195 protein-coding genes, 1 tRNA gene, 1 other RNA gene, 2 pseudogenes and 1 riboswitch (2 of these 200 only partly in view) are annotated in these 230,686 nt (G+C 61.9%); of the genes and pseudogenes, 104 read left to right on the top strand and 95 right to left on the bottom strand.

Annotation, left to right across the window (positions count from 1 at the left end):
• The 4 genes from PSV05_RS09195 to PSV05_RS09180 all read right to left on the bottom strand — a co-directional run.
• Positions 1 to 920, bottom strand: partial view of an efflux RND transporter permease subunit gene (locus PSV05_RS09195; RefSeq protein ID WP_300064325.1) — the 5' portion only. It extends 2,227 nt beyond the left edge of the window; the window shows 920 of its 3,147 coding nt (coding positions 1-920); its start codon is at positions 918 to 920; its stop codon lies off the left edge, out of view.
• A complete protein-coding gene (locus PSV05_RS09190) occupies positions 917 to 2,410 on the bottom strand; it encodes an efflux RND transporter periplasmic adaptor subunit (protein ID WP_345782249.1) in 1,494 nt (497 codons plus the stop codon). The genes PSV05_RS09195 and PSV05_RS09190 overlap by 4 nt, the downstream gene beginning before the upstream one ends.
• A complete protein-coding gene (locus tag PSV05_RS09185; protein WP_300064323.1) occupies positions 2,407 to 3,726 on the bottom strand; it encodes a TolC family protein in 1,320 nt (439 codons plus the stop codon). Before PSV05_RS09185 ends, PSV05_RS09190 begins: the two co-directional genes overlap by 4 nt.
• 85 nt (positions 3,727 to 3,811) lie before the next feature.
• A complete protein-coding gene (locus tag PSV05_RS09180; RefSeq protein ID WP_300064321.1) occupies positions 3,812 to 4,045 on the bottom strand; it encodes a hypothetical protein in 234 nt (77 codons plus the stop codon).
• Between the two features lie 912 nt (positions 4,046 to 4,957).
• Here PSV05_RS09180 and PSV05_RS09175 point away from each other — a divergent pair.
• From PSV05_RS09175 to PSV05_RS09145, 7 genes are all read left to right on the top strand, one after another.
• Complete coding sequence (locus PSV05_RS09175) at positions 4,958 to 6,697, top strand: copper resistance system multicopper oxidase (protein WP_300064319.1); 1,740 nt, start codon at positions 4,958 to 4,960, stop codon at positions 6,695 to 6,697.
• Positions 6,694 to 7,950, top strand: a complete 1,257-nt coding sequence (locus PSV05_RS09170) for a copper resistance protein B (RefSeq protein ID WP_300064317.1) — start codon at positions 6,694 to 6,696, stop codon at positions 7,948 to 7,950. Before PSV05_RS09175 ends, PSV05_RS09170 begins: the two co-directional genes overlap by 4 nt.
• Positions 7,951 to 7,961: 11 nt before the next feature.
• Entirely contained in the window at positions 7,962 to 8,684 is a 723-nt protein-coding gene (locus PSV05_RS09165; RefSeq protein WP_300064315.1) for a cytochrome c, read from the top strand.
• Between the two features lie 52 nt (positions 8,685 to 8,736).
• Positions 8,737 to 9,231, top strand: coding sequence for a DUF305 domain-containing protein (locus tag PSV05_RS09160; RefSeq protein WP_300064313.1), 495 nt, complete (start codon positions 8,737 to 8,739; stop codon positions 9,229 to 9,231).
• A 68-nt stretch (positions 9,232 to 9,299) separates the two neighbouring features.
• Positions 9,300 to 9,698: a heavy metal-responsive transcriptional regulator gene (locus PSV05_RS09155; protein WP_300064311.1), complete on the top strand. Its 399-nt coding sequence runs from the start codon at positions 9,300 to 9,302 to the stop codon at positions 9,696 to 9,698.
• Positions 9,695 to 12,085, top strand: coding sequence for a heavy metal translocating P-type ATPase (locus tag PSV05_RS09150; protein WP_300064309.1), 2,391 nt, complete (start codon positions 9,695 to 9,697; stop codon positions 12,083 to 12,085). The genes PSV05_RS09155 and PSV05_RS09150 overlap by 4 nt, the downstream gene beginning before the upstream one ends.
• Before the next feature lie 310 nt (positions 12,086 to 12,395).
• Complete coding sequence (locus tag PSV05_RS09145; protein ID WP_300064307.1) at positions 12,396 to 13,550, top strand: hypothetical protein; 1,155 nt, start codon at positions 12,396 to 12,398, stop codon at positions 13,548 to 13,550.
• 104 nt (positions 13,551 to 13,654) lie between these two features.
• Here PSV05_RS09145 and PSV05_RS09140 read toward each other — a convergent pair whose 3' ends face one another.
• From PSV05_RS09140 to PSV05_RS09105, 8 genes are all read right to left on the bottom strand, one after another.
• Entirely contained in the window at positions 13,655 to 14,602 is a 948-nt protein-coding gene (locus PSV05_RS09140; protein WP_300064305.1) for a DUF4396 domain-containing protein, read from the bottom strand.
• A 75-nt stretch (positions 14,603 to 14,677) separates the two neighbouring features.
• Positions 14,678 to 15,055, bottom strand: a complete 378-nt coding sequence (locus PSV05_RS09135; protein ID WP_300064303.1) for a hypothetical protein — start codon at positions 15,053 to 15,055, stop codon at positions 14,678 to 14,680.
• 44 nt (positions 15,056 to 15,099) lie between these two features.
• On the bottom strand, positions 15,100 to 15,543 hold the full coding sequence (locus PSV05_RS09130; protein WP_300064301.1) for a CBS domain-containing protein: 444 nt from the start codon (positions 15,541 to 15,543) through the stop codon (positions 15,100 to 15,102).
• A 167-nt stretch (positions 15,544 to 15,710) separates the two neighbouring features.
• Entirely contained in the window at positions 15,711 to 16,376 is a 666-nt protein-coding gene (locus PSV05_RS09125; protein ID WP_300064299.1) for an isoprenylcysteine carboxylmethyltransferase family protein, read from the bottom strand.
• A 92-nt stretch (positions 16,377 to 16,468) separates the two neighbouring features.
• On the bottom strand, positions 16,469 to 19,459 hold the full coding sequence (locus PSV05_RS09120; protein ID WP_300064297.1) for an NAD-dependent epimerase/dehydratase family protein: 2,991 nt from the start codon (positions 19,457 to 19,459) through the stop codon (positions 16,469 to 16,471).
• A gap of 203 nt (positions 19,460 to 19,662) precedes the next feature.
• Positions 19,663 to 20,061: a hypothetical protein gene (locus PSV05_RS09115; RefSeq protein WP_300064295.1), complete on the bottom strand. Its 399-nt coding sequence runs from the start codon at positions 20,059 to 20,061 to the stop codon at positions 19,663 to 19,665.
• A gap of 123 nt (positions 20,062 to 20,184) precedes the next feature.
• Entirely contained in the window at positions 20,185 to 20,445 is a 261-nt protein-coding gene (locus tag PSV05_RS09110) for a DUF5676 family membrane protein (RefSeq protein ID WP_300064293.1), read from the bottom strand.
• A gap of 132 nt (positions 20,446 to 20,577) precedes the next feature.
• Positions 20,578 to 20,778, bottom strand: a complete 201-nt coding sequence (locus PSV05_RS09105; RefSeq protein WP_300064291.1) for a hypothetical protein — start codon at positions 20,776 to 20,778, stop codon at positions 20,578 to 20,580.
• Between the two features lie 378 nt (positions 20,779 to 21,156).
• On the opposite strand from PSV05_RS09105, the gene PSV05_RS09100 reads away from it, so the two are divergent.
• The 8 genes from PSV05_RS09100 to PSV05_RS09070 all read left to right on the top strand — a co-directional run bounded on the left by PSV05_RS09100 (position 21,157) and on the right by PSV05_RS09070 (position 29,568).
• Complete coding sequence (locus tag PSV05_RS09100; RefSeq protein ID WP_300064289.1) at positions 21,157 to 21,879, top strand: Crp/Fnr family transcriptional regulator; 723 nt, start codon at positions 21,157 to 21,159, stop codon at positions 21,877 to 21,879.
• A gap of 64 nt (positions 21,880 to 21,943) precedes the next feature.
• Positions 21,944 to 22,504: a hypothetical protein gene (locus PSV05_RS15085; RefSeq protein WP_345782248.1), complete on the top strand. Its 561-nt coding sequence runs from the start codon at positions 21,944 to 21,946 to the stop codon at positions 22,502 to 22,504.
• Positions 22,462 to 23,490 carry a phospholipase D-like domain-containing protein gene (locus tag PSV05_RS09095; protein WP_345782247.1) on the top strand — a complete coding sequence of 343 codons (1,029 nt, stop codon included), beginning with the start codon at positions 22,462 to 22,464 and terminating at the stop codon, positions 23,488 to 23,490. The genes PSV05_RS15085 and PSV05_RS09095 overlap by 43 nt, the downstream gene beginning before the upstream one ends.
• 84 nt (positions 23,491 to 23,574) lie before the next feature.
• A complete protein-coding gene (locus PSV05_RS09090; RefSeq protein WP_300064287.1) occupies positions 23,575 to 24,885 on the top strand; it encodes an APC family permease in 1,311 nt (436 codons plus the stop codon).
• Between the two features lie 139 nt (positions 24,886 to 25,024).
• Complete coding sequence (locus PSV05_RS09085; protein WP_300064285.1) at positions 25,025 to 25,273, top strand: hypothetical protein; 249 nt, start codon at positions 25,025 to 25,027, stop codon at positions 25,271 to 25,273.
• Between the two features lie 246 nt (positions 25,274 to 25,519).
• Positions 25,520 to 26,851, top strand: a complete 1,332-nt coding sequence (locus PSV05_RS09080; protein ID WP_300064283.1) for a glucoamylase family protein — start codon at positions 25,520 to 25,522, stop codon at positions 26,849 to 26,851.
• Positions 26,852 to 26,908: 57 nt separating this feature from the next.
• The gene (locus PSV05_RS09075; RefSeq protein ID WP_300064281.1) at positions 26,909 to 29,293 is read left to right on the top strand and encodes a phosphoketolase family protein; all 2,385 of its coding nucleotides are present in this window, start codon (positions 26,909 to 26,911) and stop codon (positions 29,291 to 29,293) included.
• Positions 29,290 to 29,568, top strand: a complete 279-nt coding sequence (locus PSV05_RS09070; RefSeq protein WP_300064279.1) for a hypothetical protein — start codon at positions 29,290 to 29,292, stop codon at positions 29,566 to 29,568. The genes PSV05_RS09075 and PSV05_RS09070 overlap by 4 nt, the downstream gene beginning before the upstream one ends.
• Here the strand turns inward: PSV05_RS09070 and PSV05_RS09065 are convergent.
• The gene (locus PSV05_RS09065; protein WP_300064276.1) at positions 29,561 to 30,331 is read right to left on the bottom strand and encodes a PRC-barrel domain-containing protein; all 771 of its coding nucleotides are present in this window, start codon (positions 30,329 to 30,331) and stop codon (positions 29,561 to 29,563) included. The two genes, PSV05_RS09070 and PSV05_RS09065, sit on opposite strands and share 8 nt — an antisense overlap.
• A 437-nt stretch (positions 30,332 to 30,768) precedes the next feature.
• On the opposite strand from PSV05_RS09065, the gene PSV05_RS09060 reads away from it, so the two are divergent.
• Positions 30,769 to 31,089, top strand: a complete 321-nt coding sequence (locus PSV05_RS09060; protein WP_300064274.1) for an HPF/RaiA family ribosome-associated protein — start codon at positions 30,769 to 30,771, stop codon at positions 31,087 to 31,089.
• Between the two features lie 105 nt (positions 31,090 to 31,194).
• The gene (locus PSV05_RS09055; protein WP_300064272.1) at positions 31,195 to 32,226 is read left to right on the top strand and encodes a class I fructose-bisphosphate aldolase; all 1,032 of its coding nucleotides are present in this window, start codon (positions 31,195 to 31,197) and stop codon (positions 32,224 to 32,226) included.
• A 265-nt stretch (positions 32,227 to 32,491) separates the two neighbouring features.
• On the opposite strand, the gene PSV05_RS09050 is transcribed toward PSV05_RS09055, so the two are convergent.
• The 3 genes from PSV05_RS09050 to PSV05_RS09040 form a co-directional block, all read right to left on the bottom strand.
• Entirely contained in the window at positions 32,492 to 34,078 is a 1,587-nt protein-coding gene (locus PSV05_RS09050) for an FAD-dependent oxidoreductase (RefSeq protein WP_300064270.1), read from the bottom strand.
• Positions 34,079 to 34,202: 124 nt separating this feature from the next.
• On the bottom strand, positions 34,203 to 34,724 hold the full coding sequence (locus tag PSV05_RS09045) for a cytochrome c (protein WP_300064268.1): 522 nt from the start codon (positions 34,722 to 34,724) through the stop codon (positions 34,203 to 34,205).
• 337 nt (positions 34,725 to 35,061) lie between these two features.
• Positions 35,062 to 35,190 carry a hypothetical protein gene (locus PSV05_RS09040; protein ID WP_300064266.1) on the bottom strand — a complete coding sequence of 43 codons (129 nt, stop codon included), beginning with the start codon at positions 35,188 to 35,190 and terminating at the stop codon, positions 35,062 to 35,064.
• 288 nt (positions 35,191 to 35,478) lie between these two features.
• Here PSV05_RS09040 and PSV05_RS09035 point away from each other — a divergent pair, with 288 nt between their 5' ends.
• The 5 genes from PSV05_RS09035 (at position 35,479) to sdhD (ending at position 38,750) form a co-directional block, all read left to right on the top strand.
• Positions 35,479 to 35,712 (top strand): hypothetical protein, encoded by a 234-nt coding sequence (locus PSV05_RS09035; RefSeq protein ID WP_300064264.1) that lies wholly within the window; start codon positions 35,479 to 35,481, stop codon positions 35,710 to 35,712.
• Positions 35,713 to 35,738: 26 nt separating this feature from the next.
• Positions 35,739 to 37,091, top strand: coding sequence for an NAD(P)/FAD-dependent oxidoreductase (locus PSV05_RS09030; RefSeq protein ID WP_300064262.1), 1,353 nt, complete (start codon positions 35,739 to 35,741; stop codon positions 37,089 to 37,091).
• 71 nt (positions 37,092 to 37,162) lie between these two features.
• Entirely contained in the window at positions 37,163 to 37,933 is a 771-nt protein-coding gene (locus tag PSV05_RS09025) for a succinate dehydrogenase iron-sulfur subunit (RefSeq protein ID WP_300065439.1), read from the top strand.
• Positions 37,934 to 37,960: 27 nt separating this feature from the next.
• Positions 37,961 to 38,359 (top strand): succinate dehydrogenase, cytochrome b556 subunit, encoded by a 399-nt coding sequence (sdhC, locus tag PSV05_RS09020; protein WP_300064260.1) that lies wholly within the window; start codon positions 37,961 to 37,963, stop codon positions 38,357 to 38,359.
• On the top strand, positions 38,268 to 38,750 hold the full coding sequence (sdhD, locus tag PSV05_RS09015) for a succinate dehydrogenase, hydrophobic membrane anchor protein (RefSeq protein WP_345782246.1): 483 nt from the start codon (positions 38,268 to 38,270) through the stop codon (positions 38,748 to 38,750). The genes sdhC and sdhD overlap by 92 nt, the downstream gene beginning before the upstream one ends.
• 313 nt (positions 38,751 to 39,063) lie before the next feature.
• Here sdhD and ssrA read toward each other — a convergent pair.
• From ssrA to PSV05_RS08965, 10 genes are all read right to left on the bottom strand, one after another.
• Positions 39,064 to 39,418, bottom strand: a transfer-messenger RNA (tmRNA) gene (gene ssrA / locus PSV05_RS09010).
• A 134-nt stretch (positions 39,419 to 39,552) separates the two neighbouring features.
• Entirely contained in the window at positions 39,553 to 40,227 is a 675-nt protein-coding gene (locus PSV05_RS09005; protein WP_300064258.1) for an OmpA family protein, read from the bottom strand.
• 104 nt (positions 40,228 to 40,331) lie between these two features.
• Positions 40,332 to 41,831 (bottom strand): wax ester/triacylglycerol synthase family O-acyltransferase, encoded by a 1,500-nt coding sequence (locus PSV05_RS09000; protein WP_300064256.1) that lies wholly within the window; start codon positions 41,829 to 41,831, stop codon positions 40,332 to 40,334.
• A 66-nt stretch (positions 41,832 to 41,897) separates the two neighbouring features.
• Positions 41,898 to 43,022: an alanine racemase gene (alr, locus tag PSV05_RS08995; protein ID WP_300064254.1), complete on the bottom strand. Its 1,125-nt coding sequence runs from the start codon at positions 43,020 to 43,022 to the stop codon at positions 41,898 to 41,900.
• 4 nt (positions 43,023 to 43,026) lie between these two features.
• Complete coding sequence (locus PSV05_RS08990; RefSeq protein ID WP_300064252.1) at positions 43,027 to 43,200, bottom strand: hypothetical protein; 174 nt, start codon at positions 43,198 to 43,200, stop codon at positions 43,027 to 43,029.
• Positions 43,175 to 44,584, bottom strand: coding sequence for a replicative DNA helicase (locus PSV05_RS08985; protein ID WP_300064250.1), 1,410 nt, complete (start codon positions 44,582 to 44,584; stop codon positions 43,175 to 43,177). The genes PSV05_RS08990 and PSV05_RS08985 overlap by 26 nt, the downstream gene beginning before the upstream one ends.
• A 252-nt stretch (positions 44,585 to 44,836) precedes the next feature.
• Complete coding sequence (gene rplI, locus PSV05_RS08980; RefSeq protein ID WP_300064248.1) at positions 44,837 to 45,292, bottom strand: 50S ribosomal protein L9; 456 nt, start codon at positions 45,290 to 45,292, stop codon at positions 44,837 to 44,839.
• A gap of 211 nt (positions 45,293 to 45,503) precedes the next feature.
• A complete protein-coding gene (gene rpsR / locus PSV05_RS08975) occupies positions 45,504 to 45,734 on the bottom strand; it encodes a 30S ribosomal protein S18 (RefSeq protein WP_300064246.1) in 231 nt (76 codons plus the stop codon).
• Between the two features lie 41 nt (positions 45,735 to 45,775).
• Complete coding sequence (gene rpsF, locus PSV05_RS08970) at positions 45,776 to 46,219, bottom strand: 30S ribosomal protein S6 (RefSeq protein WP_300064244.1); 444 nt, start codon at positions 46,217 to 46,219, stop codon at positions 45,776 to 45,778.
• Between the two features lie 182 nt (positions 46,220 to 46,401).
• Positions 46,402 to 46,743, bottom strand: coding sequence for an iron-sulfur cluster assembly accessory protein (locus tag PSV05_RS08965; RefSeq protein WP_300064242.1), 342 nt, complete (start codon positions 46,741 to 46,743; stop codon positions 46,402 to 46,404).
• A gap of 78 nt (positions 46,744 to 46,821) precedes the next feature.
• On the opposite strand from PSV05_RS08965, the gene asnS reads away from it, so the two are divergent.
• From asnS to PSV05_RS08895, 14 genes are all read left to right on the top strand, one after another.
• Entirely contained in the window at positions 46,822 to 48,222 is a 1,401-nt protein-coding gene (asnS, locus tag PSV05_RS08960; protein ID WP_300064240.1) for an asparagine--tRNA ligase, read from the top strand.
• A 43-nt stretch (positions 48,223 to 48,265) separates the two neighbouring features.
• Positions 48,266 to 48,583, top strand: coding sequence for a hypothetical protein (locus tag PSV05_RS08955; RefSeq protein WP_300064238.1), 318 nt, complete (start codon positions 48,266 to 48,268; stop codon positions 48,581 to 48,583).
• Positions 48,580 to 48,888: a hypothetical protein gene (locus PSV05_RS08950; RefSeq protein ID WP_300064236.1), complete on the top strand. Its 309-nt coding sequence runs from the start codon at positions 48,580 to 48,582 to the stop codon at positions 48,886 to 48,888. Before PSV05_RS08955 ends, PSV05_RS08950 begins: the two co-directional genes overlap by 4 nt.
• Positions 48,888 to 49,673, top strand: coding sequence for an SDR family oxidoreductase (locus tag PSV05_RS08945; RefSeq protein WP_300064234.1), 786 nt, complete (start codon positions 48,888 to 48,890; stop codon positions 49,671 to 49,673). The genes PSV05_RS08950 and PSV05_RS08945 overlap by 1 nt, the downstream gene beginning before the upstream one ends.
• Positions 49,674 to 49,717: 44 nt before the next feature.
• On the top strand, positions 49,718 to 51,142 hold the full coding sequence (locus PSV05_RS08940; protein WP_300064232.1) for an aldehyde dehydrogenase: 1,425 nt from the start codon (positions 49,718 to 49,720) through the stop codon (positions 51,140 to 51,142).
• A 25-nt stretch (positions 51,143 to 51,167) separates the two neighbouring features.
• Entirely contained in the window at positions 51,168 to 51,830 is a 663-nt protein-coding gene (can, locus tag PSV05_RS08935) for a carbonate dehydratase (RefSeq protein ID WP_300064230.1), read from the top strand.
• Positions 51,830 to 52,270, top strand: a complete 441-nt coding sequence (locus PSV05_RS08930) for a RidA family protein (RefSeq protein ID WP_300064228.1) — start codon at positions 51,830 to 51,832, stop codon at positions 52,268 to 52,270. The genes can and PSV05_RS08930 overlap by 1 nt, the downstream gene beginning before the upstream one ends.
• An 11-nt stretch (positions 52,271 to 52,281) precedes the next feature.
• Positions 52,282 to 52,848 (top strand): 3-hydroxyanthranilate 3,4-dioxygenase, encoded by a 567-nt coding sequence (locus PSV05_RS08925; RefSeq protein ID WP_300064226.1) that lies wholly within the window; start codon positions 52,282 to 52,284, stop codon positions 52,846 to 52,848.
• Position 52,849: 1 nt separating this feature from the next.
• Positions 52,850 to 53,860 (top strand): amidohydrolase family protein, encoded by a 1,011-nt coding sequence (locus PSV05_RS08920; RefSeq protein ID WP_300064224.1) that lies wholly within the window; start codon positions 52,850 to 52,852, stop codon positions 53,858 to 53,860.
• Positions 53,857 to 55,146: a kynureninase gene (gene kynU, locus PSV05_RS08915; RefSeq protein WP_300064222.1), complete on the top strand. Its 1,290-nt coding sequence runs from the start codon at positions 53,857 to 53,859 to the stop codon at positions 55,144 to 55,146. Before PSV05_RS08920 ends, kynU begins: the two co-directional genes overlap by 4 nt.
• Positions 55,136 to 56,485: an NAD(P)/FAD-dependent oxidoreductase gene (locus PSV05_RS08910; RefSeq protein WP_300064220.1), complete on the top strand. Its 1,350-nt coding sequence runs from the start codon at positions 55,136 to 55,138 to the stop codon at positions 56,483 to 56,485. Before kynU ends, PSV05_RS08910 begins: the two co-directional genes overlap by 11 nt.
• A gap of 145 nt (positions 56,486 to 56,630) precedes the next feature.
• Complete coding sequence (sbcB, locus tag PSV05_RS08905; RefSeq protein ID WP_300064218.1) at positions 56,631 to 58,076, top strand: exodeoxyribonuclease I; 1,446 nt, start codon at positions 56,631 to 56,633, stop codon at positions 58,074 to 58,076.
• Complete coding sequence (locus PSV05_RS08900; protein ID WP_300064216.1) at positions 58,073 to 58,759, top strand: DUF2461 domain-containing protein; 687 nt, start codon at positions 58,073 to 58,075, stop codon at positions 58,757 to 58,759. Before sbcB ends, PSV05_RS08900 begins: the two co-directional genes overlap by 4 nt.
• Before the next feature lie 97 nt (positions 58,760 to 58,856).
• Entirely contained in the window at positions 58,857 to 59,387 is a 531-nt protein-coding gene (locus PSV05_RS08895) for a DUF2939 domain-containing protein (RefSeq protein ID WP_300064214.1), read from the top strand.
• A gap of 19 nt (positions 59,388 to 59,406) precedes the next feature.
• Here the strand turns inward: PSV05_RS08895 and PSV05_RS08890 are convergent, their stop codons facing one another.
• From PSV05_RS08890 to PSV05_RS08870, 5 genes are all read right to left on the bottom strand, one after another.
• Positions 59,407 to 60,321 carry a 5'-nucleotidase gene (locus tag PSV05_RS08890; RefSeq protein ID WP_300065435.1) on the bottom strand — a complete coding sequence of 305 codons (915 nt, stop codon included), beginning with the start codon at positions 60,319 to 60,321 and terminating at the stop codon, positions 59,407 to 59,409.
• 22 nt (positions 60,322 to 60,343) lie between these two features.
• Entirely contained in the window at positions 60,344 to 62,968 is a 2,625-nt protein-coding gene (locus PSV05_RS08885) for an EAL domain-containing protein (protein ID WP_300064212.1), read from the bottom strand.
• A gap of 30 nt (positions 62,969 to 62,998) precedes the next feature.
• A complete protein-coding gene (locus tag PSV05_RS08880) occupies positions 62,999 to 63,766 on the bottom strand; it encodes an NAD kinase (RefSeq protein WP_300064210.1) in 768 nt (255 codons plus the stop codon).
• 78 nt (positions 63,767 to 63,844) lie between these two features.
• Positions 63,845 to 68,794: an NAD-glutamate dehydrogenase domain-containing protein gene (locus PSV05_RS08875; RefSeq protein WP_300064208.1), complete on the bottom strand. Its 4,950-nt coding sequence runs from the start codon at positions 68,792 to 68,794 to the stop codon at positions 63,845 to 63,847.
• Between the two features lie 85 nt (positions 68,795 to 68,879).
• Entirely contained in the window at positions 68,880 to 70,040 is a 1,161-nt protein-coding gene (locus PSV05_RS08870; RefSeq protein WP_300064206.1) for an acyl-CoA dehydrogenase family protein, read from the bottom strand.
• A gap of 138 nt (positions 70,041 to 70,178) precedes the next feature.
• On the opposite strand from PSV05_RS08870, the gene PSV05_RS08865 reads away from it, so the two are divergent.
• The 4 genes from PSV05_RS08865 to PSV05_RS08850 are packed head-to-tail and all read left to right on the top strand — an operon-like array spanning position 70,179 to position 76,043.
• Positions 70,179 to 71,108 carry a metalloregulator ArsR/SmtB family transcription factor gene (locus PSV05_RS08865; protein ID WP_300064204.1) on the top strand — a complete coding sequence of 310 codons (930 nt, stop codon included), beginning with the start codon at positions 70,179 to 70,181 and terminating at the stop codon, positions 71,106 to 71,108.
• Positions 71,105 to 72,220 (top strand): homocysteine S-methyltransferase family protein, encoded by a 1,116-nt coding sequence (locus PSV05_RS08860; protein WP_300064202.1) that lies wholly within the window; start codon positions 71,105 to 71,107, stop codon positions 72,218 to 72,220. Before PSV05_RS08865 ends, PSV05_RS08860 begins: the two co-directional genes overlap by 4 nt.
• Positions 72,217 to 74,904, top strand: coding sequence for a methionine synthase (gene metH / locus PSV05_RS08855; RefSeq protein ID WP_300064201.1), 2,688 nt, complete (start codon positions 72,217 to 72,219; stop codon positions 74,902 to 74,904). The genes PSV05_RS08860 and metH overlap by 4 nt, the downstream gene beginning before the upstream one ends.
• The gene (locus tag PSV05_RS08850) at positions 74,901 to 76,043 is read left to right on the top strand and encodes a prephenate dehydrogenase (protein WP_300064200.1); all 1,143 of its coding nucleotides are present in this window, start codon (positions 74,901 to 74,903) and stop codon (positions 76,041 to 76,043) included. Before metH ends, PSV05_RS08850 begins: the two co-directional genes overlap by 4 nt.
• 3 nt (positions 76,044 to 76,046) lie before the next feature.
• On the opposite strand, the gene PSV05_RS08845 is transcribed toward PSV05_RS08850, so the two are convergent.
• From PSV05_RS08845 to PSV05_RS08825, 5 genes are all read right to left on the bottom strand, one after another.
• Positions 76,047 to 76,712 carry a DUF2058 family protein gene (locus PSV05_RS08845; protein WP_300064198.1) on the bottom strand — a complete coding sequence of 222 codons (666 nt, stop codon included), beginning with the start codon at positions 76,710 to 76,712 and terminating at the stop codon, positions 76,047 to 76,049.
• Between the two features lie 5 nt (positions 76,713 to 76,717).
• Complete coding sequence (locus PSV05_RS08840) at positions 76,718 to 76,945, bottom strand: SlyX family protein (RefSeq protein ID WP_300064196.1); 228 nt, start codon at positions 76,943 to 76,945, stop codon at positions 76,718 to 76,720.
• A 6-nt stretch (positions 76,946 to 76,951) separates the two neighbouring features.
• Positions 76,952 to 78,298 carry a UDP-glucose/GDP-mannose dehydrogenase family protein gene (locus PSV05_RS08835; protein WP_300064194.1) on the bottom strand — a complete coding sequence of 449 codons (1,347 nt, stop codon included), beginning with the start codon at positions 78,296 to 78,298 and terminating at the stop codon, positions 76,952 to 76,954.
• Positions 78,299 to 78,386: 88 nt separating this feature from the next.
• Positions 78,387 to 79,175 (bottom strand): FKBP-type peptidyl-prolyl cis-trans isomerase, encoded by a 789-nt coding sequence (locus PSV05_RS08830; RefSeq protein ID WP_300064192.1) that lies wholly within the window; start codon positions 79,173 to 79,175, stop codon positions 78,387 to 78,389.
• 78 nt (positions 79,176 to 79,253) lie between these two features.
• Entirely contained in the window at positions 79,254 to 80,168 is a 915-nt protein-coding gene (locus PSV05_RS08825) for an FKBP-type peptidyl-prolyl cis-trans isomerase (protein ID WP_300064190.1), read from the bottom strand.
• 243 nt (positions 80,169 to 80,411) lie between these two features.
• Between PSV05_RS08825 and PSV05_RS08820 the strand changes: the two genes are divergently transcribed.
• From PSV05_RS08820 to PSV05_RS08800, 5 genes are read left to right on the top strand one after another with little or no spacing between them, the layout of a single operon-like run.
• Positions 80,412 to 80,678, top strand: coding sequence for a hypothetical protein (locus PSV05_RS08820; protein ID WP_300064188.1), 267 nt, complete (start codon positions 80,412 to 80,414; stop codon positions 80,676 to 80,678).
• Positions 80,679 to 80,681: 3 nt separating this feature from the next.
• Complete coding sequence (locus tag PSV05_RS08815; protein ID WP_300064186.1) at positions 80,682 to 81,053, top strand: GntR family transcriptional regulator; 372 nt, start codon at positions 80,682 to 80,684, stop codon at positions 81,051 to 81,053.
• A gap of 8 nt (positions 81,054 to 81,061) precedes the next feature.
• On the top strand, positions 81,062 to 81,955 hold the full coding sequence (locus PSV05_RS08810; protein ID WP_300064184.1) for an ABC transporter ATP-binding protein: 894 nt from the start codon (positions 81,062 to 81,064) through the stop codon (positions 81,953 to 81,955).
• Positions 81,952 to 83,037 (top strand): ABC-2 transporter permease, encoded by a 1,086-nt coding sequence (locus PSV05_RS08805; protein WP_345782245.1) that lies wholly within the window; start codon positions 81,952 to 81,954, stop codon positions 83,035 to 83,037. The genes PSV05_RS08810 and PSV05_RS08805 overlap by 4 nt, the downstream gene beginning before the upstream one ends.
• A gap of 53 nt (positions 83,038 to 83,090) precedes the next feature.
• Positions 83,091 to 83,768 (top strand): DUF2884 family protein, encoded by a 678-nt coding sequence (locus PSV05_RS08800; RefSeq protein ID WP_300064182.1) that lies wholly within the window; start codon positions 83,091 to 83,093, stop codon positions 83,766 to 83,768.
• A gap of 30 nt (positions 83,769 to 83,798) precedes the next feature.
• Here PSV05_RS08800 and PSV05_RS08795 read toward each other — a convergent pair whose 3' ends face one another.
• Positions 83,799 to 85,205: a class II fumarate hydratase gene (locus PSV05_RS08795; protein ID WP_300064180.1), complete on the bottom strand. Its 1,407-nt coding sequence runs from the start codon at positions 85,203 to 85,205 to the stop codon at positions 83,799 to 83,801.
• Between the two features lie 104 nt (positions 85,206 to 85,309).
• Here PSV05_RS08795 and purB point away from each other — a divergent pair, with 104 nt between their 5' ends.
• From purB to PSV05_RS08745, 10 genes are all read left to right on the top strand, one after another.
• Entirely contained in the window at positions 85,310 to 86,674 is a 1,365-nt protein-coding gene (purB, locus tag PSV05_RS08790) for an adenylosuccinate lyase (protein WP_300064178.1), read from the top strand.
• Positions 86,674 to 87,906, top strand: coding sequence for a cupin domain-containing protein (locus PSV05_RS08785; protein ID WP_300064176.1), 1,233 nt, complete (start codon positions 86,674 to 86,676; stop codon positions 87,904 to 87,906). The genes purB and PSV05_RS08785 overlap by 1 nt, the downstream gene beginning before the upstream one ends.
• On the top strand, positions 87,903 to 88,826 hold the full coding sequence (locus PSV05_RS08780) for a GNAT family N-acetyltransferase (RefSeq protein WP_300064174.1): 924 nt from the start codon (positions 87,903 to 87,905) through the stop codon (positions 88,824 to 88,826). Before PSV05_RS08785 ends, PSV05_RS08780 begins: the two co-directional genes overlap by 4 nt.
• 134 nt (positions 88,827 to 88,960) lie before the next feature.
• Positions 88,961 to 91,813 (top strand): 2-oxoglutarate dehydrogenase E1 component, encoded by a 2,853-nt coding sequence (locus tag PSV05_RS08775; protein ID WP_300064172.1) that lies wholly within the window; start codon positions 88,961 to 88,963, stop codon positions 91,811 to 91,813.
• Between the two features lie 69 nt (positions 91,814 to 91,882).
• Positions 91,883 to 93,097, top strand: coding sequence for a dihydrolipoyllysine-residue succinyltransferase (sucB, locus tag PSV05_RS08770; RefSeq protein WP_300064170.1), 1,215 nt, complete (start codon positions 91,883 to 91,885; stop codon positions 93,095 to 93,097).
• A gap of 124 nt (positions 93,098 to 93,221) precedes the next feature.
• Complete coding sequence (gene lpdA / locus PSV05_RS08765) at positions 93,222 to 94,649, top strand: dihydrolipoyl dehydrogenase (protein WP_300064168.1); 1,428 nt, start codon at positions 93,222 to 93,224, stop codon at positions 94,647 to 94,649.
• Between the two features lie 76 nt (positions 94,650 to 94,725).
• Positions 94,726 to 95,079: a DUF3147 family protein gene (locus tag PSV05_RS08760; RefSeq protein ID WP_300064166.1), complete on the top strand. Its 354-nt coding sequence runs from the start codon at positions 94,726 to 94,728 to the stop codon at positions 95,077 to 95,079.
• A gap of 24 nt (positions 95,080 to 95,103) precedes the next feature.
• Positions 95,104 to 95,715: a TIGR00730 family Rossman fold protein gene (locus PSV05_RS08755; protein ID WP_300065431.1), complete on the top strand. Its 612-nt coding sequence runs from the start codon at positions 95,104 to 95,106 to the stop codon at positions 95,713 to 95,715.
• Positions 95,712 to 96,707 (top strand): YhdH/YhfP family quinone oxidoreductase, encoded by a 996-nt coding sequence (locus PSV05_RS08750; RefSeq protein WP_300064164.1) that lies wholly within the window; start codon positions 95,712 to 95,714, stop codon positions 96,705 to 96,707. Before PSV05_RS08755 ends, PSV05_RS08750 begins: the two co-directional genes overlap by 4 nt.
• A gap of 67 nt (positions 96,708 to 96,774) precedes the next feature.
• Entirely contained in the window at positions 96,775 to 97,155 is a 381-nt protein-coding gene (locus PSV05_RS08745; protein WP_300064162.1) for a response regulator, read from the top strand.
• 86 nt (positions 97,156 to 97,241) lie between these two features.
• Here the strand turns inward: PSV05_RS08745 and PSV05_RS08740 are convergent, their stop codons facing one another.
• The gene (locus PSV05_RS08740; RefSeq protein WP_300064160.1) at positions 97,242 to 98,156 is read right to left on the bottom strand and encodes a DnaJ C-terminal domain-containing protein; all 915 of its coding nucleotides are present in this window, start codon (positions 98,154 to 98,156) and stop codon (positions 97,242 to 97,244) included.
• 152 nt (positions 98,157 to 98,308) lie between these two features.
• On the opposite strand from PSV05_RS08740, the gene PSV05_RS08735 reads away from it, so the two are divergent.
• A complete protein-coding gene (locus PSV05_RS08735) occupies positions 98,309 to 98,788 on the top strand; it encodes a peroxiredoxin (protein ID WP_300064158.1) in 480 nt (159 codons plus the stop codon).
• 62 nt (positions 98,789 to 98,850) lie between these two features.
• Positions 98,851 to 99,438 carry a ferritin-like domain-containing protein gene (locus PSV05_RS08730; RefSeq protein WP_300064156.1) on the top strand — a complete coding sequence of 196 codons (588 nt, stop codon included), beginning with the start codon at positions 98,851 to 98,853 and terminating at the stop codon, positions 99,436 to 99,438.
• 62 nt (positions 99,439 to 99,500) lie between these two features.
• Here PSV05_RS08730 and pbpC read toward each other — a convergent pair whose 3' ends face one another.
• From pbpC to ugpC, 10 genes are all read right to left on the bottom strand, one after another.
• Positions 99,501 to 101,876 (bottom strand): penicillin-binding protein 1C, encoded by a 2,376-nt coding sequence (gene pbpC, locus PSV05_RS08725; RefSeq protein ID WP_300065430.1) that lies wholly within the window; start codon positions 101,874 to 101,876, stop codon positions 99,501 to 99,503.
• Positions 101,877 to 101,904: 28 nt separating this feature from the next.
• Positions 101,905 to 106,824: an alpha-2-macroglobulin gene (locus tag PSV05_RS08720; RefSeq protein ID WP_300065428.1), complete on the bottom strand. Its 4,920-nt coding sequence runs from the start codon at positions 106,822 to 106,824 to the stop codon at positions 101,905 to 101,907.
• 183 nt (positions 106,825 to 107,007) lie between these two features.
• Positions 107,008 to 109,746, bottom strand: coding sequence for a DNA gyrase subunit A (gene gyrA / locus PSV05_RS08715; protein ID WP_300064154.1), 2,739 nt, complete (start codon positions 109,744 to 109,746; stop codon positions 107,008 to 107,010).
• A gap of 293 nt (positions 109,747 to 110,039) precedes the next feature.
• Positions 110,040 to 111,098 carry an S-methyl-5-thioribose-1-phosphate isomerase gene (gene mtnA, locus PSV05_RS08710; RefSeq protein WP_300064153.1) on the bottom strand — a complete coding sequence of 353 codons (1,059 nt, stop codon included), beginning with the start codon at positions 111,096 to 111,098 and terminating at the stop codon, positions 110,040 to 110,042.
• A gap of 100 nt (positions 111,099 to 111,198) precedes the next feature.
• Positions 111,199 to 111,978: a DUF3011 domain-containing protein gene (locus PSV05_RS08705; RefSeq protein ID WP_300064151.1), complete on the bottom strand. Its 780-nt coding sequence runs from the start codon at positions 111,976 to 111,978 to the stop codon at positions 111,199 to 111,201.
• A 144-nt stretch (positions 111,979 to 112,122) separates the two neighbouring features.
• Positions 112,123 to 113,154 (bottom strand): EF-P lysine aminoacylase EpmA, encoded by a 1,032-nt coding sequence (gene epmA / locus PSV05_RS08700; RefSeq protein WP_300065426.1) that lies wholly within the window; start codon positions 113,152 to 113,154, stop codon positions 112,123 to 112,125.
• Between the two features lie 2 nt (positions 113,155 to 113,156).
• Positions 113,157 to 115,244 (bottom strand): NAD-dependent DNA ligase LigA, encoded by a 2,088-nt coding sequence (gene ligA, locus PSV05_RS08695; RefSeq protein WP_300064149.1) that lies wholly within the window; start codon positions 115,242 to 115,244, stop codon positions 113,157 to 113,159.
• A 97-nt stretch (positions 115,245 to 115,341) separates the two neighbouring features.
• Positions 115,342 to 116,073, bottom strand: a complete 732-nt coding sequence (gene zipA, locus PSV05_RS08690; RefSeq protein WP_300064147.1) for a cell division protein ZipA — start codon at positions 116,071 to 116,073, stop codon at positions 115,342 to 115,344.
• A gap of 17 nt (positions 116,074 to 116,090) precedes the next feature.
• The gene (smc, locus tag PSV05_RS08685) at positions 116,091 to 119,594 is read right to left on the bottom strand and encodes a chromosome segregation protein SMC (RefSeq protein ID WP_300064145.1); all 3,504 of its coding nucleotides are present in this window, start codon (positions 119,592 to 119,594) and stop codon (positions 116,091 to 116,093) included.
• Positions 119,595 to 119,729: 135 nt separating this feature from the next.
• On the bottom strand, positions 119,730 to 120,818 hold the full coding sequence (gene ugpC / locus PSV05_RS08680; protein ID WP_300064144.1) for a sn-glycerol-3-phosphate ABC transporter ATP-binding protein UgpC: 1,089 nt from the start codon (positions 120,816 to 120,818) through the stop codon (positions 119,730 to 119,732).
• 98 nt (positions 120,819 to 120,916) lie between these two features.
• On the opposite strand from ugpC, the gene PSV05_RS08675 reads away from it, so the two are divergent.
• Entirely contained in the window at positions 120,917 to 122,299 is a 1,383-nt protein-coding gene (locus PSV05_RS08675) for a GH1 family beta-glucosidase (RefSeq protein WP_300064142.1), read from the top strand.
• On the opposite strand, the gene PSV05_RS08670 is transcribed toward PSV05_RS08675, so the two are convergent.
• From PSV05_RS08670 to PSV05_RS08630, 9 genes are all read right to left on the bottom strand, one after another.
• Positions 122,293 to 125,397 (bottom strand): discoidin domain-containing protein, encoded by a 3,105-nt coding sequence (locus PSV05_RS08670; RefSeq protein ID WP_300065424.1) that lies wholly within the window; start codon positions 125,395 to 125,397, stop codon positions 122,293 to 122,295. The two genes, PSV05_RS08675 and PSV05_RS08670, sit on opposite strands and share 7 nt — an antisense overlap.
• Before the next feature lie 11 nt (positions 125,398 to 125,408).
• Complete coding sequence (locus PSV05_RS08665) at positions 125,409 to 126,230, bottom strand: carbohydrate ABC transporter permease (RefSeq protein WP_300064140.1); 822 nt, start codon at positions 126,228 to 126,230, stop codon at positions 125,409 to 125,411.
• Positions 126,231 to 126,232: 2 nt separating this feature from the next.
• The gene (locus tag PSV05_RS08660) at positions 126,233 to 127,111 is read right to left on the bottom strand and encodes a sugar ABC transporter permease (RefSeq protein WP_300064138.1); all 879 of its coding nucleotides are present in this window, start codon (positions 127,109 to 127,111) and stop codon (positions 126,233 to 126,235) included.
• Positions 127,108 to 128,415 carry a sugar ABC transporter substrate-binding protein gene (locus PSV05_RS08655; protein WP_300064136.1) on the bottom strand — a complete coding sequence of 436 codons (1,308 nt, stop codon included), beginning with the start codon at positions 128,413 to 128,415 and terminating at the stop codon, positions 127,108 to 127,110. Before PSV05_RS08655 ends, PSV05_RS08660 begins: the two co-directional genes overlap by 4 nt.
• Before the next feature lie 6 nt (positions 128,416 to 128,421).
• Complete coding sequence (locus PSV05_RS08650; RefSeq protein WP_300064135.1) at positions 128,422 to 129,972, bottom strand: glucoamylase family protein; 1,551 nt, start codon at positions 129,970 to 129,972, stop codon at positions 128,422 to 128,424.
• A 26-nt stretch (positions 129,973 to 129,998) separates the two neighbouring features.
• Positions 129,999 to 132,923 (bottom strand): TonB-dependent receptor, encoded by a 2,925-nt coding sequence (locus PSV05_RS08645; RefSeq protein WP_300064132.1) that lies wholly within the window; start codon positions 132,921 to 132,923, stop codon positions 129,999 to 130,001.
• Positions 132,924 to 132,984: 61 nt separating this feature from the next.
• Positions 132,985 to 133,998, bottom strand: coding sequence for a LacI family DNA-binding transcriptional regulator (locus PSV05_RS08640; RefSeq protein WP_300064130.1), 1,014 nt, complete (start codon positions 133,996 to 133,998; stop codon positions 132,985 to 132,987).
• Between the two features lie 189 nt (positions 133,999 to 134,187).
• Positions 134,188 to 134,463 carry a BolA family protein gene (locus PSV05_RS08635; RefSeq protein ID WP_300065422.1) on the bottom strand — a complete coding sequence of 92 codons (276 nt, stop codon included), beginning with the start codon at positions 134,461 to 134,463 and terminating at the stop codon, positions 134,188 to 134,190.
• Positions 134,464 to 134,495: 32 nt separating this feature from the next.
• Positions 134,496 to 134,795 carry a YciI family protein gene (locus PSV05_RS08630; RefSeq protein ID WP_300064128.1) on the bottom strand — a complete coding sequence of 100 codons (300 nt, stop codon included), beginning with the start codon at positions 134,793 to 134,795 and terminating at the stop codon, positions 134,496 to 134,498.
• Positions 134,796 to 135,143: 348 nt separating this feature from the next.
• Here PSV05_RS08630 and PSV05_RS08625 point away from each other — a divergent pair, with 348 nt between their 5' ends.
• The 12 genes and pseudogenes from PSV05_RS08625 to PSV05_RS08570 all read left to right on the top strand — a co-directional run bounded on the left by PSV05_RS08625 (position 135,144) and on the right by PSV05_RS08570 (position 150,411).
• The gene (locus PSV05_RS08625) at positions 135,144 to 136,031 is read left to right on the top strand and encodes a ScpA family protein (RefSeq protein WP_300065421.1); all 888 of its coding nucleotides are present in this window, start codon (positions 135,144 to 135,146) and stop codon (positions 136,029 to 136,031) included.
• A gap of 14 nt (positions 136,032 to 136,045) precedes the next feature.
• A pseudogene (gene scpB / locus PSV05_RS08620) lies at positions 136,046 to 136,594 on the top strand (SMC-Scp complex subunit ScpB); the annotation flags it as partial.
• Positions 136,595 to 136,772: 178 nt separating this feature from the next.
• A complete protein-coding gene (locus tag PSV05_RS08615; protein WP_300064126.1) occupies positions 136,773 to 138,401 on the top strand; it encodes a pseudouridine synthase in 1,629 nt (542 codons plus the stop codon).
• A gap of 181 nt (positions 138,402 to 138,582) precedes the next feature.
• A complete protein-coding gene (locus PSV05_RS08610; RefSeq protein WP_300064124.1) occupies positions 138,583 to 139,464 on the top strand; it encodes a pirin family protein in 882 nt (293 codons plus the stop codon).
• 221 nt (positions 139,465 to 139,685) lie between these two features.
• Positions 139,686 to 141,317 (top strand): TldD/PmbA family protein, encoded by a 1,632-nt coding sequence (locus tag PSV05_RS08605; protein WP_300064122.1) that lies wholly within the window; start codon positions 139,686 to 139,688, stop codon positions 141,315 to 141,317.
• 15 nt (positions 141,318 to 141,332) lie between these two features.
• Positions 141,333 to 142,667 (top strand): TldD/PmbA family protein, encoded by a 1,335-nt coding sequence (locus tag PSV05_RS08600; RefSeq protein WP_300064121.1) that lies wholly within the window; start codon positions 141,333 to 141,335, stop codon positions 142,665 to 142,667.
• A 19-nt stretch (positions 142,668 to 142,686) separates the two neighbouring features.
• Positions 142,687 to 143,406, top strand: a complete 720-nt coding sequence (locus tag PSV05_RS08595; protein WP_345782244.1) for a DUF4159 domain-containing protein — start codon at positions 142,687 to 142,689, stop codon at positions 143,404 to 143,406.
• 10 nt (positions 143,407 to 143,416) lie between these two features.
• The gene (locus tag PSV05_RS08590) at positions 143,417 to 144,424 is read left to right on the top strand and encodes a MoxR family ATPase (protein WP_300064119.1); all 1,008 of its coding nucleotides are present in this window, start codon (positions 143,417 to 143,419) and stop codon (positions 144,422 to 144,424) included.
• Positions 144,425 to 144,489: 65 nt separating this feature from the next.
• The gene (locus PSV05_RS08585) at positions 144,490 to 145,320 is read left to right on the top strand and encodes a DUF58 domain-containing protein (RefSeq protein ID WP_300065417.1); all 831 of its coding nucleotides are present in this window, start codon (positions 144,490 to 144,492) and stop codon (positions 145,318 to 145,320) included.
• Complete coding sequence (locus PSV05_RS08580) at positions 145,317 to 146,492, top strand: BatA domain-containing protein (protein ID WP_300064117.1); 1,176 nt, start codon at positions 145,317 to 145,319, stop codon at positions 146,490 to 146,492. Before PSV05_RS08585 ends, PSV05_RS08580 begins: the two co-directional genes overlap by 4 nt.
• Positions 146,489 to 148,648 (top strand): hypothetical protein, encoded by a 2,160-nt coding sequence (locus PSV05_RS08575; protein ID WP_300064115.1) that lies wholly within the window; start codon positions 146,489 to 146,491, stop codon positions 148,646 to 148,648. The genes PSV05_RS08580 and PSV05_RS08575 overlap by 4 nt, the downstream gene beginning before the upstream one ends.
• Positions 148,645 to 150,411 carry a hypothetical protein gene (locus PSV05_RS08570; RefSeq protein WP_300064113.1) on the top strand — a complete coding sequence of 589 codons (1,767 nt, stop codon included), beginning with the start codon at positions 148,645 to 148,647 and terminating at the stop codon, positions 150,409 to 150,411. The genes PSV05_RS08575 and PSV05_RS08570 overlap by 4 nt, the downstream gene beginning before the upstream one ends.
• On the opposite strand, the gene PSV05_RS08565 is transcribed toward PSV05_RS08570, so the two are convergent.
• Together PSV05_RS08565 and PSV05_RS08560 are read right to left on the bottom strand one after the other, a co-directional pair.
• Entirely contained in the window at positions 150,398 to 151,195 is a 798-nt protein-coding gene (locus PSV05_RS08565) for an amidohydrolase (protein WP_300064111.1), read from the bottom strand. The two genes, PSV05_RS08570 and PSV05_RS08565, sit on opposite strands and share 14 nt — an antisense overlap.
• Positions 151,196 to 151,305: 110 nt before the next feature.
• Positions 151,306 to 152,460 (bottom strand): pyridoxal phosphate-dependent aminotransferase, encoded by a 1,155-nt coding sequence (locus PSV05_RS08560; protein WP_300064109.1) that lies wholly within the window; start codon positions 152,458 to 152,460, stop codon positions 151,306 to 151,308.
• A 111-nt stretch (positions 152,461 to 152,571) separates the two neighbouring features.
• Between PSV05_RS08560 and ccmA the strand changes: the two genes are divergently transcribed.
• The 10 genes from ccmA (at position 152,572) to PSV05_RS08510 (ending at position 160,344) form a co-directional block, all read left to right on the top strand.
• Positions 152,572 to 153,231 carry a heme ABC exporter ATP-binding protein CcmA gene (gene ccmA / locus PSV05_RS08555; protein WP_300064107.1) on the top strand — a complete coding sequence of 220 codons (660 nt, stop codon included), beginning with the start codon at positions 152,572 to 152,574 and terminating at the stop codon, positions 153,229 to 153,231.
• Positions 153,228 to 153,899 carry a heme exporter protein CcmB gene (gene ccmB, locus PSV05_RS08550; RefSeq protein ID WP_300064105.1) on the top strand — a complete coding sequence of 224 codons (672 nt, stop codon included), beginning with the start codon at positions 153,228 to 153,230 and terminating at the stop codon, positions 153,897 to 153,899. Before ccmA ends, ccmB begins: the two co-directional genes overlap by 4 nt.
• 96 nt (positions 153,900 to 153,995) lie before the next feature.
• Positions 153,996 to 154,760, top strand: a complete 765-nt coding sequence (locus PSV05_RS08545) for a heme ABC transporter permease (protein WP_300064103.1) — start codon at positions 153,996 to 153,998, stop codon at positions 154,758 to 154,760.
• 157 nt (positions 154,761 to 154,917) lie between these two features.
• Positions 154,918 to 155,385: a cytochrome c maturation protein CcmE gene (gene ccmE, locus PSV05_RS08540; protein WP_300065415.1), complete on the top strand. Its 468-nt coding sequence runs from the start codon at positions 154,918 to 154,920 to the stop codon at positions 155,383 to 155,385.
• Between the two features lie 8 nt (positions 155,386 to 155,393).
• A complete protein-coding gene (locus PSV05_RS08535; protein ID WP_300064101.1) occupies positions 155,394 to 157,331 on the top strand; it encodes a heme lyase CcmF/NrfE family subunit in 1,938 nt (645 codons plus the stop codon).
• Positions 157,328 to 157,873: a DsbE family thiol:disulfide interchange protein gene (locus tag PSV05_RS08530; RefSeq protein ID WP_300064099.1), complete on the top strand. Its 546-nt coding sequence runs from the start codon at positions 157,328 to 157,330 to the stop codon at positions 157,871 to 157,873. The genes PSV05_RS08535 and PSV05_RS08530 overlap by 4 nt, the downstream gene beginning before the upstream one ends.
• Positions 157,870 to 158,304, top strand: coding sequence for a cytochrome c-type biogenesis protein (locus tag PSV05_RS08525; RefSeq protein ID WP_300064097.1), 435 nt, complete (start codon positions 157,870 to 157,872; stop codon positions 158,302 to 158,304). Before PSV05_RS08530 ends, PSV05_RS08525 begins: the two co-directional genes overlap by 4 nt.
• Positions 158,304 to 159,299: a cytochrome C biogenesis protein gene (locus PSV05_RS08520; protein WP_300064095.1), complete on the top strand. Its 996-nt coding sequence runs from the start codon at positions 158,304 to 158,306 to the stop codon at positions 159,297 to 159,299. The genes PSV05_RS08525 and PSV05_RS08520 overlap by 1 nt, the downstream gene beginning before the upstream one ends.
• A gap of 165 nt (positions 159,300 to 159,464) precedes the next feature.
• Entirely contained in the window at positions 159,465 to 159,689 is a 225-nt protein-coding gene (locus PSV05_RS08515; protein ID WP_300064093.1) for a hypothetical protein, read from the top strand.
• An 85-nt stretch (positions 159,690 to 159,774) separates the two neighbouring features.
• A complete protein-coding gene (locus PSV05_RS08510; protein ID WP_300064091.1) occupies positions 159,775 to 160,344 on the top strand; it encodes a DUF2061 domain-containing protein in 570 nt (189 codons plus the stop codon).
• Between the two features lie 144 nt (positions 160,345 to 160,488).
• On the opposite strand, the gene PSV05_RS08505 is transcribed toward PSV05_RS08510, so the two are convergent.
• A complete protein-coding gene (locus PSV05_RS08505) occupies positions 160,489 to 161,370 on the bottom strand; it encodes a restriction endonuclease (protein WP_300064089.1) in 882 nt (293 codons plus the stop codon).
• Positions 161,371 to 161,715: 345 nt separating this feature from the next.
• Between PSV05_RS08505 and PSV05_RS08500 the strand changes: the two genes are divergently transcribed.
• Positions 161,716 to 162,276 carry a Panacea domain-containing protein gene (locus tag PSV05_RS08500; protein ID WP_300064087.1) on the top strand — a complete coding sequence of 187 codons (561 nt, stop codon included), beginning with the start codon at positions 161,716 to 161,718 and terminating at the stop codon, positions 162,274 to 162,276.
• 112 nt (positions 162,277 to 162,388) lie between these two features.
• Positions 162,389 to 162,736: a hypothetical protein gene (locus PSV05_RS08495; protein ID WP_300064085.1), complete on the top strand. Its 348-nt coding sequence runs from the start codon at positions 162,389 to 162,391 to the stop codon at positions 162,734 to 162,736.
• A 408-nt stretch (positions 162,737 to 163,144) separates the two neighbouring features.
• Here the strand turns inward: PSV05_RS08495 and PSV05_RS08490 are convergent, their stop codons facing one another.
• The 6 genes from PSV05_RS08490 to PSV05_RS08465 form a co-directional block, all read right to left on the bottom strand.
• Positions 163,145 to 164,038, bottom strand: coding sequence for a nuclease-related domain-containing protein (locus tag PSV05_RS08490; RefSeq protein WP_300064083.1), 894 nt, complete (start codon positions 164,036 to 164,038; stop codon positions 163,145 to 163,147).
• An 838-nt stretch (positions 164,039 to 164,876) separates the two neighbouring features.
• Positions 164,877 to 166,334, bottom strand: a complete 1,458-nt coding sequence (locus tag PSV05_RS08485; protein WP_300064081.1) for a hypothetical protein — start codon at positions 166,332 to 166,334, stop codon at positions 164,877 to 164,879.
• A gap of 75 nt (positions 166,335 to 166,409) precedes the next feature.
• A complete protein-coding gene (locus PSV05_RS08480) occupies positions 166,410 to 169,895 on the bottom strand; it encodes a DNA methyltransferase (RefSeq protein ID WP_300064079.1) in 3,486 nt (1,161 codons plus the stop codon).
• Positions 169,896 to 170,463: 568 nt separating this feature from the next.
• Positions 170,464 to 170,940, bottom strand: coding sequence for a hypothetical protein (locus tag PSV05_RS08475; RefSeq protein ID WP_300064077.1), 477 nt, complete (start codon positions 170,938 to 170,940; stop codon positions 170,464 to 170,466).
• A gap of 293 nt (positions 170,941 to 171,233) precedes the next feature.
• Positions 171,234 to 171,425 (bottom strand): hypothetical protein, encoded by a 192-nt coding sequence (locus PSV05_RS08470; protein WP_300064075.1) that lies wholly within the window; start codon positions 171,423 to 171,425, stop codon positions 171,234 to 171,236.
• Between the two features lie 151 nt (positions 171,426 to 171,576).
• Positions 171,577 to 171,996 carry a fasciclin domain-containing protein gene (locus PSV05_RS08465; RefSeq protein WP_300064073.1) on the bottom strand — a complete coding sequence of 140 codons (420 nt, stop codon included), beginning with the start codon at positions 171,994 to 171,996 and terminating at the stop codon, positions 171,577 to 171,579.
• A 231-nt stretch (positions 171,997 to 172,227) separates the two neighbouring features.
• Here PSV05_RS08465 and PSV05_RS08460 point away from each other — a divergent pair, with 231 nt between their 5' ends.
• The 4 genes from PSV05_RS08460 to PSV05_RS08445 all read left to right on the top strand — a co-directional run bounded on the left by PSV05_RS08460 (position 172,228) and on the right by PSV05_RS08445 (position 175,234).
• Positions 172,228 to 173,121, top strand: coding sequence for a MerR family transcriptional regulator (locus tag PSV05_RS08460; RefSeq protein ID WP_345782243.1), 894 nt, complete (start codon positions 172,228 to 172,230; stop codon positions 173,119 to 173,121).
• 195 nt (positions 173,122 to 173,316) lie between these two features.
• Positions 173,317 to 174,447: a homoserine O-acetyltransferase gene (locus tag PSV05_RS08455; RefSeq protein WP_300064070.1), complete on the top strand. Its 1,131-nt coding sequence runs from the start codon at positions 173,317 to 173,319 to the stop codon at positions 174,445 to 174,447.
• A 48-nt stretch (positions 174,448 to 174,495) separates the two neighbouring features.
• A complete protein-coding gene (locus tag PSV05_RS08450; protein WP_300064068.1) occupies positions 174,496 to 175,086 on the top strand; it encodes a cysteine dioxygenase family protein in 591 nt (196 codons plus the stop codon).
• Between the two features lie 61 nt (positions 175,087 to 175,147).
• Positions 175,148 to 175,234: transfer RNA gene (locus tag PSV05_RS08445), tRNA-Leu, on the top strand.
• A gap of 272 nt (positions 175,235 to 175,506) precedes the next feature.
• Here the strand turns inward: PSV05_RS08445 and PSV05_RS08440 are convergent.
• From PSV05_RS08440 to PSV05_RS08415, 6 genes are all read right to left on the bottom strand, one after another.
• Positions 175,507 to 175,917 carry a hypothetical protein gene (locus tag PSV05_RS08440; protein ID WP_300065413.1) on the bottom strand — a complete coding sequence of 137 codons (411 nt, stop codon included), beginning with the start codon at positions 175,915 to 175,917 and terminating at the stop codon, positions 175,507 to 175,509.
• Between the two features lie 50 nt (positions 175,918 to 175,967).
• Positions 175,968 to 176,675 (bottom strand): hypothetical protein, encoded by a 708-nt coding sequence (locus tag PSV05_RS08435; RefSeq protein WP_300064066.1) that lies wholly within the window; start codon positions 176,673 to 176,675, stop codon positions 175,968 to 175,970.
• 45 nt (positions 176,676 to 176,720) lie between these two features.
• Positions 176,721 to 177,788, bottom strand: coding sequence for a class III poly(R)-hydroxyalkanoic acid synthase subunit PhaC (gene phaC, locus PSV05_RS08430; protein WP_300064064.1), 1,068 nt, complete (start codon positions 177,786 to 177,788; stop codon positions 176,721 to 176,723).
• Between the two features lies 1 nt (position 177,789).
• Positions 177,790 to 178,956, bottom strand: a complete 1,167-nt coding sequence (gene phaE, locus PSV05_RS08425; protein WP_300064062.1) for a class III poly(R)-hydroxyalkanoic acid synthase subunit PhaE — start codon at positions 178,954 to 178,956, stop codon at positions 177,790 to 177,792.
• 86 nt (positions 178,957 to 179,042) lie between these two features.
• Positions 179,043 to 179,639: a CDP-alcohol phosphatidyltransferase family protein gene (locus PSV05_RS08420; RefSeq protein ID WP_300065411.1), complete on the bottom strand. Its 597-nt coding sequence runs from the start codon at positions 179,637 to 179,639 to the stop codon at positions 179,043 to 179,045.
• Between the two features lie 111 nt (positions 179,640 to 179,750).
• A complete protein-coding gene (locus tag PSV05_RS08415; RefSeq protein WP_300064060.1) occupies positions 179,751 to 181,559 on the bottom strand; it encodes a 3-hydroxybutyrate oligomer hydrolase family protein in 1,809 nt (602 codons plus the stop codon).
• Between the two features lie 137 nt (positions 181,560 to 181,696).
• Here PSV05_RS08415 and PSV05_RS08410 point away from each other — a divergent pair, with 137 nt between their 5' ends.
• Positions 181,697 to 182,500 (top strand): 3-hydroxybutyrate dehydrogenase, encoded by an 804-nt coding sequence (locus PSV05_RS08410; protein ID WP_300064058.1) that lies wholly within the window; start codon positions 181,697 to 181,699, stop codon positions 182,498 to 182,500.
• Positions 182,501 to 182,652: 152 nt separating this feature from the next.
• Entirely contained in the window at positions 182,653 to 183,318 is a 666-nt protein-coding gene (locus PSV05_RS08405) for a response regulator transcription factor (protein ID WP_300064056.1), read from the top strand.
• Positions 183,319 to 183,386: 68 nt separating this feature from the next.
• Here PSV05_RS08405 and PSV05_RS08400 read toward each other — a convergent pair whose 3' ends face one another.
• From PSV05_RS08400 to PSV05_RS08385, 4 genes are read right to left on the bottom strand one after another with little or no spacing between them, the layout of a single operon-like run.
• Positions 183,387 to 184,403 carry an FAD:protein FMN transferase gene (locus PSV05_RS08400; protein WP_300064054.1) on the bottom strand — a complete coding sequence of 339 codons (1,017 nt, stop codon included), beginning with the start codon at positions 184,401 to 184,403 and terminating at the stop codon, positions 183,387 to 183,389.
• The gene (locus PSV05_RS08395; protein ID WP_300064052.1) at positions 184,384 to 186,612 is read right to left on the bottom strand and encodes a PepSY domain-containing protein; all 2,229 of its coding nucleotides are present in this window, start codon (positions 186,610 to 186,612) and stop codon (positions 184,384 to 184,386) included. The genes PSV05_RS08400 and PSV05_RS08395 overlap by 20 nt, the downstream gene beginning before the upstream one ends.
• Before the next feature lie 28 nt (positions 186,613 to 186,640).
• The gene (locus PSV05_RS08390) at positions 186,641 to 187,111 is read right to left on the bottom strand and encodes a DUF2271 domain-containing protein (protein WP_300064050.1); all 471 of its coding nucleotides are present in this window, start codon (positions 187,109 to 187,111) and stop codon (positions 186,641 to 186,643) included.
• Between the two features lie 35 nt (positions 187,112 to 187,146).
• Entirely contained in the window at positions 187,147 to 187,476 is a 330-nt protein-coding gene (locus tag PSV05_RS08385) for a PepSY domain-containing protein (protein WP_300064048.1), read from the bottom strand.
• Between the two features lie 139 nt (positions 187,477 to 187,615).
• Here PSV05_RS08385 and PSV05_RS08380 point away from each other — a divergent pair, with 139 nt between their 5' ends.
• From PSV05_RS08380 to PSV05_RS08365, 4 genes are all read left to right on the top strand, one after another.
• Positions 187,616 to 188,275 carry a response regulator transcription factor gene (locus tag PSV05_RS08380; RefSeq protein ID WP_300064046.1) on the top strand — a complete coding sequence of 220 codons (660 nt, stop codon included), beginning with the start codon at positions 187,616 to 187,618 and terminating at the stop codon, positions 188,273 to 188,275.
• A complete protein-coding gene (locus PSV05_RS08375; protein ID WP_300064044.1) occupies positions 188,272 to 189,618 on the top strand; it encodes a HAMP domain-containing sensor histidine kinase in 1,347 nt (448 codons plus the stop codon). The genes PSV05_RS08380 and PSV05_RS08375 overlap by 4 nt, the downstream gene beginning before the upstream one ends.
• 170 nt (positions 189,619 to 189,788) lie before the next feature.
• A riboswitch (yybP-ykoY riboswitch) is annotated at positions 189,789 to 189,947 on the top strand.
• A 17-nt stretch (positions 189,948 to 189,964) separates the two neighbouring features.
• The gene (locus PSV05_RS08370) at positions 189,965 to 190,564 is read left to right on the top strand and encodes a TMEM165/GDT1 family protein (protein ID WP_300064042.1); all 600 of its coding nucleotides are present in this window, start codon (positions 189,965 to 189,967) and stop codon (positions 190,562 to 190,564) included.
• Between the two features lie 198 nt (positions 190,565 to 190,762).
• Positions 190,763 to 191,356: a tyrosine-type recombinase/integrase gene (locus PSV05_RS08365; protein ID WP_300064040.1), complete on the top strand. Its 594-nt coding sequence runs from the start codon at positions 190,763 to 190,765 to the stop codon at positions 191,354 to 191,356.
• A 406-nt stretch (positions 191,357 to 191,762) separates the two neighbouring features.
• On the opposite strand, the gene PSV05_RS08360 is transcribed toward PSV05_RS08365, so the two are convergent.
• Both PSV05_RS08360 and arsH read right to left on the bottom strand, forming a co-directional pair.
• Complete coding sequence (locus tag PSV05_RS08360; protein ID WP_300064038.1) at positions 191,763 to 193,526, bottom strand: hypothetical protein; 1,764 nt, start codon at positions 193,524 to 193,526, stop codon at positions 191,763 to 191,765.
• A gap of 372 nt (positions 193,527 to 193,898) precedes the next feature.
• Positions 193,899 to 194,639, bottom strand: a complete 741-nt coding sequence (arsH, locus tag PSV05_RS08355; RefSeq protein WP_300064036.1) for an arsenical resistance protein ArsH — start codon at positions 194,637 to 194,639, stop codon at positions 193,899 to 193,901.
• Between the two features lie 17 nt (positions 194,640 to 194,656).
• Between arsH and PSV05_RS08350 the strand changes: the two genes are divergently transcribed.
• Genes PSV05_RS08350 through PSV05_RS08340 form a run of 3 tightly spaced genes read left to right on the top strand, consistent with a single transcriptional unit; the run spans position 194,657 to position 196,863 of the window.
• On the top strand, positions 194,657 to 194,989 hold the full coding sequence (locus PSV05_RS08350; RefSeq protein ID WP_300064034.1) for a metalloregulator ArsR/SmtB family transcription factor: 333 nt from the start codon (positions 194,657 to 194,659) through the stop codon (positions 194,987 to 194,989).
• 38 nt (positions 194,990 to 195,027) lie between these two features.
• The gene (locus tag PSV05_RS08345) at positions 195,028 to 195,570 is read left to right on the top strand and encodes an arsenate reductase ArsC (RefSeq protein WP_300064032.1); all 543 of its coding nucleotides are present in this window, start codon (positions 195,028 to 195,030) and stop codon (positions 195,568 to 195,570) included.
• A 3-nt stretch (positions 195,571 to 195,573) separates the two neighbouring features.
• Positions 195,574 to 196,863, top strand: a complete 1,290-nt coding sequence (locus PSV05_RS08340; RefSeq protein WP_300064030.1) for an arsenic transporter — start codon at positions 195,574 to 195,576, stop codon at positions 196,861 to 196,863.
• A gap of 152 nt (positions 196,864 to 197,015) precedes the next feature.
• Here PSV05_RS08340 and PSV05_RS08335 read toward each other — a convergent pair whose 3' ends face one another.
• Both PSV05_RS08335 and PSV05_RS08330 read right to left on the bottom strand, forming a co-directional pair.
• Positions 197,016 to 197,708, bottom strand: coding sequence for a response regulator transcription factor (locus PSV05_RS08335; protein WP_300064028.1), 693 nt, complete (start codon positions 197,706 to 197,708; stop codon positions 197,016 to 197,018).
• Positions 197,705 to 199,174: an ATP-binding protein gene (locus PSV05_RS08330; protein ID WP_300064026.1), complete on the bottom strand. Its 1,470-nt coding sequence runs from the start codon at positions 199,172 to 199,174 to the stop codon at positions 197,705 to 197,707. The genes PSV05_RS08335 and PSV05_RS08330 overlap by 4 nt, the downstream gene beginning before the upstream one ends.
• Before the next feature lie 167 nt (positions 199,175 to 199,341).
• On the opposite strand from PSV05_RS08330, the gene PSV05_RS08325 reads away from it, so the two are divergent.
• Positions 199,342 to 201,243, top strand: coding sequence for a potassium transporter Kup (locus PSV05_RS08325; protein ID WP_300064025.1), 1,902 nt, complete (start codon positions 199,342 to 199,344; stop codon positions 201,241 to 201,243).
• 99 nt (positions 201,244 to 201,342) lie between these two features.
• Here the strand turns inward: PSV05_RS08325 and PSV05_RS08320 are convergent.
• Positions 201,343 to 201,432, bottom strand: a pseudogene (locus PSV05_RS08320) (metal-dependent hydrolase); the annotation flags it as partial.
• Positions 201,433 to 201,551: 119 nt separating this feature from the next.
• Between PSV05_RS08320 and PSV05_RS08315 the strand changes: the two are divergent.
• Positions 201,552 to 202,178, top strand: a complete 627-nt coding sequence (locus PSV05_RS08315; RefSeq protein ID WP_300064023.1) for a heme-binding protein — start codon at positions 201,552 to 201,554, stop codon at positions 202,176 to 202,178.
• Positions 202,175 to 203,242 (top strand): dihydroorotase, encoded by a 1,068-nt coding sequence (gene pyrC, locus PSV05_RS08310; protein ID WP_300064021.1) that lies wholly within the window; start codon positions 202,175 to 202,177, stop codon positions 203,240 to 203,242. The genes PSV05_RS08315 and pyrC overlap by 4 nt, the downstream gene beginning before the upstream one ends.
• A gap of 319 nt (positions 203,243 to 203,561) precedes the next feature.
• On the opposite strand, the gene PSV05_RS08305 is transcribed toward pyrC, so the two are convergent.
• The 4 genes from PSV05_RS08305 to PSV05_RS08290 all read right to left on the bottom strand — a co-directional run bounded on the left by PSV05_RS08305 (position 203,562) and on the right by PSV05_RS08290 (position 207,954).
• A complete protein-coding gene (locus PSV05_RS08305; protein WP_300064019.1) occupies positions 203,562 to 205,328 on the bottom strand; it encodes a serine hydrolase domain-containing protein in 1,767 nt (588 codons plus the stop codon).
• Positions 205,329 to 205,627: 299 nt separating this feature from the next.
• Positions 205,628 to 206,125: a YgjP-like metallopeptidase domain-containing protein gene (locus tag PSV05_RS08300; protein ID WP_300065409.1), complete on the bottom strand. Its 498-nt coding sequence runs from the start codon at positions 206,123 to 206,125 to the stop codon at positions 205,628 to 205,630.
• Positions 206,126 to 206,146: 21 nt separating this feature from the next.
• Positions 206,147 to 206,890 (bottom strand): LytTR family DNA-binding domain-containing protein, encoded by a 744-nt coding sequence (locus PSV05_RS08295; protein ID WP_300064017.1) that lies wholly within the window; start codon positions 206,888 to 206,890, stop codon positions 206,147 to 206,149.
• Entirely contained in the window at positions 206,887 to 207,954 is a 1,068-nt protein-coding gene (locus PSV05_RS08290; protein ID WP_300064015.1) for a histidine kinase, read from the bottom strand. Before PSV05_RS08290 ends, PSV05_RS08295 begins: the two co-directional genes overlap by 4 nt.
• Positions 207,955 to 208,075: 121 nt before the next feature.
• Here PSV05_RS08290 and PSV05_RS08285 point away from each other — a divergent pair, with 121 nt between their 5' ends.
• Positions 208,076 to 209,329 (top strand): alpha/beta hydrolase, encoded by a 1,254-nt coding sequence (locus PSV05_RS08285; RefSeq protein WP_300064013.1) that lies wholly within the window; start codon positions 208,076 to 208,078, stop codon positions 209,327 to 209,329.
• Between the two features lie 33 nt (positions 209,330 to 209,362).
• Here the strand turns inward: PSV05_RS08285 and PSV05_RS08280 are convergent, their stop codons facing one another.
• Genes PSV05_RS08280 through PSV05_RS08270 form a run of 3 tightly spaced genes read right to left on the bottom strand, consistent with a single transcriptional unit; the run spans position 209,363 to position 214,117 of the window.
• Complete coding sequence (locus PSV05_RS08280) at positions 209,363 to 212,716, bottom strand: PAS-domain containing protein (RefSeq protein ID WP_300064011.1); 3,354 nt, start codon at positions 212,714 to 212,716, stop codon at positions 209,363 to 209,365.
• A 43-nt stretch (positions 212,717 to 212,759) separates the two neighbouring features.
• Positions 212,760 to 213,251 carry a MaoC family dehydratase gene (locus tag PSV05_RS08275; protein WP_300064010.1) on the bottom strand — a complete coding sequence of 164 codons (492 nt, stop codon included), beginning with the start codon at positions 213,249 to 213,251 and terminating at the stop codon, positions 212,760 to 212,762.
• A gap of 2 nt (positions 213,252 to 213,253) precedes the next feature.
• Entirely contained in the window at positions 213,254 to 214,117 is an 864-nt protein-coding gene (locus PSV05_RS08270) for an alpha/beta hydrolase (RefSeq protein WP_300064008.1), read from the bottom strand.
• Positions 214,118 to 214,301: 184 nt separating this feature from the next.
• On the opposite strand from PSV05_RS08270, the gene PSV05_RS08265 reads away from it, so the two are divergent.
• Positions 214,302 to 215,831: an AMP-binding protein gene (locus PSV05_RS08265; RefSeq protein WP_300064006.1), complete on the top strand. Its 1,530-nt coding sequence runs from the start codon at positions 214,302 to 214,304 to the stop codon at positions 215,829 to 215,831.
• A gap of 101 nt (positions 215,832 to 215,932) precedes the next feature.
• On the opposite strand, the gene PSV05_RS08260 is transcribed toward PSV05_RS08265, so the two are convergent.
• Positions 215,933 to 218,179 carry a TonB-dependent receptor gene (locus PSV05_RS08260; RefSeq protein ID WP_300064004.1) on the bottom strand — a complete coding sequence of 749 codons (2,247 nt, stop codon included), beginning with the start codon at positions 218,177 to 218,179 and terminating at the stop codon, positions 215,933 to 215,935.
• A 172-nt stretch (positions 218,180 to 218,351) separates the two neighbouring features.
• Between PSV05_RS08260 and PSV05_RS08255 the strand changes: the two genes are divergently transcribed.
• From PSV05_RS08255 to PSV05_RS08245, 3 genes are all read left to right on the top strand, one after another.
• On the top strand, positions 218,352 to 219,755 hold the full coding sequence (locus tag PSV05_RS08255) for a GntP family permease (RefSeq protein WP_300064002.1): 1,404 nt from the start codon (positions 218,352 to 218,354) through the stop codon (positions 219,753 to 219,755).
• Positions 219,756 to 219,801: 46 nt separating this feature from the next.
• Positions 219,802 to 220,890 (top strand): DNA polymerase IV, encoded by a 1,089-nt coding sequence (gene dinB / locus PSV05_RS08250; protein ID WP_300064000.1) that lies wholly within the window; start codon positions 219,802 to 219,804, stop codon positions 220,888 to 220,890.
• An 84-nt stretch (positions 220,891 to 220,974) separates the two neighbouring features.
• Positions 220,975 to 222,198: a hypothetical protein gene (locus PSV05_RS08245; RefSeq protein WP_300063998.1), complete on the top strand. Its 1,224-nt coding sequence runs from the start codon at positions 220,975 to 220,977 to the stop codon at positions 222,196 to 222,198.
• A 90-nt stretch (positions 222,199 to 222,288) separates the two neighbouring features.
• Here PSV05_RS08245 and PSV05_RS08240 read toward each other — a convergent pair whose 3' ends face one another.
• Entirely contained in the window at positions 222,289 to 224,229 is a 1,941-nt protein-coding gene (locus tag PSV05_RS08240; RefSeq protein ID WP_300063996.1) for a CocE/NonD family hydrolase, read from the bottom strand.
• Between the two features lie 108 nt (positions 224,230 to 224,337).
• On the opposite strand from PSV05_RS08240, the gene PSV05_RS08235 reads away from it, so the two are divergent.
• The gene (locus PSV05_RS08235) at positions 224,338 to 225,621 is read left to right on the top strand and encodes an MFS transporter (RefSeq protein WP_300063994.1); all 1,284 of its coding nucleotides are present in this window, start codon (positions 224,338 to 224,340) and stop codon (positions 225,619 to 225,621) included.
• Positions 225,622 to 225,696: 75 nt separating this feature from the next.
• Here the strand turns inward: PSV05_RS08235 and pnp are convergent, their stop codons facing one another.
• From pnp to infB, 5 genes are all read right to left on the bottom strand, one after another.
• Positions 225,697 to 227,805 carry a polyribonucleotide nucleotidyltransferase gene (pnp, locus tag PSV05_RS08230; RefSeq protein WP_300063992.1) on the bottom strand — a complete coding sequence of 703 codons (2,109 nt, stop codon included), beginning with the start codon at positions 227,803 to 227,805 and terminating at the stop codon, positions 225,697 to 225,699.
• Between the two features lie 195 nt (positions 227,806 to 228,000).
• Entirely contained in the window at positions 228,001 to 228,261 is a 261-nt protein-coding gene (gene rpsO, locus PSV05_RS08225; RefSeq protein WP_300063990.1) for a 30S ribosomal protein S15, read from the bottom strand.
• A gap of 197 nt (positions 228,262 to 228,458) precedes the next feature.
• The gene (gene truB / locus PSV05_RS08220; RefSeq protein ID WP_300065407.1) at positions 228,459 to 229,457 is read right to left on the bottom strand and encodes a tRNA pseudouridine(55) synthase TruB; all 999 of its coding nucleotides are present in this window, start codon (positions 229,455 to 229,457) and stop codon (positions 228,459 to 228,461) included.
• Entirely contained in the window at positions 229,447 to 229,809 is a 363-nt protein-coding gene (rbfA, locus tag PSV05_RS08215) for a 30S ribosome-binding factor RbfA (protein ID WP_300063988.1), read from the bottom strand. The genes truB and rbfA overlap by 11 nt, the downstream gene beginning before the upstream one ends.
• Positions 229,810 to 229,825: 16 nt before the next feature.
• Positions 229,826 to 230,686, bottom strand: partial view of a translation initiation factor IF-2 gene (gene infB, locus PSV05_RS08210; protein WP_300063986.1) — the final stretch only. Its footprint extends 1,752 nt past the window's final position; only the last 861 of its 2,613 coding nucleotides appear in the window; its start codon lies off the right edge, out of view; its stop codon occupies positions 229,826 to 229,828.

Below are 230,686 nucleotides of genomic sequence, written 5' to 3'. Positions count from 1 at the left end.
CGCGTCTTGACCATGTCGATTGCGGTCAGCGCATTCTTGCCCGAACGCAGGATCACTACGCCGCCGGCGACTTCACCTTCGCCATCCAGTTCGGCGATGCCGCGGCGCAGGGTCGGCCCACGTCGGATCTGCGCGATATCGCCCAGCAGCACCGGAACGCCGCTGGCGCCGGTGGTCACGGGGATGCTCTGGAAGTCTGCGATCGAGGCCAGGTAGCCGACGCTACGCACCATCAATTCGGCCTCGCCCTGCTCGATCACCGAGCCACCGCTGGCACCGTTGGCGTCTCGAATCGCATTCGCCACCTGCGCAACGCTGACCCCGCGCGCAGCCAGTGCCTGCGGGTCCACCACAACCTGCCAGGCGCGCACCATGCCGCCGATGCTGGCGACCTCGGCCACGTCGGGCACAGTCTTCAGCCGGTAGCGCAGGAACCAGTCCTGCAGTGCGCGCAACTCCCCGAGGTCGTGCTTGCCGCTGCGATCCACAAGTGCGTATTGATAAATCCAGCCAACGCCTGTGGCGTCCGGCCCGAGCGCCGGATTGACCCCGTCTGGCAGTCGATCGCGCACTTGGCTCAGGTATTCGAGCACACGCGAACGCGCCCAGTACGGATCCGTGCCGTCGGCGAACAGCACGTACACATAAGAGTCACCGAAGAACGAAAACGCACGCACGGTGGTCGCGCCTGGCACCGACATCATCGTGGTCGCCAGCGGATAGGTGACCTGGTCCTCGACAATCTGTGGCGGCTGGCCGGGCCAGCTGGTGCGCAGGATGACCTGGGTGTCGGACAGGTCCGGCAACGCATCCAGCGATATGCGCGACAGCGAGATCACGCCGCTGACCGCAAGCGCGACCGCCGCCAGCAGCACCAGCAGCCGGTTGCGGATTGACCAATGGATGATGCGCGCGATCACGGGCGTGGTTCCGGCGGCATCGCACCCATGTCATGGCCCGCATGCGGATCGGGTTTGTCGGCCTTCGCAGGCTGTGCCGGCTTGGCCGGCATCGCGTCCATGGCATCGCCTGCGCGCGGATCGGGCGTGGCAGTCGCATCGGTGGACAGGCGATCCAGCGCGCCGGACAGGCTGGCCTCGGAGTCGAGCAGGAACTGCCCGGACACCACCACTCGCTCACCGCCGGACAGTCCGGAGAGAACCTCGGTGCGCCCGCCTGCGGAACGCCCGGTGGTCACCCGCACTGGCTGGAATCGGCCTTCACCCATTGCCACGATCACCCGCGCATCGCTGCCGGTCGCGATCAGAGCCTCGTCCGGCAGCAACGGGTGCGACCCGCCGGAAGTTCCGGCGAATTGCAGATCGGCGAACATCCCCGGTGCCAATTTTTGCCCCGGATTGGCAAGCACGATCCGCGCCATCTGCGTACGGTTGCCGGCATCAATATTGGGTAGCAGGGCCTCGACCTTGCCGTCGAAAATTTCACCGGGGAATGCGCTGACGCTGGCCGTCACCTTCGTGCCGGGCACGATGCCCGCGGCCTGCGCCTGCGGAATCGCCGCCTCCACCCATACGGTGTCCAAGCCATTGATGGTCATCAGCATCATGCCGGCCTGCACGCGCTGGCCTTCGCGCACGTCCAACTGGCTGACCACGCCATCGCGCGGCGCCCGCAACACCACGCGCACACCGCTGCCACGCAGGCTGCGGATCTGGCCTTCGTCCATGCCCAGCACGCGCAGGCGATTGCGCGCCGCGCCTTGCAGCGCACGCGCATCCGCGGAACCGGCACGGCCCAGCGCCAGGTATTCCTGCGCCGCCGCATTCCATTCCGGCGCGATCAATTCGGCAAGCGCCTGGCCTTTGCGCACGTGCTCGAACGGCGCGCGCACATGCAGGATTTCGATCACGCCATCCACGCGTGCGCTGACCGCATACGTTGCGCGCTGGTCCCATGCGACGCTGCCGGGCACGTGCGCGCCGCTCGACAGGCTGCCCATTTCGACGATCGCCGTACGCATGCCCAGGTTCTGCTGCGAGGCAGCCGACACCTTCATGCCACCGGTATTGGCAGCATCGGCCTGAGGGGCTTCCGGGTACTTGCCGACCAGTTGCATGTCCATGAACGGCGACTTGCCCGGCTTGTCGAAATGCTTGTCTGGCTGCATCGGGTCATACCAGTAGAGCGGTTCGCGTTTCGCAGGCGCCCCAGCCTCGGCATATTTCGGCACCAGCTGCATATCCATGAACGGCGATTTTCCCGGCTTGTCGAAATGCTTGTCTGGCTGCATCGGGTCATACCAATACAAGACTGGTTTGTCGCTTGATGCGCCTGCGGCAGGCATCACGTCATGACGCGTGCCGAGCCAATAGCCAGCGCCACCGACCAGTGCCAGTGCAGCGACGATTGCGGCGGCCAGAACCGCGGATTGTTTGCGGGAGCGATTCATTGCGCGATCTCCAGTTTGCGTGCAGTGCGGCGGTCGGATGAGTCGGTAGCTGGTAACAGGTAGGCGAGTTCCGCCCAGGCCTGGCCCCATTCGCCGAGCAGCGTGGCGTAGTCGATGCGGGTGTCGATCTCGTCGCGACGCGCCTCCAGCCAAGGCTGCAGGGGCGCGCCGCCGGAGTAGGCGGCCAGCGCGATGCGGCCGCGGTCATGCGCCAGCGGTAGCAACGTGTCGCGGCTGCGCATGACCTGCGAGCCCAATCCTTGCCAGCGTGCGAACGCCTTGCGCACGGCTTCGGCCTGCATGCGCCGCGCGTCCTCGCGGCTCGCATGGACGGCGGCAAGATCGGCGCTGCGCGCACTGATGCCGCGGTCCTGGCGGTTGCCGGGGAACAGCGGCAGCCCAACCCCGATTTCCAGCCAGACCACGTTGGAGCCACCACCACCGCGTTTGGCGACACCGCCACCAACGCTCCAGTCCGGCCGCTTCTCTGCACGTGCCAGTGCCAGCGCGGCATCGGCCGAGGCCTCGCGCGCGTCCCAGGCCAGTAGTGGACCCTGCTGGTCCAGGCGCGCCAGCAGTCGTGCTTCGGACATGGGTGCGCTGGAGAAATCCGGGGGTGCATCCGCAGCGTCTACCGCTGCATCGCCCAACCAGCGCTGCAGGCCGGCGCGTGCCTGCGCGATGCGTGCATCGGCATCATCGATGCGGTTCTGCAGTTCCAGTTCACTGGCGCGTGTGGCCAAGGCATCGCCGGCATTGCCGCCACCACCGGCCAGCCGCGCACGGGTGGCGCGTACCGCCAGCGCGGCCTGTCCTTGCAGGTCCTGCAACTGCTCGCGCTCGTGTTGCGCGGCCCACAGCTGCACCCATGCCTTGGCCGTTGCACGCTGGACATCGAGCGTGGTCGATACGGCGTCGGCGCTGGCCTGGTCGAACAGCGCGCGTGCCAGTTCGCGGCGCGCATTGCGTTTGGCGCGGGATGGCAGGGCCTGGCTGATGCCGATGCGCTGCATCGTCATCCGGTCCTGGTTGAGCGTGTAGGCGTCCGGTCCGCCAATCGGGAAATTTTGCACGCCAACGACGAGCGTCGGGTCCGGCAGCGCATCGGCGCGGGCGAGGTCCTCGGACCGCGCCTGGCGGCTGGCATCGCGCGCCAGCAGAATCGGCGCACGCTGCGTGGCTGCGGCCACCGCCTGATCAAGCGACATCGCCTGTGCGGCGACACCGCCCGGCGCAAGCGTGGCCAGCATCAGCATTACCAATGCGGTCTTGCGCGCTGCCAATGGCGCACGCAGGTAATAGGTTGAAACATCCATGGGGACTCCAGACCAACAAGACACACAGTCACGAAAACACCACCGCTGCAACGCAGGGCGGCGAATGATGGTGTGAAGTGGAGGCCTAGATCAGCAGGCGGCAGTAGCGCAGGCGCGTCGGTGGATCCGAGCGCGCGAACACATCGCCTGATCCGTAATCGCAGCTGCGCGTGAGGGGTGCCCGCACCAACGCATGCAGCAGCGGCGGCAACGCCAATACCGGAACCGGGGGAATGGTCGGGGTGCTGGCTGAAGTTGGATCAGGTGCGCAGTGCTTTTGGCAAACCGAATCCGGCTGCTGCCCAGGAGCCGATTTCATCCCCGCACAATCCTTCGCCATCGCGACCGAATCGGCCTGGATTTGCGGCATAGCGCAAACGTAAGCTGCCATCGCCACCTGCTGGAATAGCAGACTTGCGATTAACAACAAAGACGTGATGAGTCGCTGGCGGATGGGATGAGACATACGACAGCATGTTAGACCCAACGAGCCGGCGAGCAAGTTGATCTATGTCAATTTGAACCATTTAGAGTCCTGATCGAAAACTCTGTCCAAGATCCAGACTTTGGACGCGACATCAAAGCGCCTCGATATTGCACACATGGCTCTTTGGCGTAAGCTTCTGATCGAATGAAAACGCTTGGTCTCCTGCTGAGAATCGTCCTGTGCGCGAGCTTGGTCCTGAATGGATTTAGCCCTGCTGCGGCGAACTCTCGCATGCAAGGAATGACGCACGTGTCCAATTCGGACGATCACGTTCCTGTAGCGGCTGAAAGCTCACCCTCTGAGCCACCCTGTCATGGAGGCGCATACGTGGGGATGCGGCAAACTGCACAGGCGCCTGGACTGGTTGTTTCATCGGCGATCCAGCACCAGAAGCAAGAAACCCCTGCCCCGGATTGCTGCAAATCCGGCCATTGCCAATGCGCATGCCTCCACTACTTCCCAATCACGGCTTCGGCCGTGCTTTGGAATGTGACGACATGGAGGGTGGTGGCAGTGCGCTCGCTGACCACGACACACGCATCACCCACGCTCGCGAGATTGATTCGACCTCCAATCGCCTGAATGTCCTCGGCGCCTGAAGCGTCGACATACCCTCGTGTTGGTCAGCGCTGCGCGACCAACCACGATCGATCGCTTCCGACGCTTGCGTCGCTGGCTGTTTGGACATTCTCCGGAGATCACATGTCATCCCGATCAACATATTCGCCCCGCGATGGCGTTCTGATGCCTTCACGGCGGACATTCGTGCAAGGTCTTGCGTTAGGTGGCTCACTAGGCGCGCTGGGGCTCTTGCCACGACACGCCTGGGCTGGTTCAGCCGAACGCTCTGACCAGGCGCTATCTGCGCTCACCGGAAACAAATTCGACCTCGCCATCGGGCAAACACAGGTCAATTTCACCGGGCGCACCCGTACTGCCATCACCGTCAACGGAACGCTACCGGCTCCCGTGCTGCGAATGCGCGAAGGCGAGAGCATCGTGCTGCGCGTGCGCAATACGCTGCCCACCAGTACTTCGATCCACTGGCACGGCATCCTGCTGCCGACTGGCATGGACGGCGTACCGGGCCTGAGCTTCGACGGTATCGAGCCGGGTGAAACCTTTGAATACCGATTCGACCTCAAGCAAAGCGGCACTTACTGGTATCACAGTCATACGCGATTCCAGGAACAGTCCGGGCTGTATGGCCCGATCGTGATCGAGCCGCTTGAAGGAGAGAGATTTCCAACACAGCGCGACCATGTCGTGATGTTGTCGGATTGGTCGGATGAAGACCCCGAGACCATCTTCGGCAATCTCAAGAAGATGGCCGATTACTACAATTTCAATGAGCCAACTGCCATCGATTTCACGCGCGATGTTTCGCGCATGGGCCTCCGCAATGCGCTCGCGAAGCGCCGAATGTGGAACCAGATGCGGATGAGCCCAACCGATCTGGGCGACGTCACCGGACACGCTTATACCTACCTGATCAATGGCGTGACGCCCAATGACAACTGGACTGGACTGTTCTCACCCGGCGAAAAGGTGCGCCTGCGCTTCATCAATGGCTCGGCAATGAGCATCTTCGATGTACGCATTCCCGGCCTGAAAATGATCGTAGTCGCGGCCGACGGCCAAGACATCGAGCCAATCAGCGTCGATGAATTTCGCATCGCAGTGGCCGAGACCTATGACGTCATCGTGGAGCCCGACGGCGACCGGCCTTATACGCTCTTTGCACAATCCATCGACCGCCAGGGATTTGCTCGCGGGACGTTGGCGCCACGTCATGGGATGCAGGCTGATGTGCCTGCCTTGGACAAGCCCCAGTGGCTGACGATGACTGACATGATGGGCGCAATGACGATGACCATGGCAGGCATGGACATGGGTACTCCTGCGGGGAAAGGCATGGATGGCATGGCAATACCCGGCATCGATGGCGGCGGCAAGGATGCACCGATGGCGCACCATGCCCGCACCGAATATGGTCCGGGCGTGGACATGCGCGTGGACGCGCCGCGCACCAACCTGGACGACCCGGGCATTGGCCTGCGCGACAACGGGCGGCGAGTGCTTGCCTACGCTGACCTACACACCATCGGTGGCCCACTGGATCCGCGCCAGCCTGGGCGAGAGATCGAACTGCACCTGACCGGCAACATGGAACGCTACATGTGGTCCTTTGACGGGCAGAAATTCTCCGACGCAAAGCCCATCCATTTCCGCCATGGCGAGCGCGTGCGCGTGATCCTTTCCAACGACAGCATGATGCCGCACCCCATTCACCTGCATGGTCTGTGGAGCGAGCTGGAAAGCCCTTCGGGCGAATTCCAGGTGCGCAAGCACACCATCATGGTGCAGCCAGCGCAGCGCATCAGCTACCTGGTCAATGCCGATGCGTTGGGGCGCTGGGCTTACCACTGTCACCTGCTCTATCACATGGAAGCAGGCATGTTCCGCGAAGTGGTGGTGTCATGAGTGCGTTCGCGCGAAGACTCTCGGCGCCAGCTCTGACGGCGAATCTTGCATGCTGCTTGGTGATGGCCGTGCCCACATTGGCATTTGCACAGGCGACCGACCACACGCAGCACACACAATCGATGCCGGGCATGCAAATGCCGATGAATCCGCCGGCGAAAAAGGCAGCCGCGAAGCAGAAGCGGGCAGCCACCCCAGACGCACGAAACCCAACCTGTCAGCAACTTTTGGCCAAGGGCAAGCCCTCAAGCAAGCAATACGCAGCTCAATGTCTCGGGCAACCAAACAAAGACGGAAAGAAAAAACTAGCTCCTCCCATGGCACCCATGGATCACTCAAAAATGCAGGGGATGGACCACTCAAAAATGGAGGGAATGGATCATTCGAAGATGGAAGGAATGGACCATTCAACGATGGAAGGGATGGATCACTCCAAAATGGAAGGAATGGACCATTTGAAGTTGGAGGGAATGGATCACTCCAAAATGGAAGGGATGGATCACTCCACGATGGACATGGGAGCGATGAACATGCAAGGAGGCGCTCCCCCGCCAGATGCCCGCGACCCGGACTACTCCGATGGTGTCGACTACGGACCGATGCACGGCATGGACATGTCCGACAACGCAAAGCGCCTGTATGTCCTGTTCGACAATTTGGAACTTCGCGACAATGATGCAGGTACTGCCCAAGCGATCAATGCGCAAGCTTGGTATGGAGCGGATCGTCACAAGCTGTGGCTCAAACTCGACGGTGAACGCAGCGGTGGCCGCCTGGGTGCAACGCGTGCCGAAGCCCTATGGAACCATGCGATCGCGACGTACTGGGGTGCACAAGTCGGCGTGCGCCATGACATGGCTGATGGCCCCACACGGGATTGGCTGGCCGTGGGCGTGCAGGGCCTTGCGCCTTACTGGTTCGATCTCCAAGCCACGGCATATCTGGGGCAGTCCGGGCGTAGCGCACTGCGCGTGGAGGCGGATTACGAGTTGCTGTTCACGCAGCGATTGATCCTGCAGCCAAATGCCGAAGCCAGCTTCTACGGCAAGGACGATCCTGCCCGTGGCATCGGCTCGGGCCTGTCCGATCTGGATATTGGCATCCGGCTGCGCTACGAGATTACCCGCAAGTTCGCGCCTTACATCGGCGTCGTCTGGTCACGCAAGTTCGGAAATACCGCCAACTTCACCCGCGCCGCTGGTGAAGGCGCTCAAGACACCCAGCTCGTCGCTGGCATCCGCATCTGGTTCTGACGGAGAAACCCATGAAATCGCATACTTACCATGTCGTCATGACCTTCATCGTATTGGCCGTACTGGCTGCTGGCGCGGCCATATTCGCCTGGTCCGGTCTCTACAACATCGGCGCCGACGATCCACATTGGGCCCCCACCCGTGCCGCAATTGAGATGCTTCGCCATCGATCGATTGAAAGTCGCGCGCACGATATTCAGGTCCCCGACCTGGAAGACGCCAGTCGCATCCGCCTGGGTGCGGTGAACTACAGCGCAATGTGCACCGGCTGCCACCTATCACCCGGCGCAGACGACACCGAAATCCGCCCCGGCCTGTATCCGATGCCTCCAGACCTCAGCAAAGAGGTCGCGCTGGATCCGAAACACGATTTCTGGATCATCAAGCATGGCATCAAGCTGACCGCGATGCCGGCTTGGGGCAAGACGCACACCGACGAACAGATCTGGAACATGGTGGCCTTCCTGCAAAAGTTCCGTGGCATGACGCCAGCTCAATACGCACAGCTGGGCGGAAAGCCGCCGGCACAGGATGAGGATCACATGCATGAAGGCATGGATGGCATGAAAGGCATGACTGGTCACGGTGCGAGTGATGAGGCAGGGGCGGCTGCAAACTCACATGGCATGGATGCCGAGCAAGGGAGAATGCATACCCATGCGGATGGCACGCGCGAATCTCATCCGGTTTCGGGGACTGTAGATGCACACAAGGATGACGGCCATCCGCATTGAGCCGGCAAAGCCAGGCTCTGAGGATTCGGCCTGATCAATAGAGGACCATGCAATGACCAAATACATGAAGTTCGGCGCGATGATAGCGACCTCTACGCTAGTGATGTTCGTTCTGATGTATCTCAACACCTTCACCAGCGACCACGTGTTTTTCAGCGAAACCCGCCTCTATATGGCGTTCGTGATGGGCGCATCGATGGCGGCAGTGATGCTGTTGTTCATGCTCAAGATGTACGAGAACAAGTCGATGAACATCGCGATCCTTGCAAGCAGTTTTGCTGTATTCGCGTTATCGCTCTGGCTGGTTAGAAGCCAGCAGACCGTCGACGATATCTCCTACATGCGCGCAATGATCCCGCATCACTCCATTGCCATTCTCACCAGCAGTCGCGCCCATATCCGCGACCCTCGCGTGCGTGAACTGGCGGACGGCATCATCAAAGCGCAGGTACGCGAGATTGGTGAAATGAAGGGACTGATTGCTGATCTGGAGGCCAATCCGACCCCACTGGGGGCACCTGACCTTAAGTCGGTTCCAACGAAATAAACACTTGACTCTGGACTTTAGTTCAAGGTTAAAAATAGCCGGGATCACTCATCAACGGCTCATCCAGCATGAAAATCGGTGAACTCGCCAGGCGGTGCGACGTCAATATCGACACGATCCGCTACTACGAGCGGCAAGGCTTGCTGCCGGAGCCTGATCGCCAAGCGTCTGGCTATCGGCGCTACCAGATACCCGATATCGCGCGCCTGCAATTCGTGCGGCGTGCCAAGACGCTCGGATTCACGTTGGATGAAATCAGGGAGCTATTGGCACTCTCGGATCACCGCGAGGAAGACATGGGCGAGCTCAAGGCAGTCGCCGAGGCGAAACTTGTCGACGTCGATATCCGTCTCGCGGAAATGTCCCGAATCCGCGATGGCCTGCATCAGCTAATCCAGGTGTGCCCAGGGCATGGCGCTCTTGCGGCATGTCCCATTCTCAATGCCCTGTCGAGCGATAAATCATGACCACCAAAGACAACAGCAACCCGCCTGACCACAGTGGACAGGTTGCACCGAGTGAGAGGCACAAGGTCATTGATCCAGTCTGTGGCATGTCGGTGGATCCCGACAAAACACCGCACCACGCACAACACGGTGGGGACGCATTTCATTTCTGCTCGGCACGCTGCCTCGAGCGCTTTCAGGCTGATCCCGACAAATATCTGTCACCCAAGCTGTCCTCCAAAGGCAAGGAAGAAGTGCCTGTACCGCAGGGCACGATCTACACCTGCCCGATGCATCCGCAAATCCGGCAGGAAGGTCCTGGCGCGTGCCCGATTTGCGGCATGGCACTGGAGCCTGAGCTGCCCAGCGAGGACGACAGCGAGGCGAAGAACGAAATCACATCCGTAGGCCGCAAGTTCTGGACCGCATCATTGCTGGCGCTTCCCGTCGTCATCCTTGCCATGGCCCCGCACCTGGGACTTTGGCAGGCGCCGGCCTGGAGCCCGTGGGCGGAACTGGTGCTGGCATCGGTCGTGGTGTTGTGGGGCGGCTCTGCGTTCTTCAGTCGCTTCTGGACATCGCTGCGCAACCGATCACCGAACATGTATACGTTGATCGGCCTTGGCGTCGGTGTCGCTTATGGCTATAGCGTCGTGGCACTGCTGATGCCGGGCCTCTTCCCGCCTGCCTTCCGTGGCATGGACGGACGCATTGGCTTGTACTTCGAACCCGCTGCCGTGATCGTCGCGCTGGTCTTGTTGGGTGAGTGGCTGGAGCTTCGTGCCCGGCACCGCACCAGTGATGCGGTACGCGCCCTGCTCGGCCTGGCCCCTAAGACCGCACGCCGCATCGGGAAGGACGGCGACGAGCACGATGTGCCGCTGGAGAGCGTCGAAAAGGGCGACCGATTGCGTGTGCGCCCCGGCGAGAAGATTCCGGTTGATGGTGTCGTCATCGAAGGACGCAGCAGCGTCGATGAGTCAATGTTGACGGGAGAACCCATGCCCGTCGAAAAGACTGCCGATGATCCGCTTACTGGCGGCACCCTCAACCAGACTGGCTCGCTGGTCATGCAGGCGGAAAAAGTGGGCAGCGAAACGCTGTTGGCACAAATTGTCCAGCTGGTGGCAAATGCCCAACGCACGCGAGCGCCGCTGCAGCGGCTGGCTGATCGAGTCGCAAACTGGTTCGTGCCGGCAGTGGTACTGGCCGCAGTGCTTACATTTGCACTTTGGGCATGGTTGGGGCCAGATCCTCGGCTGGCTTTTGCCCTGATCAATGCGGTGGCCGTGTTGATCATCGCCTGTCCTTGTGCGCTGGGTCTGGCGACTCCAATTTCAGTCATGGTTGCGACCGGCCGTGGCGCGCAGATGGGCGTATTGTTCCGCGACGCTGAAGCAATCGAAACTCTGGAAAAAATCGACGTACTGGTTGTCGACAAAACCGGCACGCTCACCCTTGGCAAGCCGAAGCTGACCGATGTCGTGGCGCTTGGGGATGAAGACGACAACAAGATCGTCAGCATGGCTGCTGCGCTTGAGCGTGGGAGCGAACATCCGCTCGCAGCAGCAATCCTGGCAGGTGCCAAGGATCGCGAACTGTCACTTCCCGAGACTGCGAATTTCCAGTCGCATACTGGCCAAGGCGTAAGCGCTGAGCTGGAAGGAACGACCGCCGCGCTGGGAAACCGGGCCCTGATGGACGCCCGGAATATCAGTATCAATGATAGTGCCGCTGCTCAGGCCGACGCACTAAGGCGCGACGGCAAGACAGTGATGTTCCTGGCCATCAACGATGCGCTAGCGGGGTTGCTCGCGGTAGCAGATCCCATCAAGGACACGACCGCAGAGGCGTTGAAAGCGCTGCGTGCCGAAGACGTGGAAGTCATCATGTTGACAGGTGACAACGCGACGACGGCCAATGCCGTGGCCAAGAAACTTGGCATCGAACGCGTCGAGGCTGATGTACAGCCTGCCGACAAGGCACGCATCGTCGAAGAACTCAAAGCCAGTGGTCGGCGCGTTGCGATGGCGGGTGACGGCGTTAACGATGCGCCTGCACTTGCTGCAGCTGACGTTGGAATTGCCATGGGTCAAGGTACCGACATCGCGATGGAAAGCGCCAAGCTGACCCTGGTCAAAGGTGACCTAAGGAAGATCGTCCAGGCACGCGCGCTATCGCGGGCGACGGTCCGGAATATCCGTCAGAACCTGTTTTTCGCCTTCGTCTACAACACTCTAGGCATTCCATTGGCTGCCGGTCTGCTCTATCCATGGACTGGCTGGTTGTTGAGCCCAGTAGTAGCAGCACTTGCGATGAGCCTGAGTTCGGTATCGGTGATCTCGAATGCCCTACGGCTGCGCATCGTTCCACTGCCTCACCAAGAACCAGTATCGGAAAAAGCCTGATAGGCACGAGATTGGCTAACATTTCAGGTTCGAACTGCAATGGCCGTCATATGGGTCAGACTCCAGGAGCCTCCCGCATATGTCGGTTGTACTCAGACATCTACCTGAGGCTTAGAGCATGAATCGCGTGTCTTCCGAAGACTGTTCGAAACAGCTAGCCGGCTGCGCGATCGAATCGTTGAACAGCGAATGTTTCTGCATCACGCTCGACAAGACCGCACTGCGCAACGCTTTGCACTCGCAACTGCAAAAGCCGGATCTTTTCGAATTGATTGAGGCACGTTGTCCGCACCTGTTTGCCAGCAACCCGGTGTTCATTACCGCGACGCATCGCGAACGCATGGCAGAAATCGTTCGCACAGTCACTTCAGTTGTGGCGCTACCGGCATATCGGCAAGCCGTATTGGCCTCGGCACCCGACATCGCCCGTCATGATCCCGGTGGCGCCATCGGCGTTTTCTTTGGTTACGATTTCCATGTCACCGAAGGCAGACTCGGCCTGATCGAGATCAATACCAATGCCGGTGGCGCGATGCTCAGCATCGCGCTGGCACGTGCGCAACGCGCTTGTTGCAACCCGCTGCAAGACATGATCCCTGCGGCGGCAACGATGGAAGACGCCATCGTCGACATGTTTCTTCGGGAATGGCAGTTAAGCAATCGCAGCGCTCCCCTGCGTTGTATCGCCATCGTCGACGAAGCGCCTCAGCAGCAATATCTGTACCCAGACGTCCTGTTGTTCCAGGATCTTTTCCTACGCCATGGCTTCAACGCCATCATCGCCGATCCTTCAGAGTTGTCACTGCACGATGGCGTTCTTCGGCACGGTCAAACGATCGTTGATTTGATCTACAACCGGTTGACGGATTTTTCGCTGGAGGAGCCCGCCAACGCCGTCCTGCGCGAAGCCTATCTCCAGCACGCTGTAGTAATGACACCGCATCCTCAGGCGCATGCGCTCTACGCCAACAAACGCAATCTGGCGCTGCTGAGCGACGACCAGCAACTGCAAGCACTGGGTGTGCCAGCAGCCAGTCGCGACATTTTGTTGGCCGGGATTCCTGCCACTGAGCGCGTCGACCCGACCCACGCGGAGCGGTTATGGTCCGAGCGGCGCCACCTGTTCTTCAAGCCGGCTACAGGCTTCGGCAGCCGAGCCGCTTATCGCGGCGACAAGCTCACCCGACGGGTCTGGCAGGAGATTCTGGCGGGCGACTATGTGGCCCAGACGATTGTGGCGCCGGGTGAACGCGTCATCTCCAACCAGTCGCAGTTGCAGACGCTGAAGTTCGATGTGCGCAACTACGTCTACGAAGGCTCAGTTCAGTGGCTCGCTGCACGGCTTTATCAGGGCCAGACCACCAATTTCCGAACACTGGGCGGTGGCTTCGCACCGGTGTATGTCCAGTCAGAAGACGCCCCGAACAACGGGCCGACGACAGCCGAACCGAGCGGAATGGAATGACGTGCCGCTTAGCGAAGACAGTTGTTCCTACTGCATCGCTCTTGGCGGCCTACGCCATCCAACTAACTGACACGCAGTCCGGCTGATGGCGTTGACTAAGGAATTCATGAAAAACCGCCAAGGTATGCCACAACACCAAGACCTGTTCCAAACAGCAAGAGAGACAGCAGCGTCATGCCCGCAAGCGTGCGGCGCGACACTTGTCCAGTCTCAGCGTGTACGGCTTGAGCAACCGCATCTGATGCGGCACCTCTCATGGCATCCACGCCTTCGTGCGCTTCGTGGTTTTCGTGGCTGGTGGATGGACGCACGGTCATCATGCCGTGCTTCAAATGCCGGGAGACCAGCCACCAATTCATCGGATAGGCGGCTACGAATCCCACCAGCAACGACATCGACATCACAAACCAGAAAGCCGGTCCTGTTGGATCGTGCGCGCCATGGACGTATTTCATCGCCAGCACCATGGTTGGCACCATCCCGGCCATGAGCACGTTCATCGAAAGCAGCTCTGGGAAGAATGTTTTGCGCAGCGCGGCCTTGTATGAGCCCCCGACCTCGCCGCGCATGAACAACGCCTGGAAGATCGTCCAGCCAAAACCGAAACCAAGAACGTACTCCAAGGCGATATCCAACAGCCCCCCCAAATGCATCACGCTCGCAATGGCAGCTCCCGCAAGGATGCCGACACCATCGCCCGCCACGCAGTGCATGGTCGAGCCTAATACCTGCCGCCAACGTACCGCGGTATAGCGCTCATGCAGTCCCGGCAAAGGCTCGCGACAGCCCAGCACGTAAAGAAAGGCGCCCAACGGACCTGTGTACGCCGTAAGCAGAATGAATCCCCACTTGAGCACCACTGATGCCGGTGTCGACCAAATGTCGATGGCCACATACAGCACCGACAACGCAGTGAGCAGGAACCAGAGCAGCATGATGCCTTCTAGCATGATCGCTCTCCCAGAACGTCGTACTTCAATGATGGCTGAAACATCGGGCGTGTACCCATTCGTATTGGATCCGAAGGTCGCAGCGCTGCCGATGTCCGGCAACACCTCATCGTGGCGATCAGCGAACTGCTGCTAAAGCGCACCAGGCAGGGTTTGTCGGCATGACACATGGTTAGATCAAAACGTCTTGCAGCTACGCAAAAGTTCGGCGCGCTCTACGAGGTTGACCATGTGCTCCGCCGCGCGGATCGTGAGTGGGTGCTGCGTGAAGCCAGCACGCGGTGTGATGAAGGCAGCCATGTCGCGTGCCAGTTCGAGTTGCTGCTTGGTTGCGGTGGCTAGCAGTGAGGTCACCAGGTTCTCCAACGCGATAACGCGGCTGTGCAGCACCATAAATTCGAAGTCGGTCACCGCGGGCATCGATATGGCCTGGTCGGCTAATTCCGGCTCCACCTGGGAGCCGCTGGCCATTGCCCCGCCTTCGTTGTCCCACCTGGCCAACGAGCGTTGGCGCTGAAGCGCAGCATCATCAGGCTCTCGGCTTTCGCGTGCCATGCGGTTTCTCCTTTCAAAAGATAGAACAATCCGTTTGAACAGCTTTATCGATAGCCGACATTCATCACGTAGTCTCGAAGCAGCGCTTCCTCGTTCTTCACTTCGCCCAGTAAGCTCTGCAGGACGTCGCGCGAATACAGGATTCCCAGGGGCTTGCCATCATGTCCGACGACCGGCATGCGCTGCAGGCCGCGCGCTTTCATCGCCATCCAGACATCCTGCAGCGCTTCATTGGCGTGGCTGGACAGAACCTCACGCGTCATGATCGTATCCACCCTGGCCGAACATCCGTCCGCGCCGCAGCGACCGATCTGCGACACGATGTCGGTCTTGGTAATCACGCCAACCATGCTGCCGGTCTCGTTGCAGACGACAACGAGATCGGCGTGCAGCCTGGACGTGACCTCGGCTGCATCCGTCACCGAAGCGGCTGCGCCAATCGTTGCTAGCCGCTCGCGCGCTTGCGGCAGGATCTGTTCGACAAACATGTCTTTTTCTCCGTGCTGACGTGGACTGGTGCGCTGGATACGCAATGGCACTGTGCTTGTCCACAGCGAAAGACAAACGACTACGGAGCTTGATCACGCCTCTTAAGGCAAAGGATTTCTCACGTAACTGACGCGCCGGCCTGGGGCTAGATCGCCGATCACGTGGGTCATTCGCTGCTGCCTTGCCTTCCGCTGGAACGCTGCACCAGTAGCCGCCAGCCGCCGGATCGGGGAATGAACATAGGCACCTGCCGTCGATATGCCAGGTATTGCTCGCCGAACTGCTCGACCATCTTTTTTTCTTCGCTACGCGCGAGCAGAAAGTAGACCAGCACGATCACCGGAAACAGTCCGACCGAGAACACCGTTGGCCAGTGAACCACGCCTTCGCCGAACAGCCCGATGAACAATCCCGTGTACTGGGGATGCCGCACCAACCCGTACAGGCCATTCGTCACCAGCAGGTTTTGCTGCCGCGCGCGATAGAGCTCGCGCCAGCCCTGGATGAAGATGCCGATGCCGACGAACAGCAATGCGTAACCGAGCAGCATCGAGATCAGCATGCCCGCCTCGCCGAAGCCGACAAGTGACGACCAGAGGTTGGCATTGAGACCGGTGCGGTCGAGCCCGAAAAACCTCGCCAGCAGGTAGATTGTGAGGGGAAAGCCGTACATCTCCGCGTATAGCGCGATGATAAATGCCTGGACCACTCCCGCACCTACCCACTCGCGCCAGTTTTTCGGGGCGAAGTAGCGATAGAACAGCCAGGACGCCACCACGATCATGATCACGGCCAGGCCCCAAGCTCCGGAGTGCGCAAAATGTTCTTTCATGATGGAGCAAACTCCATTCGGCTAGGTTGCATTGGATCTCCAGATTTAGTGAATTTCAGGATTTCGGTTACCGGTTGACCGACGCGCTGCCCTTAAACGATGTACCGGTCCCAGCCCGCATACGAATCCTTGATCCGACCGCGCGGAAGCGCCAGTGCGATGACCACAACGCCGCTGATCACGCCATTCCAGGCTGCAAGCGGCGAGGCGATGCCGTCGAGCAGCCACGGCGCAGCGATCAACCACGCGCCCAACGGGATGTTGATGAATCGAATGGCGCGTCCGACCTCGGCGAAGGCCATGATCGAGAAGGTCACCACCAATGCGCCAATCAGGTGATCGCTGTTGGCCATCGCGCCTGAGCTGTCGAAGCTCAGCCGCGTGAAGGTAAGCCACACGCCAATGGCGATGCTGAGCAGCAGCGTCCACGGATAGGTGACGCCGCGGGTGGCCTGGGCGATCTTTTCGCCGGTCGTCGCGACCAACCCTTTGGCTGTGTCCGCACTGCCGCCTTCCATCGCATCACCGGTCCAGAACGTGCGCCAGAAGGGTTTACCGTTGCGGTGCGCATCGGTCATGAATTGGCCCATCGCCACGAATTCGTTCAACGAATACGGAATCATCACCAACATGGCGAGCGCGGCAATCAGGCACAACGTGCACCAGGTACCGATCACGATCGGTTGGATGATGACAAAGTAGACGCTCACAACGCCCAGAGGCAGGACCAGGATCGCCAGCGCCAGCACCATCCACGGCATGGTGCGCCAGCGGGTTTTTCCACCCATCCAGATCATCACCAGCTCGGCCATGTAGACAATCCCGCCAAGGGCGCCATCGGCAATCGGCCAGGCCTTGGATGCGTCCGAAGTGATAATGGTCTCGGTGCCGTTCATCATGCCCTTCATGGCGCCGCTACCGGCGAAAAACGGTTCCCACACCGCGTCGAGGTGGCCGAGTTGATAGGCCCCGAGGACACGCGAAGTGAGGAATCCAATCATCGCAAGCAAGCCGATCGGCATGCGCTGCATCCAACTCGATGGTGTGTATGCCCAGCCGGGCGGGACATCCGGGCCGCCCATCATGCTGGCCATGCTCATGCCAGGCATCATCGGGATCAGCACCGACAGCGCAATCACGAAAGCACCGACCAGTGTTCCGTTGGCATAGGCCTCGGGCAATGGCGTCCAGAACACCAATGGTGCGAACAGCAGCCAGACGCCGACGAAGGCATTGGCCCACTGCGCCCAGGGATGGCGACGCCATGCGTTGGCCGACAACATGCTGAAAGCGATCACCAGAACACCGCTGAGTACGTCACTCCAGCTCATCAGCAGGTTGCGCAGTTCGAACGACGACAGCCCGCGCTCGGCCATGACCCGCAACTGGTTGGCGTCGGGCGCGAAATCACTCATGTAGCCCAGCGTGAACGGACTGGTCAGCAGCCAGAAGCCAAGCATCATGGCGAGATAGTGCGGCCACAGCATTTTTCGATGGCCTGTGACCATCATGTCGACTTCACCAGCTTGAGCACCGGGCATGCCGTGGCCTTGGTGGCCTTGGTGACTTCCGTGGCCATCGTGCCCGTCGTGGGCCTCCTGACTGTCATGAACCTCGTGACCACCGTGACCTTCGTGAGCGGTCTGAGCGGCGTGGCCGCCACTGCTGTCATGGTTGCTGGGTGGCGGCTGACGCACCTCCAGCGGCATGCCGCATTTCGGGCAGGGTCCCGGTTCACTGGCCATCACTTCCGGATGCATCGGACAGGTGTACTCAGCATCCGCCGGCTGTGCGGTCGGCTCCAGCGTCGTGCCGCATCGCGGGCAATTACCCGGCGAAGACTGGCAAACTTCGCTGTGCATCGGACAACTGTGGGTGAGGTGCGCGCCGTCGGGCGCGGGTTGCTCCGCTTTTGCATCAGCGCCGGCGTGGTGCGCATGCGTGCCGATGGCTGCCGCCGGCGGACTGTCGCCAGTCAGGGCGGCTTCTGCATCTTCGTGGTCGGGGTAACGGCCTTTCAGCATCGCCTTGGTCGGCTCGAGGCCCTGCTCCCGATACCAGCCAACCGGGTCGGCCTTCAGCGCCGACACCATCTTGGGCAATGTCTCCCGTAGCGCACGCACGGGCACCCAGTCAAGCAGATTGCGTGCGCGGGTGATGTCCAGGGCGTAGTGGTCGTTGGCCCTGTCGATCATCCACGGTTTGATGAAAGTGTCCTGGCCCGGGATCTGGTCCTGCAGCCAGGCACCGAGCTTGGCTACTGGCGCGGGCACGCTGCGTGTCTCGTGCGAGTCCCCGTGGATCAGCCGCATGAACGTGTGCTGCAATTCGTCGTAGCTCAACGTCACCGGCTCGCCGATCAGGATCGGCGTCTCCGGCGGCAGCTGCGCGCGGTGGTCCACGGCGTGCTCGATGGCATCCACGACATCGTCCAAATGGACGTATGCCTGACCATGCGAGACTTCGCCGGAATACAGGTGAGCGGCGAACTGACCCTCATAGATGCGCTGGATCTGATGCGCCAACGGCGGCGAATGACACGAGTCGTCGTAGACGCCGGCCATGCGCAGGATCGTTGCGGGTATCTCGCCGCGCTCGAAGTGGATGACCTCTTCGGTGCGGACCTTCGACTCCGGGTAAGCCCAGGTCGGACCCAAGGGCCAGTCCTCGTCGATGAACTGGCCCGGCTCGCCCGGCCGGTGCACCAGCATCGTACTGGCGAAAATGAACTGTTCGACCTTGAACCCGTTGCGCAATGCGCGCAACAGGCGCCGCGTGCCCTCGACCGTGACCTCGTCGTACTTGGGACTCGGCTTGCCGAGGAAATCGTAGTAGGCAGCCAAATGCACGACAGATGCGATATGGGTTCCGTGATGCTCGCGCAGGATGCGCAGCCCTTCCTGCAGGCTCTCATCGGACGTGATGTCGACAGGGATTTGCGTGCAACCCGGCGGCGCGGGACTTGGCGCCTCGCGGTCAAAACCCACGACATCACTGAAGCGGCCCGCCAGGCGCTCCATCACCGCGGTGCCAATGCGTCCATTTGACCCGGTGACCAAGACGATCTTTTTTTCTGACTCCAAGTCTGGATCTCCTAATGCTGACGCAATTCTTGTCATTGCGTTCGCGTGAGCCGCTCCAGTTGCTGCGGATACTTCGCATCCAATATCGGAAGTAGTTTCAGCATGCTTTTCTGCAGCATGCGGATTTTTTTATGTCCTTTGAGTTTTTGTCGCACCCTTACCGCAAGTGCCCCGGCGGCTTATGCCGACGGGGTTTCACAGGCCTATTTCTTCGTGGGTGTCACAGGCATGTCCTTGTGCATCTGATCCATCTGCTTGTGCATCTGATCCATCTGCATGTGGTGCCCGGAGCCCATCATCCCGCCCTTACCCATCATGCCCGACATGTTTTCCATCATGCTGCTCATTTGCTTCATCTGATTCGCCATTTTCTTCATGGCATCGGGGCTCATGTCACCCTTGTCCATCATGCCGGACATGTTCATCATTTCACCTGACATGCTGTGCATCATTTCCGACATCTGCTGCGCGTCAGTTGCACTGTTCTCGCTCATACCCATCGCACGCGTCCCACCATGCGTCTGAGCACAGGCGGGAAGCGCAAAAGTGATTCCGGTAATCAAAAGTGCCAATCCTGCCTTTCTCAATATTGTGTGTTTCATGATTTATTCCTTGGTTAACAGGGATATCCGCTGAAGTAATTACTGCTCTTTGCCTAACTAAAAAATGCTCGCGACGGGATTTCTAGTGACAACACTTGTCCATTGTTCCCACCATGGGTGTCATCACGCATCGCCGAAGCGTATTGTCAGCCAGTTGTAGATCGGCACATACACGAGCGCCGCATAAACGCCGTACAGAAAGCTTTCGACCAGGCCCAATAGGAATTCCGGCCAGGTTAGCCACCTGAATCCCGGCAGTACCTGTTCCAGGAACACATGCATATGCAGGCTTTGCGGTGTGATCAGTCCGAATAACACGCATATGACAAAACTTACGGCACCCGACAATCCGAGCGCCCAAGCAACGATCTTGATGCTAAGCATGACCGGCCTTCCTTGTGTTGGTGGACTTGCGACAGGCTGCTTTCTTCATCCTTGCGCAACGAATGGTGCGGATCGCCGCCTTCGTCGGCTTTTCCGCAGCCATGACCGTCATGGCCACCATTTCCGCAGTCCTCACACCCATCGCATAACACCTTTAATGCTTTCCACTTGTAAGGCTTTCCACCGGGTGAAACGCTCGGCCTTTCCAACGTCGTTTGCTGTATTCGGCTCGGGCATGGCGAGGTCTTCTGTTGAAATGCCAGATGCTGCGATCACCCTCGAAGGGCGCTCGACGTACCCGTTCTTTGGCGTTGGAAGCAAATAAATCGCCATGTCAGTACCTCCTGCAACTTTACGGCTTCGAGATCATGTCTTCGTTCTTCATTCGTCGATTCCTGCGAACCGGCTCATAAGGACGAACAAGATCAGCAAGAGCAAACCTCAGAACACCCACCACATCAGATGTATACCGACTAAGTGATGGCCATCGTAGAAATGCGCCATGACGTTCTCCGGTGTGCGGTTGCAGGAGCACAGCATTGAATATGAGACGTACGCGCGTCTGTACGCTGTCCCACGTAGCGCGCTGAAACTTCAGGTATTTGTGAAGGGCTTGTGAGAGCCAAATTCAACTGGGGGCCATACTGGCTCATATTTCTGGCGTGCAGCTTCAGATGGGCCGCGTGCATCGCCCCCTCCCCCGGATCTTCGATGCCTACCCCGCCTTTCAACCCCCTTGAGAATCAGTTGCTCGCGGCCTTACCCGATAGCGAGGCTGGGCATGTGCTACCGCTGCTTGAATCCGTGGAAATGCCGCTCGGCAAGGTGCTCTACGAGTCCGGCAGCCTTATCACCCACGTTTATTTTCCTACGACATCGATCGTGTCACTGCTACACGTGATGGAAGACGGTGCCTCGGCCGAAATAGCAGTGGTTGGATACGAAGGCATCGTCGGAATTGCATTGTTCATGGGCGGCATCTCCACGCCGAGCCGCGCAGTCGTCCAAAGTGCGGGGCAGGGATTTCGACTCAAGGCGGACGTGATGAGGCAGGAATTCAATCGGGCTGGACCCATGATGCATCTCCTTTTGCGCTATACCCAGGCTCTCATCACCCAGAAGGCGCAGACAGCGGCCTGCAACCGCCATCACTCGCTGGACCAGCAGTTGTGTAGATGGCTGCTGTTGAGCCTGGATCGACTGCAAGGTAACGAACTCGTCATGACCCAGGAGCTCATCGCCAACATGCTGGGCGTGCGTCGCGAGGGCGTCACGGAAGCAGCTGGACATTTGCAGCAGGCAGGGCTGATTCGGTATCAACGCGGCCACATCACGGTGCTGGATCGAGCCGGAATCGAAAAACGCTCCTGCGAATGCTATGCCGTGGTCAAGAAGGAATACGACCGTTTGCTTCCCGCCGCAATAGCGACGTAAAAATCATGGGTTCCAGGAATCTCGGCTCATTCGAGTGGATTGACCAACGCTGACGATGCGACGCATGTTTCTCTGGATGGTTCTGGGATTGCTGTCATTGGTCGTTATCGTCTTCGTCGGCCTGCTGCTCTTCGACCACCTGACGCCACCGGCCACCGGTGCTCCCAGCCATGCGCTGGCGCTGCAACCGGGGCAGACTCAAATCGATCGGGAGTTGGCGCCGCTGCTGGCCACCCACCCGGGCAAGACCGGCGTTGTGCTTGTAACAGACGGACTGGATGCCTTTGCGATGCGCGCGCTGGCCGCGCGCAAGGCCGGACGCAGTCTCGACCTGCAGTACTACCTCTGGCACGACGACATGACCGGCCGCCTGCTGGCTCGTGAAGTGCACGCCGCCGCGCAGCGGGGTGTGCGCGTGCGCATCCTGCTCGACGACCTGAATGCCAAAGGCGTTGACCCCCAACTGATGGGCTGGACGCCCATCCGAACATCGAGTTGTGCTTCTACAACCCATTCCGCAATCGCCAAGGGCCGGCACGCGTACTGGAGATGGTGCATCGCATATTCAGCCTCAACTACCGGATGCACAACAAAGCCTGGATCGCCGACGGTCGCGTCGCCATAGTAGGCGGACGCAATATCGGCGAGACGTATTTCAGCGCCGATGCCGAGGTGAACTTCCGCGACCTCGATCTTTTGCTCTTCGGACCGGCCGTACAGCAGGCCAGTACCATCTTCGACGCCTATTGGAACAGCGCAGCAGTGGTCCCGATGGCTGCGTTGAGCCGGAAGAAACCCGAAACACTGCGTCGGATGCTGGCCAGCGCTGACATGGACGCGCTGCAGCCAGCCGCGAAACGCTATCTTGATCGTGTCGCCCAGACCCTTGCCGTGCGTGACTACTATCAGCGTGCCCTGGTTCCCCATTGGAGCACCGGGGTGCAGGTGATCGCCGATCCTCCGCTTAAAGGACGCGACCGGGATCACAGCGGCTGGCTGATCCATCGGCTGGCGGAAATGCTTGGCACAGCGCGCTACAAGGCACTCGTGGTTTCGCCCTACTTCGTCCCCGGCGAGGGCGGCACTGCCGCGCTGGCGGCGCTGGCCGGCAAAGGAGTCGAAACCGGCGTCATCACCAATTCGCTGGCCGCCACGGATGTCCCGGTGATGCACGCAGGCTATGCGAACTACCGCAAAACCCTGCTGGAGCAAGGCGTGCACCTGTACGAACTCAAGGCCCGGGGCAACACCGCATCAGTGGGCGCATTCGGCAGCAGCAGCGCAAGCCTGCATACCAAGGCGTTCACGGTGGATGATGCGCGCGGTTTCGTGGGCTCGTTCAACCTCGACCCACGTTCAATCGCCCTCAACACCGAGATGGGCGTGCTGTTCGAAGATCCTGCTATCGCCATTGATGTGCGCAACCAGTACTTGCGCCTGGCCGATCCCACCATCAGCTACTGGGTGTACCGCAATCCCAAGGGTGACTTGCGGTGGCTCGACCGGAGCCGGACACCACCGGCGATATTCCGACAGGAGCCGGATACCACTGTCTGGCAACGCGGTATCGTTCAAGTGCTCGACTGGCTCCCGATCGAATGGCAGCTGTAGATAGCCGAAAATTTCTCCACTCGGCACATCCGCGCCAAGATCATTTCGCGATCAATATCCTAATAATTTCAGAACTCCACGCACATGAAGTCAGCGTACAAGAAGGACAGCATCACGCTTGCCAGCGCGATCTCGATGGGAACTGGCGTAATGATTGGCGCCGGCATCTTCGCGCTGACCGGCCAGATTGCCCAGCTGGCCGGACCGCTATTCCCGATGTCCTTCGTCGCTGGCGCTGTCATCACGTCCGTCAGCGCGTACGCCTACATCAAGATGTCCAATGCCTATCCGTCCGCGGGCGGAGTCGCCATGATTCTGCAGAAGGCCTACGGTGCCGGCACGATTGCAGCGGCGGCAGCACTTCTCATGACGCTTTCGATGGTGATCAACGAGAGCCTGGTAGCGCGAACATTCGGCACCTATTCGATGCAATTGCTGGGTCTCGGTTATGACTCGTTGCTGCTGCCTGCGCTCAGCATCGGACTGATCGCGGTTGCCTACCTTGTCAACGCGTCTGGGAACCGTTCGGTAGGAGTGCTGTCGCTGATCATGGCGGCACTGAAGATAGGCGGGATCATGCTGTTCGGGATCGCGGTGCTGTGGGCAAGCGGTTTTACGTTCGCGCCTGCAGCAAATGATACGGGCGCAACCACACTAACCGGCTTTGTCGCTTCCATTGCGCTGTCCATCCTGGCCTACAAGGGATTCACGACGATCACAAATAGCGGTGCAGAGATCGTTGATCCCCATCGCAACGTTGGGCGCACCATCATCATCTCGATCACGATCTGCGTCGTCGTTTATCTGTTGGTCGCGTTCGCCGTTGGTTCGAGCCTTTCGCTACCCGAGATTATTCAGGCCAAGGATTATGCATTGGCCGAGGCTGCACGCCCTTCGCTCGGCAGTTACGGCTTCTATTTCACGGTCGCGCTCGCGATAACGGCGACCGCCTCGGGTTTGCTGGCAAGCATGTTCGCATGCTCGCGCATGCTCGCCATGCTCACTGACATGAAGCTGATCCCGCACAGCCATTTCGGGATGCCAGGAGGTGTTCGCGACCATACGCTCGTATACACCGCGGTGATCGCAGCACTCCTGACACTATTCTTCGACCTCAGCCGTATCGCGTCACTCGGTGCTTTCTTCTATCTTTTCATGGACATCGTGATCCAGTGGGGCGTTTATCGTCATCTTCGCCGCGAAATCGACGCCCGCGGCGGGGTGTTGCTGCTGGCGATCGGTCTCGATGTACTCGTGGTTCTGGTATTCGCAGCTCTGAAGCTTCGATCAGACCCGTGGGTCGTGGTGATCGCGGTTTTGTCCATTGCGTCGGTCTTCGCATTCGAGCGCCTATACCTGCGTAAGCGTCGCCAGCAACAGGCTGAGGCTTCCTGAGCCCACGGTTCTATCTGGACTATCGAAGCCGTTCCTCCTTCAAGCCAAGATCCAGTGCGTGCGGTAGCGAACAGACATCCCGCCATCAAAACAGGATGCTGCTTCTCTGCGCATCTCAGCACGCATCGGAACACCGTAAATGAAACACATCAGTGCAACTCGAGAAGCCGATAAATTGTTTGGATTCGAGCTGGCCCGACAGGCAGTTGAATCGCTTTTCGACAAGACATGGGACGAGCTGGATCCGATCTTGGCGAAAGTCTGGCTGTGGAGCGCTCATGTCATGGATTGGGACGAGGCAAGCACGGATGTGAGGCAGGCGTGGTCAACCTGCTTGGACAACACAGCGCGAAAATTGGAATCCGAAACCAACGCGCATCAACCTTAATATTTCGCTTCTGGCGGCATCATGGTCACTTGCTCATCGCGGTCCATTCACGGTGATCGACTGATACCTCAACTGACAGGCGGAAACCATCGTAAGTACGCATTGCGCTGTCACTCCGTCAAACAGGATGCCTTGTCCCCGCATCACTGTTCCCGTCAGGCATTGCCATTGCCTTGATCGTTATCACCTGCTTGGGCGGAGTAAATCGCCGGGTCCATCGGATCGAACAGAGGTGCCGGACCTGCCATGAACGATGTGACATCAACGCCACCCGGCAATACCGATTCTGCTCTGACAGACTTCGGCGAAACAAGGCTGGATGCGATGCAGCGCCGCTCCTTCCAGTACTTCCTGCAGCAGACCAGTTCGCTCAACGGTCTGGTTGCCGATAAGTCGCAGCGCGGCTCCGACGCCAGCATCGCGGCCGTGGGCTTCTCGCTGGCCTGTTATCCAGTTGGCATCGCGCGTGGCTGGATCTCGCGTGCCGATGCCGTCGATCGCACACTCACGGTGCTGCGCTTCTTTCGAAACAGCCCCCACGATGCGACACCCGATGCAACGGGGTACAAGGGCTTTTATTACCACTTCCTGGACATGACGACGGGTCGCCGCGCCGGGCGTTGCGAGTTGTCGACCGTCGATTCCGGCTTCCTGCTGGCCGGCATGCTGACCGCCGCGAGTTACTTCGATCAGGACGACGAGCAGGAACAAGAAATCCGGAATCTCGCGGAGCTGCTGTACCAACGGGTCGACTGGCAGTGGGCCTGCAATGGCGGCGCGACCCTGACTCACGGCTGGAAGCCAGAAAGTGGCTTCCTCCCCTACCGCTGGCAAGGCTATGACGAGGCGCTGCTGCTGTACGTGCTGGGGCTAGGCTCGCCGACGCATCCGTTACCGGCGGAGAGCTACACGGCGTGGGCATCGACTTATCAATGGAAGGCGGTCGATGGGTACGAGTACCTTTATGGAGGTCCTCTATTCCTTCATCAGTTCTCGCACTGCTGGCTCGACCTGCGTGGCATCCAGGATGCATTCGCGCGCGGAAAAGGCATCGACTACTTCGAAAACAGCCGCCGCGCGACGTACGCCCAACGGGCCTACGCAATTCGTAATCCGCTGGAGTTCGTGGGCTATGGCGCCAATTTCTGGGGACTGACGGCGAGCGATGGTCCAGGCTGGACCACGCGGCGGATCGATGGCATCGATCGGACCTTTTTCGACTACATCGCCCGCGGCGCACCGTATGGTCCCGACGACGGCACCATCGCTCCCTGGGCCGTCGCGGCGTCGCTGCCATTCGCGCCAGAAATCGTGCTGCCGGCGATCCGGCATCTGCAGGACGCCTATCCCCAAGCGAGCGGAGAACACTGTTTTCGCTGCAGCATCAATCCGACCTATTCCATCGAGTCGGACACCAGTCTTCACTGGTGCTCCGAATACCACTTCGGCATCAATCTGGGGCCAGTGGTGGTGATGTGCGAAAACTTTCGCTCCGGGCTGCCGTGGCGACTGATGCGCGCTTGTCCTCACATCAAGACCGGACTGCGGCGAGCAGGCTTTACCAATGGATGGCTGTGAGATTCCCACGTGCCATCCCCACAGATCCACCCATACGAATAGTGAGGAAGTCCGACCGTGAATAGCCCACTGACGGCGCTGACGCCGGAACTGCTGGAGCGGATGAACGCTTATTGGCGTGCAACCAACTATGTTTCGGTCGGACAGATCTACCTTCGCGACAATCCTCTTCTGAAACGTCCGCTCGAGTTGTCAGATGTGAAAGCGATGCTGCTCGGCCATTGGGGCACGACGCCGGGACAAAACTTCATCTACGTGCATTTGAACCGGATCATCAAGCAATACGACTTGGACATGATCTATATTTCCGGCCCTGGTCATGGCGGCCCGGCAGTGGTCGGCAATACCTATCTCGAAGGCACCTACAGCGAGATCTATCCAGAGATCAGCCAGGACGAGACCGGGCTGCAGAAGCTCTTCAAGCAGTTTTCGTTTCCCGGTGGTATCCCGAGCCACGCCTCGCCAGAGACGCCAGGGTCGATCCATGAGGGCGGCGAACTCGGCTACTCGCTCAGTCACGCGTTCGGTGCGGTGTTCGACAATCCCGATCTTGTCGTCGCCTGTGTGGTCGGCGATGGCGAAGCCGAAACCGGGCCACTGGCGACCGCTTGGCATTCCAACAAGTTCCTAAATCCCGTGACGGACGGCGTGGTGTTGCCGATCCTGCACCTGAACGGCTACAAGATCTCCAACCCGACAATTCTGGCTCGCATCACCCATGAGGAGCTGGAACAGCTGCTGCGCGGCTACGGCTGGACGCCCTACTTCGTCGAGGGAGATGATCCTGCATTGATGCACCAGGCGATGGCCGCGACGCTCGACACTGTCGTGGCGGAGATCAAGGCGATCCAGCAACGGGCCAGGGTCGACGGCGACCTCACTCGCCCGCGCTGGCCGATGATCGTGCTCAAGTCCCCGAAGGGCTGGACGGGGCCGAAGATCGTCGACGGCCTGCAGATTGAAGGTACCTTCCGCTCCCATCAGGTGCCGCTGTCAGATCCCGCCACGCATCCCGAGCATCTCGCACTGCTGGAAGACTGGATGCGCAGCTACCGGCCCGACGAATTGTTCGACGGAAACGGACGCCTCAAGCCCGAGCTGGCCGAACTCGCTCCCACCGGTGAGCGGCGGATGGGCGCCAATCCGCACGCCAATGGCGGCATTCTGCTGCGCGATCTGAGAATGCCGGATTTCCGCGACTATGCCGTGGAAGTGCCCGCGCCGGGGATCCTCGGCATCGGCGACACCAGCGTACTCGGACCCTTTCTGCGCGATGTTGCGACGTTGAACCAGGAAGCACGCAATTTCCGGGTGTTTGGACCGGACGAGACGCTCTCCAACAAACTGGGCGCGCTGTTTGAAGCGACCGATCGCCAATGGGATGCTGCCACCGCGCCCAATGACGAATTTCTCGCGCCCAGCGGACGCGTGGTGGACTCAATGCTCAGCGAGCACCAGTGTGAAGGCTGGCTGGAAGGCTATCTGCTGACCGGACGGCACGGGTTGTTCAACTGCTACGAAGCCTTCATCCACATCATCGATTCGATGTTCAACCAGCATGCCAAATGGCTGGAAGTCACGGCGCACCTGCCGTGGCGACGCAAAATCGCCTCGCTGAACTATCTGCTGGCCTCGCACGTCTGGCGCCAGGACCACAACGGATTCACACACCAGGATCCCGGTTTCATCGACCACGTCATGACCAAGAAGGCCGAGGTCGTGCGTGTCTACCTGCCGCCGGATGCGAACTGCCTGCTCTCGGTGATGGATCACTGCCTGCGCAGCCGCCATTACGTCAATGTCGTGATCGCGGGCAAGCACCCAGCGCCACAGTGGCTGACGATGGATCAGGCGGTGAAACACTGCACACAGGGGGCCGGCATCTGGCCTTGGGCGAGCAACGATCAGGAAGCTGCGCCCGATGTCGTGATGGCGTGCGCCGGCGACGTGCCCACGCTGGAAACTCTCGCCGCAGTTGCGCTGTTGCGCGAACATCTGCCCGAGCTGAAGATCCGGGTCGTGAATGTCATCGACCTGATGCGGCTGCAGCCGCAGAGCGAGCATCCACACGGGATGAGCGATGCTGATTTCGACGGACTGTTCACACCCGACAAGCCGGTCATCTTTGCCTTCCACGGCTATCCGTGGCTGATCCACCGCCTGACCTATCGCCGCACCAACCACGGCAACATCCACGTGCGCGGATACAAGGAAGAAGGCACCGTCACCACGCCGTTCGACATGACGGTACTGAACGACATGGATCGCTTCCACCTGGCGATGGACGTGATCGACCGGGTGCCGCAGGCGGGCGAGCATGGTATCTACCTCAAGCAGAAGCTCAAGGGCAAGCTGGTCGAGCACCGACAGTACATCAACGAGCATGGGCAGGACATGCCGGAAATCCGCAACTGGAAATGGAGTCTGGCTGGACACCCATGAAGCCTCAGCAGCAAGTACTCGCGCTCAACCTCGGCTCAGCGACGCTCAAGGCGGCGGCTTACGTATGGCGGCAGGACAGGGATCCCGGTGTACTGATCCAACGTGATGATCGTTTCGAGATAACCGTGTCGACCGGAGACGGTGCAATGCATGGCCTCATAATCAAAGTCATGACGGGCCACCTATCGGAACACGTTGTGGGTGAAACGGACCCGAGCAAGCGCGCCCACGAAGCAGCCGCCCTGATCGAACTCCTCCAGCGTTATTTCAAGTAACGGGATCGTCCAAAGGCATCGCAGGATCGTAGTGCGGTGCGTTCTTCATTTGTTCGCGGGTCAGGTCGATCGAGACCGTGCCGTCGAACCAACTCACGCCCTTGATCGATTGCGGCGCGATTAATACCTGATGCCCCAGCCACCAGCTACTGGTGTTCACGATGAGGTATCGGATCTCCCAAGTCTCATCGTCGAACAGAAGGCCCTGCACATGACCGATCTCTCCATCGGTTGCGTGTATGCGATAGCCCTCAACGATCTTGGCGCTACGCAAGTGTGGATCGAGGTGTTGCGTGCCGGAGTCGTGGACTCCAGTCGCATCCACAGGGGGTTGAACTTCATCGAACACAGGCAATATGACAGCGGGTGTCGACACGAATTCCGGCATCGCCATCAGATGCGGATTCGGATAATTTCCTGCTCCCCAAAGTCCAGGACCGGCCCAGTAAAACGGATAAACGTAGTAGTCGAGGAACTCGCCTTCGTGCTGCCGCGAAACTGGCTGGTCGGTATCGATGTCGGGACTGTTCCTGACCTGATCCATTTTGATCGCCGCGGGGAGAGTTTTCTCTTGCCAGTCCGGACGACCCGTTCCAATTGGCGAGATCAGCACCTTTCGACTGGATAACCAACTACCTGTTTCGACAACGAAATATCGTACGACCCAAGCGTGGTCATCGAAGTAGAAATCCTTGATATGGCCAATCGTGCCGTCGCTGGCATGGATGGCGAACTCGTGCAGATCGTCGAGCTTGCGTAGCATGAGAAGTCTCCTTGGGTGATGGGAAGCACGCGCTCCATCGCAGAATGAGCCATGACTGTAGCTACGGTCTGTGCGCCAGGCCACGCAATACGTCCGGTCTGCACAGATCGTTCGCATCGGGTCGCTCTCAATTGGTGAGATCTCGCCATTGGCCGAACGCTGAGGATGCGCCTCAGGCGCGTGTTTGCTGTAGATCGTTGAGTCCAACCAGCACCGAGCGACGAAGTACGCCGTATGCAGAGCCGCCTATGTGCGACGCCGAACGGAATGCCATGAACGCCGCCAGTAGACTTGAGATCTTCGAGTGCATCTAGGTATTCGACGCCATCGCAAGCGGATCTAGTGACCCCCGCATGGGGGATGCCTGAGCGTACTGGCTTGGCGGCATTCGATCAGCAATGAACGAACCTGACCCATAAAGAGGAAAGAGGAATCTGATGCAAATCCAAGTCAATACAGATGACCACATTGAAGGACACGAGGCTCTCGTGGCTCGCGTTGAAGTTGCAGTGGCGAGTTCTCTCGACCGTTTCAGCACGCACATCACGCGGGTCGAGATGCACCTCAGCGAAGAGAACGGCGACAAGAGCGGCGAGAACGACAAGCGCTGCATGATGGAAGCCCGTCTCGAGGGGCGGCAACCCATTGCAGTCACGTCCCACGCAGCGACCCTGGATCAAGCTGTCGCCAGCGCGACGAACAAGTTGAAAAGATCCCTTGATGACACGCTGGAGCAGCTACTAGGGCATCAGTCGTAGTTGAAGCGTGAGTCGCCAAGCGCTTCGGCGTCGAGGGCGATTCGCGGATTTGAAAAGGAAAATCGCCATGCTTGAAAGTTTGAAAGAACTGAAATTCACGTCCTCATGACCACGCCGGAACTTATCGAAACCGCGCGCCAGCTGGTGGGAGCCGGTAAGGGTCTGTTGGCGATGGACGAAAGCAACCCGACCTGCAACAAGCGCTTCGCTGCGCACGGCATTGCGCAGACCGAGGAAGCGCGGCGAACGTGGCGCGAGATCATCGTCACGACCCCGGGGCTGGCCGGCAGCATCAGCGGCGCGATTCTCTACGATGAGACGATCCGCCAGCAAACCAAAGACGGCACGTCCTTTGTCAAGATCCTGACCGAAGTGGGTATCGTTCCCGGCATCAAGGTCGACACTGGCGCGAAGGATCTGGCGGGCCGACCCGGAGAGAAGATCACGGAAGGTCTCGATGGTTTGCGCGATCGCCTCAAGGAATATGCCGGCATGGGCGCGCGCTTTGCCAAGTGGCGCGCGGTGATAACGCCCGGCGATGGTATGCCCAGTCGAGGTTGTATCGAGGCCAATGCGCAGGCGCTGGCTCGCTATGCGGCCCTGTGCCAGGAAGCCGGACTCGTACCGATCGTCGAGCCGGAAGTACTGATGGCTGGCGGGCATACGCTGGAGCGAAGCCATGAGGTCACCGAGGAGACGCTGCACAGCGTCTTCAACCACCTTTTCATCCAGGGCGTCATACTGGAAGGCGTGATCCTGAAGCCCAATATGGTGCTTCCTGGATTGAGCAGCCCGAAGCAGGAAAGCGTGGACGAGGTCGCCGCCGCTACGGTGGAGCTCCTTCTCAGGACTGTCCCCGCAGCGGTCGCGGGGATTGCGTTCCTGTCCGGCGGTCAATCGGCGGAACTGGCCTCTGCCCGTCTCAACGCAATGAATGTGCTGGCGAGGTCGCCGGCATCGCATCTGCCCTGGCCACTGGTGTTCTCGTTTGCCCGTGCGATCCAGCAGCCGGCCTTGGAGATCTGGCAGGGCAAGCAAGATCACGTTGCGGCGGCGCAGGACGCGCTGCGCCATCGCGCCCACAGCAACCATGCCGCACTCCAGGGTAAATATAGCGAAGCAATGGAGCGAACTTGAACCATGCCCGGAAAAAGCCGCTTGAGCGTCTATCTCGTGCAGCAGGGTGAGACCGAACGATCGAGTGCTGCCACGGGCACGGGATATCGGTAAGTCGGGCGGGTGATGTGTAGCCATCTCTAAGGGCTTTAGGCGCTCAGCGCCGGCCCTGCTCTTTCGAGAATGACTTGCAGCCTTTGATCGCCGGGAACTAGTTGCCGGGCAGATCACGAATATCCCTCAGATGCCTTGCGGCAACGCGATCCCAATTACGCGAGGTAGGGGTTTATTTAATGGTATTGGTAATGGTTCGCTCGAACGCAACCTCCGCGTGCAGTCCTGCAAGATCGCGATGGATCACAGCCACGGCCAGTTGCCTGCCGTCGCGTGAGTAGCGGATCTTGCAATTGCGTTTTTCCAGATCACCTTCGATCTGCACATCGTCGAAGGGCGCGGCGTGGCCAACGTAGGCCAGGCCGAAATCGTATTGTTCGGTCCAGAAGAACGGCACCGCGTCGAAGCGCTCCCGCATTCCAAGCATGTTTCGCGCCGCGGTCTGACCTTGCCGCTCGGCTACTACCCAGTGTTCGACCCGGATATTTTCGCCAGTCAGCCGATCCGGCCAGCGCGCGATATCGCCGGCAGCATAAATGCCGGGAATGCTGGTTTGCAGGAATTCATCCACGCTGATACCGCGATCTGTCGCAAGGCCAGCCTGCTCGGCCAAGTCAATGCTGGGTTTGACGCCCACGCCGATCACCACCAAATCAGCATCGAGCCACTTGCCGTTGTCCAGGGTCACGCCGGTCGAATCGATCGAAGCGGGAGACGCACTCAGATGAAACGTCACGCCATGCTGCTCGTGCAGGCGACGGATGAAACCACCGACTTCCGCGCCGAGTATCTTTTCCATCGGTATTGCTTCGCGCCCGACCACGTCAACGCTGAGTTCACGTGCCCGCAAGGATGCGGCGACCTCCAAACCGATGAAGCTCGCGCCAATCACGACGACGCGCTTCGCCTTCCCGGTACTGGCGATCAGGGCATCGCAATCGGCCAGGGTGCGTAAATAATGCACGTGCGGAAGATCGGCGCCGGGTAAATCGAGAGGTACAGAATCAGCACCGGTGGCGAGCAGCAACGCGTCGTAGGCACACGCACTCCCGTCCTCGAGTTCGATCCGTTTATGCGCGCTGTCAATTCGTGTCACGCGCGCATTCAAGCGCAGGTCGATTTTGTGTTTTCGATAGAACGACAGCGTGGGCGGCGGCGTGACTACCGCATCGCCGGTTCCAGCGAGCGTTCCCTTGGAAAGGTTGGGCCGATCATAGGGCGGTGAGGTGTCTGCGCTCAGCATCGTGATCGTTCCGGCGTAACCTTGCTCGCGCAACATCAGTGCGGCCGCATTACCCGCGCCGCCGCTGCCGACGATCACGATCGACTCTGGCGCGTCGGCAGCATCAGTATCCATGGTGTCGCTGCCCAGTGCGGTCTCCAGTTTTTCATGTACGTAGATGACACCGGTCTTTTGTTCGACGGGGGTAAACTGGCGCGCTGCATCGCGCACGTGCTCAACACGCCACACGGGTACCGCACACAGCGCGGGCGCGCGTTCAACTTCGCCGGTGTCGAGGGAGAAGCAGGCGTGGTGCCACGGACAACGAATCGAGTTGTCGACCAGCAATCCGTCCACCAGCGGAGCGCCGTAGTGCGCGCAGGTGGCGCCGATCGCGAAGAATTCCTCCCCCCGCCGGATCAGCAAGACTGGTTCGCCCAGTGCATGACCGAGCAACATGTCGCTGTCAGGGATCGTTGCGACATCGACGCCTTGGGTGAAGTCCGGGCCGCTCAGGTTGGGTTTGTCTTCGCTCATGTTGTGCTCCTGAAAGTTCTTAGCGCGCGAGGCTATCGCGGCTATTCGCGACCTTCGACCCCTAACCTTTAGACGTGCAGCAACCGACCGCCAACCCACGCCGAGTCAGTTAGGGACTGGGTGTTTACAGTCCAGGGAAACGCGCTGTGGCGTATTGAGTGTGGCAAGCGACACATCCATCAACCATCTCCGAGAACTGCCGCAACTCATGCTTCGTGTCCCGGTCGCGCCCGGCTTGCGCGAGCTGGGCACTGATCTCGTGAAACGCCTTGTCACGCTCAAGAAATGCGTCTGGCACGGCCGCTAGCAGGGCCTGCTTGTCCGCGGCGGTCATTTGCTGATCCATGATGAAGCTATCGTGGATCGCCTGCGCCTTACTGGCCACGGTTTCGTGGTCACCTTGCACAATTGCGGCCTGGATCGCTTGAGTGGCTCCGAGGATCGCCTGCATCTCCTGTATGAGCAGCCCCCGGACCTTCGGCGGTAGCTGTGCACCGACGTTGATATTGACAGGCTGCTTCTCAGCGCTTGCCGTCGCTGCGGGCATAGGAGCAGCCCGGTGCGCCGTGTGGTTTGCAGTCTCCGGCGGCGATTGGACCTTGCATCCTGACAGTGCCAACAACACGCCGAGAAAGCAGATGGTCACGCCGACCAGGTGAGGTATCCGTAAGTGCATTCGTACTCTCCCTGGATGGCATTGATGTGTAATTTCTAAAGCCTACTGCGCCGATCGAATGGGTGCCGTGAAGCCGGACCGCTAATGGAGGTGTCGGCCCAAGTGAACATGCCGGCCTACGACACCTCCAGTCCCTTCCAGTTGTCGTCACCGTCAAACACGTTGGCGTAGCCGTCCGCGAACATTTCACTCTTCACGGCGCTGCCGACGTCCGCGGCGATTTAATGGCTCGAGGGCCAGATGTCTTCCAGATATACCGGTTTGCCATCGCGTGCTGTGCCCAGGGAATCCTTCAGCAAATTGGTGTTCATGGTGCCGGCGAGGCATAGGCGACGACCAATGGTGGCGACGCCAGCAAGTTCATCTGGATCTCGGCGTGGATGCGTGCGTTGCGGCGATACGTTTCGTGTTGGTGTTGCTCTGAGATCGCGGCCATCTCAGATTCAACCTGGGCCTGGCGCTCCAGGTCTGGCTTCAGTGCCTTGATCCATGGATGTTGTCATCATGCATTTCCTCTGGTTCTGCCAATAGGCGTGTTACCGGGACGCTCGGGACCGCTCGCTTACACACAGATAACAAATGTGGGCGCCTAATGATTGAACCGACATGTTCACGGAGTTTTTTGCCGTGCTCATTCGGCAGATTGAACTGTGCCGCGCCTGTAATCGCCGGTTTCGACAACTGCTTTAGCGGACGCCAGTTGCTCAAAGATGAGGAGACCTTCATGCCTACCAAGACCGCACCCCAGAAACCAGCATCATTCGAGACGATAGCCAACGGCACCGACGTAACCTGGCACTATCGCAGCGCCATCGGTCACGGCACCGTGACCGGCGTCCACAAGCACGGCACCACTGCAGCCAATACGATGTACTCCGTCAAGCAACATGATCATCATCCCGGCGAACCAGCCGTTGTTCATCATTCCGGCAAGGCACTTACCCGCACCGAAAAATAGAGAACATCACCCTGAACCAGAGCGACGTGCAGACCACACCTCACACCGTCATCCTTGGCGCCGGTTTCGGCGGTCTAAGTTGCGCCAAAGCCTTGCGCCGGGCGCGCGCAAGGGTCACGGTGATAGACCAGCGCAACTTTCACCTGTTCCAACCGCTGCTTTATCAAGTGGCGACGGCAGCGCTTTCGTTGGCCGACATCGCCATGCCGATCCGCCAGATCGTGCGCCATCAAGGTAATACGCAAGTTCTGCTCGGCCATGTCGAATCCATCGACCGTCACACACGCAGCATTCACGTGAGCCAGGTTGACGAGCCCATTCCCTACGATTACCTGGTGGTAGCCACTGGCGCATGCCCTACCTATTTCGGCCACGACGACTGGCAGCCCTTTGCGCCTGTCCTGAAAACTGCAGAGGATGCCATCGCCATCCGTCATCGCGTGCTGGCGGCGTTTGAAAAAGCCGAAGTGATTGCTGATGCGAATGAGCGCCGCCGATTGTTGAGCTTCGTGGTCATCGGCGGTGGTCCCACCGGCGTGGAAATGGCCGGTGCGATCGCAGAACTGGCCAGGGCCGAATTGGCCATTCCGCACCGAAAACTTCATGGTCAGCGCGTACAGGTCACCTTGGTCGGAGCTGGTCCGCGATTGCTCACTGCCTTTCCTGAAGCACTCGTGGAAAAGGCTCGCCATTCTCTTGAGCATTTGGGGGTTGAGGTGCTGCTCGACGCACCGGTCGAACTCTGCGACGCGGATGGCATCGTTGCCGCCGGAAACCGCATCGAAGCGCGCACGTTGATCTGGGCAGCGGGTGTTGCCGCCTCACTTGCGGCGAAATGGCTGGATGCCGAGGCGGACGCAGGCGGCCGCGTACGCGTCGAGACAGATCTGTCTTTGCCCGGCGATGAGAACATCTTCGTGATCGGCGACACCGCGCACGTGATCAATCCCAACGGCCAAATGGTGCCTGGCATTGCTCCGGCGACCAAACAGGAAGGTGCTTACGTCGGCGAACTCCTGATACGTCGACTCGACGGGAGGTCACCGCCTCGCGACTTCCGCTATCGCAACTACGGCAATCTCGCCACCATCGGACGCAAATCGGCAATCGTGGACTTCGGATGGATGCGCCTCAGCGGTCTACTGGGCTGGCTCACCTGGGGCGCGGCGCACATTTTTTTCCTGATCGGATTTCGCAGCCGCGTGATGGTAATGCTGTCCTGGCTGTGGTCTTACCTCACAACCGAGTACGGCGCACGGCTCATCACCGGCGGCAATCGAAAGCAGCAGCATGAGTACGATCGCCGATTAGTACGCGAACACGTAGACAACATCATTTGCGAGCGCGAGGGGTTGGAACATCAGCGGCGCGGAGCTTGATCATGATCATCACTTCCCCAGACCAGGTTCCCAAGTTCACGCTGCTGAAGCGATTCCCGCTGCCGCGCAACATGGGGGTGTCGCCGGAGTCGCGCATCGCACCAGGGCGAACATGGCCGGCGCCCGCCAGCACGGTGCGCGCGAAGACGTTCAACGTGTATCGCTACGATCCGGATTCACCCGACAATCCACGCATCGATACCTATACCGTCGATCTTGATGATTGTGGCCCAATGGTCCTGGATGCGCTGATCTGGATCAAAAGCAAAGTCGATTCCACGCTCACCTTCCGCCGCTCCTGCCGCGAAGGCGTTTGCGGTTCCTGCTCGATGAATATCGACGGCACCAACTGGCTGGCATGCACGCGGTTCATTGCCGACACCGACCCACAGGCCACGATTTATCCACTGGCCAACATGCCGATCCTGAAAGATCTGGTGGGCGACCAGACCCACCTGTTCGCGCAATATGCGTCAATCAAACCTTGGCTGAAAACAAGCGATCCGGCACCAGAGAAGGAGCGTCTACAGTCGAAAGAGCAGCGCGCCCAGCTCGATGGCTATTACGAATGCATCCTGTGTTTCTGTTGTACCTCGGGATGCCCCAGCCACTGGTGGAATGGCGATCGCTTTCTCGGACCAGCGGTGTTGTTGCAGGCGTGGCGGTGGATGGCCGATAGTCGCGACGAGGCGACCGCTGAAAGGCTCGATGACATGCAAAGTGCGTTCCGTTTGTACGGTTGTCACACGATCCTCAACTGCACCCGAACCTGCCCCAAGGGACTGAACCCCGGCAAGGCGATCGCAGAGATCAAACGGATGATGCTCGAACGTGGAGGCTGACCGCACATGGACAAGGATCCGACGATGATGAACACACCGACGGGCCGGTTACGGCCGCGTTCGCCAAATATCCAGTTTTACCGACCGCAATTGACCTCGGTGCTGTCGATCGTCAACCGGATGACTGGCGTGGTGTTGAGTGTGTGTGCGGTCGCGCTGGTGATCTGGTTGGTGGCAGCTGCCGCCGGACCCCATGCTTACCTGATTGTGCATACGGCCATTGCATCATCCCTTGGCCAGATGCTTCTGTTCCTGGCGACATTTGCATTCTTCATGCACCTGTGTGGCAGCTTGCGCCACCTTGTCTGGGATACCGTGCACAGCTTTTCACTGCGTGCGATCTATCTATCGGGATGGATCGTGTTCGCGGCGAGCGTGGTGTTCACCATCACCGCGTGGGTCGTTAGCGCGTTCGTTGGACGATGATGTGACCAACAGGCCGCGCCCACGCCCAACGTATATCGTTAATCCCGGTGCGCTGAGGAAAGGCGTCGGTAGCTGGTTGCTCCAACGCGCAACTGCGGTTGTGTTGGTTCCACTGACCGTGTGGTTTGTCGCCTCGCTCATTGCGCATACGGGCAGCAACCATGCTGCGCTGATCACGTGGTTGCACTCGCCGCTCAACGCGGTATTGATGACGTTGCTCTTGATGATATTGTTCTGGCACACCGCTTTGGGCCTGGGGGTGGTGATCAAGGATTACGTCCATCCCATCCATCAAAAGACGGTGGCGTTGATCGCGATGCGCATCGCTTGTCTGGTATTCACTGTGGTCGGCATCGCTGCGGTTCTTTACATAGTGCTTCAGGCCTCCTAAATGCCCGCCGAAGCCTGATCAGTTCATCAAAATCTCAAGGCGGCAATGGAGGATCCATGGCCCCATCCCCCTGCCTCCATCATCTTGGGATACGACTCACTCATAGGACTGCCAGGCAATTGTGTCGAGTTATAGCAAGCTTAGGCTGGGCTACCCCACTAGTACGAACACCAAGGGCGCCAGTCGCAAGGCGCGCAAGGCGGCTCGGACTTCGGGGATTCCGGCATAAGGAAGTCATCGGACACAAAAAAGGCCGGAACCCTTGATTTTATTGGGGATTCCGGCCTTCTTTGGACGTACTTGGAACGGTAAATGGTGGAGGTGGGCGGAATCGAACCGCCGTCCGAAGGTACTCCATGCCCGGCACTACATGCTTAGCTCGTTGTTTGATCTCGAATGACGGCAACACAACGTGCGAGGCACACCGTCATCCACACCCGCTTTAGTTTAGAGGCTGGTTGACGGGTCGCCGCCAGCTTCGATCCCATGATGATGACCCTACATCCACGAGCATAGGCACAAGTGGGTTCAGGGCTTACGCCTTAAGCGGCGAGAGCGTAGACGTCGTCGTTGGCGTCTGAGTTTTTGCAGCTGGATTTACGAGGAAAGCTACCCCCTCGGCATGCGCCAAACAATTTCGCAACCCCCGTCGAAGCCAGTGCACCCCCGGGAACGTCGATATTGCAGACCAACTTAGTATAGGGGCGAATAGCGGGATCACAAGCGGTCACGCCATTAGAAACAACACGGGCCGCGATGCGACCCGTGCGATGGTGCTTGTGCCAGAAGAGGCAGCCGCGGTTTACGAACGCACTGGTAGCAAACGGATCTCGACGCGGCGGTTGAGCGCGCGACCTGAATCGGTGTCGTTGCTGGCCACCGGATAGCGCTCACCCATGCCGACGATTTCAAAGCGCTCGCGCATCACGCCCTGGCCAATCAGGTAGCTGGCCACGGAGTTCGCACGACGTTCCGACAAGGTCTGGTTGGCAGCATCGGAACCAACGCTGTCGGTATGGCCGCTCACCTCGACAATCGTCTGGTTGTAGTTGTTCAGAGTAGAGGCGATCGTGTTCAACGCGGGATAGAACTGCGACTTGAGGTCGTATTTGGCGAAATCAAAGGTCACGCCATCCGGCAGGTTGAGCTTGATGACGTCGCCGTCGCGGCTCACGTCAATACCGGTACCGGCGGTTTCACGGCGCAGTTCGGCTTCCTGGCGATCCTGGTAGGCGCCTACGGCACCACCGGCCAGCGCGCCAACGCCTGCACCAACCATCGCGCGTTGACGGCGTTCGACCGCATCGCCGCCGCTGAGCAGGCCGGCTGCAGCACCGATGGCCGCGCCGATCAAGGCACCGCGACCGGTACGGTTGGGATCGTTCGGATCGTTGGTCTGGCCGGTATAGGTGGCGCAGCCCGAAACGAAGATGGCCAAGGTGGCAGCGAGCGTGGCGAGCTTGAGCTGGGTGTTCATGCGGGAAAGACTCCTGAGCTGTGGATGTCTTCAGGCAAACCCTGAATACGTCGCACAGGCTAGGTGACCGCATGTGGCCCGAATGTGAACAGACAATGTGGCGGTTAAGCTGCGGTTGATGCTTCCAGCATTGCGCAAGCACCTGCCGCATCAAGGGTTTCGTCCCAGTTGCCCATCAGTGCCAGGTACAGCAGCTTCTCGAATTCAGCGCCAAAACGTCGAATCACCGCATCCGGATCCGGGATCAGGCGTGCATCGGAAATCAATCCGAAATGCACCTGTCCGTGATAACTCATGATCGACAGGCCAATCCCGATCGAACCAGTTTGCGGCACCCAGAACATCATGTCGCGCAACGTGCATCCGGCCATGTACAGCGGTTGCTGTGGACCCGGCACATTGGTCGCCACCGCGCTGGCCTTGCGGCTGAACATCTCAAGCGCCAGTTCCTGGATCGCTGGAGGTGCGATTCCTAAAGCAGCTAAAAGTCCATATGCAACAATAGCTTGGCGTGACTTTTTCAACTGATTCATGCAGTCGGCAATACGTTCCAGCCGACGCAAGGGATTGTCTTCGCCGACCGGTAATTCCAGGAACACCAGGCCGAAGTGGTTGCCGAGCTTCTTGGCATGTTCCAGCGGCCGCAAGTTGACCGGCACGGTCGCGCGCAAGGTGACGCCTTCGAGGTCTTCGCCGCGATCGAGCATGTAACCGCGCAAGGCGCCTGCTGCTGCTGCCATCAACACGTCATTGACCGTGCAGTCGCAGGCCCGACCGACGGCTTTGACCTCTTCAAGGTCGAGCGGTTCTGCCCAGGCCACGCGTTTGCTGACGCCAAGCTTGCCACGCAGCAAGGACGGCGGATCGTCCGGCAGCGCCAATGCGGTGACCAGCTCGCGGGCGATCTCGCCACCCTCCCTGGCGATGACGCCGGCAAGCGTGGGATCGCGATACATCGCCATGCCCTGCTCCAGCACCTTGCCGCCAAGCTTCAGGTAGCGGTCCACCGCACCAACCCGGCGCGCGACCGGCGCGGCCTCCTGCTTCAACCAGGCCTTGTCCAGGCGCCTGGCCTCGGCCGGCTCGCGGGTGGTGTCAGTCAATGACAGCAGCACCTGCACCAGCGCGATGCCATCGGCATAGCAATGGTGGATGCGGGCCACCAGCGCGCTACCACCCAGATAGCGTTCGACCAGGTGGAACTGCCAGAGCGGTTTGGTTGGATCCAGCGGGCTTGAGGCCAGTTGGCTGGCGAAGCGCTCAAGCGCCTTCTTTTCTGCAACTGGCCCGGACTTGCCCGGCAAGCCGGACAGCCGCACATGCCAGTCCAGGTCGAAGGCTTCGTCCGTAACCCATTGGGCACCGGTGGCGCCTTCGACGGGCTTCTGCCGGAAGCGCTGATAACTCAGGAAGCGTTGCTGGATGACCTTCTTGATGCGAAGCAGCGACATCTGCTCGTCGAACATCAGCACCCCGGTGATCATCATCGGGTTGGTCGGCCGTTCCATCCGCAACCACGCGGTGTCCACCCGCGACATCGCTTCGCGCCTGGGTCGAGGCACGGCTCGCCGCTTGGAACCCGTGCGCGGTTTGGACGTAGCCATGGTTTCTCCCCGATTGGCCGCTGAGTGAATCACGCCCGCCTGCGCAGGGTCAACGCACACGGGCGCTCAGCCGCCGCGATATTCGCGTGGGATGCGTTCGTTGAGGCCGGTGAGGATTTCGTAGGGGATCGTGCCCGCCGCTAGTGCGAGGTCTTCCGTCGTCAGCGTGGCATCGGCCTGATGGCCGATCAGGATGACTTCATCCTCGTTCCAGGCACTGTCGCCACCGATGTCGACCATGAACTGGTCCATGCACACGCGCCCCACCAGCGGATGCTGTTTGCCGCGAATCAGCACCTGGCCGCATGACGACAATGAACGCGGATAGCCATCGCCATAGCCGATCGGGATGGTCACGACGCGCGTATCGGCCATGGGCGCCCAGGTCGCGCCGTAGCTGACTGGATGGCCCGCCTTGACCACCTTGAAATAGACCACCTGCGAAACCAGCGACAACGCCGCCCGCACGTTGATCGTTGCCTGCGATGCCGGATCCGGCAGCACGCCGTACATGAGGATGCCGGGACGCACCATGTCGAGGTGGGCCTCCGGAAAATGCAGCACGCCTCCGGAGTTCGCAAGGTGACGCAGTGGCATCGGCGCGCCGGCGCGTTCGATATGCGCACAGGCACCAAGGAAGCGTTCCAGCTGCTGGCCGGTCATCGGCGATGCCGGATCATCGGCGCATGCCAGGTGCGAATAGATGCCTTTCAATTCGCACCAGCGCGAAGCCATCGCGGCTTCAATGAAGGGTCGGCACGAATAGCTGTGCACGCCGATCCGCTCCATGCCGGTGTCGATCTTCAGGTGGATCACCGCCTTGCGGCCCAGCGCCTGCGCGGCAGTCTCGACCTGGCGCAGCTTGTCCAGCGAAGACACGGTGATTTCCAGGTCATGGCTGATGAACTGCGCGATCTGTGGGCCGAAGATCCCGCCCAGCACCAGAATCGGCACGGTCACGCCCGCCTCGCGCAGCGCGATGCCCTCCTCCACGAACGCGACGCCCAATTGCTCCACGCCACATGCCTGCAGGTGCAAGCCCACCGGCACCAAGCCATGGCCGTAAGCATTTGCCTTGACGATGGCCATCACCGGCACGCCCGCATGCGTGCGGATCGCACGCAGGTTGTGGGTAATCGCATCGAGGTCGACTTTGATCCGGGTCGGACGCTGGCTAAGGAGGTCGCTCATGGCGCTATTCGACCATATCCAGGCCACGGTCACCGGTGGCCAACCATGTCGGCGAGACTGGCGGGCGTTCGCGAAGCCCCATGTCGAGCGGCGTAGCGAACGCCCGCCAGTAGGCGCCGACAAAGCCGTCGCAACAAGTTTTGAGCGTGGCCTTACTCGAAGCTGCCCACTGCGTCATGACTAAGATTGTCGAAGCGGGTGTATTCGCCGAAGAACTTCAGCTTGAATGAGCCAGTCGGGCCGTTGCGCTGCTTGCCGATGATGATCTCGGCCAGGCCTTTGTCGGGCGAGGCTTCCTTGTTGTAGTACTCGTCGCGATAGATGAACACGATCACGTCGGCGTCCTGCTCGATCGCGCCGGATTCACGCAGGTCGGCCATCACCGGGCGCTTGTCGGTACGCGTTTCCAGTGAGCGGTTGAGCTGCGACAACGCGATCACCGGCACGTTCAGCTCCTTGGCCAGCCCCTTCAGCGAACGGCTGATCTCTGAGATCTCGGTGGCACGGTTCTCGCTGTTGCCGGGAACTGCCATCAGCTGCAGGTAGTCGATCACGATCAGGCCCAGGTCGTTCTCGCGCTTCAGCCTGCGCGCCTTGGCCCGCAGCACGTCAGGCGACAGTGCCGGGGTGTCGTCGATGAAGATTTTCACGTCCTTCATGATCTGGATCGCGCTGGACACACGGCTCCAATCCTCGTCTTCCAATTGGCCGGTACGCAAGCGGGTCGCGTTGACCCGGCCGACTGAGGAAATCAGGCGTAGCGCCAGCTGGCTGGATGACATTTCCATCGAGAACACCGCCACCGCTTTTTTGGACTTGAGTGCAGCGGCTTCGGCGATGTTCAACGCCAGCGTGGTCTTGCCCATCGCCGGACGTGCCGCCAGGATGATCAGGTCGGTTGGTTGCAGGCCGGCGGTCATTTCGTCGAATTCGGTATAACCCGTGGACAGTCCGGAGATACCCCCGCCATTGGCGTTGCGGGTCTGCAGCACATCGAACGCTTCGATCAGCGCCTTGCGAACCGGGACGAAGTCCTGGCGCCCGCGCGCGCCGGCTTCGGCAATCGCGAACACCTGTTGCTCCGCCTTGGCCAGCAGTTCGGCGCTTTCCCGGCCCTCGGGCTGGAAGCCATCATTGACGATGCCGGTGCCGACATCGATCAATTGGCGCAGCACCGCCTTGTCGCGCACGATCTCGGCATACGCCTTGATATTGGCTGCGCTCGGCGTGGTGCTGGCCAGTTCGATCAGATAGGCGCCGCCGGCGATCTGTTCGGCGAGGCCCTGCGACTCGAACCATTCTCCCAGGGTCACGGCATCGAACGGCCGGTTCTTCTCGCCCAGTTCGCGGATCGCGCGGTAGATCAATTGGTGATCGCGCCGGTAGAAATCGGTATCGACCACCATGTCTGCGATACGGTCGAATGCGTTGGGATCCAGCATCAACCCGCCCAGCACCGCCTGTTCGGCCTCTACCGACTGAGGTGGCACGCGCAAAGCCTCGATCCGGCTGTCGCTACGTGGGTTGAAACCTTCCGAACGCAGACCCGTGCGTGCACTCATCAGAAACGCGACTCCCCTATCCGACTCGTCATCGCGAGTCGCTTGTTGTTGTTCGATGGGAGTCATCGTAGGTGCATGCCCTGTGGACTCGCGACGCCATAAGCTGTGGATAACTCGATCAATTGCACAGGTTGATCGCAAATCCTGCGATTGGCTCCACTCAATTCAACCCAATGCAACTTGGCCCAACGAAAACGGGCGCCTTGCGGCGCCCGTTCCGGAATAACAGTTTGAAGCGCAATGATGGGTGGCTTAAGCCGCTTCCGGCACCACGACGACCTTGACCTTCGATTCGACGTCGGCGTGCATATGCACGATGACTTCGTGTTCGCCGGTGTGGCGCAGCGGGCCTTCGCCCAGCACCACTTCCGACTTGCCGACTTGGATGCCGAGCTGCTTGGTGATGGCTTCGGCAATTTCGCGCGGACCGACCGAACCGTACAGCTTGCCTTCGGTCGAGGAATTCGCGGCGATGGTGACGCTAGCGCCTTCCAGCTTGCCCTGGCGGGCAGTGGCGGCATCCATCGAGGCCTGGGCCTTGGCTTCGTAGTCAGCACGCTTGGCTTCGAACTCGGCCAGGTTGGCAGCGGTGGCCGGCACGGCCTTGCCCTGCGGCACCAGGAAATTGCGGCCGTAGCCTGGCTTCACGTCGACCTTGTCGCCAAGGTTGCCGAGGTTCACGACTTTCTGCAGGAGGATCAGTTGCATGGGATTGCTCCGTATTCGTTAGCAGGCCAAAGCCCGCAACGTGTGCTGTCCGAATGGACGGGATTGAATGGGTTTCTGACCAAACGACTAAAGCGCACAGCATGCGAAGGCGTGGCTAGGAGCGGGAGGACGCGCGAACCGCAGTTGACACTAGTCAATGAGGATTCGCGCGGCCGACCAGCGACAACGCCACGCCGAGCAGGCGAAGCGCTTAGATGTTGTGGTTATCGGTGTACGGAATCAGTGCCAGGAAGCGCGCGCGCTTCACTGCATTCTGCAGCTGGCGCTGGTACCTGGACTTGGTGCCGGTGATGCGGCTCGGGACGATCTTGCCGTTCTCGGTCAGGTACTGGCGCAGGGTGTTGAGATCCTTGTAATCGATCTCGGTCACGCCTTCGGCGGTGAACTTGCAGAACTTGCGGCGGCGGAAGAACTTGGACATGGGTGTGTTCCTGCGTGCTTGGATAGAGATGAGCGAGGGGCTCAGGCGGCTTCGGCGGTGTCGTTGGCGTCATCGGTGTTGGCGTCATTCTTGTTGTTGCCGCCAACATCGCTGTCTTCGTCACGGCGACGGCGCTCGCTACGCTCGGGCTTGTCGCCCTTCTCATCCTTGCTCTTCATGATCAGGGACTGCTCGGTCACCACGTCGTCGCGGCGCATCACCAGGTGGCGAAGCACGGCGTCGTTGAAGCGGAAGCCGTCGACAATCTCATCCAGCACGGCCTGCTCGACTTCCACGTTCATCAGCACGTAGTGGGCCTTGACCAGGTTCTGGATCGGGTACGCCAGTTGGCGGCGGCCCCAATCTTCCAGGCGGTGGATCTTGCCATTGCCGGTTTCGATCGCGCTCTTGTAGCGCTCGATCATGGCCGGGACTTGCTCGCTCTGGTCCGGATGGACCAGGAACACGATTTCGTATTGACGCATTGTCGTTTCCTTGTGGCTGTCGGCCGGCATGACGCCGGACTGGAAAGCCCTCGGCCACCCTCACAGCATTGCTGGCAGGCGCGTTCGGGCAAGGTCTCCGGCCTTGTCTAAAGAAGGGCGGGAGCCGACCATTATGGCGAATCAATGACTTGCGCGCAAATCCTTCAGCGCAGTGCGATCGATCAGGCGGCTTTATCGGCGTCCGTGGTGAAGCTTGACCCACAGCCGCATTCACCGGCCACGTTTGGATTGCGGAACACGAACTGCTCGTTCAGGCCCTGCTTGATGAAGTCGATCTCGGTACCGTCGACCAGCGACAGGCTGTCGGCATCGACGTAGATGCGTACGCCATCGGCGTCGAACACCTGATCGTCGGCACGCTGTTCGCGCGCCATGTCCGCCTTGTAGCCCCAACCGGAACAGCCGGTGCGGGATACGCCAAAACGCAGGCCCAGTGCGGCTGGGTCGGCATCAAGATAGCCGCGGATGCGGTCGTGGGCGGTTTGAGTCAGTGAGATGGCCATGTGCCGATTCTAAGAGGAAACGATGTAGCTCCGGTAAACTGCATGGCTTACATCGCGCTTTCTTGCCAGGATTTCAAGATGACAACGATCAGTGTGGCCCAGGCGCTTGCCGGGCATGTGCCCGAAGGCGGCCAGGTCACCGTGCGCGGTTGGGTACGTACCCGGCGCGACTCCAAGGCGGGACTCAGTTTTGTCCACCTCAGCGACGGCTCCTGCTTTGCGCCGATCCAGTTGGTCGTGCCAAACACGCTGGTCAACTACGACTCCGAGGTGAAGCACTTGACCTCTGGCTGCGCGATCATCGCGACCGGTACTTTGGTCAAGTCACAAGGGCAAGGCCAAGGCTTCGAGATCCAGACCTCGCGGATTCACGTTAGCGGCTGGGTTGAGGATCCGCTCACTTACCCGATGCAGCCCAAGGCGCATTCGCTGGAATACCTGCGCGAATTTGCCCACCTGCGTCCGCGCACCAACCTGTTCGGGGCTGTCACCCGCATCCGCCACTGCCTGTCGATGGCGGTGCATCGCTTCTTCGATGAGCGCGGCTTCTACTGGATCAGCACGCCGATCGTGACGACCTCCGATGCCGAAGGCGCCGGCCAGATGTTCCGGGTCTCGACCCTGGACATGGCCAACCTGCCGCTGGACGGCAAGGGCAACGTGGATTTCAGCCGTGACTTTTTCGGCAAGGAAACCTTCCTGACCGTGTCCGGCCAGCTCAATGTCGAGGCCTACTGCCTGGCGCTGAGCAAGGTGTATACGTTCGGGCCAACCTTCCGCGCCGAGAACAGCAACACCACGCGGCATTTGGCCGAGTTCTGGATGATCGAACCGGAAATCGCCTTCGCCGACCTCAATGACGATGCCGATCTCGCCGAGGATTTCCTCAAGTACCTGTTCCGCGCGGTGCTCGATGAGCGCGGGGACGACATGGCGTTTATCGCCGAACGCGTGCAGAAAGATGCGATCACCAAGCTCGACGCCTTCATCAATGCGCCATTCGAGCGGATCGACTATGGCGATGCGATCAAGCTGCTGCAGGACAGCGGCAAGAAGTTCGAGTTCCCGGTCGAATGGGGCCTGGACCTGCAGACCGAACACGAGCGCTGGTTGACCGAAGAACATGTTGGCCGGCCGGTCGTCGTCATGAACTACCCCGAACAGATCAAGGCGTTTTACATGCGCCTGAACGACGACGGCAAGACCTGCGCGGCGATGGACGTGCTGGCACCCGGCATCGGCGAGATCATCGGCGGCAGCCAGCGCGAGGAACGTCTGGACGTACTGGATTCACGCATGGCGCAATTCGGCCTCGATCCGGTGCATTACAGTTGGTATCGCGACTTTCGCCGCTATGGCAGCGTGCCGCATGCCGGCTTCGGGCTGGGCTTCGAACGCCTGGTGGTCTATGTCTGCGGACTTTCCAACATCCGCGACGCGATCGCCTATCCGCGTGCGCCCGGCCATGCCGAATTCTGAGTAAGGCCGAGCACTTACGAGCACTTAAAGGGAGTACTGATCGATGGATCCGGACCTCATCCTGTTCCTTGCGTTGTCGGCAGTGGCTACCGCCATTGCAGGCGCCACCGCCTTCGTCATCTTCTGGCCGCTGGCACTGGTGCATATCCGTGATCTCCATCCAGAGATCACGGCGATCCTTGGCGAAGGCGCTTTCGTCAAGCCACGCGCATTGCTGTGGCTGTTGCGTGCCGAGTATCGCGGCAACCCGGACCGCAACTTGACTGGCCTGACCACACCGTCGCGGATCTCGCTACTGGTCATCATCTTCGGGCTGGTGGCAGGTGGACTGCTGTGGCTGTTGGCCGAGATCGTGAAGTGAACGACGACGCACATGAGAGCTGGTGGCTGGCGACGCTCGGCCGCACGATCGTTTGGGCACGCCTGCGTGAGCGCGAAGCCGGTACTGCCGAAGTGTTCGACAGCGATGGCAACACGCTGGCCTACGACAGCATGGACACCGCGCGCGCGGCATTGATGGATGCGGAATTCGTATCGTTTGAGGGCCTCGACGAGAACGATGCGCTGGAGCGTGGCTTCGCGCTCGGCGAACTCGTGCCGCCGCAGGCGAAGGACGATGAGGCCCTGCGCCCACAAATGATTCACTCGTTGGGAGCACGCGCCTGATGGATCTCGATCTCACCGGCAAGCACGCACTGGTCTGCGGCGGCTCGGAAGGCATCGGCCGCGCAACCGCGCTGGAACTCGCCCAATTAGGCGCAGACGTGACCCTGCTCGCCCGCCGCGAGGACGCCTTGCGCGAAGTAGCGACGTCCCTGCCCTGCAGCGGTGACCAGCGTCATGACTTTCTGGTCGCCGATGTCGCGCATACCTTCGAGCTGGGTCAGTCAGTGGCTGCACTCGCATCGGATCGCCCAGTGCACATCCTGATAAACAACACTGGCGGCCCGCCTGGCGGTGCCGCACATGCAGCTGAAATTGGCGCCTATCTCGATGCCTTCAACAAGCATCTGGTCGCCAACCAGACCCTGCTGCAGGCGGTGCTGCCGGGCATGCGCGCAGCGCAATGGGGCCGCATCGTCAATGTGATCTCGACCTCGGTGTACGAGCCGATCGCCAACCTCGGGGTTTCCAATACCATCCGCGGCGCAGTGGCGAGTTGGGCCAAGACGCTGTCGAAGGAGCTCGGTATTGATGGCATCACCGTCAACAATGTCCTGCCCGGTTATACCCGCACCCAGCGGCTGGACCAGATATTGGCTGATCGCAGCAAAGCTACGGGCAAATCACAAGACGAAGTAGCCAAGGGCATGCTGGCCACCGTGCCGGCCGGGCGTTTTGCCGAGGCGCATGAAACCGCGTCGATGATCGCGTTCCTGTGTTCGCCTGCCGCGGCCTATGTCAATGGCCAGTCGATTGCGGTCGACGGCGGACGCATGCAGTCGATCTGACCGACACGCCTCACCAGTCCTGATGGCGTCGGTACACTAGGCAGATGCAACGCTACCGGCACTGGATCAACGGACACGCGATTGAACCCGCCAACGGGCAGTGGCTGGATGTGTTCGACCCCGCCACCGGCGCGGTCACCGCGCAGGTCGCCGATGGCGATGCTGCCGACATCGATGCCGCCGTCGCCGCGGCGCAAGCTGCATTCCCCGCATGGTCGTCGCTTCCCAACAGCGAACGTGCACGCTGGCTTGAAAAACTCGCCGATGCACTCGAAGCCCGCATGGACGCTTTCGCTGAAGCCGAAACCCGCGATAGTGGAAAGCCAATCGCATTGGCGCGCGTCATCGAGATCCCGCGCGCGGTCAGCAACCTGCGCTTCTTCGCGCACGCCGCAACCCAGTTTTCCAGCGAATCCCACCACGGCGAAGCCGGACTGAATTATACCTTGCGCCTGCCGCTGGGCGTGGTCGGCTGCATCAGCCCTTGGAACCTGCCGCTATACCTGTTCACCTGGAAAATCGCGCCTGCGCTCGCGGCCGGAAATACAGTCGTTGCCAAGCCGTCAGAAGTGACCCCACACAGTGCCACCTTGCTGGCGAAGCTACTGATCAAGATTGGCTTTCCGCCAGGCGTGCTCAACATCGTGCATGGGCGCGGCCCGGGTGCTGGCGAAGCGATCGTCCGGCATCCCGATATCAAGGCGATCAGTTTTACTGGCAGTAGCGCAGTTGGCCGCCGGATTGCCGGCATCGTCGCACCGATGTTGAAGAAGTTCTCATTGGAGCTTGGCGGCAAGAACGCGACCCTGGTATTCGCCGACAGCGATTGGCATCAGAACCTCGATGTTTTAACGCGCAGCGCGTTCCAGAACAGCGGCCAAATCTGCCTGTGCGGCTCGCGGTTGTTGGTCGAACGCTCGATCTACGACGAATTCCGTAGTGCCTTCGTCGAACGCGTGCAGGCACTACGCATTGGCGAGCCAATGGATGGAACCACCCAGATCGGCCCGTTGGTCTCGCAGGCACAATACGACAAGGTATTGGCTGCGATAACGCGGGCAAAAGACGAAGGTGGCCGAGTGCTCTGCGGTGGCAACGCGATCGACCGTCCGGGATGGTTCGTGCAACCAACCGTGATCGAAGGCCTTGGCCCGGAATGCGCAACAAACCGCGAGGAAATTTTCGGACCGGTGGTGACCCTGCAAGCCTTCGATGATGATGCTGAAGCGCTCGCCTTGGCCAATGCCAGCGACTACGGCCTGTCCGCGTCGGTATTCACCCGTGACCTGGTCCGCGCGCATCGCCTCGCCGCTGGCCTGCGCGTCGGCATGGTCTGGATCAACACCTGGCTGATGCGCGACCTGCGCACGCCGTTCGGCGGCAACGGCCAGTCCGGGCATGGCCGCGAAGGCGGCATGGAAGCGATGCGCTTTTTCACCGAACCCCGCAACGTGGGCATCCAACTGTGAATCCAACCGTGACAGGCAACCTCGCATGAGTGCACTGGACCAACTGCTGCGCAACAACCGCGACTGGGCCGAGCGCGTCTCACGCGAGGACCCAGACTTCTTCGAACGCCTGTCGACGCAGCAGGCGCCGAAGTACCTGTGGATCGGCTGCTCGGATTCGCGGGTACCGGCCAACCAGGTGGTCGACCTGACTCCGGGCGAAGTGTTCGTCCATCGCAATATTGCGAATGTCGTGGTGCATACCGACCTCAACTGCCTGTCGGTGATTCAGTTCGCAGTCGACGTACTCAAGGTCGAGCACATCCTGGTCGTCGGCCACTACGGCTGCGGTGGCGTGCATGCGGCGCTCACCAATGCGCGTGTCGGTTTGGCCGACAACTGGATCCGGCATGTCGGCGATGTCGCGGTCAAACATGCCGACCTGCTTGAAAGCATCGATGGCGCGAACCTTCGCCACGATCGCCTGTGCGAACTCAATGCGCTGGAACAGGTGGCCCATGTGTGCCAGACGACCATCGTGCAAGACGCATGGGCACATGGTCAGCAGCTTTCGGTACATGGCTGGGTTTACACCTTGCGCGATGGTCTAGTACACGATCTGGGCCTGGATGTGAACGCACCGGCGGTGCTGGAATCGCAATACGCAGCGGCGCTGGATGCAATCAGCCGCGACCGGGAGGATCGCTGATGGGCCACCAGTTCCAAAGCAATACGATCCATGCCGACAAGGCACCCAGGGCGGTGGGTAGCTATCCGCATGCACGGCGCGTCGGCGACCTGCTGTTCCTGTCCGGGATTGGACCGCGTGATCCGGCGTCGGACGCCATCAGCGGCAATGAATATTTCGCCGATGGTCGCGTGCGCAAGTACGACATCGAGGCGCAGACACGTGTGGTATTCGCCAATGTGCGCGCGGTGCTGGAAGCAAGCGGCGCGCGCTGGGAAGACCTGGTCGACGTGACCGTCTACCTCACCGACATGGCTGGCGACTTCAAGGCCTACAACGAGGTATGGAAGGAGTTCTTCCCCGATGCCAGCACGGCGCCATGCCGGACCACGGTCGGCATCACCGCGCTGCCGACGCCAATAGCAATCGAATTGAAGTGCATCGCCGCGCTGAAGGCGTAACGGAGGAAGCCATGTCACTGCCCAACCCGATCAACCTGCAGGTCTGGGTCGACGAACACCGCCACCTGCTCAAGCCGCCGGTCGGCAACAAGTGCATCGTCGATGGCGACTACATCGTGATGATCGTCGGCGGCCCGAATGCGCGCACCGATTACCACTTCGAAGACGGCCCGGAGTGGTTCTACCAGATTGAAGGCGAGATGGTCCTGCGTATCCAGGAAGACGACGCTTCAGGGATGCTCGCCCCGCGCGACATCCCGATCCACGCCGGCGAAATGTTCTACCTGCCACCGCACGTGCCGCATTCGCCGCAACGCATGCCCGGCTCGGTCGGTCTGGTGATCGAGCGCAAGCGCCTGCCGCATGAGGACGACGCGCTGATGTGGTTCTGCGTGAATTGCAATCACAAGGTGTATGAAGAATTCTTCCACCTGGTTGATATCGAACAGGATTTCTTCCGCGTGTTCGAAGCGTTCTACCGCAATGACGCGCTGCGTACCTGCAGCCAGTGCGGCACGCTCAACCCGCGCCCAAGCCACTACGAAATGCATGCGGATTCACGCGCGGACATCACCTGACATGCTCAAGATCGATACCCATGCGCACTACCTGCCCAAGAGTTGGCCGGACCTGGCGAGCAAATACGGCGACAACCGCTTCCCGGTGATCCACCACGGCGACGACGGTCGTAGCCGCATCTACAAGGATGGCAAGTTCTTCCGCGAGATCTGGGCCAAGACCTGGGACCCACAGATTCGCATCGACGAATTCGCCACCTTCGGCGTGCAGGTGCAGGTGCTGAGCACAGTGCCGGTGATGTTCAGCTATTGGGCCAAGGCCAGCCAGGCACTGGAGCTGCACCGCGCACTCAACGACCACATGGCGCAGGCCTGCCGGGATTTTCCCCGACATTGCGCCGGGATCGGCACCGTGCCGCTGCAGTCACCATCACTGGCGATACGCGAGCTCGAGCGTTGCGTGGATGAGTTGGGCCTGCAGGGCGTGCAGATCGGTTCGCACGTGGGCGACTGGAACCTGGACGAACCGGCGCTATTCGAATTCTTCGAGGCCGCCAGCGAACTCGGCGCGGCGATCCTGGTGCACCCGTGGGACATGATGGGCACCGATTCGATGCCGAAATACTGGCTGCCCTGGCTGGTCGGGATGCCTGCCGAGCAATCGCGTGCGGCCTGCTGCCTGGTGTTCGGTGGCGTGCTGGAACGACTACCGAAGCTTCGCATCTGCCTCGCCCACGGCGGCGGCAGCTTCCCGTACACGATTGGCCGCATCGAGCATGGCTTCAACATGCGTCCGGACCTGGTGGCGACCGACAATTTCCGTAATCCACGCGAGTATCTGAAGCGGCTGTATTTCGATTCCTGGGTGGCCGATGACGCCGCGCTGCGCTACCTGCTGGAGGTCTGTGGCACCGACCGGGTGATGATGGGGACCGACTATCCATTTCCACTCGGCGAACAGTCGCCAGGCGAAGGCATCGAACGCCTGCAACTGGACGACGTCAAACGCGCACGGCTCTACCACGGCACCGCGCTGGAATGGCTGGGCCTGCCCGCCACACGGTTTGTATGAGCGAGTTTCTGACAGACGACTACGCCAACGCGCAGGATGCGTCTGATCCGTTGCGTCACTTCCGCAGCGAATTCCACCTGCCGCAACACGAGGGTCGCGACCAGGCTTACTTCGTCGGAAATTCGCTGGGCCTGCAGCCGAAGGGTGCACGCGCTCATGTCGAGGAAGTGCTGGACAAGTGGGCCAACGAAGCAGTCGAAGGCCACTTCACCGGCAGCGCGCAGTGGATGCCCTATCACGAGCTGGTGCGTGAACCACTTGCGAAGGTCGTCGGCGCGCAGCCGCATGAATTAGTGGCGATGAATTCGCTGACCGCCAACCTGCATCTGATGATGGTCAGCTTCTACCAGCCAACCAGCGAGCGCAGCGCAATCCTGATCGAAGCCGGCAGCTTTCCATCGGATCGTTACGCGGTGGAATCCCAACTGAAATTCCGTGGTCTGTCGCCCGAGTCGACCTTGATCGAAGTCGCACCGGATGAAGCCGATGGCACCATTTCGATGCAGGCGATCGAGCGCGCCATCACCGAGCACGGCCCGCGAATCGCACTGGTTCTTTGGCCGGGCGTGCAATACCGCACCGGGCAGGCGTTCGACCTCAAGGAAGTCGCGCGGCTCGCGCATGCCGCTGGTGCGATGGTTGGGTTCGACCTCGCCCATGCTGCCGGAAACCTGCCGTTGCAGCTGCACGACAGCGGTGCTGACTTTGCGGTGTGGTGCCACTACAAGTACATGAACTCGGGGCCGGGTGCGGTTGCCGGCTGCTTTGTCCACGAACGTCATGCGAACACCACCCGGCCGCGTTTCGCTGGCTGGTGGGGCAACGATGCGTCGGTGCGCTTCAAGATGGGGCCCGAGTTCAATCCAACGCCGGGTGCAGAGGGCTGGCAGCTCAGCAATCCGCCGATCCTCGGACTGGCACCGTTGCGTGCATCGCTTGACCAGTTCGGGCGCGCAACGATGCCGGCACTGCGGGCGAAATCCGAACGCCTCACCGGCTATCTGGAAACCCTGATTCACGAGAATCTCTCCGATGTGTTGCAGATCGTGACGCCATCCGAGCCGTCCCGGCGCGGCTGCCAGTTGTCGATCCGTGTCGTCGGAGGACACGGCTTGTCTGGCAGAAGCCCCGGGCGTTCCCTGTTCGAGCATCTGGCAACGCAAGGCGTACTCGGCGACTGGCGCGAACCCGACGTGATCCGCATTTCGCCAACCCCGCTCTACAACACCCATGCTGATGTACTCCGCCTCGCCCGCAGCGTGCAGGACTGGCGCAATGGCCGCTAAACCAAAGCAGATCACCATTGTCGGTGCTGGCCTTGCCGGCGGCTTGCTGGCGACCCTGCTGGCCCAACGCGGCTGGTCGGTGGACGTGTTCGAGCGCCGCGGCGATCCGCGCATGCACGGATACGCGGGGGGCCGCTCGATCAACCTGGCATTGGCCGAACGTGGCTTGCATGCGTTGCGTCAAGCGGGTGCCGATGCTGAAGTGCTCAAGCGCGCAGTGATGATGCGCGGGCGCTTCGTGCACCCGCTGCATGGCACGCCCAGCCTGCAACGCTATGGCCGCGACGATTCGGAAGTGATCTGGTCGATCGATCGCGGCGAGCTCAACATCAGCCTGCTGGATGCGGCCGAATCGCTTGGCGCACGCCTGCATTTCGACCGACGTCTGGACCACGTGGATTTCGATGCGCGCATCGCCACCTTCAAGGGCGATGCAGCCGATCATGCCCATCCATTCAACACCCTGATTGGTGCCGATGGCGCCGGCTCGAGCCTGCGTGGGCAGATGGCGCCGCATGTCGCACTCAACGAGCGTAGTGAGTGGCTCGATCACGGCTACAAGGAACTTGAAATCCCGCCTGCCAGCGATGGCGGTTTCCGCATCGAAGCCAACGCCCTGCATATCTGGCCGCGTGGCCACTATATGTGCATCGCCTTGCCCAATGACGAGCGGACCTTCACCGTCACCCTGTTCATGCCGCACGACGGCGACTACCCGAGCTTCACCCAGGTCCAGACCGGCGAAGATGCACAGGCCCTGTTCGAACGCGATTTCGCCGATGCGCTGCCGCTGATCCCGGAACTACGCGAGGATTTCGAGGCCAATCCAACCGGGATTCTCGGCACCCTGTACCTGGACCGCTGGCACCTGGACAACCGCGCGCTGCTGATCGGCGATGCCGCGCACGCGATGGTACCGTTCCACGGACAAGGCATGAATTGCGCATTCGAAGACTGCGCGGCACTGGCCGACATGCTGGATGCGTACGACGATCTCACCGAGGCCTTCGCCGCGTTCGAAGCGCTGCGGAAACCGGATGCGGAAGCAATCCAGCAGATGGCGCTGGAAAACTACATCGAGATGCGCGACAAGGTCGACGATGCGCAATTCCTGCTCCAGCACGAGCTGGAACTGGCATTGCAGGCCCGTCACCCCGACCGCTTCATCCCGCACTATTCGATGGTCAGCTTCATGCGCATCCGCTATTCACTCGTCCTGCAACGCAGCGAGATCCAGCGCCACATCCTGGAAAACGCGACGCACGGACTGGACTCGCTGGATGGCGTGGACTGGGCTGCGGCGGATGCCGCTGTGATTGAACAGCTAGAACCGCTCTAGAAAATCAGGCCCGACGGCGAGACCGTCGTGTGATCCGCGCAGCGGCATTTCGAGCCGCGTAGCGAACACACGGCTGTAGGCGCCGTCGTACGACGAAGCTGGACGGTCTCGCCGCCTGCACTCGATCGGGCACTACAATCTGGATATGAGCAACAGCTTCCTGTTCTACGACCTGGAGACGTTCGGCAGCGATCCGCGCCGGACCCGCATCGCCCAGTTCGCGGCGATTCGCACCGACACCGCGCTGAACGAGATCGACGAGCCGATCAGCTTCTTCGTCAAGCCAGCCGACGACCTGCTGCCCTCGCCCATCGCCACCCTGATCACCGGGATCACCCCGCAGGATGCGTTGCGCGATGGCGTTACTGAAGCAGAGGCATTTGCCTTGATCAATGACGAGATGGCACGGCCCGGTACCTGCAGCGCCGGCTACAACTCGATCCGCTTCGATGACGAGTTCGTGCGCTTTGGCCTGTACCGCAATTTCCACGATGCCTACGAGCGCGAATGGAAGGCTGGCAACTCGCGCTGGGATCTGCTGGATGCATTGCGCCTGATGCATGCGCTGCGGCCGGACGGCATCACCTGGCGACAGCGTGAAGATGGCAAGGGCACGAGTTTCAAGCTCGAACACCTGGCCGAGGACAACGGCCTGCGCGAAGGCTTAGCTCACGAAGCCCTGAGCGACGTGCGCGCACTGATCGGCATCGCCCGCCTGTTCCGAACCCACCAGCCACGAATGTGGGATTACGCCCTGCGCCTGCGCGACAAGCGTTTTGCCGCATCACTGATGGACCCCATCGCAATGAAGCCGCTGCTGCACATCAGCCAGCGCTTTCCCGCATCACGAATGTGTGCGGCGCCGGTCATCCCGCTGGCACGACATCCGCAGATCGACAGCCGGATGATCGTGTTCGATCTCGACAGCGAGCCAGATGCCCTGCTCGACTTGGATGCGGATGGAATCGCGGATCGGCTATACGTGCGCCAGGCCGACCTGCCCGAAGGCGAGTCGCGGATTCCGCTCAAGGAAGTGCATTGCAACAAATGCCCCGCACTGGTCGCGTGGGATCACTTGCGCGAGGCGGACTTCGCGCGACTGTCGATCGATCCGGTCCTCGTGATGAAACGCGCCGAACGCATTCGCTCCGCTGGCCCGGCATTGGCAGAGAAGATGCGCCAGGTCTTCGCCCGTGACCGCCCCCGCGAAACGGTGGATCCGGATGCCGCGTTGTACGACGGCTTCATCGGTGATGCCGACAAGCGCCTGTTCGCCAGCGTGCGCAGCACGCCAGCGCATCTGCTGGCCAAGCAGGCGTTCGGCTTTCGCGATCCGCGCTTGCCAGAACTGCTGCTCCGCTATCGCGCACGAAATTGGCCCGAAACGCTTTTACCCACCGAACATGCGCGCTGGAACGACTATCGACGCAAACGCCTGGAAACGGACAGTGGCCTGTCCGAACTCACGTTCGAGCAATCCAGTGGGCAGATCGCCGAGTTGCGCGCCGCGCATGCCAGCGATGGCAGTAAGCAAGTACTGCTGGATGCGCTTGAAGCATGGGGACAGCAACTCGAGGCAAGCCTGGCATGACCGCGTACTTCAGCGACAAGACCTTCAAGTTCCTGCGCGGGCTGGCACGTCACAACGAACGCGAATGGTTCCACGGACACAAAACGGATTACGAGGCGAATCTGCGCCAACCGTTCCTGCGCCTGATCACCGACCTGCAACCCGCACTGGCTGGCGTCAGCACGCATTTCCGCGCCGACCCGAAAGGCGTGGGCGGTTCGTTGTTCCGGATCCACCGCGACACCCGCTTTTCCAATGACAAGACGCCTTACAAATCATGGCAGGGCGCACGCCTGTACCACGAGCGTGCGCGCCAGGTCGCCGCGCCCTCGTTCTACTTGCACATCAAGGCAAGCGAGTGCTTCGTCGGCGGCGGCCTGTGGCATCCCGAGACCAAGACCCAGCGCAGGATCCGCCAGTTCATCGTCGACAACCCCGGCGGATGGGAGCGCGCCGCACACGATCCCACGTTCCGCAAGCGCTATACGCTGGCAAGCAGCGACATGCTGGTCCGCGTTCCGGCGGGTTTTCCGGCCGACTTCACCCGCGCCGACGACCTGCGCCATCGCAACTTCGTGGTCACCCGTGCACTGGGCGATGCTGACGTGACAGGAGCCGACTTGGTATCTGTCCTCGAAAAAGACCTGGCGGCGATCGCGCCTTTCATGGACTACCTGTGCGCAGCGCTCGACTTGGAGTTCTGATTGATAGCGACCGTGAAGAATCGGACCTATCCAACAATTTCAATTCCAAGCATTGCCACGCTAACCTGCTCGATAACGAATCCGGACTGCGACTAACATGAAAAAATGGCTGATCGCGGGACTGTGCATATTGCTGCTGGCGCTCATGGCTTACATCGCTGCAGGGCCCTACCTGGCGATGAATGGCATCCGCAATGTCGTGGCCAGTGGCGATTACGGCAAGCTGTCGTACTTCGTGGATTTTCCCAAGCTGCGTGAAAGCGTCACGCCGCAAATTCAGGAACGGATCACCCGCGATATCCAGCAGCGCTTGGGCAGGGGTAATACGGCCACCGCAGCAACAGACGTGGTGAAGTTGATTTCGAAACCCGCGATCGATGCGATCGTGTCCCCGCTCGGCGTGGCCACTCTACTCACTGGCAGCACCCTGGCCAATAAACTCACGGGCATGAAGGGCCCGGATGGACGCATCCATGCCATCGATCCGCTCAAGGATGCAAAGACACACTATGTGTCGATGTTGCGCTTCACCGCCACTGTGAGTACGGACGAAGGCAAGCCGCTGGTGTTCGTGTTCGAGCGCGATGGCCTCGGCTGGAAGCTGACTGGACTGATCTTGCCAGACTGAAGTCAGGAAGCCGGCTAGGTTACTGGCCGCTATTGGCTACGCCGTGCGGCACATGCCCTGCCGCGACATGGCGACGCGCCGAGTCGATGTTGTGTGGCGAGTCGTCGAAGAAGATGTCGGCGCCGAACGCTTCCAGGAACGGACCCTTCTCGCGACCGCCGAGGAACAGGGCCTCGTCCAGACGCACGCCCCACTCGCGCAAGGTACGGATCACCCGCTCGTGGGCCGGCGCCGAACGCGCAGTCACCAAGGCGGTGCGGATCGGTGCGTTCTCGCCTACCGGAAACGCAACCTGCAGGTCATGTAGCGCCGACAGGAAGCCGCGGAACGGGCCACCCGACAAGGGTTCGCGCGCACGTTCGCGCTCATGCAGGCCGAATGCCTCGATCCCGTGTTCGCGCGATACCCGCTCGCTTTCATCGCTGAAGATCACTGCATCGCCATCGAAGGCAATGCGTAACTGTTGGTGCCCGGACAGCGCCGCGCGGGCTGGCAGGATGGTCGCCGCGGCGACGCCGGCTTCAAGCGCCGCGCGTACCGAGACCGGGTTCGCCGACAGGAACAGCTGCGCGCCAAACGGCCGGATGTAGGGCCACACCGGCGCACCGGACGTGAAAGTGGCGCGGCGGATGTCCAAGCCGTGGTACTGGATCGAGTTGAAGATGCGCAGGCCGGTATCGGACGAATTACGCGACAGCAGGATTACCTCCACCTTCGGAGCCGCAACGGAAGGCGCGTCTGCTGTGGTCGATGCGTTCAATGCAAGCAGCTTGCGCACCAAGGGAAAGGCAATGCCGGGCTCGAGGATGACGTCCTCGTGTTGGCGCTGGTGATCAGCGTACGCAACCACGCCCTCGGCCTCGAACAGGACATGGCTGTCCTCGAGGTCGAACAGCGCGCGCGCGGTGATGGCCACCACCAATGGCGGTCGCAGGCCGTGCGCTGGCGTGCCGGGCTCAGGCACGGGGATCGCGCTGGAACACGACGCGTTCCGGGAGATGCAACGCGAATCCTTGCGCATAATCGACGTTCATGTTCGCAAGGATCTCGAGTATTTCGCTGGATGAAACCCACTCCGCGACCACCGCTAGTCCCTGCTGGTGGGCGATCTCGGTAACCGCCTTGACGATCGACTGCGACATGCGGTCGGTGGCCAGCGATTGCACGAAGCTGCCGTCGATCTTCACCACGTCCAGCTCGAGGTTCTTCAGGTAGCCGAACGAGGACATGCCGGCGCCGAAATCATCGAGGGCGACCCTGCAACCCAGCGAGCGCAGGCGCGCGATGAGTGCGCTGGAGGCCGCGAAATTCCGCATCGCCACGGTTTCCGTGATCTCGAACATCACCCTCTGAGGTTCGATCCCGTGCTGCGCGAGCAGGTGCTCGATCCGCTCGATCAGGCCGTTGTCCTCCAGGCTCGCCCCCGAGAGATTGATGGAACACGTCGCCAGCCGTTCGCCGTCCGGATGCAATCGGTCGATGTTCTGCAGCGCAGTCTCGACCACCCACTGGTCGATCAGTGGCATCAGGCCGTAACGCTCGGCAGCGGGGAGGAATGCACCCGGCAGGACCTCGCTGCCGTCTTCGCTGCGCAGGCGCAGGAGCAACTCGACGTGCGCACCCTCGCCGGCCTTCGGATTGAACGGGTGCAGCTCCTGGTAATCCAGCAGCAGCCGGCCATCGCGCAGCGCATCGCGGATCCGGTTCGTCCATTCCATCTCGCCGATCCTCCCGGAGATGGCCGCATCGTCCTCCGCGTACACATGGACGCGATTGCGTCCGGCCTCCTTGGCCAGGTAGCAGGCGGCATCCGCGTGCGCGAATAGTTCCTTCAGCGATGACGCATGGGCTAGCGGGACCAAGCCCAGGCTTGCGCTGATCGTGTACGTGCGCTGCTCCCAGCTGAAGATGAATGCCTCGATGCTGCGCCGCAGGCGCTCCGCTGCAGCCATCGCCGCATCGATCGTCGGCACGCCGACCAGCAGCACGCCGAATTCATCGCCGCCCAGTCGTCCCAGCACATCGCCCGGCCGCAGTTTCTCGCGCATGATCGCCGCGAGCTGCACCAGCAGCTCATCGCCGGCGCGATGCCCCGAGGTGTCGTTGATCACCTTGAACTGGTCCAGGTCTATGAACAGCAAGGCGCCGTGGCGTCGGTCAGGGTGGGCGATGAGCGCTTGCGCCCGCGTCTCGAACTCCCGGCGGTTGTATTGCTTCGTCAACGAATCGTGGCTGGCCTGGTAGCTCAGGCGCTCGGTGAGCAAGCGCTGCTCGGAGGTATCGCTGGCGACCAGCAACCACATCGGGATCTCGTCGATCTCGATGGAACTGGTCCAGGTAGTCGCCCAGAAGGGCTGGCCGTCTACACCCTGGAGCTGCACATCCACCGCTCGCCGGGCACCTTCCTCTCCATCACCCGCGGGGTCGGATGTCTCCGGAACCAAGGTCGTCGCCAGCGCGGCCCACTCGATCTGCGCGGAGAGCCGGCTACGCGCAGCGGCATTACGGTAGACGATCTCGTCGTTATCCTTGCGGATCACCAGGACCAGGCAGGGCAGCAGTTCATTGAGCTTGCGGAAGCGCTCGGCCATCGAGCTTCCCAGCGTGATGGCCCGCTCGCGCGTGCTCGCCAGCGACCATGCCAAGGCCGCCAGCAACGCGCTCATGGCAGTACCGACCCACAGCACAAGCAGCCAGCCACTGCGGGCATCTGGAATCTCGCGGGGATGGGCAACGATGCTCCAGGTGCGGCCCCCGAATGTGAGCGTCACGGCGTGCGAGGCACTCTGCGCGGGCACATCGTAGCGATGGATGTACAGCTGCTGCGGCGCGCCGCTACTGATGTCATCCACCCTCAGCTCTGCGAGTGCGCCAGGTGCAGGCGGCAGTGTCGTTGCTATCAGGTCCGGGATCCGGAACGACGCCCCGATCGAACCGGTGATCGACGCCCGACGCGCGCCCACCGAATTGAGCACCACGCCATGCGCGTACACCGGCAACCGGATGATGAAACCATCGACGGCATCTGGGTGGGCCACGCTCTGGCGCAGGTGAAACGGGGCCGACATCACGACTTGGTTGGTGTCCCGCGAACGCCGGATCGCCGCCATGTTGGCGGGTTGGGTGCCGACGTCGAGGCCAAGGATCGTCTCGTTGCCCTCGAGGGGGGCAAACCTCGTGGTCAGGAAGGTCTCGCCAACGGGCGTGGGCCTGCGTTCTGCGTAGGCAATCGCCTGCAGGCTGAACCCCTCCGGGTTGTTTCCCTGCAGGTTGCGGTAAGCCAGCGCGTATTCGTCGGGGCTCATGCGATCAGATGCAAGCAGGATCGACTGGAATTCCCGGAGTATCTGCCCGCATTGGATGAGCTGGGCGTGGATCGATTCCGCGATGCGCATGGTCTCGCTGGTGAATGCCAGCTGCTCCTCGCGCTGGATGCGGTTCTTTTCGCCTTGCACCAGCCACAGGGTCAGGCTCATCCCCAGGCAGAACGCGAACAAGGGCCAGATCCACGCATCCAAGCGCCGCCGCAAAGGCAGGCTGGTGGCCAGGGAACTGGGGAATTTGTGTGTTTTGAACGCCATCTTCGCTACCGCTGAATCCAGGAAATGATCTTACACAGCGAACTGCTCGATCAGGATCCTTTCCTCCAGGTTGCGTTCCGGGTCGAATAACAATGTCACGCTGCGGTCGCGGGATTCGCGCACCAGCACTTCGGTGACATCACGGACTTCGTGCGAGTCGGCAGTGGCGCTGACCGGGCGCTTGTGCGGATCCAGCACACGGAAACGTACCTCGGTGCCAGACTTCAGCACCGCGCCACGCCAGCGCCGCGGCCGGAACGGCGCGATCGGGGTGAGTGCCATCACGTTCGCGCCCAGCGGCAGGATCGGGCCATTCGCGGAGAAGTTGTAGGCGGTGCTGCCTGCGGGCGTGGCGACCATCACCCCATCGCAGATCAACTCGTCCAGGCGCAGCTGGCCATTGAGTTCGATCCCGATGTGCGCTGCCTGCCGGGTCTGGCGCAGCAGTGAAACTTCGTTGTAGGCCAGCGAACCCACGGTCGCGCCGGATTCGGTCTGTGCCAGCATTTCCAGCGGATGCAGGACAGCAGGCTCCGCCGCAGCGATACGCCCCGGCAGGTCACCGTCTTGGTAGTGGTTCATCAGGAAACCGACGCTACCCAGCTTCATGCCGAACACCGGCTTGCCCAGTTCACCGTAGCGATGCAGGGTCTGCAGCATGAAGCCGTCGCCGCCTAGCGCGACCACTACGTCGGCGTCCTGCGGGGCATGCATGCCATGCAGTCTGCCGAGCGTGGCCAGTGCGACCTGGGCATCGTCGGTGTGGCTGGCCAGTAGTGCGAGTCGTGGCGTGCTCATGGCTTGAGGATACCGTGAACCAAGTGGAGCTACCCCGTCCCAACATCCCCCTTCAAGGAAGGGGGATGAGTAGAAACATCAGCTTCGCGATGCAAGCTGCGACAGCCGCTGCACCGCGACCGAGGCGGTCGGATAGTCCAGCGACTTCTGTGCGGCCAGCTCGTTGAGCATCGACAGGGTGAAACGCAGTGCCGGGTCGTCACGCTCCAACCAGCCCCTGACCATGACGTCTGCATTGCTGCCCGGGCGCTCCAGCACCTGCTGCACCAGTGCGCGCTGCTGGGTCGCCAGTTCCTCGCGCAGCACGCCACGCGCAACCGCATGCCAGCGGCCCTCGACCGGCAAGCTGTCGATCTGTTCGACCAGCCACGGCAGGTTGAGCGCATCGCCAATGCGGAAATGCACCTTCGCCACGTCCACCGGCTTGAGCTTGCGTTGGCGCGCAACTTCGATGATGTCCGCGCACGGTTCCAGGTACGGCAAGGCCGCCAGCTGGCCTGCCAATGCCGCCGGTACGCCATGCGCACGCCAGTCACGGATGCTGGCCTCGTAAGCCGGACGCTGCGCCGCAGGCAAGATGTTCTCGCCTGCACGGATGTCGCGGAAACCATCATGGTAGCGGGCAACGGCGGTCGTAATGTCCGGGATCGCACCCGGGCGCGACAGCAACCAGCGGGTAAAGGTGCGCTGCAACTGCCAGATCACCTGCAAGGCATCGATCTGCACCGACTCGGCGATCTTGCCGTCCAGCGCATCGATCTGCGTCCACATGTCGCGGGCGTCCAGGGTTTCCCTGGTAATCGTGAACGCCTTGGCGACCTCACCCGGTGTTCGTCCAGTGTCCTCCTGCATGCGCAGCAGGAAGGTCGCACCCATCCGGTTGATAGTGGAGTTGGTGACTGCAGTGGCGATGATTTCGCGCTTAAGGCGGTGCTGCTGCATCGCCTTGGCATAACTGGCCTGCAACGGTTGCGGGAAATACCGCTCGAGCTCCTTGGACAGGTAGGGATCCTCGGGGATGTCCGAGTCCAGCAGTTGCTGGAACGCAACCAGCTTTGAATACGACAGCAGCACCGCCAGTTCCGGTCGGGTCAGGCCCAAACCACGACTCTTGCGATCGGCAAGTTCGGCATCGGACGGCAAGAACTCGATCTGCCGGTCAAGCAGGCCCTGCGATTCCAGGGTGCGGATGAAATGCTGCTTGGAGCCAATGCGCGGCACGCTCATCCGTTCCATCAGGCTGATCGCCTGGTTCTGCCGGTAGTTGTCGTTGAGGACCAGTCCAGCGACCTCATTGGTCATCGATGCCAGCAGCTTGTTGCGCGCTGGCAGGGTCAGTTTCTTGCGCTGCACCTCGCCATTGAGCAGGATCTTGATGTTGACCTCATGGTCCGAGGTGTCCACGCCGGCCGAGTTATCGATGAAATCGGTATTCAGCAGCACGCCATGTTGCGCCGCTTCGATGCGACCGAGCTGGGTGAAACCGAGGTTGCCGCCTTCGCCCACCACCTTGCAACGCAGTTGAGCGCCATCCACGCGCAAGCCATTGTTGGCACGGTCGCCGACATCGACATTGTTCTCGCGACTGGACTTGACGTAGGTACCGATGCCGCCGTTCCACAGCAGGTCGACCGGTGCATGCAGGATAGCGCTTATCAGCTCCATCGGGCTCATCGCATTGGCATCGGTTTCGATGCCCAGCGCCGCCTTCGCCTGTGTCGACAACGGAATCGACTTTGCACTTCGCGGATGAATGCCGCCGCCGGCGCTGATCAATGCAGCGTCATAGTCCTGCCAGCTGGAACGTGGCAGCTTGAACATGCGCGCACGTTCCTTGAACGAGGCCGCCTCATCCGGATTCGGATCGATGAAGATGTGACGATGGTCGAATGCCGCCACCAGGTGGATGTGCTTTGACAGCAACATGCCGTTGCCGAACACGTCACCGGACATGTCGCCGATGCCGACGCAGGTGAACTCCTGCTTCTGGCTATCGCGGCCCATCGCACGGAAGTGACGCTTGACCGACTCCCAGCCGCCGCGCGCGGTAATCCCCATGCCCTTGTGGTCGTAGCCGACCGAACCGCCTGATGCGAAGGCGTCGTCAAGCCAGTAGCCATGCGCCTGAGCAATGCCGTTGGCGATGTCGGAGAACGTCGCAGTGCCCTTGTCGGCGGCGACCACCAGGTACGGATCGTCGCCGTCATGACGTATCACGCCGCCCGGCGGCACCACCTTGCCATCAGCGAGGTTGTCGGTGATGTCCAGCAGGCCGTTTATGAATCGCTTGTAGCAGGCCACGCCTTCGTTGAACCAGGCGTCACGGTTGCTGGCCGGATCCGGCAGCTGCTTGCAGAAGAATCCGCCCTTGCTGCCGACCGGCACGATCACGGTGTTCTTCACCATCTGCGCCTTGACCAGGCCCAGCACTTCAGTGCGGAAATCCTCGCGGCGGTCGGACCAACGCAGGCCACCACGTGCGACCGGTCCGAAGCGCAGGTGGATGCCTTCCACCCGTGGCCCGCACACCCAGATCTCGCGATACGGACGCGGCTTTGGCAGGTCCGGCACCTGCGAGCAATCGAGTTTGTAGCTGACATAGTCAGCCGGCCCGGCATCCTTGCGCAAGCCGCCTTCGCGCTTGATGTAATAGCTGGTACGCAAGGTTGCATCGATCACGCCGATGTAGCTGCGCAGGATGCGGTCCTCGTCCAGGCTAGGCACCCGATCCATCAGGCCGAGCAATGCAGCGCGCGTGGCTTCGGCCTGGCGCTCACGGCTTCCGCTGCGCGCATCGATCGCCTGCCGGAGCGTCGCCATCGTAGTCTCGTCATCGCCGGCAAGGCGCTTCAGTTGCGCTTCGAAGTCGCCCATGCCACGGCGGATGTCAGCCTTGCTCTCGCTGCCGGTCGCCGGGTCGAAACGGGCCTCGAACAGCTCCACCAACAGGCGCGACAACAACGGATAATGGGCCAGCGTGGCTTCGACGTAGGCCTGCGAGAACGGCACTCCGACCTGCAGCAGGTACTTGCAGTAACTGCGCAGCATCGCCACCTGCTTCCACGACAGCCCCGCCGCCAGCACCAGCCGGTTGAAACCATCGTTCTCGGCATCGCCATGCCAGGTCCGCGCGAATGCTTCCTCGAAATTTTCGTCCAGCGAGTCGACATCGAGCTCGCCCTGCAGCGACTCGACTTCGAAATCCTGGATAAAACTGATGCCCTCGCTGGTCTCGACCTTGTACGGATGCTCGGAGATCACCCGCAGGCCCATGTTTTCCATCATCGGCAATGCATCCGACAGTGGAATGTCGTCCAACTGGCGGTACAACTTGAAGCGCAGGGTCTCGCCCTTGCGTTGCGAACGATACAACGACAGGCGCAGATCGTCGGGGCCGGTAAGCGCAGCCAGGCAGTCCACGTCGGTGGCCGCCACCGCCGGGCTGACTTCCTCGATGTAGCCCGCCGGCAATGCGCGACCGTAAAGATCCGCCAGCCTGAGCCCGGTTTCCTCGCCATGGCGCGCGATCAATTGCTCGCGCATTTCATCGCGCCAGTCGCGCACGATGGTCGCCAGGTTGGCTTCGAGCGTTGGCAGGTCGACTTCGACCGCATCGTTGTTCTTCGGGCGCACGATCATGTGGATCTGCGCCAGCGGCGATTCGCCGATCTGCACGTTCGAATCGACATGATCGCCGTTGAGCGCAGCCTTCAACATGTCCTCGATGCGATGGCGGATCTGGGTACTCATGCGATCACGCGGGATGTAAACCAGTGCCGAGAAATAACGGCCATAGCGATCGCGGCGGAGGAATAATTTGCTGCGCACGCGCTCCTGCAGGCCAAGGATGCCCATGCCGGTGCGGAACAGTTCTTCTTCACTGGACTGGAACAGCTCGTCGCGCGGCAGGGTTTCCAGGATGTGGCGCAAGGCCTTGCCGCTGTGGCTGGCAGGATTCAGGCCCGAGCGATCCATCACGTACTGATGGCGCTCGCGGACCAACGGGATGTCCCACGGCCGGCGCAGGTAGGCGCTGGAGGTGTACAGGCCCAGGAATCGCTGCTCGGCAACCGGTTTGCCATTGGCGTCGAAACTGAGTACGCCGATGTAGTCCATGTAGCCGGGGCGGTGCACGGTGGCGCGTGAATTGGTCTTGGTCAGGATCAGTGCATCCACCGATCCCGATTGCTGCATGAAATGCGCGGCAAGCGTCTTCAGCTTGCGCGGCTTGCCCGCATCCTTGTCGCGCAACAGGCCCAAGCCTGTGTCGACGTCGGCGACCAGCACTTCTTCCTTGCCGCCACCCTTGGCCGGCCTGGAGGCGACCTTGTATTCGCGATAACCGAGGTAGGTAAAATGTTCGTTCGCGGCCCAGCGCAGGAATTCCTGCGCTTCCAGCCGGCCTTGCGCGGACACCGGCATCGGCCCGTCCACGATCTCGTCGGCGACTTCCAGCATCTTGGCATGCATCGGTTCCCAGTCGCTGACCATCGCGCGCACGTCCGCCAGCACCGCTTCCAGCCGAGCCTTGATGGCCTCCATCGCATCCTGCGCCTGGCGGTCGATCTCCAGATGAATGTAGGATTCCGCCACGCCAGCGCCGACCTTGACCAGCTTGCCGGCCTTGTCGCGCTGGACCGGGATCACCGGATGGCCCAGCACATGTACGCCGATGCCCTGCTCGGCCAACGCCATCGTCACCGAGTCGACCAGGAACGGCATGTCGTCGTTCACCACCTGCACGATGGTATGCGGCGACTCCCAGCCATGTTGCTTCAGGTTTGCATTGAACAGGCGCACCAGGGGCTTGCCCGGCTTGCGCACGCGGGCGAACTCCAGCATGTCCGCAGCCAATGCGGCCCAGCCAGCAGCGCCGTGCTGTGCATATTCATCCGGATCCATGCGCCGGTAGAACACATTGGCGAATGCCTGCGCCTCGGAAAGGCGGGTCTTGGGCACGCGCTTGGCCAACGCGGCCATGATCGGTTTCGGGGCAAAGTCGCTTGCATTCTGGGTCTTGGTTTTCATCGCTTGGTGTATCCATGCATTGAATGGACGATGGCCGCGCACCGGCGGCCGGCCTTGTCATCCCAACGAGAGTCTTGGCGTGGGCTCAGCGCAGCCCGGTCTCGTTGCGGGCGATGACCAGGCGCTGGATTTCGCTGGTGCCCTCGTAGATTTCGGTGATCTTGGCGTCGCGGAAATAACGCTCGATCGGCATTTCCTTGGAATAGCCCATGCCGCCATGGATCTGCAGCGCCTGGTGGGTAATCCACATCGCCGCCTCCGACGCAGTCAGCTTGGCGACGGCCGCCTCGGTGCTGAAGCGTGCGCCACCCTTGTCATGCTTGCCCTTCTGCCAGGCCGCGCGCAGGGTCAGCACCAACGACGCATCCAGCTTGCATTTCATGTCGGCTATCTTGGCCTGGGTCATCTGGAACGAACCGATCGGCTGACCGAAGGCCTTGCGTTCCTTCACATAGGAGAGAGTTGCCTCGTAGGCTGCCCGTGACAGCCCGATCGCCTGGCTGGCGATACCGATGCGGCCCGCGTCCAGCACGCTCATCGCGATCTTGAAGCCGTGGCCTTCATTGCCCAGCACTTCGTCAGCTTGTGCAATGTAGTCGTTGAATTCGATCTCGCAGGTCGCCGACGCGCGGATGCCGAGCTTGGGTTCGGTCTTGCCGCGATGGAAACCGGCACGGTCGCCATCCACCATGAACGCGGTGATGCCGCGCGCGCCCTTTTCCGGATCAGTCATCGCGAACAACACGAAATACTTGGCTACCGGGCCCGAGGTGATCCAGCTCTTCTTGCCGTTGATGACGTAGGTACCGTCCGCCTGTTTGGTCGCCTTGCAGCGCATCGCGGTGGCATCGGAACCGGACTGCGGTTCGGTCAGCGCGAATGCGCCGATCTCGCGACCCTCGGCAATCGCGCGTACGTACAACTGCTTCTGCGCCTCGGTGCCGAATTTCAGGATGCCGTTGCAGAACAGCGAGTTATTCACCGAGACAATCGTGCTGTGGGCCGCGTCAGCCGCAGCGATTTCGATCATCGCCAGCACATAGCTGATCGGGTCCATTCCGGCACCGCCGTATTCGGCCGGCACTTCGATCCCCATGAGGCCGTTTACACCGAGGGTGCGGATGTTCTCGAGCGGGAATTCGCCGGTACGATCGTGGTATTCGGCGCTTGGCGCGATTTTCTCCTGCGCGATCCGCCGGGCCACGTCCTGGATCATCAGCTGCTCTTCAGTGAAACCAAAATCCACGGGCTGCTCCGGGTCGTCTGCGGTGGGTTGCAATTGTAGCGCCACGGCTGCACGAACCCCACCTGGGAGACTGCTGCAGCTTGACCTCAAGCCGCCAACCGCAGACACTTATCGTTGAATCGCGATGGAAAGATATATATGGATCTGGAAGGCTGGTCGACCCGTTTGAAGGTATTCGCTGACGCCACCCGCGTGCGCCTGCTGGCGCTGCTGGAGGGCGAAGAGCTCACCGTGGCCGAGTTGTCCGCGATCACCCAGTTGGCGCAACCGCGCGTATCGACCCACCTGGCCAAGCTCAAGGAAGCCGGCATCGTCCGCGATCGGCGTTCCGGTGTGTCCGCCTATTACCGCTTCGACGAAGCCGTGCTGGATCCAGCACAACGCGCCTTGTGGCATTCGATCAGCCAAGGCAGCGACGATCCGCTGCTACGCCAGGACGCCGAGCGAGTGCCGTCGATCCTTGCAATGCGCGCGGCCGACCAGAACTGGGCCGACAGCGTGGCCGGCGACATGGAACGGCATTACTCGCCAGGCCGCACCTGGGAAGCACTGGCACGCACCGCCCTGCCGCTGCTGGCACCCGGCGATGTGCTCGACATCGCCTCCGGTGACGGCGTGCTGGCGGAACTGCTGGCGCCGCATGCCAAGCGCTATGTCTGCATCGACTCCAGCCAACGCGTGGTCGCTGCTGCTGCCGAGCGCCTTCGTCGCTATGAAAATGTCGAGGTGCGCGAAGGCGACATGCATGCGCTGCCGTTCAAGGACAGCAGCTTCGACCTGGTGGTACTGATGCACGCGCTGACTTATGCAGACAAGCCCGCGCAGGCCGTGGCCGAGGCGGCGCGCGTGCTGCGCAAGGGTGGCCGCCTGCTGCTGTCGAGCCTTGCCAAGCATGAGCATCGCAACGTGGTGGCGGCCTATGGCCACCAGAACCTCGGGTTTGCCGCCAGGGACCTGTACAAATTCGTGGAAAAAGCCGGGCTGCGCATCACCAGTACCGAAACCGTGACCCGTGAAAAACGTCCGCCGCATTTCGAGGTGATCTCGCTGATCGGGAGCAAGCCGTGACCGCGCTGCCTTGGCGCAATCCCGAACGCGTCGCTGCGCTTGAGGCCGCGCTGGCTGCGCGCATCCTGATCATCGACGGCGCGATGGGCACCATGATCCAGCGCCACGAACTGGAAGAAGCCGACTACCGCGGCGAACGCTTCGCCGAAGGTTATGACGCACTATTCGGCGCAGATGGCCACGCGCATGGCGCTGGCTGCGGCTGCGAGCCGCAGGACCAGCGCGGCAACAACGACCTGCTCAGCCTGACCCGCCCGGACATCATCCGCAGTATCCACCAGAACTACCTCGCGGCCGGCGCCGACCTGGTCGAAACCAATACCTTCAACTCGACCTCGATATCACTCGCCGATTACCGCCTGCAGCACCTGGTTCGCGAATTGAACCGCGAAGGCGCCGCGCTCGCCCGCGCCGCCTGCGATGAAGCAGAGGCACTCAACCCGTCCAAGCCGCGCTTCGTGATCGGCGTGCTCGGGCCTACCTCGCGCACCGCCTCGCTCAGCCCGGACGTCAATCGCCCCGGCTTCCGTGCGGTTTCCTTCGACGAACTCGCCGAGGCCTATCGCGAAGCGACCTATGGCCTGATCGAGGGTGGCGCGGATGTGCTGATGGTGGAAACCGTGTTCGATACGCTCAATGCCAAGGCCGCGCTGTTCGCGATTGACGATGTGTTCGAAGCACTCGGCGCGCGGCTACCGGTGATGGTGTCAGGAACCATTACCGATGCCTCCGGGCGCACGCTGTCCGGCCAGACTGCTGAAGCGTTCTGGTACTCGCTGCGGCATGCGCAGCCGCTGGCGATCGGCCTGAACTGTGCGCTTGGCGCCAAGGACCTGCGCCAGCACATCGACGTGCTTTCGCAAGTCGCTGATACCAATATCAGCTGCCACCCGAATGCCGGCCTGCCGAATGCGTTCGGTGGATATGACGAAACACCGGAAGACATGGCCGCGATGTTGCACGAATTCGCCACCGCCGGGCTGCTGAACCTGGTTGGTGGCTGCTGCGGAACGACGCCGGAGCACATCGCGGCGATCGCGCAGGCGATGGAAGGCCTTGCGCCGCGCGCGCTTCCTCAAATGGCCGCCCCGCAACTGGCCGATGCCGCATGAACACACTTGCACGCAACACTCGCCTCAGCGGACTGGAACCGCTGCAGATCACGCCGGAATCAAACTTCATCAACGTCGGCGAGCGCACCAATGTCACCGGCAGCGCGCAGTTCAAGAAGCTGATCCTCGACAACCGGCTGGATGAAGCCGTGGTAGTGGCGCGCCAGCAGGTCGAGAACGGTGCGCAGGTGCTCGACGTCAACATGGACGAAGGCCTGCTGGACTCGGAAAAGGCGATGGTGGAATACCTGCACCTGATCGCTGCCGAGCCGGACATCGCGCGCATCCCGGTGATGGTCGACAGCTCCAAGTGGAGCGTGATCGAGGCCGGCCTGAAATGCCTGCAGGGCAAGGGCATCGTCAATTCGATCTCGATGAAGGAAGGCGAGGCCGAATTCCTGCGCCAGGCGCGCTTGGTACGCCGCTATGGCGCCGCAGTGGTGGTGATGGCGTTCGACGAGGACGGCCAGGCCGACACCATCGCGCGCAAGGTCGACATCAGCACCCGTGCCTACGAACTGCTGACGAAAGAAATTGGTTTCCCTCCGGAAGACATCATCTTCGATCCGAATGTATTCGCGATCGCCACCGGTATCGAGGAGCACAACAACTACGCGGTGGACTACATCGAAGCCGCGCGCGAACTTCGCAAGCGGTTCCCGCACAGCCATATCTCCGGCGGCGTATCGAACGTGTCGTTCTCGTTTCGCGGCAACGAGCTGGTTCGGCAGGCGATCCACGTGGTGTTCCTGTACCACGCGATCCGCGCGGGCATGGACATGGGCATCGTCAACGCGGGCGCCCTGCCCCTGTATGACGATCTGGATGGGGAGCTGCGCGAGCGGGTCGAGGACGTGGTGCTCAACCGGCGCAGCGACGGCACCGAGCGCCTGCTGGAAATCGCCGACCGCTTCAAGGGCAAGAAAGGCGAGAAGAAAGTCGAGAACCTGGCCTGGCGCGAGGCATCGGTGGCCAAGCGCCTGAGCCATTCGCTGGTCCACGGCATCGATCAGTATGTGGTCGATGACACTGAAGAGGCGCGCCTGCTATCGACGCGCCCACTGGACGTGATCGAAGGCCCGTTGATGGACGGCATGAACGTGGTTGGCGACCTGTTCGGCGCCGGCAAGATGTTCCTGCCGCAGGTGGTCAAGTCCGCACGCGTCATGAAGAAGGCGGTGGCGCACCTGCTGCCTTACATCGAGGCCGAGAAACTGCGCACCGGCGATGTCGGCAAGAACAACGGCAAGATCGTGATGGCCACGGTCAAGGGCGATGTGCACGACATCGGCAAAAATATCGTAGGGGTGGTGCTGGCCTGCAACAACTTCGAGGTCATCGACCTGGGCGTGATGGTGCCGGCGCAGAAGATCCTGGACACCGCGCGCGAAGTCGGCGCCGACATGATCGGGGTGTCCGGGCTGATCACGCCGTCGCTGGAGGAAATGGGCCACGTTGCCCGCGAAATGCAGCGGCAGGGCTTCACGATCCCGTTGCTGATCGGCGGCGCGACCACCTCGCGCGCGCATACCGCGCTGAAGATCGACCCGCATTACAAGTCGCCGAGCATCTGGGTCAAGGACGCCTCGCGAGCGGTCGGCGTTGCGCAGTCGCTGGTGTCGCCGGAGCTACGTAAGGCGTTCGTCGATGCTGCCGAGAAGGACTATGCGCAGATCCGCCTGCGCCACCGCAATCGTGGCGATGCCAAGCGCCTGGTGCCGCTGGAAAAGGCCCGTGGCCAGCGCTTCGACGGCGGCTGGAAAGGCTACATGCCTCCCGTGCCGGCACAGCCTGGCATCCACGTGTTCGACGACTATCCGCTGGACGAATTGCTGCCGTTGATCGACTGGACGCCGTTCTTCAATACCTGGGAGCTGGCCGGGCGCTATCCGGCGATCCTGGATGACGAGGTCGTGGGTGTGCAGGCGCGCGAGTTGTTCGCCGATGCACAGGCCATGCTCAAGCGCATCGTCGATGAAAAATGGCTGCAGGCGAAGGCGGTGATCGGACTGTGGTCGGCAAATGCTGTCGGCGACGACGTAGTCGTCGATGTGGATGGGGCACCAACCACCCTGCACTTCCTGCGCCAGCAAGTCGACAAGCCGGTCGAACGTCCGGATTTCTGCCTGGCCGATTTCATAGCACCAAAGTCGACCGGCAAGCAGGACTGGATCGGCGGCTTCGCGGTGACCTCCGGCATCGGCATCGAGCCGCATATCGCCCGCTTCCAGGCCGACCATGACGACTACAACGCGATCCTGCTGAAGGCACTCGCCGACCGTCTTGCTGAAACCCTGGCGGAGCGCATGCACCAACGCGTTCGCAAGGAATTCTGGGGCTTTGCTGCAGATGAAACGCTGGATGCGGAAGCGTTGATCGACGAGAAATACCGTGGTATCCGGCCTGCCCCAGGGTATCCGGCATGTCCAGAGCACAGCGAGAAATCAACGCTGTTCCGCATGCTGGACGCCACCACAAATGCCGATATAACCCTGACCGACAGTTTCGCTATGTATCCGGCTTCGGCGGTATCCGGCTATTACTTCAGCCATCCCGGCAGCCAGTATTTCGTGGTCGGCCGTGTGTCGAAGGAGCAAGCGGCGGACTATGCACGCCGCAAAGGTGTCGACCTGCAACAGGCGGAGCGCTGGCTGGCGTCGAACCTCGACTACGATCCCGAATGAGACTGGTGAACGGTCCGGATGGCAGGCCTCCGGTCGTGGGTATCATCGGCAATGCCGGTGCATACGGACGCTGGCTGACCGCATTTTTTCGGGAGCGCATGGGACTGCAGGTCATCGGCCGCGATCCCGCGGGCGAAACCGGACTCTCACCACGCGAACTGGCCCTGCAAGCCGACGTACTGATCTTCAGCGCGCCGATCCGCCACTCGGTCGCGGTGATTGACGACTACGTGGCCGCGGCTGCCGGCGATGAAGCCGGCAAGCTCTGGCTGGACCTGACTTCGATCAAGCAGGCCCCGGTCGAGGCGATGCTGCGTTCCCGCGCGGAGGTCGTCGGCCTGCATCCGATGGCGGCGCCTCCAAAGATCGGTAGCCTGAAAGGCCACGTGCTGGCAGTCTGCCCGGCACGAATCACACGCTGGCAGGCCTGGCTGGACGAACTGCTGGCCAGGCTCGAAGCCGAATATGTTCATGTCGAGCCACTTGCGCATGATCGTGCGATGGCACTGGTGCAGGGGTTGGTACATGCCTCGCACATGACCCAGGCGCGCGTACTTGAACTGCTCGCCAGCGAGGCAGGCGGCATGCCACTGCTGCATGCGTTGCGGACCGTGGGCTTTGAGCTCGACCTGACTGTTACCGGACGGATCCTGTCTGGCAATCTAGCCATCTACGAAGATATCCAGTTCGGCAATCCGCACGTCCTGCCGGTCCTGCAGGAACTTGCGGATGCCAGCGCACAGTTGCGCGACCATGTGGCTGACGGCAGCGAGGATGCCCGACGCAACATGCGCGCAGACTTCCTGGTCCAGCCGGCGCAGGCCTTCACCGGCGACTCACTCGCAATACGCAGCCATGGCTTCGAACGGTTGAGCTACCTTCTGGCCGACCTGGATGACCACCGCTACCTGAGTGTCTACCTGCCTGAGGATCGACCAGGCTCGTTGCGCGCGCTGCTGGAAATCTTCGAGGCGCTCGGCGTCAACCTGGCGTCGATCCACTCCTCGCGCACGCCTCATGGCGAGCTGCATTTCAGGATCGGACTCGACGCACTACCCGTGCCAATTCAGGCCTTGCGCGAGGCGGTGGAAGGCGCCGACATCGGCCGCATCCTTGAAGCCCGCGACAACGCAGGCTGAGGCTCACCAGGCCAGGTCGTCGGGCACCTGGTATTGCGGATCCGCGTAGGGATCGTCTTCGCGCGTCGCATTTGGGTCGACTTTCAGCGCGATCGCGGGCGCGAACACGGCCTCGGCCTGCGCCAGCAGTTCGGCGCTGACCAGCAGGTAACGCCCTTCCAGTTGCAGCACGCCGAGTTCGCCGGCGTTGAGTGCCTTGAGCTGGTCGGCAGTAACGTGGATGCGTTTGATCTTGCCGCCATATTCGAAATGGCGGACGTGTTCGGCGTCGTTGGCATTCAGCCCCTTGCCGGCCACGAGTTCGGTCAGTTTCGCCTTGGCCTCGCGGCGCAGGCGCGCCTGCTCCTGCTTGAGCCGCTCGGCCTCTATGCGTTCGTCCTTTTCTTTCTGCGCACGGATCGCATAGGCCTTGGCCAGGTCGATGTCTTCGCGGCTGCGCGCAGGCTTGCCCGGGCCACGTGGCTGCTGCGGCTGCGGCTTGTGCCCAGCGCGCTCGCCCTGCCGTGCATGCGCCGGCTTCGCGGCTTGGCCGGGACGCCCCGGGTTGACGGCACTGGATGGCTTGCGGTGTTCCGCCGCGCGATTGTCTTTGCGCTCTGGCTTGCGTTCTGGCTTTGGTGCGGGTTTGAAACCCAATCCAAGCAATTGGTCGCGCAGGGAATCAGTCATGACGGTCAGTAGTGCGGGGGTGGTGGTTCGTTGGCGGCATCACCAGTGAGCGGACTGGTTGCCATGGCGCTGCGCAATTGTCGCAACTCTTCCAACATCCGGTGCATCAACAGTGCATTGCGCGATTCGCCATCGCGCGCGGCGGCCAGTGCATCGCTGAGTTCGTGCAGGGCCTGTTCCTGGAACGCGAGCCGCATTTCCAGGTCGACCAGGCGCTGTTCGATCGCATCCATCGCAGGTCAGCCCCGGACCAGCGAACGACCGCGGCCGATGCCGTAATAGGCAAGGCCGGCAGCTTCGATATCGGATGGCTCATAAAGGTTGCGGCCATCGAACACGACGGCATCGGCGAGCGATCGCTTCATGCGAGTGAAATCCGGGCTGCGGAACTGCTTCCACTCGGTCACCACCACCAGTGCATCCGCGCCGTCCAGTGCTTGCGCATCGGACTCGCACAGCTTCAGATCCTTGCGTTCACCGAAGATGCGCCCGGTTTCGGGCATGGCTTCGGGATCGAAGGCCTGCACGCACGCACCTGCGTCCCACAGCTGTTGCATCAGGCGACGGCTGGAGGCTTCACGCATATCGTCGGTATTCGGCTTGAAGGCCAGCCCCCAAACCGCGAAGGTCTTTCCGCGCAATGCATCGACGCCACCGTAATGGCGCAGCACCAGTTCGAACAGGTGGCTCTTCTGCGCCTCGTTGACTGCTTCCACCGCATCCAGCAGGCGCGGCCGCAGGCCATGTTGCTGGGCAGTTTTTGCCAAGGCCTGAACGTCCTTGGGGAAGCAGGAACCGCCATAACCGGCGCCCGGGTAAATGAAGTGCCAACCGATGCGCGGGTCCGAGCCAATCCCCTTGCGCACGTGTTCGATATCCGCACCCACCTGTTCGGCGATGTTGGCGATCTCGTTCATGAAACTGATCTTGGTCGCCAGCATTGCATTGGCGGCATATTTGGTCAGTTCGGCCGAACGTACATCCATGCTCACGATGCGGTCGTGATTGCGGTTGAACGGTGCATACAGGCGCTTGAGCTGCTCGATCGCACTGGCGCTGTCGGCGCCGATCACGATCCGGTCCGGGCGCATGCAGTCCTCGACCGCGGCGCCCTCCTTGAGGAATTCCGGGTTGGACACGACGTCAAACTGGATGTCGGCACCGCGCGCCTGCAATGCCGAGGCAATCGCCGCACGTACCTTGTCCGCGGTACCGACCGGTACCGTCGACTTGTCCACCACGACGGACGGCCGCTGCAGGTGCTCACCGATAGTGTTTGCCACCGTCAGCACGTACTTCAGGTCGGCACTGCCATCCTCGTCCGGCGGCGTGCCTACGGCGATGAAGATGATTTCGCCATGCGCAATCCCGGCCTGCGCGTCAGTGCTGAAGCGCAGGCGACCCGAGGCATGGTTGGCCTTGACCATCGGGGTCAGCCCCGGCTCATAGATCGGGATCACCCCATTGTTGAGGCCATCGACCTTGGCTGCATCGATGTCCACGCAGATGACATCATGGCCAACCTCGGCCAGGCAGGTGCCGGTGACCAGGCCAACATAGCCGGTGCCGAAAATACAGACGCGCATGCAATAGGTTCCGTTCTGGGCAAAGAGGTGTCATGGGCAAAAAAAAGGGACGTACCGCGAGGATACGTCCCCTTCCTGATCGATGCGATTACTTGGCGGACGGCGGCTTGACGATGTCGAGCAGATCGACTTCAAACACCAGCACCTGGTTGGGGCCGATCATCGGCGGCGCCTGTTCGCCATAGGCCAGGCTGGCCGGGATCCAGAACTTGTACTTGGCGCCGACCGGCATCAGTTGCAGGCCTTCGCTCCAGCCCGGGATCACGCCATCCAGCGGCATCACCGCCGGTTCGCCGCGGTCGTAGGAACTGTCGAAGGTCTTGCCATCCAGCAAGCTGCCCTTGTAGTTCACCTTGACCCCGTCCTTGGCACCTGGCTTTGCGCCCTTGGCATCGGTCATCACCTGGTACTGCAGGCCAGACGGCGTGGTGGTCACGCCTGGCTTCTTGGCGTTATCCGCCAGGAACTTGTTGCCGATTTCCAGGTTGTTCTTGGCATCGGCCATCATCTTGGCGATGTGCTTGGCCTGCATCTTTTGGCTGAAGCCCTCACCGATGGTCTTGGCCTGGTCTTCGGTCAGCAGCATTTTTTCGTCCGCCATCTGGCTGCGCATCGCTTTTACCACGGTATCGAGGTTTACCTCGTCCTTGATTTCGGTGAGCTGCTTGCCCGTCATCATGCCGATCATGTAACTGACCTGCTCTTTCTCGGTGGGCAGGCCAGGATAGCTGGACTTGCCATCGGCAGCCGCGTCCTTGGTGGCTTCCGCCGACTTTTCGGCCTTGGCATCGGCAGGCTTCTGCGCGGTTTTGTCACAGGCGCCGAGTGCGAGCACGCTGGCGATGGCTAGGACGGTGGCACGGGCAACAGGCTTCATCGAATCATGGCTCCGGAATTAGGGGGGTGGGATGCATGCCGTTGCAGGCATGCGGGACATGGCGAAATTTTGATCGTGTTACTCGACGCCAAGCAGTTCGACATCGAATATCAGGGTGGCATTGGGACCGATCACGCCATCGCCGCCGCCTTTCTCGCCGTAAGCAAGGTCGCCGGGAACCCAGAACCGGTACTTGGCACCAACCGGCATCATGCCGACACCTTCAGACCAGCCGGGGATGACTTGGTTCAATCCGAACACGGCAGGTTCCCCGCGATCGTAGGAACTGTCGAACTTGGTACCGTCCAGCGAGGTGCCGACATAATTGACGTGCACGCGCTCGCCTGGCTTCGGGCGCGGCCCATTGCCTTGGCGCAACACCATGTACTGCAGGCCGCTGGGGGTTGTGAAAACGCCCTTGACCGCTTTGTTCTTGGCCATGAACTCCTGGCCGGCCTTGCGATTCACCTGGCCAGCCTCGGCAGCCTTGGTCTGCTGGATCGCCTGCCTATGCGCTGAGAATGCACTGCGAACAGCACTGGCTTCTTCGTCGCTCAACAAGGTCTTGGCATTGGGCGTAGTGGCGTCCTTCAGGCCGCGCAGCATGGTCGGCACGTCGAATTCGGCACTGACTGCAGCAAGGTTGCCACCCACGTCCGCGCCAAGCAGGTAACCGACTTTCTGCCGATCCAGGGCAGCAGCCGGCTTGCCGCTCTTGCGCGCGCCGATGCTGGCCATGAGCGATTGAGAGGTCTTCTGCGCCTCTGCGCCGTCCAGCAAGGGCTGCTTGCCGGCCATCCCGTTCTCCAATGCCTTCTGGAAAGCGGCCATGTCCATGTCCGGCATCGCCGGCTCAAGCGAGCGCGCGACATCCATGCCGATCATGTAGCCGACCTTGTCGCGATCGGTGGCAAGCGGTGCCTGCTGCGCCTGGACCAGGCCAAACACCGCAACAAGCAGCAATGCGCAGGCAGCGCGCGGGGAAAAGGACATCGGCAACTCCATCGGTGAACAGGCGCAACGATCCGCGCTAGCGGCGGGCAATCCAGACATTGTCGTTTGCCGCGGCGGGTACGGCAATCCCGGCGCCCAGGTTTGTTCATTCCGCTGTCTGCTCGCCACCAAAATCGGGAGCCTGCGTCTCTATGCCATCAGTTGGGTCACTTGAAGCTTGACGGGATGAATTCTAGTGTTATAGTTGCCTACAACACCGAATACCCAAAGCAGGACACCACCATGACCCGCAAACTCCACAACACCCTGATGGCCGCGATCGCTAGCAGCAGCCTGCTGGTCGTCGGCATTATTGCCAGTTCTCCGATCACGCCACACCTGGACGCGACCAACACGGCTAGCGTGCTCGCATCGATCGATTCGCAGGCGGTGATGGCCAGTGATGCCATAGACGAGGCGGATGCCGCACCAATCCAGCGGGCACGCGCCGTTCGACATAGCCGGCAGTCTCTGGCGATGCCCTTCTTCTCCTTCGCACCGCGGAGCTGAGCCATGGCCGCAATCGAATGGAGCGATGGCGCTCCCATCTACCGCCAGCTCAAGGAACGCGTCGTGGCGATGCTGCTCGATGGCGTGCTGAAGCCTGGCGATGCGCTGCCATCGGTCCGCCAAGTCGCGGCCGAATATCAGCTCAATCCGATCACCGTCTCGCGTGCCTACCAGGAACTCGCGGACGATCAACTCGTGGAAAAACGCAGGGGACTTGGCATGTACGTGATTGACGGCGCCGCCACGCGCTTGATGAGCAGCGAGCGCGAACATTTCCTGCGCGAAGAATGGCCGCTGGTGCTCGAGCGCATCCAGCGCCTGGGCCTGGAGCCCGGCGAACTGCTTGATCCCAAGAACAAGTGGGGAAGGAAATGAGTGCATCCATGACAATTGCATCAACCAAAAGCGACGTCGTCACCGCACGCGGCCTGCGCAAGGCATACAAGGGCAAGCTAGCCCTGGACGGCACCAGTTTCGAGATCCCGGTTGGCCGCATCGTCGGCTTGATCGGTCCGAATGGCGCCGGCAAGACCACAGCTCTCAAGGCCATGCTCGGCCTGATCCCGTTCGAAGGCGAGCTGAAGGTACTGGGCAAGGATCCGCGCACCGAGCGCGACGAACTCATGAACGATGTCTGCTTCATCGCCGACGTGGCCGTGCTGCCGCGCTGGATCAAGGTCAAGCAGGCGATCGAGTTCACTGCCGGCGTGCATCCGCGTTTCGATGCGGCCAAGTGCTGGCGCTTCCTGCAAGGCACCCAGCTGACACCTGACCTGCGCGTGCGCGAAATGTCCAAGGGCATGATCGTGCAATTGCACCTGGCGCTGGTGATGGCGATCGATGCCAAGTTCCTGGTGCTGGACGAACCGACCCTGGGCCTGGACATCCTGTATCGCAAGCAGTTCTACCAGCGCCTGCTGGAAGACTATTTCGACGAGGAAAAAACCATTCTGGTCACCACCCACCAGGTTGAGGAGATCGAACACATCCTCACCGACGTGATGTTCATCCGCGACGGCAAGATCGTGCTGGACGCGACCATGGATGACGTCGGCGCGCGCTACGTGGAAGTGCTGGTCAATGCCGACCAGCTGGATACCGCACGCGCACTGAAACCGATCGACGAACGCGCCCTGCCCTTCGGCAAGACCGTCATGCTTTTTGACAGCGCGTTGTTCGATGGCGCCGATCCGGCCCGGCTGGCCGAACTCGGCGAAACCCGAAATCCAGGCTTGGCCGACCTGTTCGTCGCCACCATGAAGGGAACCTACGCATGAACACCAGCGTCCAATCCACAACTTTCGACGAAGCCGAACGCCCGCGCCAGATGCGCGCGGCGCCACACGCCACCCACAAGTTCAAATTGTTGCTCAAGCGCGAATTCTGGGAGCACAAGGGTGGTTTCTTCTGGGCGCCGATCTGGGCCGGCGGAATCTCGCTGGTACTGACCTTGATGGCACTGATTTTTGGCGAGGTAGCCGCCCGTCGCGCCTTCGCCGAAGGCAAGTTCCACGGCGACAGCCTAGGTAGCAACGTCAACATCAACGGGCTCGACCTGGGGATGCTCACGTCGAAGATGGATGCCAAGAACATGCACGACCTGGCCGGCGGCATCGACCTGAGCATGCTGAGTGCCTCGATGTGGCCCCTGTTCGTGCTTGGCTTCGTAGTGTTCTTCTATTGCCTTGGCACCCTGTACGACGAGCGCAAGGACCGCAGCGTGCTGTTCTGGAAGTCGTTGCCGGTGTCCGACCGCGACACTGTGTTGTCCAAGCTGGTCAGCGCGTTGGTGATCGCTCCGACCTTGGCCATTGGTGCCGCGATCATCACCATGTTCGCCTTCCTGATCATGATCAGCGGCTTCGTACTGCTGCACCACGGCAACCCGATGCAGCTGATCTGGGGGCCCGGCAGCCCGTTGAAGGTCGCTGCCAGCCTGGTCGCCTGCATCCCGGTCTATGCGTTGTGGGCACTGCCCACCGTCGGCTGGCTGATGTTGTGCTCCGCGTGGTCACGCAGCAAGCCGTTCCTGTGGGCCATCCTGCTGCCGGTGTTTTCCTGGATCATCGTCGCCTGGTTCGGCCTGATGAATGTCTTCAGCCTGGATGCGGGTTGGTTTGGACGCAATATCGTGGCCCGCGCCCTGATCAGCGTATTCCCCGGCACCTGGTACATGAACGACGCCGTGAAAGGCCAGCTCTCCACCCATGTCAACAGCCCAGGCGACATCGCCAACGCCATCCAGATCGGCAAGAGCTGGGCGGTGTTCGGAACCGCGGAATTGTGGATTGGTGCGCTGGTCGGCGCCGCCATGATCTTCGCCGCGATCCGCCTGCGCCGCTGGCGCGACGACAGCTGACGCTTCACATCACCACGCGTCGCACGGAACATTGCACAAACACCGGAGGCCCCATGAACAAGTTCCATAGCCTGACTCTCGCCCTGCTCACCACGGCCCCCATGCTGGCATGCAGCCAGCCGCCAACACCTCCTGCCCCACCAGCGCCCCCGGCTGCGTCCGCCGCAACCAGCATGATCGGCCGCCATGTGGAAAAGGCCATCAACGAGGCACGCGCGGAACTGCGTACGAAGAACATCAGTATTAGCGACGGCTTCAACATCAACATCAATGGGCACAAGATCCACCGCTCGGACGCCAACTTGCCGAAAGCCGAGATCACCCCGCAGGGCGATCTGTTGATCGAGGGCAAGACAGTGGCGGTCACACCGGCCCAGCGCCAGCAACTACTCGCCTATCGCGGCCAGATCATCGGCGTGGCTGAAGCAGGCATGGCGATCGGCGCCAAAGGCGCCGATATCGCGGGAGAGGCGCTGGGTGGCGTGGTCGGCGCGATCTTTGGTGGCAAGGACGGCGAGAAGGACTTCGAGCAGCGCATGGAAGCGCAGGGCAAGAGGATCGAAGCCGAGGCGATGAGGCTGTGTACCCAGATGCCGGCATTGTTGGCCAGCCAGCAAGCGCTTTCGGCCTCGATTCCCGAGTTCAAGCCCTATGCACGGATGACCCAGGAAGACATCGACGACTGTGGCAAGGATGGCAAGGACAAAGGCATCAGTGTTACCAGCAACTGATTCAACGCACTGAGGCAGACAGGCTGGATCTCAAACCCCGTTTGCGCCGCCCTGGATTCCGCCCCGCGCAAGCACGGCCGGGTCCAGCAAGCGGCGCAACTGCTTTTCAGGCATCCCGGTTTCTTCCATCGCCACGTCCAGCACGGCGCGATTTTCCACATAAGCACGCTTGGCGATCTTCGCCGCCTTTTCATAGCCGATCACCGGATTTAGCGCGGTCACCAGGATGGGATTTCGCGACAGCGCTTCATCGACGCGCTCGCGGCGGACCTTCAGCCCGGCAATCGTGTCGTCCGCCAGCAGGCGCATGGCATTGGCCAGTAGCCGAATCGAATCGAGCAGGTTGCAGGCGATCAGCGGCAACATCACGTTGAGCTGGAAGTTGCCACTCTGGCCCGCGACGGTAATCGCGGCGTGATGCCCGATCACCTGTGCGCACACCATGGCGGTCGCTTCCGGGATCACCGGATTGATCTTGCCCGGCATGATCGAACTACCCGGCTGCAGTGCGGGCAACTCGACTTCACCCAAGCCGGCCAGCGGTCCGGAATTCATCCAGCGCAGGTCATTCGCGATCTTCATCAGGGCCACCGCCAGCACGCTGAGCTGGCCAGACAACTCCACCGCATCGTCCTGCGAGGCCAAGCCTTCGAAAAGGTTGGCGGCGGGCACGAAGCGGGTTCCAGCCAGTGCCGACAGGGCCTTGGACATCGCCTTGCCGAAGCGCGGATCTGCGTTGATGCCGGTACCGATCGCGGTGCCGCCGATCGGCAGGCGACGCAGGCGCTTGATGCTGTCCTCGATGCGCATCTGCGCCGATGCCAGTTGAGCCGCCCACGCACCGAATTCCTGGCCGAAGGTCAGCGGCATCGCATCCATCAGGTGGGTGCGGCCGGTCTTGGTGATTTTACCGAGCGCGCGAGCGCGCCGCTCGATGGTGCGGCGCAGGTGCTTGAGGGTGGGCAGCAGGGTTTCGACCGTGGCTAGTTGCGCCGAGACCCGCAGCGCAGTCGGGATCACGTCGTTTGAACTCTGGCCGAGATTCACGTGGTCGTTCGGGTGCACCTTGCTGCGCCCGCCGCGGGTAGCCAGGGTCGCAATCACCTCGTTGGCATTCATGTTGCTGGAGGTGCCCGACCCGGTCTGGTACACGTCAACCGGGAACTGCGCGTCATACTCGCCCTTGGCCACTGCCATCGCTGCCTTGCGGATAGAGGCCGACATGCCCTTGCCAAGCAAACCCAGGTCGCCATTGACCTGCGCTGCGGCGGCTTTGACCAACCCTAAAGCACGAATGAACTCGCGTGGCATCGGCTGGCCCGAGATCGGGAAATTCAGTACGGCGCGCTGGGTCGATGCACCCCACAGCGCGTCGGCCGGCACCTCCAGCTCACCCATGCTGTCGTGTTCGATGCGGACATCGGCTTGCTTGTTCATCCGGAGGCTCCTTGCCAATTGACTGTTGGTCTGCAACGAGCTTAACCCCGGCACGGTTTAGAATTGGTGTTCACTTCGCTGCTTACCGTGACCACGCCGTGACCATGCCAGATACCCTGACCGCCCTGTCTCCGCTCGATGGCCGCTACGCGGGCAAGGTCGATGCGTTGCGCCCGATTTTTTCCGAATACGGCCTGATTCGCGCACGGGTCAAAATCGAGGTCGAATGGCTGCTGGCGCTTGCCGCTGAGCCAGGCATCCCGGAATTACCGCCATTTACCGCCACTGCCGTCGCACGCCTGCAGGCGCTGGCGGATGGCTTCAGCGTGGCCGATGCGGCGCGGGTCAAGGAGATCGAACGCACCACCAACCATGACGTCAAGGCGGTCGAATACCTGATCAAGGAACGCCTGAAGGACGACGACGAACTCGGCCCTGCGCTCGAGTTCGTGCATTTCGCCTGCACCAGCGAGGACATCAACAACCTGTCCTATGCGCTATTGCTGACCGAGGCCCGCCAGCAGGTGTTGCTGCCGAAGCTCGATGCGCTGATCGAAACGTTGCGCACGATGGCCCACCAGCACGCCGGCCTGCCGATGCTCGCACGCACGCATGGCCAGACCGCATCGCCAACCACTGTAGGCAAGGAACTGGCCAACGTGGTCGCCCGCTTGCAACGCCAGGGCGAAGTGCTCGCGGGCCTGCCGATGCCGGGCAAGATCAACGGCGCGGTCGGCAACTACAACGCGCATGTCGCGGCGTATCCGGATATCGACTGGCCGGCGTTCTCGAAGCATTTCGTCGAATCGCTTGGCCTGGACTGGCAGCCCTACACCACCCAGATCGAGCCGCACGATGGCATCGCCGAGCTGTGCGACGTATCCCGCCGCATCGACACCATTGCAATCGACCTGTGCCGCGATATCTGGGGCTATGTCTCGCAGGGTTATTTCAAGCAATCGCTGAAGGATGGGGAGATCGGCAGCTCGACCATGCCGCACAAGGTCAACCCGATCGACTTCGAGAATGCTGAAGGTAACTTCGGCATCGCCAGCGCGCTGTTCGAACATTTCGCGATCAAGCTGCCAGTCAGTCGCTGGCAGCGCGACCTCACCGATTCCACCGTGCTGCGCGCGCTCGGCACCGCCTTCGGCCACATGCTGATCGGATTCGATGCGCTGCAACGCGGCCTCGGCAAGCTATCGGCGAATCCGGAGCGGCTGGCCGCTGATCTCGACGGTGCATGGGAAGTGCTGGCCGAAGCCGTGCAGACCGTGATGCGCCGGCATGGGCTGCCCAATCCATATGAACAGCTCAAGGCGCTGACCCGCGGACAGGGGATCAACCAAGACTCGATGCGTGAGTTCATTGCAAGTCTCGACCTGCCCGCAGGCGACAAGCAACGCCTGCTTGCGATGACGCCGGGCAGTTATATCGGGCTGGCCGAAAAACTGGCGAAGGACATTTGATGGCACGCCACGCGAGCACGCCCATGATCGATATCGATGCCCGCAAGGGTCCCTCGCCACTGGGCATGTCGCCCGCGGTGTTCCTGCGCGACTACTGGCAGAAAAAGCCACTGCTGATCCGCAACGCATTTCCCGACTTCGTCTCGCCACTGGAACCCGAAGACCTCGCCGGCCTCGCTTGCGAGGATGGTGTGCTGGCGCGCTTGATCGAACACGACAAGTCCACCGACAACTGGCGCGTGCGGCATGGACCGTTCGCCGAAACCGACTTCCCGAGTCTGCCCGACCATGACTGGACCTTGCTGGTGCAGGACATGGACAAATGGGATGCCGATATCCGCGCAATGCTCACGCAGTTTGCGTTCCTGCCGCGCTGGCGAATCGACGACGTGATGGTCAGCTTCGCGGCGACCGGTGGTTCGGTCGGCGCGCACGTGGACCAGTACGACGTGTTCCTGCTGCAGGCGCAGGGCCAGCGCCATTGGCAGATCGATGCGTCAGCGGCTATTGGCAAGGGCGAACCACCGCTCGAGTTTCGCGACGATGTCGAGCTCAAGCTGCTGCGCGAATTCAATCCGACCCACGACTGGGTACTGCAACCTGGCGACATGCTCTACCTGCCGCCGGGCGTACCGCACCATGGCATGGCAGTGGATGCCTGCCTGACGTTCTCGGTGGGCATGCGCGCGCCTTCGGCGGCAGAACTGCTGGGTGATTTCGTCGATACCCTGGCGGCTGATGCACCAGACAGCTTGCGACTGACCGATGCAGACCTGAAACCCGCTGGCGATCCGTTCGAGATCGACGCGGACGCGATGACGCGCGTGGTCGAGGCCCTGAACCTGCTGCGCATGCGCGATCCGGACCGCCTTGGCGACTGGTTCGGCAGTTTCATCACGACGTATCGCACAGCGGTCGAGCCTGCAACAGACGAGGACGCAAGGCCACGCATCGAGATCGAATGGGATCTCGCCCACGGCGCCAGCCTGCTGCGCCACCCATGGTCGCGCATGGCCTGGCGCAAGGCGGCCAAGGACGCACGGCTGTATGCCGGCGGACAGGTTCACTGCATGGGCGTGCGCGATGCATGCGCGCTTGCTGCGGCAGACGCCATCGACGGACCGCTGTATGACCGGCTCGGCACACGCGGGCGCGATGCGATGTTTGCACTGCTCGAATCAGGCCATTACCGGTTGCAACTGGATGACTTCGAGCCAGGCGAACACGAATGAGCCAGTCTGACCCGCTGCTGCAGCCGTTCCGGGTCGAGCTGGTCGAATTCCAGCAGGCCTTGGCCGAGCTGCGTGCGGTGCGCGATGAGGTCTTCGTCGGTGAGCAGAATGTTCCGATCGAACTGGAACACGATGCGCTCGACCCGCTGTGCATCCACGTGATCGCCCGCTTGCTGGACGGCACGCCGATCGGGACCGGACGACTAACGCCGGAACGCCATATCGGGCGGATGGCAGTGCGCGCGCCGTGGCGTGGGCGCGGTGTCGGCGATGCGCTGTTGCTGGCGCTTGTCGAACAGGCGCGATTGCGTGGCTGGGCGGACGTGCATCTGAACGCACAGGTGTCCGCAATGAGTTTTTACGAACGCCACGGCTTCCAGCCTGAAGGCGATCGCTTCATGGCAGCCGGCATGGAACACCAGGCGATGCAACGCCCGCTGGACGGTCCACGCGTGATCGAACGTCGGCAGGATGCCATCGAAACAATCACCAACATCATCACAGCGGCACGTCGGACAGTGTGGATTCGCAGCTTCACGCTTGATCCCGGCTTGTTCGACCCACCCGACGTCATGCAGGCGCTGCGCAGTTTCGCCACCTCCGGGCGCGGCAACGAAGTCCGGATCCTGCTGCACGATGCAACGACCCCGCAGCGCAACCAGGCGTCAATGCTGGCCCTGGCCCAGCGCCTGCCCAGCGTTTTCCTGTTCCGGGAACTCGTTGACCCGGCGGATCGCAACGATCCGGCCGCGTGGATCGCCAGCGACGCCGGTGGCTATTACCTGCGCGCGCTTGGCGAGCGCATTGAAGGCGAAGCTGAACTGCACGCCCCTGCCCATTGCCGGCAGTTGCGCACCAGCCACAATCAGGCATGGGAGCGCGCGCGGCCAGTGAGCGAATACCGGGCGCTAGGCTTGTAGTCAGGTTCGGTGGTGCAGTGCGCAACCGCCAGCGGCTATAATTCCGATTCGCTCATTCGCCCATTCAGCGGGCACCGACTGGAATGCAAATTCCATCCGGATCAATCACTTACCAAAAGGCCGCCTCCCACGCCATGGTGGACAGTCTCCTGAATCAGTTTGCCCAGTCCTCGCAACTCGGGGCGAATGCCGCCTATATCGAAGGCCTGTACGAGCAGTACCTGGTGGCGCCGGACAGCGTCGGGGCCAAGTGGAAAGCATATTTCGACGGTGTGACTCTGGATAACACGCCGGGTCGCGAAGCCGGCGACGTGCCGCATTCGGCGATCATCGAACAGATCGCCATCGCAGGTCGCCAGGCCGCACGTGGCGCACTGGTTGCCAGCCCCACATCGGGTGACGAGCGCGAACGCTCGGTCGGCAAGCTGATCACCGCATACCGATCGCGTGGCCACTTGGCCGCCGACCTCGATCCGCTGCAGATGGCGGTCAAGCCAGATGCACCCGATCTTGCGCTGGGCTTCCATCAATTGTCTGAAAGCGACGCCGACGTCGAGTTCAGCACTGGCGGCGTGGCCGGCCACGAACGCATGAAGCTGGGCCCACTGCTCACCCTGCTCAAGGCAACCTACACCGGCAGCATCGGCGCCGAATTCATGCACATCACCGACGCCGAACAGCGCCGCTGGGTGTATGAGCGTCTGGAAACCGCCGCCGGCAATTACGGCCGCAGCAGCGAAGACAAGCAGCGCATCCTGGAGCGGCTGACCGCAGCCGAAGGCCTTGAGCGCTACCTGCACACCAAGTACGTCGGCCAGAAACGCTTCTCGCTGGAAGGCGGCGACAGCCTGATCCCGCTGCTGGACAACATGATCCGGCGTGCCGGCAGCGACGGCGTCAAGGACATCGTCGTCGGCATGGCCCATCGTGGCCGCATCAACGTACTGATCAACACCCTGGGCAAGTCGCCACGCAAGTTGTTCGACGAATTCGAAGGCAAGTTCGAGCACGCCGCCGACGACGGCCGCGCGCACACCGGCGACGTCAAGTACCACATGGGGTTCTCCGCCGACCTGGCCACGCCGGGCGGTCCGGTGCACTTGGCGCTGGCATTCAACCCGTCGCACCTGGAAATCGTCGATCCGGTGGTCACCGGCAGCGTGCGCTCGCGCCAGCTGCGTCGTGGCGATAGCGCGCGCAAAGTCGTGCTGCCGATCATCATGCATGGCGATGCCGCATTCGCAGGCCAGGGCGTGGTGATGGAACTGTTCCAGATGTCGCAGGCCCGCGGCTTCAAGGTCGGCGGCACGGTGCACATCGTCATCAACAACCAGGTCGGGTTCACCACCAGCGCTGCCGAAGACGCGCGCTCGACCATGTATTGCACCGATGTCGCCAAGATGATCGGTGCGCCAATCCTGCATGTGAACGGCGACGACCCGGAGGCAGTGGCCTTCGTCTCCGAAATGGCCTTCGATTTCCGCCAACGCTTCGGCAAGGACGTGGTCATCGACCTGGTCTGCTACCGCCGCCATGGCCATAACGAAGCCGACGAGCCAGCAGCCACGCAACCACTGATGTACCAGAAGATCCGCGCGATGAAGACCACGCGCGAACTCTACGTGGCACGCCTCGCGACTGAAGGCAGTATTTCCAGCGAGGACGCGCAGGCCGTGGTTGACAGCTTCCGCGACAAGCTCGATGCCGGCGAAGTCACCACCGAGCTGGTTCCGCCGCAGGTCGACGAGTTCACCGTTGACTGGAGCCCGTACCTGGCCGGCAAGCTGTCGGCAACCACCGACACCAAGGTCGAGCGCAAGACGCTTGACGCACTGGCAAGCGCGATCAACACCATTCCGGATACGGTCAAGCTGCATCCGCGCGTGGCCAAGATTTACGACGACCGCCGCAAGATGATGGCGGGCGAGCAAGCGTGTGACTGGGGTTTCGCGGAGAACCTGGCCTACGCGACCCTGCTGAAGGAAGGCTATCGCCTTCGCCTGGTCGGCCAGGACTGCGGACGTGGCACGTTCTTCCATCGCCATGCGATCCTGCACGACCAGAACACTGATGATTTCTACCTGCCGCTGCGCGAACTGGTCGAGGACAAACAGGACGTGACCATCATCGACTCGCTGCTGAGCGAGGAAGCGGTGCTGGCGTTCGAATACGGCTATTCCACCGCCGACCCGATGACGCTGGATATCTGGGAAGCCCAGTTCGGTGATTTCGCCAATGGCGCGCAGGTTGTCATCGACCAGTTCATGTCGTCGGGTGAAGCCAAGTGGAACCGCCTGTGCGGGATGGCGCTGTACCTGCCGCATGGCTACGAAGGCCAAGGGCCGGAACACAGTTCAGCGCGCCTTGAGCGCTTCCTGCAGCTATGCGCGGAGGACAACATGATCGTCTGCGTGCCGACCACGCCGGCACAGGACTTCCACATGATCCGCCGGCAGATGCGCATGAGCACGCGCAAGCCGCTGGTGGTGATGACGCCAAAGTCGCTGCTGCGCCACAAGTTGGCAGTATCCAGCCTGGACGAACTGGCCAATGGCGAATTCCAGCGCCTGATCCCCGACACAACCTCCAGCGCGAAGAAGGTGAAGCGCGTGGTGTTGTGCTCGGGCAAGGTCTATTACGACCTGTTCGAGCAATCGCAAAAGGAAGGCATCAAGGATGTTGCACTCGTGCGCGTGGAGCAGCTCTATCCGTTCCCGCGCGAACAGCTGGTTGCCGAGTTGAAGCGCCACGCGTCGGCCAAGGAAGTGATGTGGTGCCAGGAAGAGCCACAGAACCAGGGCGCGTGGTACCAGATCCAGCACCATCTGCGCGCTTGCCTGCAGGCTGGCCAAGTGCTGGACTACGCCGGCCGCGCACGCTCGCCCTCGCCCGCCGCCGGGCACATGGACGAACATGTCGCCGAGCAGGCTGCACTGGTCGCCGACGCCCTCGTCAATCCGCTTGACGGCGACCATGTCGCTGAATGATCCAGACGCCTGCACACCCGCCCTACACACGCCCGCTCCACACACACATATTTCGATTAGGACGCCACCATGGCCATTGAAGTCAAAGTTCCGGTTCTCCCGGAATCCGTTTCCGACGCCACTATTGCCAGTTGGCACAAGAAGGCCGGCGACACGGTCAAGCGCGACGAGAATCTGCTGGATCTTGAAACCGACAAGGTGGTGCTGGAAGTTCCGTCACCAGTCAATGGGGTGATCAAGGAAATCAGGTTCGCCGAAGGCGCCACCGTCACCAGCCAGCAGGTCATCGCGGTGATCGAGGAAGGCGCGATAGCCGAAGCGCCGAAGCAGGATGACGTCAAGCCTGAAGCCAAAAAGGCCGAACCAGCTACAGCCGCGAAAGCCGCTGCGCCTGCCGAAGCAGCGAAGCAGGCCGCCCCGTCGCCGTCCGGAAACGACAACCTGCCCCCCGGCGCGCGCTTCGCCGCCAACACGTCCGGCGTTGATGCCGCGCAGATCGAAGGCACCGGCCGTCGCGGCGCAGTGACCAAGGAAGACATCGTCAACTACGCCAGCGGCAAGACGCCCGGCGTGAGCGGCGGCGCACGCCCGGAAGAACGCGTGCCGATGACCCGCATGCGCAAGCGCATCGCCGAGCGACTGATGCTGTCGAAGAACTCCATCGCGATGCTGACCTCGTTCAATGAGGTCAACCTGGCCAATGTCATGACCATGCGCAAGGCGCTTGGCGAACAGTTCCAGAAGGACTACGGGATCAAGCTCGGCTTCATGAGCTTCTTCGCCAAGGCCGCGGCCAATGCGCTGCAGCGCCACCCTGCAGTCAACGCCTCGGTCGATGGCGACGATGTGATCTACCACGGCTATGCCGACATCAGTATTGCCGTCTCTACCGACAAGGGTCTGGTCACGCCGGTCTTGCGCAATGTCGAGCGCATGGGCTTCGCCGAGATCGAACAGGGTATTTCCGATTACGCCACCGCCGCGCGCGAAGGTGGGCTGAAGCTGGAAGACCTGCAGGGCGGTACCTTCACGATCACCAATGGCGGCACCTTCGGTTCGTTGCTGTCGACGCCGATCGTCAACCCGCCGCAGTCCGCGATCCTGGGCATGCACACGATCAAGGAACGGCCGATCGTCGAGAACGGCCAGGTCATCGCCGCGCCGATGATGTACATCGCCTTGAGCTACGACCACCGCGTGATCGACGGCAAGGATGCGGTGCTGTTCCTGGTCGACATCAAGAACCAGCTCGAGAACCCGCACCGGATGCTGCTCGGCATGTAAGCCTTCAGTCCCCTCCCCCGCTTGAGGGTGAGGGCTAGGGTGGGGGCGCGGCTGTACCCGTACGCCCCCATCCCAAACTTCCCCCGCAAGCGAGGGAAGGCGCCAAACAGAAAGGAGACCGCAAATGAGCGATACCCAGGATTTCGATGTCGTCGTGATCGGCGCCGGCCCGGCCGGCTACCACGCCGCCATCCGCGCTGCGCAGTTGGGGCTGAAGGTCGCCTGCATCGATGCAGGCATTGGCAAGGACGGCAAACCCGCGCTGGGCGGCACCTGCCTGCGCATCGGCTGCATCCCGTCAAAGGCGCTGCTGGATTCCAGCCGCCAGTTCTGGAACATGGGCCACATCTTCGACCAACACGGCATCAGCTTCGAAAAGCCGAACATGGACGTGCCGACCATGATCGGTCGCAAGGACAAGATCGTGAAGCAGTTCACCGGCGGGATTGCTGCGCTGTTCAAGGCCAACAAGATCACGACGTTCTACGGTTTCGGCCAGCTGCAGCCGGGCAACATCGTCAGTGTGAAGCAGCACGACGGCAGCACGGTTTTGCTCAAGGGCACCAACGTGATCATTGCGGCTGGTTCGGATTCGATCGAATTGCCGTTCGCCAAGTTCGGCGAGCACATCGTCGACAACGTCGGCGCACTGGATTTCGAATCAACCCCGAAGCGGCTTGGCGTAATTGGCGCCGGCGTGATCGGGCTGGAACTTGGAAGTGTGTGGAACCGCCTCGGCGCCCAGGTCACGATCCTGGAAGCGCTACCGACTTTCCTGGCCGCCGTTGATGCAGAAGTCGCCAAGGTCGCTGCGCGCGAGTTCAAGAAGCAGGGCCTGGACATCAAGCTTGGCTGCAAGGTCAGCGCCACCGAAGTCAAGAAAGATGGCGTGCATGTCACTTACAACGACGGCAAGGCCGACCAGGAACTCGTCGTCGACAAGCTGCTGGTCTGCGTGGGCCGCCGTCCCGCCACCAAGGGGCTGTTGGCCGATGGCACCGGCGTCAAGCTCGATGCGCGGGGCATGGTCGAGGTCGACGAGCACTGCCATACCGGCGTTGATGGCGTGTGGGCGGTCGGCGACGCCGTGCGCGGGCCAATGCTGGCACACAAGGGATTCGAGGAAGGCATCGCCGTTGCCGAGTTGATCGCCGGCCTGCCGGGCCATGTCAACTACGACACCATTCCGTGGGTGATCTACACCGAGCCGGAAATTGCCTGGGTCGGCAAGACCGAGGAACAGCTCAAGGCCGAGGGCATCCCGTACAAGGCCGGCAGTTTCCCGTTCGCGGCGGTCGGTCGTGCGGTGGCGATGGCCGAACCTGCCGGTTTCGTCAAGGTGCTGGCGCATGCCGAAACCGACACCGTGCTGGGCATGCACCTGATCGGCGCGAATGTGTCGGAGCTGGTGCACGAAGGCGTGCTGACCATGGAGTTCAAGGGCAGCGCCGACGACCTGGCAAGGATTTGCCATGCGCACCCAAGCCTGTCCGAAGCCGTGCACGATGCGGCTATGGCCGTGCATAAGCGGGCGATCCATAAAGCGAACTAATGTTCGCTTTATGGACAACGGAGAGCGGCGCGCCTCTGACGCGCCGTTTTCGTTGCAGGCGCGCGATAATCGCCGCATGAACCTGCAATTCCTGCTCAAGCTCGCCCTCACGATTGCACTGGTGCTGACTGCGTCGATGCTCTCCAAGCGGCCCGGCTTCCTTGGCGCACTGGTCGCGGCCTTGCCGGTCACCTCGCTACTGGTACTCGGTTGGCTATATGTCGAGACCCATGACGTGCAGCGCGTGGCCACGATGTCGATGGACATCTTCTGGTTCGTGCTTGGTGGCCTGGCGTTCTTTCCGGTGCTCAGCCTCACGCTCAAACAAGGCTGGCAGCCTTGGTTGTGCTTCATGCTGGCTGGCTTTGCAGCCTTTGCCGGAATGAGCGCAGCGCAATACCTGCTAGCGCACCTAAGGACCCCTGCATAAGGCTTTACCAGTGAACAGATGCCCATGAAATCCGTCTGCGTCTATTGCGGCTCCAACTCCGGCAGCGATCCCGCCTTCGCGGCGCAAGCGCGTGCACTGGGCCAGCGCCTGGCTGCCGATGGCATCACCTTGGTCTACGGCGGCGGCAATGTCGGGCTGATGGGGATTGTTGCCGATGACGTGCTCGCCGGTGGCGGCGAAGTGATTGGCGTCATCCCGCAGCAACTGGTCGACTGGGAAGTCGCGCATCGCGGCGTCACCCGGCTTGAAGTGGTCGATTCGATGCACACGCGCAAGGCGCGCATGTTCGAGCTGGCCGATGGCTTCGTCGCCCTGCCCGGCGGCTTCGGTACGCTCGACGAAATGTTCGAGATGCTGACCTGGCGCCAGCTTGGCCTCGGCAAGAAGCCCTGTGCCTTCCTCGATGTTGACGGCTTCTGGCAACCGTTGATGGCGATGCTGGACAGCATGGTGCGCGAACGCTTCCTGCATGCCGAGCAACGCCAGGACCTGTGGCATGGCGACGACATCGATACGCTGCTTCAGTGGATGCGAAGCTACGTGCCAGCGCAGGCCGACAAATGGCTGGACGAGAAGCGTCGAAGTCAACTCAAGCTGACCCCGGAGGATGTATGAGTACGCTGGAATCGTTCCGTGCATTCCGCATCCACGATGATGCCAACGGCTATCGCAGCGGCATCGAAACCCTGTCGCTGGACGATCTTAATCCGGGCGAGGTGGTCATCCGTAGCGTGTATTCATCGGTCAATTTCAAGGATGCACTGGCCGGCACCGGACAGGGCAAGATCCTTCGCCGGTTCCCGCTGGTGGGCGGAATTGATGTCGCCGGCCACGTGCTGCAGTCGCGTGATCCGGCGTTCAAGGAAGGTGACGCGGTGCTGGTGACCGGCAGCGGCCTGTCGGAAACCCGCGATGGCGGCTACAGCGAGATCACCCGACTGGATGCGCGCTGGGTGATCCCATTGCCGTCAGGCCTGAGCCTGCGCGAATCGATGATTTTGGGTACTGCTGGTTTCACTGCGGCATTGGCACTTCTGCGAATGGTTGAGAACCGGCAAACGCCCGAGCTCGGCCCGCTTGCTGTGACCGGCGCGACGGGTGGCGTAGGTTCGCTGGCGGTCGCCATCTTCGCCAAGGCCGGCTTCATGGTGCATGCAATCAGCGGCAAGCCCGAGCATGCGGAATACCTGCAATCGATTGGCGCCAGTGAAGTCCTGGGGCGCGATGCGCTTTCGACCACGCGACCGATGGAAACCGCACGCTTCGGCGGCGGCCTGGACAGTGTCGGTGGCCCGATGCTGACCAGCCTGCTGGCGCAGACTGCGCCCTACGGCAACGTGGCCAGCGCCGGGCTTGCGTCATCGGCCAAACTTGAAGCAACGGTCATGCCTTTCATCATCCGGGGCGTGTCCCTGCTGGGCATTGCCTCGGCCGGCACCGCGCGCGATATCCGCAACGAGGTCTGGCGGCATCTGGCAAGCGACTGGAAACCTGACACGCTGGACGCGATCTGCACCCGAGAAATCGGCATGGACGGCCTGCAGTCGGTGTTTGCGACCATGTTGGCCGGCGGATCGCAGGGCCGCAGCGTGGTCTGCATCCAATAATCGCGACGAGTAGCTTGCGGGCGCCGCGCCGACCGCTACAATCGACGGGCACACACGGGGAACCAAAATGGCACGCATCCTGATCGTCGACGATTCGCCCTCGCAGCTGATGGGCATCCGCCGCATCGTCGAGAAACTCGGCCATGACGCACTCACCGCTGAGGACGGTGCCGCTGGGGTGGAGGCCGCCAAGCGCGAGATCCCCGACCTGATCCTGATGGACGTGGTGATGCCGAACCTCAACGGGTTCCAGGCCACCCGCTCGATCACCCGCGAAGCCACCACCAAGCATATCCCGGTCATCCTGGTCACCACCAAGGACCAGGACACCGACCGCGTATGGGGCATGCGCCAGGGCGCCAAGGCCTACATCACCAAGCCATTCAGCGAATCCGAGCTGGCCGAGCTGATCGCGCAATACCTGACCGGCGGCCCGAGCGCCGCCTGACTACAGCGTAGTTGTCACCCGGCCAGCCGGCTTGCATGCCGACTGGCGTTCGCAGGCTCGCAGCTTGCCTGCTCGAATTGCCTTGCTCACCCACGCCGCCAGTCGTTTCCGAACGCATCGCGCATCCGCACGTAGGCATCGCGCTGGGCATCGTCCTGCGCGCGCGGCGCCAGGATTTCCAGTTCCACGATCTGGTCACCATCGGTACCTGTCGTACCAGCCGGCAGTCCGCGTCCACGTAGGCGCAGCTTGCGGCCCGACTCCGAGTCTGCCGGGATCTTGAGTTCCACCGGGCCACCCAAGGTCGGCACGCTGATCGTGGCACCCAGGGCCGCTTCCCATGGCGCGACGGGAAGGACATGGATGATGTTGCGATCATCCACTTCGAATTGCGGATGCGCGGCGTATTCGATTTCCAGCAGCAAGTCGCCGCCGCCATTACCCTGCCGCGCCAGACGAATCGATTGCCCGGGCTTGACGCCCTTGGGTACGCGTACGTCCAGGGTGCGTCCGTTCACGCCAATGCGCACGTTGCCGCCGGTATAAACAGATTCCAGTGGAACTGCGAGTTTGGCGCGAGTGATGCCGTTGCCGGCGGCCGGCCCGCGCGCCTGCGGGCCACGTGACCCTGCCCCTGCACCCTGGCGGCCGAACATGCTTTCAAAGAAATCACTGAAGCCGCCTCCGGCACCGCCGCCAGCAAAGATTTCCTCGAAATCGGGTTGTCCACCCTGGCCACGATGGAAGCCATCCGGTGGCGGACGCACCTGATCGCCCGGCCGGTAACCGCCCGCACGCAACTGGTCGTAGGCCTTGCGCTTGGCCGGGTCGCGCAGCGCTTCATAGGCCTCGTTGACCGCCTTGAATTTCTCCTCGGCGCCAGCTTCCTTGCTGACGTCAGGATGATATTTGCGCGCCATCCGGCGATACGCGGTCTTGATTTCCGCATCGCCCGAACTGGGTTCCACACCCAGGATCTGGTAGTAGTCCTTGAACTCCATGTGTCCTCCTTGGCCTCATCCTTGATTCAACCTTGAAAGGTTAACCGATCCACCACATCGCAAGGTCTAAACTCGCTCGGTCATCCCCTGCCCCCCCACAAGACCGTCCCCATAAGATTTCCCTCACGAGCCACCCCTATCAGGAGCCCCCCATGTCGATCCAAGCAGGCGAACGCGTTCCGGAAGCTGTCCTTCAATACATCCATGACGGTGTGCAGAAAGTCGACACCATCACCCTGTTCGATGGCAACAAGACCGTGCTGTTCGCGGTGCCCGGCGCATTCACGCCAACCTGTTCCGAGCGCCACCTGCCCGGCTTCGTGGAGCATCATGAGGAATTCAAGCGGCGCGGCATCAATGTGGCCTGCATGGCCATGAACGATCCCTTCGTGATGGAAGCCTGGGGCGAAAGCCAGCATGTGCCCGAAGGCCTGCGCATGTTGTCCGACGGCAACGGCGAGTTCACCCGCGCGCTGGGCCTGCAGATGGACGCCAGCGCCTATGGCATGGGCACGCGCAGCAAACGCTTCGCCCTGTATATCGAAGACGGCATCGTCCAGCAGGCGTTCGTCGAAGCAGCCGGCGAGTTTCGGGTTTCGTCCGCGGAGCACGTCCTCGCCAACCTTGACTGATCGATGACACAGGCTGGTGTAGAACTCTGCACTTTCCCGTCCATCACTCCCGAGGATTCCTCATGGCCAAGACCACCAAAACTGCCAAGACCGCATCGTCAACCAGCAACTCGAAATCGGACAACGCTTTCACCCCGACCAGCACCCTGCGCGCGAACGCCCGCAAGAATGCCGAACAAGGTGCGGTGACCCAGTCCTACGATGCAGACCGCAAGGTCGTGCTGGAAAAATTGAACGAGGCGCTGGCCACCGAATGGGTCTGCGTGCTGCGCTATTACCGCCATTACTTCATGGCCGAAGGCATGTTGTCGGATGCGGTCAAGGCCGAGTTCCTGGAGCACGCACAGCAGGAACAGGCCCATGCAAACAAGATCGCCGAACGCATCGTGCAACTGGGTGGCGAGCCGGACCTGGATCCGGATACCCTGACCAAACGCGCACATGCCGAATACAAGCCCGGGAAGGACCTGCGCAACATGGTCAAGGAAAACCTGGTTGCCGAGCGCATCGCGATCGACAGCTATCGCGAATTAATCAATTACATCGGCGACAAAGACACCACCACCAAGCGCATGCTGATGGACATCATGGCCCAGGAAGAAGAACACGCAGACGACATGGCCGACATGCTCAACGGCTTGATCGGGTGAGCGTTTTCGGGAGTTTGGGCCGCACGCCCAAACTCCCCATCCTGTAGGCGCTCCTAACAGACTTATTCCAGAATCCGGAAGCGGACCGAATGCCAGGCGCCGTTATCGGCCAGCGCGGTCATTTCGTGCGTGCCGGGCGTATCGAATGCATGTATCAGCGAATCCCTGCCATCGGTCTGGCCGATCCAGCGTCCATCCAACAGCCACTGCACCTGCGAACTGGTGCCCAGCGCGCGCAGCGACAGTCGAACGCCACCAATACTGCCCGGTGGACGGACCAGGGTTGCGCCATCGTTGACGCCATCGATCCGCAGCGATTCGCTGGCCTCGCGACCATCGTCGCGGCAGTCCGCGGCCAGCGGCGGCAACTGCGAGGCCTTGCGCCATGCCGCAGGCAGCCACGGCGATGCCAGTGCCGGCCAACGCGCGATCTCCGCCGGTTTCGCCTCGTGCGGCAAGCTGCATTCTGCCGACAGTCGCTTGCCCGTGCGTGCGTCCACGTCGAAGCGTTCGATGCCGGCATTCCATAGCCGCGCATCGCGTTCTGCGAAGGTGGGCGGCAGCGCGCCATCCAGCGTCCATGCCTGCATGCGCTTCTGGCAAAGGGCCGCAGGCTGCGCGGTTGCGGCAATGCCCAGCGGCCAACAAACCTCGGTTTCCGACACGCTGGCAGGCATCGGCATGCGCGCCGCATCGCCGGGTTGGCGCGGCAGGCTGTCGATGACTTCGAACATCAATGGCAGCGCGGTGACCGCACCGTACTGCCCGGGCAATGGCGTGCCATCGGGACGCCCGACCCACACGCCGACCGTGTAACGGCGGGTGCCGCCAATCGCCCAGGCATCGCGATATCCGTAACTGGTGCCGGTTTTCCACGCCACCCGAGGACGTCGGCCGGTATCGAAGGTATCGATGCTCTCGCCCGGGCGCGGATTGGCCGCCAGGATTTCGCGCACGATCCACGCTGCACCCGGCGACAGCAGCCTGCGTTCGACCTGCGGATCACTCGGTGTGTAGCGGATGTGGCCGGCGATGCCATCGCGATGCAAGGCGGCGAATGCGCCCACAAGGTCCTCCAGCCGCGCGCCGGTGCCACCCAGAATAATCGACAGGTTCGGCGCCGCGCCGCGTGGGAATTTGAGCGTGATTCCCGCATGTTCCAGCCGTGCCGCGAACCGCGCCGGACCGACCCGATCCAGCAGATCTACTGCTGGCACGTTTAGCGATAACCGCAACGCGGTCGCCGCGGCGACCGGCCCATTGAACGCAGCATCGAAATTCGACGGGCGATAGCCGCCAAACGACTGCGGCGCGTCCATCAGCAGGCTTTCGGAATGGATCAATCCGGCATCCAGCGCCATCCCGTACAGGAACGGTTTGAGCGTCGATCCGGGCGAGCGCCAGGCTTGCACCATGTCGACATGGCCCAGCCGCTGCTTGTCGCCGAACGCCACCGAGCCAACATAGGCACGGGCTTCCAGATTGGAATTGTCCACCACCAAAAGTGCAGCCGAGGTGCGTGGCGGCAGGTTGGAAAAATAGGTCGCGACGCGTTCCTCCAGCGCACGTTGCAACGGCGCATCCACGGTCGACACGATCCGGCCCAGTTTCGGCTGCGCGGCGTGCAGGCGTTGCGCCAGCAAGGCAGCGCTCATTGGCGGTCGCAGCCTGCGCGAGACTACGGCCTCGATCCGTGCATCGGCGACCTGCGCACGCGTCCAGATGCCGTTGCTTTCCATCCGTGTCAGCAGCTTGTCGCGTGCCTCGCGCGCGGCATCCGGTGAGCGGTCCGGGCGTAGCCGGCTGGGCGCTTGCGGCAGGACTGCAAGCAGCGCCGCTTCGGCAAGCGACAAGCGTTTCGATGGCTTGCCGAGGTAGGCCCAACTGGCGGCTTCGACACCCTCGATAGTGCCGCCGAACGGCGCGCGCTGCAGATAGATCGACAGGATCTGGCGTTTCGACAGGTGCGCTTCCAGTTGCAGTGCACGCAGGATCTGACGCAATTTGCCCCATGGCGTGCGAGTCCGCGTGCCGTGCAGGCCAGGATCGATAATGCGTGCGACCTGCATGGTCAACGTGGAGCCACCCGACACGATCCGCCGGCTGCCCAGCATCTGCGCGCCGGCCCGCAACAGCGCAATCGGATTAATGCCCGGATGCCGCCAGAACCAGCGATCTTCGTAGCCCAGCAAGGCTTGCACGTAGAGCGGCGAGACCTGATCTGGCGTGGTCGGGTAACGCCATACGCCATTGTGGTCCGCGAACGCACGCAACGGGCTGCCGTCGCGCGCCGTGACCAAGGTGCTGGCATCGCCACCCTTTGGCAATGGCAGCGGGAACGCGACATCGAGTAACAGCAACGCCGACAGGATCGCGACCGTGCCCCAGCGCAGCCAGGGCAACAGGCGCAGCAAACGCGTATGTATCGGCGTTTTCATCGTCATCGGTGGAGGGCCAATACCCGCCCTATGGCTGCACCACCGTAATACTGGCCGGCACCGACTTGCCCACGCCGCGCAGGCTTGGCCGATACATGTCCTCCACCAGCGGCGGCGGCGCGGTGTAGCTGCCCGGCGTCACCGCGCGCACCAGATAGAACACCCGCGCCTTGCGGCCGGCATCCAGCTTCAATGCGGCGATGTAGCGGTCGTCGCGGAACTCCTCGTGGCGCACCTCGGCTTCGCTGGAACGCTCGGTGATGTTGATGCCGTCCACCACGATGTCGGCCCATTGCTTGCCATCGCCCAGGTTGAAATTCTCGATCTCGAGGCCAGCCGGCAACAGGTCGGTGAGCAGCGCATCCGGCATAGCGCGGTCAGCGGTGATGCTGACCCGGACGATCAGCGCCTCGCCCTCCTTCAGCGGCCCCGGCTTCCACGGTTTGCCGTCGGTGCCGAACAACTCCCGCTCGACCTTGATTACGCTGGCATCAGCTGCCGGCGCAATGCGCGGCACACCAGCCACGTCCAGGCTGGCATAGAACGGCGGTTCGCCATCCGGCACGAAACGCACGCCAGTTGCCAGCGCGGCGTAATCGAAATCACGGCCGAACGCCTTGGCGGCAACTATCGATTCCTCGACACCGCCAGCGGTGTATTTGCCCGCGACCAGTTTCTTCTGGTCGACCAGTAGCGCCTTGCCTAGCCGCGCAATCGCGATCTGCTCCTGCGTGCTGAGATAGAACCATGTCGACTTGCGGCGCGCGTCGAGTTCACGACCAAGATCGATCACCTGCGCATCGAACGCCGGCTTGGCATAGCCACGTTCATGGGTCAGCGCGATCATCAACGCGAGGTCGCGCACCGGGCTTCCGTAATCGCCGAGATAACCCGGGCGATCGCCCTTGAACGCGAAGCCATCGGCGATGGACTTTTCCCCGCGCGCCTTGTCGCCCTGCATCGCCAGCGCCAGGCCGAGGTGCACCAACGGCAAGCCCTTCAGCGCCTTCTTGCGGTCGTTGTCATACAACGCACGCAAGGTTCCCAGCGGTGCACGATTGACACGCGCAAGTACATAACCTGCATGCGCCTGGTAGGCGAACTTGAGGTATTCGCGATTGTCGCGACCGTAGAACTCATGGCCACCGGCCAGCAGGTCTTCGCTTAGCCGCTGCAATGCCTTCTGCAGTACCGCGTCGGGAATCGCGAAACCGCCCTCGCGCGCATCCAGCAGGAATTCGACGATGTAGGGCGTCAATGCGGGATCGACGTAATCGTCGTCGCCCCACATCGAGAAATGCCCGGACGACACTTGCATTGAAGCCAGCCGCCCGAACGCGCCGTCCATGCGTGCACGCCGCTTGGCGGCATCCAGCCCAGTGATGCCGAACTGCTTGGCGGTCGCCGCATCCAGTTCCAGCGCGGCATAGCCCTTGCTGGTGGTCTGCTCGGCACAGCCGTAGGGATAATCCAGCGCGCCCTTGAGCGCAGCGGCTATCGGCAACGGCGGCGCAGCACTGACCAACATGCGCGCACTGACCGAGCCCGGCATCAGGCCTTCAGCGAAATCCGTACCCAACGACACCGCTCCGCCCTCGCCCAGCACCTGCGTGCGTGAGCGCAATACCGATGGCCATGCCGGACGCACTGGCAGGTCGTACTTGCGATCAACCTTTTCACCGTTGCCATCCACGCGAATACGCACCTGCGCGACGCTGAAGCCCTCTTGCGCAGCCAGTGGGAAACTCACGGTCGACTTGGCTTCGACGCCGAGCTTGACCGAGGCACTGCCATCGCCAACCGATGCCGGGCCGATTCCGTCGACCTTGACCTTGAACTCACCGGGCTTGCCGGTGAAGTTGGTGATGTCCAGTGTGACTGTCGCGCGATCGCCGGGTGCCATCACCCGCGGCATGCTGGCCTCAGCGACGATCGGTGCACGCACCACGGTTTCTGCATCGCGATTGCCGTACTGCGTATCCGAGAACACCAACGCGGACACTCGCAACGTGCCGTTGAAATCGGGAACGTTGAGGGCGACCTTTGCATTGCCCTTCGCATCCAGTACGACCGGACCGGCGAATAGATCCACCGTTTGTACCCGCGCGGTTGGCCGGCGCGCCTGCGGCAATGCTGCAAGCGGCATGTCACCACCGAAACGAATTCTGGCGATGCCGCCCTCGAAGCTTTCGATCACCCGACCGTAGATATCGTAGGCGTCCACGCCGAGGCGCCGCTGCGCGAAGAAATGCTTGTTGGCATCCGGCACCGGGAAACGGGTGATGTTTAGGATGCCCACATCGACCGCAGAGATCGTGGCGTAAGCCTTCTTGCCGGCAAGCGCAGGCACGCTGACGGTGACCTGCAAGGGCTGTTCCGGTCGCACCTGCGGCTTGACCGCCAGGCCGACCGCGACTTGCCGGTCACGTCGATCCATTGGCACGAACGCCACGCCCACCGCACGCGCTGGGGTGATCTTGCTGACCGCACTGCCGCCGCGGAACACCAGCGCAGTGACATACACGTCATGGCGTTCCCAGTCCTTGGTGACCGGGATCTCGATCACGGTGCCGGGCTTCACATCGATCGCCTGCACGAACAGCATGCGGTCGCTTTCCACCATGATCAGGCCCTTGCCGGCATGCGGCGGGGTCAGTGTCGCCTTCAAAGTGTCGCCGGCACGATAGGAAGTCTTGTCCAGCGCCAGCTTGACCTTGTCGGGGCGTGCATCCAGCCCGCGGTTGGCATCGTCCCAACCCCAGCCGGCATGGAACGGATAGCGCATGATCAGCTTGGTCGCAGGGTCATACACGTCGATGCGGTATTCGCCCCACTCCACCGGGAAATCGAAACGCGCCGCGGTCGTGCCGGCATCGAGCGTCGTCACCTGCACGTTCTCGAAGCGGCGGGTAAAGTCGTAGTTCCAGCCAGTATCGTCGTCATGGCTCCAGTGGTAGTCACGATGCTCGCGCACCAGCGTCACCTTCAACCCCTTGGCCGGGCTTGGCGTGCCGTCGGCAGCGAAGCGCATCAGTTCGAAGCGTGCATTGGCGTTGGCATCAGCGCCATCCGCATCGTCGAACAGCGGGTGCACGCCGACCAGCGCAGCGGCCGGCCACAGCACGCGCTCCACGCTGCGATTGATGCTGCGTCCGCCGGATTCGTACAGGCTGCCGGAGACGATCGCCTTCACCGGGGTATTGCCCTTCACTTCCGCGGGCAGCGCGATGTCCTGTTCGAGCTTGCCTTGTGCATCCAGGGTGGCGTCGATCACATCCTTGGCTTCGCGCGGCAGTTGCACCGTGGGATCACCGAAGAAGTATCCCTTCGCGTGACCTGAAACAAGATCGGCAAGTGGATGCTGGTCGACAGTAACCGCGAGCTTGGCGGTGAACCGGTTGCCCGCTGCCGGTGCGCCGTACAGGTAGGCGCCGGTCGCACGCAGGCGAAACGGTTCGCCCGGATGCAGCACCGGATCGGCGCCGGCAAGATCCAGTTTCATGCGTTCGGGCAGGAATTCCTCGATACGCAGGGACATGCCCTGCACCGCTTCCTTGCTGGCCGGATCGGTACGGAATTCGACCTGCCACTTGCCGGTCGGCGCTTCCACCGGGATGGTTTTCTCGAATCGGAAATAGCCTTGCGCGCCAGACTCGATGCGAGACTCGACGAAGGTCTTGCCGTCTGGTTGCTTGAGCCTGACGAACAACGATTGCGCCTTGCCATTCTTCGCGACGACCGGCTTGCCGTCGTTGTCGCGCAGCAGCGCGGACACGCGCACAGTCTCGCCGGGGCGGTACAGATCACGGCCCGACCAGGCGAATACGTCGAACCAGGCCTGCTCACGACCGCTGACCGCGAACTCGGACAGGTCCAGCGCCGGCTGGTTGAACGGCAACATCGACACGTCCTTGCCGCGCGCAGCGGTAAGTACATGCGCCGCGTCCAGCGTGTAATCGAGCATCGCGTTGCCATTGGCGTCGGTCTTGCCCTTGAACACCGGCTCCCCACGTGCATCCAGCACCCGCAATTCCACATTGGCTAACGCATCGCCATCCTGCAGCGACGCCGTGTGCACAAAGAGTTTTTCCTTGTAGGCCCGCGCATGCAGGCCGATGTCACTGACGCTGAAGAATGCGGTGTCGTATTCGTCCTTGAACGCACCGGCTTTCTTCATCACTGCGAAGTACAGGCCTGGCTGCTGCAGTTCGGTGATGTCCTGGATCGGCAGGTAGGTCAACACGCGTTCGTTGCGCGCGCCGCCCAGCACGAAGCGGTTGACGTAGACGGGCTCTGCAAGCTTGCTGATCGGTGGGCGACTGTCCTTGTCATTCTCGTCGTACCAGGACGGATCCAATTCCCAACTACCGCGCCGGCCACCGCGCTGGTATTCGGCAAAGAACCGCGGCAGCGACGCGTCGCGCACGCGCATGAACTCCACATCGACCTCGGCCACGTTGACCGACACCACCGGCAGCCCACGCGAATCCTTCGCCGGTATCACGCTGCCTTGCGAGGCGAAGCCGACCGCCGGATCGAGCTCCCCGGTGAATACTTTCAGTTCAAGATCCTTGCCCAGCTTGCTGCCGTCCGCTGCGGTCAGTGCAGCCGACACGGTCAGGGTGAAATTCTGGTTCGGCTCGACATAGGGGAAGCGCAGCACCTTGCCGTTGTCATCCAGGGTCCAGCTGCTCTTCTGGTTGCTGGCAGCGCGGTCAAAGGTCAGCAGCTTGTCGAAGTCCTGGGTACCGACCAGCGGACGCGAGAACTCCACCGCGATCGCTAACGAGTCGCGGCCCTGGTCTGGATAAGTGCGGACCACGGCGAAGCCCTTCACGACCTCGTGTTTGGCCTGGATCGCCTCGCCGCTGCTCTCCGGCAACTGCCCGTCCTGGTTGCGCTTGCAGGCGGTGATTCCTGCCGCAAACGACAACGCCAGCAACAGCATCAGTCCCGTGCGCAATGCACGCGACGCAGAATTGCCATTCTCATTCCATCGGGTACGCATCTTGATTCCATCCATGCAAGGCACTATCGAGTATAGGACGCGAATTGGCGCGCGATGCGGCCTGTGTTGTACAAACAAAAAGCCCGGCGTACAGCCGGGCTTCTGTCTGGATCGAGGGCTTGCTCAGACTGCCGGAGGCGTGTCCTGCACAACTTCGCCAGCGGCACTGTCTGTCGATGTCGCGTTCGCATCCTCCTCCGCTTCTTCGTCCAGCGAGCCGTCCAGGCGTTCCACTGCCTGCAGCGTCTCGCCCTTGGACAGACGGATCAGGGTCACGCCCTGGGTGTTGCGGCCAACCCGCGAAATTTCCGATGCGCGCGTGCGCACCAAGGTCCCGCCATCAGAGATCAGCAGTACTTCGTCGCTGCTGCCCAACATGACCGCACCGACCAGCTTGCCGTTGCGCTCGGAGGTCTGGATGCCGATCACACCCTTCGTACCTCGCCCCTTGCGCGGATATTCCGAAAGCGGCGTGCGCTTTCCATAGCCGTTCTGGGTCGCGGTCAGGATGTAGGAGACCTCATCAAAGCCAGCATCCGTGGATTCGACAACATCGTTGCCAATTCCGATGCTGGTATCGATCACGTCTTCGTGCGCGTCATCATCGCCCTCGACCTCGATGCCACCTGCCGACTCGGCCACGATCAGGCTGACCACGTCCTCGCCCTTGTCCAGGCGAATTCCACGCACACCGGTGGCGGTACGGCCCATCGAACGCACGCGATCTTCGCCAAAGCGCACGGTCTTGCCGTTACTGGCGAACAGCATCACGTCGCGCTCGCCGTCAGTCAGCGCTACCCCAACCAGGGCATCGCCCTCGTCCAGGTTGATCGCAATCTTTCCGCGCTGCAGGCGATAGGCATATTCAGTCAACGGCGTCTTCTTGACCGTGCCGTTGCGGGTCGCAAAGAACACGAACTGGCCTCCGTCGTACTCGCGCACCGGCAGCACGGCCTGGACCCTTTCACCTTCTTCCAGCGGAATCCAGTTGATGATCGGCCGACCGCGGGCATTCGGGCCGGCATCTGGCAACTGGTACACCGGCAGCCAGAACACGCGACCAGCGCTGGTGAAGGTCAACAGGGTGTCGTGGGTATTGACCAGCCACAACTGGTCGATGAAATCCTCGTCCTTGGTCGACGCCGCACTACGGCCGCGGCCGCCGCGACGTTGCGCGCGATAGGCGCTGACCGGCTGGCGCTTGGCATAGCCCGAATGCGACAGAGTCACCACAACGTCTTCCGGCGCGATCAAGTCGAGGATGTCGAGGTCTTCCTCGCTAGCGCGGATCTCGCTGCGGCGCGCATCGCCGAACTCGTCCTTGACCGCGTTGAGCTCGGTGCGGATCACCTCGAGCAACACGTCAGGGTTCATCAGGATCTCGATCAGGCCGAGAATCTGCTCCAGCAACTGCCGATATTCCTCAGTCAGCTTTTCCTGTTCCAGCCCGGTCAGGCGATGTAGGCGCATCTCGAGGATTTGCTGGGCTTGGGTCTCGGTCAGCTGGTAGTGCGGCTCTGAACCAGAGTGCTCGACCAGTCCCACGCCCTTTGGCAGATCTTCCGGGCGCGATGCCTCGGCGCCAGCGCCGGCCAGCAATGCACCGACCAAGCCTGCTTCCCAGGTCCGCGCCAGCATGCGCTCTCGCGCTTCGTTGGGATTCGCCGAGGTCTTGATCAGCTCGATCATCTCGTCGATGTTGGCCAGCGCGACAGTCAGCCCTTCCAGGATGTGCGCGCGATTGCGGGCCTTGCGTAGTTCGAAGATCGTGCGGCGCGTCACCACCTCGCGGCGGTGGCGAACGAAGGCCTGCAGGATCTGCTTGAGGTTCAGCAACTGCGGGCGGCCATCGACCAGCGCAACCATATTAATGCCGAACGTCGACTCCATCTGGGTCTGCTGATACAGGTTGTTCAGCACCACATCGGCGGATTCACCGCGCTTGATCTCGATGTAGATGCGCATGCCATCCTTGTCGGACTCATCGCGCAGTTCGCTGATGCCTTCGAGCTTCTTTTCCTTGACCAGCTCGGCGATCTTCTCGATCAGCCGCGCCTTGTTGACCTGATACGGAATCTCGCTGACCGCGATCGCTTCGCGACCGTTGTCGGCGACTTCGATCTCGGCGCGCGCACGCATGCGCACCCGGCCACGGCCCGTGCGATACGCCACGTGGATGCCGCCAACGCCATTGATGATGCCGGCAGTCGGGAAGTCCGGGCCGGGGATGTACTCCATCAGGCCATCGATGTCGATGTCCGGATCATCGATCAGGGCCAGCAGTGCGTTCACCACTTCCGTCAGGTTGTGCGGCGGGATATTGGTCGCCATGCCCACTGCAATACCGGCCGAACCGTTAACCAGCAGGTTCGGGAACCGGGTCGGCATCACCGTCGGCTCGTATTCCTTCTCGTCGTAGTTGAGCTGGAAGTTGACCGTTTCCTTGTCGATGTCGGCCATCAGCTCATGGCTCAGGCGCGACATGCGCGCTTCGGTGTAACGCATGGCCGCAGCGGAGTCGCCATCGACCGAACCGAAGTTGCCTTGCCCGTCCACCAGCAGATAGCGCAGCGCGAACGGCTGCGCCATGCGCACCAGTGTGTCGTACACCGATTGGTCACCGTGTGGGTGGTACTTGCCGATCACGTCACCGACGATGCGCGCGGACTTGTAGTACGGCTTGTTGCTGTGCGCACCGAGTTCGTGCATCGCGAACAACACGCGCCGGTGCACCGGCTTCAGGCCATCACGGACATCCGGTAGCGCGCGCCCCACGATTACGCTCATCGCGTAATCGAGATAGCTGCGGCGCATCTCGTCTTCCAGGTTGACGGGAATGATTTCCTTGGCGAGCTCTGCCATCAGTGATCCACTACCTTGCGTCTAGATCTTGCGTTTTTCGGTGCCCACGGACGACCTGCGACATGCGGTCCGCACAGGCGTCGGGAAGGGAGTTTCAGCAACGTGAAATCATAGCATTTGAGCCGCCCAAAAGCACTCCGGATTTTCACGAAGAATCAATCAGTTAGCTTGCTTTATCGGGCCCACGCAGGCCATGACCACTCAGATGTGCCGAAACGGCTTTTTGCAGGAGCGCCCCGCGGGGCGTGAGAGCGCTTTAACGGCATCCCTGAAGAACGTCGAAAGCCATTTCGTCACACACCAAAAAGGTGACGCATGGATACTTCATCAGGCCGCTCAACTACACCCTTTTCGGTCACGATCGCATCGATCAGTTCGTGTGGGGTGACGTCGAACACCGGGTTCCAGGCAGCGATACCTTCGGCCACCGTGCGGCTGCCACCGACCCCGAACAGCTCGCCCGGATCACGCTCCTCGATCTCGATCACATCGCCGGATGGCGTGCCCATGTCGACCGTGGACGACGATGCGACGACCATGAACTTCAGGCCATGGTGGCGGGCCGAAATCGCCAGCTGGTAGGTGCCAATCTTGTTGGCAACATCGCCATTGGCGCAGATGCGGTCGGCGCCAACCACGACCCATTGCACCTGCCCGGTTTTCATCAGATGGGCTGCGGCCGAATCCGCGATCAAGGTTGCGTCGATGCCGTCCTGCTGCAGTTCCCACACGGTTAGCCGTGCGCCCTGCAGCCATGGCCGGGTCTCGCCTGCGAACACGCGCGTAATGCGGCCTTCCGCCACGCCGGCACGGATCACGCCCAACGCAGTTCCAAAACCAGCGGTGGCCAGCGAGCCGGTATTGCAATGAGTCAGCACGCCACTACCGGCCTCGATCAAGGCAGCACCCAAGGTGCCCATGGCGCGGTTGGCCGCGAGGTCTTCGGTTTCGATATCGCGTGCTTCGCGCTCAACCACGTCGCGCCAGTCAGGCCCCGCTTCACCCAGTGTGCGACGCATGCGTGCCAGCGCCCACGCAAGGTTCACCGCCGTCGGCCGTGCGGCATTGAGACGCTCCAAAGCAGGTTCGAGCTTGTGCGCGGCTTCCGCGCCATCGGGTGCGTCGATGCCACGTGCCGCCAGCACCACGCCCCAAGCGGCGGCAATCCCGATTGCGGGCGCACCGCGCACGGTCAGATCGCGGATGGCGGCAGCCACCTCGTCACTGCTTGCGCAGCTGCGGTACTCGACCACGAACGGCAGCTTGCGCTGGTCCAGCAACTCAAGAGCCTCGCCGATCCAGCGGATCGGGCGGATGCGGTCGTAACGGTCGAAATCAAGTTTGCTTCTCATGTCTGCATTATCGCGTAGCCGGACAGACGCTGGCCCCGACACGTGAAACCGGCGCCAAATGGGCGCCGGATGCTCTAACAGGACGGCAACCAAGCAGGTCTCAGTAGCTTCGGAAATCAGCCCGGCAACCGTCGGAGACCCAGATGCCGTTGCGCCCATAACCCCAACTGCGCCCCTGGATACAAGCCGAACTGGATATCTGGCGTACCAGTTGCACACCGGCACGTGTGTTCGCTGCGCACTCGCGCGTCCGCCCATCAATAGACTCACAACGGAAGACTTGGCCGCCGATGCCATGGTTGTTCCCGTAATAGCTGCCATTGCCACCGTAGTTGCCACCGCCGCTGCGGAAGTCAGCCCGGCAACCATCGGTCACCCAGACACCGTTGCGGTTGTAGCCCCAGTCCTGTCCCTCGATGCAACCGGACCTGGAAATCTTGCGCACCAGTTGCACGCCACCACGCGTGTCCATCGGGCAGGTTCGGTTGCGTCCATCATTGGACTCGCAACGGACCAGCTGGCCGTTACCGCCATAGTTGTTGCCATAGTTGTTGCCGTTGTTATTACCGTAATTCCCACCATAGTTACCACCGCCATTTCCAAGCAACCGGAAATCCGCGCGGCAACCTTGCGAGACCCAGATCCCGTTGCGGCCGTATCCCCAGCTGCGGCCTTCGATACAGGCGCTGCCGGAAATCTGCCGTTCAATCATCACGCGACCACCGCCAGTGGCACACTCACGCGTACGCCCGTCATTGGATTCGCAACGGATGGTGCCGCCGCTGGATCCGTAGTATTGCGGCGCAGCGGATGCCGGCATCGCAGCAGCGGCTAGAAAGGCCATGCCGAGCATGGACGTGTTGATCATCAGTGTGCGCATCGTGGTGTTCCTCCCGAGGATTTGCGTCGGCCTCTCAGTGTGGTGAGATTCGTCGACAGTTTCCACTTTAGTCACGACGTATTAACGCAAGGCGAAGAAACAACGGTCCACCGACATTGGACCAGCCTCCATTCAGGAAACTGGTCAGGCGCGTGGAAAGTCGAAAGCCAGCACATCCGCGATACGAAGCGTACCCAGCGCCCCCAGCATCGCCATCAACAAGCGGTCGATGCCAAGCGCAACACCCGCACAAGCCGGTAGCCCCGATGTCAGTGCTGCAAGCAACTTGGTATCCATCGGCGGCACACCTGCACCACGCATCTGGCGCACGCGAGCATCGTTGGCGAACCGCGCGGCCTGTTCTATCGAATCCAGTAGTTCGTGATAGCCATTGGCCAACTCCAGCGGCCCGAGATATAGCTCGAACCGCTGCGCGACCAAATGGCCCCCCGCATCACAAGCAATGCGCGCGAGTGCGCATTGACTGGCGGGATAGTCGACCACCGCAAGCATTTCATCAGACTTGAATTCTGGCTGCAGGCAATGGGTCATCAGCAGGTCCAGCCAGTCATCGCGGCCCAACCCTTGCGGGTCGATCACCACATCACCGAGTGCTGCCTGCAAGGTCGCGTCATCCGTGGTGAAAGGATCGATACCGAGTGCATCCCGGTACAGGTCGCGATAACGCACTACGCGCAGCTGCGCGCGTCGGCCGACCAGGGCCAATGCAGCCTGCACAAGCGTCGCGGCTTCCTCGATCAACTGCACATGATTCCAGCCAACGCGGTACCACTCGAGCATCGTGAACTCGGGATTGTGGCGGCCACCGGCCTCGCCGTCGCGGAACACGCGGCCCAGTTCGTAACAATCGCCGATGCCCGCCGCCAGCAGTCGCTTGAGCGCGAATTCCGGCGAAGTGCGCAGCCAGCGCGTGCACGGTGCGCCATCAGTGCGACCACTGAACTCCAGGGTGAACGAAGCGATGTTCGGATCGGTATTGCCAGCCTGCGACAGCACCGGAGTTTCGACTTCGAGCACGTCGCGTGCATGGAAAAATTCGCGAACCAGGCGATTGAGCCAGGCACGCAGGCGCATTGCATCGCGCGATGCGCTTGGCGTCCACGGTGCATCAACATCGATGCCGTCAGTCCAATTGGGGCCAGGCTGAAAGCGCATGCTCAACTGGCGTGATCCGCAAGGAACGCAAGCAAGGCCGCTTCGTCCCAAGTCTCGATGCCGAGCTCCTGCGCCTTGACCAGCTTGCTGCCAGCTGCTTCGCCGGCGACCACCAGCGAGGTTTTCTTCGACACGCTGCCCGCCACCTTGGCGCCCAACGCTTCGAGCTTCGCGCCAGCCTCGTCGCGCGACATCGCAGACAGGCCGCCGGTAAGCACCACGGTCTTGCCGGCCAACGGACCATCGGCGGACCGCTGCGGCGCACCTTCAGGCCAGTACATGCCGGCTGCCTGCAAGGCCGCGATGGCCTCGCGGTTGTGAGGCTCGGCGAAAAAGTGTCCGATGCGCGCGGCCACGATCGGGCCGACATCGGGAACTTGTTTCAACTGTTCCTCATCGGCGGCCATCAGCGGCGCCAGCGCACCGAAATAGCGTGCGAGCGTTTTCGCCGTGCTTTCGCCGACATCGCGGATACCCAGCGCAAACAGCAGGCGTTCCAGCGTGGTGGTTCGGCTCGCTTCGATCGCCGCGACCAGGTTTTCTGCCCATTTGGTCGCGATCTTTCCGGCCTTCACTGTTTCCGGAACTGTGCCAGCAGCTTCGTCGGCACGACGCTTCATGTCGATGAAATCGTCGACACCCAACCGGTACAGGTCGGCGATGCCATGCACGTAGCCGAAATCCACCAGCGCCTCGATGAAACGCTCGCCGAGCCCGTCGATATCGATCGCACGACGCGAGGCGAAATGGATCAGCGCCTGCTTGCGCTGTGCCGGGCACACCAGTCCGCCCGTGCAACGCGCAACGACTTCGGCTTCCTCGCGCTCGACAGCCGACCCGCAATCCGGGCAGTGACTCGGTAGCGTATACGGCGGATGCAGGGGTTGACCGGCAGCGTCGAGCGGACGCCGTTCCTCGATCACCCGCACCACTTCCGGGATCACGTCACCTGCGCGGCGCACGATCACGCTGTCGCCAACGCGCACGTCGAGCCGGGCGATCTGGTCGGCGTTGTGCAAGGTCGCGCGGGTCACCGTCACCCCGCCCACGTGCACCGGCGCCATCAGCACCCAGGGCGTGACCGCACCGGTGCGGCCGACATTGACCTCGATCGATTCCACCGTGGTCGTGGCTTCCTGTGCCGGGAACTTGTGCGCGATCGCCCAGCGCGGCGCACGCGAGACGAAGCCCATTGCACGCTGCTGGTCAATACGGTCGAGCTTGTAGACCACGCCATCGATGTCATATGGCAGGTCGTCGCGTGCTGCACCGATGCGTGAGTAATACGCCAGCAGACCTTCGACCCCAGTCGCGACATCGACCAGCGGACTCACCGCGAAACCCAGTTCGCGCAACCACGCCAATACCTGAGAATGAGTCGCGGGCAATGTTGAATCGGTTTCGCCCAGCGCATACGCGTAAAACGCCAGCGGACGCCTTGCGCTGATCCGAGAATCCAGCTGCCGCAGTGAGCCGGCGGCACCGTTGCGCGGATTGGCCATGGGCTTTTCGCCAGTATCGCGGGCACGCGCGTTGTAGGCTTCGAATCCGACACGCGGCATGTAGACCTCGCCGCGGACTTCCAGCACGTTGGGTGCGTCGCCGCGCAGGGTCAGCGGGATCGAACGGATCGTGCGCAGATTGGCGCTGACATCCTCGCCGGTCGCGCCATCACCGCGGGTTGAGCCGCGTACGAAGGTTCCATTTTCGTAACGCAGGCTGATCGCCAAGCCATCAAGTTTGGGCTCCACCGAAAATACCGGTGCGGCATCGCCGGTTTCTTTATCGATCCGGGCCACGAAGTCCGCGACTTCCTCATCGCTGAACGCGTTCGACAGCGACAACATCGGCACTGCATGCGCGACCTGTTCGAAGCGCCCGGAAGGCGCATCGCCGATGCGTCGTGTCGGAGAGTTGGGATCGGCGTACTCGGGATGCGCGGCCTCAAGCGATTCAAGCTCGCGCAGCATCGCGTCATATTCGATATCCGGAAGGTCCGGATCGTCGAGCACGTGATAGCGATGACTTGCGTCGTTAAGCCGACGGCGTAGTTCGTTGATGCTTGCGTGGATATCGGAAGTGGAAGCCATGCGGACTCTGGTTCCTGCCGTCATCCCGGCGAAGGCCGGGATCCAGTTTTCTGAAGCCGGAGCTGTACTCCAGCATGCGCCGGAGTCACCAACACCATCACCAGCGCGTCGGCTTGCTTAAGGGCGCCGCCTGATGCTGCCGGTCATATCCGCGCAGCTCGTCGCGGATGTGCTGGATGCGCTGGCGGCCGAGTGCATTGCGTTCTTCGTCCAGCACCACGCCATCCAACAGTTCAGACATGCGTTGCGCGGCTGGCAGCATGGTGTCCCAGGCATCCAGTGCGGACAGCGGCGCCGGCAAGGTCAGGAAGAACGCGATTGCCGGGGTTTCCAGCTCGGCGATGCTGGCCATCTCGAAGCTGCCCGGCTTGATGATGTTGGCAACGCTGAACACCGGCCCCTGCTCCGGGCGACCATCGACCATGCGGTGGAACACGTCCATGTGACCGAAGGTCAGGCCCGCTTTTTCGGCGGCAACCACGATGTCCTGGCCGCGCAGCTTGGTCCCGGCCTTGGCTGCGACATACAGCGAGACGATGCGATCAAACTGGTCGGAGTTGCGCTTGCCCAATTCGCTGGTGGCCGGACCTCCATTGGGCAACGGCAGTTCGTCCTGGCTGCCTTCGTCCACCGGCTGGCCCCAACTGCCAGCCAACTGTTCACCCAACGAGGGCTCCTGTCGCGCGCCCTCACCGCGATCACCACCATCGGCACGTACATCGCGCCGGCGTTTCGAAGCCTTGCGGCCACGACCGAAGTAGATGATCGCGCCAAACAGCAGTGACATTGCGACTGCAATACCGATGCGCAACAGGGTCATGTCAGACATCCAGTCCTCCTTGTTTTTTACGCAGCGCCGGCAAGGCGCGCAGCCTCGGCGAGATCGACGGATACCAAACGGCTCACGCCGGGCTCGCGCATGGTCACACCCGACAATTGCTGCGCGGCTTCCATCGTCGCCTTGTTATGGGTCACGAACAGGAACTGTACCTGCTCGCTCATCTCGCTGACCATGTTGGTGAAGCGGGTGACGTTGGTTTCGTCCAGCGGTGCATCGACTTCGTCCAGCAGGCAGAACGGCGCCGGATTGAGCCGGAAGATTGCGAATACCAGCGCGACCGCGGTCATCGCCTTCTCACCTCCGGACAGCAGCGAGATGCTGGACACGCGCTTGCCGGGCGGGCGCGCCATGATGGTCACGCCCGCATCCAGCAGGTCTTCGCCGGTCAGTTCCAGGTAAGCATGGCCGCCGCCGAACAGGCGCGGGTAGAGCTCCTGCACGCCGCTGTTGACGCGGTCGAACGTGTCCTTGAAGCGGCCGCGGGTTTCGCGGTCGATCTTGCGGATCGCGTCTTCCAGGGTGTCCAGCGCCGTGGTCAGGTCGGTGTCCTGCGCATCCAGGTAATCCTTGCGCTGCGCCGCTTCGGCATGCTCGGCGATGGCGGCCAGGTTGACTGGTTCCAGCCTGCGCAGTTTCGCGTCGAAATCGGCGACCGCCTTTTCCCAAGCCGGCGCATCGGCATCCTCGGCAAGTGTGGCGACCACATCTTCCATTATGAAACCGGCTTCGACCAAGGCACCCGAGAACTGGTCGGCCTTCAGTACCAGCGCCTGCTGGTCCAGCTTGCGCTGGCTGATCGCTTCGCGTTGCTGCAGGGCCTGCGCATCGCGTTGCTGGCGAGTCTGTTCGAAGCCGCGCAGTTCGTTGTCGATGCCTTCGAGCGCCGAACGCGCCGCGGCCAATGCCTGCTCGGTGCGTACGCGTTCGCTCAGCGCCGCTTGCCGTTCATCTTCCAGCGACTTGACCGGCGCATCGCCGTCGATGAGTTGCGACGCCAGTTCACCCAGGCGTGAATCAAGCTGGCCGCGCTGGTTACCCATGCGTTCCAGCGCCTGCGCCAGCGCCACGATCTGCGCGCGCTGCGACTCGACCGTCAAGGCCAGCGCGTGCGCCACATCGCGCGATTCGCGCGCCGCGTTGCGGGACGCATCACGCGCTTCGGTGATGTCGCGGCGCTCGCCATCCAGCACCTGCCGCGCGGTTTCCAGTTCACCCATGCTGGCAACCGCAGTCTCGACCCGTTGGCGGGCTCCGCGGGCCTGCTCATTACCAGCTTCAAGGGTAGCGGCAAGTTGCGCGAGTTCGGCTTCGATGCGCTCGATCCGGCCACGCGCAGAATCCAGCCGTCCTTGCTGGCTCTGCAGCTGACCGGCAAGTTCGGACACGCCGCGATGGGCCAGGTACAGCGCGCGCTGGGCGTCCTCACGCTGTTGTTCGGCAGCCAGCAATTGATCGCGCAGCGCAGTCAGCGATGCATCGAGTTCGCGCTCGCGGGACACATGAGCTTCGATTTCGACGCGCAGCGACTGGATGTCTTTTTCACGCAGCAGCGCGCCCTGCTTGGCGGCGCCCGAGCGCAACACGCGTACCCAACCATCACCCAGACGTTCGCCGGCGCGGGTAATGACTGATTCGCCATCGCCCAATCGCGCCTGCAGGGTGCGTGCATCGGCCAGGGTTTCCGCAGCATGCAGTTTCGACAGCAGGCGACGGATCGCCAGCGGTCCCTGCACCTTGCTCGCCAGCGAACTTGGCGCGAAATCGGCCGCACCGGATTCGGTGGACACCAGCGCAAGCCGGCCATCGGCAAGCTCACAGAGTGCATCGACCAGTGTTTCCGGCTGATCGACCAAGACGCCTTCGATCAACTGGCCGAGCGCGGCTTCCACCGCATTTTCCCAACCGGATTCGACCTGCAGGCGTTCGCCGACACGGGCAGCATCGTCCAGTCCGCGCTGCTTGAGCCAAGCCACCGCGGCGCCCTGCTCCTGCCCGAGCGCGGCCTGCTGCAAGGTTTCCAGCGAGGCCAAACGACCACGCGCGGCCTGCGCCTGCTTGCGCAGCTCGGCCAGATCGGCCTGGCGCGTGCGTTGTTGTTCCTGCAGGCCGGTCAAGGTTTGCTTGCGGGTTTCCACGTCACTGGTCAGGCCGTCCAGCGCGGTCTTCTGGCCGTCGTGCTGGCCCTGCAAGGTAGTGAATGCTTCGCTCAACGCGGTCAGGTCGAGGCCCGTGCGCTCGGCACCGAGCTGCTCGCGGCGGCGGTCGGCGTCGAGGATTTGCCGGTCCAGGTGTTCGATGCGGGTACGTTCGACATCCCCGGCGCGCGTGGCCTCGGCCTGCGCCTTGCTATGAGCATCCCAGCGCTGCTGCCAATCGGCCAGGCGCGCTTCGGCATCACGCCAGGCATCCTGGCGGGCGCCATCGTCGGCCTGCATGGTCGCCAGTTGTGGCTCGGCGTCGGCCACGGATTCATGCAGCACGTCGAGCTTCTGCTGGTCGCCACTGATGTGGCCGCCAATTTCGCTGAGTGCCGATTGCGCTTCGTCGCGCGCACGCTGCAGGCGCGTCGCCAGCTCGCGCTGATGGGCGATCTGTTGTTCAACCCGGGCTAGCGTACTGCCGACCTGATAGACCGATGCCTGGGCAACATTGAGTGCTTCGCTGGCGCCATCGCGGCGACCACGGCCGGTTTCCAACTCGCGCTCAGCTTCGCGCTGTTCGGCAATCAACTGCTCAAGTCGGGTCTCGTCTTGTGCCAGTTTCTCGCGCAAGCGCTGCAGCTTGGTGTCCAGCGTGCGGAACTCGAGCGCCTTCCACTCGGCATCCTTGATCCGGCGTTCGGCCTGGATCGCGGTGTATTGCTCGGCCTGCTTGGCCTGGCGGGCCAGGTGCTGCAACTGCTTGGCCACTTCCTCACGCAGATCGCCAAGACGATCAAGATTTTCGCGGGTATGCCGGATGCGGGTCTCGGTCTCCTTGCGGCGCTCCTTGTACTTGGAGATGCCGGCGGCCTCTTCCAGGTAGATGCGCAGTTCCTCGGGCTTGGCATCGATAACCTGCGAGATCATCCCTTGTTCGATGATCGAGTAGCTGCGCGGCCCCAAACCGGTGCCGAGGAACAGGTCGGTGATGTCGCGACGGCGGCAGCGGGTGCCGTTGAGCGCATACAGGCTCTGGCCATCGCGGCTGACCGTACGCTTGACCGAAATTTCGTTGAACGCCGCGTACTCGCCGGTGATCGTGTGGTCGGAGTTGTCGAAGATCAGTTCCACCATCGCCTGCGACACCGGCTTGCGCGTGGAGCTGCCGGAGAAGATCACGTCGGTCAGCGAGTCACCACGCAGGCGGCTGGCCGCGCTCTCGCCCATCACCCAGCGGATCGCATCGATGATGTTCGACTTGCCGCAGCCGTTCGGCCCAACCACGCCGGTCATGTTGGTCGGCAGGTGAAGGGTGGTCGGATCGACGAAGGACTTGAAACCGGCGAGCTTGATGGTGGACAGGCGCATGCGGCGGCGGTATTCCCGGCCACGGCAACGGACCGTGGCAATCAGATAAACAAGATTAGATAAATCCTCTAATTAATTGATTCAATTAGAGGAACGTGACCGGCATTCATTGGTCAATCCACGAGTATAACGGGCCTAGGCGATCAAGCGCTCGCCCGAATCGCGATCGAAAAACAGCACTTGTCCGCTCCGGAGCGAGAAGCCGACCGTCGCCCCGGTCTCCGGCATGCGCTCCGGCGGCAATCGCGCAACCAGTGGCAAGCTGCCATGACGCAGGTTCACGAAAATCTCGTTACCGACCGGTTCCACCGTCTCCACCACTGCCGTCAACGATGCGATCGCAGCCTCGGCCACCGGATGCAGGTGCTCAGGACGAATCCCCACCACGACATCTTTCTGCAGCCATGCTTCGGGAATTTTGATGTCAGGCAACGCCAGCGGTGGCAAGCCGTCAGTGTGCAGGACCAGCCCATCCGCCCGATGCAGCCGCCCACTGATTACGTTCATTGCGGGGCTACCGAGGAATGTTGCCACGAACAGGTTGGCCGGGCGCTCGTACAGCGCCATCGGCGTGTCGATCTGCTGGATCTGCCCGTCCTTCAGCACCACGATGCGCTGGCCCAGGGTCATCGCTTCGATCTGATCGTGGGTCACATAGATCATCGTCGTGCCCAGCCGGGCATGCAGCCGCGCGATTTCGGCGCGCATGCCGGCGCGCAGCTTGGCGTCCAGGTTCGATAGAGGCTCGTCGAGCAGGAATACCTGCGGCTGGCGCACCAGCGCCCGCCCCAGCGCAACCCGCTGGCGTTGTCCGCCCGACAGTTGCGCGGGCTTGCGTTCCAGCATGCTGCCCAGCTCCAGCACATCCGCGGCCTCGCGCACGCGGCGCGTGATCTCGTCGCGCGGCATCCCGCGCAGTTCCAGCGCGAAGCCCAGGTTGCGAGCGACATTCATATGCGGGTACAGGGCATAGCTCTGGAACACCATCGCGATATCGCGTTCCTTTGGCGGCAGGTCGTTGACGATGCGCTCGCCGATCCGCAACGTGCCGGATGAGATCGATTCCAAACCGGCGATCATCCGCAGCAGGGTGGATTTACCGCAGCCGGACGGGCCGACCAGCACCACGCGCTCGCCGTCGGCGACCTCGAAACTCGCACCCACCACGGCGACATGCCCATCCGGATAGACCTTGCGAACCTGCTCAAGCTCGACTCTTGCCATCGATCACCTCGTGGTTGTCGATCCTGCGGACACCGCGTCGTGCAAAGCCGGTGCGACCGCGCTATTCTGCCATGTAACCGATTACATGAATGCCCCTGATGAGTGAATCCGAGCGCGAATTCCCACCCGGCTTCCTCTGGGGCGCAGCCACCGCCGCCCACCAGATCGAGGGCTCGCCGTTGGCAGATGGCGCCGGCCCCAGTATCTGGACCCGCTTCGCGCATACCCCGGGCATGATGCACAACGGGGACACCGGCGATGTCGCCTGCGACCATTACCGGCGCTGGAAGGACGATGTCGCGCTGATGCGAGAGCTTGGCCTGCAGGCCTATCGGTTCAGCGTCTCGTGGTCGCGGATCCTGCCCGCGGGCACCGGTGCGGTTAACCAGAAAGGCCTGGATTTCTATTCGCGGCTGGTCGACGAACTGCTGGCCAACGACATCGAGCCCTTGCTGACGCTCTACCACTGGGACCTGCCGGCGGCACTCGACGACCGCGGCGGCTGGCTCAACCGCGACAGCGCCGACTGGTTCGCGGAATACGCGAGCGTGCTGTATCGCGCACTGGATGGCCGCGTGAGGAAGTGGGTGACCCTCAACGAACCGTGGGTGATCACCGATGGCGGTTACCTGCACGGCGCACTCGCCCCGGGCCACCGCAGCCGTTACGAGGCGCCCATCGCCAGCCACAACCTGATGCGCGCGCACGGCGCGGCGGTCAAGGCCTACCGCGAACTCGGCGAGCATGAGATCGGCCTGGTGGTGAACATCGAGCCGAAGCACCCGGCTACCGACTCCGCCGAGGACGCCGCCGCAGTGCGCCGCGCGCATGCGTACATGAACGAGCAATACCTGCACCCGGCCCTGCTCGGCCACTATCCCGCGGAACTCAAGGAAATCTTCGGCGATGCCTGGCCGGACTGGCCGGCCGAAGATTTCGAATTGATCAAGCAGAAGCTCGACTTCGTCGGCATCAATTACTACACCCGCTGCGTTTCCAAGGCCGCCGAAAGCTATCCGCTCAACACCGGCGTGGTCCGGCAACCGATGGGCACCTACACCGAGACCGGCTGGGAGGTCTTTCCCCAAGGCCTGACCGAGCTGCTGCTTTGGTTCAAGCAGACTTATGGCGATCTGCCGGTCTATATCACCGAGAACGGCGCTGCCTTCTTCGACCCACCGACTGCGGACACCGATCCAGCCACCGGCCAACGCCGGGTCCGCGATCCGTTGCGCACCGACTACCTGCGCAAGCACATCGGCGCGATCCACGACGCGATCCAAGCCGGCGTGGACGTGCGCGGTTACATGTTGTGGTCGCTGATGGACAACCTGGAATGGTCGCTCGGTTATTCCAAGCGCTTCGGCATGGTCCACGTCAACTACACAACCCAGGAACGCACACCGAAGGACAGCGCACGCTGGTATTCGCAGGTGATCGCCAGCAACGGGCGTTCGTTGACGGATCCGTTGCCTTACTGAGCCGCTGGTCCGGCGGCGATGTCGATCTTCGCCGGCAATTGGTTAATGCGGACTTCGCCATGCTCGATGGCGCGCTCGATCACGCGTGCGCCACCGCGCACATGGCCGCTAGCCCACGGTTCCGGCAGTGACAGCACCAGGCCGCCTTTCGGCAAACGAAGTCCTACCGGTACGGCGAGGCGCAGGACCCCATCGACTTTCTGCAAGGTGTAATCCAGCCGGCCTTGCGGCGTGCGCAGGCCTTCAACGGCAACACCCCCGGCTTGCATCCATTCGGCAGGAATGCCTGCGGCGATCACCAATGCGTCGTCGCGTTCGCGGCTGTAGGCGAACATGTCCAGCACCGAGCGCATGTAGTCCGACGCCACCCAGGCATGCGGCAGGTCACCCAGAAAGAACGGCGTGCGCGGTGTTCGTGAAACCACTTCAGCCCACTGGTTCCAGCCACGCGGTTGCTGGTCGGCGATGAAGTAGTCCAGCGCTTCGCCTGCACGCTCGCGCCAACCCAGGCGTACGAAGGTACCGACCGTGCGCAGTTCGTAAGGCGTGTAGTCCTTCCATTCGCGCTTGCCATCGCGGCGCTGCACGAATTCGCGCCAGTAGCGCTCGAAGGTGTTGTGCAACAGGTCCTGCGGCAGGTTGGCCTGCTCGCCGCCGGGCGCCAAGGCAATGGTGGACGAGGTCGGGTCGAAATCGCCCAGTTCCGCCGCACCCGGCAGATAGTCGATGGCGTGTGCATGCGTAGCAACATCCAGCGAGGCGTACAGGTCCGCACGGAACTCGTCACGGGACGCGGCGAAGCGGCGCGCAGCCTCCTCGCGGCCAAGCCATTGGGCGATCGCCACCGCATCCTTGTAACCGCGCAATACCCAGAAATCATCCCAATACGAATGCATCGGCTTGGCCGAATAGCCCTCATGGCTGATCGACGCCGGCATCAGTCCGAAGAACGCCGGATTCACATTACGATTCGTTTCGGTGCGCTCACTGAGGCGCAGTTCGTCCATGTATTTGACCGCGCCAGTCACCTTTGGCCACATTGCTTCCAGCAACGCGCGATCACCGGTGTAGCGGTACTGCTCGGCTACCGCATGGATCAGCTCGCCCTGGCTGTCGTTTTCCGGCACGGGATCGCTGCCGCGGTCATCCACGCAGCATGGCACCTTGCCATTGGCGAACTGGTAGGGCGCGTACCAACGCAGAAAGTCGCCGGCCACGTCCTCGCGGCCCATGCGCAACAGGCCTTCGCTGATCATCGCGCCGTCGCGGATCCATGCGCGTGCGTACGAGCGCGTGCCCGGCTGCAGGCGAGGGCCGGTGCGGCTGACCAGCATGTTTGCCAGCGCGGTGCGCAAGGTGTCGATCAGCGGCTTGCCAGCGGCCGGCACCTGCAGTTTCACGCGGTCGAGCTTGGCATGCCATTGCGCGGCGACCCGGGCACGCAACACCTCCACATCAGCAGGCGGCACTGGCGGCATCTGCTCGCTTCCGTAGAGCAGCGAACGCCAATCAAAACTGCGGGATTCGCCGGGTTGCAGGCGCACGCCGAACAGCATCGCGCCCGATGCCAACCAGGTGGCATCCTCGACCGTATCCGTGCCGAACATGGCAAGCCCGAGACCGCTGTCGAGGCATGTGGCGCACGCCTTCGACCAATCGATCGTCGCCAGGCGAGACACCACCTCGCCACTGTCGAAATTCGTCGCGAACGACAGTGCCGGTTTCTGCGATGTCCGCAGCAGCAGCCTGCCCTTTTCGACCACGCTGCCTTCGCGCACGCTCAGCGCATCGATCCGACTCACCCCGCCCACCGTGTTGAGGAACTGACTCGGCGGGTTGACCTGGAAAGGCCTGACTGCAAGCACCAGCACGTAATCGCGGGGTGTCGTGCTCGTGTTGGAAAGCCGGTAGCCGCCATGCAAGTGGGCCGCGTCGTCCTCCTGCGAGGCGAATGCGGTGATGTCGAGTGCGAAACCGGGATGCGACCAATGCACGCTCGGGATCGGCAGGTAATCGTCCTGCAGCGACTGTGTCGTCTTGACGTCGGCCCAGCCGACGAGCCTGCCATCGACGACCACGAACGGTTCGATGCTGGGCGCGCCCTTGGCCAATTCGATCGCGCCGTCCTCGCCGATCAGGCCCTGCTCGAGGCCGCCATCGACACCAACAATCGTCCAGTACGGCTGTTCGCCAGAAAAACCGCGCGGAAACGTGCCTCGTGGTGCGACCGCGGCTACTGCCTTGACGAAATCGTTCGGTGTAGCGGCGTATGCCAATGGCTGCACCGCGATCTCTTGCAGTCGCGCGCGCGTCTTGCCGAGCGGGCGCACGCGCAACCAGCGCGCCTCCTGCTCTGGCAGCGCAATGGGATCATCGCCGCCATTGCTTGCATGCACCGTGCGCACGCTGCGCCAGTGCTGGCCATCCTCGGAGAGTTCCAACGCGTAGTCCGCCACTGGTTGGCCCGAAGCCCAACTCAGGATGGCACCACCGAATTCGCGTAGCCGCCCGAGGTCATAGCGCCAGCCCGTGGCGTCCTGCACCAGATTGCCGGCAAGCGGCGCGCCATCATCTGTTGGCAATTCGCTGAATGCCAACTCGTCGATGCAGGCACTGCCCTTGCCACCACCCTTGCCTGCGCTGATGGTCAACTCGAAGCTTTCGCTGGCCTGCAGCGTGCGGTCCTCGGTTGGCCCCCAGGCAAAATCAATTTGCCGCTTCTTGAGCTTCGTGGCCGTCCATGTTTTCGGCAACAGCATGTTCGGTTGGTTGCGCCACCACACATTGTCCCCGCTGGCATCGGCCAGTTTGAATTCCAGGTTGTTGGCTGGCCCTTCGCCACGCAGGAACATGCGGAATTCGTAGTTGCCTGGATAACGCATCGGCAACGTGCGGCGCGCGACCGCATAGCCCGACACGCCGTTGAAGTCATAGTCCAGGCACAGTCCCTTGCCCTTTTCGCCATCGACCTGGCGCAAGCTCGCGCTGACGCTGTCCGAGGCAGTCGCCCGCCAGGCGGACATGTCCTCGAAACCGTCGAGCAGTCGCGACTGTTGCGCATGCGCGGCGGACGCCGCGAGCAACAGCCCGGCCAACACAATACCTCGCCTCACCCCTTGACGCTCCCGACCAGCAAGCCCTGGATGTAGTAACGCTGCAAGGCCAGGAACAGCACGAGCACCGGCAATATGGTCACCACCGAGCCTGCCATCATCAGTTCGTTGTCCTGCACGTGCTCGCGCGACAGCGACGCCAGCGCCACCGGCAGGGTCTGCAAGCCCTGGTCGCTGAGCACGATCAGCGGCCACATGAAATCGTTCCACGCGCCGAGGAAACTGAAGATCGCCAGTGTCACCAGAATTGGTTTCAGCACCGGCAGCACGATCTGCCAGAAAATCCGCCATTCGCTGGCGCCGTCTACGCGCGCGGCATCCAGCAGGTCATCCGGGATCGATCGCGAGTACTGGCGGACCAGGAAGATGCCGAAGATGCTGGCCAGTCCAGGCACCATCGCGCCGGCATAGGTATTGATCAGGCCCACCTGCTTGAGCAGCAGGAACAGCGGCATCATCGCCACCTGACCCGGAATCACCAGCACTGCCAGCAATGCGCGGAACGTGCGCTCGCGACCGCGGAATTCGAGCTTTGCGAAAGCGTAGCCGGCCAGCGTGTTGAGCAAGAGCGAGATCAGGGTCACCACGGTGGCGATCATCGCGCTGTTGGCCAGGTAGCGCCCCATGCCGGCGCGCACGAACAGTTCGCGATAGTTCTGCAGGCCGGCATCGAGCGGCAGCAGCGGCGGCGGGAAATGGCTGGCTTCGCCCGGTTGCATGAAGGACACCGACAGCATCCACAGCAACGGAAACGCGCTAAGCACGGCCAGCGCGACCAGCAAGCCATTGATAAGCGCCGATGCGATGCGACGGTCCATGCCTAGTCCACCCCGCGTCGGCGCGCGAACCACAACAGGCCGGTGGTCGCCACGGTCATGATCGCGAACAGCAGGAAGGCCACGGCAGAAGCATTGCCCAGGTTCCACCACTTGAAGCCTTCTTCATACATGAGGTACAGCACGCTGACCGTACTTTGCAGCGGACCGCCCTGGGTCATCACGTAGGGCTCAGCGAACAGCTGGAAATAGCCAGCCATGGTCAGGATGCCGACCAGTACCAGCACCGGGCCGAGCATCGGCAGGGTGACGTGGCGGAACTGCTTCCAGGGCGAGGCGCCATCGATGCGCGCGGCTTCGTAGAGGTCCTCCGGAATGCCCTGCAGGCCGGCCAGGAAGATGATCATGTTGTAGCCGAAGTTCTTCCACACCGCGAAAAGGATAATAGTCGGCATGGCCCAGTGCGGGTCGCCCAGCCAGTCCACCGGCGCGATGCCGAGCAGCGACAGGCCCCAGTTGGCCATGCCGTAGGTGGTGTGGAACAGGTAGCGCCAGATCACCGCCACCGCGACCACCGTGGTCACCACCGGCGCGAAAAACGCGGTGCGGAACACCGGCTTGAAACGCGCCAGTTTCGAATGCAGCAACATCGCCGCGCCCAGTGACACCGTGATCGACAGCGGCACGCCGACCAGCACGAAATAGAACGTATTCCCAAGCGCCTTCCAGAACAGCGGGTTGTGCAGCAACGTCCAGTAATTGCCCAAGCCGACGAAACGCAGGTTGTGGATGTCGGCCAATGCGTAGATGTCGAAATCGGTCAGGCTCAACATGAATGCCGCCAGCACCGGGATGCCGAAGAACAACGCGATCACGCCCAGCGCGGGCGCGGCAAACATCCAGCCTGCGAGCCCTGCTTTCATCGCGTCGCCTTCGTGACTTGCCCGCGGTCGAGCATCCAGCGGCGCTTGGCCAGGATCGTGTCAGCACGCCGGTCCATTTCCACTGCCGCCTGATCCACCGTCAGCCCGCCGCTGGCCAGTTGCTCGCCGACGATCCTCATCTCCTGTGCGATGCGCTCCCACTCCGGCACCTTGGGCGCCGGCACCGCCCGTTCCAACTGGTCGCGGAAGGCACGCGCATACGGATCATTCGCCAATGCCGGCACGGTCCACGGCGAACGTCGTGGCGGCAGGTCGCCGGTCAACGCATGCAGGCGAATCTGCTGCGCAGGCGCGGACAGGAAGCGGATCAGTTCCCACGCCGCGCGCTTGTGCGTGGACTGGCTGAATACCACGAAACTGGTGCCACCGGCGATCGATGCACCGGGGCCATCCGGACCGGGCAGCGGCATGGTCATCCACGCATCCTGAAGTTCAGGTGGCAGGCGCTTGCGGAATTCGGCGATGTTCCATGGCCCGCTGATATAGAACGCGAACGTGCCATTGCCGAATTCGTCCCAGACATTGGAGATACGCGTGTTGTCCACGCGCGGCGCGAGGTTCTGGTCGAACAATGATCGGTAAAAAGCCAGGGTGCGGTGGAAGCCCGCACTGCGGAAGTTGCCGTAACGCCCGCCGTTGCGGAGCAGTGGTTCGGGTTGCTGGACCGCCAGGTTGAGCAACGGTTCAAACTCGTTGAGCGGCAACAGGATGGCGAATTTCCCTGCGCCAGCGCGCTGCTTGATCGCAGTCATCGCGGCGCGCCATTCCGGCCATGTCCGTGGTGGCGCGTCGATGCCCGCCGCATGCAGCAGGTCGCGACGGTAGTACGGGATCCGTGTTTCTACATACCAGGGCACGGCATAGGTGTGGCCATCGATCACGCCGCTGTTCCAGGCGCCATCGAAGAAGTCCGCGCGCGCAAAGCCAGGGCTCGCCGCGATGCGCGCATCCAGCGGTTCGAGCGCGCCCAGCGCGGCGAACTCGGCAATCCAGGTATTGCCCAGCGGCACCACGTCCGGCAGCGCATCGCCAGCATAGGCGGTCAGCAACTTCTCGTGTGCGGCGGTCCATGGCAGCTGCTGCAGATCCACCCGGATGCCCGGATTGCGGCGCTCGAATTCCGGGATCAGCTGCGCGACGACTTCGCCTTCGTAGCCCATCGCCCAGAAACGCACGACCTCGCGGCCATCGCCATGCTCGCGCGTGCAACCTGCAAGCGCGAACAGGATCACGATCACTGACGAGAGTCTCAGTGACGTATCCCAAGTGACGAAGCCACGCATCGGCGTCTAGCCGCCGGCAGCCGCGGCCGGAGCTTGCGGTTGTCGCGCCGGCGGGGGCTTGGTCGCTGGAGTCTTGCGGACAGGAGTGGCCGGACGGATGGGCACCACGCTGGCGCCCAGCCATCCGCCGCGAAAACCGGCGCGCTGCAAGCCCTTGCGGATGTGCAGGTTGCGACGCATGACGTTCCACACGAATTCGCTGCGGTGGTTCTCGATCATCAACACGATCGGACCCTGGTCGATACCGAGGTAGTCGCTATCCACCCAACCCATCGGCGTGATCCGCCCGTGGTGCAGCTTGGCGTCGGTGAAATCGAAGCTCGGGTTGAACGCATCCAGGAACCCGTACTCGCCATAGATGTCCTTGCCATAGCGTTCGTGCATCTGCGTGATCGCGGGAATCACGATCTCCGGCGCGAAGGCGATCGAACCGGCTGCCGCGGTCGGCGTGATGGTGCCATCGTCCAGCACGTATTCGATGCCGGCGCCGCGCGCGGCATAGGTGCGGAACAACCGGGTCTGGCCATCGAACTCGAAGCTGGCGTCAACTGGCCCGTCGCTGGCGCTCAGCCCCCAGACGTTCTTGCCGTAGCCCTTCCAGCCGGCCGCATTCTCGATCGCGTAGCCGCGTTGCGAATACACCGCGCGACGGCTGTTCTCGAAATAGTCGATGCCACGACGATGCATGTACTCGTCCTGGATACCGCGGAAATCGATCCAGACCTGCGAATACTGGTGCCCGAACATCGGCGGGAAGCTGAGGTGTTCGTCGCCATGGAACTTGCCCCAGGTGCGGTCGTAGGTGGAGGTCCAGGCGTCGTAGGCATCCTTGTCGATTGGATGGGTAGGCGAACCAAGCGCGAGGATATAAACCAGGATGGCCTCGTTGTAGCCCTGCCAGTCGTACTTGAGCGCGCCCTCTTCGGGCGTCCAGCCCATCGAGATCAGCGGCTTGCGTACCTGCGCCCACGGCCACTCCACGCGCGCGTAGATCTTCTCGGCCAGCTTGCGTATCTCTGCCTCGCTGCCGTCCTGGCGGTCGTAGTAGCTTTGCGCAAACAACACGCCACCCAGGAACAGGGATGTATCGACGGTGGAGAGTTCATTGGTGCCGGCCCGGCTGCCATTGTCCATGTCGAGGAAGTGATAGAAAAATCCCTTGTAGCCGCTGGCGCCCGCAGGCTGCGGCCCCTGTGGCGCGCGCGCGAAGAAACGCAGCGTCGCCAGCGTGCGCTGGGCCGCCTGCTCGCGGCTGATCCAGCCGCGCTCCGCACCCACGCCGTAAGCGGTCAGGCCGAAACCGACGGCTGCAATACTCGATGCCGACGGCGATGGCCAGCGATCCGGCACCAGTCCATTGGCCGGATTGCCGAGTTCCCAGAAGTAATCGAAGGTGCGGTGTTCGAGGTCTTCGACCAGCGCAGGTACCGCGTTCTCTTGCTGCGCTTGGGCTGCTGCAGGTGCAGCGACTGCGGGCCGTGGCGGAGGGGTGCCATCCCCGCAGCTGCCTACAAGAAGAGCAAATGCGCATGCCGCGCCCTTGAGCGCGACATGCATGGAGCGACGTACGCTTTCGGTTTCCGCTACCAACTGAAACCCACCGAGAGTTTGAAGGTCCGGGTCGGGAGCGAAATACTGTTCGGCTTGCCGAAGTTCGCGTTCATGGGTTCGTTGGCACCACCCATCCAGTCATCGTAACCAGCGTAGTTCGACCAATTGAACACGTTCAACAGGTCCGCTCGCAGCCGGAATCGGAACCCGCCGCCGCCGGGAATCGTGAATTCCTTGTTCGCGGCGAGGTCGAACTGCTTGAAGTGATCGTTCGGCACGTAGAAGGTGAAGTGACAAAGACTCCATGAGGTTTCATTGCAATCCTGCACGTAACGCGGCTGCGCGGTCGCGTAGGTCAGCTTGGCCGACAGAGTGAGACCCCACGGGCCATCATAGATGCCGGTGGTGACCAGGCGGTGCTTCGAAGCTTGTCCGTCGAACCAGCCATAGCCATCGATGGTGGGCATGTTGAAGGCGCCTGGCCAACCGTTGATCGGGCTGTTCTGCTCCGAGTCGGTATAGGTGTATGCAACATTCACACCCCAGCCGGTGGCGTGGTCATACGGCTTTTCGATCCGGAGCAGGAACGAGTTCGCCCTGGTCTCGAGCGCATTCTCGGCCAGGATCATGTTGCCGAACGGTGCGAAGCCCTGTCCCCATGGCGGAGGGTCGGTGGCACCCGGCGGGAAGAAACTGCCATCAGCGCGGCGGTTGCCCAACAGGAAGGCGATCCCGTCATGGCTCGTGACATGCGATATGGTCGATTCGATGGTCCAGTCGTGCCCGGCCATTTCCACGATGTTGCGCATGCCGAGGCTGAACTGGTCGGAGTAAGGCACTACGAGGTTGTTGTTGTTGAGATAGACCTCACGCCCGCCACCGGCCGCGGCACGCGCCCACAGGTTTTGCCTGTCGAGGTATGCCGAAGTCCAGGCCAGGCAGTTGCCGCCAGAACAGGGATGCATCGCCGTGTTGAAGTCGAAGCCGAATGATCCCCAGCTGCCCTTCGAGACCTCATTTTGGAGGTAATCGAACAGGTTGCGGTCGTAGGAACGCCCCGCGCCACCAAAGATGACATGCCGCTGGTCGCCCTGCAGGTCATAGGAGAAGCCGAGCCTTGGCGCCCAATTGTTCTTGTCCGCCGAGCGGTTGTTGCCGGTGCTGATGTAGTCCTCGACGTTGACACCCGATGCGGGCAATGCAGCATTGGATGCACGCATCGCCGCGGCAACATTCGTCGGTGTCACGAAGTTTTCATAGCTCGGAGTCCGCTCGTAGTCCCAGCGGACACCGAGATTCACGATCAGCTTGTCGTTGACCTCCCAGTCGTCCTGGATATACAGCCCGAACTGCTTGTTGCTCGAACTGACGGTGCCATCGCCCAATGCTGACACAGGGGCTCCGAACTCGACATGAGTCGGCACTACCAAGCTTTCGTGGATGTCGTAGTAGAACTGCGGGTTGAACTTGTTCTGCTCCAGCGTATCCACCGTGATGGCCTTGTATTTCACGCCCATCTTGACGGTGTGGCCCTCCCATCCGAACCAGGTCAGGTCATCCTGGATGGCCCAGCCTTTCTGCCCCTTGTCCTGGTAGTTGTCGCCACCGCCGCGACGGGCGATGGTGTCCCACCAATTGCCGTCAGCCAGCCAGGTGCCATTGCTGAACTCGTGCGGCCGCGGGCTCCAGAACGATTTCTCGTAGCCGATGTGCGCGTCATTGAGCCAGTTCTGCTGGGTCCATTGCCAGCGCAGGTCGACGCGGGTTTCCTGGTTGATGTTGTCGGTCGCGGCACTTGGCAGGCGGTTGCCGCCGATATCGGTGGTTTCGCTTTCCTTGCGCACCTTGGTGGTGAGCTCGAAGTAGTGGTCCATCCCGGCATTGAGATCGAGCTTGACGAAATACAGGTCCTCGTCAAACGGCTTGGTGAAATTGCCTGACCCGTACTCATCCTTGAAACTCGATGGCAGCTGACCGATGTTGTAGCCACGCCCCAGACTGAACGTGGTCGGCGACTGGTAGGACTTCGCCTCGTAGGCGACGAAGAAATGCGCGACATCGCGCTTGATAGGCCCACCGATACTGACGCCGTATTGCTTCTCCTCGGAAACCGCCTTGGTCGCACCTGGAAGTGACTCGTACTCACTCTTGGAACGCCATTGCGTTTTCGTGGCATCCCAGAAGACATCGCCAGTGAATTTGTTGCTGCCCGAACGCGTCACTGCCACGATCGCTGCACTGCTGAGCTGATCGAACTCAGCTTTGTAGTTCTGGGTAATGACCTTGTATTCGCCGATCGCGGATTGCGGAAACGGGTTGCCGCGACTGCTGTCCTGGCCTGCTATTCCGCCGGGCAGCACATAATTCTTCTGGCCAACGCCGTCAATGAAGACGTTGATTGCCGATGCGGTCTGGGCACCCGAGCGCAAGCGCGTGTTGCCATTGCCATCCTGGCTGAACACCATCCCGGGAACCGTATCGGCGAATGCCAGGAAGTTGCGGGTGCCTTGCGGCAATGCCTCGATCTGCTTGGCGGAGACGTAAGTCGCCACTTCGGACGTACGCGTTTCCGGCACGAACTCCGCCGAGGCCACGACGCGCTCCAGCGTGGTCACGTCGCCGGTCGCCGGGGCGGTGGCCGCCTGCCCTAGATCGACCGTGGCAACCTGGCCAACCGCCAGCGTGATGGTGCGCGCACCTCCTGCACCGCCTTCCACACGGTAGGTTCCCGGCGGCAGGCCGGGGATGGCATAGCCGCCATTGGCATTGACGGTGGCGTTCCGGCTCAGGCCGGTTTCGACATTGGTGACGGTCACTGTGGCGCCCGCCGTGGCTTGTCCACGCAACGTGGCCGCGGTCGACTGCGCCATCGCAGGGGTGGCGCCGAGCACCAGGCATGTGGCCAGCGCGCAGCTGAGCAGGCTTCGGTTGTAGCGCTTCGTGTTCTTCTTGGTCATGTCATCCCCTCCAGGGAGCGTCGCAAACGGAAAGAATTTGCAGGGTTCGGGCGTCGTACGGTCAGGAACTGTCAGGGGACACACGAGCCATCCCAGTGGAAGCACGCACGACAAGCTGCGGCTGGCGCAGGCCATCGTCGGATTGGCCGTCGCCGACAGGTGCAAGCAGGCGACGCATTGCATCTGCACCCAGCGCGGCAATGTCCACTCGCATCGTGGTCAGGCCCGGCGGCACATGGCGAGCCAAGGGGATGTCGTCGAAGCCGGCGAGCGCAATATCGACAGGGACAGTGAGTCCGGCGGCACTGAAGGCCGACAGGCAACCCAGCGCCATCATGTCGTTGGCCGCGAACACCGCGTCGGGTAGCGATGGCCCGGCAAGCAGCGACTGCACCGCGCGTTCGCCGGAACCCTCGTGGAAATCGCCCTGCAATACCCAAGGTGCCGATCGGGGAAGCAATTCGGCGAGTCCATCGCGATAACCGCGAAGACGCTCTTCGGCTTCGTGGTTGCCTTGCGGGCCGGACACGAAGGCGATTCGCTCATGTCCCAGCGCTACCAGGTGAGCCACCATCGCGCGCGCGCCGGCATGATTGTCGATGCCGATCCGGCACTTCCCGGGCAGACTCAGGTGCGAGCTGATCAATACCGCGTTCGGCAGCATTGCCAACGCATCGGCCAAGTGCCCGTCGACATCGTCATATGGAGACATCACCAGCAGGCCGTCCACGCGTCCGCGCATGCTGCGCAAGGCATCACCCTGCTCGCGCGGGTCGCCGTGGTAGCTGGACACCAGCAGATGCAAACCATGTTCGCGGGCGACCTGGTCGATGCCGAACATCAGCTCGGAGAAGAACTCGCCATGGACCTCGGGCAATACCACCCCGATGGTGCGGGTGCGACGGCTGCTCAGGCTCCTTGCGGCGTGGTGCGGGATGTAGCGCAAACGCTCCGCCACGACTTGCACCCGGCGGCGAACCGCTTCAGCAACATTGTGCTGACCATTCAAGGCACGCGACACGGTGGCCACCGATACATTGGCCTCCCGTGCGACATCCTTGATGGTAACCGTCATCCGACACCCTGCTTTGCTTCCCCGAACTGGAATGTAAACGTTTCCAGTCGAGACGCAAGCGCATCTGGAAACGGGACGGCAGTCACTTCATAATAAATTCTTAACTATTTGTTTTTATAGCGATTGCCGATGCACTGGAAACGTTTTCTCGCTGCATTGCAGCAGGTGTCGCCGCCAACTGATTGCCTGTCAGCCAGCTTCTTGCGGGGTTTGTGCCTGGATCGCCAACGCATGGATGTCGGTGGTCATCATCTCGCCCAGTGCGGCGTACACCAGCCGGTGGCGCGCCAGCGGCAACTTGCCGGCAAATGCCTCGCTGACGATGGTTACGCTGAAATGGCCCTGCCCACCGCGAGCACCCGCATGGCCCGCATGCTTGTAGCTGTCGTCATTGACCTCCAGCGCGACCGGTGCGAGCGCCTCGGTCAGACGCTCGCGGATGCGTGCAACCCGTCCGGGATTCAGCCGCGGAATGTCGGTCTCGGTCCAGGCCTCGCTCACGGCAATACCTTTCGGAACGGACGTACATCGACGCGGGCATAGACCCCGGCGGCGATATAAGGATCGGCATCGGCCCAGGCGCGGGCGGCCTCCAACGACACGAATTCGGCAATGACAATGCTGCCGGAGAACCCCGCAGGACCTGGGTCTTCGGCATCGATCGCCGGGCACGGACCGGCCAGCAGCAGGCGGCCCTCGTCGCGCAATGCCGTCAGTCGCGCCAGGTGTTCCGACCGCGCAGCCAATCGCTGGGCCAGCACGTCAGCCCCATCGAATCCTTCAATCGCGTACCACATGGATGACTCCGCTGAACTGCAAGGCCGCATTGTAGAGGCCTCTTGCTGGACACGACCGCACGGAATCCGTACCCTTGATTGATCGCTTAGGCTCGATGCCAGCAGCCCAGCGCGAAACCGGTTTCATACCGCACCGCGCCCACTGACTGATCCAGCCCATTCCGCCACCCGTCACGATGTCGCGCCCGTCCAAGCAGCGCGGGCACCGCTCAGGCATGGCGAACTGCAGCATCGCAAGACCAAACCGGTCGCACACGCGGCCATGGCGTACAAGTGTGGCCCGGAGGGGGCCGCCAACCGATGACATCAGAACCCAGCAACGGCGTCAGCGCCGAAGCAACCAATCCGATGCAGGCGTGCGCACAGCAGCCCGCCCCAAAACAGCAGGAAATGCCGCTGGCGATGGTGCTTGGCCAGCCGCTGCTGCAGATCCCGCAGGACCTGTACATCCCGCCGGATGCGCTGGAGATCATCCTCGACGCATTCGAAGGCCCGCTGGACCTGCTGCTGTACCTGATCCGCCGGCAAAATCTGGAGATCCTGGAGATCCCGGTCGCGGAGATCACCCGCCAGTACGTCGAATACATCCAGGCCATGCACGAGATGCGTTTCGAGCTGGCCGCCGAATATCTGGTCATGGCCGCGATCCTGGCCGAGATCAAGTCGCGGATGCTGCTGCCGCGGCCTCCGAGTGAGGAGAACCTGGAGGACGATCCACGCGCCGACCTGGTGCGGCGCCTGCAGGAGTACGAACGCTTCAAGCAGGCCGCCGAAGACCTGGACACCCTGCCCCGGCAGGATCGCGACACCAGCCCGGTCAACGCGTTCATGCCTGACCGCAGCGCGGTCCGCGAGCCGCCACCGGTGGACCTGCGCGAAATGCTGCTGGCCTTGCACGACGTGTTCAAGCGTGCGGAGTTGTTTACCCAACACGCGATCCGTCGCGATGCATTGAGTGTGCGCCAGCGCATGGGGGAGTTGCTCGAACGCCTGACCGACGGCAACTTCCACCGCTTTGAATCGCTGTTCACGGTGGAGGAAGGCCGGCTAGGCGTGGTGGTGACCTTCCTCGGCCTGCTGGAACTGGCCAAGGAGCGCCTGCTGGACATCGTCCAGGAGGGGCCACTGGCACCGATCTACGTGAAATCCCTTGCCGCTGGCACGGACGACCCGAACGCACTGGAGTTGTCGAGTGAATTCGACGATGCCGATGCCGCCAACGACTCGAGCCAATGAGCCAAATGAGCCAAATGGACCAGACCCTCGTTACCAGAATCGTCGAAGCCGCCCTGCTCGCGGGCAACCAGCCACTGACCGTGGTCCAGTTGCAGGGGCTGTTCCCGCTGGACGATCCCGCGCCGGAAGGCAGCGTGCAAGCAGCCCTGCAAGAACTGCAGGACGCTTGCAGCGAGCGCGGCGTGGAACTGATCGAACTTGCCTCCGGTTGGCGCTTCCAGGTCAAGGCCGACGTGCACCCATGGGTCGCGCGCTTGTGGACCGAACGCCAGACCAAGTACACCCGCGCCACCCTTGAGACACTGGCGCTGATCGCCTATCGGCAGCCGATCACCCGCGGCGAGATCGAACAGGTGCGCGGCGTTTCGGTGAACAGCAACATCATCAAGGCGCTGGAAGAGCGCGAGTGGATCCGCGTGGTCGGCCATCGCGACGTTCCCGGCAGGCCCGAACTGCTGGCGACCACCAAGACCTTCCTCGACTACTTCGGCTTGAAGCATCTGGACGAACTGCCGCCGCTGTCCGAATTGCGCGACATCGGCGAACTGGAACCGCAACTGCCGTTCGAGCCGTCGATTCCGGCGGGAGTGGAAATGGGGTCAGAGAACATTTCCATCGAACAAAACGAAACAGACACTACCAATGGAGAGGAAATGTTCTCTGACCCCATTTCCTCCGACCCTAACCCACAACCCACCGGAGACGACGCCGAACCGGCATCGTCGGAACTCGAGAATAAAGATGAGCAATGAGAAAGACAGCAGCAAAAGCAGCCGCAGCCCGCTGAGCCTGAAGCGCGAAGCCGCACCGAAGACAGAAGCGCCACGCATCGAGGAACGCCTGCACAAGGTACTGGCGCAGGCCGGACTGGGTTCACGCCGCGCGCTGGAACAGCGCATCGCCGACGGCCTGATCAAGGTTAATGGCGAGATCGCGCGCACCGGCATGAGCGTGACCGGCGGCGACAAGATCGAGATCGACGGCCGCACCTTTGTCGCCAGCGCGCTGACCGACCCACCGCGCGTGCTGATGTACAACAAGCCGGAAAGCGAAGTCACCAGCCGCGAAGACCCCGAAGGCCGGCCGACCATCTTCGAGGCGCTGCCGTCGCTGAAGGGCGCGCGCTGGATCGCGATCGGTCGCCTCGACATCAACACCACTGGCCTGCTGCTGCTCACAACCGATGGCGAGCTGGCCAACGCGATGATGCATCCGAGCTTCGAGGTCGCCCGCGAATATGTCTGCCGCGTGCGCGCACCAGAAGGCGAAGACGTGGTCAGCGACAAGATCGTCGAGCGGCTGGCGCGCGGTGTCGCGCTGGAAGACGGGCCAGCCAAGTTCGATGAGGTTGAACGCATCGGCGGCACCGATTCCCACGACTGGTTCCGGGTGCTGCTCAAGGAAGGTCGCAACCGCGAAGTACGCCGATTGTGGGAATCACAAGGTTGCCAGGTCAGCCGCCTGAAGCGCATCCGCTACGGCGACGTGCGCCTGCCGCAGCCACTGCTGCGCGGCAAGACCCAGGAATTGCCGCAGGCCGAGGTCGATGCCCTGCGCAAGGCCGTGGGCCTCGAGGAAGGCACGCCATCGGCGCTGACCCTGATGCCGGTACTTGGCCAACGCAAGGCGACCAAGGCCACCGTGCACGTGGGCCGTACTGCCGGACCGGGTTATGTCGGCGGGTACAGCCCGGCCGATGAAGGCCGCGAGCTGCGTCGCTTCGACAACGTGCGCGAGGATCGCGGTCGTCGTGGCGCGCCACGCAAGCATGGCGGCCTGACCGTCAGCGGCGAAGCCGCCGCCAAGCAGTCGCAAAAATCCTTCAAGCCCAAGGGTCCGCGGCCGGAAGGACAACGCATGCGCCCAGGCGAGCAGCGTGGCGAGAATCCCGCGGCGATGCGCACCTGGTTCGTGCCGGACGGCGTGGACACCGGCCCCTCCGGCCATCGCAACCCGGAAGGTCCTGGCGGCCCGCGCAAACCCTATGGCAACAAACCTGCGGGCGCGCGCGGCCCCGGTGGTCCGCGGCCCAGTGGTCCACGTCCAGGCGGTCCGCGTCCTTATGGCGACCGTGGCCCCGGTGGCAACACCGGTGACCGCGGCCCGCGTCGTGAAGGTGGCAACGGTCCGGGCCCGGGCGAAGGGCGTCCTGCACGTCCCGCACGTCCTTATGGACACCCGGGCAACGCCCCGCACTTCCCGTCCGACCATGCCAACCCCACTAGCTTCAATCCGTATGGCGAACGCCCGGGCGGCAACCGTCAACCCAACAAATCCGGACAGGGCCCACGCCCTAGTGGTCCGCGTGGACCAAAGCCCGGCGGTCCACGTGGACCGAAGCCAGGTGGTCCGCGCGGCGGCAATCGCTGAGACACCACAAGTAAGACAAACGACAAGGGCGCCACTGGCGCCCTTGTCGTTTGTGCGTCACATCGTTCAACAGATGCAACGATGCGGACTATCGGTGTGACTCGCAGTCTGCGTGTCCTGGCCCAATATCACCTGTCATGAGCCGATGGCGTCCTGCCCGGCCTGATGAGTGGAGTTCGAGATGAAGAAGGTCCTCGAGATCAGCGGTACGCCCGGCCGGCATTGGGTTGGCAATGGCTTTCCGGTGCACGGCATGTTCGGCTACAACGGTGATGGCGTGGCACAGCGCAGCCCGTTCCTGCTGCTCGACTATGCAGCGCCGACCCGCTTCGAGCCGACCAGTGAGCGTCGTGGCGTTGGCCAGCATCCGCATCGTGGTTTCGAAACGGTGACCTTCGTGTATGCCGGTGAAGTCGAACATCGCGATTCCACCGGCAACGGCGGCGTGATCGGCCCTGGCGACGTGCAGTGGATGACCGCCGGCAGCGGCATCCTGCACGAGGAATTCCACTCCAGCGCCTATGCTGCGCAAGGCGGCGCGTTCGAGATGGTGCAGTTGTGGGTCAACCTGCCCGCGAAGGACAAGATGGCCGCGCCCGGCTACCAGGGCATCACTGACGCCAGCATTCCCGAGGTCGCACTTCCTGGCGACGCCGGCACGCTGCGGGTGATCGCAGGCGACTATGCAGGCAAGCATGGCCCAGCCACGACCTTTACACCGATCAATGCCTGGGACGTGCGCCTGCAGGCGGGCAAGTCAGTGGATCTGCCGCAGCCGGAAGGCTGGACCGCGCTACTTGTGGTGCTGGCTGGCACCGTATTGCTAAATGGCGACATGCTTGGTAACGGCAGCGTGCTGCGCGAAACCCAGGTCGCGACGCTGTCCTGCGAAGGTACCGGCGTGCACATCGAAGCAAATTCCGATGCCAAGCTGCTGTTGCTTGCCGGCGAGCCGATCAATGAACCCGTAGTCGGTCATGGCCCGTTCGTGATGAACAGCCAGCAGGAAATTATCCAGGCCATCAGCGACTTCAACAGCGGCAAGTTCGGGCGCATGGCCTGATCCTGATCGCGTCGGCATATCGCAACGATACCGGGCTTCAAACGTACGCAGCGCAGGCATCGGCTGCAACAATTCGCGTGTTTGGCAGGCAATCAATTGCCGGCCATAGCCCGAAAGTCACTTGACGCTTCCGCGGCCCCCACGCACATTGCAGGAGTGGGTTTCCGAGTGTCCCTGTTTGCTGGCGCCACCGCGCGCCAGCCCTGCCGTGGAGCGATGTCATGCAACGACGCGATTTTCTCAAGGCCACCAGTGCCGGCATGGCCTGCATGCTGCTGCCGCTACAGGGCCGTGCCGTCCCAGCCGACACTCTGTTGAGCGCGATGGATATGCGCTTGAAGAAATCTCTGGCAGACACTGCCCTGCAAGCCGCACGTGAGGCCGGCGCGACCTACTGCGACGTGCGCATAGGCCGCTACCTGCGCCAGTTCGTGTCGACCCGTGAAGACAAGGTCAACGGCGTCGTCAATACCGAATCCACCGGTGTCGGCATCCGTGTGATCGCCGGTGGCGCCTGGGGTTTTGCTGCAACCAGCGACATGACACCCGATGCGGTCGCTGCGGCAGCGCGCCAGGCCACTGCGCTGGCGAAGGCGAACTCGGGCGCCCGCATCGCGCCGGTGGAACTTGCGCCAACCCCAGGCCTCGGCGAAGTCAGCTGGAAGGCACCGATCCGCAAGAATTCGATGCTGGTGCCGATCAAGGAAAAGGTCGAATTACTGCTGGCAGTGAATGCCGCAGCGATGAAGGCCGGTGCCAACTACGTGAATTCATCGGTGTTCGCGATCAACGAGCAGAAATACTTCGCGTCGACTGACGGCTCCTACATCGACCAGGATATCCACCGCATCGCTGCACCGATGTCAGTGACCGTGATCGACAAGGCCAGCGGCAAGTTCCGCAGCCGCGACGGTCTGTCCGCGCCGATGGGCATGGGCTACGAATACCTGGACGGCAATGCCGCCGACAAGACCACCCTGCCCTCCGGCGTGATCGTCTATGGCAAGTCCTACGACATGCTGGAAGACGCGGTGGCCGCCGCGAAGCAGGCACAGATGAAGTTGAAGGCGCCTTCGGTCAAGCCTGGAAAGTACGACCTGGTGCTGGATCCCTCGCATACGTGGCTGACCATCCACGAATCGGTCGGCCACCCCACCGAACTCGACCGCGTGCTTGGCTACGAGGCCAATTACGCCGGGACGAGCTTTGTGACTCTGGACAAGGTCAAGGAACATTTCCAGTACGGCAGTCCGCAGGTCAACATCGTTGCAGACAAGACCCAGGTCGGCAGTGTCGGTGCAGTGGGTTACGACGACGAAGGCGTGGCCACCCAGAAGTGGGACATCATTCGCGACGGCAAGCTGGTCAGCCTGCAGGCGATCCGCGACCAGGCGCACATGCTGGGCCTGGACCATTCGCAGGGCTGCTGCTACGCCGACTCATGGAGCAGCGTGCAGTTCCAGCGCATGCCCAATGTCTCGCTGCAGCCCGGCAAGCAGCCACTCAGCGTGGCCGACATGGTCAAGGACGTGGAGAACGGCATTTATATCGTCGGCGACGGCTCGTTCTCGATCGACCAGCAGCGCTACAACGCGCAGTTCGGTGGCGAGCTCTTCTACGAGATCAAGGAAGGCAAGGTCACCGGCATGATCGAGGACGTGGCCTATCAGATCCGCACGCCGGAGTTCTGGAATTCCTGCGTCGCGGTCTGCGACGGACGCGACTACCGCCTCGGCGGCACATTCAACGACGGCAAGGGCCAACCCGGGCAGTCGTCGTCGGTTTCGCATGGTTCATCCACCGCGCGCTTCAACGGCGTGAATGTCATCAACACCGCCCGCAACCTCGGCTGATCAAGGAGCACTCACATGAGCATGATGACCGAAGCCCAGGCCCGCGAGATCCTCGAGAAAGTCGTGAAGATGTCGGTGGCCGACGAATGTACCGCCTCGCTCGATGGCGGCAAGCAAGGCAACGTGCGCTTCGCGCGCAATGACATTTCCACCTCGGGATTGGTGGACGATGTCGAACTTGGCGTGCAAGTTGCGTTCGGCAAGCGCAGCGGCGCCGCCACCATCAACCAGTTCGACGACGCCTCGCTGGAGCGCTGCGTACGCCGCGCAGAAGAACTGGCCAAACTTTCCCCGGCAAACCCGGAATTCATGCCGGCAATCGAGAAGCAAACCTACAAACCAAGTAACACATGGAGCGATTCGACTGCCGCGATCACCCCGGAACAACGCGCGAAAGTCGCTGCCGATTCGATTGCCGCGTGCAAGGCACAGAAGCTGGTCGCGGCCGGCTTCCTGGAAGACGGTTATGGGTTCACTGCGTTTGCCAACAGCAAGGGCAATTTCGGCTACCAGCAGCAAGCCGGCATGAACTACACCTGCACCGTACGTACTCCAGACGGCCGCGGCTCTGGATGGGTTGGCCGCGACCTGCGCGACATGAGCGACTTCCATGTCGAGAAGGACATCGAGGTCGCGATCCGCAAAGCGCGCGATTCGGCCGATGCCAAGGCGCTGGAACCCGGCAAGTACACGGTGATCCTGGAACCACATGCAGCCGCCGGCCTGGTCAGTTTCATGATGTATTTCTTCGATGCGCGCTCGGCCGACGAAGGCCGCAGCTTCCTGTCCAAGAAGGGCGGCGGCAACAAGCTCGGCGAGCTGGTCTACGACCCGCGCGTGAACATACATGCCGACCCGTGGGACGAGGACGTGCCGGTGATGCCGTGGGATGGATCAGGCCTGCCGCGCGAACGCATACCGATCATCACCGACGGCAAGGTCTCGGCGCTCAATTACTCGCGTTTCTGGGCGCAGAAGCAAGGCAAGCGCGCGGTCGGCCAGCCCGGTAACCTGATCATGGCTGGCGGCACCAAGTCCACCGCCGACCTGGTGCGCGAGACCCAGAAAGGCGTGCTGGTCACCCGCACCTGGTATATCCGCATGGTCGATCCGCAGACCGTGTTGTTGACCGGCCTGACCCGCGACGGCACCTTCTACATCGAGAACGGGCAGATCAAATACCCGGTCAAGAACTTCCGCTTCAACGAATCGCCGATCATCATGCTCAACAACATCGATGAACTCGGCAAACCCGTGCGCGTGGCTGGCGACGAGTCCAACCTGTCGATGATGCTGCCGCCGATGAAGCTGCGCGACTTCACCTTCACCTCGCTGTCGGACGCGGTGTGACCACCGCCACGCCGATGACATGAGCGCGCGCATGAACCGCAGGCAGGCACTTGGCCTGCTTGCGGGCAGCCTGGCTGCAGCGGCACTGCCTGCTTCCGTTCTGGCCACGCCTGCTGCCGGCCCTTACGATTTCTGGTTCACCCGCCTGAAGTACGACTCCGGCGACTGGGACGTCGACCAGCGCATGCCGGCCAATGTCATTACCGCATTGATCGACTACACCAGCCTGCGCGTGGACCCGGTCGAACGCGTGGTCGCGCTGTCCGACCCGAAAGTGTTCGACTCGCCATTCTGCTATCTGGCCGGGCACAAACTGGTCGAGTTCAATCCAGCCGAGCGGCGCAATTTCGAACGTTACGTGCGCAACGGCGGCTTCGTGCTGGTGGATGACTGCAACCATGACATCGACGGCCTGTTCGCCACATCGTTCGAGCGGCAGATGGCTTCAATCTTCGGCCCGAAAGCCCTCAAGAAGTTACCGAACACACATCCGCTGTACCGCAGCTTCTTCAGCTTCAAGGACGGCCCACCGCCGACCGGGATCGAGCTCAACGGCTGGGGCGACGACCTCGTCCACGATTATCTCAAGGGTATTGAAATCGACGGTCGCCTCGGCGTGCTTTACAGCAACAAGGACTATGGCTGCGAATGGGATTACGACTGGCGCAACAAGCGCTTCCTCGCCGTCGACAACACCCGCTTCGCCGTCAATATCGTCATCCACGCATTGACCAATTGAGCATTCAACCATGACCGATGCCACCAACCAGACATCGCCCACCGAATCCGATATCCAGCACGAAGTGCAAGCGCTGGGCCAGCTGCGCGAAGCAATCGGCCAGGCCATCGTCGGCCAGGCCGATGTGGTCGAGCAATTGCTGATCGGCCTGCTGTCTGGTGGCCACTGTTTGCTCGAAGGCGTACCCGGCCTCGGCAAGACACTGCTGGTGCGTTCGCTTGGCCAGGCGCTGGCGCTGGAGTTCCGGCGCATCCAGTTCACCCCGGACCTGATGCCCAGCGACATCATCGGCACCGAGATCCTGGAAGAAGACCACGGCACCGGCCGGCGCATGTTCAAGTTCCAGAAGGGACCAGTGTTCACCAATCTGCTGCTGGCCGACGAACTCAACCGCACGCCGCCCAAGACCCAGGCCGCCTTGCTGGAAGCGATGCAGGAACACACCGTCAGCTATGGCGGCACCACTTATCCGCTGCCCGCCCCATTCTTCGTGCTGGCCACGCAGAACCCGCTGGAACAGGCCGGCACCTATCCGTTGCCGGAAGCACAGCTCGACCGCTTCCTGCTGCATATCCGCGTGCCTTATCCGAGCGAAGCGGAAGAACAGGCGATCCTCGCGCGCACCACCGGCAGCAACGAAGCGCAGGTACCACGTGTGATGGGCGGCGACGCACTGCTGCGCCTGCAGAAACATGTGCGCGAGGTGCATGTCGGCGATGCGCTGCTTGCCTGGATCAACCGGCTGGTGCGCAGCACGCGCCCGGGTGAATCTGCATCAGATGAAGTTCGCAACTGGGTGCGCTGGGGCGCCGGCCCGCGCGCCGGGCAATCACTGGTACTGGCGGCCAAGGCACGCGCATTGATGCATGGGCGCTTCGCCGCGACCCGCGAGGATGTCGTCGCTTTGGCTGCACCGGTCATGCGCCATCGCCTGCTGCTGTCGTTCGCCGCCGAGGCCGAACGGATCAGCACCGACGACGTGGTCGCGCTGGTCCTGCGCCAGCATCCCGCGCCCTGAGGGAGCAGCGCTTGATCGCAGTTCCGCCCGAGGTGCTGGCGCGCTTGCGGCCATTGCGGCTGCATATGCGACTTGGTGCTGCAGGTCATGGCCACGGCCTGCATGCCAGTCAGCAACGCGGCAGCGGCCTGGAATTCTCGCAATACCGCAGCTACGAACCCGGCGACGACCTGCGCCAGGTCGACTGGAAACTGTTCGCGCGTTCCGACCGTTATTTCGTGCGCGAAGCCGAACGCGAAAGCCCGCTGTCACTGTGGATCGTGCTGGATGCCACCGCATCGATGACGCAAGTCGACCAGGCTCGGCCGCACACCACCCGCCTCGATATCGCCAAGGAGATTGCCGCGTGTGCAATACAGCTCGCGTTGCAAGGTAGCGACCGCTTCGGACTGGTCGCGGTCAACGATGCACAGGTACAACCGACGGCGAGTGGCCTTGGCGCGCGTCATCGCGACCGTTGCCTGCTCGCGCTGGATGCGATGCGCAGTGCTGGCCGCTGGCCGGATGCAACGCGCCTGTCGCCCGCATGGAACATGCTCACGCCACGCAGCCTGGTGCTGCTGCTGAGTGACTGTTTCGACGATGCCGTGGTGGAGATGGCGGAAAAACTCGCCGCCACCGGTCGCGATGTATGCATCGTGCAAGTGCTGATGGCCGATGAGCGCGATTTCCCGTATCGCGGCGGCCATCTGTTCGTCGACACCGAGAATGCCGCCACCTTGCTGGGCGATGCCGATGCACTGCGCAGCGAATACCTGCAGCGTTTTGCCGATGCCCGCGCCGAGCTGCAGGCACGTTGCACGCGTGTCGGCATACGCCTGGCCACGCATTTCGCGGATACGCCCATTGATGCACCGCTGCAAGCTTTGTTCAGCGCACAGGCACGCACGGCATGAACCTGCTGCTGCCTTCGGCATTGATCGCGCTGCTGGCGTTGGCGATCCCGTTGCTAGTGCACCTGGTACGCCAGACACAACAGAAAAGAATCGAGTTCGCGGCGCTGCGCTGGCTGGTCGCGCGCGCGCAACCTCGGCGGCGGCCACGCTTCAACGAATGGCTGTTGCTGGCATTGCGACTGCTGCTGCTGGCAATGCTCGCCTTGTGGCTGGCGCAACCGGTGCTCCGCGGGCATCCGGACCTGCGCCCGTGGGTCGTGGTGGATCCAGACATCGACGCAGCGCACATGCCAGCGCGCACGTCTAAAGACGCGCAATGGCATTGGCTGGCACCGGGCTTTCCATCCATCGACAAGCCCGCACCTCCTACTTCGGCATCCATCGCCAGCCTGTTGCGCGAACTGGATGCGACGCTGCCAAAGGACGTATCGCTGACAGCCATCGTTCCCGAACAGTTCGATGCCACTGACGCACAGAGACCACGTCTAGAGCGCGCGGTCACATGGGCGCCAGTACCGGGCACATCGGCTTTCAGCGCATCTGCCGCACGGAAGTCCATGCGCATCGCGGCATTTGTCGATGCCGAACACCAAGCCGCCCTGCCCTATCTGCGTGCTGCTGCAACCGCCTGGTCCAGCCAGACAAAGCCACAAGCACCCACGAATTCACTTCGCGCAATTCCGGATGCTGCTGCATTACATCCCGACGACACCCATCTGCTCTGGCTGGCCAACACGACGGTTCCGGCGCAACAGCAGCAATGGGTCCGCGACGGCGGCACGATCCTGCTCGCGCAGGACAGCCCAGCCGCATCACTGGATTGGCAGACTGCACAAGTCACGTGGCGCAGCGCAGACGGCGCGCCACTCGCTTTGCGCATGTCAGATGGCAAGGGCGCGTGGGTGCGAATGCTGGTGCCGTTCACGCCGCAATCGCTGCCAGCATTGCTGGAACCCGACTTCCCGGTTGTTTTCCAGGATGCATTGCAAGCCAATCCGCCCATAGCCACGCGCGCTTGGGCCAATACCTATTCGCCTGTCGTAGATGCACAGGCTGTGCACGCCATTCAATCACCACGCCCGCTAGGTGGCCTGCTGGCACTCTTGATCGCGCTGCTGTTCGGCATCGAACGTCTGGTCGCGATGTCCATGCGTCGGTTCCGCTCCGCATGAGTCGCATCACGCCCTCGGCGCAGACCGTGCATGCGCGCTGGCGGATGCTTGCCTGCGTGCGTGTGTTGCTGTTCGCGATGCCATGGATCGCGGTCGCAGTGCTGTTTGCCCTGCGTGAGCCCGGCCAACCTGCACGCTGGCTGCTGACTGCATTCTGTCTGGTCGCGATGCTGGCATGGCTGGTCAATGCATGGCGCAGGCTCGACCTGCCATGGTTTGCTGGACAGCTGAATCGACATGTTGTACTCGAGGACAGCGCCGGGTTGTTGCTCGGCTTGGAGGCACCGGCATCATCACTTGCACGCTTGCAACGCGAACGCCTGCAGGTGCGTTGGCAGTCATTGGATATCGGTCCATTGCGACCGCGATCTCGGGTTGCACCATTACTCTGGAGCCTGTTGGCAGCACTGGCATGTGCCGCTGCAGCCTGGTCCTGGCAACGTCCTATTCCCGAAACCATTCGAACACAGCTGCCACCCGCACTGGCACAGGTGCTGGGCGTGCAGTCGCCATCGCTGCGTTTGATCCGGCTCAGCGTCGAACCACCTGCCTACACCGGACTGCCAACACGCACAGTGGAGACGGCGGACGTGCGCGTGCCGGAAGCATCGACACTGCGCTGGGCACTGCAGTTCTCGGTAGCGCCAAAACACGCATGGCTGCAGATCCAGAACGGCCCGCGGATCGACCTGCAGGAACGCGATGGCGTTTGGCTTGCTGAGTACCACATCAAACGTTCCGCGCTGTATCGCATCGTCAGCGAACCTACCCTGCCGCCCGCGCAACGGCGCTTGCACCGCATCGAGATGCTGGCCGACCAGCCACCGCAGGTACGCGCCACCACGCCTGCGCAGAACCTGAGCCTGCGCAAGCCCGGGCAACATAGCTGGCCATTGGTGTTCGAAGCCACCGACGACCATGGCGTTGCCGCCCGCGCGGAACTACGCATCATCCAGACCAGTGGCGAAGGCGAGAACATCAGCGCCAGCGAGCGCACGTTGCCGTTGAACGCAAGCGGCCCAGTCCGCAATCGGCGCTTCGCGTATGACTTCGACCTGGCACGCAGTGGGCTGACCGTCGGCAATGACGTGATTGTGCAGCTAAGCGTGCGCGACAACCGCCAGCCACAGTCTCAGGTGGTACGCAGCGCCAGCGTGATCCTGCGCTGGCCGCCAGAGGAAGTTGGCATGGCTGCCGGCCTCGATGGCCTGATGCAACAGGTGCTGCCTGCTTATTTCCGCAGTCAGCGGCAGATCATCATGGATGCCGAAAAACTGATTCGCGAGCAGCGCACGCTCACGTCGGACGCCTTCGGCAAACGCTCCAATGCCATCGGTGTGGACCAGCACACGTTGCGACTGCGCTACGGGCAATTCCTCGGCGAAGAAACCGAGGGCGCCGAAGCATTGCCGACCAGCGATGCAGACCAGGCGACAGATGCCAACGCATCGACTGCGCGCGGCGACGACCATCCGGCAGAGGATCACCACGACCAGGGCAAGACCGGCAATAGGGGCGTCGATGCAATGCTTGCCGAGGTCTCGCATGTACATGACCTGCCCGAGGCGGCGACCCTGCTCGACCCGCAAACGCAAAAACTCCTGCGTGCGGCCTTGCGCGAGATGTGGGATTCGGAGACCCAACTGCGACTGGGCCAGCCGCAGAAGGCACTTCCATTCGCGTACAAAGCACTCGGGCTGATCAAGAAAGTACAGCAGGCTGATCGCATCTACCTGCCGCGTCTCGGCAGCGAACTTCCTCCGATCGATTTCAGCCGCCGCATGAGTGGAAAACGCGACGACGTTGCGACCCGCAGCAATGCCTTCGTCGCGATGCCGGATGTCGCCATGCCGATGGATGCGCTGTGGCGTGCATTGGGTGCTGATCGGAATGACAGCGAGGTCCCCAAGGTAATCCTGGACGATGCTTCACACTGGTTGCAGGCGCACGCCGGCGACGAGCGCGGCACGCTCGCTGCCATCGCCGCACTGGATGCACTCCGCCAGCAACCCGACTGCGCTGCGTGCCGCGATGAACTGCGTCTGCGCGTATGGCCATTGCTGGCGAAGCCGCTGGCGAAACCGACGCCACGCACTCATGCCACCCCGGTTGGCAATGCCTACCTCGACGCGCTGCAGCGCGAGGCCCGTCCATGATCGCCATCGAGTCGGTCATGCAGGCCTTGCCTTGGCTCCTCGCGATCAGCGTATTGCTGGCCAGCCTGCGACTGTTGCTCGCCCTGCGCCATTTGCCAGCCGACGCACGGCCCCGTGCATCGCGCACTGCTTTATTGTTACTTGGCCAATGCGCATCGATGGCACTGCTGTTTCTGCTGCTGCGAACAACTGATCCAGGCGACAACATCCACACCCTGCATCTACTCACCGCGCATGCGCCTGATGCAGAGACACCAATGCCACGCGCTGGTGAACTTTGGTTGCGCATGCCGGAAGCCGCTTCACGCAAAAGCATCGATACCACGCCTGACCTGGCGACGGTGCTGCGCCAGCATCCTCAAGCACACACGCTCCACATCATCGGCGATGGCCTGGAAACGCGTGATCGCGATGCGGCATCAGGCATTGAGATTCGCTTCGAGCCCGCCCCGCTTGCAACCGGCATCCGCGACTGGTGGGCACCGCAATCGGTGCAATCGGGCGATGCCGTGCACGTACGTGGATCAGCACAGGGTGGCGCCCGCATCGAATTGCTTGATCCGTCAGGTACACGTGCCGATCAACAGGCGCTGCAGGGCGATGGCGTATTTTCGTTGCAGTCGCCAGCCCGCAGCTCCGGCCTTGCCATGTACCAGCTGCGCCTGCGCGACGCAGACAACAAGACCATCGCAACAACAATTGTTCCAGTGCAGGTATTGCCCACGCTTCCAACGCACCTGCTGCTGCGCTCCGGTGGACCGGACCCGGAACTGAAATTCCTTCGCCGCTGGGCCACCGACAATGGCGCGACTTTGCAAGCCACGATCGATCTCGGTGCAGGCATGCAGGCCGGCGATCCATCATTCGCATTGGACACGCGCACCCTCGCCGATACCGATGTGCTGATCCTCGATGACCGTAGCTGGAACGGACTTGGTCATGCCCGCCGCACGAATGTGTTGGATGCCGTCAGCAATGGCATGGGCTTGCTGTTGCGCAGCTCCGCGCCCTTGGCCGATGGCGATGCACTCGGTCTGCAGGTGCAGGCTGCAAGCCTGCCAACCAGCTTCAAGCTGCCTGTCGTCGATGCGAATGATTCGACACTTCCTGCCCTGACCCGCCCGCAACTGCGCATCGACAACCCATCCGGACAAACCGTGCTGCGCGACGACCGCGGCAACCCGCTGGTTGCATGGCGGGCGCATGGCCGCGGACGGATTGGGGTCTGGCTGCCCACCGACAGCTACCGCCTCGCACTGGCTGGTCGCGCTGATTTGCATGCGCGGCTATGGGCGGATGCCATCAATGCAGTCACCCGCCCGCGTGCAGCTGCACCGCGCGATATGCCTGGGCTTGTTTACGCAGGTGAACGCACGCAGTTCTGTCGCCTGGGCGATGCCGCGCGCATCCTGCAACCCGGCGACGCCACGCCGTTGCGACTGGTCATCGATCCCCGCAGTGGCGACAAACATTGCGCCGCGTTCTGGCCACGGCGCGCAGGCTGGCATCAGCTGGTCGACGGCACGTCGGATACCGCTTTCCTCGTGCGCGCCCAGGGCGCCGACCAAGTGCTCCGTGCCGCACGCACGCAGCAGGCAACTGCTGTGCTTGCCGACCATGCACCGACATTGGTCAAACCCGCGGTGGCAGCACCGACACTGCCGCGCTGGGCACTGTTCCTGCTCTGGCTAGCGGTGACCAGTGCGCTCTGGTGGTTCGAACGCAGCCGCCTGGGCCGCGTGCGAACCACTACTCCAGGCTGAAGCGATCCCCATCCAGCATCGCCGGAAATCGCTCGCGATGCGCCTGCAACTCGGTGGCCTGCAACGTGGTGGTGACAACGACCTGCTGGTCGGTGCATTCACTGATGGCATGACCGATGAAGTCGATCACCGCGCTGTCGCCGCTGTAGTCGATGCCATTGCCATCGGTGCCGACGCGATTCACGCCGACGACATAACTCAGGTTCTCGATGGCACGCGCACGCAGCAGGGTTTTCCATGGATACGCACGCGCCGCCGGCCAGTTGGCGACGTACAGCGCGAGGTCGTAATCCAGTTGACCAGGCCGTTCGACATCGAAACGGTTGCGTGAGTACACCGGGAAGCGCAGGTCGTAGCAGACCAGCGGGCAAATTCGCCAGCCGCGCCAGTCCAAAGTGAGTCGCTCGCGACCGGCAGCGTAGCGTTCGTGTTCGCGGGCATAGCGGAACAAGTGACGCTTGTCGTAATGCTGCAGGCCGCCGTCCGGAGTTGCGAACAACATCCGGTTGAACACATCGTCACCGACCCGCAGTTGCACGCTTCCGGTGACTGCAGCATCGAGTTGCGCTGCCTGTTCGCGGATCCAGGCCACGGTTGGGCCGTCCATGGTTTCCGCGTCGCCGATGGCCTCGTTGCTGAAACCGCTGGTGAAGGTTTCCGGCAGCACCACCAGATCGGTGGCACCCTTCAACGGCGCGATCAGATCGCCGTAATAGTCACGATTGCCAGCCGGATCATGCCAGCGGGTTTCGCCCTGGACCAGACTGACGCGCAGGTCGTTCATAGGTTCTCCTTGTAGAGCGGGGCTTGCCTCGCTGATCGCATGCCATGTGCTTCTTTGTAGAGCGGGCTTGCCCCGCTGGACGCGTGCCATGTGCGGGGCAGGCCCCGCACCTACAATTTCTGCAAGCGTTCGATCGCCGCATCCAGCGTGGCCGCGTTCTTGGCGAAGCACAGCCGTACCAGGCGTTGGCCGGCGGGCGGTGTTTCATAGAACGGCGACAGCGGGATCGCGGTGACGCCCTTTTCGATGGTCAGCCAACGACAGAAATCGAGATCGTCCAGATCGCTCACATCGGAATAATCGACCAACTGGAAATAGCCGCCCGGCACCGGCAGCGGCTTGAGCCTGGTGGTCAACAACTGCTCACGGAAGCGGTCACGCTTGGTTTCGTAAAACGCGCCGAGACCTTCGTAATGCTCGGGTTCGGCCTCGATCATCTCGGCGAACGCGTGCTGCGCCGGATTGAAGCTGCAGAAGGTGTTGTATTGATGCACCTTGCGGAACTCGGCCGACAGCGCGGGTGGCGCGATGCAATAGCCCAGCTTCCAGCCCGTGCAGTGATAGGTCTTGCCGAAGCTCGAAATGACAAAGCTGCGTTCGCGCAGTTCCGGGTAGCGCAATACCGACTCGTGGCGCGCGCCATCGAACACGATGTGCTCATAGACCTCGTCGCTGAGTAGCCAGATATCGGTGCCCCGCAGGATGTCGGCCACGATCTGCATGTCATCCGCGCCCAGCATCGCCCCGGACGGGTTGTGCGGGCTGTTGATCATCAGCATCCGCGTGCGCGGCGTGATCGCGGCGCGCACCGCGTCCCAGTCGGGTGCGAAGGTCTTGGGATCAAGCGCCACGTGCACTGCTTTAGCGCCGGCCATGTCGATTGCCGGCTCGTAGCAGTCGTAGCAAGGGTCGAGCACGATGACTTCTTCGCCAGCACGCACCACCGCGTGAATGGCGCTGAAGATCGCCTCGGTGGCGCCGCTGGTGACGGTGATTTCGCTGTCCACATCGGGTTGCCAGCCATACACGCGCGCGGTCTTGGCGGCGATTGCCTGTCGCAACGCGGGCACGCCGGTCATCATCGCGTACTGGTTGTGGCCGGCTTGCATCGCGCGGGTGAGCGCATCGACCAGTCGTGCGGGCACCGGGAAGTCCGGAAACCCCTGGCCCAGATTGACCGCGCCGTGCTGGGCGGCCAATTGCGACATGACAGTAAAAATGGTGGTGCCGACCTTCGGCAATTTGGTGACAGGCGGAAGCATCATGGGCTGATCAAAGCATCGCGATACGGCGGAAGCTGGAGTGTACGAAATCGACCCGACCGCGTACGTGACCATTGCGCATGGAGGCTGCTCATGCCGGTAAAATCAAAGCACATGTCCGATCACAACGTTTCCGATCACCCCATTCCGCCCAGCCCCTTGCTCGCCGTGCAGGGACTGCGCTTCGCCCGCAACGAGACGCCGGTGTTCGGACCGCTGGATTTCGCCGTGGATACCGGCGAGGCCCTGCTTGTTCAGGGTGGCAATGGCGCTGGCAAGACCACCTTGCTGCGTGTGCTGGCCGGCCTGCTGCGCGCCGATGCCGGTCGTGTCGAGATCGACGGTGCCAAAGCGCGAAGCGACCTGCGCGCACGCAACATGGCCTACCTGGGTCATCTACCCGGTCTGAAGGCCGACCTGCCCGCGTTGCAGAACCTGGAATTCCTGTGCGGACTACACGGGCGGCGACATCGCCAGTTTCCAGCTTCAGCCATGGCGATTGTCGGGCTCAGCGGCTATGAAGATACGGCCGTGCGCCATCTTTCCGCCGGCCAGAAGAAGCGATTGGGACTAGCCAGGTTGTGGTTGTCGCCGGCGCCGCTGTGGCTGCTGGATGAGCCCTACGCCAATCTCGACCTGGAAGGCATCAATCTGGTCAACCGGATGGTGCAGGCGCATCTACGCAGTCATGGCGCCGCGCTGATCACCACCCACGGCGCCTATGCCGCGCCACCGGTGCGCACGCGGATGCTGGAACTGGAGGCGGTCACATGATGCGCTCGGCCGCCAAGGCATTGATCACGCGCGACCTGCGCCTGCTTTGGCAACGTCGTGGCGATGCCATGCAGCCCGCCTTGTTCGCGTTGCTGACGGTGGTGCTGTTCGCGTTGGCGCTCGGCGGCGATGCACGGACCCTGGCCCCTGTGGCTGCTGCGGTGCTGTGGGTGGCGGTGCTGCTGGCCGGCCTGCTGGCGCTGGACAGCCTGTTCCGCAGCGATGCCGAGGACGGCTCATTGGAGCAATGGATGCTGGCGCCGGTGCCACTGTGGTGGCTGGTGCTGGTGCGCACGGTCATGCATTGGCTCACCACAGCACTACCGGTGATCGTGGCAACGCCGTTGCTGTGCGAGCTGCTGCACCTGCCACGTGCGCAGTTACCGATGCTGATGGCCTCATTGCTGCTGGGCACCCCGATCCTGAGCCTGCTCGGCGCAGTGGTCGCAGCGCTGACTGTAGGCATGCGCCGGGCCGGCATCCTGATTGCCCTGCTCGCGCTGCCGCTGTATGTGCCGGTGCTGGTGTTTGGCGCAGGCGCGGTATCGGCATCCGCGCAGGGGCTCGATGCCAGTGCTGCATTGCTTTACCTGGGCGCCGGACTGGTGATCTCGCTGGTGCTGGCACCGCCGGTCACGGCGGCCGCACTGCGCATCGCGCATAATTAGCACTTCGATGCCGCGGATTAGCGCGCTGCCCTCACCCCAACCCTCTCAGCCTTGCACACCCTTCGGGCGCCGCCAGCAGAGAGGGAGCAGATAAGAATGAATCCTGTCGTTCGCTGGTTCCACCAACTTGGTTCGCCGCCGTATTTCGACCGCTTTGCCACGCGTTGGGCACCGTGGGCGTATGCGCTGGGCCTGCTGACGATGGTAATTGGCCTGTATGGCGCGCTGTTCCAGGTACCGGCCGACTACCAGCAGGGCGACAGTTTCCGCATCCTCTACATCCACGTGCCGAGCGCGTGGATGAGCATGGCGATCTTCGCGCTGATGGCGGTGTATGCCGCGATCGCACTGATCTGGCGGATCAAGTTGTGCGAAATCCTGGCCATGGCCTGCGCGCCCATCGGCGCCGCGTTCACCCTCATTACCTTGGCGACTGGCTCGATCTGGGGCAAGCCAATGTGGGGCACGTGGTGGGACTGGGATCCGCGCCTGACCACCGAGCTGATCCTGCTGTTCCTGTACCTGGGCGTGATGGGGCTCTATTCCGCCATCGATGATCGCCGCAACGCCGCGCGTGCTGCCGGCCTGCTGGCGATTGTCGGCGTCGCCCTGCTACCGGTGATCCATTATTCGGTCACCTGGTGGAACTCGCTGCACCAGGGCCAGACCATCAGCCTGTTCGGCAAATCGCAGATGGACCCGAGCATGACGATGCCGCTGCTGTGGATGGTCATCGGCACCCACCTTTGGTTCGTGGGTTCGTTGCTGGCACGCGCACGCGCCGACAACCTGCTTCGCGAGGCAGGCAAGGACTGGGTCGCGCGCATGGCGGGCTCGGATCAGACACGGAGCAAACCATGAGTTATCGCGACTACGTGATCGCCGCATACGCGGTGTTCGCCATCGTGCTGCTGTGGGATTTCGTCGTGCCCAAGCTGCAGGTCCGCGCCGCCCTGCGTGCCGCGAGACTGCGCGCCAATCGCGTCGCCACGCCAAAACCATTCATGGACCTCGAACGATGAATCCGACTCGCAAACGCAGATTGTGGCTGGTGCTGGCCGTCGTGGCTGCCGCAGCAATCGCGACCACGCTGATCGCGATGGCGCTACAGCGCAATGTCGCCTATCTGTACACGCCAGCCGAAGTGCTGCGTGGCGAGGCCGGCGACCACGCCCGCTTCCGCCTCGGCGGCATGGTCGCGGCAGGCTCGTTCAAGCGCGCCAGCGGCTCGATGGAAGCGCATTTCAAGGTCGATGATGGCGATGCAATGTTGCCGGTGGTCTATACCGGCATCCTGCCCGACCTGTTCCGCGAGAAGCAGGCCGTCGTCGCCACCGGACACATGCAGGACGGCGTGTTCGTCGCCGAACAAGTCCTGGCCAAGCACGACGAGGCCTACATGCCGAAGGAAGTCGCCGACAAGATGGGCGCCGCGCACAAGAAACATGATGTGCCCGATGCCGCGGAGCAGATGCCATCGCCGTGATTATTTCCGTGATCCCTGCCCTGCCCGAACTGGGCCAGATCGTCCTGCTGCTGGCCCTGCTGGTCGCGGCGCTGCAAGCCTTGCTGCCGCTGCTCGGTGCGCAGCGTGGCATCGCCCCGCTGATGGCAGTCGCGCGACCCGCGGCTGGCCTGCAACTGGCACTGGTGCTGCTGGCCTTCGGCATCCTGACCCATGCCTTCGTCGCCGGGGATTTCTCGGTCCGTTATGTGGCGGAGAACTCCAACTCGCTGCTTCCGACCTATTACCGGGTGACCGCTGTATGGGGCGCGCATGAAGGTTCCTTGCTGCTGTGGGCGCTGATTCTGTCGCTATGGACCGCTGCAGTGGCGATGTTTTCGCGCGCGTTGCCACAACCGGTGGTGGCCCGCGTACTCGGTGTGATGGGCATCGTCAGTTTCGGCTTCCTCGCCTTCCTGATCTTCACCAGCAACCCGTTCGCACGCCTGCTGCCGGCAGCCGCCGAAGGCCGCGACCTCAACCCGCTGTTGCAGGATCCGGGGATGATTTTCCATCCGCCGATGCTGTACCTGGGCTACGTCGGGTTTTCGGTACCGTTCGCCTTCGCGATCGCGGCATTGCTGGACGGCAAGGTCGATGCGCGCTGGCTGCGCTGGACGCGGCCGTGGACCAATGTCGCCTGGGGTTTCCTGACCATCGGCATCGCGCTGGGCAGCTGGTGGGCGTATTACGAACTCGGCTGGGGCGGCTGGTGGTTCTGGGATCCGGTCGAAAATGCCAGCTTCATGCCCTGGCTGGTCGGCGCGGCATTGCTGCATTCGCAGGCTGTCACTGAAAAGCGCGGCAGCTTTGCAGGCTGGACCTTGTTGCTCGCTATCGCCGCGTTCTCGCTGTCGCTGCTGGGCACCTTCCTGGTGCGCTCCGGCGTGCTGACCTCGGTGCATGCCTTTGCCGCCGACCCGACCCGCGGTTTGTTTGTGCTGATTTTCCTCGGCATCGTCATCGGCGGCTCGCTGGTGCTGTATGCATTGCGCGCGCCATCGAATACGGACGGCGCAAAACCTTTCACCTTTGCATCGCGCGAAACCCTGCTGCTGCTCAACAACCTGCTGCTCACCACCGCCTGCGCGATGGTATTGCTGGGTACGCTCTACCCACTTTTGGCCGATGCGCTGGATCTCGGCAAGATCTCGGTCGGCCCGCCGTACTTCGCGTTGATGTTCCTGCTGCTGATGGCGCCGCTGGTCGCGCTACTGCCGTTTGGTCCGCTCACTCGCTGGCAGCGCGAGGACATGGCCTCGCCATTGCGCATGTTGATGCCGTGGGCGGTGCTGGCCTTGCTGCTGGGCGTGGTTGCGTTCTTCGTTGCGCCGCAAGGCCAGTGGAAAGTCGCCGCCGGCGTGATCGGTGCGGTCTGGGTCGCGGGCGGCACGCTGCGCTTCCTGTGGTCACGCTTCAGGATGCCCGGGTCACGGCTAACCCGCGAAATGCTGGGCATGGTGCTGGCGCATACCGGCGTCGCCGTGTTCCTGGTCGGCGCGCTGCTGGTCGAGGGACTGAGCGAACAACGCGAGCTGGCGCTCAAGCCCGGCGAATCGGTGACGCTGGGCCATCAGACCTTCCGCTTCGATGGCGTGGACGAACAACGCGGACCCAACTACACCTCGGAGCGTGGCCACGTGCAGGTGCTGCGTGACGGCAAGCCGTGGGTGCTGCTGCATCCCGAGAAGCGCCGCTATGTGGCTGGTGGCCAGGTGATGACCGAAGCGGGCATCGCCGCGAGCATTACCGGTGACGATTATGTGGCGCTTGGCGAATCGCTCGGCGATGGCGCCTGGGCGGTTCGCGTGCACACCAAACCCTTTGTGCGCTGGGTCTGGATCGGCGCGCTGCTGATGGCGCTGGGCGGTTTCGTGACGGCGACCGATCGACGGTTTCGCGCATCTCCAAATAGAGACGCCGCATGAAGTCCACCCGCTGGCTGCCCTTGGCCGCGTTCTTCCTTCTCGCGCTGTTGCTGGCGGCCGGCGTGTGGATGAGCCGCAAGCCTAATCGCGATGCCCTGCCCTCGCCGCTGATCAACAAACCGGCACCTGCATTCGCGCTGCCAGTGCTGCATGAACCCTCGCGCACGGTGACCCTGGATGAGCTCAAGGGAAAACCCTTTCTGCTCAACGTCTGGGGCAGCTGGTGCGTGGAATGCCGCATCGAGCATCCCGTGATTACCCGCTTCGCGGAAACCAAGCGCGTGCGCGTCATCGGCTACAACTGGAAGGACGAGCCTGCAGACGCACTGCGCTGGCTGGAACAGTTCAACAATCCGTATTGGTTGGTAATCGCCGATGTCGACGGCCGCGCAGCGATTGACTGGGGCATCTACGGCGCACCGGAAACGTTCCTGGTCGATGCGAAGGGCGTGATCCGCTGGAAACATGTCGGTCCGCTTACTGACGCCATCGTCGCCAGTGAACTGATGCCGGTGCTGCAACGGGTCGAGGCGGTTCGATGACACGTCTCGTTCTAGCCTGCCTGCTCTGGCTTGCCTGCCTTCCCGCCTCCGCACAGGTCAACAGCGACAGCGCGCCCCTGCAGTTCCAGAACACCGCCGAGGAAGCCCGCTTCCACGCGCTGGCCTCGGAACTGCGCTGCGTGATGTGCCAGAACCAGTCATTGGCCGACTCCAACGCGCTGATCGCGCTCAGCCTGCGACATGAGGTGCTGGAGCTGATGCACAAGGGCCAAACCGACGCGCAGATCAAGGACTTCCTGGTCGCGCGCTATGGCGAATTCGTGTTGTACAAACCCCGCGTCGAACCCGACACCTGGCTGCTCTGGCTTGGCCCGCTGGCCTTGCTGCTGATCGGCGCCGGCGTGGTCACGGTCATCATCCGCAAACGCGCACCGGGCACGCTGCCGGTCGACGACAAACAGGAGTGGTGATGACCACTTTCATCATCATCGCCATCCTGCTTGTACTCGCCGTACTCGCCGTGTTGCTGCGCCCGCTCTGGCGCCATGCACGCGGCGTCGCGATTGGCGTGGGCGTGATCGTCGCCGCTTCGACATTGCTGCTTTACCAACTGGTCGGCACACCGCAGGCGCTGGATCCCGCTGCGGTCAAGGCGCCGGCAACACTTGGCGATGCGATCACCCAGCTGGAAACCGAGCTGCAGCGCAACCCCAACCAGGCCGAAGGCTGGCGTTTGCTCGCGCAGGCCTACCAGCGCGAAGAACAGAACATCAAGGCCCGCGATGCCTACGCCAAGGCCGCAGCGCTGGCACCTGCTGACGCCAGCATCCTCACCGAGGCCGCGCAGTCACGCGCACTGGCAGACGACAAACGTCTGTTCGATGCCCAAGCCGTGGCGCTGCTGCAACGCGCCCTGGCCGCGGATCCAGCGCAGCAGCGTGCGCGCTGGTTCCTCGGCATCGCCCAGCGTCAAGCCGGCGACAACGCCGCCGCCGCCAAGACCTGGGAGCCGTTGCTGGCCCAGGTCGATGCACCCACCGCGGCCAGTCTGCGCAAGGAAATCGACAACGCACGGGCCGCCGCCGGTCTGTCGCCATTGCCCGTACCTGCTGCAATATCCCTACAACCGCTAGTCGTGAACGTCTCGCTGGATCCCGAACTCGCCGCACGCGTGCGCTTGAATGGCAATGCCGTCGTGTTCGTGATCGCACGCGCCGTCGGTGGTCCGCCGATGCCGGTCGCCGCAGAAAAGCACGCCGTCTCCGAATTGCCGTTTACCGCCAACCTCGACGACAGCGACAGCCCGATGCCGACCATGAAGCTGTCGCAGATGAAACAAGTCGAACTGGTTGCACGCATGTCCGCCAGCGGCAATGCGATGCGACAAGACGGAGACCTCGAGTCGAAGCCGGTGCGGGTGACATTGCCGGCAACCAAGCCCATCGAGCTGGTGATCGGACAGTAATCCCTGTCCACTTGGGGCCCTTCGCAACATCTCGCCCGCAAACGGGCAGACTTCCGCCATGGCATTCAACGTTCGCCAAATATTCGCTGCCGCCGGACGCCCGCACGATCTGGATGACATCGGCAAACTCCAGCAGATACTCCACAGCGCGCAGGAGATCGACCGATGAATGACGGCACGCCATTGGATTTCAGTTTCGAGGACGCGGAGCGCGTCCAGTTGCGGGCGTGGTCACTCCTCAGCGCCGACGTGAAGATCGACTTCTTCGAAGAAATGGTCGAGCTCGCCTGGTTGAGCAGCGCGCTGGCACCAGACAGGCTGGCATTGCGCGACAAGCCCATCGAATTGGTGATCAGCGCCACCCCGCAGGCCCTTTGCAGGCAGCAGTGACGATCGCATCCAGTCATTGCAATGAATTTGTCCCTGACACCATTTCGCCATAACGCGTGCCGGCTTTTTCGGGCACAGTGCGGCAATGCGCGAAAAGCCTGAGTATCCGGTCTTCGGTCGGGAATCCAACACGTTGGCCACGAAGAACCCGCCGCGCGTCAATGCCAAACGCTCGATCGCGAAAGCGTTTTCCTGGCGATTTGTCGGCACCATCGACACGCTGATCCTGTCTTATTTGCTGATTACCTATCTCGGGCCGCTTTTTGGGCTGGAAAAAAGCAAAGGGGAGGTTCTGCAGGCAGTCAGCTATATCGCGATCACCGAAGTTGCGACCAAGACGCTGCTCTACTTCCTGCATGAGCGGTTCTGGGTGTGGCTCAGCTGGGGAACATCTGTGGTCAATGGCGTGCGCAAGGAAACCTATGCACTCTCGACCACCAAAACTGCAACTTGGCGCACGCTGGCTTCGCTCGATACGATGATGCTGGCCTGGTTGTTTACCGGCAACATCTCTATATCGCTGTCGATCGGCGGGCTGGAAGTGATCACCAAACTGATCCTGTATTTCTTCCACGAACGGGCATGGTCGAATATCGGCTTCGGGATTGTTCACGAGCCCGACCTGCCGCCGCCGGACGAAGTTCCGACCACGTAGAAAACGCAGCTACTCCCCGTACTTCATCCATGTATTCAAATCGACTACGGAAAAGGGGTCAGAGTGAATTTCCTGCCGACGCAAAGCGGTCGTTCCGGAATGGTGGTCAGGAAACTTCACTCTGACCCCATTTCCACCGCCAAGTCACATCTCCGGCGTACTTCGTTCCAGAATGCGCATCGCCTCATCCGCCTGCCGCTTGGCTTCGCGCTGCTCCGCAGCTGTCGGAGGACGATATGCAGGCATTCCGGCCGGTCGATCTTCAATCGTCGTCCCGGTGAAATGATCGATGACCACAGGCCCAGTGCCGCGCCGCGATGGCATGGACGGCGACACGCCTGCATCGGGCACGCTTCCTGATGCGGGTAACACACTGCGCTGCGCTACCGTCAGCCCGCTTTTGCCCCGCTGCGCCGGCTGCAGCGCGTGCACGATGGATTTGATCTGGCTGGTCATGACCAGGAAGATGATCAGGCCGACCACCAGCTTGAGCAGCACGATGCCCAGTCCGGCATCCATGGCATGGCCGAAGGCGCCACGGCTCTCCCTACGCTGCGGCATCGCGCCGGACATCGCAGGGCTTTGTGTTACGCCGACGAACGTTGGGGCAGTCGCTTGTGCCGGCAACGGCCCCAGCATCCCGCGAAGAGCATCGCCGTCCACCAGCTGCACATGCCCCTGCTTGGTGGCGGACTCGATGGCGGCACGGCTAAATTCCCCGCTTGTGACGAGGATTGCGCCTGTAGCACCTTGTGTGATCATCACGCCGAGCAACTCATGCACGGCGTTGTGTGGCACCTGCTTGGCGTTCCAGTGCTTGCACTGCATCACAATGTAGGCGTCGTCCTTGTACAGCTTCAGGTCGATGCCGCCATCGAAACGAGCGCCGGTGCCGCCGGTCCCGACATGTTCAACGCGATAGCCTTGGCCGCGGTAATACACAGCCAGCATCACTTCCAACTGAGCCCAGCCCACCTGGGTCAGCGCATCCGTGCGTCGATTGCGAACATTCTTGAGTCCGTTCATGCCCGCCCCCAAGCGGTATTTTTCATGGCCGATGATGCGTCACCGGCCCCTGCTCGTCACCCCGGCGAACGCCGGGGTCCAGCTGTTGACTTAGAGACTGAAATTGTCCCTGACACCAACTTTTCCGGATCCCCGGATATCCCTGTAAGTGGTGAAGGTGCGTCCGAGCGGCTAGACTCATATTTCCAATCTTGGCATTTCCCGCGCTATCAGCGCGGCACATTCCTACCAGCAAGCGTTTGGCCCAGCCTATTTTTCTGGTGCTGCGACCAATCACAATGGCCATATCGCAATTCCAATCCAGTCCCGCGAACTTCGCCTTCGGCCAAAGATGAAAATAAAGTGATGCTTCACAACCGCAACCGCCAAAAATCCGTGCAGGCGATTTTATATTTCGCCCATCACACGGCTGCGCTCGGCAAGGTCAAGCTGTTCAAGCTACTTTATTTGTTGGACTTCGAACACTTTCGTCAGACGGGTCGCAGCGTCACCGGCATGGAGTACCGCGCTTGGAAAATGGGCCCGGTACCCGCGGAACTTGTGCAGCAGTGGGACGAGCTTGACGCCGATCTGGCCGCAGCCATCCGCATCGTGCCGGAACAAGTGATCGACTTCTGGCGAGAAAAAGTCGTCCCGCTGCAGCCGTTCGATGGCGAGCATTTCACCAAGCGCGAGCTGCGTCTGCTGGAAATCATTGCGAACCAGCACTGCAACGCACTTTCCGAAAAGATGATTGACGTCACTCATGCAGAGAATGGCGCGTGGGCCACGACTTGGGCGGCAGGCGAAGGCAACGATGACGTGATTCCTTACGTGCTTGCACTGGCCGACGACGACCCCAACAGGGATGCGATCCTGGCATCCGTTGCGGAATATCAAGCGATCTCTGCTGCCCAAGCTGCCTGACCACATGCCGGGCGTATTTCCCAACGGAGTGACAGCCGGCACAATTATTCGCTGCGCACGGTTCTATGTTGATTCTGCAACTGGTTAATTCAAGCCGAAATTTCTTGCTATCTTGGCCCTGACACGCGGCGGCGATGTAGTGCTGCGCCTGTTGACCAGTCGACAACACGGAAGGCCGGAGTTACCGCCTTGCTATCACGGTGATCCGTATCCTGGGTTCTATCTTGGCGTCATCAATGCTGCCGTCGGACTTGGCAGCAAAAGCTGGCTGGATCTACGCGGCCTTGAGGACGCTGACGGGATCGATATGAGCAAAGATCTAGCTGCTGCCGTTTCTAGTGTCGTTGCAGCACTGGATAACGCATCGCTCAAGGCTGCTTTGCAATGCACGGCAGCTGCCGACGACACGACTCAAACTCAGGAATGGGCCATACGCGATCAGCTGGCGAAGTTGGGCTAAGACCGCTACGCCGGCCAAGACATTCGCCGACAACGAGCCAGCGCGTCACCCCGGCGAACGCCGGGGTCAGCTTTTGACCTTGCGGATATCTCCTCGCCCGCGGAAATTGCCACATGTCGCTCACCTGTAGGTGCGCCCTTTAGTGCGCACGCCCTCTTTCACATCTCCGGCGTGGATGTCTTCAGGATTCGCGCGCTTTCTTCAGCTTCCTTCTTGCGTGCCTGCTGCGCCTGCGCCCATGCAGCATTGGCACGATGCTGGGCGCGTATTGCCGGATCAATGGCATTGGGGAAAAGGGGTCAGAGTGCATTTCCTGCCGGGTGTTGCACTTACTTTGGAAATCCGCGACCCCATTTCCGCTCGGCAGGCCGAGCCTCCAGCAGTTGTCGCTACACGATTTCATGCTACTCAGATCGCGTCCAATTCCGGGTAGCGCTTATACAGCGCAGTCACGATGCGGTTGCGGCGCGATGTCTCAAATCGTTGGCGGCTTCTTGCTTCCAGAAACAGGTTGGTCATCTTGGGGTTTAGGACACGCACATCGCTGCGATGCGCGTCCTTGCCCAACGTCACGAACCAACCCGGAAGGCACACGACCGGAATTACCGGTGTTGGCTCGCCGGTTTCGCCGCCCAGATATTCGGCCAGCCAGCGCGCTTGCGCACGCGCCTGCTCCACCGGTTTCGTTTCCATCCATCCGGGGAACTGCAACGCCTTTCCGTCGTAGGTGACATTGGCTGATGCTTTACCGTCACCCTTCTTGAGGCGCGACTTGGTTTCAACCATGAATACGGCGTGTGGTCCGATCACCACATGATCAATATTGAAGTTCCCTGCAGGGATGTCATGCACCACCAAACAGTCCTGGGCTTGCAGGCGGTCAAGCTGTTGGGCCACCGCGATCTCGGCAAGCATGCCTTGCTTGCATTGACGGCGCTCCCGCCATAGCGGGACGACGCGCTTGATGTTCAATAGGGTCATGCCGAATGCAGCCACGATCACCAACCAATCCAGCCACGACAACTTGAACGCTGACCAGTTGACGCGAGGCAGCAGGATGATCAACAAAACAATGGGTCCGATGATGAGAAGCTGTACGACACGTTCGTCGATCAAATCGCCGAGCACACCCATGCGGCGGCGTAATTGCTCACCGGGCAGGTGAGCTAGCTTGTCGGTCAATGGGGATCGCCGACCTTCGCGTTTTTGCAGACGCTTCTGCCAAAACACCATTGCTACTGCAAACGACATTGGCAGTCCGATGCTGGCCATCAGCACGACCACCATGATCACGGTATTCATGGGATATGCCTCCTTGCGCTTGCGCGTCTTCATCGCCCTGGTCATCCAGCCTGATGCCGCCCTTCCCGGCCCCGCTTGTCACCCCGGCAAACGCCGGGGTCCAGCTTTTGGCTTTGGACTGAAATTGTCTCTGACACCATTCGCGCATGGCCGCCAGCGAACCCCGCAGGTCGGCATCACGCGCTGTTTCAATTGGCTGCTTGTTCATGGCGTTTCGCTTCAGTCCCGGAAATTGTCCCTGACACCATAGTCGCGGATATCACTTTCGATAGTCATCAGTTACGGGCTGAGACCGAAGTAAGCGTAGGCGGAAGCTACGGACAGCCCCAACCAAGCCTGTCCAATACTTGTTAATGCGGGAAGTGCAGCTGGATAATTTAAGCCGGTCCAAAAGGCCCATGCGCCTGCAATAAGCCAAGCTGCGATGTAGAACCACGTTGTCCACCGCAAGATGTTCTTGGCCTTTCCAGAGGTTGCGATAAGAACTCGAGACCCCGGTATCTCACCAGGCTTTGTCACAGCCAGCTCTGAAATTATGAGAGCAGACACGAGGCCGCCCAATACAGACATTGCCTGAGACTTCACGTCATTGAAAGATGCTGCCGTCAAGTCTGTACACCCTGTCACGCCAATGCAATTTGCAACTTGAATGGCTGAGTGGACTAGCAAAAGGTAAAATACCAAAAGTACGAGAGCGATGACACCGCCTGCGATTGCTTTCATATCTCCCCCTGATCCCTAATACCTGAGTTAATATGGCTGAGCGCCGTGCAACACGATAACGTATCAAGCGAGGCAGCGAAGCGGTCTCGGCTTGAGCGAATAGTTACATTTCACTTCACTTCGCATTTGAGCCAGATGGCTTATTGTCGCGGGATGCGTCGATGACAATAATATCTCTATTTCCTGTGAGCTTAAGCTCATTGAGTATCGTGGACAATTTCAACTGTTCCGCCTCATTGAAGCAGAGAATGACCTTGATCGCTCGATCCGTTTCGCTGGCCTTCTTATAGATTTCGACTTGGTTCTTTAAGTTTTGCTTCAGCTTTGAGTTTGATGCAAGCTTAAATTCAACAAGAGAACTGTCATGCCTGCCATGAGAAATCTTATAGTCTACTGGCCCGCGACCATTGTTGACCTCTGAGTTCACGTCATGCTCTGATGCGAACCAAGTCAGGCGATACATCACGTGCAGATCGGACTCCCGTTGAATTGGTTTGCCTTTGATGTAAAAAACCCTGTATCCGTCATTGTCCTCGATAACTTTCTTAAGGTATGCCACGCGCCTGTGAGCCGCCTCATGTGAGGATTCTGCCACACCGTAGAATCCAACTTCTTGCAGCAGTGAAGAAAGCTTGCGAACCCCCAACTCAAATGCTTGACTTGCCTCGTCCACACGCTGATCGCTGATTGAACGTGCTTGGTCCCCTCGATCTTCCTTGTGTCTGATGTAATAATCGATCATCTGTGGAAATTGACGCAAGGTTGCTGAAACTGCTCTATTTACCTCACGGCGATTGGGGTCCTTAGGCAACTGGCTTTGTAGATAACGATCTACCTGAGCACGTAGTTGGTCGTTAGGTAGAGCCGTCGCAATGTCTTCAAAATCGTGGATGAGATCTGATTTGTTAATCCACGCCTCATCTTTGGTAAGAATATTCTTTGGAGTTAGGAGAACGTAGTCTCCAAAAAGATAAGGAAGGCGGTACCGACGGGTCTCCCAAGACCCAGTCTTATAGTTGAAGCTCGCATGTTCAACCGGTAGTTCACGCGTTAGTGACTTTTCTAAATGCGCTGCTGCGAAGGACTGTGTGTAGTCACAGAGGTAGCCTTTGATCAGGTTTACTGTAAAGTCACTAATATTATCTTTTCCAACACCGTCTTTTATTAGGCATAGCTTTTCCAAGTGACTGCCTTTGGTTATCTTTTCTTTCCCGAACTCATTGAAAATAGTGCCTAGGCTCTCATGGAGTGCAAGGGCAAATTTTTCCCCGAGTCCGGAGCCGCTGTTTCCGTTTTTACTATAGCCAAGCCAGTTTTGTCTGACCTCTGGAAAGCAATACCAAGCTTTCATTAGACCTTTATCGATTAACCTTGCTTTAGCCTCATCTCTCAGAAATGTCACGTATTGGATGATTTCACTATGAAGTTGCCTGTAGGTTGCATCTTCACTATTGAATATCAAGAACGGGTCGACAAATAGTGGCAGATCATTGATCAATGAAATGTTGTAGGCGCCGTATTCCTCAAGGTTCCTTTTGTCGACGTTGAAAAAGTCAGTAAAGTGGATCTTCATAAGTGAAATCTAACACCTATTAATTGACTATCATGCGAGATAACACACACAGCGCCACATAACGCCCCGAACCCCCTACCCCGCCACATAAGCATCCCCGCGAACCTCCGCCCGCCCCAGCGCCACCAGCATGTCCAGCAATTGCGGCAGGCGGCGCTTCCACGGACCACGGGCAGTAAACCTTGAACCAATCTCATCAAGTGAGAGCGGAATGGGACTGGATGCAAGCAGGTCAGCGACAGCGCGGACTTGTTCCACGGTGTCTTTGGGCCATGGCATCGGTTTTGCGGCGGCGACGGGCAAGACGTACGTGTCGTGGTCTTCGCTGCTGGTATCGAGCGTGCCTTGTTCGGGTGCGGCGTGGGCCTGCGGGTTCTGAAACTCCGGGCGGAGCCAGCGGATCTGGCCGCGGGCTTCTTCGGCGGCGCGTTCGGCGTTGAGGGCAACCAGGCGTTCGAGGATGGTTTCGTCAAAGGCTCGCTTGGCATCGTCGCGGGTTTGGCCTTCGACCGGTGCATCGTTGCCATGCGCCACCCGAAGCACAGGCAGCAGGTCGGACCACCCGTAGGCGTCGAGCACGGCGGCGTCCAGGTCATCGTGTAGTTGGCGCAGCACGGAGACCAGGCCATGCTCGTGGATGGTGCGTTCCTTGGGGGTCAGTGGTTCGCCGCTACGCAGTTTTTCCAGCACGTTGTACATTCCGGTCAGGGTCAGGTCGGGATGGGCGGCTTGCTGGCGTTTGCGGTGGGCGTCGAGGTGTTCGGCGAGGGTGCGGATGTGGGTGGTTTGTTCGTCGTTGACGATGGGAAATGGAAATGGCTCAAAGCAACGCGTTTTGTTGTAACGAGGGTCGTTACCGACACCAAGGTGCCCGCCTGCTGCGATCGCCCAAGTGACATGAACTTTCGATGACAAGACGCCAAAGTGGGCCGTATCATCAAACGCGAACATTACGATTGTGCTATCGCAGATGGTATTCGCAGGAACGCGAACGAAAGTTCGGTGCTTGGCCGTTAACGACGTGGCGATTGCGGACTTGATGCCTTCAAGTGCTGGTCTAAACTCGGCACGGGGTCTTGCAAACAGCCACCAATTTTCTCGACTGGGCCCATCGCGATTATGATCACGCTCCGGCTTGACCCGATCCAAAACCCATTGATATATCGCTGGACACTTTTCCCGCACCTGTTCCACCGAAAGTCCGAACAGATCGATGGCAAACAAACCTCGAGGCGACTGGGTAATGTCGCGCCCTGACATTAAAGGCTTTATTAGTGTTGCACTCGTTTCCGCCGTAAGTGACTTCACCTGCTGAACGTTAATCACGAAACCCTGACCAGTCAGCTGATATCCGACGCATGCGGTGCCTGCGTTGCTTCGCAAGGGGACAGCAATGTTCGGGTCGGTGCCGATCGTGAGATTCGGCGTGATGCTGCCCGCATCGCTTGCAAGTTCGACGATAACTTCACCATCGACGCCTTCGTATTCCGTGACAACGCTTTGCAGCCGCCCCTTTCTACTTTCGGCATCTACAACTGTCATGGCGACACGTACTGCCGCACCGTCAGTCGCATCTGTCCAAGGGTGATCGGGAACCACGAAGCTGAAATTCAATGAAGGATGTTCGGCAAATGCCGCATCCAAGACTTTGCGTGAAAACGATTGACGGATGCTGTTGCTCGTGATTAGACCAGCGCGCTTCCCCACGCCGATACCGACCAGTTTTGCGGCACTTGCCCACCAGTACATGACGAAATCCGCATGCTCTGGAATTCCTGGGTAGGCACTACGCAAAGCGTCAAGATATCCATCACCAAGCGCGAGACGAATACGGCGTGCACCTAGATATGGCGGATTCCCTACCACGAAATCCGCCTGCGGCCATTCCGCCTTACGCGAGTTGATGTAACGCTCGATCGGCTTGCGTGCGGACTCATCGGGAATCTTCTCGCCGGTGACCGGCGAGTCCTTCATGGTTTCGCCATCCCAACGCGTGACCGGCACGCCAGCTTCATCCAGCAGGTATTCCATGCGGTCGTAGGCCAGCACCGCATCGCGGTTCTCGATATTGCGGAAGTCGCGGATCACCGGAGTTGGCGGGTTCACGTCGCCACGGGTACGGAAGTGCCATTGCAGGTAGCCGATCCACAGCACCACCTCAGCAATGGCCGCCGCACGCGGATTGAGTTCGATGCCCAACAGGTTGTGCGGGTCCACGGTTTCACCGCCCAATGCGTCGGCGCGTTCACCGCCCAGCGCCAACCCAGCCTGCTGATAGCCCAGGTCGTCCAGTGCGCCCAGCACTTCGCCTTCCAGCCGCTTGAGGTGTTCCAGCGTGACGTAGAGGAAGTTGCCGCTGCCGCAGGCCGGGTCCAGCACGCGCACGGTGCACAGGCGGTGGTGGAAGCGCAGCAGTGCATTGACCGCATCGTCATGCTTGCCTTCCACAGCCAAGGTGAGCGCTGCGGCCTGTGCGTCGCTCCATTCGGCGCGCAGCGGCTCGATCACGGTGGGCAGCACCAGCCGTTCGACGTAAGCACGCGGGGTGTAATGCGCGCCCAGCTTGTGGCGCTCGTTGGGGCTGAGCGCGCGCTCCAGCAAGGTGCCGAAGATGGCGGGCTCGACGTGTTCCCATTTGGCCTTGGCCGCCTTGATCAGCAATTCAACTTGCGCGCGGTCCAGCGGCAGTGTGTCCGGCTGCTTGAACAGCTTGCCGTTGAACTGCAGCACGGTGTTGGCGAGAACGGCCGAGAAGCCGCCGGTATCCATGTCGCGCCAAAGCTGGCTGACCATGCGCATGGCGATGTCGGGGTGGTCGACATGCTGGATCAGCAGGTTGCGAAAGCTTTCGGACGGCAGCAGGCGCACGTCTTCGGAAAACATGGTGAACAGGCAGCGCATCAGGAACTGCGCCACGGCTTCCGGGGTGTGGCCGCTGCGTTCCAGCGACTTCGCCAGTTCAGCCAGTTGCCCGGCGATCTCGCGGGTGACGCGGGCGGATTCGCGGCTGGGGTCCAGCGACAGCGGGTCGGTCCAGATCCGGCGCAAGCGGTCGCGGATCTCCGGGCGATGCAGGTCGTCCAGGCTGATGCGGTGGCTGCGCGGGTCCGGGAACGGGACGTAGCTGCCGCCGGAGCGGCTGAATTCCGAGAACAGTTCGATGCGGTGGCCAACATCAACCACGATCACGAACGGCGGGCGGCCTTCGCTGGCCGGCAGTGCACGTGCGTAGTTCTGCGCCTGCGAGTGGGCGCGCAGCATGGCCTCGTCAAAGCCCTTGGTCAGGGTATTGGCGCGAAACTTCTTCGATTCCAGGACAAACGCGCCACGCTTGTACAAGTCCACACGGCCGGCGCTCTTGCTGCCGTCCGCGTGGTGGAAAGTCAGCGGGCGCTCAAACATGTAGTCCTGTTCGACGGTGGCATGCGGCGGGTCTACGCCCAGCAATGCGCACAGGTCCAGCGCGAAGGTCTGCGCGGTGGACAGCTCAGAGGCATACACGCCTTTCCACTTGGCAATGAAACGCGCGACGTCGTCGGCGTCGGCATCCTTGTCAGTCATGCGTGCCCTCCCCTGATCCGCAGGCTAACCCAGCGATGGGAGTCGTGCACGCGGTTGGGTCGTCTGGCAGAGCAGGAAAAGGGGTCAGAGTGAAGTTTCCTGATCACGATTGCGGCTAGACCGGGTGGCGTCGGCAGGAAATCCACTCTGACCCCTTTTCCCGCCGGGGCTGCGTAGGGATTTTCCGGCTGGTGCTTTCTTCGCCACTGGCGTCACTTCAAGTGCCGGCGTCGTCACTTTTTGTGAGGGCGATGGCGCTTTCTTCGCCGTCGTCGTCACTATTTGTGAGGCTGGCGGCACTTTTTGTTGCGACGGCGGCGCTTATTTCGCCGCTGGCATCACTTCGAGTGCCAGCGTCGTCACTTTTTCCAAGGACGGCGACGTTTTTTTCGCCACTGGTGTCGCTTGTTGCTCGGACGGCACCACTATTTATGCGGCGGGCGGGGTTGCAGCTTGCGTCCCTGCTGGGTTTGTCTTTTGCGGGCACAAAAAAATCGGGTCCCGAAGGACCCGATCAGTCACCTACCCCTGAACACCATCACGTCTCCCCAAACGCGTGCTGATCAGGTCAAGCGGCAGCGGCTGGCTTGACCGTGGTGCGCCGGCTGCGGGGCTTGAAGCGCTCCGACAGCCCGGATTGCAGGGCATTCAGGCCCTGGCTCTTGCCTGCCACCTTGAGCATGCCGTAGCCCTCCAGCGCGGCGGCGAACACGTCGCTGCCCAGCAGGGTTTCGGTGTCTGCCATGCGCTCGGCCAGACGCTTGAGGCGGGTGCCACGTGGGCGCAGCTGGTCCAGTGCAAGCAGGTCCGCCTGGGCTCCAGCCAAGCCGAGGCTGGGAGCGACGATCTGCGGGTTCTGAGCCATGACGTTCAGGGCCTGCCGGCAGAACGCTTCGGACTTGTCGCCCATCCGGTTAAGACGCTTGCGGGTGGCTGGGTCCATTGCCACCAGGTCACTGCACGCCGCCTCCAGCGCGGTCAGGGCATTGTCCAGTGCGGCCAGCTTGGCAGCGGGGAGCGTGAGGGAAATCAGATCTTGGGGCATGTGCGTTTCCTTGATGTAGTGGTTGAATTACGCTTGTTGCCGCTAAAACCACAAGATGTAGTAGAAAGCGACAATTCAACCTTAGGCAGCACACAAACCAAAGTCAACGCCAAAATGAGCCATTTGTCACTGTTTTAATACTTGACATCGTGCTAAGGATTCCACCCTCTGCGCCGGGCTTTGGTTTCACCGAAGTAGCGAGCTTCAGCGGGGATTTCCCACACGCATGGCCGTGCGCCTGAAGAGGGCGATTTCAGGGTGTTGCCAGTGAGACGATGCGCGAATGCAGGGGTTCAGCGGTTGACCCGTGCCGTCACCCCGGTGTGGACCAAGATGACGAGCACGTGCAGCCGGACGACGAACGCGGGAAAGGGGTCAGAGTGAAGTTTCCTGATCACGCTTCCGGCAAGACCGGATGCCGTCGGCAGGAAATCCACTCTGACCCCTTTCCCCATTTCCAGGAGCACGTACAGTGCGGCGGCCATTGACTTGATCGCGCAGGGTGTCGACGTCGGTGCCGATCCGATCCAGTTCACCGCATCCAAAAAAAACAGACCCGCATCGAAGCCGATGCGGGTCTGTTATCAGGCGAAGCTGCCGTGCGCCCTATGCCCTGCGCAGGTTCACGGCCTTTTTTCAGCCGGCCGGGATCAGCACCTTGTCGATCACGTGGATTACGCCGTTGCTGGCCTCGATGTCGGCCGTGGTCACGGTCGCATCGTTGATCTTGACCTTGCCGCCTTCAGTCGTGATCTTCAGCTTGGGACCGCCGACGCTATCAGCTTCTGAAAGCTTGACGACGTCGGAGGAAGTCACCTTGCCCGACACAACGTGGTAGGTCAGGATCGATGCCAACTTGGCCTTGTTCTCGGGCTTGAGCAGGTCGTCGAAGGTGCCAGCCGGCAAAGCTGCAAACGCTGCGTCGGTGGGCGCAAACACGGTGAACGGGCCCGGGCCCTTCAGAGTCTCTATCAGGCTGGCAGCACCGAGGGCGGCAGCGAGGGTATTGAACTGGCCTGCGGCGACGGCGGTGTCGACGATATCTTTATGGGACATGTTGGTTTCCTTGGTTGGAGTATTGCTGGAGGTAGCTGCGGACGTGCCATGCGTGCCGCCGTGATGGCCGGCAACAACGGGGGGAGGGGCGCCGACGTGCAGCATGGTTGCGGTCCCGACCGACTTGGTCAGGACTACATGGGTTACGAATCACTCCTGTCGGGGGTTGTTGGACAGGCACAAGGATGGACGCCGATAGGTCATGCTTAGGTTAAACAAGAACTTGTACGAATGTTGTACAGTCTCGCCATGTACAGCGTCACCTCCACTTCCCGCATGACCGGACTGGCCCCGGGCACCCTGCGTGCCTGGGAACGGCGTTACGCCGTGGTCGACCCGCTTCGCGACGAGGCCGGGCGCCGCGTCTATGACGCGGGCATGATCGAGCGACTGACCCGCCTGCAGCGCCTCACCGAGCGGGGCCATCCGATCCGCCGCTTGGCGCCACTCGGCGACGCGGCGCTCGACGAGCTATTGAATGAGTCCTCGCAGATCGGCTACGGCGGCGTGGAGATGCTCAGCGAGCAGATGCTGGAGGCGGTGATCGGGTACCACATCGGTGCACTGGACCGACTGCTGTCGGTGGCCATTGCGACGCTGCCGCTGGCGATCCTGGTGACACGGGTCATCGCGCCACTGCTGACCCTGGTTGGCAAGCGTTGGGCCGAAGGAAAACTGGACATCGCACAGGAGCGAATGCTCAGCAGCCTGCTGCGCGCACGGATGATCGCCATCCTCAATCCGCGCCCCAGCGAAACCGGCCCCAAGCTGCTGTTCTCCACGCTGCCTGGCGAGCACCACGAACTGGGGTTGTTGATGGCCGCGCTGCTCGCCTACGGGGCCGGCGCTCCGCTGCTCTACCTGGGCACTGACCTGCCGGCGCGCGACCTTGCCACGTTGGCGGGGGAACTGGGTGCCAAGGCCGTGGCGCTCAGCTGCGTGGACTCGGGCCTGGCGGACAGCGCATTGGTCGACATCACCGCACTTGTCGCGTTGCTGGGCAGCGGCGTGGAGGTCTGGGTGGGTGGCGCACAAGCGGATTTCCTGTGCCGCAAGGTGGCCCATCCGCGGGTCAGGAAAGTGACGGACCCGACACTGATCGAACGCCTGGTCCGCCGCCTTTAAAAACCGAACCCCCCGTCGCAGAAGCTGCTCGACATCATCGAGCGCAAGGGTCTGGACGTAGTGCTTTGAATCCCGAGGCGGCCAGTGCGCCGCAGGGTCGATACCAATGAGATGCGCCGGGATCACGATCAACCACATAAGTTCATGCGCACCTGCAGAAGCTGGCGACCCACTTCGTCCCGGTAACATGCGCACATGACCGAATTCATTCCACCCGGCACGCACTACTTCACGCTGCCCTCGCCGTTCCCGATGAAGCGCGGCGGCGGATTGCATGGCGCACGCCTTGCCTACGAAACCTGGGGCGAGCGCAATGCTGCAGGCGACAACATCATCCTGATCCTGACCGGCCTGTCGCCGGACGCACATGCCGCGGCCAATGTCGGCAACCCGGAACCCGGCTGGTGGGAGGCGATGCTCGGCCCCGGCAAGCCGATCGATACCGACCGCTGGCACGTGGTCTGTTTCAATGCGTTGGGAAGCTGCAAGGGCTCGACTGGCCCGGCCTCGATCAATCCCGCCACGGGCACGCTGTATCGCCTGGACTTCCCGGAGCTTTCGGTGGAAGACGGTGCCGATGCCGCCCGCGCGTTGCTGCACGGGCTCAGCATCGAACGACTGGCCTGCGTGATCGGCAACTCGATGGGCGGGATGACCGCGCTGTCGTTCCTGCAGCGGCATCCCGGTATTGCCCATAGCCATATCAATATCTCCGGCGCGGCGCGGGCGTTGCCGTTCTCGATCGCGATCCGCTCCCTGCAGCGCGAGGCGATCCGCCTTGATCCGCTGTGGAACGGCGGCGACTACGACGACGAGCGCTACCCAGAATCCGGCATGCGGATGGCGCGCAAACTGGGCGTGATCACCTATCGTTCGGCGCTGGAATGGGATGGCCGCTTCGGTCGGGTGCGGCTTGATTCGGACCGCCGTGACGACGAGGATCCATTTGGCCTGGAATTTGAGGTCGAAAGCTATCTGGAAGGCCATGCGCGGCGGTTTGTGCGCAATTTCGACCCAAATTCCTATCTCTACCTCAGCCGCTCGATGGACTGGTTCGACCTCGGCGAAAGCTGCCATGGCAGCCCGTCACAAGGCCTGGCCGGCATTCATGTGGCGCGGACATTGGCCATCGGCGTGCGCACCGACATCCTGTTCCCGCTGCAGCAGCAGCAGGAAATTGCCGATGGCCTGCGTGCCGGCGGTTGCCAGGCCGAGTTCCTGCCGCTGGACTCACCGCAGGGGCATGACGCCTTCCTGGTGGATTTCGACCGGTTCGGGCCCGCCATTGCCGGCTTCCTGGCTGGCCTGCCGGACGGATCGCCCTGATCCCATTCCATCTGGGCATGAGCTCATGACGGTTGCTAGACTGGCGGCATGGACAATCCCTGCATTGCCGTCGATTTTCCCGGTTGTGAGAAGTTCATCGCCGCGATTGATGCCGCCGTCATCGCGGGTGACGAACACGCCATCACCGCTGCCCTGCGCAACAGCCTGTGCGGCCTGATACGCGACCACGACGTGCAGCTGCCAGCCTGCGTACACGATCCCATCACCGACCATTACGCGCGCCGCGAGCTCTACCGTAGTCCGCAGCATGGCTATAGCGTGGTGGCGATGACCTGGGGCCCGGGGCAAGGCACGCCGCTGCACGACCACTCCGGCCTGTGGTGCGTGGAAGGCGTGTGGGATGGCGAGCTTGAAATCGTGCAATACGAATTGCTGGAACGCGATGGCGAGCGTTTCCGCTTTCGCGCCGGCGCCGGCATGCATGCCGGCCCGGGCAGCGCCGGCAGCCTGATCCCGCCGCACGAATACCACACCATTCGCAACACCAGCGCCGATGCAATCGCGGTGTCGCTGCACATCTACAAGGCAGAGATGGCCTGTTGCTCGAAGTTCCAGCCGCAGGCCGACGAATGGTTTGTCCGCGAAAACACTGAAATGCTGACCGACCAAGCCGCTTGAGCCGCGTGCCGTTGAGCCTTGCTCATATGAGCTTCTCGCTCAGCTATACTTCGCATCCCGTGCCGGAGTGGCGGAATCGGTAGACGCAGCGGACTCAAAATCCGCCGGTAGTGATACTGTGGGGGTTCGAGTCCCCCCTCCGGCACCAAGCATGAAAGCCACGCATCGCGTGGCTTTTTTGTTGGCGCGGATCGTGACGTAATCCGAACCCGCAAAAAGGAAGACCCGGTCTCACGAACGGCGTGTTCGGAGGGGACCGGGTCTTGGTCGTCTGAGCGATTTTTCGTGGTCTCTTGACGATTCCGCGAAGTTTTTCCCTGACAGCTGCAGGCTACGAAACCCGATGTTAGAAATTAGCTAAATCACATGCGTTCCGGCGACCGTTCGTCGGAACCATCTGGATTGATTCGCTGGTCTGTTTCACTGGCTTCTCGTCCAGGGCCACCAGCCGGCCCCATGCAAGGCATAGCAGTCGGCGGCGCGTTCGAACCGGTTGCGCACGCTGATCCCGCCACACAGTCCGTACAACGGCAGGAACAGAACCCCCAGCACCATATACTGGTAGACATGTGCGCGCTCGTGGTCGGCCAGCAGGATGCGCGGTTGCTCGCCATGACCAGCGCGGTGTGCATAGGTTTGGCATGGCTCATCGAGCGTGTGCCCGGTATGCAGGATCACGTTGCCCAGGGTCAGCGCCCCACCCGGCCCGAACGGCACGCCGTGGAACACGATTGCAAGATCGCGCGTGCTGACATGTGCATGCGCGCCGCGTGCCAGGCAAACGCCGCCGGCGATGAGTCCAAGCGCAGTGTTCGGCAAGGCCCACGCCATGCCGAGCACCTGCAGGGCCCGCAGCAGCCAGGAAGGCAGCGGCGCGCGGCTCACTTGCCTGCGATGCCCCAGCGCGACAGGATCTCGCGATCGCTGCCGTCCATCAACGTGATGCCGTGCAGAAGCGTCTTGCCGGCCCAGCAAAGGTCCTCATCGGAAGCCGATTGACGCGATTGCATCGCGGCGGCGAAGCGCTGGGCGAACTCACCCTGGTACTGGCTGCCGAGGTTGTTCAACGCGCTGCGCAGCGCCGCCTGGTCGAGGGGCTTGATCGGCGCATTGCTCACTTCGGCCTGCAACGCGAGCAGGTAGAAGCGCATCAGTTTCGAATAATGCGTCGGTGAAATTTCCCCGAACGCCTGCGAAACCTGCTCGTTCAATTCCGGGTCGGGAAGGTCACTGTCGCGGAACATTCGCGCGCACATCGGTGTCGAGAGGTGCGGCACTGCCCTGGCCATGGCGGTGGTCGCGCCCACCAGCACCGGCCCATCCAGCGATTGCGCGCCACGCTTGAGCGCGGTCCGCATCTCCGAGTACAGGCCGCGCTTGGTGAACGTGCCGGCGAAGCGCGAGCGCAACTTGTCGTTTGCATTCACGCCCGCCACGAACTCCTGGGTGGCGGGATACAGTGGTGAACTGGGTGGGTATGGATTCTTGAATTCGACCTGCACCAGGCTAAGGCTGGTATCGCCGTGGACCCACTTCCATGCGTAGATCGCCACGATCAGTAGCGCGGCAACATAGAACAGTTTCTTCATCGTGATGATTCAATCCAGGGTGAAAGCTCAGGCTGTGGACGCCGCTCAGCGCGAGCGCTTGCCCAGCCAATCGTGGATGGTCTCCGGTACCTGTTTCGCGCGCGACGAAACATAGATGCCGATGTGGCCGCCCTTGAACGACAGTTCGGTGTAGTCGTCGGTGCCGGCGAGATCGCGCAACGCGCGCGAGGCATCCGGCGGCACCAGATGGTCCTGTTCCGCGAAAATGTTGAGGATCGGCATCTCCACCAGACCCAGGTGCACGTCAGCATCGCCAATTTTCACGCCGCCGTTGACGAAGCCATTGCCCTGGAAGAATTGCTTGTTGAATTCGCGGAAGGCCTCGCCAGCCTGGTCGGGTGAATCGAAGATCCACTTCTCCATGCGCAGGAAATCCTCCATCGCCTTGCGGTCGTCGAGGATGTCGACCATGCCCACGTACTTCTGCGCGAACAGCCGCCACGGCTTCAGCATCAGGTAGGTCAGGTTCATCATGTCGGCCGGGATATTGCCCAGCGTGTCGACCAGCAGGTCAACATCGATCTCGCGGTTCCAGTTCGACAGCATGTTGTCGTGGGTGTGGAAGTCCACCGGCGTCACCATGGTGATCAGGTTCTTCACCTTGCCCGGATTCAGCGCCGCATAGCACAGCGAGAACACCCCGCCCTGGCAGATGCCGAGCAGGTTGACCGCATCCAGCCCGTGCGCCTTGCGCAGATAGTCGATTGCACCGCCGATGAAGCGCTCGATGTAATCCTCAAGGGTGAGGAAGCGATCACTGCGATCCGGGTAACCCCAATCGATGATGTAGACGTCCTCGCCGTGTTCCAGCAGGCCCTTCACCATCGAGCGGTCTTCCTGCAGGTCGACCATGTACGGACGGTTCACCAACGCGTAGCAGATCAGCAGCGGTACCTTGGCGGTCGGTGCCTTGTGGCCGCGATAGCGGTACAGCACGATCTTGCCGTCGCGCCAGACTTCCTCGCGTTCGGTGACCCCGAAATGCACGTCGTCCATCCCGCGCAAGGTACCGATGCCGGCAGCGAGCTTGCGCTGCATCTTCGACATTTCCTCGGCCAGCTCCATCGGGCTGATGTTGATCGGTCCATTCATGTCAACGCTTCCTGCTGGCGGGCTTGGCGGACTTGCGTGCGGCAGGTTTCAGGATGCTTTTCGTGGATGTCTTCGTGACCTTCTTTGCGGTTTTTTTCGCAGCTTTCCTGGTAGCTGGTTTCGATGCCGCTTTCGCCGTCTTTTTCGCCACCTTCTTCGCGGGTTTCGAAGCTGGCTTCGGTGCCGGCTTAGGCTTCGAGGCAAGCTTCGATGCAGGCTTCGGCGCAGCCGCGGTCTTTTCAGAAGATGCCGGCTTCGCAGCCGCCGTCACTGCAGCCTCGTCACCCTTGCGCTGCATTCGCCGCAACTGGCGTTCCAGTTCGGCGATCCTGCGATGCGCGCCATCCACTTCAGTGCGACCGGGCATTCCCATCGTGCTGGCGGCCTGCTCGGCCATGCCCTGCACGCCACTGCGCAATTTCATCTGCGCGTTGACCATCGCGCCGTAGACCTTGCGGTATTCCGGTGACAGTGCGGCTTCGGCATACGCTTCTTCTGCGGCGTCGACCCACAGGTCGAACAAGGCGCGCGCGCTGCTGATCTGGCGGCCCGGCTCCTCACGTTCGGCAAGTTTGGTTTCGAAGCGCGAATAGGCCTCCTTCGACACCTTGCCCATCAACGTGTTGTAGGCCGACATCGTGTCCTGGAAATTCAGTTGCGCCTTTGCCAACGCCTGCAAGTGTTCCTGGTGTTCGCGGGTGAAGCCGAAGGTCGGCATGTCCAACGCGCTCATGGTTTCCGAACGCATGCCCTGCAACCAGGGTTTGGCCGCTTCGCTCCACTGCTCAAATCCCTCAAGCCCCGGGCCGCGCATGCCGCCGAGCAAGGCCTCGAACGGATTTGCACCGGAACCACCGAGCGCCTGTCGCCAGGCATTGGCGATGTCCTGCGCGCTGTTGTCGCGACCTGCGAACTGCGCGGCTACCTGCTGCATCTGCGCGAACCAGTTGCCGTTCTGGCTACCGAAATGACCCAGTACGTTGTCGAAGCCGTGGCCACTGCCACCGGCCTGCCCGGTCCAGGCCCTGATCGCATCCTGGAAGCCCTGCATGCCGACTTCGGCTGCCGACTTCGGCGCCGCACTACGCATCGCATCGCCCCACATGCCCCAGTACTGGCGCGCAATTGCGTCGAAATCGTTGGATCCTGTCCCTGAACTGTTGGTCATGCGTCCTCCACGGTTGCACGCATGCTAGCAATGCAAATGTTGCACTGCCATAACGACGCGATACGCAACCGGTCAGGGCTGGCTGTTCAGGGCTTGGGAATATGCAGGGTCTTGCTGATCATCAGCGAGCCGAACAGCGCGTAGACCAGCACCAGTGGATGCAGCTGCCACGGCCCCAGCTTGAACATGCCGAACCACAGATCTGCGCCGATGTTGCCGGTGTACGCAGCGGCAAACAGCAGCCCGACGATGACTACGCTGGTCGGGATCGGCGTGCCCTCGAAGTAGCGCACCTTGCCCTCGTCGCCCGAGAGTTGCTCAGCGGTGACGTTGTAGCGGGCCAGCCGGCTCACCCCGCAACCGACGAAATAACTGAGCACCGCCCAGTCCCAGCCGCCCTGCAGGCCACAGGCGTAGCCAAGCGCAGCAGGTGCGACGCCAAACGAGATCACGTCCGATAGTGAATCCAGTTCCCGCCCAAGCGTCGAGGCGACCTTGCGCCAGCGCGCGACGCGCCCGTCCAGTGCATCGAATACGAACGCCAGCGGGATCAGCGCCATCCCGATGATGAGGTCTTGCACGATGCCTTCCTGCAGGAAGCGCATCGAGGCGAAGATCGCGCCGGTGCCGCAGAACGCATTGGCGAGTGTGAACCAGTCAGCGAGATGGAACTCGCGCAGCATCGAGAAATGGCGCTTGGTCACGGCATGGCTCCACAGGAAGTGAGGCCAAGACTGCCAAACTTTGCGTGAAGCCGGCAAGACCAACCTGCCGGCGGGCACTACAGACCTGTGTCAGTGAGGCATCGCCAGGTTGTCTGCAGTCAACGGCTTGCCGGCACGCGGCACGGTCGGAATCACCGCATCGGCAGGCAACACGCCCTTGCCATCCAGATAGGCATCGACCCGATCCAGCGCCGTGTAGACATACGGCAGCAGCGGCACATAGACCGCACCGTACTGCGGGAAGCCGAGGAATGCATCGAAGTGCTGTGCATTGCGCACTTGCCAGTAGCGCACATCGCGGCCCGCTGCCTGCGCTGCGGCCACGTATGGCGCGCTGGTGAATGCCTGCGGCACCAGGCCATCGTCGGTGCCGTGGATCACCACCACCGGCAGGCCGGCGCGCGGCAGGCCTGCCTCGGTTTCTGCGATGCCCCTGCGTACCCGTTGCGAATCCGCGCCATCGCCGGTCCACAGGCCGCGCAGGCAAACCAGGCCGGTCAGGCCCATGTCGGCCAACGGCTGCGGATCGACAATGCCGACGCCCGCACCCGGCGGAATGCCCGCGGAATCACTCACCCACGCCGCGCGTTCGGCTGCAGTCGCGGCACGTGGGGTCAGGTCGGCGTTCAACGCGGAGAAGCGATAGCCACACGGATGCGCGTCATGCGGATAGCGGCCATAGGCCGACGCGTAGGTCACCCCGACCGCGCGCCACAGGTCGAAAGCGACGCTGATCGAACCTGCGCGCAATGCGGCATCGGTCCATCCACTGGCTCGCAGCTTGGCCAGCGCGTCCCTCTGTTGTGCATCTAAATCCACACCAGCCAGCACGCCGCGCGCGGTCAAGGCCGCACATTTGGCCTCCAGGCCGGGCATCGCCGGGATACCCAGTTGCGGCAACGCGCACGGCATCAGCAATGCGGCTTCGGTGGCGTAGTCGTACAGGCCACGTGCGCCAGGCGCGTGGGTTGACACATGTGGCTCGGCAGCGACCACCGCGTCGAGCCAGTCACCATCAAGTTCGGCTGCACGCAACACCGCGCCGCCCCCATTGGAGATGCCGACGGCAATCACCCGCGTATTGGCGAAGGTGAAAGGTGCCTGCGCCGGCAAGGTTTCATTGAGTGTGGCCAGCGCGAACTCCGCGGCCTGCTTCACGTCCCGGCCCCAGTCGGCTTCCGGGTTGTCCTGCGAATGCGCGTGCTTGAACGCCACGCCCTGCCCGCTTGTGGTCGATGGGGTGAACGCAAGCCCGGCGTCCGCGCCTGCAGCCGCGACCTGACCCGCGGCATCGACGCCCATGCCGGCATCCAGATCGAAAAAGTCGGTGCCGTTACCCTTGTCGGTGTAGGCCACCGCGCAGCCCTTCGGCAGGCCCCACGCGCCGGCGACGGCAATTGCGCCGTAGATCCCGCGCGAACCAGAGGACGCGGCCACGACCAAGCAGCGCTTGCTGGCGTTGAAGTCATCCGGCAGTTGCAACATCACCCGATGCGGTTGGCTGGCGCCAGGAATTTGCGCATATGCCGTGAATTCACGCCCGGGCACACTGGCCACTGTCCCGTACACATCGCCATAGCCGCCACCCGGCGCCAAGTCAGCAATTCCGCGCCAATTGCTCCACAGCGCGCGCCGTCGCAGTTCTTCCGATGTTGGATGCTCGGCGTCTGCAAACGCTGGCGGCAGCATCGCGCGCAGGCCATCCAGGCCGAGGCCGGCGCTGAGCAGGTCATCGCTGCCGCGGTGCTCGGTGGACCGTTGTTGGCTGAACATCAATGCCGCTCCGTGCTGGGTGGATGTCGTGGCGCAGGCAGCTAGCAGGGCTGTCGCGGCGATACAGGCGCACGTTCTGAACGTAGTGACGCGGAAGATAGTCATGCGTCAACCTTAGCGCGACCGCATTCGCACCGCATCGTACTTTCGTACGAGCTTTGCCCACCCTATCCACGCGCCCGGCCTGTTAGCGTATGCAGTCAATGATGCAAGGCAGCATGCGCTGCACCGGAGTCACTGAAATGAGCGACAAGTTTCTCAAAGGCCGCACCGCACTGGTTACCGGCAGCACCTCCGGGATTGGCCTGGCGATTGCCTCCGCGCTTGCCGCGGCCGGCGCCAAGGTTGCGATCAACGGCCTGGGCAGCGCACAACAGATCGCTGATGCGATTGCCGAAGTGGATGCTGAAGGCGATGGCGGCACCCGGCATTTCAATGCGAATTTGCGCGACCCCGCCGCGATCGACGCGATGATGGCGCAACTTGCGGAATGGTCGCCGGTCGACATCCTGGTCAACAACGCCGGCATCCAGCATGCAGTGTCGATTGCCGAGATGCCGCCGGAGAAATGGGACGCGATCATCGCGATCAACCTGAGCGCCGCGTTCCACACCATGCGCGCGGCATTGCCGGGCATGGCCGAGCGTGGCTACGGGCGCGTGGTCAACGTCGCATCGGTGCACGGCTTGGTTGCATCGGCGAACAAGGCGCCGTATGTGGCCAGCAAGTTCGGCCTGGTCGGCTTGAGCAAGGCTGCCGCGCTGGAGTATGCCGCGCAGGGCTCGCGCGATTCCGGCGGCATCACCGTCAACTGCATCTGCCCGGGCTGGGTCGAAACGCCGTTGATCGAACCGCAGATCGAAGCACGCCGAAATGGCGGCAGCCGCGACGATGGCGTGCGCTCGCTGCTGTCCGAGAAGCAACCAAGCCTGCGCATGACCCTACCTGCCGAGATCGCCGCGCTGGCAGTGTTCCTGTGCCGGCGCGAGGCGCACAACATCACCGGCGCGTCGTTGCCTGTCGATGGCGGCTGGACCGCGCAATGAACCTGCCCCATAACCTGCTGCGCTCGACAGATTACGCACGGGCGGTGCTCGGAATCCTCATGTGCTCGCACGTACACTCCGGTTCCTGCGCTCCGTCCATGCGCGATCTGCCATCGCTCGCGACGGTTCTGTAACAGGTTCATTCACAAGTCATGCCTTCCCTGCTGATTGCCGACGACCACCCGCTGTTCCGCGCCGCATTGCGGCAGGCGGCGTGCGATGCATTGGGCGATGTCGAGTTATTCGAAGCCGGCAATCTGGACGCAGTGCTGGCCACGCTGGACACACAACCGCAGATCGACCTGGTCCTGCTGGACCTGCACATGCCAGGCAACCATGGGCTGGCGGGGCTTGCCGCGGTGCGCGCGCAATATCCGGGCGTGGCAGTGATCGTGGTGTCGGCCAATGACGACCCGCGCGTGGTCAGGCGCGCACTCGACCATGGCGCCGCTGGCTACCTGCCGAAGAGTTCCGGCCTGGATGAATTGCGCGACGCGATCCGTACCGTGCTGGCCTGCCAGACCTGGTTACCGGCCGCACTACGCGCCACCGTTTCGCGAGCGCAATCCAGTCCCGGCGATGCCGCCCTCGCGTCGCGCCTGGCCAGACTATCGCCACAACAGTTCCGTGTGCTCACGCTGGTCGCCGAAGGCCTGCTCAACAAGCAGATCGCAGATCGCCTGGACGTACAGGAACGTACCGTCAAGGCGCATCTCAGCGCGATCTTCGAACGCCTCGAGGTGCGCAATCGCACCCAGGCCGGGGTGATCTTGCGCGAGTTGGAATTGACGGATCCGGCGCGCCAGATGGAAGGCTGATTACTGACCGCAGCCGACTTGTCCGAACCCAAGAAGCGAACGTTGGCATTGCGCGTTATGGATACGGGCTAATCGTCCCTGACACTTTCTTGCACTGCCGGCGGATCGCCAGACAGCTCGCCATCGGTGACGGATATCTCCTGGAATCCGTCGCCGTGATGCAGCACGAACAGCGCAGTCATGCCTCGTTTCTGCGCCAGTTCGATACCCGCCTTTTCGCCCAGCACCAGTAACGCGGTCGCCCAGGCATCGGCAAACATGCAGTTCGATGCGACGATGCTGACCGCTGCAAGCCGGTTCGATGCAGGCTGCCGTAGCGGGCCGTCAATCGTGTGGGCATAGGACTTTCCGTCATGCTCGACCCAATGTCTATAATCACCGGAGGTCGCAATGGCGGCGTCGCTGAGTTCCATCACGCCCATGACGTCACGCACGTCGCGGACGGGTTTTTCGATGGCGATTGACCACGGCTGCCCATCGGGTTTCGTGTCGCGGGCGCGCATCTCGCCGTCGATGCCCACCAGATAGCGGGTGATACCAAGCATGTCGAGACAGCGGGCCAGTTGATCGACGCCGTAGCCTTTAGCGATGCCCGACAGATCCAGCATGATGGTCGCCCGTTTGCGAACCCGACGATGGAGGGAATCGATCTCCAGCACGTCGGTGGCGGGCCGGTAAGCCTGGGCTTTCAGGCCATTGATCCGCTGTTCGTCAATATGCCCTTCACCGGGGCCAAAACCCCAGGCGCTGACCAGATTGCCGACGCCTATATCAAATGCCCCGTGCGACTGTCGGCTGACGCTCAGGGCAGCCTCCAGGACAGTGAACAGCTCGTCAGGAACGGCCAGCCATTGATCTACGGGCGCGTTATTCAGGCGATTGAGAGCCGAGTCTGGTTTCCAGTTGGACATCTGCCGATCCACTTCATCCACTGCCGCGAACAGGCGAGCATTGATGGCAGCTTCATCCGCACCCGGGGCTGCGAAAAATACGGCGCTGTAGCGGGTGCCCATCGTCTCGCCATGTAGGCTGTAGCGTTGCCACGCGATGCCGGTTGGATCACGCTTATCCGAATACGTCTTCACGATAGCGCCCCTGCAGTTTGAGAGTCCGGACATCGAGGTCAATCGGGGACAAGATCCCATCCAGCGCCTGCTGGATGCTGGTTGCCATGGCGCGGCTGCCACAAACGAGAATCTGTCCGCCAGCTTCAATCAATCCACGTATTTCCGATGCATGAGCCAGTACGCGAGTCTGGACATAGCCACCCTCCTTGACCCGTGAAAAGACCGTGTGCAACTCCGTCAGTCGGTGGTCTGCCAGGTATTCACCGAGCTCGGGTTCATAAAGAAAATCAGAAGCAGGATCGCGACCGCCCCAGTACAGGTACATCGGGTACTTGCCTGTGTTGTTGCGGATGAATCCGGCCAGCGGGCCAATGCCTGCACCCGCGCCAATCAGAATGACGGGGGATTTTCCGGATGCGGGGCGAAAACTTGGATTGGACTGGATAAATGCATCGATGCGTTCGCCAGGTTGCAAGCCATGCAACATTCCTGAGCAGAGACCTTCTGAATGCTTGCGCACGCAAAGTTCCAGAAAACCGTCTTTTGACCCACTCGCCAGCGAATAAAACCGCGGCACGGGGCTTCCGGGCGGCACCACCCCTACCAGATCGCCCGCCTCGAAACGCGGCAGACCATTGAATCCGAGCAGGCGCCAGAATCGAGCGATGCGGCTTTGCGGTGCGATGGGGCCGAATCGCAGGATGCTGGTGGGCGCCTGCACCTTTACGCCGTAGTCCATCCGACTGATCAATTCGAGGGGTTGGGTTTGCGGCGACTTGTGCGTGTATTCCAGCGCCAAGTCGCGATCGAAAAGCTGCCCGACGGCTTGTCCCCAGCGGGCAAACTCCTGCGTCGACTGCCGGTCGATGGTGTCCAGATCCATGGACCGATTCCATCCGCGCGCAAGCAAGGCGTCCTGCGTGTCCCTGGCGAACTGACAGAATTTCGCAAACTGACGATCGCCAAAACCCAACACAGCAAAGCTCGGCTTATTGTTGCCGGAAAACTTGTCCAGGCGCGCGAGGAACTGGTTGGCCGAGCTGGGCGCATCGCCATCTGCGTAGGTTGATGTCAGGATGAAAAGATGTTGTGCCTGGCGATACTCCGTGGCCAGCTGATTCATGGACGCGGTGTGCACGCGCTGTCCGGCCTGACGCAAGGCATCATGCAATGCGTTCGCAAAGCCCCAGGTGCTGTTGCTTTCGCTACCCACCAGGATGATGGTGTCGGCCGACCGCGGCCCGCTATTGCCGGCGATGCGTCGCATCGCGCGGCGGCGCTGCCACCACACGGTAATGCCGGTGGCGCCCATCATCGGCACGCTCAGCGCACTGAGCCCCAGCAACAGGCCCAGCCACCACAGGCCTTCACCGGTATGCAGTTTGTAAATCAGTGAGTAGACCCCGTGAACGCGATCGTGCGCCTGCCAGGACAGCAGCGCCCCGCTCGCCTGATCGACATAGCCGTCGCCCTGCGCGGTGCGCAAGGAATAAAAGTCCTCAGGGCTGTCCGGGCTTGGATACACCAGCTCGCGCAGGTCATTCAGGTCGGTAGCTTGCAGGGCACGCAATGTGCCAATGGGCGCGACCGGACCAGTTGTCCCCGGGATGGGGAAATCGGGCTCGTTTTGGGTACCGTCGGAGATCAGACCGAACGTTGCAGCCGACATATACAGACCCGTCAACGCGGACAACAGCAATCCGAATACCACGACCCGTCCCAACTCCGCATGCCAACGCTGGCTGAAATTACCGCGCAGTGGGCGCAGGAGTTGCCGCCATCCGCCTACGCGCTTGACCAGCAATGTCATGCCTGACAGACACAGGACCAGCATGGTCAACGCCAACAGTCCCGCTACGACCCGGCCTGGTGTGTCTGCGAGGAAAGAGCGATGCAGATTCTTTACCCAGCGCGTGAATGTGGAGGGCGCATAGGGGCCAATGCTTTGTCCGCTGAACGGATCGATCCGGTCAGCGCCAGTCCGGTCAGCCTGACTGTAGTACACGACAATCGAGCCAGACGGCGAGCGCTGGATCTGTTCAACGCCGGAATAATGCTGCGCCACCCGCTCGGCCAGCATGGCCACGCTGACTTGCCCGTCGCCGGGCACGCTGGTACCCGCTCGTTCAATCGCCGGATTGATCGACAGGATGGCGCCGCTGATCGCCAGCACGGCAAGCAGCACGGCAGCGATCAGGGCAGGCCATGAGTGGATCCGGCGCAGCATTCTGCGGTCCTCCTGTCTTTAGGGGCGATTACAGCGAGTAGGTGAGCGACTTGACATAGCCGCGTCCAGCCGCCGGTTTGCCGGCGCCTGCCGTGGTCAGCGGTGTGCGCACGTCGGCAGGATTGTCACGACCGTCTTCCACCGCGGAGTCCACGCGGATCTCGTAGCCCGCATCGATCAAGGCATCGGCCAGGTCCACGGTGACTTTCAGCACGCGTCCACTACCAACGCTGGCGCCGCTCACGCCGTCGTACTCGCTGGCCTTAAGGCCGCTACCGCGCGCCCAGTCACGCAGGTTCTTGTAGTACTTGGCCTTCTTGCCCGATACCCAAAGCGTCTTCTTGTACACACCCTTGGTGTCGGTAACGTAGATCGCCAGGTACGCGCCATCACCACCGTAACTTTTCAGTTGGGTGGTCAAGGTCACTGGCCTTGCCTGACCCAGTCCAGGCAGTGCGATGGCACCCGCAAGGCAGAGTGAAAGTACAAACTTATTCATGGTCATTCTCCGGATTCATTCGTGACGATCACTGTTCACTTCTTCTTTTGGCCTGGAGTTCGGTCCAGGTAATCGGCAGCCTTGCCGTTCCCGTCGAATGTGATTTCCAGCTTGCGGATGCGAAGTGATGCCGGTGCATATTTGGCTTTGAACGCGTTTCCGATCTTGTCGATGCCCCTGACTTCGTAGCAGCCGTCATCAACCTTGATGCGCTGCACTGTCCAGCCATGCTGTTCCAGCTGTTGTCGTAATACTTCGCGTGGCTGCCAATCAGCCACGGGATCAGTACAGTCGTTGCCGGCCATGGCGGTCCCGCTGAAAACCAGACTGGCCAGGACAGTACTTGCGAGGATGAGAGGTTTCATGGCGGCGGTCTCCTTTACGAATGTGTAAGGGGACTGTAGCGGCGCATCCTGATGCCAACCTTAAGGCTGAGTGTTTTTCGGACTAGACTGGCGAACCGACATACGTCGTGGTGCCCGAGGCTTCGCTCAGGGATTAGGTATGCGAGTACTTCTGATTGAGGACACCGCCGATCTTGGGCAGGCCGTGCGCGAGCAAATTGCCGATGATGGTCATGCGGTGGATTGGGTGCAGCGGCTCGATCATGCCGAGCTCAGCGTTCAGTCAACCGCGTATGACCTGATCCTGCTCGACTTGATGCTGCCTGATGGGCACGGGATCGATTTTTTGCGCAAGCGTCGGGCTGACGGCGACGCTACTCCAGTCATCATCCTGACCGCGCGGGACCAGCTCTCGGACCGTATCGCAGGGCTGAATGCCGGTGCGGATGATTATCTGGTGAAGCCTTTTGATTTATCCGAATTGTCGGCACGAGTCGCCGCTGTCGCGCGACGCTATAGCGGCAATCCAAATCCGCAAATTCAGCTGGGTGAGCTACGCATCGATCTATCGGATCGAACGATTCAACGAGGCGATGTCAGGATTGATTTGACAGCTCGAGAATGGACCCTGTTTGAGACCTTCATTCAGCGCCCTGCCGCTTTGTTCTCGAAGTCGCAGCTTGAAGAACGGCTGTATGAGCTTGGAGCCGAGATCGAGAGCAACACGATTGAGGTCTACATCAGTCACCTGCGTAAAAAGCTGGGTTTTCATGTCGTGGAGACGATCCGCGGCATGGGTTACCGATTGGGTTCTGCATGAAGCCGGTGACAAGCCTGCAAAAGCAACTTGTATACGGCCTCACGTTGGGCATCGCGTTGTTCTGGCTTGCAGCCACTGTGGTGTCCGGGCTGGTTGTGCAACACAGGCTTGATCAAGCGTTCGACAATGCGATGCAGGAGGCCGCGCAGCGCATCCTGCCTCTGGCTGTTCTGGATATCCTTAATCGCGAGGAGTCCGGCCCGCCCCAGCGCGTGGCGCCGCTGAATACGCAGCAAACAGGCTTTGCCTATCTGGTTCGCGATAGTGAAGGCAATATCCTGCTGCAATCGTTCACCGCCGACCCAGCCATATTTGGTCCTCAGTCCCTGTTGGGTTTCACAACCACAAAGACACATCGGCTGTATGGCGCCAGTGCTTTGCGTGGAACGCTTTTCCTGCAAATTGCGGAACCGCTCGCGTATCGCCGTAAAGCCGCCCTGGATGCGACCATCGCGCTGCTCCTGCCCTTGCTAATTCTGATACCGGTCAGCATGTTCGGGATTTGGCTGTTCGTGCGCTTCAGCCTGCGAAGCGTGTGGTCATATCGCCACGCGATCGAAGTACGTGGCGCCGGGAATTTGTCTCCGATCCATATGGAGAAACTACCAGCGGAAATCAGGCCAATTGCAGATGCCGTCAATCACCTGATTGATCGTCTGGGACGTGCGCTGGAGACCGAGCGGAGGTTTACAGCCAATAGCGCCCATGAGCTGCGCACACCGCTGGCGGCAACGCTCGCCCAGGTCCAGCGGCTGCGTCATGATGCGCCAGACGGACCGTTGCAAGATCGCGCAATTCAGATTGAGGCGTCCCTCAGAGAGTTGTCGCGCCTCACAGAAAAGCTCATGCAACTAGCAAAGGCGGAAGGCGGCGGGGTGTTGTCAGAAGAACCGCAGGATCTTGTGGTTCTTCTGTCTCACGTTGTGCAGGACCTGCAGCGGACAGCCAGTGCTTCGATCCAATTGTCATTGCCACCAACCGGGTCTGTTCTCTCGCTAATCGATCCGGATGCCTTTGCGATCCTGGCCCGAAACTTGATCGAGAATGCTTTCAAGCATGGCGTGCCAGGTTGCGCAATCGAAGTCAGCTTGTCGAAAAGCGCGCGCCTCACAGTGGTCAATGCGGGCACTATTGTTCCAGCAGTCGATTTGGCGCAGTTGACTCATCATTTCGTTCGCGGGGATAGCCGGGCGGAAGGCTTTGGCCTTGGTCTGGCGATTGTGTCGACCATTGCCCACGGCGTAGGCGCAGAACTGACGCTTGCTTCGCCCGCGACGAGCAGACCTGATGGGTTTGAGGTGTCGGTGCAGTTCGTTTTCAATCCGGAACAACCGCGCGGTTGAACTTCTCTTGAGTGATAATCGCATTCACGCAAGTCCGTCCACGAAACAGCCTGGTTCATCGCGCGCCTGCATCGCCACTTCAGACAAGGGGGTCGACACGCGCCAGGTGATCCGTGGATAAAACCCTCGAATCAACGTCATTGACACATGAGCGCTGCCTCCGTGAAAATTGATGCGTCACTAGGGAGTAGCCGCCTCCGAATCGGAGGAGCCGACGTCAACACACTTGGTCAAATGACCATGGCGTCGGCGGCAAGGGCGAGACTTTTGACTTTGTTACCCACAAGCCGGGCTGGCGTGGGGAGCAAAGTCATTGGTCAACAGTTGCCAGCCCGCGGATTAACGCATGGAACCCCTGATTACCTCTTTCAGCATGGTCGCGATCGCCGAGATCGGCGACAAGACGCAGTTGCTATCGTTCGTCCTCGCAACGCGATTCCTTGGCCAGCACTGGCGCGTGATTGCCGGCATATTCGTCGCCACCATCCTCAATCATGCGTGTGCAGCAGCAGCTGGTGATTGGGTGACCTCCCACGTCAGTCCCGAATTGATGCGCTGGATCCTGGGTCTTTCTTTCCTGGGGTTCGCCGCATGGACGCTTGTCCCCGATACCTTGGACGCCGATGACGCCAAACCCTCCAGATACGGCGTATTCCTCACCACTCTAGGCTTGTTTTTCCTTGCCGAAATGGGCGACAAGACGCAGCTTGCAACCGTGGCGCTGGGTGCCCGCTATTCGAGCCTGGCGATGGTCACGATTGGCACCACGCTAGGCATGATGGCGGCCAACATACCCGCCGTTCTGATCGGCGAAAAACTTGCAACGCGCTTTCCGATCTCGAAGATGCGATTTGTTGCTGCCGCAATGTTTGCCATCTTCGGCATCCTGATCCTGCTTAAGATGAACTTTGGGCTGGATTTATTGAGCAGCCGCGCGACAGGCTAGGAATCATGGCACTGTCAACGTGTTCCGTTGGCTCACTGATCGGGAACGCATCGGCTCACTAATGTCTGCTTTGGGTCGAACTTCGCCCATTGCAGAACTCAACGACGACCAGCACATGACGCTACGGCGAGCAGGCACAAAGTGAAACTCCCTAAATCTGGGAGAACCCCATGAACACCGTCGTCACCAAATGCAGTAGTGAGCCTTGGAACAAGGGAAACTGACTGGTCAAAAAGCACCGCTCAGGCTCTGCGACATCTGGCCATTCGCGTGCGGCTCCAGCTTGGCCATGAGACGCGAGACCTCGCCCTGTTCAACCTTGCCATCGATTCGAAGCTCCGAGCGTGTGATCTAGTAAAGCTGAAGGTGCGCGACATCGGACATGGCACACAGATCGCCAGCCGGGCGATCGTCATGCAGCAGAAGACCAAGAAGCCAGTTCAGTTCGAGATCACGGAGCAAACCAGGAAGGCGGTTCGAGCATGGATTGACCTCGCGAAGCTCCAATCGGATAGCGCGCTGTTCCCCAGTCGCATACATGACTCACCGCATCTTTCGACTCGGCAGTACGCGCGGATTGTTCACCGCTGGGTTTCAGGAATCGAACTAGATGACACAGCCTATGGAACACATACGATGCGTCGGACGAAAGCGTCACTTATCTATCGTCGGACCAAGAACCTCCGGGCGATCCAACTCCTCCTCGGCCACACCAAACTGGAGAGCACGGTGCGCTACCTCGGGATCGAGGTTGATGACGCGCTGGAGATGGCCGAGCAAACCGAGGTGTAGGCACGAACAGTCGAAGGCGCCTGCTCAACGGGCGCTCTTCGGCCAACAACAGCCAGTTGACGCCTCCATCGAGCCGCCGCAAAGCGGCCACTCACCGAGCTGGCGCCGCGTCGCCAAGCTGGGCAAGCACATTGCTGAGTAACTCAAACGAAACGGGGTCCAATACTCCGGTGGCGCTTCACCTTTTGCCGCGCAGCGCTTGACTCCATCTTGGGCTCTAACCTCTCGGCTCTCGCAAAGTGGAGCTGACCGTTCCCGCCAAACTCCGTGCGACCCAGTCCGGCGCATTGAACGTCGGCAAGATTGGCTCGGCGACTTGCACCAGCAGCCATGGCGACGAAATGCAACCCGCCACCACGGATCACATGGCGGCGATTGAGCTCGGCGAAGAAGGAGGGCTTCACGCTCACGGCAGCGCCTTCGCGTTGGTGGTGGTCGGCAAACCAACCTTGCGGCAGAACGCCGCGAAGCGTGGGTCGTGCTGGTAGCGCAGGATGAACGGGTCGTAGAGCAGGTAGCTGATCCCCGGATCACGGCTGGCCCAAGCGCGATCCAGCCACTTGAACATGTTGTCCGGATCGCGACGCAGCGCGTAGACCTCGGCGATCTGGTATGGCGCATCGCCGGCCCCCGTGTCGATCACGTGCTTGAGCGCCGCATCGGCAACGGCACGATCGGGGCCGATCTGTCGCGCCAGCGCCAAGGCAATTTCCTGCCATCCACCGCTGGCTGGCTCCGCCTGTGCCGCGGCCAGCGCGGCCTGCGCATCGCCGCGCTGGATATCGATGATCGCCAATTTTTCGTGGTAAGCCACCGCCGCCGGTTGCAGCTCGATCGCTTTGTGGATCGCCGCAGCCGCTTCGTCGAGACGGCCGAGGCTGGACAGGTAGGCGGATTGCCAGTTGTACCCGCTGGAGTTGAGCGGATCAGTGGTCAGGGCCTGCTGGTTCAACCGGAGCGCCTGCTCAGGATCTCCCAGTGTCGCCAGCAGAGTGCCAGTCTGGAACAGACTGGCACCGTCAGGCGATAGTTGTGTGGCGCGCTGGAATTCTGCCTGCGCGCCCGCCCAGTCGAAGTCTGCCCTGATCAGCAAAGTGCCATGCGCGTCATGCGCCACCGCGAGCTGGGGTTCCAGCGCCAGCGCGGTGTTGGCCGCTGCACGCGCTTTCGCGTACGCCTGCTGGGCTTCCGATCCAGTGAGGAAAGCGGCGGCCAACGTGGTCCACGTGTCTGACAGCGCGGCATAGGACTGTGCATAACGTGGATCGGCCTGGATCGCCGCTTGGTATTGTGTGATCGCTTGACGCAAGTCGGCTTCTATTAAGCGTGCGCCATAGAACTTGCCCTGAAGGTAGGCGGTGTAGGCAGTGAGGTTGCCGCTGGGTGGGCGATCGCTTTGCACCACGGCACCACCACTTTCCAAAAGTTTTGCCTGCAAGGCGCTGGCGACGGCGTGGGTGATGTCATCCTGCAGGGCGAACAAATCTTTGTACGGCCGGTCGTAATGCTGCGACCACAAGGTGCTGGCGTCGGAGGTATTGATCAGCTCAACGCTGATGCGCACGGTGTCTCCTTCGCGGCGCACGCTGCCTTCCAGCAGATGAGCGACATCGAGCTTCGTACCGATGGTTTGAGCATCGTCTTTTGTGTTGCGGAACTGGAACGCGGAGTTGCGCCCGATCACCTTCAGGCCGGCGAACTGCGACAGTGCGTTGATGAAGTCCTCGGACAGCCCATCGGAGAAATACTGCTGTTCCTTGTCGCCACTGTCGTTGACCAGCGGCAGCACAGCGATGGACTTGGCCGGGATTGCCGCCGCCGCTGAGCCCGCTGCAGGCCCACTCGGTGCCGCTGTCGAATGTATAGTGGCCGGAGCGGGCGCCAACCGCCATGCCACCACGCCGCCGATCGACAGCAGCAACGCGAGTATCAGCAACTCGGTGCTGGTCGTTTTCTGCACACCACGCTCGCCGTGGTACCAGGCTAGCACCAGCGTCACGAAAAACCCTACCGCCATGGCGACGATGGTGAATCGCTCGACCGAGTCCGGCCAGCCAAAACGCTGAGCGACAATGTCCAGCACCTGGATCAGTGCGAACGCCGCAGCCGCATAGGCCAATGCCCACTGCACCAGCTTGCGCTGTTTCAAGCGCTCGATGAAGTCTTCCACGCAGCACATCCCCGAACAGACTGCAGATGAACGAGTGTAGCGGTTTGGTGGTGCGTCCTGCCTTGCCTTGACCTATCTGGCTATTGCGACCTTTCTGTCAACGGATCAGCTCTAAAGCGGCCGATCGCCACCGGCAGGTTAGGGTCGCATAGCGACACACCGCCTGTGGTCCTCAACCGGCCGAGGCTGTGTGAAAACTAAAGCCATGTGGCATGAGCTTGAAAACTGTAACGCGCACCGAAGTGGTCAGCCCCAGAATTCAAGGAGCAGGCGCGCAAGTGATCAATTTTTCGTCATCTCGAAGCAGCGCAAGAGTTTTCACACAGCCTCGGCCAGAAGCGGACGCAAGGCAACTCGATCATAAAAAGGCGCTCAGGAAATCACCTCGACGGCGCCGGAATCCCGACCCAAACGACGGGCCTCATCAGCGCCTTTTCGCTCACTGTATCGATCCACCAAATAATCACTTCGCCCGCGCACCATCAGAGTGAATTTCACCAGCTCTTCCATCACATCCACGACGCGATCGTAGTAAGGCGACGGTCGCATGCACCCGGCATCGTCAAACTCTTGCCAGGCCTTGGCAACCGACGACTGATTCGGGATGGTCACCATCCGCATCCAGCGACCCAGCATGCGCAGAGTGTTGACCACGTTGAACGATTGCGAGCCCCCGCACACTTGCATCAGAGCCAGCGTGCGTCCTTGAGTCGGGCGTACGCTGCCGTCCTCGAGCGGAAGCCAGTCGATCTGGTTCTTGAAAACGCCCGTGACGTTACCGTGCCGCTCGGGTGATACCCATACCTGACCTTCGGACCACTGCGACCACTCGCGTAGCTGCTGCACTTTTGGGTGGGACTTGTCGACACTGTCCAGCATCGGCAGAGCGTGCGGGTCGAACACCCGGGTTTCTGCTCCAAGGTGACGCAGGATGCGCTCGGCTTCCAGCGCCAACTTGCGACTGTACGACTGCGGGCGCAACGAGCCATACAACAGCAGGATGCGTGGCGCACTGGGGTCGGCACCGAGAACATCGTGCCGTGGGAACGGCAAAAGATCAGGCACAACGTTTTTGAGGATTGAAGCTTTTGGGACTTGTTGTTCGATATTCATTCGATTATTCTACAAACATGGAAACGAATCAGGCAATAGCTGCACTGACTGCACTTGGACACGCGACGCGCCTGCTCGCCTTTCGGCTGTTGGTCGAAGCCGGCCCAGACGGCCGCATGGCTGGTGAAATTGCCGAAGCACTGGCCGTGCCTGGGGCCACGCTCTCCTTCCATCTGAAGGAGCTAGTCCACGCTGGATTGATCAGTGGCGAGAACCGTGGCCGCAACATCTGCTACCGCGCGCGGTTCGATGCAATGAACGGACTTGTCGCCTACCTGACTCACAACTGCTGCGCAGATTCTTCGGATGAGGCCTGCGCGCCGGCCCGAGCCGCGACACGCGCCTGCTGATCTCAACAACAACCATTTCCCCTCTTCAGAGCCAACCGATGAAACATCGTGTCTTGTTCCTTTGTACCGGAAACTCCGCGCGCAGCGTCCTCGCCGAAGCCACGCTTCGCGCATGGTCCAGCAATCGTTTCGAGGTCTTCAGCGCCGGCAGCCACCCCGCCGGCAAGGTCAACCCATACGCGCTCAGCCAACTTGCGGCCGACGGCATTCCCACCATCGGGCTGCGTAGCAAGTCGTGGGACGAGTTCGCAACTGCGGACGCGGTGCCCATGGATCTGGTGATCACGGTCTGTGATGCGGCCGCGTCTGAAGTCTGCCCGATCATGTTCGGCGACTTCGTTCGCGCGCACTGGGGGCTGCCGGATCCGGCGGCCGTCGAGGGTAGCAATGACGCAAAGCGGGAAGCCTTCCGGCTAGGCCACCGAATCATCAAGGCGCGCCTGACAGCGCTGATGGCGCTGCCGAACGATGCGTGGGGCGACCGCCTGACCTTGAAGCAGGCGCTGGACCGTATCGGATTCGTGGAACCTGACGGCGAGACAACCAACGAAGACGCAATACGACGAAAATCCGAGGCCTGATCCATGCTGACGGCACTTCTGATCTTCGTTGCCACGATGGTGTTGGTCATCTGGCAGCCCAGAGGCCTTGGGGTTGGTTGGAGCGCCATGTTCGGCGCGGCGCTGGCGCTGGCAACAGGTGTCGTGCATCTGGCCGATATTCCGACGGTGTGGGGCTTTGTCTGGAACGCTACGTTTACGTTCATTGCGTTGATCATCATCAGTCTATTGCTTGATGAAGCCGGATTTTTCGAATGGGCTGCGCTGTATGTGGCGCGTTGGGGTAAAGGCAGCGGGCGCAGGTTATTTGCCTTCCTGGTACTGCTGGGCGCGGCGACTGCGACGCTGTTCGCCAATGACGGGGCAGCATTGATCCTGACGCCCATTGTTATTGCCTTGCTGCTGGCATTGCGGGTCAGTCCCGCGGCAACACTTGCCTTCGTGATGGCAGCAGGTTTCATCGCCGATACGGCCAGCCTTCCATTGGTCGTTTCCAACCTGGTCAATATCGTTTCAGCCAATTACTTCCACATCGACTTCGCGCGGTACGCATCCATCATGGCACCGGTCAATGTTGTTTCCGTTGCTGCGTCATTGGGCATGCTGATGTGGTTCTTCCGCCGCGATATTCCCGCCAGCTATGAAACCGCGGAGTTGAAGCATCCGCGCTCGGCGATCGTGGACAACACGACCTTCAATGCCGGTTGGGCAGTGCTGGTATTGCTCTTGGTGGGATTTTTCGGATTGAGTCGAATCGGCATCCCTATCAGCGCAGTGGCTGCAACCGGCGCACTAATCCTGCTCGGCGTGGCGGCACATGGGCATCGAATATCGATCCGCAAAGTGCTCAAGGAAGCGCCATGGCAGGTCGTCGTGTTCTCGCTCGGCATGTACCTGGTGGTCTACGGCCTACGCAACCAGGGGCTGAGCGAGTACCTGGCGAAGCTGCTGGATTTTTTTGCCGGATACGGCGTGTGGGGTGCGACATTCGGGACCGGCCTGCTGATCGCTTTCCTGTCCTCGATCATGAACAACATGCCGACGGTGCTGGTCGGCGCACTCTCCATCGACGCCAGCCACGCCGAGGGTGCGGTGCGAGAGGCAATGATCTACGCCAACGTCATTGGCAGCGACCTCGGGCCGAAATTCACGCCGATCGGGAGCTTGGCCACACTGCTCTGGCTACATGTACTGGCACGCAAGAACATCAAGATTACCTGGGGTTACTACTTCAAGGTCGGCGTCGTCCTGACGCTTCCCGTACTGCTTGTCACCTTGGCAGCCCTCGCGCTGAGGCTGAGTCTCACGTGGTAAGTGCGGAAACATTCTGGTGACGTGGCCCACCACAGCCAAATGACCATCTGACGAGTGGCCGCTTCGGGTCGTAACCGGCCGCTCGCTGCAAAGGGCAGTAAACGGCCAGAAGCGGCCACCCTCGAATCAATCAGATCAGTGATTTGCAGGCTTCAAGCGCGAAACCGCAAACCAACCCCGGCTTCGGTGAGTATCCAGCGCGGATGCGCCGCGTCGTCGCCCAGCTTCTGCCGCAGCTTGCCGACCAGGATGCGCAAGTAATGGGTATCGCGTTCATGGGTCGGGCCCCATATCTCGCGCAGCAGTTGCGGCTGAGTCACTACCCGCCCGGCGTGCGTCAGCAACAGCGCCAACAATGCATATTCCTTGCGACTGAGATCGAGCGAAGCGCCATCGAGCGCGACCTCGCGCCGCACAAGATCCACCCGCAAGTGGCCGTCGTCATATACCGGTAGCACAGGCCCAGTGTTGGCCACAGCGTGCACGCGCAGCAGGCCGCGACTACGCGCCAGCAGTTCCTTGACCCCGAACGGCTTGGTGACGTAATCGTTCGCCCCCGCATCCAGCAGCGCGACTTTCTGTTCTTCGGCGAAGCGCGCGGTAAGCACGATGACGGGCACATCCGACCATCCACGCAGCTCGCGCAACAGGTCGCTGCCGTCACGGTCGGGCAAACCCAGGTCGAGCACTACCAGGTCGATGTCGCCTTGTGCCAGCACGGCAAGCGCCTCGGACGCATTCGCGGCCAACGCCACCCGGTAGCCCTGCGCACGATAGCCAATGTCCAGGAAGCGCCGGATCTGGGGCTCATCATCCACGATCAATACATGCGGCGCGGCTTTCATGCCTCGTCCCCTATCCCTGTTTTGGCAAGCGGTGTTGGCAAGCGCAGGTGCAGGCACGCCCCCACTGGCACATCTTCGACTTCGACGTGCCCGCCGTGGGCCTCCATGATCGCCTTGCAGATTGCCAAACCCAGGCCCGTGCCGCGCGCCTTGCGATCGCCGCCGCCGTCGGTGTCGAACATTTCGAACACCCGCGTGCGGCGATCCGCCGGAATGCCGGGGCCTGAATCCGAAACGCGCACGTCGACCGCCTCTGTCGACTGCAAGACCTCGATGCGGATCGGATGCGACATGCCCGCGAACTTGGTTGCATTGTCCAGCAGGTTGTAGATCGCCTGCTCGACCAGCGCACCGTGCAAGCGCACGGGTGCAAGGTTTGCCGGCAGTGAAACTTCGATTCTCGCATCGGGACGCGTGCGCTGCAGGCGTTCAACTGCCGAGCCAATCAATTCGTCGATGCCATTCCAGTCTACATTCAGGGCCATCGAACCATGGCCGAGCCTGGTCATGTCCAGCAGGTTCTGGATGTAGCGGTCGAGGCGTTGGCCTTCCTCGCGCACGGTTTCCAGCAGTGCTGCGCGCTCCTCCGCGGGCAGCGCGTCGCCGAAGCATTCCAGACTCTCTGCTGCTCCGATGATCGAGGCCAACGGCGTGCGCAGGTCGTGCGAGACCGAGGCCAGCAGCGCGCTGCGGGTGCGTTCTGCCTCGCGCGCGATGCGCTCGTCCGCCAATGCAGCCGCCAAACGCGTGCGCAATAGCGCCTGGACGACATCCGCGGCCATCGCGCGGGCGGTTTCGCGATCGGTTTCGGCCAAGGGCGGTGCACCTTCAGCCAATCTCAGTCCCAGCGTGCCGAGTTGGCCTTCGGGCCCGTTCAACGGCAGGAACCACCAGCCTTGGTCCTCGACGGTGCGATACCCCGCATGGCCATGCGATGTGGTGCGTGGATCTGCCAGCTGGCTCCAGACCTGCGCATCCAGCGCATCCGCGAACGCATTCCGCGCGGCTTCGAGCACCGCGTCCTCATCTCCTGCCAGTGCCAGCCGTTGCGAGAGCGCTTGCCGCGCTTCCGCGTGGCGCTTTGCTCCCTGCAACGCATCAAGCTGACGAGACAAACGGGCGGCCATGCGGCCCGCGATGATCGCCGCCGCCAGGAACAACAACACCGTGACGAGCCCATGGTTGGCCTCGATGTACAAGCTGTAGCGCGGCTCGATGAAGAAAAAATTGTAGCCGAGGAAGGACAGCAAAGCGGCCAACGTGGCAGGGCCGGTGTCGGTGCGTGCCGCGACCAGCACCACCGCCAGCATGAACACCAGTGACAGGTCACGCAGGCCAAGGAAACGTTGCGCGAGCGCGGCAACGGCCACCGCCACGGCCGAAGCCGCCAGCGCCAGCGCATACGCCGCGACCGGCGAACGGTCTCGCCCCAGGCGAACGGGCATGGCATCGGGCTTCGGCAACATGGGGGGATTGTCGCCGGTGCGGGGCGTGCTGGCGATGCCGGGAGGCTCCGCGGGCGAGCAAGTCCCGAAGAATTTACGGTGACTTTACGAGATGCGCAGGGATGGTGGCTTCCGGCTTTACGCCTTTGGAGCGGACAGTGCAGGCTGACTTCCATGCATCCCATCCCATGTCCACTTCGACTAAGCAACTTCCGCAGGCGCACCCGCAAGGACGCTTCGCCACCATGGTGCTAGGCGCCATAGGGGTGGTGTTTGGCGACATCGGCACCAGCCCGCTGTACACGATCAAGGAGGCGTTCTCGCCGCACTACGGCCTGGTGCCCGACATGCCCAGCGTGCTCGGGGTGCTGTCGCTGGTGTTCTGGTCGCTGATGGTGGTGATCACCATCAAGTACGTGCTGGTGATCATGCGCGCCGACAACGAGGGCGAGGGCGGGATCATGGCGCTGACCGCGCTCGCGCAGCGCAGCCTGTCGCCAGGATCGAGGATGTTCTATGCGGCCGGCCTGCTGGGCGTGTTCGGTGCCGCACTGTTCTTCGGCGACGGCGTGCTGACGCCGGCCATGTCGGTCCTGTCCGCGGTCGAAGGCCTGGAAGTGGCCACGCCCGCGCTGGCGCGCTTCGTGCTGCCGGTGACCATCCTCGTGCTGCTGGTGCTGTTCGGTACCCAGCGTTTCGGCACCGACCGCGTCGGCAAGGTCTTCGGCCCGGTGATCGTGGTGTGGTTCGTGGCATTGGCGACGATCGGGATCGACAACATCGCGCGAAACCCGGAGGTACTCGCTGCGCTCAATCCAATCTGGGCCGCGCGCTTCTTTGCCACCCATGGCAGCCACGGGTTCTTCATCCTCGGAGCGGTGGTGCTGGCGGTCACCGGCGGCGAAGCGCTGTACGCGGACATGGGCCACTTCGGCCGGCGTGCGATCCAGGTTGGCTGGACGTTCGTCGCGCTGCCCGCACTGACCATCAATTATTTCGGCCAGGGTGCACTGATATTGGCAAACCCACGCGCGGTGGAAAATCCCTTTTACCTCGGCCTGCCGCAGTGGGCCTTGTATCCGATGATCGGGCTGGCCACTGCTGCCACGATTATTGCCTCGCAAGCCGTGATCAGCGGCGGTTTTTCCGTCGCTCGCCAGGCGATCCAGCTCGGCTATCTGCCGCGCATGGCGATCCGCCACACCTCGCGCCTGGCCATCGGCCAGATCTACATGCCCACGATCAACTGGCTGCTGATGATCGGCACCATCCTCACCGTGATCGGCTTCGGCAGTTCCACTGCGCTGGCCACCGCGTACGGCGTCTCGGTGACCGGCACCATGCTGGCGACCAGCATTCTGCTGATCGTGGCGATGCGTCGCAGCTCGCCGCTGCCCGCAGGCCTGTTCTGGCCGCTGGCAGCACTGTTCGTGTTGGTCGATGTCGCCTTCCTTGGCGCCAACCTGGTGAAGTTCATGGACGGCGCGTGGTTCCCGCTGTTGCTTGGCGTACTGGTGTTCACCGTATTGCGCACGTGGCGGCGCGGGCGCGAACTGCTGCGTGCACAACTGCATGCTGACGGCATCCAGCTGGACAGCTTCGTGCAGTCATTGATGCTTGCGCCACCCGTACGCGTACCCGGCACCGCAGTGTTCCTGGCCTCTCAACCCAACCTCGCGCCGAAGGCGTTGATGCATAACCTCAAGCACAACAAGGTCCTGCATGAGCGCAACGTCCTGCTCACCGTTGAAACCTTGCCCGTACCTTTCGTGTCCCTGCAGGAACGGTTGTCCATGCAACGCATCGCCGATGGCTTCCATCGCGCAAACCTGCGCTACGGTTTCATGGAATCGCCCGACATCCCGCAGGCGTTGATGGCTGCGGCAGACCACGGCCACGCCTGTTTTGACCCGATGGACACGACCTATTTCACCAGTCGCGAATCGCTGGTTGCACGCCCACGCCACGGCATGCCGATGTGGCGCGACAAACTGTTTGCCTTCCTGCACCGCAACGCCGCACCCGCCAGCGACTTCTTCCGCATCCCTGCCGCCCGCCAGGTCGAGCTGGGCGCGCCGGTGGAGATCTAGGGATGGTCGCAACGGGTCGAACGCCGCCGTTCCCCCCGACCTTTGCCCCACCCTCTTGCTGCATCACATAGCAAACTTCCCACAACACACCAGTTAGCCTCAGCCCAGGGCCAAATCAAGATGCGTCAGATACAGGCGCAAATCGAACTCCAACTGGTGATAATCCGGTTCCATGTGCGTGCACAGCCGGACCAATGTGAAGACGAATTAATGACGAACGCGGAGAATGCCTGCATTGTCCTGAGCCTCGGCGCGACCGATCTCTGAACGGGATCGGTCGGCCCTTCGACGCACACATGGGAATTCAAATGATCCGAAAACGCATTCTCTTGACCGCAGTCCTGATGTTTTCACTGTTTGGGAGTCCAGCAATGGCCGTTGAGGAACCTGCATTCAAGACCGTCGTGAAAGACGGCAATTTTGAGGTGCGTGACTACCCTGCCCTTGTTGTCGCCGAGGTGACCGTCACCGGCGAGCAAAAGGAAGCCGCCAACAAAGGCTTTCGCATGCTCGCCGGCTACATCTTCGGCGGCAACAAGCGCCGTCAAAGCATTGCCATGACGTCGCCGGTGGCGCAAGAGCCGACGAGCGAAAAGATCGCAATGACCGCACCCGTCACCCAGACACAGAACGCCGGAACCTGGACCGTGCGTTTCACCATGCCGCGCGGCTACACCCTGGACTCGCTTCCCGAGCCCAACGATCCGAAGGTTCATTTGCGACGTTTGTCTCCGGAGCGTTTCGCCGTGCTCCGGTTTTCCGGGCTTGCCCGCCAAAGCGACGTCAACGCGAAATCCGAAGAGTTGGTCGCGTTGACAAGGACGCATCATTTTCGCGCGATCGGCAACGTGTCGCTTGCCCAGTACAACCCGCCTTGGACGCTTTGGTTCATGCGGCGAAACGAAGTGATGATCCCGGTAGATGGTGGTCCATGACGTCCCCCGCCGGCAATGCGGCTGGTGCTAGCCGGCTCGTCCTGATCCACCCTGATGACTGGCATCTGCACCTGCGTGATGGGAAGGTGCTGGCCTCGGTGCTGCCCGACACGGCACGCCGATTCGCACGCGCGATCATCATGCCCAATCTGCAACCGCCGGTGACGACTGTCGAGCAGGCGCGAGCCTACCGCGAGCGGATCCAGGCGGCCGTCCCACCCGGCTTGCGCTTCGACCCGCTGATGACGCTGTATCTCACCGATTCCACGTCACCGGCGGAGATCGCCCGTGCCAAGGCGAGCGGGTTCGTGCATGCGCTCAAGTACTACCCGGCCGGCGCAACCACGAATTCCGAAAACGGCGTGACTGACTTGAAGCGAATATCTGGTGTGCTCGCTGCGATGGAAATACACGATGTGCCCTTGCTGATCCATGGCGAGGTCACTGACGCCACGATCGACGTCTTCGACCGCGAGGCGGTGTTCATCGAGCGCCATCTCGAGCGGCTGGTGCGGGAATTCCCGGGACTGCGCATGGTGCTGGAACACATCACGACAAGTACCGGCGCGCAATTCGTGACCGAGGCGCCAGGCAACGTCGCGGCGACAATCACCGCGCACCATCTGCTACTCAATCGGAACGCACTGTTCGCCGGCGGCCTGCGCCCGCACCATTACTGCCTGCCGGTGCTCAAGCGCGAACAGCACCGCCAGGCACTGCTGGCCGCTGCCACCGGCGGCAATCCGAAATTCTTCCTCGGCACCGACAGCGCGCCGCACCCACGGCATGCGAAGGAATCCGACTGTGGCTGTGCCGGCATCTACACCGCGCATGCGGCGATCGAGTTGTATGCCGAGGCGTTCGAGCAAGTCGAGGCGCTGGATCAGCTGGAGGCTTTCGCCAGCTTTTACGGCGCTGATTTTTACCGCCTCCCACGCAACATCGACACCATCACCCTGGAACGACGAACCTGGACCGTTCCAGAGCAGATCGGAGTCGGACCTGAGGCCATCGTGCCGTTCCGCGCCAACCAACCTGTCGCATGGCAACTCGCTGACGCCTAGTTCGCGAGAGCATCTGGTCAAGTGACGCCTCCAGGATGATCAATGTGACCCGTCCTTGGGTCGAACCAGCGTGAGGGGAGTCAATGAGAGAGTGGATCCTGAAGATGTCCATGTCGCTCGACGGCTTCGTGAGCGACCTGGTTAGCCGGCGACACCCAAACTGGGCAGCTTCAATCCGGCGCGGAAAGCTGGGCGGTGGCCTATGTGGCGGGCGGTGACCTAACGGAGGAAATCGCGAAGTTGAAAGCCCAGGAGGGCAAGCCGATCATCTCAAGCTGGTCAGCTCGAAGGCCTTTCCAGGTGGCGCGGTAGCGCAAATTTATCGGCCGGTCTGAGCAGGCGTGTCTCCCGTAACGTTACCTTGAAGCGCAGCTGGAATCACATACTTGCTGACCAGCTCCTGCAGCGGATACCAAACTGAAAATTGCCCGTAGTTGCCGGCAGTGATAGCCACGACAAGGTCCAGTTCGGGCACCACGATCACGAACTGTCCGCCATTGCCTTCGGCTGAGTAGCTGCGATAGTCATGACCATCTACGCGGAATGCATGTAGATGCCAGGCGAATCCGTAGTCGTGGTTTGGGCCGAATGTCGCGTGCCGCGCCACGGAGGCATCGATCCAGCGCTGGGCGACCAGGCGCTGCCCATTCCAGATACCACCGTTGAGATACAACTGCCCGAGTTTGAGCATGTCGCGCGGACGCATGCGGATGCCCCCGGCCAGATAGGCGTCGTCGTCCGGCATCAGGTTCATGTGATACCCGCGCATCTGCATTGGCCCGGCAATCCAGTCCTGGAACAAGTCGGTCAGGCGACGACCGGTGGCATTGCGCACCACGCCACCCAGCAAGTTGATGCCGGCCGAGCAATACACCGCCTTGTCGGCACCGGGTGCCTGAACCATCGGCAGGTTCAGGGTGTACCGATACCAATCACGCTCAGCGTGCTGGCGTTGCATCGCCTCCTCCCCACCCGGCGAGTCGCTGTCGTTGTCGTCGCAGGCCAGCCCGGAACTCATATCCATCAAGTCGCTGACCGTGATCGCGCGCTTGTCCTTGTCCATGTGCTCGAGCGGCATGTTTGTCGGAAACATCGATTGCACCGGCGTTTTCGCAGAGAGATCCGCGCCGTGTTCGACCGCCATGCCCACCAGCAATGACGCGAACGACTTCCCGGCCGAGCGCGTGTCATGCGCCTGCTCGCGGGAGTAACCATGCAGATAGGTTTCGAACACCAGCTTGCCGTGCCGCGCCACCAGCAGCCCATGCACCATTGGCTCGCCGGGTCCGGGCGTGTCACTGGACTCGATTTGCTGCTGCATTCGCTGCATCGGCGCGACCTGCATGCCTACTTCGCCCAGCGAGGCGGTGGTCCAGCCATCGCCCGCAGGCACAGGCACGCGATAAACGTCCTGCGAACCGGCAGGGGTATTCGCGTAATAGCCGATCGCATCGTCGCGATCGCGCCGCGTGAAGGGGAACACGCCAATGCCCTGCCAATCGATGCGCAACTGCCCGCTCTCGTCATCCAGGCGTCCGTTGAGGGCCCAGCCCTTGCGATTCGGATCGGTCAACACGATGGCGTCACCGTCCAGATGCACGTCATAGCTGATGCCGCGCCCCAGGTTGTACTCGGGATTGACCAGGAAGGCTTTCAGCGAACTCTCTCCAGTGCGCTGGATCTGCAGGTACTGCGTGATCCGGTCCTGCAGCGGATCCAGCCGCGCCACCCAAATTTCCCCCTCGCCGTGCGGCAAGACCAGCGGGGTCGCGTAGGCACTGGCGAGCCCCTGCCCGGGCGGCTGGATCCAGAAGCCCTCGATGTTGCCGCCAATGAGACGGCCACGGAAATGACCTTGCCCACCCGGCATCGAGAAAGTCACCACATCACCATCGCGCTCAATCACCACCGACACGCCAGCCACGCTGGCGCGCCAAGGCGCTTGTCGCCCGTCCACGGTGAGCACGCCAGGCAGCAGCGGCCCTGACACTGTCTCGTTGCCCCACAGCCCAACGAAGTCCGACGGTTCGGCTGTGCGTGCGGTCGCACACAACACCAGCAAGAACAAAAACAGGGGAATGCGCATCACGACACCTCACGGAAAGAAAGGAACGACCACACCTGTACTGCGCGTGGGCGCTACGGACGTCTTGTACGGACTGAACCTGATCGGACAAGCGTCTTTCGATGCCGCAGGTAGTATTGGTACTGGCGTTTGCAGCGCGAGAGCATCTTGCAAACGCAGTGCGAGGCTTGCAACCAGCGTGCGACAAAGCCAGCGGAAATCAGGGCCAAACAGCCAATACAGCGACGAAAATCCGACGGGTTAGTGAAAAATCCACTTCAATCGGAATCGCAGGTTTCCCACAACGCGCCGGATCAACCTCAGCGCTGGCCCACATCAAGGTGTGTCAGATACAGGCGTAAATCGAACTCCAACTGGTGATAACCCGGTTCCATGTGCGTGCACAGCCGGTAGAAGGATTTGTCGTGCTCGGCTTCCTTCAAGTGCGCCAGTTCATGCACCACGATCATCTTCAGGAAATCGGCAGGCGCATCGCGGAACACGCTGGCAATGCGAATCTCGCGACTGGTCTTGAGCCTGTCGCCCTGCACCCGGGAAATAGTGGTGTGGGTGCCGAGCGCGTGCTTCATGACCTGTAGCTTGCCGTCGTAGATCACCTTGCCCAGCGGCACAGATTTACGCAGGTGACGCTCCTTGAGCACCTGGACGTAGTCATACAGCTGGCCGTCGCTGCGCACGGCATGTAGCTGGCCGTATTTTTCGTCCAGCATCGTGCCAAGCCGATCTTGCTCGATCAACGCGCGCACCTGCGTCAGCACGTGTGGCGGATAGCCGGCGAGGTATTTGAGCGGTTGCATCGGCAGCAGGACGGTCATTGCCTACAGCAGACCGTTGCCTAGCAACGCCGCCCGCAGCCCATCGACGTAGGTGCGACTGGCACGCAGTAAGGTGCCATCGCGCAGGCGTAGCAAGTGATCGCGGTTGGACAGCGGCTCTATCTCGGCGACCCGATCCAGTCGCACGATAGTCGAGCGATGGATACGTGCAAAGCGGGTTGGATCGAGCCGGCCACCCAGCCGCTGCAGCGGCTCTCGCAACAGGTGCATGTGTGCTCCGACGTGCAGGCCGGCATAGTCGCCTTGTGCCTCGATCCAGTCGATCTCATCGGCGTGTACCAGCTGCACGCGATGACCAAGCCGCACCTCGAAGCGCGTGGCATGACGTGGTGTCTGCGCACCAGCAGCCTCGCCGCGATGCAGGGCCAGCGTGTCACGCGCCCGGTCCAATGCATCGGCGAAGCGCTCGTCGTCGACCGGCTTGAGCAGGTAGTCCAATGCGCGCAGCTCGAAGGCACGCAGCGCGAATTGCTCATAGGCGGTCAACAACACAGTCAGCGGACGTTGCTCTGGCGTCAACGCTTCAAGTACTTCCAAGCCACTCAGCCCCGGCATCTCCACGTCGATAAACAGTAGATCCGGCGACTGCGACCGCAGGAACTCCAGTGCCGACGCACCATCGCCACACTCACCTATCACGCTGATATCGGTATGAGCATCCAGCCTGGCGCGCACGCCGGCTCGCGCCAATGGCTCGTCGTCGACGATCAGCACGCGCAGGCTCATGCAACTGCCATCATCGGACGGAACGGCATGGCAATCTGCACCGTGCAATCACCATTCGGCGCCAGCACAAAGTCAAACGCATGCGCACTGCCATAAAGACGTGCCAGTCGCTCACGCACATTCTGCAGGCCGATCGCCGGCCGCGATGTCACCTCGGCATCAGCTGGCGAGGTCACGCCATTGTTGTGAAGACGTACCTGCAGCTGCTCACCCATGCGCTCTACATGTAACTCCAACCGGCCACCCGCTGTGCGTGGTGCGATGCCGTGGCGAATCGCGTTTTCGACCAGCGGCTGCAGCAGCAGCGCCGGCACGGCGGCCTGAAGCAGGTCCGCACCGACGCGCAGTTCCAGCGCCAGTCTTTCGCCGAGACGAATCTTCTCGATGTCGAGGTAGTGACCGGTCAGGGCCAGTTCCTCGGCCAGCGAAATCTCGTTCACTTCGCTGCGCTCCAGCGTGGAACGCAACAGATCGGCCAGTCGCGCCAGCATGCGGTTCGCATCCGCGCCGCGCTGTTCGGCGATCAGGGTCGAGATGGCATTGAGCGTGTTGAACAAGAAGTGCGGATGCAACTGATAGCGCAACGCGCGCAGCTCGGCGTCGCGTGCCAATGCCAGCGCTTCGCGTACACGATCGCGCTCGGCCTCTAGCGCCTGGTAGCGATCGACCACCGCGTGGATCGCACAGAAGGCAATCAGCGCGAGCCAACACCCATCAAGCCCGCCAAACAAGAGATGCCAATCGTATGCCGGTACCGCGCCCCAATGCACCGCGAGCAGCAGGGCCAGCGCGTTGTTGGCGATCGACATCAGATAGGTCAGCGCCAACAGAGCAAACACAGTCATTGGCCACGCCACGCGGCGCTGCAACGCACGCTGCACGACCACCAGCGGCAACGTCCAGAACAGGTAGGCGACCGCATAGATGCCGCGAAACGCCAACGCATGTTCGTGGCCGATCTCCGGCAAGGCCATCACCGTCATGCACAACACCAACGGTGCGCCAGCCAACCATGGCAGCCAGACGAATGCCGCATCATCACGGACGGTGGCGACACGAATCATGTGGATTTCCTGAAACGGCGCACAGTCCGCGCCCTGGCCGTCACTTTAGCGCGCGCGGTCCGGGTAGCTCGAACCACGAGTCGCCCTCGGCGACAAACATGCCTTCGAGCGCCGTCTTGTCGTGCGCGATGATGGCGACCTGGAAGCGCTCGACCAAGTGAACTGGATAACGCCTCAACGCACCCATCTACCGCTTCGGCGCACGCCCCTGTCATACGATTCGAAGACCAGCCTATATTTGCAAGCGATACGCGTCGAAGCGCGCACAATCAAGCCTGGGAGCCTCGAGAACATGGAGCAACGTCAATCCAAAGGTCGCCGCGCCCTGCGTATTGCCCGAAAGACAGGCATTGGCATCGCGACAGTGTTGGTGATCCTGGGTGTCACGGGCGCCAGTTGGAACTTCCTTGCCACTCGCCATGACCGCAAGGCCAATCCACCGCCCGGTCACATCTATGACGTGAACGGTCACGCCATGCATTTGTATTGCACCGGCGAAGGCTCCCCTACCGTGATATTGGAATCCGGCCGCGGCGACGACTTCACTGTCTGGGGCAAGGTGCAGCCTGCGCTTTCCCGTGTCACCCGTACCTGTTCCTATGACCGCGCGGGCTTTGGCTGGAGTGATCCGCAACCTGGCGCACGCGACGGATTGCACATCGCCGATCAACTGCATGCACTGCTCATCAAGGCCGGCATCACCACGCCAGTGGTTTTGGCCGGTCACTCGGCAGGCGGACTTTATGCGCGCATCTACGCATCGAAATTCCCGCAGGGCGTAGCTGGCTTGGTGCTCGTAGATGCCAGCACGCCAATCCCGTTGCCCTCCCCACCCTTCGCCTCGGCCATGGATGAACACAGCAACGCGGAATTCATGTTCGTCAAAGCCACTGTGGCATTGGGTGTGGCGCGGCTAATGGGCCAATGCGATGCCGTTCCCAAAGGACTGGAGGCTTACGCAGGTTGGATCAAGGGCAGCGCATGCGATTACCCACAACTCGACGAATACGTGCGTGAGTATCGCGCTACTGACGATTCGCACGGACAGGGAGCAAAAACAGGGCCTTTCGGAAATCTACCCATCCTGGTTCTTTCGCAGGATCCGAAGTGGGCGATACCGGATTTTCTTTCGAAGCGAGTCACCCAGAAAGACTGGCTCTGGGCCAGCACCGCGCATGACCAGGAACAGGCGGCATACCTTCAGCTCTCGACAAACAGTCGCCGCGTTATTGCAACGGGAAGTGGGCATTACATCCAGATCGAGCGGCCCGATGTGATGATCCAGGAGACGACGACGCTGATCCGGCAGATCAGAAGTACGAATGTTTCCACGGCAGTCATCAAGAGGCAGCCCGTTGTTGCAGACTCAAAATAGTCACTTGGCAATCTGCTTCGGGTCGAAACCCGCCTACCCCGCTCCTCTCGCTGCCAGCATCCGGTCCAGCATCGATTTCAATGCAAGCGGACGCAGCGGCTTCATCAGCAACGGCAAGCCGGCTTCCTGTGCGGCGTTGCGTACGGCGCCGGTCTGGTCGGCGCTGAGGATCATGCACGGGACAACGCTGAAGCGTTGCGACAGGCGTTGCCGCAATGCAACGCCATCGTCACCGGCATCCAGGTGGTAATCGAAGATCCACAGATCGGCCGGCTGCGCTGACAGGCATGCGGCTGCGGCTTCGCCATCACCGACGGCATCGACCTCGCAACCCCAACCTGTAAGTACTTGGCGCAGGGCAGCCAATGCAAGCGGCTCGTTGTCGACCACCAGCACCCGCAAACCGACCACGCCATGAGACGTGATGCGTTGGGCGGTGGCTTCGGCGACTAGCGGCACGTCGATGGCGAACACACTGCCGCGACCAGGCTCGCTGCACAGGTGCATCGGCGAACCCAGCAAGGCGGCAATGCGTTGTGCGATAGCCAGGCCAAGACCAAGCCCCTGCCCCGGCACGTCATCGCCACGACGGAACTCCTGGAAGATCGCTTCGTGCTGGTCAGCGTCGATGCCCGGGCCTGTGTCATGCACTTCGATGCGCAGGCTTCCGCTCGCGCTCTCGCCCTCGCCTTGGCCAAAACTGACCCGACGAACACCAAGCAGCACGCTGCCCTGTTGCGTATAGCGCAACGCATTGGCCAGGAAGTTCTGTAGCACCCGTCGCAGCAGCTGTGGGTCGCTTCGCACCCACGCACGGGTGGGTACGAAGCGCATGCGAAGGCCGCGCTCGCTGGCAAGCATGTCGAACTGCGCGACCAGCGGATCGAGCACATCGGCAAGCGGAAACGCACGCGGCTCTGGCACCAATCCGCCGGCCTCCAGCCGCGACATGTCGAGCAGAGTGGTCAGCAGGTCGGTGGTGGAATCCAGCGCATCGCCAATCTGCCGCGCCAGTTCGCGCTGCGGCGGATCGCTGCGTTGTTGCAGGGCATCGGCGAACAGGTGCGCGGCATGTAGCGGTTGCAACAGGTCGTGGCCGATCGCAGCGAGGAAGCGACTCTTGGCGTCGTTGGCGTGCTCGGCTTCGCGCTTGGCCGTTTCCAGCAACGTGGTGCGGTCGACCACGCGTTGTTCTAGCGTTTCGTTGACGCGTTTGAGACCAGTCTCGGCTTCGCGGAATGCAGTGACGTCGCTGAAGGTGGCAACGAAGCCACCACCCGGCATCGGATTGCCGCGGATCTCGACGATGCTGCCATCCGGGAACACGCGTTCGGAAAGATGCGGCGTGCCTGCACGCATATGCGCCAGCCGGCGTTGCAACGCTTCGTCGTTGATCGCGTGCGTGATGCCGTCGATTTCGCGCAACGCCCAGGCGGACGCCTCAGCGATTGGCATGCCCACGCGCAACATACCCGACGGATAACCAAACAATTCCTCGTAGCGGCGATTCCATGCAACCAGGTGCAAGTCCGCGTCGACCACGCTGATCCCTTGACTCATGTTTTCCAGAGCAGCTTCCAGCAGCCGCTGGTTGAAGCGTAGGTCCTGGCTCACCTCTCCGACGATGGCGACCACGGTATCCAGTGGTGCCTGTTTCCCTCGTGACGCAGCATCGATCAACAAGCGCGCACTCGACACGCCGACGACGGCAGCCAGTTCCCGTTCGACTTCCACCACCGTCGCTTCATCGGCGATGGCATGTTCATCGTTTTTGGGCACCAACCTGCGCACTTCGACCTGGGGCAGGAACCTGCGGGCCACGTTTTCGAGTGCACTCAAGGAAACGCCGCTGCGTGCGGCATCCGCGCGGAGCGGGCTCAAGAACGCAACGAATGCCACAGCCACCAGATTGACCAGCAAGCTGGCGACCACGCCATGGGTCACGCTATCCAGTTGCCCTAAGCCGAGAAAATCGTGCGGCGTGAGCCAACGCAAGCCTTGGGTGAAATCGATGGGCGACAATCCACCTGCCTGCAGTGCAGTTGGCACCAGCATCAACCAGATCCACACCAGCGTACCAAGCACGATTCCAGCCAGAATCGCGACTGAGGGCAGGCGTGGGCGATACACCGCCAGCACGACTCCCGGCGCCAGTTGTGCAAGCGCCGAAAACGACAGGATTCCGAAGTCGGCAAACGCCTTTCCGGTCATGGCCCTGCTGTAAAGCCATGCCAACGCGAAGACCAGTGCGATTCCGAAGCGCCGGTTGGCCAGGACCCAAGGCCGCAAGTCAGCACCTGATACCTGGCGTGCGGCATCGCGCACGTAACGTGGACTGATCCAGTGATTGGCCAACATGATCGACAGGGTCAACGCCGACAGGATCGTCATGCCGGTAGCCGCGCTCATTCCGCCCAGGAATGTCAGCATGGCCAGGCCATTGTTTCCTGCCATCAACGGCAACGCCATCACATACAGGTCCGGCCGCACGTCCGCCGGCATGGTCAGTTGCCCTGCCCAAGCGATCGGTAATACCGGCATCGCGATGGCCAGCAGGTAAAGCGGGAACAGCCACCGCGCCACCCGCAGGTCGTTGTCCTTGCGCAACTCAACCATTCCCACGTGGAATTGGTGCGGCAGGGTGAAGATGGCCAGCGCACCCAACCCTACCAAGGTGATGAAGCTGCCGTCGAAGCTACCCTTCGGCAATTTGGCCGCACGCCCGGCCAAGTCGGCGTAACCATCGTGCACGCCCCACACGGCGAACGCACCGACTGCAAGCAATGCCGTCAATTTCAATAGCGACTCGAAACCCAGTGCAAGCATGATGCCCCGGTTGTGTTCGATCGCCGAAGCACGTCGCGTGCCGAACAGCATCGTGAAGACTGCCATCACCAATGCGACCCACAACGACGCATCCAGCAAGGCCGGTTGCCGACTCGTTTCGCCACTGACCAGCAGGGTGAAACTCTGCGCAACAGCCTGCAGTTGCAAGGATATGTAGGGCACCATGCCGAGCAGTGCGACACCGGTGATGGCAATGCCCAAGCGGCGGTCCTTGCCGAACCGCGAAGTCACCAGGTCTGCGATCGAAGCGCTTTTGTGTTCGCGGGTCAGGTGCGCGAGGCGGCGCAGAAAGCCGATGCCGACGATCAGCAGCAACACGATGCCAATGTAGGTCGGCGGAATCGGGAACTGCCAGCGCGCCGCTTGCGCAACCGCGCCATAAAAGGTCCATGCAGTGCAATGCACCGCCAGTGACAGCGAGTAGATCACCGGCCATACGCGCCTGAGGCGCACGCCATTGCGCTCGCCCCAGAGCGCAACGCCGAAGAGCGTCGCGGCCCACGCCAGACTGGCAAAAATGACGGTGAGTGGCGTCAGCATGGACGAAGTCTAATGGCTGTTCTCAACCAAAACGGATGCGTACTTACTGCAACACGACAAGCGCCAGTTGTTCAGCCACCATCGCCGGCCCCGGTTGCCCCTCCACGTGCAAGGTCTTCACCTGGCGCAACAGCCAGCGGTGCGGCTGCTTCTCGGCCAACGATTCCACCCGCGAATGCACGCGCACGCGGGCTCCACTCCTGACCGGGGCAAGAAACCTGACCTTGTCCAATCCGTAATTGAGAATCTGCAAGATGCCCGGCATGCGCGTGATTTCCGTGACGTCGTCGCCCACCGTCAGCGACAGCAACAGGAAGCCATGGGCAATGCTGCCGCCGAATGGCGTTTCGCGCAGCGCACGCTGCGGATCAGTGTGCAGCCAATTGGTATCGCCAGTCGCTTGCGCGAATGCATCGATGCGATCCTGACCAACCTCGATCCAGTCCGCACTCCAGCGCTCTTCGGCGCACCAACTCCGCAGTCCCACGAGGGTTTCTCCGCCCACTCCCGGCCCTTCGTGGCAATTGCTGGACATGGTCAATCCACACGCTCCAGGAAAGCGCCGATGGCCTCTCGTGATTCCACTTCGGAAAGGCTAGGTGCGTGCCCGACCTGCGGCACCTCCACCAGTTGCACGTTCGGTGACACCGCAGCCATGCGCTTGGCAAGCTCGCGCGTCAGGATATCCGAGGTTTCGCCGCGCAGCAGCAAGGTTGGAGCGCCCTTGACCAACGTGCGAAACGCGCGCCAAAGCAGCGGCCGCACCAGGCGAAGCATCCATGGATTTATGGTGCGCACGATTGCCGGGTCGTAGTCCAGGACCCACAAGCCATCGTCGCCTTGGCGGAACATCCGGTCCACGCTCGCCTCCCAATCGGCCTGGCCATGGCGCGGATAGACCGACTGGCCGATGCGCTGGACATAGGTGACAGCGGCCTCACGATGCATGGGCGCGACCGGCTTGCCGGCATATGCCGCAATCCGGTCCAGCGCCTCTCTCGAAACCTCGGGACCGGCATCGTTGAGCACGGCTGAGGCCACTGCCCCGCGCTGTTTTGTTGCCACGGTCATTGTCACCAGCACCCCCAGCGAGGTGCCAATGAAGACCGCACGCGTGATGGATTGTTCGCGCATTAATGCGAGCACATCGTCAGCGTACACAGGCGGCCTGTAGCGCGAGGGTTTCCCGTGATCAGAACCCGCGCGGCCTCGCAAGTCGAGCGCCAGCACTCTTCGGCCACGGGCGGATATCCATTGCGCCAGCTCATCGAAATCGCCGGAATTCCTGGTCAGGCCGGGAATACAGATGACAGGTAATCCTCTACCTATCGAACCTGCGTAGTCACGTGCATGCAGGCGCAAGCCATCGCTGCTGTGCCAGTAAATGTCTTGATGGGACATGGTTGCAGGAGTGCCTCTCTTAAGATTGGTATTCGCGGCTCAGGGCACGTCAGTCCAAACCCTAACCGAACCCGTCGGCATTCGCGCCTGTACGTTTGGACAATCCCACGGGAATTACAGGCGACCACAATGGTCCCAGCGCCTGGAAGGCAGCGCATTCCACCCATATCTGGGAAAAGCAGACATGTTGAACGTCGGCTCATTGCTCGGTCACTGGGCGCGCTATCGCCCCGATGAAATCACGGTGGCATTCGCCGGGCAACGCATCAGCTTCATCCAGCACAACCGGCGGGTACAACGTTGTGCGACTGCCCTGCAAGGGCTGGGCCTGCGTCATGGCGACCGGCTGGCGGTGATGCTGCCCAATTGCATCGAATTGCTGGAGCTTTATCGGGCCTGCGCCCTGATCGGCTTGGTGATGGTACCCGTCAGCCCGATGTTGCAGGCCAGCGGCCTCGCCACGGTGTTGGCGGATTCAGGAGCCGCCGCATTGGTCACGCATCCCTCGTTGCAGGCGACACTGGCAGAGCTGCACACAGCCGGAAGTGACTTGCCACGGCACCGTTGGTGCATGACAGGAGCTGGTGCCGAAGGGTACTTGCACTATGAATCACTGCTCGCCAACGTGGATACCACGCCTGTCGAGGTGGACGTGGATCCCGACGATCCCTGCCAGATCATGTACAGCAGCGGCACCACAGGCGCACCCAAGGGAATCGTCATCACCCACCGCATCCGTGCGATGTACGCCCTGGTGTTCTCGGCGCACTTCGGCATCGATGCCAACAGCGTTGTCATGCACTCCGGCTCACTGGTATTCAATGGCGCTTTCGTGACCATGATGCCCAGCTGGCTGCAAGGATGCCGGTATCTGCTGGATGCCAGGTTTTCCGCCGACGACTTCATCCAGACCATCCGCCGGGAAGCAGTCACCCACGTGATGATGGTGCCCTCGCAGATCGCGGCAGTGCTCGATTCGCCGCATTTCAGTGCAGACGCACTGTCATCACTGAAAATGCTTTGCTCAGTCGGCTCTCCGCTGCCCATCGAACATAAACACCGACTGATGCAAGTAGTGCCGCACGCGCTCTACGAGTTATACGGACTGACAGAAGGGTTTTTCACCATTCTCGACAATGCCGATGTTGCCGCACATCCAGGTACCGTCGGCAGGACACTGCCGTTCAGCGAAATGCGGATCGCCGATGCTGAAGGCTGCGAACTGCTCGCCGGTGAAACGGGAGAAATTCTTGGCCGCGGACCGGTCCTCATGCCTGGCTACTACCAGCAGCCCGAGCTCACCGCCAACACCCTCGTCGATGGCTGGCTGCGAACTGGTGATCTCGGCTTCATCGATGAACACGGGTTCCTGAACCTGGTCGACCGGAAGAAGGACTTGATCATTTCCGGGGGCGTGAATGTCTACCCGCGCGACATCGAAGAAGTGGCGTGCCAACACCCAGCCGTGCGCGAAGCCGCGGTATTCGGTGTGCCCGATCCAAAATGGGGCGAATGTCCTATCGCCGCGCTAATGCTGCGGCCAGGCGAAAGCATTGAGGCCCAAGCGCTGCTTGAATGGATCAACGCCAATGTGGCGGCGCGCTTCCAGCGCTTGCGCGACGTGGTAGTGCTTGCCGAATTCCCGCGCAACATCGCAGGCAAGACCCTCAAGCGCGAGCTGCGCAGGCAATACCTCGATACCGAGTCGGCCTAGCCTCGCGATTCCTTACATCGCATGCATAAAAATGGCGGGGCCGAAGCCCCGCCGTCGTCCGATCCATGTGGCACCGCCATGGTCGGCAAGGATCGGAAGGATCAGAAGTCGTACTTGACGCTGAGGCTGTACTGGCGCGGCGGCCCGTAGAAGCCTGAGCGCACGCCCACCGCGGGAACCACGTAACCAGTGGTCAGGTATGCCTTGTCTGAGAGGTTGCTGCCCTGCAGGGAAACAGTCCACGCCTTGTTGACATTCCAGATCACGCCTGCGCCGAGCAACCCGTAACCGTCCTGGGTGATCGGCTTGGTCAATGCGCCGGTAATCGGGTCACGCACAATCTCGGTCGTCGCCACCACCGAGCTCTGGTACGAATAGCCCACGCGCGCCGACAAGCTTCCACCGGCGCCGAGGTCGGTGCGGTATTCCAGGTTCAAGGCACCTGAGAAGTCCGGTGCGTTGGTGAACGTCTGCTGGTTGGCGATGTTCACGCCCTTGAACATGTACGTGTCGTACTTGGCATCCAGCCAGGCCAGGTTGCCGGATACCACGAAGTGGTCGGTCGGCAGCCACTGATATTCGACCTCGAAGCCGTTGACCGTGCCCGAACCCGCATTGGTGAAGTCGCCGATGAAGGCCTTGGTGTTGTTGGCTGCGGTGTATTCGGTGAAGATCGAGAGCTGGATGTCCTTGTAGTTGTTGTGGAACGCGGACAGGTTCAGGAACAGGTGGTTGTCCAGCAGGCCCATCTTGCTGCCCACTTCGTAGCTGTCGACCTGCTCGTCCTTGAACGGTTCGGCGGTACGCGGCACCGCGGTCGCATTGGCGCGGACGTTATAGCCGCCGGACTTGAAGCCGCGGCTGGCGAGGCCGTAGACCATGATGTCCGGCGTGACCTGGTAGTCCAGCGAGATCTTCGGCGAGAGGTTCTTGAAGGTGATGGTCTTGTCGAAGTTGGCCGCAACCACGCCGGTCGGCTTGCTGAAAGTGGCGTCGGTATAACTGATGTTCTTGACGACGGCGTGCTTCTCCTCGTCCGTCCAGCGCGCGCCGGCGTCGACCTTGAAGCGATCAGTGACGTCGAACGTCCAGTCCGCGTACACGGCCACGCTCTTGGTGTAGACCCTGCCTTGGGTGTCGCCGAACAGCAGGTTGAAGAAGTTGTTCAGCACCTGGCCGCCGGCGTAGCCATCGAAGAAATACAAGCCGACCACGCCGCGCGAGCGGCCGCCACTGTCATACATCGCCTGGAGTTCATTGGTGACCTGCTGGTCCTTGTAGAACCCCTTGACGTCTGCGATTTTGTCCGTGGTCAGGTCGAAGTCGATGTTGGTCTCGCTATGCGACTCGCGCTTGGCCAGCACGTACTTGAAGGCCCAGTCAGCGTTGGGGCGAACGTTGGCCGTCATCGAAGCACCGCTCAGCGTGGAGTCGTTGAGGTTGGGCATGCCGCTGCGAATGTCGTAACGGCTCGCCAACGGTGGCTTGGGTCCGGTTCCGCCATACAACGGGATCGAATTGAACGGGTTCGCCGACAACATCTGCGCACCACGCACGCCAGAGCGGTCTTCCATGTGGTCGAGCGCGAACTGCAGGTCGACCGCATCGGTGATATAGGCACCCAGGCCAAGCCGGAAGGCACGGATCTTCTTGTCGCTGACCTGGTCACCAGTGATCAGGTTCTCGCCGAAGCCGTCCCGATGCAGATCGGCGACGGATATGCGTGCGCGCAGGGATTCGCTGCCGCCCAAGCCGCCACCGACCGCGGCCTTGATGTCGCGCTGCCCGTAGTTGCCCAGGGTGACCGACCCAAAGCCATTGAAGTCAGAACGAAGCCCCTTGGAGATGTACTTGATCGCGCCGCCTATGGTGTTCTTGCCATACAGCGTGCCCTGCGGGCCGCGCAGGACCTCGATGCGATCCACGTCGAACACATCCAGCAACGCACCCTGCGGGCGCGCGATGTAGACATCGTCCATGTACAGGCCCACGCCCGGATCGACGCCCCACAGTGGATCGGACTGACCGACGCCACGAATATAGGCGGTGATGGTGCTGTTGGAACCCCGCGCCGCGTACAGGGTCAGGTTGGGCACCTGCGCGCTAAGGTCGCCAAGATCCCGGATGTTGAGCTTGTCCAGGCTATCCGCGGAGAAGGCAGTCACCGCCACCGGCACTTCCTGCAATGTCTCCTCGCGCTTGCGTGCGGTGACCTTGATGCTTTGCAGTGTGGTGGTCTTCGCCCCATCGCTATTCGGCTTCTGTTCCTGCGCCAGTGCCGGCATCGTCGCCATCAGCGACAGCGCCAACACACCATGGATCGTCAGACTCAATTGCTTGCGCTTCATCGCTCCCCTCCTGCGGGTACGTTCAACTCGCGGGCCCATGCCGCTGTTGGACGAACGTTAAGCCGTGGTGAAGCGCAGCGGCATTGGCCATTCGGACAATGGGCCGCGCGCCTGGCAACGCGGAGACTCGCAAGCCTGATCCGGCGCCAATGCGGCGCGTGTGGAGTGATGGATGGCGTTTCTCATCGTATTGGCCGCGCTGTGTTTCCTGATGTTCGTGGCCTACCGCGGGCACAGCGTGATCCTGTTCGCACCAGTGGCGGCGCTGGGCGCGGTGCTGCTGACTGACCCGCACCTGGTCGCGCCGATGTTCACCGGCCTGTTCATGGAGAAGATGGTCGGCTTCCTCAAACTCTATTTTCCGGTGTTTCTGCTGGGTGCGGTCTTCGGCAAGCTGATCGAGATATCAGGCTTTTCCAAGTCGATCGTGGCGGCGACCATCAGGATGTTCGGCCCCGAACGCTCGATGCTGTCGATCGCCGCGGTATCCGGGTTGCTGACCTACGGCGGCGTTTCGTTATTCGTGGTGGTTTTTGCGGTGTATCCGTTCGCCGCGGAACTGTTCCGTCAAAGCGACATTCCGAAGCGGCTGATCCCGGCCACGCTGGCACTGGGTGGATTCACCTTCACCATGGATGCCCTGCCCGGCACGCCGCAGATCCAGAACATCATTCCCACTTCCTTCTTTGGCACCAATACCTGGGCAGCACCGTGGCTTGGTACTTGCGGTGCGATTTTCATCCTCATCCTGGGCATGTGCTACCTGGAATGGCGCAAGCGCAAGGCGAAAGCCGTCGGCGAGGGTTATGGCGATCCGGACACCCTGATCAACGAACCGGCACCCTTCGTCAGCGGGAAACTGGCCAGCGCGTGGATCGCGATCCTGCCACTGGTGCTGGTTACGGCTTGCAACAAGCTGTTCACGGTGCTCATCCCACAGTATTACGGCAGCACGCACGAGTTCATTCCCGCGGTAATGGGAAACGCCGCGCCTGTGGTCCAGGAAATATCGAAAGTGGCCGCGATTTGGGCCGTACAGGGGGCGCTACTGGTCGGCATCGTCAGCATATTGCTGCTGGCCTGGAAGTCGGTCGCACACAGCTTCGCTGAAGGTACCAAGGCCGCGATCAGTGGCTCGCTGCTGGCTGCGATGAACACTGCATCGGAGTACGGATTTGGTGCAGTGATCGCCGCCCTGCCCGGCTTCCTGGTGGTCGCCAATGCACTCCACTCGATCCCGAATCCGCTGGTCAATGAGGCTATCACTGTTACCGCGCTGGCCGGAATCACCGGCTCTGCTTCGGGAGGCCTGAGCATCGCCCTTGCAGCCATGTCTGAGACTTTCATCGCCAATGCGAATGCCGCAGGCATCCCAATGGAAGTACTGCATCGGGTGGCGGCAATGGCCTCCGGCGGCATGGACAGCCTGCCCCACAACGGCGCGGTGATCACCGTGCTTGCGGTGACCGGACTGACTCATCGGCAGGCCTACAAGGATATCTTCGCAATCACGGTCATCAAGACGCTGGCGGTGTTCGTGGTGATCGGCCTGTATTACGCCTTCGGGTTGATCTGACCCGAAGCAGCGACGAGCGCGACGGTCAGCGACGTAAAATGATGGCGTGACATCCACGCCGCGCAAGATCATCCACGTCGACATGGACGCGTTCTACGCGTCGGTGGAACAACGCGACGACCCCGACCTGCGTGGCCGTCCGGTTGTAGTGGCATGGCGCGGCGCACGCTCGGTGGTATGCGCGGCCAGCTACGAGGCGCGCACCTTCGGCGTGCGTTCGGCGATGCCGGCAGTCCGCGCGGAACGACTCTGCCCGGATGCAGTCTTCGTGCCACCGGATTTCAGCCGCTACAAGGCAGTCTCTCGGCAGATCCGCGAGATCTTTGCGCGGCATACCGATCTGATCGAACCGCTGTCGCTGGACGAAGCCTATCTGGATGTCACCAAACCGAAGCAGGACTTCGGCAGCGCGACTGCTATCGCCATTGTGATCCGCGATGCGATCCGCGAGGAAACCCGGCTCACTGCATCGGCCGGCATCGCACCGAACAAGTTCCTGGCCAAGATCGCCAGCGACTGGAACAAGCCCGATGGCCAATTTGTGCTCAAGCCGCACCAGATCGATGCGTTCCTGATGCCGTTGGTGGTGGGCCGCCTGCCCGGCGTCGGCAAGGTGATGGAAGCCAAACTGGCCAAGCTCGGCATCGCCACTTGCAACGACCTGCGCGACACCGGCGGTGATGCGCTGGAGCAATCCTTCGGTCGCTGGGGCCGGCGCCTGCACGAGCTGTCGCTCGGCATCGACGAGCGTGAAGTGCAGCCAGAGCGCCCGACCTTGCAGGTCTCGGCCGAAGATACGTTCGAGCACGATCTTCTACTCGAAGACCTGCAACCGCATATCTTCCGACTGGCCACGAAGGCTTGGGCCGGCTACCTGCGCGAACGCCAGCAACACCAGGACCGGATCGCGCGCACCGTGGTGCTGAAACTGAAGACTGGCGATTTCCGCACGCTGACGCGCAGCCTGACCGGGCCGGAACCGCCCACCAGCGAAGCGATCCTCGCCCGAACTGCCAGCGAGTTGCGCGAACGCGTCAACCTGCCGGAAAACACACGCTACCGGCTGGTCGGCGTGGGCCTGTCGGGTTTCGCCGAACCGGATGGAAGCGCCGCTCAGGACGACCTGTTCCGCTAGCTGCTACATCCGTGATCGGACTCACGCCACATGCGGCGCCGCGTCTGGAACATTCACTCGGTTCCCCCGCGTTAGGCTTGGTTGATGACACCTGCATCGCCCATCGACGCGTTGCCTGACCAGGCGTTGCCGACATCGCGTATCGGCAATGACCTGCGAGGCATTACGCAACTGCTGGTACGCGGCATCACGACCACCGCCGATCTCGCGGAAAGCGTGCATGCGAGCATTCTCGGCGTGCCTGCCCAACTGGCCGGCAAGCCACGCAGCGAGCAAACCCGCGGTATCCCGCGGATTGCATATGAGGGTGTCCGAGCCACCGCGAACCTGGTCGGAACCGGGATTGAAGATGTGTTGGCACGGCTCCCATCGCACTGGGGGCATGCCACCACTTCACCCCGACGCGAAGCAATGCTTGCGGTACTCAACGGGGTGATGGGCGATCACCTTGCGGCCACTGGCAATCCGCTCGCACTACCGACTGCGCTGCGCATCAACGGTCGCGCGTTGCCGCTGGACCAGCAGGTCTGGCCGTCAACTCTGGCGTCGCCATCATCGCGGCTGCTGGTACAGGTCCATGGCTTGTGCATGAACGACCTGCAATGGCGTCACCGCGGCCATGACCACGGCGAACAGCTGGCGGCCGAGCATGGCTATACGGCGGTCAACCTGCACTACAACAGCGGCATGTCGATCGCCAGCAATGGCCGTGCGTTTTCGACCCTGCTGCAACAGCTGCTGGATGGCTGGCCGGTGCCGATCGAGCGCTTCGCGATCGTCTGCCACAGCATGGGCGGCCTGGTAGCGCGTGCCGCAATCCTGGATGCCACCCGGCAATCGCAGGCATGGGTGCAGCAACTGGACCAGATCGTGTTCCTGGGCACTCCGCATCACGGAGCGCCGCTGGAGCGCGCAGGCAACATGTTACAGACCGCGCTTGGGCTGACACCATGGACGGCGCCGTTTGTGCGTCTCGGGAAACTACGCAGTGCGGGTATCCAGGACCTTCGCCATGGGACGATCGACGATGCGCATTCCCGTGACATCCCGGCCTCCAGGCAGCTGCCTGCTGGCATCCGCGCCTATGCCGTAGCGGCGTCCACCCAAGCGGCCAACCCTGCACGTGCAGGCCGCGTGTTGCGTGGCGATGGGCTGGTTCCGGTTGCCAGTGCACTTGGCCAACATCGCGATCCGCGGCTCGCCCTGCGGATTCCACCCAGCGGTCAGCAGCTGGTGGAACAAACAGGACACGTAGAACTGCTCAGCAGCCCGGAGGTCTACCAGCACCTGCGACGCTGGTTGGGCTAGATCTCTACGCCTCTACGTATCCACGCGCAGATGGCAGCCCCGCGCGGGACGACCTGTTTGAGGCCACGCTACCTGGCTGGCTGACACCGCTTACGGCAGGCTACCCGCCGTCACCGGCAAGCTGATGAAACTGGCTTGATCAGGCGTCGCCCAGATGCGCTGGGTCGCCTTGCGGTAGTCGGCCGGCTTGGCAAAGAAAATATTGTCGACGAAGGTCTGCGGGTTGCGGTCGTACAAAGGGAACAGGCTGGACTGGATCTGCACCATCAAGCGATGCCCCGGCTGCAGCACGTGGTTCACGTTAGGCAGGTCGAAGCTGTACGCCTGGGCTTGGCCACGCTGCAGTGGCTTCGCGACCGAAAAACCTTCGCGATAGCGCCCTCGGAAAATCGTGAGTGCGATCGGCAGTTCATAGCCGGCCATAGCCGGATCATCCGGATACTGATCCGGATACACATCGATCAGCTTCACCACCCAGTCGCTGTCGCTGCCCGAAGTCGAGGCGAACAGGTTGGCGACTGGCGTTCCTGCAAGCGTCAGCGGCGTGGTCAGCCGCGCACTGGTGTAACTGAGCACGTCGCTACGCCCATCCACGAAGCGCTGGTCCTTCACCAACCATGTCGTCCAGGTGGGACGGTCGCCCATGTCGACCGGGCGCGGCACGAATGGCACGGGCTTTGCCGGATCGGACACATATTCCGCGAATTGCGCGCCGGCTGGCGTGGGCGCGTTGCCACCCAGGGTTTCATCGGCGTGCAGGTACATCGGCACCGCGACATGCGGGCAGCCCTGCGCGCAGCTCTGCGGCCACGATGCATAGGTGTCCCAGCGATTGCTGCCTTGGTCATAGATCCACACCGGCGGCGTATTTGCGACCGGCGCACTGGCCTTGAGGTATTGATCGAAGAACGGCTTGAGCACGTCGCGACGCCATTGCAGTGCGGTGTCGCCGGCAAACTTCAGGTCGCCCAGTGTGCTGCCATCGTAATTCGCGCCGCTATGCCGCCACGGCCCGATGACCAGGAAATTGCGGGTGTTGCCGGTATCCTTCGATTCAAGCGCAGCCCAGGCATGGTTGCCGCCGTACATGTCTTCCTGGTCCCACAGGCCCTGTTCCCACATCGTCGGCACAGTGATTGCCGGCAATTTGGCCAGCAACTTGTCCAGCGCCTGCTCCTGCCAGAACGCGTCATAGGCCGGATGCTCGCTGACTTTGTGCCACGCCGGAATCTGGTCCAGTCCGTTCATACGCGCAAAGTCGCCGACCGAACCAGCGCGCAGGAAACTGGTGTAGTCGTCGCCAGTCGCACGCGGGATGCTGGCGCCCTCGCCGCGCGCGGTCATCTGGCCAGTGAAGTAGCCCAGGTTGATCTGCCGGTAGGCGCCGTTCTGGAACCAGTCGTCGCCGATCCAGCCGTCGATCATCGGGCTTTCCGGCGCAGCCACCTTCAGCGCGGGATGCGGCTGCAGCAGCGCCATCACCACGGTGAAACCTTCATAGGACGAGCCCAGCATGCCGACCCGGCCATTGCTCTCGGGCACGTGCTTGACCAGCCAGTCGATGGTGTCCCAGGCGTCGGTCGTGTGGTCGATGCCGGTCTTGTTGAGCGGCCCGCGTGGCGGTCGTGTCATCACATACTCGCCTTCTGAACCATATTTTCCGCGAATGTCCTGGAACACGCGGATGTAGCCGTCTTCGGCGAATACGGTGTCGCCCTGCGGCAGCGCATCCACCATCCGTGTGGCATTTGGAATGCGTTCGGCACGCTTGGCTGCGTTGTACGGCGTGCGGGTCAGCAGGATCGGCGCTTCCTTCACGCCCTTGGGGATCACGATCACCGTGTAGAGCTTCACTCCATCGCGCATCGGCACCATCACGACGCGCTTTATGTAATCGCGTGGCGGTTCTGGCGCCTTGAACTTCTTGTCGGTGATGTCGGGTGTCATCGGCGCGGTCTGCGCCAACACAGCACCGCATGCCCCCAGGCAAGCCAGCAACCCCGCTACTTGCCATATCGAACGCTTGCGCATTGCTCACTCCAAATTTCGACAGATCGTCCGTAGTGTTATACGACGCACCGATCGCCGAACGGACATCTGCATGCTGCCACAGGCTCGCGCTTCGCATATCCTGCGGCGATGACGACAGCACGACCGAACGAAGGCCTCAGCCGTGCCCAATTCAAGACCCTCTCACTGGCCGCGCTCGGCGGCGCGCTGGAGTTCTACGACTTCGTGATCTTCGTGTTCTTCGCGACCACGATGGGCGCGTTGTTCTTCCCGCCGGATATGCCCGAGTGGCTGCGGCTGGTGCAGACCTTCGGGATCTTCGCCGCCGGCTACCTGGCGCGACCGCTGGGCGGGATCGTCATGGCGCATTTCGGCGACATGCACGGGCGCAAGCGCATGTTCATGCTCAGCATCCTGCTGATGGCGATCCCCACCTTGCTGATGGGGCTGTTGCCGACCTATGCACAGGTCGGCGTGCTCGCGCCGCTACTGCTGTTGCTGCTGCGGATCATGCAGGGTGCGGCGATCGGCGGTGAAGCGCCGGGTGCGTGGGTGTTCGTCACCGAACATGTCTCGTCGCGCCATCGCAACCTGGCCTGCGGCAGTCTGTCGGCAGGGCTATGCGCCGGCATCCTGATCGGCTCGCTGGTCGCACGCACGCTCAATACAGCGCTCGATCCGGAACAGATGCTGGCCTGGGGCTGGCGACTGCCGTTCCTGCTTGGCGGCGTGTTCGGCTTGGTCGCGATGTACCTGCGCCGGCTACTGCACGAGACGCCGGTGTTCACCGAAATGCAGGCACGCCGTGCGCTGTCCACCGAATTGCCGCTGAAGAACGTGTTGCGCGCGCATCGCGGCGCGGTGGTGCTGACGATGCTGTTGACCTGGCTGCTGACCGCAGCAGTCGTCGTGACCCTGCTGATGATACCGACATTTCTGCAACAACTCGGCGTGGATCGCGGCATGGCGTTGTCTGCCAACACGCTGGCGATTACCGCCACCGTCATCGGCAACCTGGTCATCGGCTGGTTGGCCGACCGTTTCGGTGCAGGTCGCGTGCTGGCAATGTGCAGCGCTGTACTCGGCGTGAGCTTCTGGATGTTCTATAGCGGCACGCAGGCAGGCGGTTTCTCGCCTGGCCTGTATGTGCTCGCGGGTTTCAGCGTAGGGCTCACCGCATTGGTCCCGGCCATCGCGGTCTCCGGGTTTCCAGCTGCCGTGCGGTTCTCCGGCTTGTCGTTCTCCTACAACGTGGCCTACGCGATTGCCGGCGGGCTGACTCCGATCCTGCTCAGCCTGGCGATCAAGGACAACCCGGCTGCACCGATGTACTACATCGCGGCGATGGCGGTGCTGGGTGTAGGGCTGGGATTGTTCGTGCAACTGCGTGGCACGCGCGGCGAGAACGCCTGACGCGCACATCGAACAAGACGCAAACAAAAAGCGGGCCGAAGCCCGCTTTTCGATGAAACCTGAAAGCGTGGACGCTTATTCGGCCTTCACGCCCTCACCTTCCTCGACGGCCTTCATCGACAGGCGGATGCGGCCCTGCTTGTCGACTTCCAGCACCTTGACCTTGACCATGTCGCCTTCCTTGAGCACGTCGCCGACTTTCTCGACGCGGTCGTTGGAAATCTGCGACACGTGGACCAGGCCGTCCTTGCCGGGGGAGATCGTGACGAACGCACCGAAGTCCATGATCTTGGCGACCTTGCCTTCGTAGATGCGGCCCGGCTCGACGTCGGAGGTGATCTGCTCGATACGATCCTTGGCAGCCTTGCCCGCAGCAGCATCGACGGAAGCAATCGTGATCGTGCCGTCGTCCTGGATGTCGATCTGGGTGCCGGTTTCCTTGGTGATCGCCTGGATCACCGAACCACCCTTGCCGATCACTTCGCGAATCTTGTCCGGGTGGATCTTGATGGTGATCAGGCGCGGCGCGAAGTCGGACAGCTCGGCGCGCGGCGAGGTCATGGCATGCGCCATCTCGCCGAGGATATGCAGGCGGCCGGCCTTGGCCTGGCCCAGCGCAACCTTCATGATTTCCTCGGTGATGCCCTGGATCTTGATGTCCATCTGCAGCGCGGAAATACCGTTACTGGTACCGGCCACCTTGAAGTCCATGTCGCCCAGGTGATCCTCGTCGCCGAGGATGTCGCTCAGCACCACGAAGTCATCGGCTTCCTTGACCAGGCCCATGGCGATACCGGCAACCGGCGCCTTGATCGGCACGCCCGCGTCCATCAATGCCAGCGAGGAACCGCAGACCGACGCCATCGACGAGGAGCCGTTCGACTCGGTGATCTCGGAGACCACGCGGATGGTGTACGGGAAGGATTCCATCGACGGCATCACCGCCAGCACGCCGCGCTTGGCGAGGCGGCCGTGGCCGATTTCGCGGCGCTTCGGGCCCATCATGCGGCCGGCTTCGCCCACCGAATAGGGGGGGAAGTTGTAATGGAACAGGAAGTGATCCTTGTACTCGCCACCGACGGCATCGATGACCTGGCCGTCACGGGCGGTGCCCAATGTGACCGCTACGATCGCCTGGGTCTCGCCACGGGTGAACAGCGCGGAGCCGTGTACGCGCGGCAGCAGACCGACCCTGGAGGCGATCGGACGAACGGTATCGAGCGCGCGGCCGTCGATGCGGATCTTCGTCGCCAGGACCGAGTCGCGCATGGTCTGATATTCGAGTTCGCCGAATTCCTTGGACAGTTCGGCGGCCTTCCAGCCGTTGGCTTCGCACTGTGCGGCCAGCGAGGCCAGCACGTCCTTCTTCAGCGCGGAAATCGCGTCCTTGCGTTCGAGTTTATCGCGCACTGAGAACGCCTGGCTGAGGCGATCACCAATGGCAGACTTCAGCGCGTCGACAACACCGGCGGTCGCGGCGGGTGCGGCCCAGGTCCACTTCGGCTTGCCGGCCTCGGCGACGAGTTCGTTGATGGTGTCGATGGCGACCTGCATCTGCTGGTGGCCGAACATCACCGCGCCCAGCATCACGTCTTCGGATAGCTCCATCGCTTCGGATTCGACCATCAACACCGCGTTCTTGGTGCCGGCGACCACGAGCTCAAGCTGGGAATCGACCAACTCGCTCTTGGACGGGTTGAGAATGTACTGGCCGTCCTTGTAACCGACCTTGGCCGCGCCGATCGGGCCATCGAACGGGGCGCCGGAAAGCGAGGTCGCGGCGGACGCACCAAGCAGTGCCAGGATGTCGCCATCCACTTCCGGGTTCATCGACATCACCGTCGCGATGATCTGCACTTCATTGCGGAAGCCATCCGGGAACAGCGGGCGGATCGGACGATCGATCAGGCGCGAGATCAGCGTTTCCTTCTCGGTCTGGCGGCCCTCGCGCTTGAAGAAGCCGCCCGGGATGCGGCCACCTGCGTAGAACTTCTCCTGGTAGTCCACGGTCAGCGGGAAGAAGTCCTGGCCCTCGCGCGCGCTCTTGTTGGCCACTGCGCTGACAAGCACGACGGTGCCTTCGCACGAGACCATCACGGCGCCGCCGGCCTGACGCGCGATCTCGCCGGTTTCAAGGGTGACCTGGTGCTTGCCGTACTGGAAGGTTTTGCTGATCTTCGCCACTGTCTGGAATCCTTGTCTTCGATTTTTCGTCTACGCGCGGAGCCCCGCTCCGTGCGTCGCACCATTGATTGATGCTGGGTGCGGCGACTCGCCGCGTTGGGATATTTCTATGCCGCGAATTTTTTTCGTTACCGCAAAAAAGTGTGCCCCAAAACAGAACCGCGGCGCATTCCTGCGCCGCGGTGGGGTGTTCGATCAGCGACGCAGGCCGAGTTTTGCTATCAGCGCCTTGTACCTCTCGGAATCCTTGCGATGCAAGTAGTCGAGCAGGCTGCGACGGCGGTTGACCATCATCAGCAAGCCGCGGCGGCTGTGGTGGTCCTGCTTGTGGGTCTTGAAGTGACCGGTCAGCATCTCGATGCGGGCGGTGAGCAGGGCGACCTGTACTTCCGGCGAACCGGTGTCAGCGTCGGCGCGCTTGTGTTCGTTGATGACTTTCTGGGTGTCGATGGACATCTGTAAAACCTCTCGGGGATGCGTGGCCTGCAGGAACGTGCGAAGCATTCTCGAATCAGAACGCCCGCCGCACCGCACGACTCGCCGTAAACAGGAAGTAAGCGGAAATTGCGAATTACGCGAATAAAGCAGCGGAATTATAGCCCGATGGATCCAGCGCGGCAACGCAGGAATTGCCCTGCCTTGGCAGGATGGACTCAGGAACCGGACTTTTCGACCAGCATGCCGGTCGCCGAGGCCCAGCGGAACAGCCGCGTCGGGCGCAGGCCGCCTTCTGCATCGACCTCGCCCAAGCCCAGGCAGCGACCATGCTCATCCAGCATCACCACTTGCCCGGCAGGTCGATACGGCCCGTGTAGCGGCTGTCCGTGGCTTAGGCGCAGTGCTTGCGCTTGGGTGACCTGCACCGAGGGCCAGGACGCCATGCCAGCCTCGATTGGCAACAGGCAGGCTTCGAGCACGCGCTCGCCAGCCTGCGCCAGCAGCTCTTCTAGGCCCTGCAGGGTCCACATCCGCGGCTCGCGGAACGGATCCACCCACAGCCTACGCAGTTCGGCCACGTGCGCGCCGCAACCGAGCAGCTCTCCGAGGTCGCGGACCAGACTGCGCACATAGGTGCCGGAGCCGCATTCCACATGCAGGCGCAACAGGGGTTCATCGTCATCCAATAAGTCGGCGGCGTTGAGCAGGTCAAACGCGTGCACTTCGATCTGGCGCGGTTCCATCTCGATCACTTCGCCACGGCGCGCCTTGGCGTACATCGGTTCACCACCTCGTTTGAGCGCCGAATAGATTGGCGGCCGCTGCGAGATCATCCCGGTCAGCTGCCGCAGCGCTGCATCGATCGTCGCGATACTGAGTGCGGGCACCGGACGCTCGCGCAGCAGCTGGCCTTCGGCATCTTCGGTATCTGTGGTGATGCCAAGCCGCGCGACTGTTTCGTAGGCCTTGCGTGCGCCCAGCAAGCCGCCGGCGATCTTGGTGGCCTCGCCGAAACACACCGGCAACAAGCCGGTTGCGAGCGGATCCAGGCTACCGGTATGTCCGCCCTTGTCGGCGCGGAACAGATGCCGCACGCGTTGCAGCGCCTGGTTCGACGACAGGCCCTGGGGCTTGTCGAACAGCAGGATGCCGTCAAGCTTGCGGAATACCGTGCGCTCGCGCTTGGCGCGCGGTGCCGGCGGGTTATTCGGGATCGTCACTGGTGCGCAGGTCGCGCAGCAGGTTGTCGATGCGCTCGCCGCGATCCACTGATTCGTCGTAGTGGAAATGCAGTTCGGGCACGTGGCGCATCTTCACCGCATGCGCCAGCTTGTAGCGGATCTCCGGCGCCAAGGCCTTGAGCGACTTGAGGGTCTCGGCGGCGCGTTCCGCATCCAGCACGGTCACGAAGACCTTGGCATGGGCCAGGTCGCGGGCAATTTCGACATCGGAGACGCTGGTCGAGCACAGCCCGTGCTCACGCACGACGGCATGCACCAAGGTACCCAGCTCCCGGCGCAATTGCGCCGAGACCCGGTCGGTACGGTGGAAAGATTTCTGGGCCATCGGACTGGGCGCACGCTCAGAGCGTGCGCTGCACCTCGATGCGTTCGAAGCATTCGATCTGGTCGCCCGGCTTGACGTCGTTGTAGGCCTTCACGCCAATGCCACACTCGGTGTTGACGCGCACTTCGTCCACGTTTTCCTTGAAGCGGCGCAGCGATTCCAGTTCGCCCTCGAACACCACCACGCTGTCGCGCAGCACGCGGATCGGCTTGGTGCGCTTGACCACGCCCTCGACCACCATGCAGCCGGCGACCGCGCCGAACTTGGAGCTGCGGAACACGTCGCGAACTTCGGCCGTTCCAATAATCTCCTCGCGGATTTCCATGCCGAGCACGCCCGAAGCAATCTGCTTCACCTGGTCGATCACGTCATAGATGATCGAGAAGTAACGCAGGTCGACGCCGTTGCCTTCGATCACCTTGCGCGCGGATGCATCGGCACGTACGTTGAAGCCGATCACGGTCGCCTTCGAAGTCGACGCCAGCTGTGCGTCGGATTCGGTGATGCCGCCCACGCCGGAACCAATCACGTTGATCCGGATCTGGTCGTTGGACAGGCCGATCAGCGCCTCGCGCAGGGCCTGCATCGAGCCATGTACGTCGGCCTTGACCACCAGGTTGAGGGTCTGCTGCGCAGCGCCCTCGCCCATCTGCGCCATGATGTCTTCCATGCGGTTGCCGGCAGCGGCAACCAGGCGTGTCTCGCGGCGCTTGGCATCGCGCTGCTGGGCCACGTCCTTGGCCAGGCGCTCGTCGGCCACGACGACGAAATCGTCGCCAGAATCCGGCACGCCGGACAGGCCGAGGATCTGCACCGGGATCGACGGGCCGGCTTGCGCAACCTGCGCGCCGTTCTCGTCGAACAAGGCGCGCACGCG

The organism is Thermomonas sp., from assembly GCF_029945965.1.
In the GTDB taxonomy this organism is placed as follows: Bacteria; Pseudomonadota; Gammaproteobacteria; order Xanthomonadales; family Xanthomonadaceae; genus Thermomonas.
Note: the sequence above shows the minus strand (reverse complement) of the source record. Positions and strands in the feature narration are given on the sequence as shown.

Coding starts and splice junctions, on each gene's coding strand:
- PSV05_RS09190 (WP_345782249.1), bottom strand. CDS start 2,410: ATGAATCGCTCCCGCAAACAATCCGCGGTTCTGGCCGCCGCAATCGTC.
- PSV05_RS09185 (WP_300064323.1), bottom strand. CDS start 3,726: ATGGATGTTTCAACCTATTACCTGCGTGCGCCATTGGCAGCGCGCAAG.
- PSV05_RS09180 (WP_300064321.1), bottom strand. CDS start 4,045: ATGAAATCGGCTCCTGGGCAGCAGCCGGATTCGGTTTGCCAAAAGCAC.
- PSV05_RS09175 (WP_300064319.1), top strand. CDS start 4,958: ATGCCTTCACGGCGGACATTCGTGCAAGGTCTTGCGTTAGGTGGCTCA.
- PSV05_RS09170 (WP_300064317.1), top strand. CDS start 6,694: ATGAGTGCGTTCGCGCGAAGACTCTCGGCGCCAGCTCTGACGGCGAAT.
- PSV05_RS09165 (WP_300064315.1), top strand. CDS start 7,962: ATGAAATCGCATACTTACCATGTCGTCATGACCTTCATCGTATTGGCC.
- PSV05_RS09160 (WP_300064313.1), top strand. CDS start 8,737: ATGACCAAATACATGAAGTTCGGCGCGATGATAGCGACCTCTACGCTA.
- PSV05_RS09155 (WP_300064311.1), top strand. CDS start 9,300: ATGAAAATCGGTGAACTCGCCAGGCGGTGCGACGTCAATATCGACACG.
- PSV05_RS09150 (WP_300064309.1), top strand. CDS start 9,695: ATGACCACCAAAGACAACAGCAACCCGCCTGACCACAGTGGACAGGTT.
- PSV05_RS09135 (WP_300064303.1), bottom strand. CDS start 15,055: ATGGCACGCGAAAGCCGAGAGCCTGATGATGCTGCGCTTCAGCGCCAA.
- PSV05_RS09130 (WP_300064301.1), bottom strand. CDS start 15,543: ATGTTTGTCGAACAGATCCTGCCGCAAGCGCGCGAGCGGCTAGCAACG.
- PSV05_RS09125 (WP_300064299.1), bottom strand. CDS start 16,376: ATGAAAGAACATTTTGCGCACTCCGGAGCTTGGGGCCTGGCCGTGATC.
- PSV05_RS09115 (WP_300064295.1), bottom strand. CDS start 20,061: ATGAAACACACAATATTGAGAAAGGCAGGATTGGCACTTTTGATTACC.
- PSV05_RS09110 (WP_300064293.1), bottom strand. CDS start 20,445: ATGCTTAGCATCAAGATCGTTGCTTGGGCGCTCGGATTGTCGGGTGCC.
- PSV05_RS09105 (WP_300064291.1), bottom strand. CDS start 20,778: ATGGCGATTTATTTGCTTCCAACGCCAAAGAACGGGTACGTCGAGCGC.
- PSV05_RS09100 (WP_300064289.1), top strand. CDS start 21,157: ATGCCTACCCCGCCTTTCAACCCCCTTGAGAATCAGTTGCTCGCGGCC.
- PSV05_RS15085 (WP_345782248.1), top strand. CDS start 21,944: ATGTTTCTCTGGATGGTTCTGGGATTGCTGTCATTGGTCGTTATCGTC.
- PSV05_RS09095 (WP_345782247.1), top strand. CDS start 22,462: ATGCACAACAAAGCCTGGATCGCCGACGGTCGCGTCGCCATAGTAGGC.
- PSV05_RS09090 (WP_300064287.1), top strand. CDS start 23,575: ATGAAGTCAGCGTACAAGAAGGACAGCATCACGCTTGCCAGCGCGATC.
- PSV05_RS09085 (WP_300064285.1), top strand. CDS start 25,025: ATGAAACACATCAGTGCAACTCGAGAAGCCGATAAATTGTTTGGATTC.
- PSV05_RS09080 (WP_300064283.1), top strand. CDS start 25,520: ATGAACGATGTGACATCAACGCCACCCGGCAATACCGATTCTGCTCTG.
- PSV05_RS09070 (WP_300064279.1), top strand. CDS start 29,290: ATGAAGCCTCAGCAGCAAGTACTCGCGCTCAACCTCGGCTCAGCGACG.
- PSV05_RS09065 (WP_300064276.1), bottom strand. CDS start 30,331: ATGCTACGCAAGCTCGACGATCTGCACGAGTTCGCCATCCATGCCAGC.
- PSV05_RS09060 (WP_300064274.1), top strand. CDS start 30,769: ATGCAAATCCAAGTCAATACAGATGACCACATTGAAGGACACGAGGCT.
- PSV05_RS09055 (WP_300064272.1), top strand. CDS start 31,195: ATGACCACGCCGGAACTTATCGAAACCGCGCGCCAGCTGGTGGGAGCC.
- PSV05_RS09050 (WP_300064270.1), bottom strand. CDS start 34,078: ATGAGCGAAGACAAACCCAACCTGAGCGGCCCGGACTTCACCCAAGGC.
- PSV05_RS09040 (WP_300064266.1), bottom strand. CDS start 35,190: ATGGCCGCGATCTCAGAGCAACACCAACACGAAACGTATCGCCGCAAC.
- PSV05_RS09035 (WP_300064264.1), top strand. CDS start 35,479: ATGCCTACCAAGACCGCACCCCAGAAACCAGCATCATTCGAGACGATA.
- PSV05_RS09025 (WP_300065439.1), top strand. CDS start 37,163: ATGGGGGTGTCGCCGGAGTCGCGCATCGCACCAGGGCGAACATGGCCG.
- sdhC (WP_300064260.1), top strand. CDS start 37,961: ATGAACACACCGACGGGCCGGTTACGGCCGCGTTCGCCAAATATCCAG.
- PSV05_RS09005 (WP_300064258.1), bottom strand. CDS start 40,227: ATGAACACCCAGCTCAAGCTCGCCACGCTCGCTGCCACCTTGGCCATC.
- PSV05_RS09000 (WP_300064256.1), bottom strand. CDS start 41,831: ATGGCTACGTCCAAACCGCGCACGGGTTCCAAGCGGCGAGCCGTGCCT.
- alr (WP_300064254.1), bottom strand. CDS start 43,022: ATGAGCGACCTCCTTAGCCAGCGTCCGACCCGGATCAAAGTCGACCTC.
- PSV05_RS08990 (WP_300064252.1), bottom strand. CDS start 43,200: ATGACGCAGTGGGCAGCTTCGAGTAAGGCCACGCTCAAAACTTGTTGC.
- PSV05_RS08985 (WP_300064250.1), bottom strand. CDS start 44,584: ATGAGTGCACGCACGGGTCTGCGTTCGGAAGGTTTCAACCCACGTAGC.
- rplI (WP_300064248.1), bottom strand. CDS start 45,292: ATGCAACTGATCCTCCTGCAGAAAGTCGTGAACCTCGGCAACCTTGGC.
- rpsR (WP_300064246.1), bottom strand. CDS start 45,734: ATGTCCAAGTTCTTCCGCCGCCGCAAGTTCTGCAAGTTCACCGCCGAA.
- rpsF (WP_300064244.1), bottom strand. CDS start 46,219: ATGCGTCAATACGAAATCGTGTTCCTGGTCCATCCGGACCAGAGCGAG.
- PSV05_RS08965 (WP_300064242.1), bottom strand. CDS start 46,743: ATGGCCATCTCACTGACTCAAACCGCCCACGACCGCATCCGCGGCTAT.
- asnS (WP_300064240.1), top strand. CDS start 46,822: ATGACAACGATCAGTGTGGCCCAGGCGCTTGCCGGGCATGTGCCCGAA.
- PSV05_RS08955 (WP_300064238.1), top strand. CDS start 48,266: ATGGATCCGGACCTCATCCTGTTCCTTGCGTTGTCGGCAGTGGCTACC.
- PSV05_RS08945 (WP_300064234.1), top strand. CDS start 48,888: ATGGATCTCGATCTCACCGGCAAGCACGCACTGGTCTGCGGCGGCTCG.
- PSV05_RS08940 (WP_300064232.1), top strand. CDS start 49,718: ATGCAACGCTACCGGCACTGGATCAACGGACACGCGATTGAACCCGCC.
- can (WP_300064230.1), top strand. CDS start 51,168: ATGAGTGCACTGGACCAACTGCTGCGCAACAACCGCGACTGGGCCGAG.
- PSV05_RS08930 (WP_300064228.1), top strand. CDS start 51,830: ATGGGCCACCAGTTCCAAAGCAATACGATCCATGCCGACAAGGCACCC.
- PSV05_RS08925 (WP_300064226.1), top strand. CDS start 52,282: ATGTCACTGCCCAACCCGATCAACCTGCAGGTCTGGGTCGACGAACAC.
- PSV05_RS08920 (WP_300064224.1), top strand. CDS start 52,850: ATGCTCAAGATCGATACCCATGCGCACTACCTGCCCAAGAGTTGGCCG.
- kynU (WP_300064222.1), top strand. CDS start 53,857: ATGAGCGAGTTTCTGACAGACGACTACGCCAACGCGCAGGATGCGTCT.
- PSV05_RS08910 (WP_300064220.1), top strand. CDS start 55,136: ATGGCCGCTAAACCAAAGCAGATCACCATTGTCGGTGCTGGCCTTGCC.
- sbcB (WP_300064218.1), top strand. CDS start 56,631: ATGAGCAACAGCTTCCTGTTCTACGACCTGGAGACGTTCGGCAGCGAT.
- PSV05_RS08900 (WP_300064216.1), top strand. CDS start 58,073: ATGACCGCGTACTTCAGCGACAAGACCTTCAAGTTCCTGCGCGGGCTG.
- PSV05_RS08895 (WP_300064214.1), top strand. CDS start 58,857: ATGAAAAAATGGCTGATCGCGGGACTGTGCATATTGCTGCTGGCGCTC.
- PSV05_RS08885 (WP_300064212.1), bottom strand. CDS start 62,968: ATGGCGTTCAAAACACACAAATTCCCCAGTTCCCTGGCCACCAGCCTG.
- PSV05_RS08880 (WP_300064210.1), bottom strand. CDS start 63,766: ATGAGCACGCCACGACTCGCACTACTGGCCAGCCACACCGACGATGCC.
- PSV05_RS08875 (WP_300064208.1), bottom strand. CDS start 68,794: ATGAAAACCAAGACCCAGAATGCAAGCGACTTTGCCCCGAAACCGATC.
- PSV05_RS08865 (WP_300064204.1), top strand. CDS start 70,179: ATGGATCTGGAAGGCTGGTCGACCCGTTTGAAGGTATTCGCTGACGCC.
- metH (WP_300064201.1), top strand. CDS start 72,217: ATGAACACACTTGCACGCAACACTCGCCTCAGCGGACTGGAACCGCTG.
- PSV05_RS08850 (WP_300064200.1), top strand. CDS start 74,901: ATGAGACTGGTGAACGGTCCGGATGGCAGGCCTCCGGTCGTGGGTATC.
- PSV05_RS08845 (WP_300064198.1), bottom strand. CDS start 76,712: ATGACTGATTCCCTGCGCGACCAATTGCTTGGATTGGGTTTCAAACCC.
- PSV05_RS08840 (WP_300064196.1), bottom strand. CDS start 76,945: ATGGATGCGATCGAACAGCGCCTGGTCGACCTGGAAATGCGGCTCGCG.
- PSV05_RS08835 (WP_300064194.1), bottom strand. CDS start 78,298: ATGCGCGTCTGTATTTTCGGCACCGGCTATGTTGGCCTGGTCACCGGC.
- PSV05_RS08830 (WP_300064192.1), bottom strand. CDS start 79,175: ATGAAGCCTGTTGCCCGTGCCACCGTCCTAGCCATCGCCAGCGTGCTC.
- PSV05_RS08825 (WP_300064190.1), bottom strand. CDS start 80,168: ATGTCCTTTTCCCCGCGCGCTGCCTGCGCATTGCTGCTTGTTGCGGTG.
- PSV05_RS08820 (WP_300064188.1), top strand. CDS start 80,412: ATGACCCGCAAACTCCACAACACCCTGATGGCCGCGATCGCTAGCAGC.
- PSV05_RS08815 (WP_300064186.1), top strand. CDS start 80,682: ATGGCCGCAATCGAATGGAGCGATGGCGCTCCCATCTACCGCCAGCTC.
- PSV05_RS08810 (WP_300064184.1), top strand. CDS start 81,062: ATGACAATTGCATCAACCAAAAGCGACGTCGTCACCGCACGCGGCCTG.
- PSV05_RS08805 (WP_345782245.1), top strand. CDS start 81,952: ATGAACACCAGCGTCCAATCCACAACTTTCGACGAAGCCGAACGCCCG.
- PSV05_RS08800 (WP_300064182.1), top strand. CDS start 83,091: ATGAACAAGTTCCATAGCCTGACTCTCGCCCTGCTCACCACGGCCCCC.
- PSV05_RS08795 (WP_300064180.1), bottom strand. CDS start 85,205: ATGAACAAGCAAGCCGATGTCCGCATCGAACACGACAGCATGGGTGAG.
- purB (WP_300064178.1), top strand. CDS start 85,310: ATGCCAGATACCCTGACCGCCCTGTCTCCGCTCGATGGCCGCTACGCG.
- PSV05_RS08785 (WP_300064176.1), top strand. CDS start 86,674: ATGGCACGCCACGCGAGCACGCCCATGATCGATATCGATGCCCGCAAG.
- PSV05_RS08780 (WP_300064174.1), top strand. CDS start 87,903: ATGAGCCAGTCTGACCCGCTGCTGCAGCCGTTCCGGGTCGAGCTGGTC.
- PSV05_RS08775 (WP_300064172.1), top strand. CDS start 88,961: ATGGTGGACAGTCTCCTGAATCAGTTTGCCCAGTCCTCGCAACTCGGG.
- sucB (WP_300064170.1), top strand. CDS start 91,883: ATGGCCATTGAAGTCAAAGTTCCGGTTCTCCCGGAATCCGTTTCCGAC.
- lpdA (WP_300064168.1), top strand. CDS start 93,222: ATGAGCGATACCCAGGATTTCGATGTCGTCGTGATCGGCGCCGGCCCG.
- PSV05_RS08760 (WP_300064166.1), top strand. CDS start 94,726: ATGAACCTGCAATTCCTGCTCAAGCTCGCCCTCACGATTGCACTGGTG.
- PSV05_RS08755 (WP_300065431.1), top strand. CDS start 95,104: ATGAAATCCGTCTGCGTCTATTGCGGCTCCAACTCCGGCAGCGATCCC.
- PSV05_RS08750 (WP_300064164.1), top strand. CDS start 95,712: ATGAGTACGCTGGAATCGTTCCGTGCATTCCGCATCCACGATGATGCC.
- PSV05_RS08745 (WP_300064162.1), top strand. CDS start 96,775: ATGGCACGCATCCTGATCGTCGACGATTCGCCCTCGCAGCTGATGGGC.
- PSV05_RS08740 (WP_300064160.1), bottom strand. CDS start 98,156: ATGGAGTTCAAGGACTACTACCAGATCCTGGGTGTGGAACCCAGTTCG.
- PSV05_RS08735 (WP_300064158.1), top strand. CDS start 98,309: ATGTCGATCCAAGCAGGCGAACGCGTTCCGGAAGCTGTCCTTCAATAC.
- PSV05_RS08730 (WP_300064156.1), top strand. CDS start 98,851: ATGGCCAAGACCACCAAAACTGCCAAGACCGCATCGTCAACCAGCAAC.
- pbpC (WP_300065430.1), bottom strand. CDS start 101,876: ATGAAAACGCCGATACATACGCGTTTGCTGCGCCTGTTGCCCTGGCTG.
- PSV05_RS08720 (WP_300065428.1), bottom strand. CDS start 106,824: ATGCTGTTGCTGGCGTTGTCGTTTGCGGCAGGAATCACCGCCTGCAAG.
- gyrA (WP_300064154.1), bottom strand. CDS start 109,746: ATGGCAGAGCTCGCCAAGGAAATCATTCCCGTCAACCTGGAAGACGAG.
- mtnA (WP_300064153.1), bottom strand. CDS start 111,098: ATGAGAAGCAAACTTGATTTCGACCGTTACGACCGCATCCGCCCGATC.
- PSV05_RS08705 (WP_300064151.1), bottom strand. CDS start 111,978: ATGCGCACACTGATGATCAACACGTCCATGCTCGGCATGGCCTTTCTA.
- epmA (WP_300065426.1), bottom strand. CDS start 113,154: ATGCGCTTTCAGCCTGGCCCCAATTGGACTGACGGCATCGATGTTGAT.
- ligA (WP_300064149.1), bottom strand. CDS start 115,244: ATGGCTTCCACTTCCGATATCCACGCAAGCATCAACGAACTACGCCGT.
- zipA (WP_300064147.1), bottom strand. CDS start 116,073: ATGTCTGACATGACCCTGTTGCGCATCGGTATTGCAGTCGCAATGTCA.
- smc (WP_300064145.1), bottom strand. CDS start 119,594: ATGCGCCTGTCCACCATCAAGCTCGCCGGTTTCAAGTCCTTCGTCGAT.
- ugpC (WP_300064144.1), bottom strand. CDS start 120,818: ATGGCAAGAGTCGAGCTTGAGCAGGTTCGCAAGGTCTATCCGGATGGG.
- PSV05_RS08675 (WP_300064142.1), top strand. CDS start 120,917: ATGAGTGAATCCGAGCGCGAATTCCCACCCGGCTTCCTCTGGGGCGCA.
- PSV05_RS08665 (WP_300064140.1), bottom strand. CDS start 126,230: ATGGACCGTCGCATCGCATCGGCGCTTATCAATGGCTTGCTGGTCGCG.
- PSV05_RS08660 (WP_300064138.1), bottom strand. CDS start 127,111: ATGAAAGCAGGGCTCGCAGGCTGGATGTTTGCCGCGCCCGCGCTGGGC.
- PSV05_RS08655 (WP_300064136.1), bottom strand. CDS start 128,415: ATGCGTGGCTTCGTCACTTGGGATACGTCACTGAGACTCTCGTCAGTG.
- PSV05_RS08650 (WP_300064135.1), bottom strand. CDS start 129,972: ATGCATGTCGCGCTCAAGGGCGCGGCATGCGCATTTGCTCTTCTTGTA.
- PSV05_RS08645 (WP_300064132.1), bottom strand. CDS start 132,923: ATGACCAAGAAGAACACGAAGCGCTACAACCGAAGCCTGCTCAGCTGC.
- PSV05_RS08640 (WP_300064130.1), bottom strand. CDS start 133,998: ATGACGGTTACCATCAAGGATGTCGCACGGGAGGCCAATGTATCGGTG.
- PSV05_RS08630 (WP_300064128.1), bottom strand. CDS start 134,795: ATGTGGTACGCGATTGAAGGATTCGATGGGGCTGACGTGCTGGCCCAG.
- PSV05_RS08625 (WP_300065421.1), top strand. CDS start 135,144: ATGCAGGCGTGCGCACAGCAGCCCGCCCCAAAACAGCAGGAAATGCCG.
- PSV05_RS08615 (WP_300064126.1), top strand. CDS start 136,773: ATGAGCAATGAGAAAGACAGCAGCAAAAGCAGCCGCAGCCCGCTGAGC.
- PSV05_RS08610 (WP_300064124.1), top strand. CDS start 138,583: ATGAAGAAGGTCCTCGAGATCAGCGGTACGCCCGGCCGGCATTGGGTT.
- PSV05_RS08605 (WP_300064122.1), top strand. CDS start 139,686: ATGCAACGACGCGATTTTCTCAAGGCCACCAGTGCCGGCATGGCCTGC.
- PSV05_RS08600 (WP_300064121.1), top strand. CDS start 141,333: ATGAGCATGATGACCGAAGCCCAGGCCCGCGAGATCCTCGAGAAAGTC.
- PSV05_RS08595 (WP_345782244.1), top strand. CDS start 142,687: ATGAGCGCGCGCATGAACCGCAGGCAGGCACTTGGCCTGCTTGCGGGC.
- PSV05_RS08590 (WP_300064119.1), top strand. CDS start 143,417: ATGACCGATGCCACCAACCAGACATCGCCCACCGAATCCGATATCCAG.
- PSV05_RS08585 (WP_300065417.1), top strand. CDS start 144,490: ATGCGACTTGGTGCTGCAGGTCATGGCCACGGCCTGCATGCCAGTCAG.
- PSV05_RS08580 (WP_300064117.1), top strand. CDS start 145,317: ATGAACCTGCTGCTGCCTTCGGCATTGATCGCGCTGCTGGCGTTGGCG.
- PSV05_RS08575 (WP_300064115.1), top strand. CDS start 146,489: ATGAGTCGCATCACGCCCTCGGCGCAGACCGTGCATGCGCGCTGGCGG.
- PSV05_RS08570 (WP_300064113.1), top strand. CDS start 148,645: ATGATCGCCATCGAGTCGGTCATGCAGGCCTTGCCTTGGCTCCTCGCG.
- PSV05_RS08565 (WP_300064111.1), bottom strand. CDS start 151,195: ATGAACGACCTGCGCGTCAGTCTGGTCCAGGGCGAAACCCGCTGGCAT.
- PSV05_RS08560 (WP_300064109.1), bottom strand. CDS start 152,460: ATGATGCTTCCGCCTGTCACCAAATTGCCGAAGGTCGGCACCACCATT.
- ccmA (WP_300064107.1), top strand. CDS start 152,572: ATGTCCGATCACAACGTTTCCGATCACCCCATTCCGCCCAGCCCCTTG.
- ccmB (WP_300064105.1), top strand. CDS start 153,228: ATGATGCGCTCGGCCGCCAAGGCATTGATCACGCGCGACCTGCGCCTG.
- PSV05_RS08545 (WP_300064103.1), top strand. CDS start 153,996: ATGAATCCTGTCGTTCGCTGGTTCCACCAACTTGGTTCGCCGCCGTAT.
- ccmE (WP_300065415.1), top strand. CDS start 154,918: ATGAATCCGACTCGCAAACGCAGATTGTGGCTGGTGCTGGCCGTCGTG.
- PSV05_RS08530 (WP_300064099.1), top strand. CDS start 157,328: ATGAAGTCCACCCGCTGGCTGCCCTTGGCCGCGTTCTTCCTTCTCGCG.
- PSV05_RS08525 (WP_300064097.1), top strand. CDS start 157,870: ATGACACGTCTCGTTCTAGCCTGCCTGCTCTGGCTTGCCTGCCTTCCC.
- PSV05_RS08520 (WP_300064095.1), top strand. CDS start 158,304: ATGACCACTTTCATCATCATCGCCATCCTGCTTGTACTCGCCGTACTC.
- PSV05_RS08515 (WP_300064093.1), top strand. CDS start 159,465: ATGAATGACGGCACGCCATTGGATTTCAGTTTCGAGGACGCGGAGCGC.
- PSV05_RS08510 (WP_300064091.1), top strand. CDS start 159,775: ATGCGCGAAAAGCCTGAGTATCCGGTCTTCGGTCGGGAATCCAACACG.
- PSV05_RS08505 (WP_300064089.1), bottom strand. CDS start 161,370: ATGAACGGACTCAAGAATGTTCGCAATCGACGCACGGATGCGCTGACC.
- PSV05_RS08500 (WP_300064087.1), top strand. CDS start 161,716: ATGCTTCACAACCGCAACCGCCAAAAATCCGTGCAGGCGATTTTATAT.
- PSV05_RS08490 (WP_300064083.1), bottom strand. CDS start 164,038: ATGAATACCGTGATCATGGTGGTCGTGCTGATGGCCAGCATCGGACTG.
- PSV05_RS08485 (WP_300064081.1), bottom strand. CDS start 166,334: ATGAAGATCCACTTTACTGACTTTTTCAACGTCGACAAAAGGAACCTT.
- PSV05_RS08480 (WP_300064079.1), bottom strand. CDS start 169,895: ATGACTGACAAGGATGCCGACGCCGACGACGTCGCGCGTTTCATTGCC.
- PSV05_RS08475 (WP_300064077.1), bottom strand. CDS start 170,940: ATGCCCCAAGATCTGATTTCCCTCACGCTCCCCGCTGCCAAGCTGGCC.
- PSV05_RS08470 (WP_300064075.1), bottom strand. CDS start 171,425: ATGGCCGCCGCACTGTACGTGCTCCTGGAAATGGGGAAAGGGGTCAGA.
- PSV05_RS08465 (WP_300064073.1), bottom strand. CDS start 171,996: ATGTCCCATAAAGATATCGTCGACACCGCCGTCGCCGCAGGCCAGTTC.
- PSV05_RS08460 (WP_345782243.1), top strand. CDS start 172,228: ATGTTGTACAGTCTCGCCATGTACAGCGTCACCTCCACTTCCCGCATG.
- PSV05_RS08455 (WP_300064070.1), top strand. CDS start 173,317: ATGACCGAATTCATTCCACCCGGCACGCACTACTTCACGCTGCCCTCG.
- PSV05_RS08450 (WP_300064068.1), top strand. CDS start 174,496: ATGGACAATCCCTGCATTGCCGTCGATTTTCCCGGTTGTGAGAAGTTC.
- PSV05_RS08440 (WP_300065413.1), bottom strand. CDS start 175,917: ATGGCGTGGGCCTTGCCGAACACTGCGCTTGGACTCATCGCCGGCGGC.
- PSV05_RS08435 (WP_300064066.1), bottom strand. CDS start 176,675: ATGAAGAAACTGTTCTATGTTGCCGCGCTACTGATCGTGGCGATCTAC.
- phaC (WP_300064064.1), bottom strand. CDS start 177,788: ATGAATGGACCGATCAACATCAGCCCGATGGAGCTGGCCGAGGAAATG.
- phaE (WP_300064062.1), bottom strand. CDS start 178,956: ATGACCAACAGTTCAGGGACAGGATCCAACGATTTCGACGCAATTGCG.
- PSV05_RS08420 (WP_300065411.1), bottom strand. CDS start 179,639: ATGCTGCGCGAGTTCCATCTCGCTGACTGGTTCACACTCGCCAATGCG.
- PSV05_RS08415 (WP_300064060.1), bottom strand. CDS start 181,559: ATGACTATCTTCCGCGTCACTACGTTCAGAACGTGCGCCTGTATCGCC.
- PSV05_RS08410 (WP_300064058.1), top strand. CDS start 181,697: ATGAGCGACAAGTTTCTCAAAGGCCGCACCGCACTGGTTACCGGCAGC.
- PSV05_RS08405 (WP_300064056.1), top strand. CDS start 182,653: ATGCCTTCCCTGCTGATTGCCGACGACCACCCGCTGTTCCGCGCCGCA.
- PSV05_RS08395 (WP_300064052.1), bottom strand. CDS start 186,612: ATGCTGCGCCGGATCCACTCATGGCCTGCCCTGATCGCTGCCGTGCTG.
- PSV05_RS08390 (WP_300064050.1), bottom strand. CDS start 187,111: ATGAATAAGTTTGTACTTTCACTCTGCCTTGCGGGTGCCATCGCACTG.
- PSV05_RS08385 (WP_300064048.1), bottom strand. CDS start 187,476: ATGAAACCTCTCATCCTCGCAAGTACTGTCCTGGCCAGTCTGGTTTTC.
- PSV05_RS08380 (WP_300064046.1), top strand. CDS start 187,616: ATGCGAGTACTTCTGATTGAGGACACCGCCGATCTTGGGCAGGCCGTG.
- PSV05_RS08375 (WP_300064044.1), top strand. CDS start 188,272: ATGAAGCCGGTGACAAGCCTGCAAAAGCAACTTGTATACGGCCTCACG.
- PSV05_RS08370 (WP_300064042.1), top strand. CDS start 189,965: ATGGAACCCCTGATTACCTCTTTCAGCATGGTCGCGATCGCCGAGATC.
- arsH (WP_300064036.1), bottom strand. CDS start 194,639: ATGAATATCGAACAACAAGTCCCAAAAGCTTCAATCCTCAAAAACGTT.
- PSV05_RS08350 (WP_300064034.1), top strand. CDS start 194,657: ATGGAAACGAATCAGGCAATAGCTGCACTGACTGCACTTGGACACGCG.
- PSV05_RS08345 (WP_300064032.1), top strand. CDS start 195,028: ATGAAACATCGTGTCTTGTTCCTTTGTACCGGAAACTCCGCGCGCAGC.
- PSV05_RS08340 (WP_300064030.1), top strand. CDS start 195,574: ATGCTGACGGCACTTCTGATCTTCGTTGCCACGATGGTGTTGGTCATC.
- PSV05_RS08335 (WP_300064028.1), bottom strand. CDS start 197,708: ATGAAAGCCGCGCCGCATGTATTGATCGTGGATGATGAGCCCCAGATC.
- PSV05_RS08330 (WP_300064026.1), bottom strand. CDS start 199,174: ATGTTGCCGAAGCCCGATGCCATGCCCGTTCGCCTGGGGCGAGACCGT.
- PSV05_RS08325 (WP_300064025.1), top strand. CDS start 199,342: ATGTCCACTTCGACTAAGCAACTTCCGCAGGCGCACCCGCAAGGACGC.
- PSV05_RS08315 (WP_300064023.1), top strand. CDS start 201,552: ATGATCCGAAAACGCATTCTCTTGACCGCAGTCCTGATGTTTTCACTG.
- pyrC (WP_300064021.1), top strand. CDS start 202,175: ATGACGTCCCCCGCCGGCAATGCGGCTGGTGCTAGCCGGCTCGTCCTG.
- PSV05_RS08305 (WP_300064019.1), bottom strand. CDS start 205,328: ATGCGCATTCCCCTGTTTTTGTTCTTGCTGGTGTTGTGTGCGACCGCA.
- PSV05_RS08300 (WP_300065409.1), bottom strand. CDS start 206,125: ATGCAACCGCTCAAATACCTCGCCGGCTATCCGCCACACGTGCTGACG.
- PSV05_RS08295 (WP_300064017.1), bottom strand. CDS start 206,890: ATGAGCCTGCGCGTGCTGATCGTCGACGACGAGCCATTGGCGCGAGCC.
- PSV05_RS08290 (WP_300064015.1), bottom strand. CDS start 207,954: ATGATTCGTGTCGCCACCGTCCGTGATGATGCGGCATTCGTCTGGCTG.
- PSV05_RS08280 (WP_300064011.1), bottom strand. CDS start 212,716: ATGCTGACGCCACTCACCGTCATTTTTGCCAGTCTGGCGTGGGCCGCG.
- PSV05_RS08275 (WP_300064010.1), bottom strand. CDS start 213,251: ATGTCCAGCAATTGCCACGAAGGGCCGGGAGTGGGCGGAGAAACCCTC.
- PSV05_RS08270 (WP_300064008.1), bottom strand. CDS start 214,117: ATGTCCCATCAAGACATTTACTGGCACAGCAGCGATGGCTTGCGCCTG.
- PSV05_RS08265 (WP_300064006.1), top strand. CDS start 214,302: ATGTTGAACGTCGGCTCATTGCTCGGTCACTGGGCGCGCTATCGCCCC.
- PSV05_RS08260 (WP_300064004.1), bottom strand. CDS start 218,179: ATGAAGCGCAAGCAATTGAGTCTGACGATCCATGGTGTGTTGGCGCTG.
- PSV05_RS08255 (WP_300064002.1), top strand. CDS start 218,352: ATGGCGTTTCTCATCGTATTGGCCGCGCTGTGTTTCCTGATGTTCGTG.
- PSV05_RS08245 (WP_300063998.1), top strand. CDS start 220,975: ATGACACCTGCATCGCCCATCGACGCGTTGCCTGACCAGGCGTTGCCG.
- PSV05_RS08240 (WP_300063996.1), bottom strand. CDS start 224,229: ATGCGCAAGCGTTCGATATGGCAAGTAGCGGGGTTGCTGGCTTGCCTG.
- PSV05_RS08235 (WP_300063994.1), top strand. CDS start 224,338: ATGACGACAGCACGACCGAACGAAGGCCTCAGCCGTGCCCAATTCAAG.
- rpsO (WP_300063990.1), bottom strand. CDS start 228,261: ATGTCCATCGACACCCAGAAAGTCATCAACGAACACAAGCGCGCCGAC.
- rbfA (WP_300063988.1), bottom strand. CDS start 229,809: ATGGCCCAGAAATCTTTCCACCGTACCGACCGGGTCTCGGCGCAATTG.